Origin of the sequence: Brevibacillus sp. AG, assembly GCF_028369215.1 — a bacterium.
Taxonomy (GTDB): domain Bacteria; phylum Bacillota; class Bacilli; order Brevibacillales; family Brevibacillaceae; genus Brevibacillus; species Brevibacillus porteri.
Window position 1 is genome coordinate 57672 of sequence record NZ_JAQMYO010000004.1, and the last position, 230686, is coordinate 288357.

Annotated in this window: 206 protein-coding genes, 1 pseudogene and 5 riboswitches (2 of these 212 only partly in view); of the genes and pseudogenes, 154 read left to right on the forward strand and 53 right to left on the reverse strand. The window is 48.0% G+C overall.

Going from position 1 to position 230686, the window contains the following annotated elements; translation table 11 throughout:
* Positions 1–420, reverse strand: the 5' portion of a protein-coding gene (locus POF51_RS11655; RefSeq protein ID WP_069849880.1) for a Crp/Fnr family transcriptional regulator. The gene continues 255 nt to the left of window position 1, outside the view; only the first 420 of its 675 coding nucleotides appear in the window; it begins with the start codon at positions 418–420; the stop codon falls past the left edge of the window.
* Between the two features lie 200 nt (positions 421–620).
* Here POF51_RS11655 and POF51_RS11660 point away from each other — a divergent pair, with 200 nt between their 5' ends.
* The 5 genes from POF51_RS11660 to POF51_RS11680 all read left to right on the forward strand — a co-directional run bounded on the left by POF51_RS11660 (position 621) and on the right by POF51_RS11680 (position 5376).
* Complete coding sequence (locus tag POF51_RS11660; RefSeq protein ID WP_069849878.1) at positions 621–1385, forward strand: DUF4097 family beta strand repeat-containing protein; 765 nt, start codon at positions 621–623, stop codon at positions 1383–1385.
* Between the two features lie 250 nt (positions 1386–1635).
* Complete coding sequence (locus tag POF51_RS11665; RefSeq protein ID WP_017246627.1) at positions 1636–2589, forward strand: ABC transporter permease; 954 nt, start codon at positions 1636–1638, stop codon at positions 2587–2589.
* Positions 2586–3527, forward strand: a complete 942-nt coding sequence (locus POF51_RS11670) for an iron chelate uptake ABC transporter family permease subunit (protein ID WP_271755402.1) — start codon at positions 2586–2588, stop codon at positions 3525–3527. The genes POF51_RS11665 and POF51_RS11670 overlap by 4 nt, the downstream gene beginning before the upstream one ends.
* A complete protein-coding gene (locus tag POF51_RS11675) occupies positions 3524–4282 on the forward strand; it encodes an iron ABC transporter ATP-binding protein (RefSeq protein WP_017246625.1) in 759 nt (252 codons plus the stop codon). The genes POF51_RS11670 and POF51_RS11675 overlap by 4 nt, the downstream gene beginning before the upstream one ends.
* Before the next feature lie 104 nt (positions 4283–4386).
* On the forward strand, positions 4387–5376 hold the full coding sequence (locus POF51_RS11680) for a siderophore ABC transporter substrate-binding protein (RefSeq protein WP_069849874.1): 990 nt from the start codon (positions 4387–4389) through the stop codon (positions 5374–5376).
* Positions 5377–5461: 85 nt separating this feature from the next.
* Here POF51_RS11680 and POF51_RS11685 read toward each other — a convergent pair whose 3' ends face one another.
* The 7 genes from POF51_RS11685 to POF51_RS11715 form a co-directional block, all read right to left on the reverse strand.
* Entirely contained in the window at positions 5462–6118 is a 657-nt protein-coding gene (locus POF51_RS11685) for a DJ-1/PfpI family protein (RefSeq protein WP_069849872.1), read from the reverse strand.
* A 169-nt stretch (positions 6119–6287) separates the two neighbouring features.
* Positions 6288–7151, reverse strand: coding sequence for an ABC transporter ATP-binding protein (locus tag POF51_RS11690; RefSeq protein ID WP_069849870.1), 864 nt, complete (start codon positions 7149–7151; stop codon positions 6288–6290).
* Positions 7152–7326: 175 nt separating this feature from the next.
* Positions 7327–7620 carry a YxcD family protein gene (locus tag POF51_RS11695; protein WP_069849868.1) on the reverse strand — a complete coding sequence of 98 codons (294 nt, stop codon included), beginning with the start codon at positions 7618–7620 and terminating at the stop codon, positions 7327–7329.
* Positions 7608–8042, reverse strand: coding sequence for a hypothetical protein (locus tag POF51_RS11700; RefSeq protein ID WP_017246620.1), 435 nt, complete (start codon positions 8040–8042; stop codon positions 7608–7610). The genes POF51_RS11695 and POF51_RS11700 overlap by 13 nt, the downstream gene beginning before the upstream one ends.
* A 149-nt stretch (positions 8043–8191) precedes the next feature.
* On the reverse strand, positions 8192–8854 hold the full coding sequence (locus tag POF51_RS11705) for a methionine ABC transporter permease (protein WP_069849866.1): 663 nt from the start codon (positions 8852–8854) through the stop codon (positions 8192–8194).
* Positions 8854–9891 (reverse strand): methionine ABC transporter ATP-binding protein, encoded by a 1038-nt coding sequence (locus POF51_RS11710; protein WP_069849864.1) that lies wholly within the window; start codon positions 9889–9891, stop codon positions 8854–8856. Before POF51_RS11710 ends, POF51_RS11705 begins: the two co-directional genes overlap by 1 nt.
* Before the next feature lie 42 nt (positions 9892–9933).
* On the reverse strand, positions 9934–10764 hold the full coding sequence (locus tag POF51_RS11715) for a MetQ/NlpA family ABC transporter substrate-binding protein (protein ID WP_069849862.1): 831 nt from the start codon (positions 10762–10764) through the stop codon (positions 9934–9936).
* Positions 10765–10866: 102 nt separating this feature from the next.
* Positions 10867–10969, reverse strand: a riboswitch (SAM riboswitch).
* A gap of 220 nt (positions 10970–11189) precedes the next feature.
* Between POF51_RS11715 and POF51_RS11720 the strand changes: the two genes are divergently transcribed.
* The 11 genes from POF51_RS11720 (at position 11190) to fumC (ending at position 24135) form a co-directional block, all read left to right on the forward strand.
* Complete coding sequence (locus tag POF51_RS11720) at positions 11190–11546, forward strand: hypothetical protein (RefSeq protein WP_015893853.1); 357 nt, start codon at positions 11190–11192, stop codon at positions 11544–11546.
* A 197-nt stretch (positions 11547–11743) separates the two neighbouring features.
* Positions 11744–12817, forward strand: a complete 1074-nt coding sequence (locus tag POF51_RS11725) for an ABC transporter substrate-binding protein (RefSeq protein ID WP_069849860.1) — start codon at positions 11744–11746, stop codon at positions 12815–12817.
* 87 nt (positions 12818–12904) lie between these two features.
* The gene (locus POF51_RS11730; RefSeq protein ID WP_069849858.1) at positions 12905–13834 is read left to right on the forward strand and encodes a nucleoside hydrolase; all 930 of its coding nucleotides are present in this window, start codon (positions 12905–12907) and stop codon (positions 13832–13834) included.
* 26 nt (positions 13835–13860) lie between these two features.
* Positions 13861–14682: an ABC transporter permease gene (locus POF51_RS11735; protein ID WP_007724617.1), complete on the forward strand. Its 822-nt coding sequence runs from the start codon at positions 13861–13863 to the stop codon at positions 14680–14682.
* A 5-nt stretch (positions 14683–14687) separates the two neighbouring features.
* Entirely contained in the window at positions 14688–15476 is a 789-nt protein-coding gene (locus tag POF51_RS11740) for an ABC transporter permease (RefSeq protein WP_017252586.1), read from the forward strand.
* 15 nt (positions 15477–15491) lie between these two features.
* Positions 15492–16553 (forward strand): ABC transporter ATP-binding protein, encoded by a 1062-nt coding sequence (locus tag POF51_RS11745; RefSeq protein WP_069849856.1) that lies wholly within the window; start codon positions 15492–15494, stop codon positions 16551–16553.
* An 18-nt stretch (positions 16554–16571) separates the two neighbouring features.
* Entirely contained in the window at positions 16572–18281 is a 1710-nt protein-coding gene (locus POF51_RS11750) for an adenine deaminase (protein ID WP_069849853.1), read from the forward strand.
* 237 nt (positions 18282–18518) lie between these two features.
* Positions 18519–20003 (forward strand): lytic polysaccharide monooxygenase, encoded by a 1485-nt coding sequence (locus tag POF51_RS11755; protein ID WP_069849851.1) that lies wholly within the window; start codon positions 18519–18521, stop codon positions 20001–20003.
* Positions 20004–20138: 135 nt separating this feature from the next.
* On the forward strand, positions 20139–21494 hold the full coding sequence (locus POF51_RS11760; protein ID WP_069849848.1) for an MATE family efflux transporter: 1356 nt from the start codon (positions 20139–20141) through the stop codon (positions 21492–21494).
* Between the two features lie 155 nt (positions 21495–21649).
* Complete coding sequence (locus POF51_RS11765; protein WP_017252581.1) at positions 21650–22345, forward strand: MgtC/SapB family protein; 696 nt, start codon at positions 21650–21652, stop codon at positions 22343–22345.
* Positions 22346–22746: 401 nt separating this feature from the next.
* Positions 22747–24135: a class II fumarate hydratase gene (gene fumC / locus POF51_RS11770; RefSeq protein WP_017252579.1), complete on the forward strand. Its 1389-nt coding sequence runs from the start codon at positions 22747–22749 to the stop codon at positions 24133–24135.
* A gap of 63 nt (positions 24136–24198) precedes the next feature.
* On the opposite strand, the gene POF51_RS11775 is transcribed toward fumC, so the two are convergent.
* Positions 24199–24966: an SDR family oxidoreductase gene (locus tag POF51_RS11775; protein WP_069849847.1), complete on the reverse strand. Its 768-nt coding sequence runs from the start codon at positions 24964–24966 to the stop codon at positions 24199–24201.
* Positions 24967–25166: 200 nt separating this feature from the next.
* On the opposite strand from POF51_RS11775, the gene POF51_RS11780 reads away from it, so the two are divergent.
* The 6 genes from POF51_RS11780 to POF51_RS11805 all read left to right on the forward strand — a co-directional run bounded on the left by POF51_RS11780 (position 25167) and on the right by POF51_RS11805 (position 32771).
* Positions 25167–25856, forward strand: coding sequence for a response regulator transcription factor (locus POF51_RS11780; protein ID WP_211434902.1), 690 nt, complete (start codon positions 25167–25169; stop codon positions 25854–25856).
* The gene (locus POF51_RS11785) at positions 25846–26955 is read left to right on the forward strand and encodes a sensor histidine kinase (protein WP_083261687.1); all 1110 of its coding nucleotides are present in this window, start codon (positions 25846–25848) and stop codon (positions 26953–26955) included. Before POF51_RS11780 ends, POF51_RS11785 begins: the two co-directional genes overlap by 11 nt.
* A 114-nt stretch (positions 26956–27069) precedes the next feature.
* The gene (locus POF51_RS11790; protein ID WP_069849841.1) at positions 27070–27930 is read left to right on the forward strand and encodes a D-alanyl-D-alanine carboxypeptidase family protein; all 861 of its coding nucleotides are present in this window, start codon (positions 27070–27072) and stop codon (positions 27928–27930) included.
* Positions 27923–28468 (forward strand): VanZ family protein, encoded by a 546-nt coding sequence (locus POF51_RS11795; RefSeq protein WP_069849838.1) that lies wholly within the window; start codon positions 27923–27925, stop codon positions 28466–28468. Before POF51_RS11790 ends, POF51_RS11795 begins: the two co-directional genes overlap by 8 nt.
* 385 nt (positions 28469–28853) lie before the next feature.
* A complete protein-coding gene (gene recQ, locus POF51_RS11800; RefSeq protein WP_069849837.1) occupies positions 28854–30629 on the forward strand; it encodes a DNA helicase RecQ in 1776 nt (591 codons plus the stop codon).
* 198 nt (positions 30630–30827) lie between these two features.
* Positions 30828–32771, forward strand: coding sequence for a bifunctional metallophosphatase/5'-nucleotidase (locus POF51_RS11805; protein WP_412678987.1), 1944 nt, complete (start codon positions 30828–30830; stop codon positions 32769–32771).
* Positions 32772–32840: 69 nt separating this feature from the next.
* Here POF51_RS11805 and lplT read toward each other — a convergent pair whose 3' ends face one another.
* From lplT to POF51_RS11825, 4 genes are all read right to left on the reverse strand, one after another.
* Positions 32841–34031, reverse strand: a complete 1191-nt coding sequence (lplT, locus tag POF51_RS11810) for a lysophospholipid transporter LplT (protein ID WP_271755403.1) — start codon at positions 34029–34031, stop codon at positions 32841–32843.
* A 1-nt stretch (position 34032) separates the two neighbouring features.
* On the reverse strand, positions 34033–36141 hold the full coding sequence (locus POF51_RS11815) for an AMP-binding protein (protein ID WP_069849830.1): 2109 nt from the start codon (positions 36139–36141) through the stop codon (positions 34033–34035).
* A 111-nt stretch (positions 36142–36252) separates the two neighbouring features.
* Positions 36253–36891, reverse strand: coding sequence for a response regulator (locus POF51_RS11820; protein ID WP_069849829.1), 639 nt, complete (start codon positions 36889–36891; stop codon positions 36253–36255).
* 17 nt (positions 36892–36908) lie between these two features.
* Positions 36909–38288 carry a HAMP domain-containing sensor histidine kinase gene (locus POF51_RS11825; RefSeq protein ID WP_017252567.1) on the reverse strand — a complete coding sequence of 460 codons (1380 nt, stop codon included), beginning with the start codon at positions 38286–38288 and terminating at the stop codon, positions 36909–36911.
* Positions 38289–38544: 256 nt separating this feature from the next.
* Here POF51_RS11825 and POF51_RS11830 point away from each other — a divergent pair, with 256 nt between their 5' ends.
* The 8 genes from POF51_RS11830 to POF51_RS11865 all read left to right on the forward strand — a co-directional run bounded on the left by POF51_RS11830 (position 38545) and on the right by POF51_RS11865 (position 46656).
* Positions 38545–41223: a sigma-54-dependent transcriptional regulator gene (locus POF51_RS11830; protein ID WP_271755404.1), complete on the forward strand. Its 2679-nt coding sequence runs from the start codon at positions 38545–38547 to the stop codon at positions 41221–41223.
* Between the two features lie 202 nt (positions 41224–41425).
* Entirely contained in the window at positions 41426–41728 is a 303-nt protein-coding gene (locus POF51_RS11835; protein ID WP_017252565.1) for a PTS sugar transporter subunit IIB, read from the forward strand.
* A gap of 13 nt (positions 41729–41741) precedes the next feature.
* The gene (gene celB, locus POF51_RS11840) at positions 41742–43085 is read left to right on the forward strand and encodes a PTS cellobiose transporter subunit IIC (RefSeq protein ID WP_026043405.1); all 1344 of its coding nucleotides are present in this window, start codon (positions 41742–41744) and stop codon (positions 43083–43085) included.
* Positions 43086–43106: 21 nt separating this feature from the next.
* Positions 43107–43853 carry a chitin disaccharide deacetylase gene (gene chbG, locus POF51_RS11845; RefSeq protein WP_069849824.1) on the forward strand — a complete coding sequence of 249 codons (747 nt, stop codon included), beginning with the start codon at positions 43107–43109 and terminating at the stop codon, positions 43851–43853.
* A gap of 12 nt (positions 43854–43865) precedes the next feature.
* Complete coding sequence (locus tag POF51_RS11850; RefSeq protein WP_069849822.1) at positions 43866–44192, forward strand: PTS lactose/cellobiose transporter subunit IIA; 327 nt, start codon at positions 43866–43868, stop codon at positions 44190–44192.
* Complete coding sequence (locus tag POF51_RS11855) at positions 44189–45511, forward strand: 6-phospho-beta-glucosidase (protein ID WP_069849820.1); 1323 nt, start codon at positions 44189–44191, stop codon at positions 45509–45511. The genes POF51_RS11850 and POF51_RS11855 overlap by 4 nt, the downstream gene beginning before the upstream one ends.
* Before the next feature lie 13 nt (positions 45512–45524).
* The gene (locus POF51_RS11860; RefSeq protein ID WP_271755405.1) at positions 45525–46364 is read left to right on the forward strand and encodes a Cof-type HAD-IIB family hydrolase; all 840 of its coding nucleotides are present in this window, start codon (positions 45525–45527) and stop codon (positions 46362–46364) included.
* Positions 46365–46392: 28 nt separating this feature from the next.
* The gene (locus POF51_RS11865; protein ID WP_017252559.1) at positions 46393–46656 is read left to right on the forward strand and encodes an HPr family phosphocarrier protein; all 264 of its coding nucleotides are present in this window, start codon (positions 46393–46395) and stop codon (positions 46654–46656) included.
* A 65-nt stretch (positions 46657–46721) separates the two neighbouring features.
* On the opposite strand, the gene POF51_RS11870 is transcribed toward POF51_RS11865, so the two are convergent.
* Both POF51_RS11870 and POF51_RS11875 read right to left on the reverse strand, forming a co-directional pair.
* On the reverse strand, positions 46722–48875 hold the full coding sequence (locus POF51_RS11870; protein ID WP_069849816.1) for a sensor histidine kinase: 2154 nt from the start codon (positions 48873–48875) through the stop codon (positions 46722–46724).
* The gene (locus POF51_RS11875) at positions 48853–49545 is read right to left on the reverse strand and encodes a response regulator transcription factor (RefSeq protein ID WP_069849814.1); all 693 of its coding nucleotides are present in this window, start codon (positions 49543–49545) and stop codon (positions 48853–48855) included. The genes POF51_RS11870 and POF51_RS11875 overlap by 23 nt, the downstream gene beginning before the upstream one ends.
* 174 nt (positions 49546–49719) lie before the next feature.
* On the opposite strand from POF51_RS11875, the gene POF51_RS11880 reads away from it, so the two are divergent.
* Together POF51_RS11880 and POF51_RS11885 are read left to right on the forward strand one after the other, a co-directional pair.
* Positions 49720–50340 carry a class I SAM-dependent methyltransferase gene (locus tag POF51_RS11880; RefSeq protein WP_170831612.1) on the forward strand — a complete coding sequence of 207 codons (621 nt, stop codon included), beginning with the start codon at positions 49720–49722 and terminating at the stop codon, positions 50338–50340.
* A gap of 18 nt (positions 50341–50358) precedes the next feature.
* Positions 50359–52017: a DEAD/DEAH box helicase gene (locus POF51_RS11885; protein ID WP_069849810.1), complete on the forward strand. Its 1659-nt coding sequence runs from the start codon at positions 50359–50361 to the stop codon at positions 52015–52017.
* A gap of 57 nt (positions 52018–52074) precedes the next feature.
* Here the strand turns inward: POF51_RS11885 and POF51_RS11890 are convergent, their stop codons facing one another.
* The gene (locus tag POF51_RS11890) at positions 52075–52425 is read right to left on the reverse strand and encodes a DUF779 domain-containing protein (RefSeq protein WP_069849808.1); all 351 of its coding nucleotides are present in this window, start codon (positions 52423–52425) and stop codon (positions 52075–52077) included.
* Between the two features lie 3 nt (positions 52426–52428).
* Positions 52429–53949, reverse strand: a complete 1521-nt coding sequence (gene adh, locus POF51_RS11895) for an aldehyde dehydrogenase (protein WP_069849806.1) — start codon at positions 53947–53949, stop codon at positions 52429–52431.
* Between the two features lie 244 nt (positions 53950–54193).
* Here adh and POF51_RS11900 point away from each other — a divergent pair, with 244 nt between their 5' ends.
* The 20 genes from POF51_RS11900 to POF51_RS11995 all read left to right on the forward strand — a co-directional run bounded on the left by POF51_RS11900 (position 54194) and on the right by POF51_RS11995 (position 79794).
* Positions 54194–55927 (forward strand): sigma-54-dependent Fis family transcriptional regulator, encoded by a 1734-nt coding sequence (locus tag POF51_RS11900; protein ID WP_069850210.1) that lies wholly within the window; start codon positions 54194–54196, stop codon positions 55925–55927.
* 219 nt (positions 55928–56146) lie between these two features.
* The gene (locus POF51_RS11905; protein WP_017252551.1) at positions 56147–57223 is read left to right on the forward strand and encodes a tartrate dehydrogenase; all 1077 of its coding nucleotides are present in this window, start codon (positions 56147–56149) and stop codon (positions 57221–57223) included.
* Between the two features lie 20 nt (positions 57224–57243).
* Positions 57244–58668: an aldehyde dehydrogenase family protein gene (locus POF51_RS11910; protein ID WP_069849804.1), complete on the forward strand. Its 1425-nt coding sequence runs from the start codon at positions 57244–57246 to the stop codon at positions 58666–58668.
* Entirely contained in the window at positions 58665–59435 is a 771-nt protein-coding gene (locus POF51_RS11915) for an SDR family oxidoreductase (protein WP_069849802.1), read from the forward strand. The genes POF51_RS11910 and POF51_RS11915 overlap by 4 nt, the downstream gene beginning before the upstream one ends.
* 62 nt (positions 59436–59497) lie before the next feature.
* The gene (locus tag POF51_RS11920) at positions 59498–60553 is read left to right on the forward strand and encodes a TRAP transporter substrate-binding protein (protein ID WP_069849800.1); all 1056 of its coding nucleotides are present in this window, start codon (positions 59498–59500) and stop codon (positions 60551–60553) included.
* 64 nt (positions 60554–60617) lie between these two features.
* Positions 60618–61085, forward strand: a complete 468-nt coding sequence (locus tag POF51_RS11925; protein WP_017252547.1) for a TRAP transporter small permease — start codon at positions 60618–60620, stop codon at positions 61083–61085.
* A gap of 7 nt (positions 61086–61092) precedes the next feature.
* Complete coding sequence (locus POF51_RS11930; RefSeq protein ID WP_069849798.1) at positions 61093–62367, forward strand: TRAP transporter large permease; 1275 nt, start codon at positions 61093–61095, stop codon at positions 62365–62367.
* Positions 62368–62383: 16 nt separating this feature from the next.
* Positions 62384–63748: an FAD-binding oxidoreductase gene (locus tag POF51_RS11935; protein WP_069849796.1), complete on the forward strand. Its 1365-nt coding sequence runs from the start codon at positions 62384–62386 to the stop codon at positions 63746–63748.
* A 194-nt stretch (positions 63749–63942) separates the two neighbouring features.
* Positions 63943–65055, forward strand: coding sequence for an RNA-guided endonuclease InsQ/TnpB family protein (locus POF51_RS11940; RefSeq protein WP_069849794.1), 1113 nt, complete (start codon positions 63943–63945; stop codon positions 65053–65055).
* A gap of 144 nt (positions 65056–65199) precedes the next feature.
* The gene (locus POF51_RS11945) at positions 65200–66843 is read left to right on the forward strand and encodes a formate--tetrahydrofolate ligase (protein WP_271755406.1); all 1644 of its coding nucleotides are present in this window, start codon (positions 65200–65202) and stop codon (positions 66841–66843) included.
* A 137-nt stretch (positions 66844–66980) separates the two neighbouring features.
* Positions 66981–67081, forward strand: a riboswitch (cyclic di-GMP riboswitch).
* Positions 67082–67153: 72 nt separating this feature from the next.
* Positions 67154–69127 (forward strand): methyl-accepting chemotaxis protein, encoded by a 1974-nt coding sequence (locus POF51_RS11950; RefSeq protein WP_069849792.1) that lies wholly within the window; start codon positions 67154–67156, stop codon positions 69125–69127.
* 117 nt (positions 69128–69244) lie between these two features.
* Positions 69245–70102 (forward strand): transporter substrate-binding domain-containing protein, encoded by an 858-nt coding sequence (locus POF51_RS11955; protein WP_069849790.1) that lies wholly within the window; start codon positions 69245–69247, stop codon positions 70100–70102.
* 253 nt (positions 70103–70355) lie between these two features.
* The gene (locus POF51_RS11960) at positions 70356–71918 is read left to right on the forward strand and encodes a DEAD/DEAH box helicase (RefSeq protein WP_069849788.1); all 1563 of its coding nucleotides are present in this window, start codon (positions 70356–70358) and stop codon (positions 71916–71918) included.
* Positions 71919–72067: 149 nt separating this feature from the next.
* Complete coding sequence (locus tag POF51_RS11965) at positions 72068–72391, forward strand: PepSY domain-containing protein (protein ID WP_017252532.1); 324 nt, start codon at positions 72068–72070, stop codon at positions 72389–72391.
* A gap of 190 nt (positions 72392–72581) precedes the next feature.
* On the forward strand, positions 72582–74012 hold the full coding sequence (locus tag POF51_RS11970; protein WP_069849786.1) for a PTS mannitol transporter subunit IICB: 1431 nt from the start codon (positions 72582–72584) through the stop codon (positions 74010–74012).
* A gap of 63 nt (positions 74013–74075) precedes the next feature.
* Complete coding sequence (locus POF51_RS11975; RefSeq protein WP_069849784.1) at positions 74076–76181, forward strand: BglG family transcription antiterminator; 2106 nt, start codon at positions 74076–74078, stop codon at positions 76179–76181.
* Positions 76178–76612, forward strand: coding sequence for a PTS sugar transporter subunit IIA (locus POF51_RS11980; RefSeq protein WP_069849782.1), 435 nt, complete (start codon positions 76178–76180; stop codon positions 76610–76612). Before POF51_RS11975 ends, POF51_RS11980 begins: the two co-directional genes overlap by 4 nt.
* Before the next feature lie 6 nt (positions 76613–76618).
* Positions 76619–77779, forward strand: a complete 1161-nt coding sequence (locus tag POF51_RS11985; RefSeq protein WP_069849780.1) for a mannitol-1-phosphate 5-dehydrogenase — start codon at positions 76619–76621, stop codon at positions 77777–77779.
* Between the two features lie 17 nt (positions 77780–77796).
* Positions 77797–79518 (forward strand): phosphoenolpyruvate--protein phosphotransferase, encoded by a 1722-nt coding sequence (gene ptsP, locus POF51_RS11990; protein ID WP_069849778.1) that lies wholly within the window; start codon positions 77797–77799, stop codon positions 79516–79518.
* 18 nt (positions 79519–79536) lie between these two features.
* Positions 79537–79794 (forward strand): HPr family phosphocarrier protein, encoded by a 258-nt coding sequence (locus POF51_RS11995; protein ID WP_069849777.1) that lies wholly within the window; start codon positions 79537–79539, stop codon positions 79792–79794.
* Positions 79795–79858: 64 nt separating this feature from the next.
* Here the strand turns inward: POF51_RS11995 and POF51_RS12000 are convergent, their stop codons facing one another.
* Together POF51_RS12000 and POF51_RS12005 are read right to left on the reverse strand one after the other, a co-directional pair.
* Entirely contained in the window at positions 79859–81535 is a 1677-nt protein-coding gene (locus POF51_RS12000; RefSeq protein ID WP_069849776.1) for a sulfatase-like hydrolase/transferase, read from the reverse strand.
* Between the two features lie 136 nt (positions 81536–81671).
* Positions 81672–82739 (reverse strand): YeiH family protein, encoded by a 1068-nt coding sequence (locus POF51_RS12005; protein ID WP_069849775.1) that lies wholly within the window; start codon positions 82737–82739, stop codon positions 81672–81674.
* A 128-nt stretch (positions 82740–82867) separates the two neighbouring features.
* Between POF51_RS12005 and POF51_RS12010 the strand changes: the two genes are divergently transcribed.
* Positions 82868–83764, forward strand: a complete 897-nt coding sequence (locus tag POF51_RS12010) for a LysR family transcriptional regulator (RefSeq protein ID WP_069849774.1) — start codon at positions 82868–82870, stop codon at positions 83762–83764.
* 46 nt (positions 83765–83810) lie between these two features.
* Here the strand turns inward: POF51_RS12010 and POF51_RS12015 are convergent, their stop codons facing one another.
* The 3 genes from POF51_RS12015 to POF51_RS12025 form a co-directional block, all read right to left on the reverse strand.
* Positions 83811–85367: a sensor histidine kinase gene (locus tag POF51_RS12015; protein WP_069849773.1), complete on the reverse strand. Its 1557-nt coding sequence runs from the start codon at positions 85365–85367 to the stop codon at positions 83811–83813.
* A complete protein-coding gene (locus POF51_RS12020; protein WP_069849772.1) occupies positions 85357–86034 on the reverse strand; it encodes a response regulator transcription factor in 678 nt (225 codons plus the stop codon). Before POF51_RS12020 ends, POF51_RS12015 begins: the two co-directional genes overlap by 11 nt.
* 206 nt (positions 86035–86240) lie before the next feature.
* Positions 86241–87110: a hypothetical protein gene (locus POF51_RS12025; protein ID WP_069849771.1), complete on the reverse strand. Its 870-nt coding sequence runs from the start codon at positions 87108–87110 to the stop codon at positions 86241–86243.
* Positions 87111–87439: 329 nt separating this feature from the next.
* Between POF51_RS12025 and eutL the strand changes: the two genes are divergently transcribed.
* The 21 genes and pseudogenes from eutL (at position 87440) to POF51_RS12130 (ending at position 106730) form a co-directional block, all read left to right on the forward strand.
* Positions 87440–88090 carry an ethanolamine utilization microcompartment protein EutL gene (gene eutL, locus POF51_RS12030; protein WP_017252519.1) on the forward strand — a complete coding sequence of 217 codons (651 nt, stop codon included), beginning with the start codon at positions 87440–87442 and terminating at the stop codon, positions 88088–88090.
* A gap of 35 nt (positions 88091–88125) precedes the next feature.
* Complete coding sequence (locus POF51_RS12035; protein WP_017252518.1) at positions 88126–88611, forward strand: BMC domain-containing protein; 486 nt, start codon at positions 88126–88128, stop codon at positions 88609–88611.
* The gene (locus POF51_RS12040) at positions 88611–90104 is read left to right on the forward strand and encodes an acetaldehyde dehydrogenase (acetylating) (protein WP_271755407.1); all 1494 of its coding nucleotides are present in this window, start codon (positions 88611–88613) and stop codon (positions 90102–90104) included. Before POF51_RS12035 ends, POF51_RS12040 begins: the two co-directional genes overlap by 1 nt.
* 49 nt (positions 90105–90153) lie before the next feature.
* Complete coding sequence (gene eutM / locus POF51_RS12045) at positions 90154–90441, forward strand: ethanolamine utilization microcompartment protein EutM (RefSeq protein WP_007720104.1); 288 nt, start codon at positions 90154–90156, stop codon at positions 90439–90441.
* Between the two features lie 9 nt (positions 90442–90450).
* Entirely contained in the window at positions 90451–91227 is a 777-nt protein-coding gene (gene pduL, locus POF51_RS12050) for a phosphate propanoyltransferase (RefSeq protein WP_041749711.1), read from the forward strand.
* Between the two features lie 15 nt (positions 91228–91242).
* Positions 91243–92067: a hypothetical protein gene (locus POF51_RS12055; RefSeq protein ID WP_017252515.1), complete on the forward strand. Its 825-nt coding sequence runs from the start codon at positions 91243–91245 to the stop codon at positions 92065–92067.
* A 4-nt stretch (positions 92068–92071) separates the two neighbouring features.
* On the forward strand, positions 92072–92359 hold the full coding sequence (locus POF51_RS12060; protein ID WP_007720099.1) for a EutN/CcmL family microcompartment protein: 288 nt from the start codon (positions 92072–92074) through the stop codon (positions 92357–92359).
* A gap of 2 nt (positions 92360–92361) precedes the next feature.
* A complete protein-coding gene (eutS, locus tag POF51_RS12065) occupies positions 92362–92703 on the forward strand; it encodes an ethanolamine utilization microcompartment protein EutS (protein ID WP_007720097.1) in 342 nt (113 codons plus the stop codon).
* Positions 92700–93143: a EutP/PduV family microcompartment system protein gene (locus POF51_RS12070; RefSeq protein WP_017252514.1), complete on the forward strand. Its 444-nt coding sequence runs from the start codon at positions 92700–92702 to the stop codon at positions 93141–93143. Before eutS ends, POF51_RS12070 begins: the two co-directional genes overlap by 4 nt.
* 93 nt (positions 93144–93236) lie before the next feature.
* Complete coding sequence (locus POF51_RS12075) at positions 93237–94697, forward strand: sensor histidine kinase (RefSeq protein ID WP_017252513.1); 1461 nt, start codon at positions 93237–93239, stop codon at positions 94695–94697.
* Positions 94663–95259 (forward strand): response regulator, encoded by a 597-nt coding sequence (locus tag POF51_RS12080; protein ID WP_017252512.1) that lies wholly within the window; start codon positions 94663–94665, stop codon positions 95257–95259. The genes POF51_RS12075 and POF51_RS12080 overlap by 35 nt, the downstream gene beginning before the upstream one ends.
* Positions 95260–95400: 141 nt before the next feature.
* Complete coding sequence (locus tag POF51_RS12085; RefSeq protein ID WP_069849769.1) at positions 95401–96861, forward strand: ethanolamine ammonia-lyase reactivating factor EutA; 1461 nt, start codon at positions 95401–95403, stop codon at positions 96859–96861.
* Positions 96862–96881: 20 nt separating this feature from the next.
* Positions 96882–98243 carry an ethanolamine ammonia-lyase subunit EutB gene (locus POF51_RS12090; RefSeq protein ID WP_017252510.1) on the forward strand — a complete coding sequence of 454 codons (1362 nt, stop codon included), beginning with the start codon at positions 96882–96884 and terminating at the stop codon, positions 98241–98243.
* Positions 98244–98263: 20 nt separating this feature from the next.
* Positions 98264–99205 carry an ethanolamine ammonia-lyase subunit EutC gene (gene eutC, locus POF51_RS12095; RefSeq protein WP_069849768.1) on the forward strand — a complete coding sequence of 314 codons (942 nt, stop codon included), beginning with the start codon at positions 98264–98266 and terminating at the stop codon, positions 99203–99205.
* A gap of 20 nt (positions 99206–99225) precedes the next feature.
* Positions 99226–100167, forward strand: coding sequence for a malate dehydrogenase (gene mdh / locus POF51_RS12100; protein ID WP_017252508.1), 942 nt, complete (start codon positions 99226–99228; stop codon positions 100165–100167).
* Between the two features lie 475 nt (positions 100168–100642).
* A complete protein-coding gene (locus POF51_RS12105; RefSeq protein WP_069849767.1) occupies positions 100643–102013 on the forward strand; it encodes a helix-turn-helix domain-containing protein in 1371 nt (456 codons plus the stop codon).
* 253 nt (positions 102014–102266) lie between these two features.
* On the forward strand, positions 102267–102557 hold the full coding sequence (locus POF51_RS12110; protein WP_069849766.1) for an aspartyl-phosphate phosphatase Spo0E family protein: 291 nt from the start codon (positions 102267–102269) through the stop codon (positions 102555–102557).
* 167 nt (positions 102558–102724) lie between these two features.
* Positions 102725–104086 (forward strand): helix-turn-helix domain-containing protein, encoded by a 1362-nt coding sequence (locus POF51_RS12115; RefSeq protein ID WP_069849764.1) that lies wholly within the window; start codon positions 102725–102727, stop codon positions 104084–104086.
* Positions 104087–104217: 131 nt separating this feature from the next.
* Positions 104218–105549, forward strand: a complete 1332-nt coding sequence (locus POF51_RS12120) for a helix-turn-helix domain-containing protein (protein WP_271755408.1) — start codon at positions 104218–104220, stop codon at positions 105547–105549.
* A gap of 310 nt (positions 105550–105859) precedes the next feature.
* Positions 105860–106333, forward strand: a pseudogene (locus POF51_RS12125) (ISL3 family transposase); the annotation flags it as partial.
* Between the two features lie 97 nt (positions 106334–106430).
* Complete coding sequence (locus POF51_RS12130; RefSeq protein WP_069849760.1) at positions 106431–106730, forward strand: hypothetical protein; 300 nt, start codon at positions 106431–106433, stop codon at positions 106728–106730.
* Between the two features lie 77 nt (positions 106731–106807).
* Here the strand turns inward: POF51_RS12130 and POF51_RS12135 are convergent, their stop codons facing one another.
* Positions 106808–107308, reverse strand: a complete 501-nt coding sequence (locus tag POF51_RS12135) for a hypothetical protein (protein WP_069849758.1) — start codon at positions 107306–107308, stop codon at positions 106808–106810.
* Between the two features lie 205 nt (positions 107309–107513).
* On the opposite strand from POF51_RS12135, the gene POF51_RS12140 reads away from it, so the two are divergent.
* From POF51_RS12140 to POF51_RS12165, 6 genes are all read left to right on the forward strand, one after another.
* Entirely contained in the window at positions 107514–107756 is a 243-nt protein-coding gene (locus tag POF51_RS12140; protein WP_334312666.1) for a matrixin family metalloprotease, read from the forward strand.
* Positions 107757–107767: 11 nt separating this feature from the next.
* Positions 107768–108238, forward strand: coding sequence for a hypothetical protein (locus tag POF51_RS12145; RefSeq protein ID WP_069849754.1), 471 nt, complete (start codon positions 107768–107770; stop codon positions 108236–108238).
* Positions 108239–108848: 610 nt separating this feature from the next.
* Positions 108849–109070: an aspartyl-phosphate phosphatase Spo0E family protein gene (locus tag POF51_RS12150; protein WP_244195749.1), complete on the forward strand. Its 222-nt coding sequence runs from the start codon at positions 108849–108851 to the stop codon at positions 109068–109070.
* Positions 109071–109091: 21 nt separating this feature from the next.
* Complete coding sequence (locus tag POF51_RS12155) at positions 109092–110057, forward strand: hypothetical protein (RefSeq protein WP_139135938.1); 966 nt, start codon at positions 109092–109094, stop codon at positions 110055–110057.
* A 66-nt stretch (positions 110058–110123) separates the two neighbouring features.
* Positions 110124–110522: a hypothetical protein gene (locus POF51_RS12160; RefSeq protein WP_069849748.1), complete on the forward strand. Its 399-nt coding sequence runs from the start codon at positions 110124–110126 to the stop codon at positions 110520–110522.
* A gap of 298 nt (positions 110523–110820) precedes the next feature.
* Positions 110821–111372, forward strand: a complete 552-nt coding sequence (locus tag POF51_RS12165; RefSeq protein ID WP_244521790.1) for a DUF4309 domain-containing protein — start codon at positions 110821–110823, stop codon at positions 111370–111372.
* A 101-nt stretch (positions 111373–111473) separates the two neighbouring features.
* On the opposite strand, the gene POF51_RS12170 is transcribed toward POF51_RS12165, so the two are convergent.
* Both POF51_RS12170 and POF51_RS12175 read right to left on the reverse strand, forming a co-directional pair.
* A complete protein-coding gene (locus tag POF51_RS12170; protein WP_069849744.1) occupies positions 111474–112436 on the reverse strand; it encodes a hypothetical protein in 963 nt (320 codons plus the stop codon).
* 253 nt (positions 112437–112689) lie between these two features.
* A complete protein-coding gene (locus tag POF51_RS12175; RefSeq protein ID WP_271755409.1) occupies positions 112690–113652 on the reverse strand; it encodes a hypothetical protein in 963 nt (320 codons plus the stop codon).
* Between the two features lie 204 nt (positions 113653–113856).
* On the opposite strand from POF51_RS12175, the gene POF51_RS12180 reads away from it, so the two are divergent.
* The 3 genes from POF51_RS12180 (at position 113857) to POF51_RS12190 (ending at position 117117) form a co-directional block, all read left to right on the forward strand.
* A complete protein-coding gene (locus POF51_RS12180; protein WP_069849740.1) occupies positions 113857–114576 on the forward strand; it encodes a hypothetical protein in 720 nt (239 codons plus the stop codon).
* Between the two features lie 512 nt (positions 114577–115088).
* Positions 115089–115661, forward strand: a complete 573-nt coding sequence (locus POF51_RS12185) for an RNA polymerase sigma factor (protein ID WP_069849735.1) — start codon at positions 115089–115091, stop codon at positions 115659–115661.
* Positions 115654–117117 (forward strand): DUF4179 domain-containing protein, encoded by a 1464-nt coding sequence (locus POF51_RS12190; protein WP_069849733.1) that lies wholly within the window; start codon positions 115654–115656, stop codon positions 117115–117117. Before POF51_RS12185 ends, POF51_RS12190 begins: the two co-directional genes overlap by 8 nt.
* A 40-nt stretch (positions 117118–117157) precedes the next feature.
* On the opposite strand, the gene POF51_RS12195 is transcribed toward POF51_RS12190, so the two are convergent.
* On the reverse strand, positions 117158–118441 hold the full coding sequence (locus tag POF51_RS12195) for a haloacid dehalogenase-like hydrolase (protein WP_069849731.1): 1284 nt from the start codon (positions 118439–118441) through the stop codon (positions 117158–117160).
* Positions 118442–118732: 291 nt separating this feature from the next.
* On the opposite strand from POF51_RS12195, the gene POF51_RS12200 reads away from it, so the two are divergent.
* Positions 118733–119677 carry an aminopeptidase gene (locus POF51_RS12200; RefSeq protein WP_083261685.1) on the forward strand — a complete coding sequence of 315 codons (945 nt, stop codon included), beginning with the start codon at positions 118733–118735 and terminating at the stop codon, positions 119675–119677.
* Between the two features lie 82 nt (positions 119678–119759).
* On the forward strand, positions 119760–121208 hold the full coding sequence (cls, locus tag POF51_RS12205) for a cardiolipin synthase (RefSeq protein ID WP_069849729.1): 1449 nt from the start codon (positions 119760–119762) through the stop codon (positions 121206–121208).
* Between the two features lie 86 nt (positions 121209–121294).
* Here the strand turns inward: cls and POF51_RS12210 are convergent, their stop codons facing one another.
* Positions 121295–122275 (reverse strand): aromatic ring-hydroxylating oxygenase subunit alpha, encoded by a 981-nt coding sequence (locus POF51_RS12210; RefSeq protein ID WP_069849728.1) that lies wholly within the window; start codon positions 122273–122275, stop codon positions 121295–121297.
* 206 nt (positions 122276–122481) lie between these two features.
* On the opposite strand from POF51_RS12210, the gene POF51_RS12215 reads away from it, so the two are divergent.
* Positions 122482–123831, forward strand: coding sequence for a nucleobase:cation symporter-2 family protein (locus POF51_RS12215; RefSeq protein WP_069849726.1), 1350 nt, complete (start codon positions 122482–122484; stop codon positions 123829–123831).
* Between the two features lie 46 nt (positions 123832–123877).
* Here the strand turns inward: POF51_RS12215 and POF51_RS12220 are convergent, their stop codons facing one another.
* From POF51_RS12220 to POF51_RS12240, 5 genes are all read right to left on the reverse strand, one after another.
* Positions 123878–124852, reverse strand: coding sequence for an ABC transporter substrate-binding protein (locus POF51_RS12220; RefSeq protein ID WP_271755410.1), 975 nt, complete (start codon positions 124850–124852; stop codon positions 123878–123880).
* A gap of 67 nt (positions 124853–124919) precedes the next feature.
* On the reverse strand, positions 124920–126545 hold the full coding sequence (locus POF51_RS12225; RefSeq protein ID WP_271755411.1) for an AraC family transcriptional regulator: 1626 nt from the start codon (positions 126543–126545) through the stop codon (positions 124920–124922).
* A gap of 17 nt (positions 126546–126562) precedes the next feature.
* A complete protein-coding gene (locus POF51_RS12230; RefSeq protein ID WP_007720051.1) occupies positions 126563–126946 on the reverse strand; it encodes an OsmC family protein in 384 nt (127 codons plus the stop codon).
* A 94-nt stretch (positions 126947–127040) separates the two neighbouring features.
* Positions 127041–128678 (reverse strand): M20/M25/M40 family metallo-hydrolase, encoded by a 1638-nt coding sequence (locus tag POF51_RS12235; RefSeq protein WP_271755412.1) that lies wholly within the window; start codon positions 128676–128678, stop codon positions 127041–127043.
* Between the two features lie 58 nt (positions 128679–128736).
* Positions 128737–129477, reverse strand: coding sequence for an IclR family transcriptional regulator (locus tag POF51_RS12240; RefSeq protein WP_069851198.1), 741 nt, complete (start codon positions 129475–129477; stop codon positions 128737–128739).
* Positions 129478–129829: 352 nt separating this feature from the next.
* Between POF51_RS12240 and POF51_RS12245 the strand changes: the two genes are divergently transcribed.
* Together POF51_RS12245 and POF51_RS12250 are read left to right on the forward strand one after the other, a co-directional pair.
* Positions 129830–130594, forward strand: coding sequence for a dimethylarginine dimethylaminohydrolase family protein (locus tag POF51_RS12245; protein ID WP_069851196.1), 765 nt, complete (start codon positions 129830–129832; stop codon positions 130592–130594).
* 72 nt (positions 130595–130666) lie between these two features.
* A complete protein-coding gene (locus POF51_RS12250; RefSeq protein ID WP_069851194.1) occupies positions 130667–132076 on the forward strand; it encodes an amino acid permease in 1410 nt (469 codons plus the stop codon).
* Positions 132077–132151: 75 nt separating this feature from the next.
* Here POF51_RS12250 and POF51_RS12255 read toward each other — a convergent pair whose 3' ends face one another.
* Positions 132152–133468 (reverse strand): D-arabinono-1,4-lactone oxidase, encoded by a 1317-nt coding sequence (locus tag POF51_RS12255; RefSeq protein WP_271755413.1) that lies wholly within the window; start codon positions 133466–133468, stop codon positions 132152–132154.
* Positions 133456–134643: an amino acid deaminase/aldolase gene (locus POF51_RS12260; protein ID WP_069851190.1), complete on the reverse strand. Its 1188-nt coding sequence runs from the start codon at positions 134641–134643 to the stop codon at positions 133456–133458. The genes POF51_RS12255 and POF51_RS12260 overlap by 13 nt, the downstream gene beginning before the upstream one ends.
* A gap of 289 nt (positions 134644–134932) precedes the next feature.
* Positions 134933–135032: riboswitch (purine riboswitch) on the forward strand.
* A 52-nt stretch (positions 135033–135084) separates the two neighbouring features.
* On the opposite strand from POF51_RS12260, the gene POF51_RS12265 reads away from it, so the two are divergent.
* The 3 genes from POF51_RS12265 to POF51_RS12275 all read left to right on the forward strand — a co-directional run bounded on the left by POF51_RS12265 (position 135085) and on the right by POF51_RS12275 (position 137293).
* The gene (locus POF51_RS12265; protein WP_017252483.1) at positions 135085–136518 is read left to right on the forward strand and encodes an NAD(P)/FAD-dependent oxidoreductase; all 1434 of its coding nucleotides are present in this window, start codon (positions 135085–135087) and stop codon (positions 136516–136518) included.
* 183 nt (positions 136519–136701) lie between these two features.
* Entirely contained in the window at positions 136702–137043 is a 342-nt protein-coding gene (locus POF51_RS12270; protein WP_069851188.1) for a hypothetical protein, read from the forward strand.
* The gene (locus POF51_RS12275) at positions 137018–137293 is read left to right on the forward strand and encodes a hypothetical protein (protein ID WP_017252481.1); all 276 of its coding nucleotides are present in this window, start codon (positions 137018–137020) and stop codon (positions 137291–137293) included. The genes POF51_RS12270 and POF51_RS12275 overlap by 26 nt, the downstream gene beginning before the upstream one ends.
* A 50-nt stretch (positions 137294–137343) precedes the next feature.
* Here the strand turns inward: POF51_RS12275 and POF51_RS12280 are convergent, their stop codons facing one another.
* Complete coding sequence (locus POF51_RS12280; protein WP_007720039.1) at positions 137344–137757, reverse strand: MarR family winged helix-turn-helix transcriptional regulator; 414 nt, start codon at positions 137755–137757, stop codon at positions 137344–137346.
* Between the two features lie 260 nt (positions 137758–138017).
* On the opposite strand from POF51_RS12280, the gene POF51_RS12285 reads away from it, so the two are divergent.
* Entirely contained in the window at positions 138018–138455 is a 438-nt protein-coding gene (locus tag POF51_RS12285) for a hypothetical protein (protein ID WP_069851186.1), read from the forward strand.
* A 57-nt stretch (positions 138456–138512) separates the two neighbouring features.
* Here POF51_RS12285 and POF51_RS12290 read toward each other — a convergent pair whose 3' ends face one another.
* A complete protein-coding gene (locus POF51_RS12290) occupies positions 138513–139130 on the reverse strand; it encodes a DUF3298 and DUF4163 domain-containing protein (RefSeq protein WP_069851184.1) in 618 nt (205 codons plus the stop codon).
* 155 nt (positions 139131–139285) lie between these two features.
* Between POF51_RS12290 and POF51_RS12295 the strand changes: the two genes are divergently transcribed.
* The 7 genes from POF51_RS12295 (at position 139286) to POF51_RS12325 (ending at position 147295) form a co-directional block, all read left to right on the forward strand.
* Positions 139286–140761: a methyl-accepting chemotaxis protein gene (locus POF51_RS12295; protein ID WP_069851181.1), complete on the forward strand. Its 1476-nt coding sequence runs from the start codon at positions 139286–139288 to the stop codon at positions 140759–140761.
* A gap of 133 nt (positions 140762–140894) precedes the next feature.
* Positions 140895–141017: riboswitch (SAM riboswitch) on the forward strand.
* A gap of 201 nt (positions 141018–141218) precedes the next feature.
* Positions 141219–142247 (forward strand): BMP family lipoprotein, encoded by a 1029-nt coding sequence (locus tag POF51_RS12300; protein ID WP_069851179.1) that lies wholly within the window; start codon positions 141219–141221, stop codon positions 142245–142247.
* 138 nt (positions 142248–142385) lie between these two features.
* Positions 142386–143915, forward strand: coding sequence for an ABC transporter ATP-binding protein (locus POF51_RS12305; RefSeq protein WP_069851177.1), 1530 nt, complete (start codon positions 142386–142388; stop codon positions 143913–143915).
* Positions 143890–144960, forward strand: coding sequence for an ABC transporter permease (locus tag POF51_RS12310; protein WP_017252474.1), 1071 nt, complete (start codon positions 143890–143892; stop codon positions 144958–144960). The genes POF51_RS12305 and POF51_RS12310 overlap by 26 nt, the downstream gene beginning before the upstream one ends.
* Positions 144947–145861 (forward strand): ABC transporter permease, encoded by a 915-nt coding sequence (locus POF51_RS12315; RefSeq protein WP_017252473.1) that lies wholly within the window; start codon positions 144947–144949, stop codon positions 145859–145861. Before POF51_RS12310 ends, POF51_RS12315 begins: the two co-directional genes overlap by 14 nt.
* 41 nt (positions 145862–145902) lie before the next feature.
* The gene (locus POF51_RS12320) at positions 145903–146568 is read left to right on the forward strand and encodes a sulfite oxidase-like oxidoreductase (protein WP_069851175.1); all 666 of its coding nucleotides are present in this window, start codon (positions 145903–145905) and stop codon (positions 146566–146568) included.
* A 1-nt stretch (position 146569) separates the two neighbouring features.
* Positions 146570–147295, forward strand: a complete 726-nt coding sequence (locus POF51_RS12325) for a nucleoside phosphorylase (protein WP_069851173.1) — start codon at positions 146570–146572, stop codon at positions 147293–147295.
* A 296-nt stretch (positions 147296–147591) separates the two neighbouring features.
* Here the strand turns inward: POF51_RS12325 and POF51_RS12330 are convergent, their stop codons facing one another.
* Together POF51_RS12330 and POF51_RS12335 are read right to left on the reverse strand one after the other, a co-directional pair.
* Positions 147592–147936, reverse strand: a complete 345-nt coding sequence (locus POF51_RS12330) for an ArsR/SmtB family transcription factor (protein WP_069851171.1) — start codon at positions 147934–147936, stop codon at positions 147592–147594.
* A 24-nt stretch (positions 147937–147960) separates the two neighbouring features.
* On the reverse strand, positions 147961–149685 hold the full coding sequence (locus POF51_RS12335; RefSeq protein ID WP_069851169.1) for a SulP family inorganic anion transporter: 1725 nt from the start codon (positions 149683–149685) through the stop codon (positions 147961–147963).
* Positions 149686–149981: 296 nt separating this feature from the next.
* On the opposite strand from POF51_RS12335, the gene POF51_RS12340 reads away from it, so the two are divergent.
* Genes POF51_RS12340 through POF51_RS12370 form a run of 7 tightly spaced genes read left to right on the forward strand, consistent with a single transcriptional unit; the run spans position 149982 to position 156215 of the window.
* Complete coding sequence (locus tag POF51_RS12340; protein ID WP_069851166.1) at positions 149982–150581, forward strand: glycerol-3-phosphate responsive antiterminator; 600 nt, start codon at positions 149982–149984, stop codon at positions 150579–150581.
* Positions 150559–151221 (forward strand): HAD family hydrolase, encoded by a 663-nt coding sequence (locus POF51_RS12345; protein WP_069851163.1) that lies wholly within the window; start codon positions 150559–150561, stop codon positions 151219–151221. Before POF51_RS12340 ends, POF51_RS12345 begins: the two co-directional genes overlap by 23 nt.
* Positions 151222–151227: 6 nt before the next feature.
* On the forward strand, positions 151228–152295 hold the full coding sequence (locus POF51_RS12350; protein ID WP_069851160.1) for an ABC transporter ATP-binding protein: 1068 nt from the start codon (positions 151228–151230) through the stop codon (positions 152293–152295).
* A complete protein-coding gene (locus POF51_RS12355; RefSeq protein WP_017252465.1) occupies positions 152295–153251 on the forward strand; it encodes a carbohydrate ABC transporter permease in 957 nt (318 codons plus the stop codon). Before POF51_RS12350 ends, POF51_RS12355 begins: the two co-directional genes overlap by 1 nt.
* Before the next feature lie 26 nt (positions 153252–153277).
* Positions 153278–154105, forward strand: coding sequence for a carbohydrate ABC transporter permease (locus POF51_RS12360; protein WP_007720517.1), 828 nt, complete (start codon positions 153278–153280; stop codon positions 154103–154105).
* A 31-nt stretch (positions 154106–154136) separates the two neighbouring features.
* Positions 154137–155465: an ABC transporter substrate-binding protein gene (locus tag POF51_RS12365; protein ID WP_069851158.1), complete on the forward strand. Its 1329-nt coding sequence runs from the start codon at positions 154137–154139 to the stop codon at positions 155463–155465.
* A gap of 30 nt (positions 155466–155495) precedes the next feature.
* Positions 155496–156215, forward strand: a complete 720-nt coding sequence (locus tag POF51_RS12370; RefSeq protein ID WP_069851156.1) for a glycerophosphodiester phosphodiesterase — start codon at positions 155496–155498, stop codon at positions 156213–156215.
* A 63-nt stretch (positions 156216–156278) separates the two neighbouring features.
* Here POF51_RS12370 and POF51_RS12375 read toward each other — a convergent pair whose 3' ends face one another.
* Together POF51_RS12375 and ggt are read right to left on the reverse strand one after the other, a co-directional pair.
* On the reverse strand, positions 156279–158267 hold the full coding sequence (locus POF51_RS12375) for a methyl-accepting chemotaxis protein (RefSeq protein ID WP_069851153.1): 1989 nt from the start codon (positions 158265–158267) through the stop codon (positions 156279–156281).
* 119 nt (positions 158268–158386) lie between these two features.
* The gene (gene ggt / locus POF51_RS12380) at positions 158387–160105 is read right to left on the reverse strand and encodes a gamma-glutamyltransferase (protein ID WP_069851151.1); all 1719 of its coding nucleotides are present in this window, start codon (positions 160103–160105) and stop codon (positions 158387–158389) included.
* A gap of 181 nt (positions 160106–160286) precedes the next feature.
* A riboswitch (cyclic di-GMP riboswitch) is annotated at positions 160287–160375 on the reverse strand.
* A gap of 249 nt (positions 160376–160624) precedes the next feature.
* Between ggt and POF51_RS12385 the strand changes: the two genes are divergently transcribed.
* The 3 genes from POF51_RS12385 to POF51_RS12395 all read left to right on the forward strand — a co-directional run bounded on the left by POF51_RS12385 (position 160625) and on the right by POF51_RS12395 (position 164445).
* On the forward strand, positions 160625–161242 hold the full coding sequence (locus tag POF51_RS12385) for an SET domain-containing protein (protein ID WP_069851149.1): 618 nt from the start codon (positions 160625–160627) through the stop codon (positions 161240–161242).
* A 79-nt stretch (positions 161243–161321) separates the two neighbouring features.
* A complete protein-coding gene (locus POF51_RS12390) occupies positions 161322–162989 on the forward strand; it encodes a glutamine--tRNA ligase/YqeY domain fusion protein (RefSeq protein WP_069851147.1) in 1668 nt (555 codons plus the stop codon).
* 121 nt (positions 162990–163110) lie between these two features.
* On the forward strand, positions 163111–164445 hold the full coding sequence (locus POF51_RS12395; protein WP_069851145.1) for an APC family permease: 1335 nt from the start codon (positions 163111–163113) through the stop codon (positions 164443–164445).
* Positions 164446–164515: 70 nt separating this feature from the next.
* Here POF51_RS12395 and POF51_RS12400 read toward each other — a convergent pair whose 3' ends face one another.
* Entirely contained in the window at positions 164516–164944 is a 429-nt protein-coding gene (locus POF51_RS12400) for a GNAT family N-acetyltransferase (protein ID WP_069851143.1), read from the reverse strand.
* Positions 164945–165414: 470 nt separating this feature from the next.
* On the opposite strand from POF51_RS12400, the gene POF51_RS12405 reads away from it, so the two are divergent.
* Genes POF51_RS12405 through POF51_RS12425 form a run of 5 tightly spaced genes read left to right on the forward strand, consistent with a single transcriptional unit; the run spans position 165415 to position 169326 of the window.
* Positions 165415–166020, forward strand: coding sequence for a QueT transporter family protein (locus POF51_RS12405; RefSeq protein ID WP_069851141.1), 606 nt, complete (start codon positions 165415–165417; stop codon positions 166018–166020).
* The gene (locus POF51_RS12410) at positions 166017–166859 is read left to right on the forward strand and encodes an energy-coupling factor ABC transporter ATP-binding protein (RefSeq protein ID WP_069851139.1); all 843 of its coding nucleotides are present in this window, start codon (positions 166017–166019) and stop codon (positions 166857–166859) included. The genes POF51_RS12405 and POF51_RS12410 overlap by 4 nt, the downstream gene beginning before the upstream one ends.
* On the forward strand, positions 166856–167671 hold the full coding sequence (locus POF51_RS12415) for an energy-coupling factor ABC transporter ATP-binding protein (RefSeq protein ID WP_069851137.1): 816 nt from the start codon (positions 166856–166858) through the stop codon (positions 167669–167671). Before POF51_RS12410 ends, POF51_RS12415 begins: the two co-directional genes overlap by 4 nt.
* A 1-nt stretch (position 167672) precedes the next feature.
* A complete protein-coding gene (locus POF51_RS12420; protein WP_069851135.1) occupies positions 167673–168461 on the forward strand; it encodes an energy-coupling factor transporter transmembrane component T in 789 nt (262 codons plus the stop codon).
* Between the two features lie 16 nt (positions 168462–168477).
* Positions 168478–169326 carry an alpha/beta fold hydrolase gene (locus POF51_RS12425; RefSeq protein WP_069851133.1) on the forward strand — a complete coding sequence of 283 codons (849 nt, stop codon included), beginning with the start codon at positions 168478–168480 and terminating at the stop codon, positions 169324–169326.
* Between the two features lie 39 nt (positions 169327–169365).
* On the opposite strand, the gene POF51_RS12430 is transcribed toward POF51_RS12425, so the two are convergent.
* On the reverse strand, positions 169366–170061 hold the full coding sequence (locus tag POF51_RS12430) for a hypothetical protein (protein WP_069851131.1): 696 nt from the start codon (positions 170059–170061) through the stop codon (positions 169366–169368).
* Positions 170062–170217: 156 nt separating this feature from the next.
* Here POF51_RS12430 and POF51_RS12435 point away from each other — a divergent pair, with 156 nt between their 5' ends.
* The 4 genes from POF51_RS12435 (at position 170218) to POF51_RS12450 (ending at position 175606) form a co-directional block, all read left to right on the forward strand.
* A complete protein-coding gene (locus tag POF51_RS12435) occupies positions 170218–170961 on the forward strand; it encodes a gluconate 2-dehydrogenase subunit 3 family protein (RefSeq protein ID WP_026043398.1) in 744 nt (247 codons plus the stop codon).
* A 14-nt stretch (positions 170962–170975) separates the two neighbouring features.
* Entirely contained in the window at positions 170976–172697 is a 1722-nt protein-coding gene (locus tag POF51_RS12440; protein WP_017252447.1) for a GMC family oxidoreductase, read from the forward strand.
* Between the two features lie 219 nt (positions 172698–172916).
* Positions 172917–174125 (forward strand): trans-sulfuration enzyme family protein, encoded by a 1209-nt coding sequence (locus POF51_RS12445; protein WP_069851129.1) that lies wholly within the window; start codon positions 172917–172919, stop codon positions 174123–174125.
* Positions 174126–174151: 26 nt separating this feature from the next.
* Positions 174152–175606, forward strand: a complete 1455-nt coding sequence (locus POF51_RS12450) for a sigma-54 interaction domain-containing protein (protein ID WP_069851127.1) — start codon at positions 174152–174154, stop codon at positions 175604–175606.
* Positions 175607–175672: 66 nt separating this feature from the next.
* Here POF51_RS12450 and POF51_RS12455 read toward each other — a convergent pair whose 3' ends face one another.
* From POF51_RS12455 to POF51_RS12465, 3 genes are all read right to left on the reverse strand, one after another.
* Positions 175673–175996, reverse strand: a complete 324-nt coding sequence (locus tag POF51_RS12455) for an antibiotic biosynthesis monooxygenase family protein (protein WP_069851125.1) — start codon at positions 175994–175996, stop codon at positions 175673–175675.
* A 76-nt stretch (positions 175997–176072) separates the two neighbouring features.
* Positions 176073–176966, reverse strand: a complete 894-nt coding sequence (locus POF51_RS12460) for an arylamine N-acetyltransferase (protein ID WP_069851123.1) — start codon at positions 176964–176966, stop codon at positions 176073–176075.
* Positions 176967–177168: 202 nt separating this feature from the next.
* Positions 177169–177684 (reverse strand): stalk domain-containing protein, encoded by a 516-nt coding sequence (locus POF51_RS12465; RefSeq protein ID WP_017252442.1) that lies wholly within the window; start codon positions 177682–177684, stop codon positions 177169–177171.
* A gap of 223 nt (positions 177685–177907) precedes the next feature.
* Between POF51_RS12465 and POF51_RS12470 the strand changes: the two genes are divergently transcribed.
* Complete coding sequence (locus tag POF51_RS12470) at positions 177908–178597, forward strand: uracil-DNA glycosylase (protein ID WP_069851122.1); 690 nt, start codon at positions 177908–177910, stop codon at positions 178595–178597.
* Between the two features lie 79 nt (positions 178598–178676).
* Here POF51_RS12470 and POF51_RS12475 read toward each other — a convergent pair whose 3' ends face one another.
* Together POF51_RS12475 and POF51_RS12480 are read right to left on the reverse strand one after the other, a co-directional pair.
* Complete coding sequence (locus POF51_RS12475; protein WP_017252440.1) at positions 178677–179318, reverse strand: thiamine diphosphokinase; 642 nt, start codon at positions 179316–179318, stop codon at positions 178677–178679.
* A gap of 33 nt (positions 179319–179351) precedes the next feature.
* Entirely contained in the window at positions 179352–179762 is a 411-nt protein-coding gene (locus POF51_RS12480; protein WP_069851120.1) for a 2Fe-2S iron-sulfur cluster-binding protein, read from the reverse strand.
* Positions 179763–179905: 143 nt separating this feature from the next.
* On the opposite strand from POF51_RS12480, the gene POF51_RS12485 reads away from it, so the two are divergent.
* Positions 179906–180814 (forward strand): GNAT family N-acetyltransferase, encoded by a 909-nt coding sequence (locus POF51_RS12485; RefSeq protein WP_069851118.1) that lies wholly within the window; start codon positions 179906–179908, stop codon positions 180812–180814.
* Positions 180815–180832: 18 nt separating this feature from the next.
* Here POF51_RS12485 and POF51_RS12490 read toward each other — a convergent pair whose 3' ends face one another.
* A complete protein-coding gene (locus POF51_RS12490; protein ID WP_069851116.1) occupies positions 180833–181639 on the reverse strand; it encodes an Fpg/Nei family DNA glycosylase in 807 nt (268 codons plus the stop codon).
* 205 nt (positions 181640–181844) lie between these two features.
* Between POF51_RS12490 and POF51_RS12495 the strand changes: the two genes are divergently transcribed.
* Both POF51_RS12495 and POF51_RS12500 read left to right on the forward strand, forming a co-directional pair.
* Positions 181845–183002, forward strand: coding sequence for a THUMP domain-containing class I SAM-dependent RNA methyltransferase (locus tag POF51_RS12495; RefSeq protein ID WP_069851114.1), 1158 nt, complete (start codon positions 181845–181847; stop codon positions 183000–183002).
* Positions 183003–183328: 326 nt separating this feature from the next.
* Entirely contained in the window at positions 183329–185812 is a 2484-nt protein-coding gene (locus POF51_RS12500) for a DUF4855 domain-containing protein (RefSeq protein WP_442869557.1), read from the forward strand.
* Positions 185813–185866: 54 nt separating this feature from the next.
* Here the strand turns inward: POF51_RS12500 and POF51_RS12505 are convergent, their stop codons facing one another.
* Complete coding sequence (locus POF51_RS12505) at positions 185867–186307, reverse strand: hypothetical protein (RefSeq protein WP_244521814.1); 441 nt, start codon at positions 186305–186307, stop codon at positions 185867–185869.
* 183 nt (positions 186308–186490) lie between these two features.
* Entirely contained in the window at positions 186491–187738 is a 1248-nt protein-coding gene (locus POF51_RS12510; protein ID WP_069851110.1) for an MDR family MFS transporter, read from the reverse strand.
* 569 nt (positions 187739–188307) lie between these two features.
* Between POF51_RS12510 and POF51_RS12515 the strand changes: the two genes are divergently transcribed.
* Positions 188308–189420 carry an aminopeptidase gene (locus POF51_RS12515; RefSeq protein WP_069851107.1) on the forward strand — a complete coding sequence of 371 codons (1113 nt, stop codon included), beginning with the start codon at positions 188308–188310 and terminating at the stop codon, positions 189418–189420.
* A gap of 524 nt (positions 189421–189944) precedes the next feature.
* The gene (locus tag POF51_RS12520) at positions 189945–190883 is read left to right on the forward strand and encodes an RluA family pseudouridine synthase (protein WP_069851105.1); all 939 of its coding nucleotides are present in this window, start codon (positions 189945–189947) and stop codon (positions 190881–190883) included.
* Positions 190884–190975: 92 nt separating this feature from the next.
* Here POF51_RS12520 and POF51_RS12525 read toward each other — a convergent pair whose 3' ends face one another.
* Positions 190976–191989, reverse strand: a complete 1014-nt coding sequence (locus POF51_RS12525) for a hypothetical protein (RefSeq protein WP_069851103.1) — start codon at positions 191987–191989, stop codon at positions 190976–190978.
* A 139-nt stretch (positions 191990–192128) separates the two neighbouring features.
* Here POF51_RS12525 and POF51_RS12530 point away from each other — a divergent pair, with 139 nt between their 5' ends.
* From POF51_RS12530 to POF51_RS12550, 5 genes are all read left to right on the forward strand, one after another.
* Positions 192129–192752, forward strand: a complete 624-nt coding sequence (locus tag POF51_RS12530; RefSeq protein ID WP_026043397.1) for a YhbD family protein — start codon at positions 192129–192131, stop codon at positions 192750–192752.
* Positions 192753–192766: 14 nt separating this feature from the next.
* On the forward strand, positions 192767–193495 hold the full coding sequence (locus tag POF51_RS12535; protein WP_017252426.1) for a polymer-forming cytoskeletal protein: 729 nt from the start codon (positions 192767–192769) through the stop codon (positions 193493–193495).
* Positions 193496–193622: 127 nt separating this feature from the next.
* Positions 193623–194249: a TetR/AcrR family transcriptional regulator gene (locus tag POF51_RS12540; RefSeq protein ID WP_017252425.1), complete on the forward strand. Its 627-nt coding sequence runs from the start codon at positions 193623–193625 to the stop codon at positions 194247–194249.
* Between the two features lie 32 nt (positions 194250–194281).
* Positions 194282–195514 (forward strand): efflux RND transporter periplasmic adaptor subunit, encoded by a 1233-nt coding sequence (locus POF51_RS12545; RefSeq protein WP_069851101.1) that lies wholly within the window; start codon positions 194282–194284, stop codon positions 195512–195514.
* Entirely contained in the window at positions 195511–198621 is a 3111-nt protein-coding gene (locus tag POF51_RS12550) for an efflux RND transporter permease subunit (RefSeq protein ID WP_069851099.1), read from the forward strand. Before POF51_RS12545 ends, POF51_RS12550 begins: the two co-directional genes overlap by 4 nt.
* Positions 198622–198682: 61 nt before the next feature.
* On the opposite strand, the gene POF51_RS12555 is transcribed toward POF51_RS12550, so the two are convergent.
* Positions 198683–199534, reverse strand: a complete 852-nt coding sequence (locus tag POF51_RS12555; RefSeq protein WP_271755450.1) for a CPBP family intramembrane glutamic endopeptidase — start codon at positions 199532–199534, stop codon at positions 198683–198685.
* A gap of 198 nt (positions 199535–199732) precedes the next feature.
* Here POF51_RS12555 and POF51_RS12560 point away from each other — a divergent pair, with 198 nt between their 5' ends.
* The 9 genes from POF51_RS12560 to POF51_RS12600 all read left to right on the forward strand — a co-directional run bounded on the left by POF51_RS12560 (position 199733) and on the right by POF51_RS12600 (position 211320).
* Positions 199733–201028 carry an HD domain-containing protein gene (locus POF51_RS12560; RefSeq protein ID WP_015893687.1) on the forward strand — a complete coding sequence of 432 codons (1296 nt, stop codon included), beginning with the start codon at positions 199733–199735 and terminating at the stop codon, positions 201026–201028.
* Complete coding sequence (locus POF51_RS12565; RefSeq protein WP_069851095.1) at positions 201021–201551, forward strand: YwgA family protein; 531 nt, start codon at positions 201021–201023, stop codon at positions 201549–201551. Before POF51_RS12560 ends, POF51_RS12565 begins: the two co-directional genes overlap by 8 nt.
* Before the next feature lie 185 nt (positions 201552–201736).
* Positions 201737–202126: a thioredoxin family protein gene (locus POF51_RS12570; RefSeq protein ID WP_069851216.1), complete on the forward strand. Its 390-nt coding sequence runs from the start codon at positions 201737–201739 to the stop codon at positions 202124–202126.
* Positions 202127–202162: 36 nt separating this feature from the next.
* A complete protein-coding gene (locus POF51_RS12575; RefSeq protein ID WP_271755454.1) occupies positions 202163–203047 on the forward strand; it encodes an S-layer homology domain-containing protein in 885 nt (294 codons plus the stop codon).
* Positions 203048–203139: 92 nt separating this feature from the next.
* Positions 203140–207051, forward strand: a complete 3912-nt coding sequence (locus POF51_RS12580; protein ID WP_271755456.1) for an ABC transporter permease — start codon at positions 203140–203142, stop codon at positions 207049–207051.
* Positions 207052–207117: 66 nt separating this feature from the next.
* Positions 207118–209883, forward strand: coding sequence for a lipase/acyltransferase domain-containing protein (locus tag POF51_RS12585; protein ID WP_271755458.1), 2766 nt, complete (start codon positions 207118–207120; stop codon positions 209881–209883).
* Between the two features lie 26 nt (positions 209884–209909).
* Positions 209910–210242: a hypothetical protein gene (locus POF51_RS12590; RefSeq protein ID WP_069851086.1), complete on the forward strand. Its 333-nt coding sequence runs from the start codon at positions 209910–209912 to the stop codon at positions 210240–210242.
* Between the two features lie 83 nt (positions 210243–210325).
* Positions 210326–210823: a YwhD family protein gene (locus tag POF51_RS12595; protein WP_069851084.1), complete on the forward strand. Its 498-nt coding sequence runs from the start codon at positions 210326–210328 to the stop codon at positions 210821–210823.
* A gap of 239 nt (positions 210824–211062) precedes the next feature.
* Complete coding sequence (locus POF51_RS12600) at positions 211063–211320, forward strand: hypothetical protein (protein ID WP_017252414.1); 258 nt, start codon at positions 211063–211065, stop codon at positions 211318–211320.
* Positions 211321–211370: 50 nt separating this feature from the next.
* On the opposite strand, the gene POF51_RS12605 is transcribed toward POF51_RS12600, so the two are convergent.
* Positions 211371–213422, reverse strand: coding sequence for a transglycosylase domain-containing protein (locus POF51_RS12605; RefSeq protein ID WP_069851082.1), 2052 nt, complete (start codon positions 213420–213422; stop codon positions 211371–211373).
* Between the two features lie 195 nt (positions 213423–213617).
* On the opposite strand from POF51_RS12605, the gene speE reads away from it, so the two are divergent.
* The 16 genes from speE to icmF form a co-directional block, all read left to right on the forward strand.
* Positions 213618–214451, forward strand: a complete 834-nt coding sequence (speE, locus tag POF51_RS12610) for a polyamine aminopropyltransferase (RefSeq protein WP_026043396.1) — start codon at positions 213618–213620, stop codon at positions 214449–214451.
* A gap of 19 nt (positions 214452–214470) precedes the next feature.
* The gene (speB, locus tag POF51_RS12615; protein ID WP_017252411.1) at positions 214471–215340 is read left to right on the forward strand and encodes an agmatinase; all 870 of its coding nucleotides are present in this window, start codon (positions 214471–214473) and stop codon (positions 215338–215340) included.
* 181 nt (positions 215341–215521) lie between these two features.
* The gene (locus POF51_RS12620) at positions 215522–216766 is read left to right on the forward strand and encodes an MFS transporter (protein ID WP_069851080.1); all 1245 of its coding nucleotides are present in this window, start codon (positions 215522–215524) and stop codon (positions 216764–216766) included.
* 55 nt (positions 216767–216821) lie between these two features.
* On the forward strand, positions 216822–217235 hold the full coding sequence (locus POF51_RS12625; protein WP_047069857.1) for a DUF1934 domain-containing protein: 414 nt from the start codon (positions 216822–216824) through the stop codon (positions 217233–217235).
* A 74-nt stretch (positions 217236–217309) separates the two neighbouring features.
* Complete coding sequence (locus POF51_RS12630; RefSeq protein ID WP_017252408.1) at positions 217310–217702, forward strand: membrane protein; 393 nt, start codon at positions 217310–217312, stop codon at positions 217700–217702.
* Between the two features lie 77 nt (positions 217703–217779).
* Positions 217780–219198, forward strand: a complete 1419-nt coding sequence (locus POF51_RS12635) for a sigma-54 interaction domain-containing protein (RefSeq protein WP_069851075.1) — start codon at positions 217780–217782, stop codon at positions 219196–219198.
* A 164-nt stretch (positions 219199–219362) separates the two neighbouring features.
* Complete coding sequence (ablA, locus tag POF51_RS12640) at positions 219363–220727, forward strand: lysine 2,3-aminomutase (protein WP_069851073.1); 1365 nt, start codon at positions 219363–219365, stop codon at positions 220725–220727.
* A gap of 269 nt (positions 220728–220996) precedes the next feature.
* Entirely contained in the window at positions 220997–223072 is a 2076-nt protein-coding gene (locus POF51_RS12645; protein WP_174230849.1) for a heterodisulfide reductase-related iron-sulfur binding cluster, read from the forward strand.
* Between the two features lie 115 nt (positions 223073–223187).
* Positions 223188–223727 (forward strand): sigma-70 family RNA polymerase sigma factor, encoded by a 540-nt coding sequence (locus tag POF51_RS12650; protein ID WP_069851069.1) that lies wholly within the window; start codon positions 223188–223190, stop codon positions 223725–223727.
* Positions 223724–224839: a hypothetical protein gene (locus POF51_RS12655; protein WP_271755469.1), complete on the forward strand. Its 1116-nt coding sequence runs from the start codon at positions 223724–223726 to the stop codon at positions 224837–224839. The genes POF51_RS12650 and POF51_RS12655 overlap by 4 nt, the downstream gene beginning before the upstream one ends.
* 160 nt (positions 224840–224999) lie before the next feature.
* A complete protein-coding gene (locus tag POF51_RS12660; protein ID WP_069851065.1) occupies positions 225000–226178 on the forward strand; it encodes an acetyl-CoA C-acetyltransferase in 1179 nt (392 codons plus the stop codon).
* Between the two features lie 15 nt (positions 226179–226193).
* Entirely contained in the window at positions 226194–227045 is an 852-nt protein-coding gene (locus POF51_RS12665; protein ID WP_069851063.1) for a 3-hydroxybutyryl-CoA dehydrogenase, read from the forward strand.
* Between the two features lie 212 nt (positions 227046–227257).
* Entirely contained in the window at positions 227258–228400 is a 1143-nt protein-coding gene (locus POF51_RS12670) for an acyl-CoA dehydrogenase (RefSeq protein WP_069851061.1), read from the forward strand.
* Positions 228401–228436: 36 nt separating this feature from the next.
* Positions 228437–229579 carry an acyl-CoA dehydrogenase gene (locus tag POF51_RS12675; protein WP_069851059.1) on the forward strand — a complete coding sequence of 381 codons (1143 nt, stop codon included), beginning with the start codon at positions 228437–228439 and terminating at the stop codon, positions 229577–229579.
* A gap of 171 nt (positions 229580–229750) precedes the next feature.
* Complete coding sequence (locus POF51_RS12680) at positions 229751–230383, forward strand: TetR/AcrR family transcriptional regulator (RefSeq protein WP_017252398.1); 633 nt, start codon at positions 229751–229753, stop codon at positions 230381–230383.
* Between the two features lie 122 nt (positions 230384–230505).
* A protein-coding gene (gene icmF / locus POF51_RS12685; protein WP_069851057.1) for a fused isobutyryl-CoA mutase/GTPase IcmF crosses the window boundary here: on the forward strand, positions 230506–230686 show its 5' end (the start). Its footprint extends 3071 nt past the window's final position; 181 of the gene's 3252 nt are visible here — the first part of the coding sequence; the start codon lies at positions 230506–230508; its stop codon lies off the right edge, out of view.

Sequence of the window (230686 nt, forward strand, 5' to 3'; positions counted from 1 at the left end):
AGACGTGACAGAGACCATTCGGTTGATCATGTTTCGGTAAATAAACTGACGCAGATCCTTATAGCGATCCATCCAGTCTTTGAAAACATCTACAGGCAAAAGCAGCAGCTCGGTTTCCTCTTCTAGCTGTGCAGACGCTTCATAGCCCGTCTCACCTAAAATACTTGCCATCATGAGGACACAGACTCCCCCGCGCTGTACCCGGTATAACGTAACCTCACGTCCTGACTCGCTGATGATATAGACGCGGACCTTGCCTGACAATACAAAAGCGGCATGGGCAAACAGATGACCCTGCTGCATCGTAAGCTGGGGAGAAAAGCGTTCCGCTGTTATGTCAGGATGGCGCCATGCGGCTTCCGGAACAAGGGAAAAGCACGGAAAAGCATCCGTCACAAATTGGATTCGATTCAAGTCCATTGTTTTACCCTCCGAGGCGACTTAATTGGTAAAATATTCTTACTTGTAGTGTAGGGAAAAAACGCGATCTATACAATGGAATATCCGTCTGCAGACTGACATGAGAACAACGCTGTAGCCTGATTTCTCTTCTACGCTGTTTTGCTACGATGTTATAGAACTTATCTTGTAAAAATAACCAGTATCGAGGGGAACAACAGATGAAACAAGTGAAACAGTGGATAGGAGTAGGTCTAATCGCTGTAGGAATCGGCTTGGCCGGATGCACGATCAGCGATAAAGTGATCAAGATTGATGAAGAAAAAAGACAGCTTGAATTACCAGCGGAGTCCATCGAGGCGTTGAATATTGTTACGGATTCAGGTAATTTGATCGTCAAAGGTGATGAAAAAGCAACCGCGATTCGTGTAGAAGCCGATATCAAAACGAAAAGTGTCAAACCCGAAGAAATCATCATTACACTCGAGAAGGATGGGAATAACGCAACACTACGATCCGAAACGAACACGGAGATCGGTTTTAACTATGTGGATATGACGTTAACGGTAATCGTTCCTGCCCAGCTGCCGATAGCCCTTACCGATGGATCAGGAGATATTGACATGACGAATCTAACAGGAAAGCTCACGATTGAGGATGACTCCGGTGATATTCAATTAACGAATACGAACGGAGAGGTAGAGATTCGCGATCAGTCCGGTGACATTACGATCAAGGACGCGTCTGCCCTCAAACTGATCGAGGATGACTCGGGTGATATCTTCATGGAAAATACGGGTGGAAATGTAGAGATTCACGATCAATCTGGCGATATGGTTATTCGAAATCATAAGGGCGACATAAAGATATCCGACGACAGCGGCGACATGGTCATTGATACTGTCGAAGGAAATGTACGAATTGAAAATGACGGGAGCGGAGAGCGAACCGTTCTAAACATAAAAGGCTCGTTCACATCTAAATAAATCAGGACCGTCAGGGCTTTTGCTCTGGCGGTTTTCTTGTTCGTGTCGGTATTTTGACAGGTTGAGGAAAAAATTAGCCGACTAATGAAAAAAAGCTTTCCCTTCCGATAAAGAAGTGCTAATATAACAAAGGTAGTTCTAATTGAGAATGAATCTCTTTATTAATGATCATGAGAATTATTCTCTCTCGTAAATACTCGAGTCAATACGGAACATTACTCCAGGAAAAAGTAAGAAGAGTAGGGACGCGATGAAAAAGAGATATTTGGTTGTAGCACTTATTTTGCTATCGTTCGTTTCACTTTTTATTGGCGTGAAAGATATATCTCCGTGGGATTTGTTCAATCTCACAGATGACAAAGTGCAAGTGCTGTGGATTAGCAGGATTCCGCGTTTGATCAGCATTATCATCGCAGGGATCAGCATGAGTATCGCCGGATTGATCATGCAACAGCTGACCCGAAACAAGTTCGTTTCTCCGACGACAGCAGGGACAGAGGACTCCGTTCGATTCGGAATATTGGTTTCACTCTTGGTGTTCGCTGATGCGAGCTCATGGGTGAGGCTGCTCGTTGCTTTTGCATTTGCTCTCTTTGGAACCTTTGTCTTTATGAAGATTCTTGAAAGAATCAAATTTAAAGACTCTATATTCATCCCGTTAGTGGGACTGATGTTTGGAAACATCGTCGGATCCATCACGACGTTTTTCGCTTATAAGCATGACCTGATGCAAAACATGTCTGCTTGGTTGCATGGAGATTTCTCCACCATTATGAAAGGCAGCTACGAGCTTTTGTACATAAGTATTCCGCTGGTGATTATCGCTTACTTGTATGCGAACAAGTTCACCATTGCGGGAATGGGTGAAGAGTTCGCCATCAACCTCGGGTTGAACTACAAGCATGTCGTCAACATTGGATTGGTCATCGTCGCTTGTGTAACGTCGGTAGTCATTCTCACGGTAGGGACAATCCCGTTTTTGGGGCTGATCATTCCCAACCTGGTTACGATCTACCTGGGAGATAACCTGAAAAAAAGCTTATCTCATACCGCTTTGCTTGGCGCGGTGTTTGTACTTGCTTGTGATATCCTGGGACGCCTCATCATCTTCCCATACGAGATTTCCATCGGCTTGATGGTTGGGGTCATAGGCAGCGGGATATTCGTGTACTTACTCATGAGAAGAAAGGCATATGAACAATGAAAGCGAAGATAGGTGCCCTGTCGATTGTGGCCATTGCTTTGATAGCCATTTTTATGATGATTGACGCCGGTGGCAACTGGGATTATGTCCTTCCTCGGCGGGCTAAGAAAATTCTTGCCATCATTTTAACCGGTTGCATCATCGCCTTCTCTACGATGATCTTCCAGACAATCACGAACAACCGAATCTTGACGCCTAGCATCATCGGCCTCGATTCGCTCTATATGTTCATCCAAACATTTGTGATCTTTGTGTTTGGCTCCACTCATTTCACCTTGATGAACAACAACGTGAACTTTCTGATCTCGACAGGTGGGATGGTGCTTTTCGCAGGCTTGCTCTACAAATTCCTGTTTAAGAGGGAAGGGGAAAATATTTACTTCCTGCTCCTCATCGGATTGATCTTGGGCACATTGTTCAGCAGTTTGTCCACGTTCATGCAAGTATTGATTGATCCGAATGAGTTTCTGGTTGTGCAAGACCGAATGTTCGCCAGCTTCAACAATGTAAAAACAGACCTGTTGATTACGAGCTTTGTTCTGGTCATCGGAATCATGATTTACTTCTGGCGATACATCAAGTACTTGGATGTGTTATCACTCGGTCGGGATCAGGCGATCAATTTGGGGATTCCGTACGATTTTGTCATCAAGCGGTTTCTCGTCGTCATTGCCATTCTCGTATCGATCGCGACAGCGCTCGTTGGACCGATTACCTTCCTTGGACTGTTGGTAGCGAATCTCGCCCATCAGTTTATGAAAACCTATCAGCATAAATACTTGCTGCTGGGCTCGGCTTTAATCAGTGTGATTGCACTGGTTGGCGGTTTGTTGATTGTGGAGCGTGTACTAGCGTTCTCCACGACGCTCAGTGTCATCGTCAACTTTATTGGTGGGGTTTACTTCATCTATCTTCTGCTAAAGGAGAATAAAGCGTGATAGAAGTCCGGAATGTCACAAAACAGTATGGTAGCAAAAATGTCGTGGAAAATGTCTCAGTGAAGATTGCCAAGGGGAAAATCACGTCTTTTATCGGACCCAATGGGGCCGGAAAGAGTACGCTGCTATCGATGATTAGTCGCCTGTTGACCAAGGATCAAGGCGAGGTTTTCATTGAGGGTCAGGAGATTGGACAGACAAAGAGCAGTGAGCTGGCAAAGAAAATCTCGATTCTCAAGCAATCGAACCACATTACGGTGCGGTTGACGATTCGTGAGTTGGTCAGCTTTGGTCGCTTCCCGTATTCACAAGGCAATTTGACAAAAGAGGATTGGAAGTATGTAGACGAGGCTATCCAATATTTGGAGCTCACGGACATTCAACACAAGTACCTCGACCAGTTGAGTGGAGGTCAGCGTCAACGCGCTTACATCGCGATGGTTGTCGCTCAAAATACGGAATACGTCCTCTTGGATGAGCCGCTCAACAATTTGGATATGAAGCATTCCGTCCAGATCATGAAAGTGCTGCGACGTCTGGTAGACGAAAGGGGCAAAACAGTTGTCATTGTCATTCACGATATCAACTTCGCTTCCGTCTATTCGGATTATATCGTCGCTCTCAAGGATGGCAAGGTCGTGAAGGAAGGCACTACAGACGAGATCATCACACGACCGATCTTGAAAGATGTCTATGACATGGATATCCATATCGAAGACATTGAAGAAAATAAAATCTGTGTCTATTTCGCGTAAGCTCCATCTTCCTATCGTTAAAATTTTGATGGCCTGCCGGGGGTTTCATCAGCAAGCTATCAATAATTTTATATACTTTTACATTCTATATAGAGGTGAGAGAAGTGAACAAAAAATTACTCATGCTGTTTATGGCAGTACTGTTGGCTGTATTCACAGCTGCATGCGGCTCCAATAACGCCGCTCCTGCAACACCTGCGGCAGACGCAACAAAAGCACCTGAAGCTGCACAAACATCCGAAGACGTTACGATCAAGCATAAATTGGGTGAAGCAAAACTGAAAAAGAATCCAAAAACCGTTGTAGCATTTGACTACGGTGTTCTGGATTCCTTGGACAAATTGGGTATCGAAGTAGCGGGTGTTGCACAGTCTTCCAGCATCCCTGCATACCTGGAAAAGTTCAAAGATGCGAAATACACAAACGTTGGTGGCTTGAAAGAGCCAGACTTTGAGAAAATCAATGCAATGAAACCAGATGTGATCTTCATTTCTGGACGTCAACAAGATGCTTACGAAGAACTGAACAAAATTGCTCCAACCATCTTCATGGGTGTAGACAATGCGAAGTACATGGAATCTTTCAAAGAGAACATGAAAACATTGGGTACCATCTTCGGTAAAGAAGCACAAGTAGAAGAAGAGTTGGGCAAAATTGATGCATCTATCAAGGAATTGAATGCAAAAGCAACGGCAAGCGGCAAGACTGCTCTGATCGTTATGGTTAACGAAGGCAAGCTGAACGCTTACGGCGCTGGTTCCCGTTTTGGTATCCTGCACGGTGAATTCGGATTTACGCCTGTAGACAAAAACATTTCTGTAGAAAACCATGGTCAAAGCGTTTCCTTTGAATATATCGCAGAAAAAAATCCAGACTACCTGTTCGTAATTGATCGTGGTAACGCGATTTCCAAGAATAAAGAAGTGTCTACTTCTACACAGCAAACTGTAGAAAACGACCTGATTAAGAACACGAAAGCATTCAAGACTGGCAACATCATTTACCTGGATTCTAGCAACTGGTACTTGTCTGGTGGCGGATTGGTATCTACCGCTGGCATGGCAGACGAAGTTCTGAAAGAAGTTAAGTGGTAAGAGGCTAGAAAAGAAAGTGGCGACAGCCGAGGGGAGTAAGACATTCCCTGGGCTGTCGCCTTTTCATTTTTTTGAACGTGCTGATTTATACCCGGGGCTCCCGTTTTGCAAACTCCTGTAACATCCCTCTGATTTGTTCTACCAATAAAGCAGGTGCCTTCTTAGGTGAACCCGAGTCAAACGGTGGCTGGGGATCGTATTCCAAAATCAATTGGACTCCTTTACTCATATCTTCTCCCAATTCCCATGCAACTAATTGGAGGGCCATGTCGATACCAGAGGAAACACCGGCCGCTGTAACGATTTTGCCCTGACGAACGACTCTTTCCTCTGTTGGAGTGGTTCCAAGGGATTGGAGCAGTTCGAAGGACCCCCAATGAGTGGTGGCTACAGCTCCATGTAACAAGCCTGCGCCGCTCAAGATCAGAGAGCCATTGCAAACAGACGTAGTCCATTTCGTTGTTTCATGTATGTGGCGAATCCACTGTAGAGTTTCTTCGTCATTCATAGGGGTTTTATAATTGGGCGGACTGCAACCGGGAACTACAAGAATATCAGCGGACGTAACTTCAGAGAAGCTGTAATCGGCATGTAAATAGCCCATATTGGAGTCAAGCTTGATTAACCCTTTTTTCTTAGCGACAAACTTCACTTCACATTTCAGCGTAGCAGCGAATACATCGTATGGACCAATTGCATCTAAAGCGGTGATGCCGTCGAAAAGCAAGATGGCAACCTTCATGATGATCTCTCCTTTGAAATGGGATATTTTTCTTGCAAACAAATACTAACATACATATACAGGGTATATGTATGTCGGAGTTGTGACTAACTGCAAGTAGGTATAGCAAAAAGCCGGTTACACCATAAAACGTGGTGAAAACCGGCTTTTTGCTTGCGGAATCTAACAATTATCTGGCTCCAACCAGCTTGCGCTCTTCCGTGTAAACAGGTTGGGTAGTGTTTTCGTTTGGTTGCTTTTGATCCACAGCATGAGACAGCTCATAAGGGAGGCAGAGCGGTACACCCGTGCGAGGATCAATTAGAATGTCTGCTTCGATGTTGAATACCTTACGCAGCATCTCAGGCGTCATGACTTCAGCAGGGCTTCCCTCAGCGACAACGGTACCGCGAGAGATTGCAACCATGTGCTGTGCATAACGGGTTGCGTGGTTCAAATCGTGGACGACCATGACGATCGTACGATTTTCTTCGTCATTCAGCTTTTGTAGGAGCTTGAGAACCTCCAACTGGTGAGCCATATCCAGGAAGGTCGTAGGTTCATCCAGGAACAGGATGTCTGTTCCTTGCGCCAGAGCCATGGCAATCCATGCGCGTTGGCGCTGACCGCCGGATAGCTGGTCAACCGGACGATCATGGAAATCGGACATGCCGGTCATGGAGATAGCCCAGCTTATGATCTCTTTGTCTTCCTTGGTCAAAGAGCCGAAGCCTTTTTGATGGGGGAAGCGGCCATAGGTAACGAGCTCAGACACGGTCAAGCCATCGGGTGCGGTTGGGTTTTGCGGCAAAATCGCCAGTTGCTTGGCGACTTCCTTGGTCGATTGCTGGTGGATCGATTTTCCGTCCAAAAATACTTGTCCGCCTGTTGGCTTCATAATCCGGGCGAGAGTTTTGAGGATCGTCGATTTACCAGAACCGTTTGCACCGACCAGTGCAGTGATTTTTCCAGAAGGAATGCTGATGTTCAAGTCTTTGACAATGGAAAGCTCACCGTATCCGATGTCCAGCTTTTGCGTGTATAAGCGCTCCACAATGGGCCAACTCCTTTTTAAAAAGTATGTACGTATATAATCAACCGTAGTAATGATAATCATTTTCACTAAGTTAAAGTATATAACGTAATGAGGTCAAATTCAATAAGTAAAAAGCCAACCTGCTCACATGCGTGAACAAATTGGCCTTGGGTTAACAAATGATTATCCAGTGTTAGTAGGTGATATGAGCGATGATCCCTTGTTCGTCGTCCAATACCAACTCGATACCGGCGGAATAAGGGTTGCGCTGCATCTGGGTCTCCAGATAGTAGCGAATCGCTTCAATCATATTCATCTCGATGAAGATTTGTTGGCGATCCATCCAGTCTACTTCAGCAGAAAAGCCGTATTCTTCGTCCCACATCAGTTCGACGGAGATGTCTTGTGGCTTCAACTGCTTTTTGTAGGCTGCGTGAATACAGATCGCATTAATGATATCTTGTTCGGAAAATGTTATCTTTTCCATGCGTTCAGTTCCTGTTCTTTCTCACGCTTGGTTTTGAAGTAAACGATCACTTTACGGATCAGGATAATCACAGCGAGGATCGCCATCAGGTTGATCATGAAGCCAAGGATGGAGCCCAGGATACCCATGTCACCGAACAGGGATCCGAAAAGCAAACCAGCCAGACCACCAATCATGAGACCTTTCATGAATCCACCGCTTTTGCTTGCTGTAGCAGCAGGAGTTGTTGTTGTACCTTTATTTGTTGAAGCATTTACATTTGTATCTGCTTTGTTAGGTGTTTGCGTGTTCGTAGGAGCCGTATTAGAGTTGAAGGATTTTTTCCCGGACTTATAGCCTTTCGCGTCGGCATGATCAATGAATCCTCCGGCCGGAGCGAGTACGAGCATTACGGCAACCAACATCATGATGAGTTTTTTCATGTTATTTGAGTAGCCCCTCTCAGTTTAATGACTTGTATATATAAGTCTACATGAATATCAGACGAAATTCCAACGAGCTTTCAGTGGCGATCGGTCTAAATACCTACAAAAAAGCCCCTGACAAGCGATCATGTCAGGGGTTCTTCGTTTTACGCACTCTTTTTCAGTTTTCGGGCTGCCCAGTTACCCAACGATTGAATGAGCTGGACCAAGACGACGAGAATAATGACGGTAATGATCATGACTTCGATGTCCCATTGCTGATAGCCGTAGCGCAAGGCGAGATCGCCAAGCCCACCAGCACCGACTGCGCCCGCCATAGCAGTAGCGCCAATCAAGCCGATCGTCGCAATCGTCAGGCAGAGGACGATACCAGGCCGTGCTTCACGCAGCATGATGCGAAAAATAATCTGCGTCCGGGATGCGCCCATCGCTTGGTATGCTTCGATAACGCCACGATCGACGTCATGCAGGGCCGTTTCCATCAAGCGTGAGATGTAAGGCGAGGTATAGACGATGAGCGGCACAATTGCTCCTTCAATCCCAATCGAAGTGCCCACGATCAACTCCGTAAAAGGAATGATCGCAACCATCAGGATAATAAAAGGCAGCGAGCGCACAATGTTGATGATCGTATTCAGGGTGTGATAGATGATTTTGTTCGGGAAAAGGTGATTCGCCTGTGTGATGACTAACAAAATCCCGAGCGGAATCCCGATTAATGTCGCAATGAATAATGAAAACCCAACCATGATGACGGTTTCTTGCAGGGATTGTCCGAATACCGGAATCATTTCAATCAAACGCTCCATTAGCTCCGTACCTCCTCTGGTGACACAATATCTACGCGGTAGACGGATTCACGCAAGAAGCGAATGCCATCCTGAATGGCCTGGTCTTCACCAGAAATGTGCAAAAGCAAAATGCCGAGTGCCGTTCCCTTAATGGTCGTAATAGAGCCGTACAACAGATTGGTGCTAATCGGAAAACGTGCAGAGAGTGTTCCTAGAACAGGATCGAGAGCGGCATCCCCGCGAAAGGCAACGCGAACAATTTTGGAAACGGGTCCGGTTTCTTTTATCTTGGACAAAATCTCCTGTGGTACCTGATCGTCGAAAACCGTTTTGATAAAATTACGGGTCGTTTGCTCTTGCGGATTGCTGAAAACATCCAGAACAGAGCCTTGCTCGATGACGACACCGTTTTCCATGATGGCTACCTGGTCGCAGATTTTTTTAATGACCTGCATTTCATGCGTAATGAGCACGATGGTCAGGTTGAACTTTCGATTGATGTCGAGCAACAGCTCTAGAATCGATTCAGTCGTCTGCGGGTCGAGAGCAGAAGTCGCTTCGTCACAGAGCAGGATTTCCGGATCAGTCGCAAGTGCACGAGCGATACCCACCCGTTGCTTTTGTCCACCGGATAGCTGAGAAGGATAAGCGTTTGCTTTATCAGACAAGCCAACCAAGCCGAGAAGGTCTTCTACCTTGCGTTTAATGACATCTTTGGGGACGCGATTCATCCGTAAGATTTCCGCCACATTGTCAAAGACATTATAGGAAGAGAGCAGGTTGAAGTGTTGAAAAATAATCCCGATCTTTTTGCGAGCTTGCCGCAGCTCTTTTTCCTTGAGGGTCAGCATGTTCTGGCCATTGACGATCACAGAACCGCTGGTCGGCTTCTCCAACAGGTTGATGGTGCGGAGCAGGGTACTTTTTCCCGCTCCGCTAAAGCCGATAACCCCGTAGATTTGCCCTTTTTCCACCTGAAGGGATACGCCCTTCAATGCTTCTACCTGCTTGTTTCCTACTTGATACGACTTATGAATATCGGTTAGCTGTATCATAACGAGTTCTCCTTGTTGTTCTTGATGTTCCTGGCGTCGATCTTACCAGGACGGCAGTACAGCTCCTTCAAAACGTTCGTCGATGAATTTTTTCACTTCTTCCGAACGGTAAATGTCCACCAGCTTTTTGACAGCAGGGTTGTCTTTGTTGGTTTCGTTGACTGCCAAGATGTTTACATAGGGAGAGTCAGCCGTCTCAGCGAAGATCGCATCTTTTTTCGGGGAGTAGCCAGCTTCCATTGCGAAGTTCGTATTAATCGAAGCGACTTCTACGTTGCTCAACGAGCGTGCCAGGAAAGCAGCCTCCAGCTCTTTGAATTGCAAATTTTTTGGATTTTCTACGATGTCCAGTGGTGTTGCGTTGTCGCCCACGCCATCTTTGAGCTTAATCAAGCCAGCTGCCTGATAGAGCAGCAGGGCGCGTGCTCGGTTGGTTGGGTCGTTTTGAATGCCGACAACGCCGCCTGCCTGGATGTCCTCGACTTTTTTATGCTTGGTGGAGTACAGGCCCATCGGGTACGTGACGGTTTTTCCGATCTCGACAATTTTTGTTTTATGATCTTGATTGAACTTCGCCAAGAATGGGATGGTTTGGAAGCTGTTTACATCGAGATTTCCTTTATCGAGAGCTTGGTTCGGCTGTACGTAGTCGTTGAAAACGACGACTTCGACTTCAAGTCCTTTGCCTTTGGCGACTTCTTTCACTTTGTTGAGAATCTCTTCGTGCGGGCCGCCAGTGACGCCCACTTTGAGTGAGGTTTGTTCAGCAGCAGTGCCACCGTTAGCAGGAGCAGCTTCTTGTTTACCGCCGCAAGCCGTTACGAGCGATGCAGCGAGCAGTAGTGTAGTGAGCAGTAGACCAGTCTTTTTCATGAAAATACCCCTTTTCTCTGGATGTAAGATGGAAAAGAAAAAAGCCTCTTCCGACAGAAGAGGCGAAAACTGCGAGTATGTAACCACACTGCAACAATACCTCTCTTATCTGTCGGAATAAATTCCGCTGGATTTGGCACCGTATCGTTTGCGATAGGTTGCCGAGGTGTCATAGGGCCAGTCCCTCAACCTCTCTTCATAAGAGAATGTGCTATGAAATTATCATTCCAAACATTGTGGTTAATTCTTATTTGGATAGTTGGATTATAACGACTGATTTTTTAGGTGTCAACTGTTTTTGCAAACGAATGACTTGGTGGAAAAATGCGAAATTGATCTAAATACGAATATTCTATTGAAGAATCAAAAAATCATATGTATAATGAGAGCGAATGAACCCGATACCAGCTATCGCAGGTGATGACATGACTCTAGTGGACTCCAATGAAACCAGAAAAAAGCTGTCTGCCATCTATAATGAGATAGCAAAAGAGTTGTTCGGATTTGGAACGACTTTGCTCCGAGTCACGATTGAAAACCAGATGATTACGTTCCAAGCCAAGCATCGCCGCTCTCCGCGCTCACAAGCGTTGGAAGGAGAAGCGCCGGCCCTCAAGCTCGAAGTCGATTTTCGCATGTCCCTTCTTTATAAGAAGAGACTGAGAGAGCGACTGGAGGAAGAGATGGGGTTGCCGTTGGAAGCCGTGCTACGGGACTATGATGCGCCTACGCAGTGGGCGATCACGAATGTTATTTTAGCTGAATCAGAACTGAATACCTGACGCAATCGTTCGGATTTTCTCTTTTGATCTATCTTAAGGGGAGACCGTAGACTTTGCGTAAAAACGGGTGTCACTTCTCTTTGTTTACGAAGAAAAGTGCTCTTGTTTAGAATGATACGTTCTAATCAAGGGTACTTTTCTTTTTATTGTACCACCATATTTTGTCATCAAATGAACCCAACTGGAGGAGAATTACGATGAAAAAATTACTTGCTGGAATCCTGTCTTTTTCTATGATGTCACTGGCTCTCGCTGGCTGTGGCAGCAATGATCAACCACAAGCGGGTGGGGCTGGCGGCGAAGCCAAGGGTGAGCCACAAAAGCTGGTCATCTCCACATGGGGCTTCTCTGAAGACTTTTTCCGCAAAGAAGTATATGAGCCGTTTGAAAAAGAACATAACGTGAAAATCGTACTTGAAATCGGGAACAATGCAGAGCGCCTGAACAAAATTCGCCAAGGAAGCTCCGATGTAGACTTGATCTACCTCTCTGACTACTATGCACAGCAAGGAATTGAGAGTGGCGCATTTGAAAAAATCGACCGCAGCCGCATTCCAAACCTGGATCAAATCTATGATATTGCCAAAGCACCACTGGGCGAGGAGTACGGTCCAGCTTACACGATTGGCCAATTCGGGATTGCCTACAATCCAAAGCTCGTGAAAACCGAGATCAAGGATTGGAAAGACTTGTGGAACCCAGAACTGGCGGGCAAGCTGACATTGCCAAGCATTACGTCCACAACTGGCCCGATGGTTCTCGACAGTGCTTCCCAGATAGCGGGCAGCAAAGAATTTAACGAGGATCAAGCCTTCGCGAAAATGAAAGAAGTTAACCAAGGTGTAGTGAAGTTCTACGACAAGACCTCCGAATACGTGAACATGTTTGGACAAGAAGAAATCGGCGTAGGACCGATCATGGAAATGTACTTCAAAGACATCAAAGCCGCTGTTCCGGAAGCTGTTTTCGTACAACCTGCAAGCGGCGGATATGCGGTCATGAATACGGTTAACATCGTAAAAGGCTCGAAAAACAAAGCACTCGCAGAAGACTTCATCAACTACCAGCTGAGCAAGGAAGTTCAGGAAAAAACAGCAAAAGCAAAAATCGATTCCCCTGTAAACAAAACGGTTCAACTGACAGAAGAAGAAGCAAAAGGCGTAACGTACGGGGAAGAAACCGTAAGCAAGCTGCGTATGATGGACATGAAATTCGTTAACGAGCACTCTAAAGCATGGATTGACCGTTGGAATCGTGAAATCACGCAATAACGAGCGATAGAAAAACAAGGGCGAGGGTATAGACATTTGTGGATATACCCTCATTTTCATGAGAAATGAATGTGAGGAGGACCACTCGTGCAAAAGATCATTCTTGACGTGGATACGGGCATTGATGATGCGCTTGGCATCATTCTCGCTGTGAAGAGCGGGCAATTCGATTTGGTGGGCATTACTACGGTGAATGGAAACGTGTCGCTGCGAAAAGCCACAGAAAACACGTGCAAAATTCTCGATTTCTTGCAAGTCGGCGAGCAAATCCCTGTCGTTTGTGGCGCGTCTGAACCGTTGCTGCGGCCGTTGTTTTTCGAGCATGCCGTGCATGGTGAAGATGGCTTGGGCGGTGCTCTGGCAGGTGTTCCGGTTTACAAGGAGCCAACTGCTGGCTTTGCTCCTGATTTCATCGTGGAAAACGTACTCGCTCATTCCGGCGAGATTACGCTCATCATGACGGGACCGCTGACCAATTTGGCACTGGCGGTGAAAAAATGCCCGGAGCTTGTCCAACACGTCAAGGAAGTCATTTTCATGGGTGGAGTGGTCCGCGAGCACGGGAATGTGACGCCGGTTGCGGAGTATAACATGTACGTCGATCCAGAGGCGGCCAAGGTTGTGTTTCATGCCGGATTCCCACAATTGACGCTGGTTGGACTGGATGTGACGCGAAGAGTGCTGCTGAACGAGGAGCATATTCGTGAGCTAGGAGATACACCGATGGGCGAGTATGTAAGACAGAGTACGTCTGACTACCTCCATCGTTATTTTCAACGAAATGGCATCTATGCGTGCGCCATGCATGATCCATTGGCTGTCGCAGTCGCACTCGATCCGAAGCTGGTGGCGACCAGGAAGCTGTATGTAGATATCGAAACGAGAAGTGAGCTGTGTGATGGGCAAACGGTTTGCGACTTTCAAAACCGCCTACAAAAAGAACCGAACATAAACGTCTGTCTGGACGTAGATGCAGATGCGTTCTTTGCGCGTTTTATCGGCGCATTGAAAGCCTGACGATACCGTGAACAGGAGTTAATCAGATGAGAAAAACGGGTCTTTATTTATTACTGTTGCCGGGTGTGCTGTTTTTGACGCTGTTCATGGTCATTCCGATTGTGATGACGATTGCGTCCACCTTTTATCAAGATGGTAGCTTTACGATTCAAGGCTATCTCCAATTTCTTACAGACGCGTACTTCCTGAAAATTATGCTGACGACGCTGCAGGTCAGTCTGGTCACGACGATTGCGTGTGTCCTGATCGGTTTCCCTGCCGCGTACTACATTTCCAAGCTAGGCCCACGCAAAAAGGGCATCCTGCTGGCATTGGCGATTTTTCCTTTGCTGACCAGCTCTGTCGTGCGGTCGTTCTCTTGGATGATTATTCTCGGAAAAAAGGGCTTATTGAACAGCTCGCTGCTTGCAATCGGGCTCATCGATAAGCCGTTGGAAATATTGTATACGCCGACTGCGATGATGATTGGTTTGATTCATCTGTTCCTGCCGCTGATTATTATTACGCTGGTAGGGGTGATGGAAAACATCGACCCAGATTTGCTGAAGGCGGCGGAGAGCTTGGGTGCTTCCAAGTTGACTGCCTTCTGGAAGGTCATTGTGCCACTTAGTGTACCGGGACTCATCATTGGTAGCATTCTGGTGTTTGTCGGAAGCTTGACTGCCTACACCACGCCTGCCCTGCTAGGTGGAAAACAGCGGGTAATCTCCACGTTCCTGTATCAAAATGCGATTACGCTTAATGATTGGCATTTGGCATCCGTCATTGCCACGATCATGATTGTCATTACATTTGTCGTCATCTATTTCATGAACAAGCTGGCGACGAAATTAAATCCGAAGGGGTAGAAACTATGCAGGAGAAAAATCGCGGGTTGGCCCTGTTTACCTCTCTCGTCTTTCTATTTTTGCTAGGGCCGCTCATTATCATTTCTTTTACGTCGTTTGAGCCGGGGAGCGTCTTGAAGTTTCCGCCGGAGGGCTTTTCCTGGCGGTGGTACGAAAACATTTTTAATGTAGAAATGTTCATGACGACATTCAAGACGTCGATGTTCGTTTCCTTGCTCGGAAATCTTTTGGCGCTCTTATTGGGGATTCCGGCAGCTTATGCGCTCAGTCGCTTTGATTTTCGCGGCAAGGGCATTTTGAATGGCATTTTCATCTCACCTGTCCTGATTCCGGGTATTGTGATGGGCTTTGCCATGCTGAAATACGTCATTGTCGTGTACAATTTGCCGATTTATGCGGGACTTCTCGTCGGTCATACGGTGCTGATGCTTCCGTTTATCATTCGCGTCATTGCATCATCCTTGTCCAACTTTGACTTCGCCATTGAAGAAGCGGCTTTAAGCCTTGGGGCAGGTCGTCTCGAAACCTTTTTCAAAGTCGTCTTGCCGAATATTCGCTCCGGGATTATTGCTGCGATTCTGATCGCTTTTCTGGAGTCGTTCAACAACGTAGATATCTCTGTTTTCATGACAGGACCAGGAGTAAGCACGCTGCCGATCCAGATGTTGACGTACGTAGAAAACAACTTCGATCCAACGATCGCCGCTATTTCCGTGCTGCTCATGATTCTTACGGCTATTCTCATGTTCATCATTGAACGTCTGATGGGGCTTTCCTACTTTACAAAACGATAACGGAGGCATCAACTCATGGCATTGCTCACGCTGGATAACGTATCGGTTGCCTATGACAATCAATATATTTTGCAAAACTTCAATCTCAATATCGAAAAAGGACAGCTCATCTCTTTGCTCGGTCCGAGCGGTTGCGGAAAGACGACGACGCTGCGCCTGATTGCGGGTTTTCTCGAAGCAAAAGATGGCCGGTTCATGTTTGAAGGAAAAGATTATACGCGCGTTCCGGTCAATAAGCGCAATTTCGGGTTTGTGTTTCAGAGCTATGCGCTGTTTCCGCACCTTTCTGTATTCGATAACGTGGCATTCGGTTTGCGCCTGCGCAAGATCAATGAAACAGAGGTAAAGACCCGGGTACAGCAAATTCTCGAAGTCGTGAGTCTCGGCGGCTATGAAAAGCGTTTCCCGAAGGAACTGTCTGGTGGTCAGAGACAGCGCGTGGCGATTGCGCGGGCACTGGTGATTCAGCCCGACTTGCTGCTGTTCGATGAGCCGCTCAGTAACCTCGATGCCAACCTGCGGATCAACATGCGCGTAGAAATCCGTCGCATTCAGCAGGAGCTGGGCATTACGACAGTATACGTATCGCATGACCAGGAGGAGTGTTTCTCCATTTCCGATCAGGTGGCGATCATGAACAAGGGCGTGATCGAGCAGCTCGACGATCCAGCCACGATTTTCAAATATCCAAAGACGGAGTTTATCGCTCGCTTTATTGGTTTTACCAACTTCATCGACTTCGCAGAGCGCACTGAGCAGAACGGAGAAATCGGCCTGCGTGTCGGTGACCATCATTTTACCGCGTCCAAAAATCCGGGTACGGCGAATCCGTCCGGTAAAAAATGCGCAATGCGACCAGATGACCTCCTCGTGACGACAGAAGAGAGCGCCGAGCTGGGAATGAACCGTCTGCGCGGGACGGTAAAGGTAAGCACGTTTTTGGGACGCAGCTATCAATATGTCGTGGAAACAGAGTTGGGTGACTTCACGGTCAATCAAGAGATGGAGACGCCGTACAAGACTGGCCTAAACGTCAATCTGCTGTTTCCGAAAGACAAAGTGGTACTCGTGGACTAAAGACAGGAGGTTATTTTCGTGAAGGTCGATTTGTTGATTCAAGACGTCCAAGTGTTTAACAGCTATTTTAAAAAGTTCATCAAAGGAAACGTCGCTGTTTTGGATGAACGATTCTTCTATATTGGTGAGCGGAGTACGGAAACATTTGAGGCTGCCGAGATCGTGGACGGACAAGGCCGCTACATGATTCCTGGTCTGGTCGATATTCATTTGCATATTGAGAGCACGATGGTGACGCCGGAGACGTTTTCCTATGGTTTGATTCAAAACGGAGTGACGACGATCGTACCGGAGCCGCATGAGATGGCCAATGTGTTCGGAATCGAAGGGATCAAAGAGATGATTCGTGCGAGCCGTGATTGTGTCGCTGATATGCTGTACGCGATCCCGAGCTCCGTACCAGCTACCTCAATGGAAACGACAGGTGGGTCTGTCGAGATTGCGGACATGGACGAGCTCTTGCGTTCTGAAGAGATCATTTGCCTTGGCGAAATCATGAATTACGTAGACATCATCAAGGACCCTGACTGCAAGACGAATCGCATCCTGGAGCATATCCGCAAGACGTATCCAAAGCTCGTCATCGAGGGGCACGTCCCGAAATTGCTTGATTTGGACCTGCATCGCGTCATTTATGCGGGAGTGGACTCCGATCATACGCATCAGACACGTGAGGGCATGGAAGCGAGAATCGCAGCGGGCATGTTTCTAGAGATTCAAGAAAAATCAATGACGGATGAAGTCATGGACTATTTGATCAAGGAAGATGTTTCTGAGCATTTTTGTTTTGTGACGGATGATGTGATGACCGATTCTTTGGTCAATCGTGGACATTTGAACCATATCGTGAAAAAAGCCATTCAAATGGGCATGCAGCCAGAGCGCGCAATCTACGCGAGTACATTTACCCCAGCTAGACGTATGAACATGACGGATCGAGGGGCGATTGCTCCTGGCAAAATAGCGGACTTCCTATTGCTGTCTGATCTGCATGAACTCAAGATCGAACGCGTCTATAAAAATGGGAAGAAAGCTTATGACGTCAAGGAAGAGTACCGACAAGTAGTCAAAGAGAAGCAGTTTCCTGCGCATTTTTATGAGAGCATCAAGCTATCACCACTTACAGAGCAAGACTTCCGCGTCACAGTAGAAGTGCCGGACAATCGTTATCCATGCCGGGTCATGCTCGTTCAAAACGGTTCTACTTTTACAGAGGATCACCGTGGAATTGCTGAGGTGCGGGAAGGACAACTCTTGTGGGAGGAGAGCCCGTACGGCTTGATCGCCGTCTTTGAACGCTATGGCAAAAACGGTAACCGTGGCTATGGCTTGATCAGCGGCGATACGATCAAACGAGGGGCGGTAGCCACCAGCTATTCGCATGACAACCACAATCTCTTGGTTGTCGGACACAATCCGCACGATATGATGGTCGCAGCCAATGAAGTCATCCGCAACCAGGGCGGCTTTTACGTGGTCGAGGATGGCAAGGTGATCGCGAGCCTTCATTTGCCAGTCGGAGGCATTCTGACAGAGGAACCATTGGAAAAGACTGCAAAGGAAGTCGAACAACTTCGCCGTGCCATGGAGTCGCTCGGTTACGATCACTACAACCCGATCATGTCGATCAGCACGCATTCCCTCCCGGTCAGTCCAGCCTTGAAGCTGACGGATCTGGGGTTGATCGATGTAAACGACGGGAAAATAGTTCCGTTGTTGTTAATGTAAAAAAGTTGCTTGCTGAAAAGAAAGTTTTCGGCAAGCAACTTTTTTTGATCTAATAGTCCCGAAAGAAGCATATAAATTTTCATGCATAGGTATACACTCCTGAATCATCTCCCTATTTTCTGACTGGAATTCGGGTATTTGGTAGGTTTTGGTTTAGGTATTCAGAATCTGGGAAACTGGAAAAATTTTCTGTAACATGGTATTCGATCCTAATCCAGGAAAGAGGAGATTAAATAAATGGATAACGTAGGGTTGAGAAACACACTGTTCAGTAAAGGGCTGTCGCTTTTGTTCATGCTGGCTATGATGCTGGTGGCAGGCGCAGCTACTCTCGTGTTTGCTGAGAAAGCCTCGGCTCACGGGTACATCGAATCGCCAGCGAGTCGTTCTTACTTGTGTAAGACGGGGCAAAATACAGGCTGCGGTCAAATTCAGTATGAACCGCAAAGCGTTGAGGGCATCGGTTCGTTCCCCCAATCTGGTCCTGCCGATGGTGAATTTACCGGTGCAGGCCGCTATCCTGAGCTTTACACACAAACAGCAGATCGCTGGACCAAGATTACCTTGCAGGGTGGACAAAATTCGTTTACGTGGAATCTGACAGCCCCGCATAGTACAGCGGAGTGGAAATATTACATCACGAAAAAAGATTGGAATCCAAACAAGCCACTTTCCCGAGCTGATCTAGAACTGTTCTGCTCATTCCAGGACGGAGGGAAAAGACCGCCATTCACGGTAACGCATTCGTGCAATGTACCGACAGATCGTAGCGGTTACCACATTATTTTGGGTGTTTGGGAAATTGCCGATACGGGCATGGCCTTTTACCAGGCAATTGACGTGAATTTGATTAACAATGGAACAGGTATCGTAGAAAAGCCTACCGTTCCAGGTAATGTGATTTCTGTATCACAAACAACTACAAGCATTGCGCTTGGCTGGACAAAATCCGTGGCAACTGACGGAATCAAGCAGTACGACGTGTATCGCGATGGCAAACTAATCGCATCTACCAAAGAAACAGCATACACGGACAAAGATTTGACGCCTGCTACGGCTTATAGCTATACCGTTGTGGCAGTTGATAGCAAAGGGAAAGAGTCTAACGCTAGCAAGGCACTAACTGTTCGCACAAAAGCAGAAGATATCGTGGATACAGAAGCGCCGACTGCACCAGCAGGAATCATGACTCACCATCCAACAGAGACAGAAATCGACCTCATGTGGAGTCCTTCCCGTGACAATGTTGGTGTGGTGAAATACGAGGTGTACCGTGACGGTTCCCGCGTAGGGTCAGTTGAAAAGCCTTCCTTTGTCGATAAAGGATTAACGGCAGGAACATCTTATACGTATACAGTCAAGGCAGTTGATGCCGCAGGAAATATTTCCGAAGAGAGCGCACCTTTTGCTGCAAGCACAAAGGAGAAAAAGCCTGAAGTACCAGGTGAAATCGCCGAGTGGGATTCCTCAGCTGTGTATGTACAGGGAGACCGCGTCTTGTATGATGGACTGGAATTCGTAGCAAAATGGTGGGTAACTGGAGAAAAGCCAGACCATTCCGATGCGTGGAAACTGGTGAGCGATGTCGTACTGTCGTGGGATTCTGGCAAAGCATATGATGGCGGAGCGAAAGTGAACTACGAAGACAAGGTTTATGAGGCGAAATGGTGGACCAAAGGCGAAGAGCCAGGGAAAGCCGATGTATGGAAGCTGGTTGAATAATGGTGCAAAGCCCAGGTGATCTGCCTGGGCTTTGTTTGTGTAAGTGCAGCTAGTATTTTGCCGATTCCTACTTGTTTTGATATACTTATAATTTGAACGATAAGCCCATCTTATAAGGTTAGAAGGATATGAAAAATGAATGAAACCTATTCGCTAAATGAAAAATGGCGACAGTTTTTGGCTGTTTTGCTTCCAATCTTGATATCACAACTGGCGCTGTTTTCGATGACGTTCGCTGATACCATCATGTCTGGACATGCCAGTCCGACAGATTTGGCGGGGGTAGCGATTGGGGCTAGTTTATGGACACCTGTTCAGGCAGGCTTGACGGGGATTTTGATGGCTGTCATGCCGATGGTTGCACAGATGGTTGGGGCAGGGAAACGAGATCAGGTGTCTTACACGGTTATGCAGGCCTTATATTTGAGTGTGGGGATTGCGATCGGTGTCATCATCGGCGGTGGTTTGGTGCTTGATCCGATCCTGAACTGGATGCAATTGGAGCCTGTGGTGCGTACGATTGCTCGCGGCTTCCTGCATGCAATCGCTATTGGAATTATTCCGATGTTTCTTTATACGGTACTCCGTTGCTTTATTGACGCATTAGGACAGACGCGAGTAACGATGTTCATTACCCTGCTTTCGTTGCCGATTAACGTCTTTTTGAACTACGCTCTTATCTTTGGTAACTTTGGTTTGCCTCGACTGGGTGGAATCGGTGCCGGGCTTGCATCTGGCATCACATACTGGTGTATTTTGCTGATTACTCTGTTTGTCGTGAATCGCGTACACCCATTTGTTGAGTTCGGTTTGTTCTCCCATTTTCACCGGATCTCGATGAAAGCATGGAAAGAGCTGCTAAAGCTGGGGCTTCCCATCGGATTTTCGATCTTTTGTGAGGTTAGCATTTTTGCGGCCGTCACTTTGTTCATGAGTGAATACAGCACGATTACGATTGCTGCGCATCAGGCAGCGATGAACTTCGCATCCTTCCTGTACATGGTGCCATTGAGCATATCCATGGCGTTGACGATTGTCGTCGGCTTTGAGGTCGGAGCCAAAAGGTTCCGGGACGCAAAGCAGTACAGTTATTTGGGGATAGGTATCGCTCTTGGGATCGCCCTTTTGTTCGGGATCAGCTTGCTGATGTTTAGCAAGCAGGTAGCTGGTTTTTATACGACCGACATCGAGGTGTTGGAACTTGCCCAGCATTTCTTGATGTACTCGATCCTCTTCCTGATCTCTGATGCCGTCGCAGCACCTATTCAAGGGGTACTGCGCGGGTACAAGGATGTGACCGTTACCTTTATCGTTGCGCTGATATCTTATTGGGTGATTGGCTTGCCTTTGGGATACATTTTGGCGAAATTCACTTCGCTTGCAGCATTCGGATACTGGATTGGTCTGATTACGGGATTGGCTGCCGGTGCCATCTTCCTTTTTGGACGTCTGCTGTCGTTACAGAAACGCATGATTCGCAGCCATTCATAAGGAAAAAGATAAGCGGAAAATCCCTAATGTGGGGGTTTTCCGCTTTTTGCATGAAGAATGAAAGCCCCGTTTACACTAGGTGAAAGACCAGATATACTTCTTATCATAGACGATGGAAGAAAACCTGACATCAAAGCAGATGGGGGGAGAGACTTATGTCACTCTCGATATTCACGACGTATGATTTTTTGCTAAAACTAGGAGTTGCACTATTTCTAGGCTTGATGATTGGTATGGATCGACAGCTCAAACACAAGCCGCTGGGGGTAAAAACCAGCATGGTTATTTCGGTTGCGAGCTGTCTCATTACGATTGTCTCGATTGAATCCGTGCATCGGTTTTCCTTGCCTGGACACACAAATATGGACCCATTGCGCTTGGCTGCTCAAATTGTGAGCGGTGTAGGTTTCCTTGGGGCTGGTGTTATTCTACGCCGGAGTAATGATGTCATTTCGGGCTTGACCACAGCATCGATGGTCTGGGCGGCTTCTGGACTTGGGATTGCAGTAGGAGCAGGGTTTTATTTTGAGGCAGTGACCGCGACGATCCTCATTATTTTGGCGATTAATTTGTTCCCGATCCTTCTTCGCTTGATTGGTCCAGAATCGCTCAGACAAAGAGATTTGTCGATCAAGATTGTGGTCGAAGGCGGAGGCGATTTGGATTTGGTGTTCAAGCAGATTAAGCACCTCGATCTACAAGTGAAACGGGTGAAGGTCAAAGACTTGGATAATAGTCTGCAAAAGCTGGAAATGATGATTACGGCATCGGAAAACACGTATACGACGGATATTTACAGTCTGCTGAAAGCGGTAGATCATGTTGTTTCTGTAGAAGTAGAAAGCAGATAAAAAAGGAATAATAGAAGACGGAGGCCATGACGTGGCTTTCGTCTTTTTTAATTGCTGTCGTGAGGGAAGAAGCGGCTTTTGTTTTTTTGAAAGCAAAGTCTATGATGCGAAAAACGCTTCTTGAAACTCCCTTGTATGACTAACAAAAGGGTGTAAAAGCATCTACTAAACACAAGCTGTACGAAAGCACTGTCACATGTCTGGAAGGAGACCGCCCGAACGAAGTGAGGATACAGGCGACTGGAAGACATGTGGCAGGGCTTCCCCCGACCACAACCGTTGGAGGACAACTATTCATTTTTCTCGGTTTAACACTTCATCTCTTGATATCAAGAATGAAAATCATTATCATTTTAATAGAGAATATGAGAAAACCGTTGTTTATACAAGGAGGATGCGAGATGGAATTCAGAATTGAAAAGGACACGATTGGAGAGATCAAGGTTCCGGCGGATAAGCTGTGGGGCGCCCAAACACAACGCAGCTTTCAAAACTTTGAAATCGGCGAAGAAAAAATGCCACTTCCACTGATTCGCATGTTTGCCATCCTGAAAAAAAGCGCTGCTCTGGCGAATCAAAAGCTGGGCAAGCTCGACAATGAAAAGGCAGAAGCGATTGTGGCGGCAGCAGATGAAGTGATCCAAGGAAAATGGGATGAGCATTTCCCACTAGTTGTCTGGCAAACAGGTAGCGGCACGCAATCCAACATGAACGTCAACGAAGTTATTGCTCATCGCGCGAACCAATTGCTGCAAGAGAAGGGCAGCTCCGCTCGCATCCACGCCAACGATGATGTGAATAAATCGCAGAGCTCCAATGATACATTCCCGACAGCGATGCACATGGCTGGACTGGTTGCTGTCGAGGAGCAAGTACTGCCTGCAATCCAGCTGTTAAAAGCAACGTTGAAAGAAAAAAGCGAAGCCTATATGGATATTATCAAAATCGGTCGTACGCATTTACAGGACGCGACCCCGCTGACGCTGGGCCAAGAATTCAGCGGTTGGGTACGCATGCTGGAAAAATCGGAAAAGATGATCAAGGAGAGCAATGAGTACTTGCGTGAGCTGGCGATTGGCGGTACAGCGGTAGGAACAGGCATCAATGCGCATCCGCGCTTCGGTGAAATGGTCGCAGCAGAAATCAGCAAGGAAACCAACCACCAATTCGTGACCGCAGAAAACAAGTTCCACGCGCTGACCAGCCATGATGAGCTCGTTCATGTACATGGTGCCCTGAAAGCACTGTCTGCGGATCTGATGAAAATCGCTAATGACGTGAGATGGCTGGCGAGCGGCCCACGTTGCGGAATCGGTGAACTTATCATTCCAGCGAATGAGCCAGGCAGCTCCATCATGCCAGGCAAGGTGAATCCGACCCAAAGCGAAGCGATGACGATGGTTGTATGCCAAGTGATGGGTAACGATGCTGCCATTGGCTTTGCTGCTAGCCAAGGGAACTTCGAGCTGAACGTGTTTAAGCCAGTGATCATCTACAATTTCCTGCAATCTGCAAGATTGTTGGCAGACGCGATGAAGTCCTTCAACGACAATTGCGCAGTAGGAATCGAGCCTGATCTGACAGTGATCAAAGAAAACCTGAACAACTCGCTGATGCTGGTGACGGCACTGAACCCGCATATCGGCTATGAAAATGCGGCAGCCGTAGCGAAGCTGGCTCACAAAGAAGGCATCACCCTCAAGGAAGCGGCGATCAAGAGCAATTTGCTGACCGAAGAGCAATTCGATCAAGTCGTGCGCCCTGAACAAATGATTCATCCAAAAGAATAATATCTTCCTAAACAAAACCGATGGTCCCATGTTTGTGGCCATCGGTTATTTTTTTGAGAACCATTACAGATGCGAACCACCACTTGCATCAATCAATTGACCAGTTACCCAACGGCTGTCCGAGGAAGCGAGAAAGGCGGCAATATCCGCTACATCATCAGGCTCTCCCCATCTGTTGAAGGTGGAAAGTCCAGCGGCGTACTTCTGCCCATCTGGATTATTTTGCAACGTGCCAGCATTCATCTCCGTGTTAATAATGCCAGGCAAGATCGCATTTACCGTAATATGACGGCTCCCCAGTTGTTTAGCCAAAGCGAGCGTCAGTGTGTTAACAGCTCCCTTCGATATACTGTAAGTGAACACGCTTGGGGAAGCTGCACGAGTCACGAAGGATGAGAGATTGATGATACGGCCTTCCTCTCTTAAGCGGGGCAAAGCTTGTTGGATCATAAAAAACGGTGCTTTGACATTGATGTTCATGACTTCGTCAAACGATTCCTCAGTAGCCTCTTCCAACGTTAAGATTTGTCCGATGCCTGCGTTATTTACGAGAATGTCAAAACGATGATCTCCTGTACGTTTCTGCAGTTCTTCGTCCAATGTCGCATAGAAATCGCGAATGCCGTCAAGGGTGCGCAGGTCCGTACCGATTGCGAATGCTTGGCCTCCTGTTCGTTCAATCTCCTGAACGACAGCTTCTGCTTCTTCTTGTCGTCTTCCATAGTGTACGACGACCAATGCGCCATCCTGTGCCAGACGTAATGCGATGCTACGACCAATCCCGCGGCTTGCTCCGGTTACCAATGCAATTTTTCCTTTCAAATTACGCATGGTTTCATCTCCCTTGATTCAAATTCAAGTTAGTTATAACACAAGAGGGTGTTTGAAATATTGCTCTCTCATTCGCTCGGTTGGTCTCGTGAACGGAATGGCGATAATGTTAGAGAACAATCACTTGGCTTTACCTTTTCTTTAACAATTCTTGTTATAGTGATGCTATCTATATCTACCATGCACGAGTTCGGAGGTGTTTGTCCGTGAGGATTTTGATTGTAGATGACGACAAAGAGATTGTAGAGCTGATGGCGATCTATTTGAGCAACGAAGGATATGAGATCGAAAAGGCTTTTGACGGTCTGGAAGCGATGGAGAGACTGGAGCAGAAGCCCATCGATCTCGTCATTCTGGATGTGATGATGCCCAATCTGGATGGGCTGGAAGTTACCAAGCGAATACGAAAAAACTCGACCATTCCCATTCTGATGGCGAGTGCCAAAACGAATGATATGGACAAAATCCTGGGCTTGATGACGGGTGCAGACGATTATGTGGCGAAGCCGTTTAATCCGCTGGAAATGATTGCGAGGGTCAAGTCTCTCCTCCGACGGTCGAACTACACGCAGGCAAGCAAACAGGATCATGTGATTGAGGTGGGGCCGTTAATTATCGACAGGCAAAGTCACTTCGTTCAGACAAAAGAAGGCACCCCGATCAAGCTGACGGCATTGGAATTTTCCGTCCTGCATCTTCTGGCAAGTCATCCGAATCGAGTATTCAGTTCGGAAGAAATTTTTGACCGCTGCTGGAAAATGGAGAATTTCGTTTCCTACAAGACGGTAATGGTTCACATCAGCAACCTGCGGGAAAAGCTGGAGAAGGCGACAAATGGCGAGAAGGTGATACAGACGGTCTGGGGGGTCGGCTATAAAATTGAAGCTTAGAGCCAAGGATTTTATCCGCATCCTGTTCGATTTGCTACTTGGCCTCTTGATCATCTACGCTGTTTTTCAGATGGCTGATTTTTTTGCCAACAACTATTTGTACACCATCCCGCAAATCAGAGAGTTCATCTGGAAATTGCGGATCAATTTCGATATCAACTCCTTCAAAATCCCGATCATTTTGCTGGCGACGGGTATGTTTGTGGCGTGGTCTGTCGTTCGTATCCGCAAGTACCTGGAACAAAAGCAGATGGAGCAAATCATAAACGAGCTGCATTTCATTGCAAAAGGCAATTATCATCACCAGATTTCCCTTCGTCCGAACGGCAGCTTGGGCCAAGTCGTCGATAGCATCCATGCTCTGGTTAAAAGCGCCTTGGATGCGATGGAGGAGGAGCGGCGGCTGGAACAATCGAAGGATGAGCTGATCACCAACGTTTCCCATGATCTGCGAACGCCGTTGACCTCCATCATTGGCTACCTGGGGCTGATTGAGCAGAACAAATACAAGGACGAAGAGAAGCTCAAGCATTACGCCCATATCGCCTACGAGAAGGCCAAGCAGATGAACGTGCTCGTCAATGATCTGTTTGAGTATACGAAGGTCCGCAATCGCGGGGCGTATTTAAACCGAACGGAGTTTGACTTGGTAGAGCTGGTTGAGCAAGTATCGGTAGGCTTTCGACTCGTAGCGAATGAGGCAGGGCTGCGTTTAGTCGTAGATACGCCTGATCAAAAAATTGAAATGGCAGGAGATACCGACAAGCTCGTTCGGGTTCTGGAAAACCTTATTTCCAACGCCGTGAAATATGGACGCGATGGTACGGAAATTGTCATTCGCGTCTTCCAGCAAGGAGATGGTATCGCGATTTCTGTCGCCAATAACGGAGCGCCGATCCCGGCTGAATATGTGCCGTGCTTGTTTGAACGCTTTTTTCGGGTGGAGGGCTCACGTTCGAAAGAGACAGGAGGCTCGGGTCTCGGTCTCGCTATCGCTAAAAGCATCATCGACCTGCACCAAGGCAGTATTTCCGTCGAAAGCACAAAGGAATGGACGACCTTCACGGTTTGGCTCCCACATACAATTTCAAGCCTTTGAGAAAAGCTTTACTTTTTCTTTACCTTTCGTTTCCGTTTATTTTAATCCAAAAGTCTATCCTGACTGCATGAAGGTTACAGCCTTTGTTTTTGCAGGTGTAGGAGGGCTTTTTTTATGAGGAAAACAACATGGGCTTTGCTCATGCTGACCATATTCGTCGGGTTGACGCTTTTGCGCGATTCAGATGCAGTAGAAGCAGATTGGAAATTCCAAGGACCTATTACGCTAACGGAAAAAACATACGAGAAGGTCGATGCACAGGCAGCGATTCTGTTGGATAGCCAGTCAGGAGAAATCATGTACGCACAAAATGCGGATACGCCTTACCCGGTAGCAAGCATGTCAAAAATGATGACCGAATATATGCTCCTCGAAGCCATTAAGGAAGAGCGAGTCGATTGGGACGACGAGATCGTCGTATCGGAGAATGCGGCTGCGACTGGGGGAGCACGGGTCCATCTTGTCGCAGGAGAAGCCTATCCGATAAAAGACTTGTATGAAGCGATGGCGATTGGCTCTGCAAACAATGCAGCGGTGGCAATCGGCGAGTATTTGGCAGGCAGCACATCTGCTTTTGCGGAACAAATGAATTTGAAGGCAGCCGAGCTGAATCTGCGGTCCTCCTCGTTTGTGAATGCGACTGGATTGGATACTGGAAATGGGCAAAATGAAATGACGGCTCGCGATGTAGGAATGCTCGCGTACCACTTGCTCAACGACTTCCCCGATATTGTCAAATGGACGGTCGAGCCATCCCATACAAACCTCATGCTCGATGGGAAAAACGCTGATTGGAGTATCGCAGGGCTAGATGGGCTCAAAACGAGTTATACCAATGCTGCGGGGTATTGCTTCACGGCTACAGCGAAGCGGGGGGACAAGCGGCTCATTTCCGTCGTGATGGGCGCTGAAGAAGATGCCACTCGTTTTACAGAGACAAAAAAACTGATGGAGAGAGGGTTTGACAATGGATAACGTGCAAAAAATGGAGAGACCGACAGAGCTGCTTGCTATTGCTGGTTATGCAGTGTTTGCCCTTTACTTGTTTCTCGTCGTGAAGATACTGCTGTTTAAATTCGGCAGTTTGGATAGTAGCTTGCTAGTAGATCAGTGGAAAATCATTTGGCGCGATCCGTCTGTGATTGTGGAGCGGTTACGCTACCGAAGTAATTTGGTGCCATTTCATGAAATCGAAAACTATGTCAGATTGATTCGAAATTACCAAAGCTGGCATAGTGCGGTGAACTTCGTAGGCAACGTGATCGCCTTCATGCCGCTAGGCTTCCTGCTGCCACTCCTGTTTCCGAAAAAAGCCGGGTCCCTGTTCAGAGTCACCCTGCTATCCCTGATGCTTAGTCTCGGTGTGGAGCTGACACAACTCGTGATGAATGTAGGTACGTTTGATGTCGATGATTTGCTCCTGAATACAGCGGGCGGGATGATCGGATATATCGTGTACTTGTTCATTTGGGTAATACAGAAAAAACGGTTCATCATTTCAGTAACTTCGTAGTCTACTTATAAGGCACCCATGTGGTGCTTTTTTTACTATTTTTGAAAAGGTATGGATGAATCAACAAAGCCGGTGAGAAGAAAAAGCACAGGGCTCGTAGACCTTGACAACGCCTACCCAGTCGGAACTTCAAAAAGGGGACCACGCTTGTCGAACACTTCTTCTTTGAGAACCTTCCGCCCGTAGGGTGGCTTTGGCTCGACGGTCCCCTTTTTGAAGTGTAGACGGACAGTCAATCCCCCTGCTGGCGTGTCAGAGTCGAAGAGAACTGTGCTTTTTCTTCTCCTCCACAATGTTGACTCTTCCCCTTGTTTTGTCCCAATGCCTATGTTTACATTAGTAGAAAACCATTGAAAATACCTGTCGAAAGAGAAGGTGATTCTCTTTGTTAGATAAAGCGCAAGAGATTTTACGAAAGTACTTTGGCTACGAATCATTTCGGGAAGGCCAGAAGAAAATCATCACGAGCCTGTTAGCCGGACATGACACCGTAGGCATCATGCCAACAGGTGGCGGGAAATCGATCTGCTATCAAGTCCCAGCGATGCTCCAAGAAGGAGTAACCATCGTGATCTCCCCACTCATCTCGCTGATGAAAGATCAGGTCGACGTGCTAGTCAGCATGGGCATTCCCGCCACTCAAATTAACAGCTCACTGGATTATAGCGAGGTTCGCGATCGACTCCGTATGGCGGCGCGGGGAGAGTACAAGCTGTTGTATATCGCCCCAGAGCGATTGGAATCTGAAGCGTTCCAAAATCTGATTCAGGATGTACCGATCTCGTTTGTGGCAGTGGACGAAGCGCATTGCGTCTCGCAGTGGGGGCACGATTTCCGTCCGAGCTATTTGGCGATTGCTCGTTTTCTTCAATCCTTGCCACAGCGCCCGATCGTCGCAGCCTTGACGGCGACAGCGACTCCAGAGGTAACCGAGGACATCAAGCGACAGCTAGAATTAAAGGACGAGCGCCTTTTTATCACAGGGTTTGGCAGAGACAATCTCATCTTGTCTGTACGCAAGGGAGAGAACCGTCGAGAATTCATCCAGGCGTACTTACGGGCGAATAAACAGCAGGCTGGCATTATTTATGCGGCAACGAGAAAAGACGTGGACGCCTTGCATGCAGATTTGGACAAGCGTGGCTTTGCTGTGACCAAATACCATGCAGGACTGACGGAGGAGGAGCGTGCGGCCAACCAGGAAGCATTCCTGTTTGATGACGTCCGTACGATGGTCGCGACTAACGCATTTGGGATGGGCATCGACAAGTCCAATGTGCGCTACGTCATTCATTACAACATGCCGAAAAACCTGGAGGCGTATTACCAAGAAGCAGGCCGTGCGGGACGCGATGGGGAGCCAAGTGAGTGTATTCTACTGTTTCAGCCACAGGATATCCAGACGCAAACGTTTTTCATCGAGCAGAATCAAGTGCTGGACGAACGCAAGGAGTTGGAATACAAAAAGCTGTACGCAATGATCGACTATTGCCGGACGCCGCGCTGCTTGCAGCAAAACATCGTGCAATACTTCGGCGAAATAGATGCTGCCGCGTGCGGGCGCTGCGGAAACTGCACGGATGAGACAGAGCTGTCCGATATTACACTTGAAGCGCAGAAGATTTTCTCCTGCGTCAAACGTATGAGAGAGCGCTTCGGTGCCGCACTCGTCGCGCAGGTACTGAAAGGCTCCAAGAATAAAAAGGTCACCCAGTTTTCCTTCGATCAGTTGCCTACCTACGGTTTGATGAAGGAATACAAGGAAAAAGAGATCGCAGACTTGATCCAGCTCCTCATTGCCGAAGGATATTTGCAAGTAACGGAGAGCCAATATCCAATCGTCAAGCTGGGGGAGCGGGCATTGCCTGTTCTGCGGGGCGAAGAGCGCGTCGTGCAAAAAATCTCGATACGTCCTGTTCAGCTGTCAGAGGATGACGAGTTGTTCGAGCACCTGCGCGCGTTGCGCAAGGAAATCTCGACGCGACAAAAAGTACCACCATACGTGATTTTCCCAGACAGTACCTTGAAGGAAATGAGCAGTGTTTGCCCGACTGACAAACAGGCCATGCTCAAAATCAAAGGAGTAGGCGAGGCGAAATTTGAGAAGTACGGGGAGCTCTTTCTGGAGTGTTTGCAGAACTATGCAGCGATCAAGTCGTGACATTTACGTCACGGCTTTTTTGCTATTTTTCCTTTCATATGCCTGCTATAGTTAGATAGCAACCCAGAATTTTCTTACATAATAGAATAGGAGGACAATAAGAGCAACACTATCGAGGGGCATTGACAGATTAAGAGAGACAGAGGGGAAAACATGAAAAAACTAGCGAAGGGCTTATTAAGTGTAGCACTTACAACCATGGTGCTAGGCAGTGCGATGATGGGGATCGCCGCACCGGTAAAGGCCGCAGAAACACCAACCAAAATTACACTGCTGGGTACATCTGATATTCACGGACGATTCATGCCGTGGGATTATGCTTTGGATGGCCCGAATCAAAATGGCAGCATGACGCAGCTGTTCACGATGATTAAAGAGATTCGCAAAGAAAATCCGAACACGGTGTTGCTGGACGCAGGCGATTCGATCCAAGACAACTCGGCAGAGCTTTTCAATGACCAACCGCAGTCTCCTATCATGGTCGCGATGAACGAAATGAACTATGACGCATGGGCTTTTGGCAATCATGAATTTAATTTTGGACTGGATGTATTGGACAAGGTTAGCAGCCAATACAAAGGCTCTGTTTTGGCAGGGAACATTTATAAAGAAAATGGCGAGCGTTTCTTGCCAGCGTACACGATCATTGAACGCGCAGGTGTAAAAATCGGCATCATTGGGATGAATACGCCGATGATTACCGATTTCGAAAAAGGAACCGATCATCTGGATGGGCTCGTGATCAAAAACCCGGTAGAAGAAACCAAGAAAGCTGTAAAAGAGTTGGAAGGCAAAGTAGACGTCATGATCGGTCTCATGCACATGGGCATCGAAAATGAAAACGGAATTCCGGGTACGGGCGTAGCAGATATCGCGAACGCCGTTCCAGAACTGACCGCGATTTTTGCAGGTCACATGCACAAGCTTGTGAAAAAGGAAGAGATCAACGGGGTCCTGATTTCCGAGCCAGACAAATATGCTACTCATATCTCCCGCATTGACCTGACCTTTGAAAAGAAAGATGGCAAGCTCGTGCTGACTGACAAGGAAGCGACAGCACTCCCTGTAAAAGGCGCAGATGGCACACCAGCGGTATCCGATGCAGAGCTGGAGACCAAGCTCAAGCCTTTCCATGAGTTCGCACGTGCAGATGCCAACATCGTCGTAGCAGAGCTCAAAGGCATGAACCTGGTACCGAAAAACGAGATCGAGGGCATCCCGACGGTTCAAATTCAGGAGACGCCTCTATCCGACTTTTTCCATGAAGTGATGCTCTACTACAGCAAAGCAGACGTGGTTGCCCACCAGATCGACAACGACAAAGCCAAGCTGGATGTTGGTCCGATCAAGAAAAAGGATATCGCCTACAACTACCAATACGCAGGTGGCGAGATCACTGTTTACAAAGTAACCGGAAAAGACTTGAAGGACTATATGGAATGGGCTGTGGGCTACTTCAATTCCACGCGCCCTGGTGACGTGACAGTAAGCTTTGATCCAAAACGCCGCGCTTCCAAATACAGCACCAACGATTTCTTCGGTGGCGTGAAATATGAAATCGACCTGACGAAGCCATATGGCAGCCGCATCACGAACCTGCGCAAGCTCGATGAGACTCCGATCAAAGCGGAAGATACCTTGAAGCTCGGAATGAACTCATACCGGATGGAAGCTTTGCAGGCAAAAGGTGGCGCGTTGGAAGGACGCAAGTTCGAACAACTGTGGTCTTCCAAAGACAATACGGCGTTTGGTGAAACAGGTGGAACGATCCGCAATCGCGCTATTGCGTACCTGAAAGAAGTGAAAAAAGGCGTTTACGAGCCAAAAGTACAAAACAACTGGAAGATTACAGGTATGGATACCACTGCACCTGAACGCAAGGATGTCGTAGAGCTGATCAATGCAGGCATTCTGAGCGTTCCGAAAACAGCAGATGGCAAATACACCAATATCGCTTCCATCAACATCAAGGACGCGGTAACCAAAGAAGAAATTGCGGAACTGTCTGCAAAAGTAAAAGTCGATGCAGCGAAGTTCGCGACCGTCAAGACCAAAGGCGAATTTTATCATCAACTGAACGAAGCGAGAAAGGCTGCGGAAAAGTCGGTCACACCGCCAACCAAAACGCAGCAAAAAAAATAACAGAGATGAACGCAAGAAAGCCGTGACGCTAGTAGTCACGGCTTTTTCTTTTTCTATGACGCCAATCTGTCAACGAACGATTCTTCTGCGATACTTCACCAAGTACAACAGGAACCCGAGCAGCAGCAATCCTTGACCAACAATCGCACCAGAGATGGAGATACCGATATAGGTGATCAAGTAGTAAATGCCGGAGCCTACTGCCATTAGCAGATTCTCGATGAAGTTCTGAATCGCAATCGTTTTTCCAGAGCCGACCATCCGCTTGCCTTCATCCTGCAAGACGGTATTCATCGGGATAATGAACACGCCGCCCATGAACCCGACGAGTAGCAGTAAACAGATGGCAATAAAAGTGACGCTCACCCAAGGAAATAGCACGATGATGAGAAACATTCCGAATCCGTATGTCAGCGATCGAGTGAAATGAGACAAAGGAATGAGCTTGGGAGCGAGAAAAGCTCCGGCGATAATCCCGATGGATGTCGTTGCGAGAATCAGCGATACAGAGAAGCTCTCCGGATTAATCCCAAGCGCGAGGGGAATCCAAGCGAGTACGGCCACGCGCAGGACAGCAGAGGACATCCAGAATGCTCCGGTTCCAATCAGGGCAAAGCTCGTTTCTGGGCGATTCATCAGGTGCTGGAAGTCGATGAAAAAGCGCCGTGCTTCTGCCCCATAGCGAATCGATGAATTCCCTCTCATGCGCGGAATGAAGAAAGTCATACCGAGCGACAGCAGATAGATCAGCAGACAAATTCCTGAGGAGATAAGCGGCGCTGTCATGTTTGCGATGGCTCCACCACCACCGATCCCTGTGAGAATCGCAAAGATCGTATAGGCTTCGATGCGTGCATTCGCATGAAACAGTTCATCTTCATTTCGAGTCAGCTCCGGCAAAATTCCGTACTTGGCCGGAGAATACACGACCGCTCCGACTCCAACTGTGAAGTAACACAACATCAGCATGATGATGCTCGACTGGTCAATGAAAAACAGCAGGACGACACCAAGCGCTTTAATCAGGTTGCCAATCACCAGCACGATTGACTTGGCATGCTTGTCGGCAAAAGACCCAACCAGTGGCGCGAGAAAAACGTAAGGGAGAAAGAATGAAATGGATACGAGTGCAAGCATCGCGGGAGAAAAGCCGTTCTCCCGCAGCAGATTCGCAATGACAAACAAAATCATGTTGTCGGCAAAGGCCGATAGAAATTGAGTGAAGTACAGAGCTTGTAGTGGTTTTAATCGTATATTCACATCATTTTCCTCCAGTCTCCGCTAGTTGTTTCAAGCTGACGTAATCCGTTTTGCCGCTTCCGAGAAGTGGTAGAGCCTTGATGACTTGCATCGTACCCGGTATGAGCAATGGCGAGTATTGTTTTTCCGTCAAATACGCGCGCAATTGGCTCAGCTGAACCGATTCATCTGTGGTAAATAGCAGGACACGCTCACCTTTTCGCGGATCATTCACGTTGATTGCAGCAAAACCAGAGTGTCCGAAGCATTGCATAGCCAGTTCTTCAACCAGATTGAGCGAAACCATCTCGCCGCCGATTTTAGCGAAGCGCTTCAGGCGGGATTGGATGCTGAGAAAGCCGTCCTTGTCAGCTGTAACCAAATCACCTGTGTGGTACCATTCCTCAGCGGGAACAAAGCCTTTTCCGTGAATCATATAACCCTTCATGACGTTCGGACCTTTCACTAAAAGCTCTCCGCCAGCATCGATTCCTTCTACTGCTTCCAGCTTGGCGGACATTCCTGGCATCAAACGCCCGACGGTTCCTGGTTTGTTAGCCAGCGGGGTGTTGAGCGACAGGATCGGAGCTGTTTCCGTTGCCCCATAGCCTTCAAAAATCCGTACACCGAACTTTTCCATCCACAGCTTGCGCACATCGTCCTTTAGTTTTTCTGCTCCTGCAAATACGTAGCGTAAGGAGTAGAAGTTGTAAGGATGAGCCATGCGTCCGTAACCAGCCATAAAGGTCGAGGTTCCGAAGAGGATCGTCGCGTTTTGATCATAAACCAATTCCGAAATCGCCTTGTAATGCAGCGGACTTGGATATAGAAAGACTGGAATTCCTTTGATGACTGGCACAAGCGTTCCTACAGTTAGTCCAAAGCTGTGGAACATTGGTAGCGCATTGAAAAACTTGTCGCGACTCGTAATATCGATTGTACAGGTAACCTGTTGGATATTTGCGTACAGGTTGGTATGCGTGAGTACGACACCTTTTGGCTTGCTCTCACTGCCAGAAGTGAAGAGGATCAGCTCGTTCGTAGTAGCCGAAGCTTTTTTCTTCCACAAATAAGAGAAGAGTGCGGATACTTTGTCAAAAGCAGTCGTTGATGCTTTCAAATCCTCGAGATAAATAATTTTCATGCTCGGTGAAAGACCTGCGATGATGTGCTCTAACTTCCCTTTTTCAATGAATACGCGCGACGTCAGGATCGTATCGATATGGGCGGTCTCACAGCAATCCAAAAGGGAACGAATGCCGAGCGAAAAGTTCAGGATGGCTGGAGTGGTCCCGATGCGGAACAACGATAGCAGCGTTACGAGATGGCCTACCGAATTGGGAAGAAATATACCGACAACGGGCTTCCCCAAGAGCATCGGCTGTAATTTGTTGCCGAGTAAGTAGCTGCCGATTAACAAGGTCTTGTAGTCGATCGATGACGTCAAGTCCTTGGCGATTTCCATTTTTGCACCATTCAGGCGAGCTGCTTCGAGAACTTCATCAAACAGATTCACGTTTTGCTTCATCCGGCTCTCAAACAAGCCTTCTTGGAGAATACGCAGGATACGATCATTAGCCGAGGCTTTTTGTTCGCGCATCGACAGGTTTTGATCGCGCTCGATAGTGAACGGAGTGCCTACTGTCATGGTCACATCCGGGAACCAGGAGAGCTTCAGCTTTCCTTTCAAATAGGAGAAGATCGAACGCTCCAGGCCATTAATGATGATCGGGTAAACTGGTACGCCAGTACGTAGAGCGAGATAGCCGACACCGCTGTAGATTTTCATGATGCCGCCCGTCGTCGTAATCCGACCTTCTGGAAAAATCACCAGCGTCTGTCCGTTGCGGAGGACGCGGAGCATGTGGCGGATGGAGTACGGGTTGAGAGGATCGATCGCGATATGCTTGCGAAAGCGGAGGAAAAACGCAAACCGCTTGGCGATCTCTGTATTGACGACAAAGGTCGCTTCTTTTGGCAAGCAAAAGGATAGGAGTACCGCATCTAGCAAGGAGACGTGATTAGGAGTGATAAGAGATGGCTTCGACAAGTCGATTTTGGAAAGTCCAAGTACACGAGGGCGAAACCATAACATCAATATCGTTTTTAAGAAAGAATAAATAAGGGCCATGTGGACCACACCTTTACAAATGATGTAATTACTTTTCGCTTATAGCTTTTATTGTAAGGAGTGGAGCATGTAAAAAAAGTACCAACATTTATTGGTACCTGGTAATAAGACCTAGAATAGCTTTTTTTGGCTGGCTTTTGCGGCCGCTTCCTTGCTTGTTTTGACGCCCATTTTTTTCAGGATTCGGTTGATGTGATTTTTGATCGTACGCTTCGTGATGTGGAGAGATTGTTCAATCTGCGTTTGCGTCTGACCTTGGTGAATTAGTTGTAGGATGTCCCTTTCTGCGGGAGATAACAGCTTTTGATTTTCATCGTTTTTCAAACGCAAAAATTCGTTGCGCAGTGCCGCAGCTGCCGTAGGGTGAATGGCAGATTGGCTGTTGTGAGCAGCACGGATGGCATCGGGTATTTCCTTGAAGCTAGATTTGCTGATGTAGTTGACGGCACCCGCTGAGAAGGATTCCACGATTACTGCCTCGTCTGTCAGAGAGGTGAGCATGATGATTTTACTGTCAGCTTGGAGTGCCATGAATTCGATTGCTGTCTCGATCCCGTCCAGATTGTTCTCGGTCAAGTTAATATCCATCAGGACGACATCCGCTTGGGCAGGCAAAAAGCGCTCGATTGCTTCTGCTTTGAACCCGGCTTCCCCTACTACGGTGAGATCCGGTTCTTTGTTCAGGAAGTCAATGAGACCTTTGCGCCAGACCGGGTCGTCCTCTACTAAAAATACCCTGATTGGATTCATGTGTGAGCGTCCTTTCGCTATTCAGAGTCGTTTGTGATGACGCGCTTTTTCGGGAAGAACAGGAAAACGGTGGTTCCTTTGCCTTGCTCACTGTAGATTTCCAGTTGGCCCTGATGCTTTTGCATGACATTGTAGCAGTAGGAGAGCCCAAGACCAAAGTTTTGTCCCGTCCTTTTTGTCGAGAAAAAAGGATCGAGTACATGAGGTAGGTTCTCTTTGGTAATGCCTGTGCCTGTGTCCGCGACAGTGATGATGAGATGCTTGTAGGACAAAAATAGCTGAAGATGGAGCTTGCCGCCCGACTTCATGGCTTCCAGCGCATTCATGCACAAGTTGGTGATGACTTCGCGCAGTTGTACGCCATCGCCATATAAGCGAAGGGTTTCGTCTAATTCACTAACGACTTCTACCTGTTGTTTCAGGGTGTAGGGCGTCAGAGTTTGTGTGACTTGCCCGATAATTTGGCCGGGGTCACATGGTTCTTCGCGCAGCTCGACGTCCCGCAGCTGGTTTTGAATCCGATTCATCATGTCCAGCATATGCTGCGAGGATTGCATCAGGACAAGTGCGTCTTCTTTTAGCGACGGCTGGTTGGTTTCATCTGCATATGTCTCGATACGGTCGGCATATAGCGAGATTTTGCCTACTTCATTTTTGATCGTATGGTTAATGATTTGTGCACCGGAAGTCAAGGCGCGCAAGGTACTGTCCAGACGTCGTTTTTCTACGCGGAGACGGACGCCAAGGAAGCCGTATTTCAAACTAATGGCAACGATCAGGATAAACTGGATTGTGACCACGACCATGTTGTAGCGCCAAGCTTCGTAATCGTTCTGGATACGCATGACATAGATGAAAATAAAGACGAAAAACAACGGAATGATGATGAGTACGTTCGTGAAAAAGCTGTTCTTTTTTACGAGTGGATCTTTTTCTCGCATGTACTGCACGATAAGCAGCGTACAGGAGAACAGAAAAAACGGAATTACCCATGCCACCATAATCCAGTAGTTAAAAAGCAGCTCGGGATAAATGGGTGTAATCCAAAGCATCCCAAGCGGCATGAGAAGAGCAGCGTATTGTATCGTCAGCTTTACTTTGCGAGACAAAAATTCAGCTGAATGTACGGCAAACATGAGAAACGTGTACGGCAAACCCACTTGGCAAACAAATGAAGAGATGCGGCTCACCAATATCAGGGTGTTCGTGGTCCCGGGCTTTGCGGCCAGGTAATCTGCAAAATAGGGCATGATCGTCTCGTCAATCACGCCTGAGATAAAGCCCCCAGCCCCAACAAAGGCAGTCGCACAAGCCCAGCGGATCGACGTTCGTTTCGGGTCTGTGAACAGAACGAACAGACCTAATGCCCATATGGTAAACAAGATGAAAACCATCATGGATTTGCTATCTCCTGTCAAACATTATTTATCTATTATATCGTACATAAGTCAAAGGACACGGAAAAAATAAAGGATGGACAAGCATGCAGGTGTTTATATTCAGAATATACATAGCTATCCGTAGTCTTCGAAATCGCATGTATATATGCCCATCATATTCATAGTAAAGCAGGTTTTTCCAAATATTCGTGGAAATGAAAAGGATTGGTTGTGAGTTTCGTGACTTTCTATCTATTCAACGGCGGGTGATAGAGTGAAACGATTAGATTTAATATTCCAGACGTTAGTAGACGCTGGTCCTGATAAAAAAGTAAGCGCTTCAGAGTTGGCTGATCGGCTTGGCTTGAGTCGAGCGAATGTGAGCAGTGATTTGAACCGTTTGTGGAAGGAAGGCCGAATCGAGAAGGAAGAAGGGCGTCCGACGCTGTTTTTTGCCAAGCAAGAAAACGATTCGCTCTATTTGGCGGAGACATCGCTGGACAGACTGGCGAAAACCAACAAGAGCCTGATCACGCGTATTGAGCAGGCAAAGGCGGCCGTCTTGTATCCGCCGCGAGGGATGCATTGCTTGATTTTGGGAGAAACCGGTGTGGGCAAATCGTGGTTTGCTGGGATGATTCACGAGTTTGCCGTTGATATTGGACGCCTGGATAAGCATGCTCCTTTCGTGATTTTTAACTGTGCCGATTATGCCAACAACCCGCAGCTCTTGATCAGTCAATTGTTCGGAGTCAAAAAAGGGGCGTACACTGGAGCGGAGATGGACCGCAAAGGACTAGTGGAAAAGGCAGACGGTGGCATTCTATTTCTCGATGAAGTACATCGGCTGCCAGCGGAAGGACAGGAAATCTTTTTTACCTTTATGGATAAGGGCATATTCCGCCGCGTAGGGGAAACAGAGATGGAGCGGACGGCTCACGTCCAGATTGTGATGGCCACGACAGAAAATCCGGAGTCGAGTCTCTTAAAAACGTTTATGAGGCGCATTCCCATGGTCATCAAGCTGCCCTCTTTGGTTGAGCGTGGCTTGGAAGAGCGTTTTAGTATTACGATGGAAATTTTTCAAGAAGAAGCTTTTCGGTTGGGGAGAGAGATTCAGATATCGGCCAATGCTGTGCAGGCATTCTTGTGCTATCACTGCCCGAATAACATTGGGCAGTTAAAAACGGATATTCAGCTCACCTGCGCCAGCGCCTATGCCGAATTCATTTCGTTAAAAAAGAATCAGCTGCACGTATCGGTTCAGGACCTGCCGCATCATGTCAAGCAAGGGCTGCTTTTGGTGAAGGATTACAAGCAGGAGCTAGATGAAATCATTGGGACGGAGCACAATTGCTTTGTCGTGCAGCCATCAAAAGAGGGCATCTGGATCGGGCGAGAAACAGAGAATACGACGGACAGTGTCTATGAAAAAATCGAGCAAAAAATATATGAACTGCAAAACCTCGGTGTGAGTGAGGAAGAATTGGAGTTTGACATCGAGAATTATTTTACGACCTTTATCAAAGGTGTCCACCAACGCGTGAACAAGGGCGACATGGCCCGGATTATCGACCCGTTCATCATTCACCTCGTGGAAGAGATCGTTCGCTTCGCAGAGGCCAAGCTGGAGAAGATTTTGAGCCAGAAGGTGATCTTTGGTCTCGCGCTGCATATTCAGACGTCGAAGGAGCGCCTCGCACAAGGCAAGCAGATCGTAAATCCGCAAATCAACCATGTGCGAATCAAATACAAGAAAGAGTTTGCTGTGGCGCTAGAGTGCGTGCGCATGATAGAAGAAGCGATACTCATGGATCTGCCGATTGGTGAGGCTGGATATTTGACCATGTTTTTCGTGCTCGACGATGTCAGCATGGAGGAAGAGCGGGAAACAATCGGGGTACTCGTTATTACGCACGGTAGCGGCGGTGCGACAGCGATGGTCGATGTGACGAACCGATTGCTAGTCACACAATATGCGAGAGCCATCGATCTGCCGCTCGAAGAAGATTCCATGAGTGTTTTGGAAAAAGCACTGAAAGTAGCCAGAGAGATCGGGAGCAAGGCTGGACTGCTGTTGCTCGTAGATATGGGGTCGCTGCTCGGCTTTGGCGAGATCATCGAGCGGGAGATCGGCATCCCAGTCAAGGTCATTCCGATGGTCAGCACGCCACATGTGATTGAGGCCACTCGAAAGGCCATGCTCGGCCATTCGCTGGAGGATGTTTACCGAGATGTCTTGGGCATTTCGCTCTACCAGCGGGAGGAGCAGCCGAAAGAGCAGGTACAAAAGCATGTTCCCGCGCTGACGATCGTCGCAGCCTGCCTGTCTGGGGAAGGTAGTGCCTTGTTTTTGAAAAAGCTGCTGGAATCGAGGCTCAGGTACGATGATAACCTGCTGGAATTTGTGCCGCTGCAACTGATCGATAAGGCACAAGCCCGCAATCAGCTTCGAAAAATCAAGGAGGAGAGGAAAATTCTCTTCGTGGTGAGCAATTACATTCTCGATCGCGAATTGCGTCACCATAGCATGGACGATGTTTTGAACGGAGAGGCGATGGCTGACATCCAGAAAGTGATCGATCTGGAAGAGGCCTATCTGAAGATGCAAGAGTCGCTGGGGGAGCACTTGCAAATGGTAGAGGGACAAGATGTTCTCGCTGACGTGAGGATGTGTGTCGGCCGTATGGAAGAGCGACTGAACAATTTTTTGGTTTTTGACACGCGAATTGGGGCCTACCTGCACATCTGTTGCCTGGTTGATCGCTTGAAAGCAGGAACGCAATCCGTAGCGTATATTCAAAAAGATAGTTTTTTGCTGGAGAACCGCAAGCTGTACAGCTTAATCCGACATGAATTATTGCCGCTGGAAGACAAGTATGAGGTCGCGATCAGTGAAGATGACGTTTGTTTTATCATGAATTTCTTTATACACAACAAAACACTGGCGTAACCAGTGTTTTGTTTTTTGATTTTTCCACCTTCAAAACAAAACACTACAGCGCTTACATAAAAACACTAATAGGGATGACAAGCGAAGAGGCCGCGAAATATGACTAGCCATGCGGCTTTTTTGGAAAGCGCATACATTTTTTGGTGTTTTGGCATGTAACTTGCTCTTACAAAAAGGCATATCGTCGAGAGGAGGGGGTACAATGAATATTTTATTGTGTTGCGCAGCAGGTATGTCGACTAGCTTGCTGGTTCAAAAAATGGAGGAAGCTGCCAAAGAAAAAGGGTTGGACGCAAAGATATGGGCAGTTTCCGCAGATGAAGTGAAGCATCATATCGACCAAGCAGCAGTGCTCTTGCTGGGGCCACAAGTTCGTTACAAGCTGACAGAGATGAAAAAAGAAGGGGCATCCAGAGGAATTCCTGTAGACGTAATCAGTACGGTTGATTACGGAACGTTGAACGGGAAAAACGTGCTTGAGTTTGCACTTCGTCTAAAACAGTAGGAGGGGGATGCGTATGGGCGGATTTGTTTCTTTTATGGAAAACCGCATGATGCCGATTGCAGGAAAAATGGCGGAGCAAAAGCATCTGCAGGCCATTCGTGACGGAATTATCCTTACTTTGCCTTTGTTGATCATTGGTTCCATTTTCCTCATCATTGGCTTCATACCGATACCCGGTTATGACGAATTCATGGGTGGTATTTTCGGCGAGAAATGGCGAACGAAGCTGTTGTATCCGGTAGGTGCTACTTTTGACGTCATGGGTTTGATTGTTAGCTTTGGCGTCGCCTATCGACTGGCGGAGAAGTACAAGGTCGATCCGCTGTCGGCTGGAGCAATCTCTGTCGCATCCTTCTTGCTCGCCACTCCGTATAAAATCATGTTCACCCCTGAGGGAGCGAGTGCAGCCCAAGAGGTTGGCGGCGTCATTCCTCTTACGCTAATGGGGAGTCAGGGACTTTTTGTAGCCATGATATTGGCGATCTTATCAACGGAGATTTATCGCAAAATCATCCAAATGAAAATCGTCATTTCCATGCCACCCGGAGTTCCCCCTGCCGTTTCTCGATCTTTTGTGGCATTGATCCCTGCGGGTGCTGTGCTTGTCGTGGTCTGGCTGATTCGGATTCTTTTGGAAAACACCTCCTTCGAGAGTATTCATAATATTGTAAAAGATTTGCTCGTCGGACCATTGAGTGTGGTCGGTAGCAGCTTGATTGGGGCCATCATATGCGTGTTGCTCATTCACGTGCTCTGGGCCGTCGGTTTGCACGGTGCTGCGGTTGTCGGCGGAATTATGAGTCCAATCTGGCTTACCTTGATGGACCAGAACAGAGCGGCGTTTCAGGCAAATCCGAACGGTGAATTGCCAAACGTCGTTACCACGCAATTTTTTGACATGTGGGTATATGCAGGCGGATCAGGTGCAACTTTGGCCCTCGTTTTTCTGATGGTATTCATGGCACGAAGTAAACAGATGAAAAACATCGGCCGGCTCTCGATCGGACCTGGTTTGTTTAACATCAATGAACCCGTCATATTCGGTATGCCGATCGTCATGAACCCGCTCTTGATCATTCCTTTTGTACTGACCCCTGTCATATTGGTCATTATCAGTTATTTTGCGATGTCGCTCGGATGGGTAGCAAAGCCTAGCGGGGTATCTGTTCCGTGGACGACACCATTGCTTGTCAGCGGGTATTTGGCTACGGGCGGAAAAGTGTCAGGGATGGTTCTCCAAGCCGTGAACTTCATCATTTCGCTCGCGATCTACTACCCGTTCTTCCGACTGTGGGATAAACAAAAAGTTAGCGAAGAAAAAGCGGGTACTGCTTCCGATACAGCTGTGACTATGTAATCGCTAGAGGAGAGGCTATCTATGAAATTGATTGTGAATGCAGACGATTTTGGGTATTCCAAAGGCGTCAATCTGGGCATCGTCGAAGCGCATCGAGAAGGAGTCGTTACTTCTGCGACCTTGATGGTCAATATGGAGGGGTTCGAGCACGCTGTAGGGCTGGCCAAAGAACATCCAACGCTCGGAGTAGGCATTCATCTGGTACTCACATGTGGATCGCCAGTCAGTCAGGATGTACCATCGCTAACGGATGGAGAGGGGCGTTTTCGACGCGGGCAAGATCATTTGATTGCCGCTGTACCGGAGGAGATTGAGCAGGAGCTTCGCGCTCAACTAGGGGCTTTCGTGGCGTCGGGGCTTACTTTAACACACATTGACAGCCATCACCATGTGCATGCACATCCAGCCGTTTTGCCGATTATTCTGAAGCTGGCAGAGGAATATAGAGTGCCAGTTCGCTATCCGTGGATGTCCGGGACGGAGGAGCAGCGAGACCAGTCGAGTGTTTTGACGACAGAAGGCTTTTCTCATCATTTTTATGGAGATGACCTAACCGTACAATCCTTCGTCAGGATCGTAGAGGATATGGCAGATTATCCTGTAGTGGAGATCATGACGCACCCTGCTTATTTGGACGAAGCGGTACTGACAGGTAGTTCATACGCAAAGCAACGAACCACAGAATTGAAAATCTTAACAGCAGTAGAGTTAAAGCAATACATTCGTGATCAAAAAATACAGCTCGTGACTTTTAGCGAACTTGGATAGGTGGAGATAGATTTGGACCATACAGACGTTATTTTTCAACTAATACTTCACGGAGGAAACGCGCGGAGTCTGGCAATGGAAGCGATCGCCCTGGCTAAAAATAGAGACTTGTCAGGTGCAGAGGACGCGTTGAAGCGTGCGGGAGAAGAGCTCGGTCGTGCACACCAAAATCAAACAGCACTTATCCAGAAGGAAATTGCGGGCGAAAAAACGGAGATCAGTATGCTCTTGATTCACGCCCAGGATCATTTGATGAACGCGATTACAGTCAAGGATTTGGCTACGGAGTTTGTTGAGATGTACAGCCAAATCCATGCAGGCAAGGAGGCAGGAGTATGAGCGGAATCAAAATTGTAACGATCGGTGGAGGGTCTAGCTATACACCTGAGTTGGTGGAAGGCTTCATCAAGCGCTACGATGAATTGCCCGTGCGGGAATTGTGGCTGGTTGACATTCCAGAGGGCGAGAAAAAACTTCAAACTGTGGGCGCTCTTGCAAAACGGATGGTGGAGAAGGCAGGGGTACCGATCGAGATCCATTTGACCTTGGATCGCAGAAAAGCACTTGCAGGCGCTGATTTTGTCACGACACAAATGCGCGTAGGACTCTTGGATGCGCGGATCAAGGATGAGCGTATTCCTTTGAAATACGGGGTGATCGGTCAGGAAACGAATGGACCTGGCGGCTTGTTCAAAGGCTTGCGTACCATTCCGGTCATTATGGACATTTGTCGTGACATGGAAGAGCTATGTCCAGATGCTTGGCTGATTAACTTCACGAATCCGGCTGGTATGGTCACAGAGGCAGTGCTGCGGTATACCAACCGCAAAAAGGTCATTGGACTGTGCAATGTTCCCATCGGGATGAAAATGGGTGTTGCCACAGTTTTAGGCGTCGAGCAATCGCGGGTTCATATTGATTTTGCCGGATTGAATCATATGATCTTCGGACTGGGTGTGTACCTGGATGGGGAAAACGTCATTTCCCAGGTAATCGATAAGATAACGGGCGACCAATCGGGTATTACGATGCAAAACATTTTGGACCTTGGTTGGGATAAAGATTTCATCAAAGCATTGGGGATTCTCCCGTGCCCGTATCATCGTTACTACTATCAGACCCGTACGATGCTTGAGCATGAGCTGGAAGAAGCGGAGCAGAAGGGTACGCGGGCTGAAGTGGTCAAGCAGGTGGAGGCGGAGCTATTCGCACTCTACGAAGATCCAGACTTAGATATCAAGCCTTCGCAGCTGGAGCAGCGTGGCGGAGCCTATTACAGTGAAGCTGCCTGCAATCTCATTTACTCCATTTACAATGACAAGCGCGATATCCAGACGGTAAATGTTCGCAACAATGGAGCGATTGCCAGCATTCCAGATGATTCGGCGGTCGAGGTAAACTGCGTCATTACAAGAGAAGGACCGATTCCTTTGGCTGTTGGTGATTTGCCTGTTCCCGTGCGTGGACTCGTACAGCAAATCAAGTCGTTTGAGCGAGTGGCAGCGGAGGCAGCTGTAACGGGTGATTACCATAAGGCGCTATTGGCGATGAATATTAACCCGCTGGTGCCGTCTGATGTGGTCGCCAAAAAAATACTCGATGAGATGCTGGAGGCGCACAAGGAGTACCTGCCCCAGTTTTTCAAGCCCGTCACATAAGGATGGGACTCGTGTGAAATACAAACTCCTCGCCTTGGATGTGGACGGAACGATTTTGATGTCGAACCATACCTTATCCAAAGTAACAGAACGGGCCATTACCCAGTTAGTGAAGCAAGGCGTCCACGTCACACTGGCAACCGGCAGAGCATACCCATCGGCCAAATCGTTGGCGCAGCAGTTCCAGATCAGCGCACCACTAGTTTCCCATGATGGCGCATACGTCGCAGATCCCAAGACGGATCAGGTGTTGTATGTACAGCGTATTCCGTATGAGATAGCGGCGAGGATGACAGATATACTCGTATCGCATGGCTTGGATGTCATGCTGCTGCATGAGTCTTATGCTGTCACGAATCGCACGTGGAAGTGGACGGACTTGTTTCCGTTGTTAAATGCCTGGACACTGCGCCAGCTCTGGAAAAATCAATACCCGCTCAAAATTCAGGCCTCGCGGTTGATAGCCGGATACGTTCGAAAACATGAAGTGTGTGCTCCGAAAATATTCGTCACGGGTGACGAGAAGCGTCTGTTGGCAGCAAGACAGGAGCTGGAGAAAGCCGAGCTTTCGGGGATTCGCGTGACGGCATCGGGCGCGAATAATTTGGAAATATTGCCTGTGGGCATCTCCAAGGCAAGTGGTCTAGCGGTAGTGAGTGAGAGACTTACGATTCAGCCTGACGAGATCGTTGCTGTAGGTGACAATTACAATGATGCGGAGATGCTCCAATTCGCCGGAATGGGTGTGGCGATGGGCAATGCTCCTGATGATCTGAAACAGCTGGCTCGGCATGTCACGGAAACGAACGATCGGCATGGGGTAGCAGAAGTCATCGAGAAGTTTTTTCTGTAAGAGTTTGGACAGGAAGGGAGGCGTGAAATTGATCCGAATGAATCTGGAAGTAGCCGTGAGTGGAGGTCTCCATGCTCGCCCTGCTTCTGTCTTGGTGAACCTGCTCAATCAATACAGCTCGTCGGTCAAGATGATCTACAATGACAAGCAGGCGAATGGAAAAAGCATCCTCAGCGTAATGGCTCTGGGGGCAAAGACCGGAGATGAAATTATGTTTGAGGTGGAGGGGGCCGACGAGCAAGAAGTGGCTGAAAGGCTTGAGTCCCTATTTGAAAGGAACTTTGCCATCTAACAGGGAGAAAATCACGTAAGAAAGCCAGTGCCTGACGAACGGGCACTGGCTTTCCTCTTTGATCCTTACGCGTGTTTGCGGAATACGACCATGACTTTGAAGTAATCGCCATCAATCTCGATCGACAGCCTGCCGCCTTGCAATTCTACGATGCTTTTTGCGATAGCCAAGCCGAGGCCAGAGCCTTCGGTATGTCGGGATTGATCAGCGCGCTTGAACCGTTCAAACAGTTCCTGTGCATCAAAGTCGATTTCATAGGCGGAGACATTTTTGAACGTCAGGATGACCTCATCCTGTGTCTCTGCCAAATGGATCAGGACGCGCGTATTCGGCATGGAATACTTCAGGGCGTTGCCGATTAGATTTTCAAATACGCGCCACGTTTTCTTGCCATCCAGAGGGGCGACAATCTTTGGTTGCTCCGTCGTTACGCGGAAGGTGAGCGTCGATTGCTCGATTTTGTCACTGAATTCTGCAATGGATTGGTTGAGCAGGGATGCGACATTCACTTGCTCGATATTTAGCTCAACCGCGCCGCTGGACATTTTAGCTGCGTCAAACAGATCATCGATGAGAACGCGGAGTCGATCTGCTTTGCGATCCAATACATCCACGTAGTTTTTTCGTTCCTCTGGCGTCAGATTTTCTTGTTTGAGCAGGTTCACGTAGTTGATAATCGACGTCAGCGGTGTTTTCAAGTCATGGGAGACATTCGTGATCAGTTCGGATTTCATGCGCTCGCTTTTCATCTGCTCTTCCATCGCGTGCTTGAGTCCCTTTGTGATGTTGTTGAGAGAGTGCGCGAGATCAGATAACTTTCCTTTTTTCACCTTTTGAATCGTAGCGTTCAGATTTCCCCCCGCCATTTCGGAGGCACCGTGCATGATGCGGTTCATCAGTCCCAAACGGCGTAGCGTGTATGGGAAAACGACGACCATGTAGAACATGCCATACAAGAAGCTAAAAAACAGTAGGGCGCCAGAGCCTTCGACTAGGCCGACGAATCCAAAACCGATACTCATCCCAAACATGACAGTCAGGATGAACAAGGTGGATATTTTAAAGAACATGCCGCGGTTGGCGTAGCTTTCTTTAAGAAGAACACGCTGTCTGGCTAAAATACTCTTTTGCCACTGCTGCGTAAATCTCTCAGGTTGGTTGTACATAAGCCATGCCTCCATGAATTGTAGAAGCAGGTAAGCAGTAAACAACGAAACGAACGCAAGGGTGAAGAAATGCTCAGCATCAATTGGTAAGAAGAAAAAGCGCGTGTTCGCGATCATGATGAAATACGTAAAGCCAAGTACGAACGCCAGCGCCATTCGAATATCCAACGGGATAAAGCGGAACATTGCCATGCTTTTCGCTACAATCGGTACTTCTAACGCTTTGCTGACTGGCAAATACCAGTAGCAGAGTGCAAGGATGAGCAGAGTGCCCCCGAGCAGGACAAACTCGCTAATCAGCCGATCCCGAATGGAATCATAGTAGAGTGCATCTGTGTGGACCTGACTATATCCGTCTGGTTCTTTTGGGACATAAAAAATACCACTTAGTTGATTCAGTTGATAAGTGCGATTGATGCTTTCCAAATCCCCGTTGGTATTAGGGAGGTTGATTGTATAGCGCGCATATCGAGCCAGTTCCCATTCTGTAGGTTCTTGCGCGAGATTGGTGTAAACTTTGTTGTTCTTTTTATCGGTGACATAGTATTTGAAGGAGCCGCTTCGCAAGGTGAGGCTGTTTTTTTGTTCCTCGTACTCGGTATCTCTTTCGGCGATTCTGTTGTTCACCTGCTCCTGATAATGCAACGTTGCTTTCGCGATGTCTTCTTGCAATCTTTGTGAATGTTCCTCGGTTAATTGGGCGACTCTCTCGTTGTCACCCTCACTTTTTGCCCGTTTTATCATATCTAAGAGCTGGTTATCTTCCTTAATCGATCGGAGGGTTTCCTCATGCTCTTTTTTTAGCTGATTCGCTGTCTTCTCGTCCAGCTTTCCTGGAGTGTAGTCTGCATAATCTACATGAACCTTTTTCACCAGCTCGGCAAATGTCTCTAATTCACGATTGAAGCCTGAGCTTTGAAAGTAATTATCCTCTTGGAGATTCTCGCGTTTATGGTACAGATCAGCCATCGTCACGAGAGCGAGCGAAATACTCACGATCATAACAATGAGCACGGGCACCGCAAAGCGTTTATTTTTCGATTTTGTATCCAATTCCCCATACCACCTTCAAGTATTTAGGTTCCTTCGGGTTGATCTCTATTTTTTCCCGAATGCGTCTCACGTGGACGGCCACCGTGTTTTCCGCGTTCATATAAGGCTCTCTCCAGACCCGTTCATAAATTTCCTCGATCGAAAACACCCGACCCTTATTTTCCATTAACAGCTCCAAAATTTTGTACTCGGTAGCCGTCAGCCTGACCTCGTTACCGTCAATCGCTACATTTTTTGTGCTTTTGTTCAAGGTCAAGCCGCGTACCTGAATCTCATCTTCTGTCATTTGAGCGCTTCCCAGATTGGTAAAACGTCTTAACTGAGATTTGACCCTGGCGATGAGCTCCAAGGGATTAAAAGGCTTCGTCACATAGTCATCAGCCCCGATATTGAGCCCGAGGATTTTATCGGTATCCTCTGACTTGGCAGACAGCATGATGATCGGGATGTTTTTTTTCTGGCGAATTTGAAAGGTGGCGGTCATTCCGTCCATTTTTGGCATCATGATGTCCATCAGGATGAGATGGATATCTTCATTCTCCAGTACTTCCAACGCTTCCAGTCCATTGCTAGCTTTGAATACGGTCATGGATTCATTTTTGAGATAGATTTCGATTGCGTCGCGGATTTCAGCCTCGTCGTCGACTACGAGGACTTGATATTTGGTCATGATTCGTCCCACCTTATGAATGCATTCATGGTACTATCTTAACGCCCAGCTCTAACAAAACAGTAATGAAATGTCTTACAAATTTCTTAATAAACCGCGTTCAGGAAATGCTAGCTGATAGGATCAAGCCGATAAATAAGGTAAGATGTGAGGAAGAATACGAGAAAATTGGTGATGGCTTTGCTGGAATGGACCGGGGAGAGAATTATCCCCAAGCAATTAAAACCTACGAATGGCATGCTGCTGGAGCATATAGCCAGATATTATTTTGCCGCGCCTTATGTAAAAGGTCGAGTGCTGGATATCGCTTGCGGTACCGGCTATGGATGTCATATGATCGCAAAGGATCGAAAACGAGAGCTGACAGAACTGATCGGAGTCGACAACGATGAGGCGACGATATTTTATGCCAATCGAGAATACAACCATCAAAAGATTACGTATCAGCAGGGTGACGCACTTGATCCGGCACTTCCCGAGCAATTAGGGTTGTTTGATACGATTTTGAGCTTTGAGACTATTGAGCATGTCGCAGACGATTTGCTGTTTATGGATAACTTGTATCGGATGCTGAAACCAGGTGGTACGCTTGTGCTGTCCAGTCCATTTGGCAGAGGGCGGGGCATGCAGACGAGTGAGCCCTTCCATGTTCATCAGTTGACGCCGGAAGAGTTCGCGGAGTTGTTTGTACGCTATTCTGACGTGGATATGTACTATCAGAGAGGCGTTACGTTTGAAAAAACACCCCGCGATGGCGTACGGTACTTTATCGGCATGGCAGTTTGTACGAAATAATAGCGGATCGATTTATGAATGGAGATGGCGAAACTGGCTGATTTTTGGAGATTGGGAATACATAAGGAACTGATAGATGCTCTGCAAGCAAACGGGATTAACGAGCCTACACCGATTCAGGAAAAAGCAATTCCTGTTGTGTTGGAAGGAAAAGATGTAATCGCGCAAGCACAGACGGGAACCGGGAAGACACTCGCATTTGTCCTGCCGATCTTGGAAAAAGCGGATCCACAAGCGACACATGTTCAGGCGTTGATTCTTACCCCTACGCGGGAGCTTGCCTTGCAAATTACGGCAGAGGTAAAGAAGCTGACGGAAAAGCTGGAAGACATCCAAGTACTCGCGGTTTATGGTGGACAAGATGTCAATCAGCAACTGAGAAAGCTGAAAGGAAAAATACATGTGGTCATCGCGACACCAGGACGGTTGCTGGATCATCTGCGAAGAGGGACGATTGATTTATCGCAAGTTTCGATGTTTGTCCTGGATGAGGCGGACCAAATGCTTCATATGGGGTTTTTGCCTGAGGTAGAAGATATTATGGCAAATACGCCTTTTGAAAAACAGACCTTGCTGTTTTCGGCCACCATGTCTGAGCAGGTGCAAGCACTTGCGAAGCGCTTTATGCAAAAGCCAGAAAATATCAAAGTTCAGGGCAAACGCATCACACTAGACGATATTCGCCAAATCGTGGTGGAGACGACAGACCGTGCAAAGCAAGCCACGCTGTGCAGTCTATTGGATGAAGCGCGTCCGTTTCTTGCGGTGATCTTTTGCCGGACGAAGCGCAGAGCAAGTAAGCTGAATGCTGCTCTGCAAGGTTTGGACTATATGTCTGACGAGCTGCACGGCGATTTGTCACAGGCGAAGCGCGAAGATGTCATGAAGCGTTTCCGCGAAGCCAGGATTCAGTACTTGGTCGCAACTGATGTGGCAGCGCGCGGGCTTGATGTAGAGGGAGTCACGCACGTTTTCAATTACGACATACCAGAAGATGTGGATAGTTATATACACCGGATCGGCAGAACGGGACGAGCTAAGGAAAAAGGAACAGCTTTCACGTTGGTGGCGGGGAAGGATTGGGGGCAACTCAGGGAGATTGAAGAAGGGATCAATCTGTCTCTGGAGCGGCGTGAAATGGATCGCGGGGAATCGGGTGATCAGAAGAAGCAAAAGCCTGAGAGGGAGCGAGCCGAGAAAGCAGATCGGCGCGGGGACAAGCAGGGTAGAGAGGCCAGAGGGAAAGGAAAGTCCGATGAGGGAAGACAGCAAGGCTCTAGGGAGCGTCGTGATGGAGATGGACGACGTCAATCAAAGGGTGGCAGTTCTGAGCGTAATTCAGGGAAACGTGAACGTGTAGAAGGTCGCTTTGAGAGCAAGGCGAAAGGCAGAGACCGTGCAGCAGGCGGGTTCGAGCGCAAGCCGAAGGACGGTAACCGAGCAACAGCAGGTGGCTTTGAGCGTAAACCAAAGGATGGTAACCGAGCAACAACAGGTGGCTTTGATCGCAAGCCGAAGGATGGTAACCGAGCAACAGGTGGATTCGAACGCAAGTCGAGCACTTCCAAGGGCAAGCCAGTGGCTGCTCAACGCGGCTCAGCACGCCCGAATGCAAAGCAAGGCAATCGAGCAAGCGCTGCTCCTGCAAAACGTACCTCTCGCAAAAAATCGAGATAGCCATCCAAGCAAAAAAAGACCGTTCCAGCCAGTAAAAAGGCAGGAGCGGTCTTCTTTTTATTCCGGTTCCGTGTCTGAAAATACCCGTGAACGTGTGAGGAAGCGTACCCCCTCAGGTCCTTCCAACGAAAACATTCCGCCACGCCCATTCACGACGTCAATGATGAGTTGCGTATGCTTCCAATACTCATACTGCGCTTTGCCCATGTAGAACGGGCAGCCACCGATCTCGCCCAACAGGACGTCCTGCTCACCCACGAGAAATTCTCCGAGCGGGTAACACATGGGGGAGCTGCCATCGCAGCAGCCCCCTGACTGGTGAAACATCAGGTCACCGTGTTTGGCGCGAAGCCGTTCAATTAATGCCAGTGCAGCATCTGTCGCGAGCACTTTTTGTGGCTGGCTCATTGATCAAAAGAAGCCCAGGGCTTGATCGCTGTAGCTGACCAGCAGGTTTTTCGTTTGTTGGTAGTGAGACAGCATCATTTTGTGTGTCTCGCGGCCGATACCGGACATTTTGTAGCCGCCAAACGCTGCGTGAGCCGGGTAAGCATGGTAGCAGTTGGTCCATACGCGACCAGCCTGGATTTCGCGGCCCATGCGGTAGGCTGTGTTCGTGTCGCGTGTCCATACACCAGCACCCAAGCCATACAGCGTATCATTTGCCATGGCGAGCGCTTCATCTGTATCCTTGAATGTCGTTACGGAGACGACCGGACCGAAGATTTCTTCCTGGAAGACGCGCATCTTGTTGTGGCCTTTAAAGACAGTTGGCTGGATGTAGTAGCCGCCCTCGAGATCACCTGCAAGCTGTGCACGAGCGCCACCAATCAGGCATTCGGCTCCTTCTTGTTTGCCGATATCCAGGTAGGAGAGGATTTTTTCTACCTGCTCCAAGGAAGCCTGTGCGCCGATCATCGTATCTGTATCGAGCGGATTTCCTTGCTTGATATTGGCTACGCGTTGCAGGGCACGCTCCATGAATTGGTCGTAAATGCTTTCGTGAATGAGTGCGCGGGATGGGCATGTGCAAACCTCGCCTTGGTTGAGCGCAAACAGTACGAATCCTTCAATCGCTTTGTTAAAGAAGGCATCGTCTTTTGCAGCCACATCCGGGAAGAAGATGTTTGGCGATTTTCCGCCCAGCTCCAGCGTCACCGGAATGATATTTTGGGAAGCGTATTGCATGATCAAACGCCCTGTCGTCGTTTCGCCCGTAAAGGCAATTTTCGCGATGCGGTTGCTTGAAGCGAGAGGTTTACCCGCTTCCAGACCGAAGCCGTTCACGACGTTGATGACGCCAGGAGGGAGCAGGTCGCCGATCAGCTCCATCAGCACCATGATGGATGCAGGTGTTTGCTCCGCTGGCTTGAGGACGACGCAGTTGCCCGCAGCCAAGGCTGGAGCCAGCTTCCATGTAGCCATGAGGAGCGGGAAGTTCCACGGAATAATTTGACCTACGACACCGAGTGGCTCATGGAAATGATAAGCGACCGTATCGTTATCGATTTCAGCGAGTGTACTTTCTTGCGCGCGGATCGCTCCCGCGAAGTAACGGAAATGGTCAATCGCCAGCGGGATGTCGGCCGCGAGCGTTTCGCGAACGGGCTTGCCGTTTTCCCACGTCTCTGCGTTTGCCAGCATCTCCAGATTGGCTTCCATACGATCTGCGATTCTTAACAAAATATTCGCGCGCTGTGCAACAGAGGTACGACCCCACGCGTCTTTTGCCTCATGGGCAGCGTCCAGTGCCAGCTCAATATCATCGGCTGTCGAACGGGCTACTTCGCAAAAGACCTTGCCATTTACAGGTGACACGTTTTCGAAATACTCACCTTTCACTGGCGGAACCCAATTACCCCCGATGTAGTTTTCATAACGATTTTTGAACGTCACCTTGGAACCGGCTTGGCCGGGCTGAGCATAGATCATTGCGAGCGCCTCCTCATTTATCACATATTTCTTTACAGCCCTCTCTAAAAGCAAGTCTCGTACCAACGAGAAAAAGCTCGAAATGACAGCGTTTTCTTGAGCGGATGAGGGTAGAAATTGTTCCATAATGGATCATGTCGTGTTCCGTATTGGGACAAATGTGCTCGTGGTTCGACTGGTTTTTCTATAGCAAAGACTCTCATGCTATACTGAGAAGGAATGATTTTTGGGGGAGGGAATCGTGTTGTCGACGATTGTTCAGCAATCTTGGAAGCGCTGTCAGGAATCGAACCTCAAGGTTACGGAGAAGGCCAATGATCAAATCATTTCTGCCCGACGAATCAAAGAAATCATTCAGGATAATCACCCTCTGATTCGTGAAAGTCTCCCGCTTTTTAACAAGCTTGCTCCCTTTTTGTTATCGACAGAGCACATCGCACTCTTGTCTGACCGGGAAGGAAATATTATTCAAACGATCGGGGACCCGGTCTTCGCCAACCAGGCACAAAAAGTACAGTTACAAATCGGAGCGAACTGGACAGAAGACTATAAAGGAACCAATGCGATTGGGACAGCACTGATCGCACAACAGCCGATTCAGGTACAGGGAGAACAACACTACTTCTTGGAAAATCGCTTTCTTACATGCTCAGCGGCACCTATTTTTTCACCTGCGGGTGAGCTATTGGGCATCATTGACATTAGTACGCGTAAAGAATATTCCCATCCGTTTGCTCTAACCATTGCTTGCATGATCGCAGAGGCTCTGCAAAACCGCTTTTTGTTAGCTGATGCGGAGCGCGTGATTGCCTTACCAACTTTATCACGCCCAGGAGATAGTCGAGGAAAGCTTGCACTCGTCGGCTTGGATCGGGACGAGCGTATCGTGGGCCTAAATGAGGTCGCGCAGCAGCAGCTTGGAAAAGAAGCCTTGGGAACAATAGTCAGAGCGGAGCAAGAGAGTGCTGGTCGTCATGTGAAAGATCATCGCCCGCGTTTTTGGTCTGCGGCACCCAAAGAAAAGCTGAAGCCGTTTCCGCGTCTAGCTGGTTCATGCCCGCTCTTCTTGCAGGCAAAGATGCTCGGACAAAAGGCAGCGCAGGTAGATTTTCCTGTGATCATTTTGGGGGAAAGCGGTACGGGAAAAGAGCTGTTTGCTCAAATGGTCCACGAGACAGGTCCGCGCGCGCATGAGCCTTTTATCGCAGTGAACTGCAGTTCAATTCCAGAAAATTTGATCGAGAGCGAATTGTTTGGATATGAAAGCGGGTCATTCACAGGGGCACATCGGGAAGGAAGAATCGGAAAGTTTGAAGCGGCGAAAAAAGGCACGATCTTTTTGGATGAGATCGGGGATATGTCTTTGCGTGCGCAAGCGGCACTTCTGCGCGTTTTGCAGGAAAAGGTCGTCACTCCGGTGGGGAGCAATCAATCCCGCCCCATTTATGCGCGGATCATTGCTGCTACGCATCGAAACCTGTCAGAAGAGATCAAGGCGGGACGTTTTCGGGCTGACCTGTACTACCGGCTCAAAGGGGTCTCCATTCATTTGCCGTCATTGAAAAAGCGCAGTGATATCATCCAGGTGGCGGAGCATCTATTGCAGCAGATCGACACAGAACAACCGTACATGCTAACCACTGAGGCACAGGACAAGCTGTGTGCTTATTCGTGGCCGGGCAATATCCGGGAACTGCAAGGAGTGCTGATTCAAGCGGTGTTTTTGGCAGAGGGGGACACCATTGATTGCGATCACATCCAGCTGGAGGGATTGATAGAAGCCGATTCGCCTGAGACTTCGGATCATGCCATTCCTTCGTTGCGTGAAACAGAGAGAAAAGCGATCAAAAAGGCACTTGAGAAAAGTGGCGGTAATGTCAGCAAGGCGGCCAAAATGCTGCAAATCGGTCGAAATACCTTGTATCGCAAAATAGAAGAATACCAGATTGGGGAACCGATCCATCAGGAAGAGTCATAATGGATGAAACGGTATAGCTTGGCGAGAACAAATGTTGCAATGCGTGTTGCAACATTTTGTTGCGTTGTTTTGCAATGTCACCAGACAAGTGATGCATGGAGAGGAACGGATGGAAGACTTTTATTCGGTCAGGGTGCATGATCCGGAGCTTGGCATTAATCATGCAAGTGAATAGTGCTGCATGAAGTCGAAAAATTTAGATTTTTAGGAGGGAGACTGTTGCTTCACTATTCCATTGCAGTAATTCCAGGAGACGGAATCGGTCCCGAGGTCATGGAAGAAGGCCTGAAAGTGTTGGGAGCCATAGAAGAGAGTCACGGCGGCATTCGGTTTGCTCGTGATGTCATGGATTGGAACTGTAGCTACTATCTCCAACACGGCAAAATGATGCCGGAGAATGGACTCCCTATTTTAAAAGACTATGATTTGATTCTGCTTGGTGCGATAGGGGCACCCGAGGTTCCTGATCATGTCTCTGTGTGGGAGTTGATCTTGCCGATTCGCCGAGCATTCCAGCAGTATGTGAACCTTCGCCCGGTCAAGCTGCTCAAAGGCCTGGAAAGTCCGCTTCGCTATAAGGGGCATGCCGATCTCGATTTCGTCGTGGTGCGGGAGAATACAGAGGGTGAGTACTCCAACATGGGTGGGCGCATGCACCAAGGTACACCGTACGAAATGGCGGTGCAAAACAATGTATTTACCCGGTACGGCACAGAGCGCATCCTCAAATACGCTTACGCACTGGCGGAAAAACGTTCGAAAAAGAGCGTGACCGCGGCTACGAAGTCCAACGGCATTAACCACTCCATGCCATTTTGGGATGAGATCGTAAAGGAAGTCAGTCAGGAATACCCAGGTATCCAGACCAATCTGTATCATATCGACGCACTTGCTGCGTATTTCATCACACGACCAGAAACGTTTGACGTCGTTGTCGCGAGCAATTTGTTTGGAGACATTTTGACCGATCTCGGGGCGGCGATCGTTGGTGGGTTGGGCTTGGCTCCGTCTGCGAACATCAATCCGGAGCGCAAGTATCCATCCATGTTTGAGCCCATTCACGGCTCTGCGCCAGATATCGCGGGGAAAGGAATCGCCAATCCGATCGCACAAGTATGGAGCCTCGCCATGATGATGGATCATCTCGATCTGCCAGAGCTCAGTGCTGTCATCATGAACGCGATCGAAAACGTGTTGCAAGATGGCAAGGTGCTCACTCCTGATCTTGGGGGGACGGCGACAACAAAAGAGTTGGGAGACGAAATCGTTCGCCACATCTATCAAACAACGAGATAAATATAAGGGAGGAAGAGGACATGGAAGCGAGATCGTATGATTTGTATATCGGTGGAGAATGGGTGAAAGCCGAGAGTTACATTCCCGTCCTTCACAAGTATACGGGCGAGTGCATCGCACGTATTGCCAAGGCCCGTCAACAGCATGTAACGGAAGCGGTTGAAGCTGCGTGGGAGACGTTTAAGGCAGACAAATTGACCCCTTTTCAACGATACAAAATCTTGCTGAAAGCCTCTGAGCTAATGGAGGAACGCCGAGACGAGATGGAGCGATCCTTGATTCGCGAAGTGGGCAAAACGCGCAAGGATGCGATGAATGAGCTGGATCGGACGATCAATACACTGCGCTTGTCGGCAGAGGAAGCCAAGAAGATTCACGGGGAAATGATTCCGCTGCAAGCAACAGAAGGCTCGGAAAACCGTCTGGGCTTTACCATTCGGGTGCCAAAGGGAGTGATCGGTGCCATAACGCCGTTTAACTACCCTTTGCTGCTCAGCACGCACAAGATCGCGCCAGCGCTAGCAGCAGGAAATACGCTGGTGGTTAAGCCAGCTACAGTCACACCTATCGCAACCTTTCTATTGGTGGAGATCCTGGAGGAAGCGGGCTTGCCAAAAGGCTATGTAAATATCGTGACGGGGGCAGGCAGTCAGGTAGGGGAATGGCTGCTGGATGAAGAGCGCATTGCCATGTACACCTTTACCGGGTCAGGAGAAGTCGGTCGCCGCATCAAGGAACGAAGTGGCATGCGTCCCGTTGCGCTGGAGCTGGGCAACAACTCTCCCAATATCGTGCACCTCGATGCAGATTTGGAGCTGGCAGCCCGTCAAACAGCCGCCCGCAGCTTTCACAATGCCGGTCAGGCGTGCATTGCTGTCCAGCGCATTTACGTACATGAATCGGTTATGCAGGCGTTCAGTGACTTGTATATCTCACATGTCCATCAGTTGAAGGTAGGAAACCCGGAAGACCCGGAGACGGATGTCGGACCGATGATCAGTGAAAAAGAAGCGAGTCGTACTGAGGAATGGGTACAGGAAGCAATTAGCCAAGGGGCCAGATCGCTCTTGCCTGTCAAACGGGAAGGAGCTCTCTTCTATCCGGCTGTGTTGGTGGATACAAGGCCAGAGATGAAGGTGGTTTGCCAGGAAGTGTTCGCGCCCGTCGTTACGATCATTCCGTACAGTAATCTCGATGACGCGTTTGCCCAAGCCAACGATTCGGAGTACGGCTTGCAGGCGGGGATTTTTACCCGTGATTTGAACATCGCGATGAAAGCGGCACGGGTGCTGGAGTATGGTGGCGTGGTGATCAACGACGTATCGACCTATCGTAATGACGTCATGCCATACGGCGGAGTTAAAAACAGCGGACTGGGCAAGGAAGGCCCGCGTTACGCAGTCGAAGAGATGACAGAAGAGCGAATGGTGGTGATCAACCTATGAGTGGTCACCTTTTGCAAGGAAAAACGGCGATTGTAACAGGGGCTGCGTCAGGAATGGGCAAGGCCATTGCGAAGCTTTTTGCGGACGAGGGAGCCAACGTCATCCTGGCTGATTTGAACAAAGAGGCGGCAGTAGCGGTCGCTCAAGAGCTGCCACAAGGGAAAGGTCATGCGGTGCAAACGGATGTGGCAGACGATACTAGCGTTGCTGCACTCGTAAAGGAAACGCTCGAAGTGTACGGATCGATCGATGTCCTGGTCAATTGCGCGGGTGTTCCCCAAGCGTTTACCCCCATTGAGGAGCTGACTTTGGAGCAGTGGGATCGCATCATGTCTGTGAATACGAAGTCGATCTTTTTGACGACAAGGCATGCGGTTCCCCACATGAAGGAGAAGGGGAAAGGCAGCATCATCAATATCGCTTCGATTGCCGGGATTCGCGCCCGTCCGGGGCTGAATGCGTATTGCGCGTCCAAGGGGGCCGCTATTATGTTGAGCAAGGCACTGGCGATTGAGCTAGCCCCTTTTCAAATCCGGGTCAATGTCATCAATCCAGGTCCGGCAGAGACGCCGATGCTCGGTAAGTTTATCAATGGAGATGAAGCGGAGGTAGAGTCCGGGAAAAAAGATATTTTCATCAGCAGTGTTCCATTGGGCATGTTGATTCAGCCGGAGGATATCGCGCATGCGGCTCTCTATTTGGCTTCTGATCTATCCAAAATTGTCACGGGCGAGGTCATGAATGTAGACGGTGGAAGAGGGATCTAGTAAAATGAACTAAATTTTCATATTATTTAAAAAACAAAAGAATCAACAGGGGGTACTATCGCATGTTTCGGAAGAAGGGGAGCTTCGTGCTAGCGAGCATCATGTCTGTGTCTTTATTTCTGGCGGCATGCGGAGGAGGAGGCGGTCAACAGACTGCCCCGCCTGCGGGACAAGCCGGGGGGACAGAAGCACCGAAAAGTGACGGCCAAAGCTATGTATTCAAAGCAGGGCATTCACTGACGGAGGATCATCCATACCATTTGGCATTGAAAAAAATGGCCGAGGATGTCGACAAGCGATCGAACGGAAAAGTGAAAATCGAGGTGTATCCGCTGAGCCAGCTAGGAGCGGAGCGTGAATTGACAGAGGCGCTGACCTTTGGAACGGCGGATATGTCGATTACCTCGACTGCGCCCGTGATGAATTTCCATCCGAAGCTGGGTGTGTTGGATCTCCCATTCTTGTTTAATAGCCGTGAGCAGGCGTACAAGGTACTCGACGGACAAGTCGGGCAGGACATCCTCAAGGATTTGGAAAACGCCAATCTGGTCGGGCTGGCTTGGGCTGAAAACGGCTTCCGCCATATTACAAACGGCTCGAAGGTGATCAAGAAGCCAGAGGATGTGGCAGGGTTGAAGATACGCACGCAGGAAAACCCGATCCATCTGGCTGCATTCGAAGCATTGGGCGCGAAGCCGACCCCAATGGCTTGGACAGAGGCACTGACGGCACTGCAACAAGGAGTCGTCGATGCCCAGGAAAATCCGGCGATTGTCGCACAGACCTACAAGCTATATGAATCCAAACAAACACAAATGGCCTTGACCGGACATGTGTACTCCGCGGCGATGATCTTGTTCAGCAAGCCTGTATGGGATAAGCTCCCGGCAGATGTCCAGCAACTTCTTGCAGAGGAAGCCAAAAAAGCGGGTCAGTACGAGCGCGAGTTGATGATCAAGATGGAAGAAGAGGCCATTTCCAATATTAAAGCAAAGGGTGTAGTCATTACCGAGGACGTTGATAAGCAAGCTTTCCGCGATGCGATGAAGCCTGTCTACGACAAATTTTCCGGGCAGTTTGGCAAAGAGCTGGTGGATCAAATTGTAAATACAAAATAAACGGCAGAAGGGAGACGAGCCACTCTGGCTTTTCTCCCCTTTTTCCTGCGAAAGGAGATTGTGTGTGGGCAACCTTGTTTCCAAAATAAACAGCATCCTTCGTTTTTTCATCATTGCCCTTCTGGCAATTATGGTGATCGCTGTCTTCCTGCAGGTGCTATTCCGTTTTTTGCTCGACCAGCCCTTGGCCTGGACGGAAGAAGTGGCTCGGTATTTGCTAATCTGGATTACGTTTCTAGGATCAGCATACGCGATGTCGATCAAAGCACACATCGGTACGGAATACATTCAAAAGTACTTGTCGCCTCGCATGAACAAGGTGGTGCTGGTTATTGCCGCTTTGTGTAGTCTCGTCTTCTTTCTCGTCATGGTTCAGCAAGGCTACTTGTTATCTGCGAGAAGCATGACACAAACCTCACCCACTCTGCTCGTTCCCATGGGGTATGTATACATGGTGATTCCGATCAGCGGTGCCTTACTCATCATGAACGTGATCCATGTGACATGGAAAGACATTACCGGGAAGGAGTGACCAGATTGTGGGTACGATTTTGTTTGTAACACTGTTGGTGCTCCTGATCCTGAACGTACCGATTGGGGTGGCACTGGGGTTATCTGTCGTTGTCGTGTTTATGCTGGAGGGAAACATCCCTCTTCTGGTTGTCATTCAAAAAATGTTCAACGGGACAGATTCCTTCCCGCTGATGGCGATCCCGTTCTTCCTCTTGGCAGGAAAGCTGATGGAAACAGGCGGAATCTCCGCTAGGCTGATTCGTTTTGCGAATACGATTGTCGGGAATCTGCCAGGAGGATTGGCAATCGTGGCGGTTATGGGGTGTACCTTTTTTGCAGCGATATCGGGTTCTTCTGCCGCGACAACAGCAGCAGTAGGGGGAATTTTGATCCCGCACATGGTCAAAAAAGGGTATGATGTCCGGTTTTCTGCGGCCTTGCATGCAACAGGCGGAACGATTGGTGTCATGATTCCTCCGAGCGTGCCGATGGTTTTGTACGGGGTAGCAGCGAGCGCCTCGATTAGCGACTTGTTTATTGCCGGGATCGGGCCGGGCATTCTCGTAGCGATTTCGTTGATCCTGTACTCGTATTGGATCAGTAAGAAAAACGGCTGGGGTGGCGGAGAGAAGCATACGCCCAAAGAGATATGGGAGGCATTCAAGGACGCCATTTTGGCGATACTCATGCCGATCATTATTCTTGGTGGTATATACGGAGCCATCTTTACTCCGACAGAAGCGGCAGTGGTAGCCGTGATTTACGGTCTGGTTGTCGGTCTTTTCGTCTACCGGGAGATCAAGTGGAGGGACTTGGGGGAAATATTCGCGGGCTCTGCCAGCATGACAGCGGTCATCATGCTGATTATTGCGACCGCCAATGCATTTGGATACCTGATGACGAGGGAAAACATCCCGCAGGAAATTGCGCAATTCATGCTGGGGATTACCGATAGCACGATCATCACGTTGCTCATTATTAACATCTTGCTGCTCATTTTGGGGACGTTTATGGAAACGGCGGTTACGATCATTCTCCTGACACCGATCCTGCTGCCGATCACGAATTCTTTGGGCATTGATCCGGTGCTATTCGGGGTGATCATGGTCGTCAACTCTGCGATTGGTATGCTGACTCCACCGGTTGGGATCAATTTGTTGGTAGCAGGAAATATTGCGAAGCTCCAGAATACGGAGATTGAGCGAGCGGTGATCCCGTTTTTGGTCATCATGATCGTGGACTTGATGCTTATCACCTACATTCCTGAAATCAGCTTATTCCTTGTTAACTTGAGCAAGTAACGGAGGGGGAACCAACGTGGATTACAAGCAAGCGTTAGTGGGACTGCTGGGGGAAGAACGAGTATCGACCAACCCCACTGTACTGGAGCACCACAGCCATGATGAATCGTACCATACCCCGCATCTTCCGGAAGTGGTCGTGTTTCCGCAGACGGCAGAGGAAATCAGTCAAATCATGAAGCTGGCCAACGAAAAGCGCATTGCGGTAACGCCGTTTGGTATGGGGACCAGTCTGGAAGGCCACGCGATTCCTTATGCGGGCGGTATTAGTATGGATTTTTCCTTGATGAACGAAGTGCTGGAGGTGCGACCGAAGGATTTCCTCGTAAGAGTCCAGCCCGGTGTGACGCGTACCCAGCTCAATAAAGAATTGAAAAAGCACGGATTGTTTTTCTCCGTCGATCCTGGAGCGGACGCGACTTTGGGTGGGATGGCGGCTACAAACGCCAGTGGAACAACCTCTGTCCGCTATGGCGTGATGCGTGATCAAGTGCGCGATCTGGAAGTGGTGACGGCGGATGGACGTATGATCCGTACAGGGAGCATGACAGCAAAATCCTCCTCAGGCTACCATCTTACGGGGCTGTTTGTAGGGTCGGAGGGTACGCTCGGTGTTTTCACAGAGCTGACCTTGCGTGTCTACGGTATCCCTGAGGCGACAACGGCGGCACGCGCCAGCTTCCCTTCTGTTCAGGATGCCGTCGATACCGTCGTGGATATTCTCGGAGCGGGTATTCAAGTAGCGCGAATCGAGCTGGTTGATGAACGTTCTATCCAACAAGTGAATCTTTATAAGGAAACGAGTTACCCGGAAGCACCGACGCTGTTTATCGAGTTCCACGGCAGTGAACAAGGTCTCGCGTATGATATCGACTTTGCGCAGAACATCGCCGATGGACATGGCTGCACGCAGTTTCTTTTTGAAACCGATTCGAAGGCGCGGACGCAGCTCTGGGACGCTCGTCATAACCTGGCGTATGCCTTCCTGCACAAATCCCCCGGGAAAAAGCTGATGGTGACAGATGTTTGTTTGCCGATTTCTGAGCTGGCAGGAGCTGTTGTGGATGCGCGGCAAGCGATTGATCGCGCTGGGCTGGATGGAGCGATAGCAGGGCATGTCGGGGATGGGAACTATCACGCTATCTTGATGATCGACCTGAATGACCCCGAAGAAGTGGCGCGTGCCGAGGAAGTAAATGCCCATCTGGTGGAATACGCATTGAGTCGGGGAGGAACCTGCACCGGAGAGCATGGTGTGGGTGTAGGGAAAATCAAATACCAGCGCAAGGAACATGGAGATGCACTGGACGTCATGCAAGCCATGAAGCAAGTGCTGGACCCGAACGGCATTTTGAATCCGGGAAAAATTTTCGGAAAATAAAACAGAGCCTGCATTCTGAACGTTTGTCGGAATGTGGGCTTTTTCTTTTGTGTAATGTGTCGAAGAGGAGAGGAGAAAGGATGATTATGCAGAATGTAGAGATGGTGAGTCGATAAAAAATTCTGATATGGCAGGGAGGTAACTAACCGCTCTGAAAGAAGGAAAAAGAGTGAGTTATAAGGAGTTAGCAGAAAATGATTTTGGCGAAGAAAGTTAGATTGAAGCCAATTGCTGAACAGGAAAAACAGCTTTGGAAGTCTGCTGGAACTGCTCGGTGGACGTACAACTGGGCACTAGCGAGACAGGAACAAAATTACCAAAACGGTGGGAAGTTCCTATCTGACAGTGTTTTACGCAAAGAGTTAACTCAGTTGAAACAAACACACGAATATGATTGGTTGTATGATGTATCTAACAACGTGACTAAACAAGCTGTCAAAGACGCTTGTGAAGCATTTAAGAAGTACTTTAAGAAGTTGGCTGGCAAGCCAAGGTTCAAAAGTCGCAAACATATCAAACCCTCTTTTTACAATGATAATGTGAAGTTGAAAGTGAAAAATGATAGGGTGTTGATTGAAAAGATTGGTTGGGTTACTACGGCAGAAAAGCTCCCTACGAATGTAAAGTACACGAATCCAAGAGTCTTTTTCGACGGTAAGTATTGGTATTTATCTGTCGGTATTGAGCAAGAAGTGGAAAAACCTATACTAACTCATGAAGTCATTGGCATTGATGTAGGGATAAAACACCTTGCTATATGCTCAAATGGAATGTTGTTCAAGAACATCAATTATTTCCACGCAGTTAAGAAAGCGGAGAGGCGATTAAGTAGGTTGCAACGTAACGTTTCTCTTAAATACGAGATGAATAAGGAGGGGAACCGTTTCGTCAAAACGAGCAACATTGTAAAAGTCGAGAACGCTATTCGTTTGCTTCATCGGAGACTAGCAAATATCCGTAACAACCACATCCATCAAGCTACAAATGCTATCGTGAAAACCAAGCCTGGCATAGTAGTGATGGAGACATTGAATATCAAAGGCATGATGAAGAATCGTCATTTGTCTAGAGCCATCTCGCAACAGAAACTTTACGAGTTCAAAAGACAAATACAGTACAAGTGTGAGAAATATGGCATTCGCTTTATGGAAGCTGACAAGTGGTATCCTTCATCAAAAACTTGTTCTGAATGTGGTCAGATAAACCGAGACTTGAGACTATCAGACAGAATATTCAAATGTCAATGTGGGCTAGAGGTAGATAGAGACCTGAATGCTGCTATCAATCTGGCGAAACTAGCAAGCTAACACCAAACAAGTTACTGTTAGTATGTAGGATTCGTTGCATCCGAATTTACGCCTGTGGAGTGTCATATCCAATGTAAGTAGCTTCGGCAAAAGCAGGCACGAAGAAGCAGGAAGCAAACAAGCTTTATAGACTTTTATAAGGTTTTGGCAACGGCAAAAATGAAGCTGATTGTTGAAATTGCCAAGAGTGCAGGTATCGAAGAACAGCATTTGGAGCTATACGGAAAGTATAAGGCCAAACTATCAGATGAACTATGGGAGCAAGTGAAGGATCGCCCTGATGGCAAACTGATTCTTGTTACAGCGATGAACCCAAATCCGGCGGGAGCAGGGAAGACGCTCACGACGATTGGTCTGTCACAATCATTAAATTATCTCGGGAAGAAAACAATTGCAGCGCTTCGCGAGCCGTCTTTGGGTCCTTGCATGGGGATCAAAGGAGGCGCAACGGGAAGCGGCCAAGCACAAATTCTCCCGGCTGATGAAATTAACCTGCATTTTACAGGGGACATTCATGCGATTACAGCTGCACATAACTTGTTGGCAGCGATGATCGACAATCATATTTTCCATGGCAATCCGCGCGGGCTCAATCCAAAGAAAATCGTCTGGAAACGGGCAATGGACATGAACGACCGCGCACTGCGTAACATCGTTGTTGGTCTGGGTGACGGCAATGGGATGACGCGTGAGGATGGTTTCATGATTACGACCGCGTCAGAAATCATGGCGATTTTATGCTTGAGTGAGAATCTGGCAGACTTGCGCGAGCGGTTGAACCATATCATCGTTGGCTACGATTTTGATGATCAGCCTGTACGGGCAGAAGAAATCAACGCGGTCGATGCGATGTGCGTTCTCTTGAAGGAAGCGATTAAGCCCAATCTCGTACAGACAATCGAGGGAACTCCGGTCATTATTCACGGAGGACCTTTTGCCAATATCGCGCATGGGTGCAGCAGCGTGATCGGAACCAAGATGGCCTTGAAGCTGGCGGATTACGTCGTAACAGAGGCGGGATTTGGTGCTGATCTGGGAGCAGAGAAGTTTTTTGACATCAAGTGTAGAAAAGCAGGCCTGACTCCATCGGCTGCTGTTGTGGTCATTACGGTTCGCTCGTTGAAATTCAACGGCGGGGTAAAAGTACCTGACCTGGCTGTGGAGAACTTGTCTGCTCTGGAAAAAGGCTTCGAAAACGTCAAGCGCCATCTGGAAAACCTCCAGAAGTTCGGTGTGCCAGCAGTGGTAGCCATCAATCATTTTGCGACGGACACACAGGCAGAGATTGATGCCGTCATTGCGCTGTGCCAAGCGGCCGGAGCCGAAGCGGCACTCTCCAAAGTATGGGCAGAAGGAGGAGCTGGCGGTGTCGAGCTGGCTGAAAAAGTGACGCGTGCAGCAGAGCGACCTTCCTCCTTCCGATTCTTGTATGAGGAAGACCTCAGCATTAAAGACAAGATAGAAACTGTCGTGAAAGAAGTATACCGTGGATCAGGGGTTGTCTTTTCGCCGCTGGCATTGAAAACAATGCAAAAGGTAGAAGAAATGGGCATGTCTCATCTGCCTGTATGCATGGCGAAAACACCGTACTCCTTTACGGACCGCGCTGATCTATTGGGGGCACCTGTTGACTTCACGATCCAAGTGAGCGAAGTGCGCATATCAGCAGGAGCTGGTTTTATCGTCGCATTGACCGGAAGCTTGGTTACAATGCCAGGCCTCCCGAAAAAGCCAGCTGCGGAATCGTTATATGTAGACGAGGATGGGCAAGTGATCGGATTAAGCTAATCAAAAAGTTTGACAAAAAGCTGACAACTGTAAAAGGTTGTCAGCTTTTTTTCCATTTTGAGGTTTATTAGCGAAAAGTTATGGGAAATGAAAGGTGAGATTGAAAAAAAGTGGACTTTAACTGAAAAAACAACAAGGAATGACAAAGGCAAACCTGTTGAAAGGCAGGGACGCAAAGCCACGGGTCTAAGGACGAAAGTCAAATGACTTTCGCAGCTAGGACAGCCGGGTTGCCATACCGTAGTCATGATGGGCTGTCGGTGGGCAGTCTTTTTTTTGTTGAAAAAACAGAAGGGAGAAGTGAATCGGTATGAAAAATAGTTTGAAGAATAAGCTAATTATCGTTTTGTGCTTGCTGTTGGTTATTAGTTTGGGTACGGTTTGCGGTGCAAGTTATTGGAGTGCTTCCAATCTTTTGGCAGACAGTCTGGACAAAGAAGCTGAGTTGTCAGCTAGCAATCTCTCGATACGTATCGATGGTTTCTTTCAAGAAAAAATTAGTATTGTAGAAGCGGTGGGAGGGCTGATGTCGGCTGATCAAAATGTCGAACAGGACCTGAAACTCATTCAAGAAGCTCAAAAGGATAACCCCGAGTTTGAGACGTTCTTTTTTTCGCATGATTTAAGCGGTAAGAAAGTAATCAATTTCAAGGGAGAAGTGACCGACATCTCGGATCGTCCGCATATTAAGGAAGCCGGCAAAGGGGAAGGGAAGGTTGTTGTCTCCGAGCCAGTCATTTCAAAGCGAACAGGGAATAACATCGTGACTCTTGTCGTTCCATTGATGAAGGACAATCGTCAATACGGTTATATCGGTTCCACTATTCCTATCAACGAAATCCAAAAAAAGGTGTCCGAAGAGAAATTTGGCCAAGCTGGTTACGCCTTTTTAGTAAGCAAAACAGGAACATTTATTTATCATCCGAAAAGCGAGTACATTCTGAAGGAATCGATTCTCGACATGGGTATTCTTGAGCTTCAGACAGCTTTTGAAGATATCAAGCAAGGGAATCATGGAATCGCCCAATACAAATACGAGAATGTAGAGCGATTTGCTTCCTATGCTCCTACCAGTTTGAACTGGGGCCTATACATCACTGCACCCGTAGCGGAGCTGCATGCGCCTGTCGATCAATTGTCAGTCCGATTGATGGTAATTTCCCTCATCGTGTTGGCGATTGGGGTTGTCCTCGTTTATTTCTTGGCTGTACGCATGGTGAAACCAATTGAGCGTCTGAATCACGCAGTAAATGTAGTGTCGCAGGGGAACTTGAAAGAGACCGTAACGGTTGAGGGAAAAGACGAGATTGCAGTACTGTCACGTGACTTTAACCAGACGGTATCGCACTTGAAAAATTTGATCGAAGACGTATCTCTGTCGTCTGATCAAGTACAGCGTTTTAGTCAGGAAGTATCCGAAGGTATTAAACAAGCGACGGAAAACATCAACCAAATCGGTTTGTCTATTGCACAGATTTCTGAGGGAGCAGAGGCGCAGGCCACCAGCTCGCAGGATGTCGCGTTGTCTATGAATGACATGGCAGCAGGCATCGTGAAAATCGCGGAGACGTCTGCACATGTTTCAGAGGCTGCCCAGGTAGCAACAGAGCAGGCAGAGCAAGGAACTGCTGTGGTAGAGCAGGCAGTTCGCCAGATGGGAAGCATTGGGGAGGGAACATCGAAGGCGACAGTAGCCATCGAGCAGCTCAACAATCGTTCCAAAGAAATCGAAGGCATTCTCGATACGATCAGTCAGTTAACCTCGCAAATCAATTTGCTTGCCTTGAACGCTTCGATTGAGGCAGCACGTGCCGGCGAGCATGGACGTGGGTTTGCTGTGGTTGCCGGAGAGGTAAAAAAACTGGCGAATCAATCCGAAGAATCTGCATCCAAAATCGCGATGCTGATCGGAGAAATCCAGCAGGATACTCGTCACGCGGTAGAAGTCATGACCGCGGGCAACCAAAACGCTCAGCAAGGTATTCAACTGGTCGAAGAGGTTCGCGAAATCTTCGGGCATATTTTGGAATCTTCCCGTAACGTTGCTGCGCACATTTTGGAAGTATCCGCAGCATCTGAGCAAATGTCAGCGGGCTCCCAACAGGTGAGTGCTTCTGTAGATGAAATGCATAACATTGCAAAACATGCTTCACTCGACGCGCAAACAGTGGCAAGGGCGACTGAAGAGCAACTTCAAGCCATCCAGGAAATTGGCCAGTCTGTCGAGCGTTTGAACGCAGTGGCAGAAGAATTACAGCAAGGAATTGGCAGGTTTACTGTGTAAGAGGCAGCTCGACAGGTTGTAAGTCCTCTTCATTTGAAAGGGGGGATGCCATTAGGGGATGATGGAGTTTGTTTCTGATAACTAAATTCATTACCGTTTAACAGGAGGAGAAACCAGATGAAAAAATTTACAAAAACAATCTTGGCGAGCACACTCGCTGCAACTATGCTCATGACAGGCGGAACAGGTGCTTTTGCCGCAACGGCGGTTAAGCCTGTGCCAACCGTAGCTGCTGAAGCTGCTAAAAAACCGCAAACGAAGAAGTTTGAGTCTCGTTTGGACGAAATCATTGCGAGAGGCTATATCCTCGTAGGTACTCCAGGTGACTACAAACCATTTACATATTTGAATCCAAAAACGAACGAATTCGAAGGTTACGATATCGATGCGATGAAAGAATTCGCAAAAAGCCTGGGAGTAGAGGCGCGTTTTGTCCAAACATCTTGGCCAACACTGATGAACGATCTCTTGGCAAATAAATTCGATATTGCTGTCGGAGGCGTTACGCGCAACACAGACCGTCAGAAAAAAGCGCACATGAGCGATCCTTATATTATGTTCGGTAAAGCTCCGCTCATTCGTGCAGTAGATAAAGACAAGTACAAGAGTGTAGCAGACATCAACAAGCCAGAGGTGCGCATTGGTGTGAATCCAGGTGGCACCAACGAAAAATTCGTTCGTGAACATCTGACAAAAGCAACTGTAACAGTTGAACAAAACAACCTCGACATTCCTGGTCTGGTAGCAAGCGGTAAGTACGATGTGATGATCACAGATACGCTGGAAGCGATTGTGTATTCCAAAGCAGATTCCCGCCTGTATCCAGCTCTGACCGACAATCCGTTCACGAAGAGTGAAAAAGGCTACATGATCCATCGCGGAGACACCATCTTCGCTAACTACCTGGATCTGTGGATGGACGAAATGAAACTGCAAGGAATGTTTGATGAGCTTTACAACAAATGGGTAAAATAATCCGATAACAGACAAGCAGCCCGATTCTTGGCTGCTTTGTTATTTTTTTAAAACGGTAGCATCACAAAATCAGGCAATTTGGGTATATATGCAGTTTGCTTTTTCAGTCATTGCATGGTACGATTACAGCTATGTTCTTTAGGGTGCTACGTACAATCGGGGATAAAAGGGCATGTTCCGGATCGTAAGGAATAGTGCCCTTTTTTTTGAGAATTTTATAGATGAAGGTATTGATAAAGGAGACTGACATTCATTGGCGACTTTTAATGATTTTGGCTTACATCACTCCATTGTTAGAGCGTTGAGCAACATGGGCTTCGAAGAGGCTACAGCGATTCAGGATCAAACGGTTCCTGTAGCACTGCAAGGTCGTGACCTGATCGGTCAGGCACAAACAGGTACTGGTAAAACGGCTGCATTCGGTATTCCATTGATTGAACGCTTGGATGAAACAAGCGGAAATATTCAAGGGGTTGTTTTGACTCCAACACGTGAGCTGGCTGTTCAGGTTGCAGAAGAGATTAATAAAATTGCCCAATTTAAAAACATCTCTGCCCTGCCAATCTATGGTGGTCAAGACATCACGCGTCAAATCAAAGCGTTGAAAAAACGTCCACAAATCATCGTAGCAACACCTGGTCGTTTCATGGACCACATGAGAAGAAAAACCATTCGTCTGGATGCCATTGAGGTTGTTATTTTGGATGAAGCGGATGAAATGCTGAACATGGGTTTCATCGACGACATCAAGGAAATCTTGAAAGAGGTTCCAGACAATCGTCAAACGCTATTGTTCTCTGCTACGATGCCGAGAGCGATCCAGGAAATTGCGCAACAGTTCATGAACGAACCAACCATCATTCAAGTGAAAGCAAAAGAAGTAACCGTGCCAAACATTGCACAGGAATACATGGAAGTAGCTGAAAAGCAAAAGTTCGATGTACTGTGCCGTTTGCTGGATATTCACTCCCCTGAGCTGGCTATCATTTTCGGTAGAACCAAGCGCAGAGTGGATGAGCTGTCCGAAGCCCTGACCAAGCGCGGTTATGGTGCAGAAGGTATCCACGGTGACTTGAACCAAGCGAAACGCGACAGCGTGCTCCGCAAGTTCAAGGAAGGTACGATCGAAGTGCTGGTAGCGACTGACGTGGCTGCACGTGGCTTGGACATCAGCGGTGTAACGCATGTATTTAACTTTGATATTCCACAAGACTCCGAGAGCTACGTTCACCGTATCGGTAGAACGGGACGTGCTGGTAAAACAGGTCTGGCAATCACGTTTGTGACTTCCCGTGAAATCGACCATCTGCGTCTGATTGAGCGTACAACGAACCGTCGCATGGAGCGCCGTGCGGTTCCTTCGATGGCTGAGGCTTTGGAAGGTCAACAAAAGATGACGGTAGACAAAATTCTCGAAGCATCTGGAAGAGACGATCTGTCTCCTTATAAAACGCTGGCAGAGCAATTGCTGGAGGATGTCGATTCCGTAACACTCGTATCCGCAGCACTCAAGCTGTTGACTAAAGAACCAGATATGACTCCTGTTCGCCTGACAGAAGAGGCTCCTCTTCGTGTAGGTAAGAAAAAGCTACCTCCAAAAGGAAAAGGTGGCTTCGGTTCCGGTTCCGGTTTTGGCGGAAAGCGCCCATCTCGCCCACGCAATGGCGAATATCGTCCACGCGGCGGCGAATCTCGTCCACGCAGTGGCGAATCTCGTCCACGCAGTGGTGACTCTCGTCCACGCAGCGGTGACTCCCGTCCACGCAGCGGTGACTCCCGTCCACGCAGTGGCGAATCTCGTCCACCACGCAGCTAGGAATCGATCGATATCGCAAGCAAAGACTGGTGTGCACATGTGCGCATCGGTCTTTTTTTCGTGTTGACCTGCCTGCGAATATTTAGGGGAATCCGTGACAAACTAGGAGTGTTTTGGCACGAATTTTCGCGCAGGGAGAGAGGGCAAGCATGAGGAAAACAGCCATTGGAAAGTGGGCTGGTATTTGGCTCGCCGTATTGGGTGGGGGAATGTCGGTTCATGCAACTGGACATTCCTTTGACCAAGCGAAGGAAATTTCTGCGATCATCGAGCCAACAGACATTACCAAAGAAGACGCCATACGAATCGCCTTACAGCAAGTAAAAGGGCGAGTTGTCCATGTTGAGTTAGAAAAAGACGAAGGTGTTCTCGCGTATGAAATCATCATTCTCACCGAGCAAAATCAGGTGTTTGAAATCGATGTCGATGTGAAGACCGGAAAAGTGATCAAGGTTGAATCGGAGAATTTGTAAGGAGAAGGCTTCTGCAATTGGGCAGAGGTCTTTTTCCTATGGGCAATTAAGTTTTGGCAACAACGAGTCAGACAAATTCGCGCTTTGATTTTGTTGTTACCTTCTATGAAAACGCTTTATATTTGAGGTGTACCCATTATCATTTCAATCATGTCAACATCTCATAAATAGGGGTAAAGGAGGGTGCAGTATGGAGAGCGTGGAAACAAAAAACGCTTCGGGTGGAGTACGGGTCTCGGTACAAAAGTTTGGACGATTCCTGAGTGCAATGGTTATGCCGAATATCGGTGCTTTCATCGCTTGGGGGTTGATTACCGCTTTATTTATCCCAACAGGTTGGCTGCCTAACGAAAATTTGGCCAAATTGGTTGGACCGATGATTACGTATTTACTGCCACTGCTGATTGGTTATACTGGCGGGAAAATGGTCCATGATGTTCGAGGCGGGGTCGTAGGTGCCGTCGCTACGATGGGGGTTGTCGTAGGCGCAGACATCCCGATGTTCCTGGGAGCCATGATCATGGGTCCTTTGGGCGGCTGGGTCATGAAAAAAGTAGACCAGTTGTTCGAAGGGAAAATTCGTTCCGGCTTTGAAATGTTAGTGAATAACTTTTCCGCGGGTATTGTTGGCGGGTTACTGACACTGTTTGCTTTCCAAGCAATTGGCCCTGTCGTTGCAGGCTTGAGCAAGGCACTTGCAGGGGGTGTAGAAGTCATTGTAGGTGCAGGATTGCTACCGCTTGCCAGCATTTTTATCGAGCCAGCGAAGATCCTGTTCCTGAACAATGCGATTAACCACGGTATTTTGAGCCCGATCGGTCTGGATGAAGCGGCGAAGTTGGGTCAGTCCGTCTTCTTCCTGCTTGAATCCAATCCGGGACCAGGTCTGGGAATATTGTTGGCATACTGGCTTGCTGGCAAAGGCAGTGCCAAGCAATCGGCTCCGGGTGCTGTCATCATTCACTTCTTCGGGGGTATCCACGAAATTTACTTCCCGTACGTGCTGATGAATCCGCGTCTGATTCTCGCGGCCATTGGTGGCGGGATGGCTGGTGTGTTTACCTTCACGCTGCTCGGCGCAGGATTGGTGGCGCCACCGTCTCCAGGTAGTATTTTCGCCTTGATTGCAATGGCACCGCGTGGTGGATTGCTACCGGTACTGGCTGGTGTGTTGGCGGCGACTGTCGTGTCCTTCCTCATCGCATCTGCTCTCTTGAAAATGAGCGCGAAGACAGACGAGGATGAACTGGAAAAAGCGACAGAAAAAATGCAAGAGATGAAAGGCAAAAAAGCGCAGGAACAAGAAGCGGTAGAAGCTCCAGTGAAGCATGAGGTAGCTGCTGCTGACGTGAAGAAAGTTGTCTTCTCTTGCGATGCGGGAATGGGCTCCAGTGCGATGGGAGCGGCGTCCTTGCGTAAAAAGTTCAAGGATGCGGGCCTGACCGAGATTACGGTCATCAATACGGCGATCAACGACATTCCAAGCGACGCTGATATCGTTATTACGCACAAGTCTTTAACAGAGAGAGCGCAGGTCAAAGCGCCTTCTGCGGAGCATATCTCTATTGAAAATTTCTTGAATAGTCCCGAGTATGACAAGTTGGTCAAACGCCTGGGGTAAAGGGAATCAACGCTAGTGAGAGCTAGCGTCTTCCCTCTTTGGCGTTAAGGAGGGAACGAAGACATGCATGTATCCTCTCGACAGCGATCTATTATCGAGATTTTATTGAAGGAACAAAAAGGAGTTACCGTGGGTTCGATGGCCGAACAGATTGGTGTAAGCGGTCGTACCGTTCACCGAGAATTGGATGCACTGACTTCCTTGTTTGATGAATTTGAACTGGAGCTGGTCAGAAAAACAGGTTCAGGTCTTGAAGTGGTGGGGACTGACGAGCAAAAGCGTGCACTCAGAATGTCTGTCCTGCATCACATGACGAAGGAATTCACCGCGCAGGAACGAAAGGCAATCATCCTGTGCGCACTCCTAGAGGCATCGGAGCCAGTCAAACTGATTTCGCTGGCGATCGATTTGAAAGTGACAACGGCAACCATCAGCCATGATCTGGATGATTTGGAGACGATGCTCGCTCGATACGATCTGTCACTCTTGCGAAAACGAGGGTATGGCGTGGAGTTGCAAGGGACAGAGTCGTCCAAGCGGCGGGCGATCAGCAGACTGATTGCCGAGCATCTGGACGATCACGAGCTGATTGGGATTATCAAAGAAAATATTCAAAACAAGGCACTGCGAGACATCGACTCGATTTCGGAACGGCTGCTCGGCTTGATTGACCGGGAAAAGCTGATCAAGGTCGAGAATGCATTGAGCCATCTGGACGAGGAGCTTCCCTATCCTTTGGCAGACAGCGCCTATCTCGGATTGGTCACACATTTGGCATTGGCCATGGAACGGATTGAAAAAGGGGAAGGCATTCATTTTGACGAGAATACCCTCAGTGAATTGATTGGAACACCTGAGTACGAAATAGCCAGCAACATCATGGAGCGGCTAAAGCAGATTTTCCAAATGGAGATCCCAGCAGATGAGATCGGCTATATTACGATGCATTTGCGGGGTGCCAAGCTGCGGCATTCCCCGGATGACCAAGTATGGCCAGAAAATACAGAGCTCATGGTCATTACGAAACGCTTCATTCAAGCCTGTGAAGAACGCTTGGACATTCCGCTTGGCAATGACGCTTCGCTGTTCCATGGTCTGCTGACGCATTTGGAGCCAGCGTTATACCGATTACAGCGGAAGATGGAGATTCGCAATCCGATTCTCGAGCAGATCAAGCAAAACTATCCAGAGCTGTTTGCCGTAACAAGTGAAGCGGTCCATACGATTTTGCCAGAGCTACAGGTTCCAGAGGAAGAGATCGGGTACCTGGTGATGCATCTTGGTGCAGCATTGGAGAGAACGCGCCATGAGCAGCAGTGGTACCGGGCATTGGTAGTATGCTCCAGCGGGATCGGCTCCTCCAAGATTTTGGCAACGCGTATTAAAAAAGAAATACCGGAGATCGTCAGCTTGAAAAACCTGTCCATGTTCGATCTGGAAGAGGTTCCGGCAACGGATTATGACTTGGTCATTTCCACCCTTCCCTTGCCGCTCGATCCAGCGGAATATGTCGTGGTCAGCCCGCTGCTTCCGCCAGACGATATCCAAAAAATTAAATATCAATTGCACACGACGAGTCAGAAACGATCCCATCAGGAGAAAAGTCAGCTGGTTCCCGCAGGACAGCAGTCCATCGAACAACTAAGGGCCATTCAATACTACGCTGCGTATGCCAATGAGCTTTACGATGGGCTATGGGGAATGAGATGGGATAATCGTGCTCAGGACATCGCCCAGCTTTTGGGACAAATCAGCATGAGGCTGAAAGAACGTGGAACGATCGAGGAGGTCGAACCGGTAGTCAAGCAGCTGATCGAGCGGGAAAAGCTCGGCGGTTTGGGGATTCCGGGAACATCCTTGGCCCTTTTCCACGGAAGAAATGAAGCGGTGAACAAGCCGTCTTTTACGTTTCATCAATTACGAGAGCCCATCCTTCTTCGCTCGATGGATGAAGAAGTGATATCCATTGACACGCTTCTACTCTTGTTAGGGCCGAAAGAAGTGCCGAAGGAAGGGCTGGAAGTACTCAGTGAGATCAGCTCCCTTTTGATTGAAGAAGACATGCAAGCGGTTTTGAAAACAGGAGAAACACAGCAAATTGCTGATTATATAGCAGGCAAAATGTATGCATTTTGCCTTAAAAAGATAGGATTGGAGAGAACAAAATGAAAAACATACTGACAGCAGAAAAAATCATGTTGAATGCAAAGGTAGCCAATAAAGAAGAAGCGATCAGACTGGCAGGAGAATTGCTTGTGCGTGCAGGTCATGTAACGGAGGCGTATCTAGAGAAAATGCAAGAGCGCGAGCAGTTGGCGACCACATACATCGGAAGCGGCGTAGCCATCCCGCATGGAACCAACGAATCCAAGGCAGAGATTCAATCTACCGGGATCTCCATCGTTCAGGTTCCTGGGGGCGTAGATTTTGGAGAGGGCAACACAGCTTATTTGCTGGTGGGCATTGCTGCCGTTGGAGACGAGCATCTGGAGGTGCTCTCGAACATCGCGATTCTTTGCTCCGAGGAGGAAAACGTCAAGCGGATTGTAAACGCGGCTTCGGCGCAAGAAATCATCACGATGTTCTCCGAGGAGGTGTAATTTCCTATGCTAGCTGTACATTTTGGAGCAGGTAACATTGGGCGAGGCTTTATCGGACAACTTTTGCAAAAGGCTGGCTATGAAATTGCGTTTGTGGATGTCAATGCGGCTTTGGTCGATGAGCTGAATGAGCGAAAAATGTATCGTGTGCAACTAGCAACAACAGGAAAACCGGAGTCGGTCGTGGAAGGAGTTCGAGCGATAAATGGTCAGGATGTAGCGGCGGTAGCTGAAGCGATCGCAACTGCCGATTTGGTTACGACGGCAGTGGGTCCCAACATTCTTCCGCATATTGCAGGGGCCATCGCAGCCGGCATTACCCGGAGACTTTCTGTTCATGCGAAGCCACTCAATGTGATTGCATGTGAAAACATGATTGGCGGCAGCGAGAAGCTGAAGGAGCATGTGTATGAGCATCTGACGGAATCGGTTCAAGCCGAGGCAGCACAATGGATCGGATTCCCCAATGCAGCGGTAGACCGGATCGTTCCTTTGCAGCAGCATGATGACAAGCTGCTGGTTATGGTTGAAACGTTTTTCGAATGGGTGGTAGATTCGTCGCAGATGGTTGGAGAAATCCCTTCCATAGAGGGCGTTACCTATGTGGAGGATCTTGCGCCGTACATCGAAAGAAAGCTGTTTACCGTCAACACAGGTCATGCGGTCATCGCGTACCTAGGGTATCAGCTGGGGATGAAAACGATTGATGAAGCGATGCGAGACGACCGGATTGTTCAGGCGACACGCGGGGCTCTCCAGGAGACAGGTGCACTGCTTTCTGCCAAGTACGGATTTGACCCACAAGTGCATGGGCAGTATGTAGAAAAAATTCTCGGCAGATACACCAACCCGCTGTTGTCTGACGATATTGTCAGGGTGGCACGTTCGCCGATCCGCAAGCTGTCGCAGCATGATCGTTTAGTCGGCCCAGCGCTGCAATGCATGGAAAAAGGAATGAACCCAGAGCATTTGGGTCTGGCGATTGCAGCGGCACTGGCATTCGATTATCCCGAGGATGCGGAGTCTGCACGGATACAAGCAAGCCTGAAAGAGTTTGGATGGGAAAATACATTACACAATTGTACCGACATTCCGGCAGGTCATCCTCTTGAGGAGATCGTGCGCGAACAGGCACGCAGATTGAAGGAATGGTCAGGTAGCCATTGAGAGAGGCTGGTGTTACGATGTCCCAAAAGATCACAGGTGTAAAAGCTTCAGCAGGTATAGCCATTGGTAAGGCGTTTTTACTGACAACGCCCGATTTACAGATTAATACCGTAGCGATTGAAGATCCGGCGAGTGAAATCCAACGCTTTCAAGAGGCATTGGCTCGAGCGAAAAATGATTTGGAGGACATCGTTCTGCGAGTGGAGCGGGAGATGGGCACGGATCATGCAGACATTTTCAAAGCTCACCTGCTCGTCTTGGAAGACCCGGAACTGGTCGATACCGTCAAAGATAAAATCTCAAACGAAAAGACAAACGCTGAAAGTGCCTTGAATGATGTCGCACAAGCATTCATCGGACTTTTCGAGCAAATGGACAACGAATACATGCGGGAGAGAGCAGCAGATATTCGTGACGTGACTAAGCGTGTACTTTCTTACTTGCTCGGGGTACCGTTTGCAGGACTCGGTGAGCTGACAGAGGAAGTGATCATTGTAGCGGATGATTTGACGCCTTCCGATACGGCCCAATTAGACCGTCGCTATGTCAAAGGCTTCGTTACGGACATTGGTGGACGAACTTCGCATTCTGCGATTATGGCACGTTCTCTGGAGATTCCTGCTGTTGTCGGAACACAAGGGATTACTCGTGCGGTTCAGCCCGCGACACTCGTCATTCTCGATGGGCATGAAGGGATCGCGATTATTGACCCGAGTGAAGAAGAGATCGCTGTCTACAAACGCAAGCAAGCTGATTACGAAGCGCAAAAAGCCGAACTGGCGAAGCTTGTGAACGATAAAACGGTCACGTTGGACAATCATCATGTCGAGCTTGCCGCCAATATCGGAAGTCCTGAAGATGTCGCTGGGGCTATTGCCAATGGTGCTGAAGGTGTCGGGCTGTTCCGCACGGAGTTTCTGTACATGGGACGCAATGATTTTCCGACGGAAGAGGAGCAATACGTTGCGTACAAGCATGTGCTGGAGCATATGGGCGACCGCCCGGTGGTTATTCGTACATTGGACATTGGCGGGGACAAGCATCTCTCTTACTTGGCTTTGCCAGAAGAAATGAATCCGTTTCTTGGACATCGCGCCATCCGGCTGTGTCTCGACAACCAAGAACTGTTTCGTACACAGCTACGTGCACTATTGCGCGCAAGTGTACACGGCAATTTGAAAATCATGTTTCCGATGATTGCGACACTGGAGGAGTTCCGCCAGGCGAAAGCGATTTTGGAAGAAGAGAAAAAATCTTTGGTGAATCGCGGAATTGTAGTATCCGATCAGTACGAAGTGGGTATCATGATTGAGATCCCTGCTGCGGCACTGATGGCCGATCAATTTGCACGGGAAGTTGACTTTTTCAGCATTGGAACTAATGATTTAATTCAATACACAATGGCAGCCGACCGTATGAACGAGAAGGTCGCTTATCTTTACCAGCCTTATCACCCTGCCGTTTTGCGCTTGCTGCACAACGTCATTAAAGCAGGGCACGCGCAGAACAAATGGGTCGGCATGTGCGGGGAGATGGCGGGCGATCCAATCGCGATCCCGATTCTGTTGGGACTAGGTCTGGATGAATTTAGTATGAGTGCAGGGAGCATTTTGCCTGCGCGCCAACAGCTGAGTCGTTTGCGCGTAGAGGACGCAGCGAAACAGATTGATACGATTTTGCAAATGAGCACTTCTGCGCAAGTAGAGGCGTTCGTGAAGGAATGGCTGGAGAGAGTATAGCAAAGGAGGCATATCAGAATGGTAGAGAAAAAATTAGTGGTTCAATTGGCGCACGGCCTGCATGCACGTCCTGCTGCGAACTTTGTGAAGGTGGCCACGACATTTTCAAGTGAAATTAAAATCATCAAAAATGAGAAAAATGTAAATGGCAAGAGCATCATGGGTATTATGGCAGCAGCGATTGGAAAAGGGGAAGAAATTACCCTGATTACGGATGGTGCCGATGAACAAGAAGCGATGGCAGCACTGGAAAAAGCATTGACCGAACAGGAATAGTGAAGAGAAGAGAAATGATGAAAAGCCCCTCAATTCGAGGGGCTTTCTGTTGTTCCGGAAAAGTTCACGTAGACAGAAAGTGTGCGAAAGGGTGAGAAAAGGGTGTCAATCGCTTTTGGGCTCGTTGTTCTTCTAAAAGCAGCTCCATTTTCAGGCGGATGCGCTCTGAGTGTGTGGTTTTGTAGAGGGGGATTACCAAATTCCTTGTTTCCAAAGGATCGTTCGTGAGATTGTACAATTCGTAATCAATCATGGTGGGGTTGTATACATCCTCGGCGAAATAGCGGGAGTATTTCCATAAAGCGCTGTGCCCGGCAGAATGCATGTAGGAGAGGACCGTTTCTATCCGATTCGGAGGAATGACAGAGTCATAGGGCTGGTGTTGCACGCTCACTTGATGCTGTCCTTTTGTCACATCGTCGTCCGTCATGAAGTAGATCGGTTCAGTGGAGATAGATTCCGTATCGTGAGACAAGATGATGGGAGTAAGATCACGACCGACAAGAGGTCGTACCTCGCTATGCGTGAAGGTCAGCTCCTCACCAAGCCTGTCTGTGTCTACTCCAGCCATACCGAGCAGTGTCGGAAGAATATCCACATGACTGGTTAACAGCTCTGTTGAGGTTGCGTGTGGGAAAAGGAGTGGGTTGTGGATAATGAGGGGAACGTGAATCGCCTCTTCATAGGCACAGTACCATTTTTGATGCAGCTTGCCGTGAGCCCCCAACAATTCGCCGTGATCGGATGTGAACACGACTAGTGTTTCGGGATAAAACGAGCTTGCGACGAGTGCTTCAAGAACACGCATGACTTCCCGATCGGCGTTTTTCTGGAGCTGATAGTACAGTCTTCGATAATGGGTTTGGTCCGAAATGGGCTGGAACGCTTGTGGATATACCTCCCGATAACTCGCTTGGCAGCGTGGTTTTGTCGCAAGGGATTCGTGCTGAGTAGGGGGCGGGGCAACAGCGGGAACGGACTTATCCACATGGAAGCGAAAAAACGGTGTGCCCGCAGAGATATCCCCATAGATGGCGATATCATGTGGATTGACGAAAGACGCCACGATCAGCCAAGGATGGTAGCTTTCAACGGAGTTCTTCTCCTGGTCTAATGCATGGAGCAGCTCGATGACTTCACTGCTGTACACCACATCACGACCGTTTACGCCGATGGCTGCGGACGAACCGGAGTTATGAGGCGCTATCCCATGTGGTTCAGGCCCTATCCAACTGGAGAAGCCATAGCCGTCTAGCCGATCAGCAAGTAAGTATAAGCGCTCTTTATCCGGATCGGGAACTCCCGTTACAGGAATATAGCTGGGGATGGGAAAATGGGTACCCGGTACCCAAATGTCAGCATCGGATATATGCCACTTGCCTTTATAGAAACACCGATAGCCCGCTTGACGAAAAAAATTTCCCATCGTCGGAACGGTATTGCGATCGAGCCAGAACATGTCGCTGTCGGGAGATCGTTTAGCCACGCCGCTGGTCTGGGTGACGCCGTGCAAAGAGGGGTACTGACCGGTGAACAAGGTGGCTCTGCTTGGGCAACAGCCTGTGGAGCCGACGTAATGACGCTCGAACTCCAACCCATGCTCTCGCAAAAAAGCATGAGCATGGAGTGTATCCTCACTCCATGCACGTATCGCAGGCCCTTCATAAACAGGGGGAAATCGTTCCTGATCCACAATGATAAATAAGATGTTCGGCCGTCTCCTCAACCATTTTCTCGACATATAGATCCCCCTCGGCAAAGATGTACACATCTTTATCAACATATGGGGATAATCTTTGTCCTTATCCACAAAAAAACTCGCCGATCATCAAGAAATCGGCGAATTCGAACCCGCATGTCTGGTTATCCACAATTTTTTATACCAATGCAAAGGAGAGCACCGACAAAAGAATCGAGGTAATACTCATAGCAATCAGTGGGCGCGCCGCTTTTGTTCGAAGTGCCCGCAGATCGACATTGAGGCCAAGCCCGACCATCGCCATGGTGAGCACAAAGGTTGTAACATTGGCGACGCCATTATGGAACGCTTCTGAGACAGGAATCGTTGTACCGAGAACGTAGCTTCCAAAAACACTCATGGCGAGGAAGCCGATCAGGAACCAAGGGAATTCGATCTTGGTACCACTTTGTAACTTCCCGGAACGTTTCATCCAAACCATCAGGATAAAACAGAGTGGGACCAACAGAAGCACACGTCCCAATTTTGCCAGCAGTGCAATCGCTAGCCCATCTTGACCCGCAGGTGCAGCAGCCAATGCGACATGCGCAATCTCATGCAGACTAATTCCAGACCACATGCCGTATTCGACCGCGGACAGGGGAAGGAATGGACGCAGGATCGTGTAGGAAATAGCAAATAAGGTTCCGACGAGTGCGATCATTCCTACCCCAATGGCGGTATCTTCATCCTTGGCAGCAACGATAGGGGAGACGGCTGCTATTGCCGCTGCTCCACAGACGCCTGTACCGACTCCGAGCATGAGGGAGAGGGAAGTATCTGCTTTCAGCCACTTGGCTATCAGCATCGTAACCGCGATGGCAAAAATAATAACACCAGCGTCATAGACGAGAAGCCCGAGGCCTTGATTCAAGACGACGTCGATATTGAGCTTAAGACCGTACAAAATAATAGCCAGACGCAGTAAGCGTTTGGCGGAAAATTGAATCCCTGATCGCAATGCTTCCGGATATCCACGAAAATGCCGGTATGCGACCGCGATCAGGATCGAACAGGCGAGGGGGCCAACTTGTTGAAAGCCAGGTATTTTTGCTAAGCCGTAGCCTGTCAGGGCGATGAAAAAAGTAAAAGCGATTCCAGCTATCCACAGCGAGAAGGATGCAGGGTTGCTTTCGTTGTTTTTTGCGGGCTGTACACTGGCATTGCTTTCATTCAATGGCACGCTGCTTTTAATTGGAGTTGCCATTGCCATCACTCCTCGAAAAGTTTTACAAACTCAGCATACGGCAACTGTTATAATAAGAAAAATAAATCATTGAGATGATCATCATAAGTGAAATGAATGGTTAGTGGTGGAAAGGAGAGTGAAGGCAGTTGGATCAGCATTTGCTTGTGTTCGTGACCGTTGCAGACAGACAGAACTTTTCCCGAGCCGCAGAAGAGCTCCATATGACGCAGCCTGCCGTTAGCCAGTATATTCATGCGCTCGAGCGCACGATAGGGACAAAGCTCCTGGAGCGAAGCAACAAATATGTTCGCTTGAATAAAGCGGGGGAGATTGTCTATCATCACGCTCGGGAGATCTTGGGCCTGTACACGCGAATGCAGAGCCTCGTGGATGATTTGATGAATACACCAAGCGGGCATTTGACGATTGGCGCCAGCTACACATACGGAGAGTATGTGCTACCTCATGTCATTGCACGTCTTCGTCAGTATTACCCAATGATTACCCCGACGATTACGATTCACAATTCCACAGTCATTGCTGAGCTGGTGGCGAAGCGACAACTCGACGTCGGGATTGTTGAGGGCGAGTATGTGGACGAAAAAATGTGCGTAGAGCCGTTTGCTGATGATCGTATGTATTTGATTGCTTCGCCAGAGCATCGATTGGCCGGGCAGACAGAGGTCAGCATTGACGAACTAATGAAGGAAACGTGGATTGTGCGGGAAGAAGGGTCAGGCACGAGGGAAGCGGCTGAAAAAATGTTTCGCCAGCTGCAATTCACACCGCAAAAGCGAATGGAGTTCGGCAGTACACAGGTAATCAAGGAATCAGTGGAGGCTGGCCTGGGAATCAGCTTACTGTCTTATTGGGCCATCCGCAAAGAACGCAAGCTCGGCACGCTCTGTACATTGAAAGTGACGGGGACACCGGTTACCCGTGATTTTTCGCTCGTCACGAAATCCGACGAGTTTCATACCAAAGCATTGGACATTTTCATGGATCTTATCCGCACGCATGTGCCGGAGGGTGCCCATACGTAAAAGAGGAAGCGGCACGAGCGGTACGTGCTGCTTCCTCTTTTTCATTTCAAGCGGACGAGTCTGGATGGGCGAGTGTAAGACGAAAGGTTGTTCCTTCTGGAGAAGTCTGAACCAATTCGACATTTCCACCGTGTGCCTTTGCCAATAGGCGGGAGATCGTCAAGCCCAGCCCCAGGCCTTGCTTCTTTTTGCGTTTGCTATCCCCACGATAGTACCGTTCGAAAATGAAAGGAACCTCTGACTCAGGAATTCCTTTTCCATTGTCAGTTACATCGATGAAGAGGAAGCTGCTTTGGTTGTGAACGTCGATCTTGATTTGCGTTGCATTTGCGGCAGCGCTGTTCCCCAATAAATTGAGCAAAATTTGTTTGACATGTGATTCGTCGCCGATCCATACGATTTCTTGTCCAGTCGGGTTAACTGTCACAAATACGTTGGCAAATGAGGGCAAGGTTTGCACCTGTGCGACTATCTGATCCAACGTACTGTCGATCTGAATGGACTGCTTCTCGACGAAAACTTCACCTGCTTCCATGGAGGAGAAATCGAGCAGGTCATTGACCATTGTCTGGAGTCGCTTGGCTTCGTCCATGCTGATTTGCATGAATTCATCCGCATCTGCACCTTTTACGACGCCGTCTTTCACCGCTTGAATCATTCCGCGGATCGAAGTAACAGGGGTACGCAGCTCATGGGAAACACCAGCCAAAAGGTCGGTGCGCATCCGTTCTAGTTGTCCAAGCCGTTTCGCCATTTCGTCAAAGGAATGAACCAGCTGACTGATTTCTGCTTCTTTGATTTTGGAGGAATTGGGCAAGGAAGGCGTATAATTCCCGCTGGATATTTGCTCTGCCGCTATTGCCAACTGCCGCAGGGGCTGTGTTAACGAGCGAGAAAGTACATAGACGATGGCCCAACCGCACAAAGTGATGATTCCGATAGAAACCATGATCGTGATATAAGTGTGAACCAAATCATTGTTAAGGGGGGTACTTACGTAATAAGTGCCTGCGACTGTATTGTGTTCATAGTAAGGGACACCCACACGCAGCCAGGTAGCTCCCTTTGTGGCAACGACCTCCCGTATTTCTTTAGTTTTGTCCACTGGTTGGGCAGGGGTAGGTAGCTGCGCAATGGTAGCGGTCGTCGTCTGACTCACCATTTCCTTCTTAAACGTCTTGCCCGCATCATCGTAAATCTGTACCACGTGATCGATTGGGACAGTCGGCATGACTCGAAATGCGATCATGGCGGTATTGGCTGCGGGTGTTGCGGTGTCAGGAATAGCCAGAGACGCAGGGCCAGTCACAGCAGTGACAGCCTGATTGGAGATACCAACAGTTGTTCGTGCCAAATCCGCTATCTTTACAGGAGAAGTCGAGGTGTCCTTGGCAAGCAACACCTTGGTATACGAATCAGCGAGCAACTCTGTTCTTGCTTCCAATACCTGAAACTGTTGTTCTGTAGCTGCTTTGTTAATCCAATAGATGCCAAAAAAGCCAATGCCAAAAAGAATGACCGATAAAATCAAGGCATAGCGCCACGTCCAGTAACGCAAGAGCGGTACAGCAGTTCTGGTAGAAGTAGATGGTTTAGTAAACACGCAGGCTATACCCCATTCCTCTGATTGTGCTGATTTCCCCTTCGGAAGTCGGCCACGGCAGCAAGCTTTTGCGCAAGCGCTTCACTGCGGTATCCACAGAGCGATCGCCTCCTTCAAAATCCATTCCCCACACCTGATCCAGCAACTGATCTCGGCTGAAGCATTGGTTCGGATGTCGCGCCAGGAAAACGAGCAGCTGCCAATCCCGTGGCATCAAGGCAAGGGGTGTTTTCCCGATCAAGGCATTTTGGGCAGTAACATCTATGGAAAGTGTCCCGAGTCTGATCGTATCTGCTTCGGCGATATAAGAGGAACGGCGGAGCACAGCTTGTACACGGGCGAGCACTTCTTCTGGATCAAATGGCTTGGCGATGTAATCATCTGCACCTTGTGCCAGCCCTTGGAGCTTGTCTGGCACGGTACCGCGCGCCGTGATGATAATGACAGGGCAACTACCGTTTTGGCGAATCTGATCGAGTATATTCAAGCCGTCATGATCGGGCAGCATCAGGTCAAGCAGGACAAGATCTGGTTTCCAGGAGAAAAAAGTCGGGATTGCCTCGTGATCACCCTCATTCCATTTTACCTCATAGCCCGCCCGTTCCAGGTAGACCTGGACAAGTCGGGCAATCGGCATTTCATCCTCGATGAGTAGAATTCGTTTCACGAAGAAACACCTCCTATCTATCTCAAGTCAATTTGTACTTATCATAGCAATGATAGACATCATTTTGAGTGACATCATTTGTAAAAAATGTTCTTGTTCAGTTGTTTAGCATATTGGAGTTATGTGTCCGTTAAATGGCGAAGGGCATAACTAAACCTCTGGCAGTTTCCTGTCAGAGGTTTTTGTGTGTGCTTGAAAGGCAACGCTTATTTTTTGATGGCAGCTACTGAGACTGTTGCACCTTTTATGATCTTGCCTTCTTTTTCGAGCTGTTTGATCAATTCGTCAACGGTGATTCCTTTCTCTTTTGCCATTTGCTCCAAACTGATTGCAGGTTGAGTAAAGGAAGTTGCTTCACCAGTGGAGATCGCGCCTTCTTTTTCAAGCTGCTTGATCAACTCTTCCACGGAGATGCCTTTTTCTTTTGCTACTTCTTCCAGATTGATAGTTGTTGTCGTGGAAACATTCGTTGCCAGTTTGCCTTCTTCTTTAAGCTGCTCGATCAACTCTTCTACGGAGATGCCTTTTTCTTTCGCCATATCTTCCAGGTTCATAGCAGTGTCCAGAGCGATGAATGCTCCGCCGTCTTTGTTTTCAGGATCGAGAGAAATGACTGCGAAGCCCGGAATGGTGCCGTCTGGGTTGCTGGTAGCTGTTGCTTTCGTCAGTTTGCCTTCTTTTTCAAGCTGCTTGATCAACTCTTCTACAGAGATCCCTTTTTCTTTCGCCATTTCATCTAGGTTGATCGTCTTAATGTTATCGCTGTTGGCATCGAATTTCATGAAGGAGAAGCTAGTTGTCAGATCGCCGTCTTTCGTGATAGTAGCTGCTCCTTTCGTCAGTTTGCCTTCTTTTTCAAGCTGCTTGATCAACTCTTCCACAGTGATGCCCTTTTCCTTTGCCATTTGCTCCAGGTTAAAAATCGGTTTTTGAAGAGCATCTGTACCATCTTTGGTCACCATTTTCAGTGGAGCAGAAGAACCAGTCGTCTTCGCTGGTTCATTTGCCGCAAACGCGGAACCTGCCATTGCGGATACTGCCAAAGCCATAACTGTCATTGCCATTTTCTTTTTCATTGTAAAATTCCTCCTTGGGGGTCTTTAGATTGTGGTGAGCCTTGCTTGCGGGCTTGCCCGTCTCGGCTACAACACAAATTTAACGTGGGTGTGTGTCCGTAATATGACCGGAATATGGAAAAGTGACGGAATGCCGAAAACGCTTGCATTTTTCTGTGCCTTGTTCTACATTAGAGACAGGTAAAAGACCACATAAATAGCGTGTAATCTTCTACCCACAAGTGAATAATCAAAAGGCAAAGGTGCCCTTGAACACGGCTTATTTTTTCGTGTTTAGGCACCTTTTTTTACTTTTGATCAGGGATGTTGTCTTGAAAGGAGTGACACGCATGGAAAAACCAATTCGAGCGACGCCGCTTGCGATCCGACTGATTCCCAATGTCGATCCACAATTTGCGGAGAAGCTGAACCTGCCTTCTCATATCCGAAGTCTGGGGCTATTGACCTCTACGATTGACGATGTGGGGTATACGGCCATTGATGAAGCGACCAAAAAGGCAGCGGTAGAAGTTGTGTATGCCAAGTCGTTTTATGCAGGCTCAGGCCATGCGTCTGGACCGTTGTCCGGCGAGTTCATCGGGATGATCGGAGGCGCGACGCCATCGGAGGTGCAGAGCGGACTGGATGCAGCCGTTGCATTTATGGAAAGCGGAGCATGCTTTTACTCTTTGAATGATGAAGGGACGCATGCGTATTACGCCCATGTTGTGTCGCGGACGGGCAGCTACTTGTCTCAAACCGCCGGAATCCGCGAAGGTGAGCCGCTTGCTTACTTGATCGCTCCGCCGCTGGAGGCCATGTATGGTATTGATGCCGCCCTCAAGGCTGCAGATGTACAAATGGTTCAATTTTTTGGTCCACCGACAGAAACGAACTTTGGGGGAGCGCTACTCACTGGCAGCCAGTCGGCATGCACGGCAGCCGCCGATGCTTTTGCCGAGGCCGTAAGAAGTGTCGCCCAACAGCCTGTCAAACGATAATAGGGATTTTCTCTCTTGAAGGGGAGGTAATGTAAATGCGCGCTACAACATATTCACTCGGCATGATCGAGACGCTGGGCTTGCCTGCTCTCATCGCTGCCGCAGACGCTGCTGCTAAGGCGGCAGACGTCAAAGTCGTCTCTTATGAAGGAGCGGACGCAGGAATCGTCACTGTATACGTGATCGGGGATGTATCTTCGGTTATGGCGGCAGTAGATGCTGGCGCTGACGCTGCGAGACGTGTCGGAAGATTGCTGCACTCGCACGTGATTCCACGTCCTGACGAAAATATTCCAAAAATGATTAAAAACCTGCTGAAACCGGAAGTAAAAGAAGAGGGTAAGGCAGAGCCGGCTAAAGCGCCAGTGTCAGGATTGCAAGATCAGTCCATCAATGACCTGCGCAAAATGGCGCGTTCGTATGCGGACTTCCCGCTGACAACGAACGAAATCAACATGGCGAAGAAAGAAGATCTCATTCGTCTGTTGGAAGAGAAACAAGGCGGAGGTGACAAAGCCTAATGACACTCGACGCTGATCTGTATTCCATACAGGAAGTGCGTACCTACCTCGCACAAGCGAAGGAAGCACAGGCCAAATTCGCTACCTACAGCCAAGAGCAAGTTGACCGGATCATCGAAGCAATGTCCAAAGTGGGCGTAGAAAATGCTGATCGACTGGCAGCAATGGCTGTAGAGGAAACAGGCTTTGGTAACGTCGCTGACAAGCGGATGAAAAACCTGTTTGCTGCACAAGATGTGTACGCATCTGTAAAAGATGTAAAAACGGTTGGCATCATCCGTAAGGACGAGGAGAACAAGGTGTGGGAAGTGGCACAGCCATTTGGTATCGTAGCAGGGGTTGTACCTTCCACGAATCCGACGTCCACGGTTATTTATAAATCGATGGTCTCCCTCAAGGCGAGAAATGCGATTGTATTCAGCCCGCATCCGTCGGCAGCCAAATGCACGCTGGAAGCAGCGCGACTGATGGCACAGGCGGCAGTAGCGGCTGGAGCACCAGAAGGGTTGATCCATTGCGTTACGAAGCCTACGCTTCCTGGGACAAATGAGCTGATGAAGCACAAGCTGACCAATCTGATTCTCGCGACTGGCGGAACTCCGATGGTACGCGCAGCATACAGCTCCGGTAAGCCGGCATACGGTGTTGGACCTGGTAACGTACCCGTTTACATCCACCACACTGCTGACTTTGCTACTGCTGCCAGACGCATCGTGCAGAGCAAGACGTTTGACTATGGTACAATCTGCGCTTCTGAGCAAGCATTGGTAGTGGAGGAATCCACCAAACACCAATTGATTGCAGCCTTGAAGCGTGAAGGCGCCTACTTCCTGAACGAGCAAGAAAAGGAAAAGGTAGCTGCCATCGTCACGATAAACGGCTCGCTGAACGCGAAAATCGTTGGCCGCTCTCCACATGTGATCGCTCAAATGGCGGGTATTACCATCCCTGCTGATACGCGTGTCCTGGTTGCGGAGGAGAACAATGTAGGCAAAGCTTATCCGATGTCCGTTGAAAAACTGGCACCGATCCTTGCCCTCTACACTGTTCAAGGCGACAGCGAAGCGTTTGCTCGTTGCCGCGAATTGCTGGAACATGGTGGTCTTGGACATACAGCGGGTATTCACGCCCAGGATGACAATGTCATCGCAGCGTATGGTCAAGCAATGCCAGCATCCAGAATTCCGGTAAATACGGGTACCACCTTCGGAGGAATTGGTGCAACGACTGGCGTACAACCAGCGTTTACACTTGGATGCGGTTCCTATGGGGGCAACATCACTTCCGATAACATCGGTGCGAAGCACATGTTCAACATCAAGCGTGTTGCATTTGGCATCAAAGAAATGCCGCAATCAACACCAGTAGCAGCAGCTCCTGCGACACAAGCGGAAGAAGCTGTCCTACAGGCTGTCTCTTCCATGAATGTCGGTTTGAGCCGCGATGAGATCAAAAACATCATCAAATCGGTGTTAACAGAAATGACGACTTAGAGTCGTAAAACACTAAAATTTTGGAGATATAATTAAGGAGGAAATGAAAATGGCTGGAGAAATGTCCGCATTGGGAATGGTAGAAACAAAAGGTTTGGTAGGAGCAGTAGAAGCTGCTGACGCAATGGTAAAAGCAGCTAACGTAAAACTGATTGGTAAAGTACACGTAGGTGGCGGTCTCGTGACTGTTATGGTACGTGGTGACGTAGGTGCAGTAAAAGCTTCCACTGACGCAGGCGCCGCTGCTGCTGAAAAAGTAGGAGAGCTCGTATCTATTCACGTAATTCCACGCCCTCATGGAGACATTGAACTGATCCTGCCTAAACTCGAAGGATAATAATTCCCTATGGCAGTGATTACAGAAGCATCCTTGAGAGCAATGCATAAGTCAGGTATTCCAAACCCCTTTCTCGTTGAGAAAGGGGATAAAATAACACCAGCAGCGGCAGATTTCTTGAAAGGAAGAGGGATTCAAGTGAAACAAGTTGATCAGAACCAGCAGCCTTCCACCAATCAAGCTGCCGAGGCAGTGCGAGAAATTCCTTTGGGCGTATCTAACCGTCACATTCATTTGTCGCAAGCAGATGTCGAGAAGCTTTTCGGAGCCGGACATCAATTGACGCCAATGCGTGATTTGTCGCAACCGGGCCAGTTTGCTTGCCAAGAAACAGTCACCATCGTGGGACCAAAAGGCAGCATCCACGGGGTTCGCGTTTTGGGACCAGCTCGTGGCGCGACACAAGTGGAAATTTCCCGGACAGACGGCTTTGCAGTAGGTGTTCAAGCACCTGTGCGTATGTCTGGAGATATTGAAGGAACACCAGGTATGGTACTCGTTACGGCAAAAGGGACAGTCGTGATGGACAAAGGCGTAATCGTAGCGAAGAGCCACGTTCATATGTCTCCTGCAGATGCCGAGCAATATCAAGTGAAGGATGGCGATACGCTGATCCTGGCGACGCAAAGCGATCGTCCAATCATCTATCCAGATGTAGTCGTTCGTGTGCATCCGCAATTCGCACTTGATTTCCACGTTGATACGGATGAAGGTAATGCCGCTAATTTGAAAACGGGAGACCGGGTAAAAGTGATCGGCAAGAACGGGCAATTTTACTCCGGCTAACGGAGGTAGAGCTTGATGGACATCAGAGAAATGGTGGCGTCGATTACGAAAGAAATTTTGCAATCGATGAATACAGAAAAGAAAAGCGAATCGCCTCGTGTCCTGTACGTCTTTTGTGACAGCCAGGCTCATGAGGCTTATCAGGATCATTTTATCCAACTGAAAAACCACGGGATCTGCCATGACATTCTCTTCCTGGATGGAGAAACCTCCTCTTGGCTTGGCATGCACAAGATCGAATGTGGGGGAGCAGGCAGAATCCTTACAGCAGATGAGTACGCTCCTGCCCCGTTGGAAGTGCCGAAAGATTATGTCGGTATCGTGATTCCTGAAATCGATTTGGATAATGCAGCGAGAATTGCTTCTGGTCTAAAAGGAACGATCAAAGCGGAAATCGTCTTTTCCGCATTGGTGACGGGTAAATTCGTCATCGCTGGTTCCGATGTGCCAGGAATCAAGCGCGCAGACCGTCGTACCCTGCAAACATTGACACTGACACCTGCTTATGAAAAGCTGTTCAACCGTCACGTTGAGAGCATGAAAGAACTGGGTGTGGAGTTTGCAGAACAACGCCGTCTGGCTGATCGCGTGGTTTCTAAGCTGAAGTCTCAGTTGCAAAAAGTGGAGATTACTACCAAGACAGAACAACCGACATTGACTCCTTTGGATGAGCAAGAAGCTGTCTTTTCCGGGAAGCTGTTGACAGCGGATTGGATCAGATCTCAGCCTGAGCTTCGCGATACGACTTTGATCGTGAAAAAAGGTGCAATTGTTTCTCCGCTTGCTTATGACAGCATGAGAGAACGCGGCATTACGGTCAGCTATTTAGGAAAAGGGTGATCGCATGTTTTTGGGAAAAGTGATCGGCAGCGTCTGGGCCACGCAAAAAGAAGCAGGCATGGAAAATCTCAAGCTCATGGTGGTTCAGCCGATTGATTGGCGTGGCGAAGAAGGCGGACAAACCGTTATCGCAGCGGACAGGATCGGTGCGGGAATCGGGGAGCAGGTTATCGTCTCTCGTGGGACGCCTGCCCGAATCCTTTTCTCCGGCACCAGTGTGCCGATCGATGCGATCATCGTAGGCATTGTGGATTCGTTTGAGGTGCCGGGTGCCGCAGGAAGAGAGGAATAGGAATGGAACAGGAACGTTCACGAGTCATCCAGGAATTCGTACCAGGGAAACAGGTCACGTTGGCTCATGTAATCGCAAACCCTGACCCAATGCTCTATACCAAGCTAGGTATCAATGAGGCCGGTGCGATCGGCATTTTGACTTTGACGCCTACCGAAACAGCCATTATTGCCGCGGATATTGCGACAAAGGCTGCTGGCGTCGAGCTTGGGTTTCTCGATCGTTTTACAGGTTCACTGATTGTCGTAGGAGATGTATCCGCTGTTGAAATGGCAGTCGAAGCGGTCAATCAGGTACTGAGCGAAAAACTGCGGTTTACACCGGCATTGGTGACGAAATCATGACCGGCCGTGTAATGATTATCGGTGCAATCGAAGCAGGAAAGTCTTCTCTGGTGCGGGCGCTGTTCAATGACGAACAGCCTGCCAGAAAGACACAAGCGCTCGAATATCGGGACTGGGCGATTGACACTCCGGGTGAGTACAGCGAAAACCCGATGTTTTACCGCACACTTATGGCTACCTCTCTTGAGGCGAAGATCATTGTGATGGTGCAGGATGCTACGCGGGAGCGCAATTATTTCCCTCCTGGATTTTCACAAGGGTTTCCGCAATCGTGTATCGGGGTCATTACCAAAACGGATCATCCTGATGCAAATGTGGAGAGAGCAGAACAATTCCTGCGTCAATCACTTGGCAATGCGAAGATTTTCCGGACCTCCTCGCTCACAAGTGAGGGAGTATCAGAATTGCGAGCGCATTTGCAAGAAATTGTCAATGAGTAAGCTTGATTAACCAGTATTACACCCCTTTCCGCCGTAGCGCGTCTGTGAGAAAATGAGGTCATATCAACTCCTAGCAGGTGAAAAGAGGTTCACATGCAATCAATACGAGAAGTGTGCAAAGCGTCCACGACGTTGAGTGATGACGACATTCGGATTGTGGAGGATCTGGCTTCCAAGCTTCAGATTTTTGCTGATCTGTCTCAAGCGGACATGTTTATTGATTGTCCGACGGTAGATCGGAGCGCTGCGATGGTAGTCGCACAAGCTGCACCGAGTACGGCACGCTCTATGTACAGTGGATCGGTCGTAGGACATTTGGCGACGGCGATTAATGAGCCGGCCGTTATGTATTGTCTGACGACAGGCAAGCCCGTCATCGGTTCACGTGGGGTTTCACAGGAGCAAGTCGTGATGCGACAAAGTGTCGTACCCATCACGAATGCGGCTGGAAAAACAATCGGGACCTTGATAACTGAACAAGATATATCCAAACAGGTGGAACAGGAAAAGAACGTCGAAATGCTCAAGGAAACAACGGAGCAGTTAAGTGAGACGCTCATCCAGTTCGCTGTGCCTGATCTGCCCATTTCGTCGCTTTTGCACGAGGGCATGATTTTGTTTGATCAGAGTGGGGTTATCACGTACGCCAATGGCCGTGCCCACAAGCTGCTCTCCTTGATTGGCTTTGAACGGCCGGAAAAGGGCGAGAGCATTGAACGTATTTTTTCCTGGAGAGTTTCCCCGGAGAATTTTGTACGCAACGGGGGTTATATTCAGGAGGAGCTGTCAAAAGGCAAACATTTTATCATGATGAAAGCGGTTTCGTCCGTCCGCAAACAAGACATCATTGGGGGATTCATTCTCCTGCGAGACATATCGGACATTCGGGAAAAAGAAAAGCAATTAATGATCAAATCGGCGGTGATCAAAGAGATTCACCACCGGGTCAAAAACAATTTGCAAACCATCTCTAGCCTACTGCGCCTGCAAATGCGGCGTTCGCAGTCCAACGAGATTGAAAAGGTATACAGGGAAAGCATCAATCGCATCAACAGCATCGCCATTATTCACGAATACTTGGCACAGGATGGTCTGGAGCAGATTGACTTCAAAGAGATTTTAACCAAAATATCGAAAATAATCGTCTCTTCGATGAGACGTTCTGAGCAAGCTATACACGTCGTGGTGACGGGCGAATCGGTATATCTGCCGTCCAACAAAGCAACATCGTTTGCCTTGATCGTCACCGAGCTGATTCAAAATTGCATGATTCATGGTTTTCATGACCTGCATGAAGGGAAAATCTCTATTGCACTGGTTGCCAAGGAAGACTTCGTTAGTCTGTCTGTGACAGATGACGGAGTAGGCATCGAGGACATGGAGCAAATCCACAAAAAGGGCCATCTTGGCCTGAAAATTGTCGATACGCTGGTCAGGGAAGACCTCGAAGGCACGATGCATTTCCGCAACACTGGGAACGGAACAGAGGTAACCATACTCTATCCGATCCAAAAGGAGGATGAAGATGACACAGCCGAAGATTATGGTGGTTGATGACGAGCCGATTATTCGCATGGATTTGCGCGAGATGCTCGAAAATGAAGGGTATTTAGTGGTTGCCGAGGCGAAAAACGGAGAAGAGGCAGTCGAACAGGCCCATCGTCACAAGCCCGATCTGATCATCATGGATGTGAAAATGCCTGTCTTGAATGGAATCAAGGCAAGCAGTATCATTCGTTCCTTTTCAGACAGTTCCATTCTTCTTTTGACGGCATATAGTCAAAAGGAACTCGTCCAGGATGCCAGAAAAGCGGGTGTGACGGCTTACTTGGTGAAGCCGGTGTCGGAGGATGACTTGATTCCCGCAGTAGAAATCGCACTCAGTCAAAAGGAAAAAGTCGTTTCACTGAAGAAGGATATCAATGATCTGAAGCAAAAGATCGAGGATCGCAAAGCAGTGGAAAAAGCAAAAGGAAAGCTGATGAGTGCCCTATCCTTGGAAGAGGATGCGGCTTACAAATGGATGCAGCAAGTAAGCATGCAACGGCGCATGCCGCTTGTGAAGCTGGCAGAAGAGATTTTGTCGGGCGAGCAGGCCATTTCCACACAAGGCTAGTACTGACGTTATCATAAAAAGCAGTGACAAGTAGATACGAAGAGAGCAAAGGCGCTTGAATCAGACCGGGAGCAAGGAACCGGCTGTTCAAGCGTTTTTTCGTAAGCCCGTCTGACACGCCAATGGTTCAAGGAGGTTCATATGGACGAACAATGGATCCAAAGCGTCGGGATCGATGTGGGAACAAGCACAACCAAAATGATCGTAAGCCGATTGCGATTGGGTCGCATGTCCAGCACGTTTTCGCTGCCGCGTTATCAGATCGTGGAGCGACAATTGCTGTATGCGAGTGAAGTACATTCCACACCGCTCATCGGATTTGATGAAATCGACGCTGACGGAATCGGATCGATTCTTGCAGCCGAGTACAACAAGGCACAAATCAGCTTGTCTCAAATCAAGTCCGGGGCGGTCATCATTACCGGAGAAACAGCCAGCAAAAAGAACGCACAGCATATCGTTCATCTGCTGGCTGAACGCTCCGGGGATTTCGTGGTAGCGACAGCAGGTGCTGACCTCGAAGGCGTGCTGGCGGGCAAGGGCGCTGGAGCAGAAAAACGCTCGCAAGCCATACAAGGTGTGATCGTCAATGTCGATATTGGCGGAGGAACAGCGAATGCAGCCTACTTCCAACGTGGTCGAGCGATTGCGACGGTTACGTTCCACGTCGGAGGAAGACTGATCCGTCTCAGTCCGCAGGGCGTCGTTCAATACGTGTCGCCGAACATTCAACAATGGCTGTCGGCAAAAGGATTGCGTATTCAAGTCGGACAGGAAATCGGATTCGCGCAGCTCACAGAGGTTGCCGAACAGTTGGGACGCAGCATGCTCGATTATTTGACGGGGAAAGAGCGCCAAGTATCAGGCTTGCTCGTATTGGGGCCGCATCTGCGCGATTCCATCCCTGTTGCTGAATTGACTGTCTCAGGCGGTATAGGCCTGCTCATGAGCGGACCTCCCGTCCAAAATATTTCGGATGCAAGCCGATATGGCGATTTTGGCCCGCTGCTCGGATATGTACTCCAGCAGGAGCGCGAAAAAGGAACGTATCCGGTACAGTGGCTAGACCCAGATCAGACAGTACGGGCAACGGTAATTGGCGCGGGGATGCAAAGTACGGAGATTAGCGGTTCAACCGTGCATATCAAGCCGGAGCTGTTGCCGATTAAAAATATTCCGATTCTCAAGCTAGAGCTTACCGAGGAACAATTGGCAGATGCCACACGACTGCGACAGGAAGTGGCTTCGATCTACCAACTGGGTGAGCGCCTGTTTGAAAAAACGACAGGGATTCCTTTCGCACTCGCGATCTCCGGCATCGGGTATTGCTCGTACGCTCTGCTACAGACGCTGTCCCAGGAGCTGTCGGAGCAATACCGGGCAAGTTTTCCCGAGAGTCAAACCATGGTCGTGATCTGTGAAACAGATATGGCGAAAGCGCTCGGGCAGGCCTTGGCGCTGCGTTGCAAAGGGGCACCGGAAATCATTTGCATCGATCAGGTGCGTGTGGAATACGGCGATTACATCGATCTGGGTGAGCCGATCTCGGGAACGATCATTCCCGTCGTTGTCAAAACACTCGCGTTTGATGAAAGGCCGTAACGTAAGAAGGGGTGGACGTGATGAACACGAAAACGACTGTGCTTGGACAGACCTATCAATTTCGCGATTTGAAAGAAGTTTTCGCGAAGGCTAATGAAGATAAATCAGGCGACCAGCTGGCTGGTCTCGCCGCTGCTGATTCCCGGGAACGTGTAGCTGCCAAGCAAGTTTTGGCTGATCTGACGCTGGCGGATATCCGCAACAATCCGATGGTTCCGGCAGAAGAAGACGAAGTATCCCGTGTGATCGAAGAAGGCATCAACGAAAAAATTTACAGCGAAATCAAAAACTGGAGTGTAGCAGAACTCCGCGAGTACATTTTGAGCCATCAAGCAGGCGATAATGAACTCAAGCGCATCAGCCGCGGCTTGTCCAGTGAGATGATTGCAGCGACTGCTAAGCTCATGAGCAACCTGGACTTGATTACGGCTGCGTCCAAGATTAAAGTTGTGACGCATGCCAACACTGTAATCGGTCAAAAGGGCGTATTGGCTTCTCGTGTACAGCCGAACCATCCATCCGATAACGTACAAGGCATCAAGGCGTCTCTGTACGAAGGATTGAGCTACGGAATTGGCGATGCGGTTATCGGGATCAACCCGGTTATCGATACAGCGGACAGCGTCAAGGATATTTTGAACATGACCAAAGACGTGATGACCAAGTTCGATATCCCGACCCAAAACTGCGTATTGGCTCACGTATCTACTCAAATGCGTGCCATCCGTAATGGGGCACCAGCAGACTTGATTTTTCAAAGTTTGGCGGGTAGTGAAAAAGGAAACAATGCATTTGGTATTGATGTAGCGCTGTTGGATGAAGCAGACGAACTGATGCGCAAAGAAGGTACTTCCTATGGACCGAACTTCTGGTACTTCGAGACAGGCCAAGGCTCTGAGTTGTCTTCCGAGGCGCATCACGGCATGGACCAGGTAACGATGGAAGCGCGCTGCTACGGTTTGGCTCGCAAATACAATCCATTTATCGTGAATACGGTAGTTGGATTCATCGGACCTGAGTATTTGTACGACAGCCGTCAAGTAATCCGCGCAGGCTTGGAAGACCATTACATGGGCAAAATGCACGGTTTGCCAATGGGCTGTGACGTATGCTACACGAACCACATGAAGGTCGATCAGAACGATATGGACAATCTCGGTATCTTGCTCTCGTCGGCAGGAGTTAACTTCGTCATCGGGGTAGCTATGGCTGACGATGTCATGCTCAACTATCAATCGACGAGCTTCCATGATATTGCCGCGTTCCGTGAAGTGATGGGACTGCGCCCGGCACCTGATTTTGAAAAATGGCTGGAGAAAATGGGCATCATGGAAAACGGTAGGCTGACTGCAAAAGCAGGCGATCCGACAATCTTCATGTAAGATCAGGAGGTGAAAGACGGATGGAACAACAATTAGATTTCTTGGTAGATAAAGTAGTAGCAGAGCTGCAAAAGAAGCTGGGTGAGGCCACAGAACAAGCTCCGTCACCAAAAGCAGAGACGGGCTTGATTCAACTGAGATCGGAACCAAAGGCTGAGCCAGTAACGAGTGCGACGACGGCTCCGACGCAAGCTCCAGCGGTGAATGAGCAACTTGCTCCATCAGCAGAGCCTGAGAGAACATCACACGTACCGAATCCGAAGTACAAGGAAGGCTTGGATGAACTGCTGTCCAGCACGCCAGCGCGCATCGGAGTTTGGCGTACAGGTGTGAGACCTTTGACTAAAACGATGCTCGAATTGCGTCGCGACCATGCTGCGGCTGTAGATGCTGTATACGGTGAAGTCAGTCAAGCGGTGCTCGACCAGTACTCCTTGTTCACAGTCGAAACGCAGTATGACAACACCGAAAACTATCTAAAGCGTCCGGATATGGGGCGCGTCCTCACGGAGGAAGGCGTGCGCTTGCTGCAAGAGCGCTGCCAAAAGAAACCGCAGGTACAAATCGTCGTTTCGGACGGCTTGAGTGCCGCTGCGGTGGATGCGAACCTGAAAGACGTGCTTCCATCTCTGATGGACTCTCTGAAAAGCTATGGACTGACCTGCGGCACACCGTTCTTTATCCAAGGCGGACGCGTAGCCAGCATGGATCACGTCGGCGAGATTTTGGAGCCAGAAGTATTGGTGCTCCTGATCGGAGAACGTCCAGGATTGGTTACAGCGCATTCCATGAGTGCATACATGTGCTACCGTCCACGCAAAGGTATGGTAGAATCAGAACGTACAGTGATCTCGAATATTCATCGTCAAGGTACTTCTCCGGTTGAGGCGGGTGCCCACATCGGGACCATTCTCTCCAAAATGCTGGAGCAAAAAGCAAGTGGTGTGAAACTAGTCTTGTAACATGACGAGGAGGATTCAGCATGACATTTCGTAGAAAAAAAGTAGCCGTCATCGGTAGTGGTTTTACAGGAGCGACAACTGCGTTCATCATGGCGCAAAAAGAGCTGGCTGACATCGTTTTGGTCGATATCCCTCAACTGGAAAACCCAACGAAGGGTAAAGCACTCGACATGATGGAAGCTTCCCCAGTTCTCGGCTTCGATGCTAACATTACAGGTACTTCTGACTACAAAGACATCGAAGGCTCCGATATCGTAATTATTACAGCAGGGATTGCACGCAAGCCAGGCATGTCCCGCGACGACTTGGTAGCAACGAATGCAGCTATTATGCGCTCTGTTGCTGAGCAAGTGAAAACATATGCACCAAACTCCATCGTACTCATCCTGTCCAACCCGGTAGATGCGATGACGTATACATTCTACAAAACGTCCGGCTTCCCGAAACACCGCGTAATCGGTCAATCCGGCGTACTGGATACAGCTCGCTTCCGTACATTCGTAGCAATGGAACTGAATGTATCTGTTAATGATGTAACAGGCTTCGTATTGGGCGGTCACGGTGACGACATGGTGCCACTCCTGCGTTACTCCTACGCTGGCGGCATCCCACTGGAAAAATTGATCCCACAAGATCGTCTGGATGCCATCGTCGAGCGTACACGCAAAGGCGGCGGCGAAATCGTAGCTCTCTTGGGTAACGGTTCCGCTTACTATGCACCTGCGGCAGCTCTGGTAGAAATGGCAGAAGCGATCTTGAAAGACAAGAAGCGCATCTTGCCTTCCATCGCTTTGCTCCAAGGCGAGTATGGCTACAACGATATCTACCTGGGTGTACCAACTCTCTTAGGTGGAAACGGTATCGAGCAAGTCATTGAGCTGGATCTGACTGCTGCTGAGAAGGCAGCATTGGATAAATCCGCAGATTCCGTTCGTGCAGTTATGAAAGTAGCAATGCCATAAGCACGGGTTTAAAATGAAAGCTTCGCCAGATGTTTTGGCGGAGCTTTTTTTACAATATGGATGGAGTAACCGTAGTGGAGGGAAGAAGCGTATTTCCAGTCTACGCTTCGGCCTACGCCCTGCTGAGGGCGGGTTCTGTTCGCTCCGAAATAAATAGCGGGAGCGCTTCAAAAGTAGAGTTTCGAGGATGTTTTTTCAGAGGTTGAAGCTGAAAACCCCCGCTATTTATTTCCGAGCTGGGTAGGGCTCCAGAGGCGCTAGGACTGGAAATCCGCTTCTTCCTACGAGGCTGTATTCGCTTGAACGATTTTCAATAGGGCGTAATGTCACAAAGTGCAACACCTGTAAGACATTGGAGGAATTGTGCGGAAAGTGACGAACTAGTTAAATAAATTATGAAGAATTGTAAAGAAAAATCTTTCAAAAAAATATATTTTATTGTAAAATTAAGGAAAAAATTAGGGGTTGATTCTTTATGGGGGGGCTGCAAGGGACATTGCACTGGTCGCTGCGGTCAGAGATTGAAAGACACCGTAGAGAGTGCGGCTATACCTTGAGTAAATTAGGTGAATTAACGGGGATCAACCATGGTAGTTTAAGCGAGATTCTGAACGGAAATCCACCGCGGGCTATGACGATTGGTCAATTAGATGCGCTCGCTGCGGTGTTTGGTCGCGAGCCGGGTTGGTTGTACGAATTGTATACAGAAGAATGTATATCGGAGGGGAGAATATCGCGCCCTCGGTTGATACCTTATTTGATTCGATGTGCGGAGGTTGGGCGGCAGGATTGTATAGATGAGGTTGTTCCTAAACTGTTGGAGAATCCAAAGAATATCTCGACCCTCTTTGCCGTAGCAGAGCAGCTATATGAGGAAGGGAAACAGAAACAGTCAGTACCTTTCTATGAATACGTGGTTGAAAACGAAAAAGATAGTTACTCTAACCAATTTGTGATGAGTCAGTACAGACTTTTTCGAGTAGTAGTGCAGGGTACGAATTCTGAAGAAAATTGGAAGGCTGTCATTCGATTTGATCCGTATCGAAGACGCCTACCCGAAAATAACCAGTTAGATGCACTACTACAATTAGCAAATGTTTGTTATACTATCCACAAATGGAGGGAAATGGATAAATATGCCGATGAATTAAGAGAATTGGCTACTATTATCTATGAGGATGAGTTGCGTAGACGAAGAAGCAACAAGGCCAGTGATATGCTTTCAACTGAACGTCATTTGGTTGTGTACTATGGACAAGCATTTCTCATTAAAAGTATAGCATTAGAAAAACAGGAGATGTACGAAGAAGCGAAGCGATATGTTGATGGATACGCTGATTTAAGCTGGTTTGAACTCCTGGACGAAATTGGACAAATCGAAGTGCAGAAGTTTCGAGCATGGGCGACAGCGAATTTGTACACACTGAACATCCTTATGGGGAATAGTGATGTCATCCCTGATTATATTCATTTCCTTTCTGAACATCCGAAAGAGGTCCTTTCAGGTTTAGTAACGATTGTGAGTGCAGCCAACCAATACAGTTTTTCGGTCGATCCGATATTTGAGCAGTTTGCAGAACATATTGATCGTTTTGAGGATCGTCAGGACGCTATCGGCATGAGCGAACATATGCAGTTTCGTAATGAAATGGCGATTTACTTGTTTAAAAGAGGGAAGTATGCAGAGGGGCTTAATGAAACGCTTCGATGCCTTTCCCTGTCTGATACCATGAAAGATTACGAGAACTTCAAAAAATGCACAGCGCTGTTTTGGATGCATATGCAATATGCATCTGATCAACAGAAAGACAAGTATCAAACTATCCTTACGAAAGGAGCTGTATAGTGATGAAGGGGATTTTACTCTCACTTGCTCTCGTTTTGGGTTTGGGTGTCAATGTTGTAAGTGAACCAGCAAAGATAGCAAACGATGTAGTAGTCGCTAATTATGGTCATGGAATAGGTGGTTAAATAGATCGTACCCCAAAAAACATCCCATCGGAGGGATGTTTTTTTCTATTCAATTTTTCTTAGTCGGTGAATTTCTGCACATCCCTGTATAGTAAATATATGTAATAAATTGTAAAAGAGAGGGGGCGTTGGATATTACTGCTATCGCAAATATAGTAGATAGGGATGTTTCTTTTCACCCTGGAAACTCCCCCAAAAGAGGCGCAGCATCAGCCCCTAAAAGTAAGTGTACGATCCGGGGCATGGTAAAGGAAATCGGTTGCCACTTAGAGTTGGATAATAGAATCGAACAGCTACGACGGGAAATGATGGAGTTGGCGGGAAAGTACGGTCTCTCACATGATAAGGTTTTGGCTGTGAGCCAACGATTGGATAAATATATTGTCATTGCACAAAACAGATTAAAAACGGAAAAGTAAGTCCTTCTCACACCTCAAGGCCTCCAAAACCCTCCATTAACCTATTATCTATCTAGGTAATTGCCGACTCTTTACATATTTCAATCATAGTTTCGAACTGGATTACGAATTGATAGAAGGCCAAGTGGTATATTTAAAAAATGTAAAATGGAGGAAAGGTTCAAGGGATGATCCTTTATGGGGGGCTGCAAGGGACAATGCATCGGTCGCTGCGGTCAGAAATTGAAAAATGCCGGAGAAAGCACAGTTATACATTAAGCAAGCTGGGTGAATTAACGGGCATTAACCCCGGTAGCTTGAGTGAGATTCTTAATGGAAATCCGCCGAGGGCTATGACCATAGGGCAATTAGATGCGTTCGCCAAGGTATTTGGGCGGGAGCAGGGTTGGTTATATGAATTATACCCAGAAGAATGTTTGTCAGAGCAGAGAATTTCGCGCCCACGATTAATACCGTATTTGGTTCGATGTGTGGAGGTTGGGAGAAAGGATTGCATAGAGACTGTTGTTTCCATATTGTTAGAGAATCCGAAAAATATCTCAGTTCTGTTTGCCATTGCAGAGCAGCTATATGAGAAAGGGCAACTGAAAGAGTCAGTGCCCTTTTATAAATATGTGATTGAGAATGAAAAAGATAGCTACTCTGACCACTTTGTGATGAGTCAGTATCGGTTATTTCGTGTTGTACTTGGGACAAATGCAGAAGAAAATTGGGAGAATGTCATTCGGTTTTCTCCGTATCGCAATCGGCTTCCAGAGAACTACCAACTCGATGCTTTATTCCAATTAGCACGGGTTTGTTTTGCTTTGCAGAAGTGGAACAAATCAGGGGAGTACGGTGACGAGTTACGCCTTCTTGCAGAAACTGTTCACATGCATGAATTGGACAGGTTGAAAAGAAACAAAAAAGGGGAAACCCTGAAACCAGAGCGCCCTCTTGTCTATTATTTCGGAATGGGACATTTATATAAAGGTGCAGCACTGGAAATGCAAGGACTGTATGAAGAGGCGAAGCAGTATGTGCAAGTTTACGCTGATTTAGGATGGTTTGAATTACTCGATGAAGACGGACGTAAAGAGGTAGAGAGATTCAAGGTATGGGCAAAGGCGAACTACTATACATTGGAGGTATTATCTGGGAATACAGACGTCATAGAAGAGTATGTAGACTATCTTGAAAGTCTGCCTACCAATGAAATACTTGCTGGTATGATTTCTATTATGAAATCAGCAAATACCTACCATTTTTGTGTAGATAAGATACTGGATCGCTTTTCTTCGCAAATTGCTAGTTTCGATCAATTTACAGAAGCAATAGGATTAGATCGGCATCTCCAGTTTCGCTATCAGATAGCCATTTATGAGTTTGGTAAAGGGCGGATTGAGAGAGGGATTGAAGAAAGTATATATTACCTTTCCTTAGCAGATTTGATGAATCGACATGACGAGGCTCTTACATACATAGCATTGTTTGGGTGGTTAGGGAATTTGAATAAGCGAATAGGTAACCCAAACGAGTTAGGTGACTAGTATCTTGTCAAGGTTCCGATTTGAATGATGAATTGATAGGAAGGTTAAGTAGTTTAATTTAAAGAGATTAAAACTGGGAAAAAGAGAAAAAATGCGAAAGTATGATCCTTTATGGGGGGCTGCAAGAGAAAATGCATCGGTCGCTGCGGTCAGAAATCGAACAAAATCGGAAAAAGCATGGCTACACATTAAGCAAGCTGGGTGAATTAACTGGCATTAACCCCGGAAGCTTGAGCGAGATATTAAATGGAAATCCTCCGCGTGCCATTACCATTGGTCAGTTAGACGCGCTAGCCAAGGTGTTTGGTCACGATTCTGGTTGGTTGTATGAATTATACCCGGAAGAATGCATATTAGAGGGGAGAATATCGCGCCCCCGATTAATACCATACTTGATTCGATGCGTGGAGGTTGGGCGAAAGGATTGCATAGAAGCTACTGTCCCCCAAATGATGGAGAATCCGAAAAACATCTCGATTCTGTTTGCCCTTGCAGAACAGCTATATGAGAAAGGGCAACTGAAAGAGTCAGTGCCCTTTTATGAATATGTCATTGAGAATGAGAAAGATAGCTATTCTGACCACTTTGTGATGAGTCAGTATCGGTTATTTCGTGTTGTACTTGGGACAAATGCAGAAGAAAATTGGGAGAATGTCATTCGGTTTTCTCCTTATCGAAACCGACTTCCTGAAAACTACCAACTCGACGCCTTATACCAATTGGCGAAGATCTGTTTCGCTTTGCAAAAGTGGAAGAGATCAGAGCAGTACGCAGACGAATTAAGGCTGCTGGCCGACACTGTTTACAGGCATGAATTGGACAGGATGAAAAGAAACAAAAAAGGCGAATCTCTGAAAACGGAGCGCCATCTTGTCTATTATTACGGATTGAGCCATTTATATAAGAGCGTTTCACTGGAAATGCAAGGACTGTATGAAGAGGCGAAGCAGTATGTGCAAGTTTACGCTGATTTAGGCTGGTTTAAATTACTTGATGATAACGGACGTAAAGAGGTGGAAAGATTCAAGGTATGGGCAAAGGCGAACTCCTACACATTGGAGGTATTGTCTGGCAATACAAACATCATTGAAGAGTATGCAGACTATCTCGATGGTCTTCCCACCAATGAAGTTCTTGCTGGTTTAAATGCCATTATGAAATCCGCTAACACCTACCATTTTTGCGTGGATGAAATTTTAGAGCGCTTTGCCTCCCGAATTGCTAGTTTCGATCAATTTACAGAAGCAATCGGATTGGATCGACATCTTCGGTTTCGATATCAGATGGCTATTTATGAGTTTGGTAAGGGAAGAATAGAGAGAGGAATTGAAGAAACGATATATTGCCTTTCTCTAGCCGATTTGATGAATCGACACGACGAGACCCTTACATACATAGCCCTGTTTGGATGGTTAGGAAATTTGAATAAGCGAATAGGTAGCCAAAACGAATTAGGTGGCTAGCATCCTGTTAGGTCATAGTAAATATAGCGTAGATTGATGAAACATCCTCTGTCAGGATGTTTTTTTATTCCATTTTTTGCAGTCGGTAAAAACCCGCATAACAACTTATGGTTAATTATGTAATAAATCTCAAAATAAGGGTTTGCGAATATTGATGTTCCATGAAGCAATAGAAATCTAAGAACAGCTCTAAAAAGAGGAGCCACAGGAGCCACTAAAACCAAGTGCGTAATCCGGTGGTAAAGTAAGGAGGGTGAGACTTATAGCAGCAATTGCATTTAAAAAGGGCGTTCCACCCCTTGTCATTTAGCTCTTCTCCAAATCGCTAGAAGCTGCTTGTAAACGTACCCATTCGCGGGGAACCCATCGCCGGGGGAGGCATGAACAACGTCTGCTCCATACCTCTCCTGATAAACTGAAAGCTGAGGAACAGGACGAATTAAAAGTCTGGTTAGCCCAAGATCCCCATCCAGAACGCCTTTACAACGCCCTTCAGCACATGAGAACGGTGTATGCAGCTCATACAGAAGAATCAGGGAAAGAAGCACTCCAACAATGGATTGCTGAGCATCTCACTTCCCCCACCGCTGCCATTCGGTCGATTGCAAAAACGGTTGTCCAATGGCGCGAGTCGATTCAGAATTATTTTTCGTTTCGGGTCACGAATGCTCCGATTGAAGGGACACACAACAAAGTGAAAGTCATTAAGAGACGAGCCTATGGCTATCGCAACATTGAGCGATTCAAGATTCGAATTCGGCTGGAGTGTAAACCAGCCATGTAAAATAGTGAAAAACTACGTTAGAGGAAGATCAAGCACGTTTAACGGTGAAGAGCTATAAAAATACTTTGTCTCTACTATTAACAAGGAGGTTTTATTTATGGGAGTAGATGATTGCACTTTGTATGGAATTCACAAAATGAAGATTGTCTCGCGGGCTATCATTAAGAACAAAAACACGGGCAAAACAATCAATTCACATTGGAGTTATTACAGATGTAAATGTGGAAACTTGTTTGCTTGCAGTGGAGCTCCGCAACTCGGTGAACCGGTTATGGATTATTTAACTAACCACTACATGGATGGTGTGGGAATGAGTGGTATTATTACAATCTTTGTTGATCCAAGTGATATTGAATCAACTACCGACGACACGATTCCAGGTCATAGTTTCATGTAAATTTATGAACAAAATAGAGAAGTGCTACAGTGAAATGTAGTACTTCTCTTTATATTCTCCGAAGAATTAATATTGAATTAATTTTTAAACTGTTTTGTTCTAATATCGTCCCAATAATAATCAATTTTAAAAGTTTCATTTTCAGGTATTAAAGTTACCCTACCTGATTGTTGCTTAACATCGCTTTTTGAAGAGTCTTGTAAAAATATTGTATAACTAATATTTAGTGATCCGGTGGTTTCATCTCTCTTGAAGTCTGTAATTTTTACATCTTCTACCTTCAAAAATATATCGTTATAAGCTAAATAAGCAGCTGTAAAACCAATATTTAATTTGATCAGACTTTCAGGCTCTTCCTTTTTAGTTAAATAGGGCTTTGCTTTTTCTTGGATCACTGGTATATATGCAGTAAAATCTCCAGGGGTTTTTACATATTCTTCTTTTTTGACTTCGTAAAGAATTTTAGTATATTCAACCAAATGCTTCTTAGTTTGTTCTTTTAACTCATCTTCTGAAATTCCAGATGAACATGCGGTCAAGCTGAACAATAGCAAAATAGCTGAAAGTATCATTCTCAAATGAAAAACCCTCCTTTTAGTACGAATTCCTTATATTGGAATTATATCACATTTGTAGAAGTGTTGAAATCTACCACACTATCGTACAAAAATTGCATCATCTGCACATTTAGGTTTCGCGCAAGTTAAAAGTGCTTAGTTTCTTAGCATAGGGAAAACTAACAAATCTAAAACAGTAACACCTTCTTGGGGTAATAAATCAGGAATAAAAAAGGAGGCAGATATTATGATTAATGTCTCTCATAATATATCTTCTACATCTCATTCAAAATCAAGCTTTGACTTGAAATCTATTATGGCACATGAAATGGGGCATGTTGTGGGACTAGATGACGAAACTAAGCTAAAATATGGTGACTCTGTTATGTACGAATCATTATCAACTAATGAAATTAGATACAATCTTAGTAATGACGACGAAAATGGCTACCATGCCATTTCCTGGTAGGAGGGATAAGAATGACTAATAAAAAAGCAATTGCTATCGGGCTATTAGCTTTCAGCTTTTCATTAGGGTTCGGATTGAATATATATTCACAAAGTTTAGTCAGTGGAAACGTAACTGAAATCAACAGACATGGACTTGTCCCTAGATATAGTATCGAAGAGTTAGCCGCCGGAAGTCAGTTGATTATTAAAGGTACTATCGTTGATATTGATAAGGATAAATGGAATACTGAAGATGGTGGACAACCGGAAGAAATTGGGGTTTCTGATTCGATCTACAGAGATGTTTCTGTAGAAATAGACGAAGTTCTCAAAGGAAACCAGGAAAAAGGTGATATAGTCGTCGTTCGGATGTATGGTGGTGAGATAAATAATACAGTAATCAGAGCTGACTATGAGGTTTCGTTTACAGAAGATGAAGAAGTTGTTCTTTTCTTAATTGTAGACGACTCCCTGAAAAATAAAGAAATTAGCAGAAAGTGACGAACCAGATTTGGAAAAATAAAAGGGCACTTGTAAGATTCTGAACCAATAGCCCAATCAAAAAGTGCACCCTTTGTCTTGCACGCCATAATTTAATATGGCCAGTTTCTTCTGAAAAAAGGAGAAATATTAGATTCCGGTTATCAAAAATGAAGTTGTAGACTGTTTGTGTCTACAACTTCATTTTAAGACGAGATCCCTACATACATAGCCCTGTTTGGATGGTTAGGGAATTTGAATAAGCGAATAGCTAACGAAAACGAGTTAGGCGGCTAGCATCCTGTTAGGTCAGTGTGAATATATCGTAGATTGATGAAACATCCTCTGTCAGGATGTTTTTTTATTCCATTTTTTGCAGTCGGTAAAAACCCGCATAACAAATTATGGTTAATTATGTAATAAATCTCAAAATAAGGGGTGGTGAATATTGATGTTCCATGAAGCAATAGAAATCTAAGAACAGCTCTAAAAAGAGGAGCCACGGGTGCCACTGAAACCAAGTGCATAATCCGGTGGTAAAGTAAGGAGGGTGAGACTTATAGCAGCAATTGCATTTAAAAAGGGCGTTCCACCCCTTCGACAGGTTAAAGGAACGCCCGCAGGAGGAGCAGTGACAGCTACTATAAGTAAATGTATCACGTTACTTCTAGATCGAGAAGGAGTAACCTATCACGATATTAATCATTTGAAAAACATTGTGGAACAATTGCGTGGACAGCTGGTGCAGTTGTATTTAGAGAAGAATGATTTTTTGGATGATGAGGTCGTGGAATTAAGTCAGCAGTTGGATCAGTACATTTTGGTAATTCAATCAAAAATGATGGGAATCTAAATGGAAAAGATGGTGATAATTATGATTAAGAAATTAACATCATTGGCATTGATTTTATCACTCGTTATGTCTTTATTTGCAGTTCCAATATTCGCAAGTATTGATAAAACTTTGGATATTGATATAGGAGAAGATTACGAAGGCAAAATCAAAAAATTCGAAGATGGTAGAATTAGTCCAGTATCATTCGCTGAGGAACTGACTGAAAGCCAGTTAGAAAATATTTTAGTGGAAATGGGTTTTTCTAAAGACGAGATTTCTGATATGGGTATTACTCTAAAGACAAGACTAGTATCCGACGGTGGTAAAAGAGTAAAGACAACTCCAGTACATGCTACTTATCGCACTGGAGATGGAAAAAATGAAGTAACATTTGAGGGTGAGAGCATTGATGAAATAAAAGAACAGTTAAAAGCCGATAAGGAATCCGGTCAATTCAAAGCTGCCTGGGACAAAGAAGAAGAGAATTGGCATGGAAAGACTTATGTAACTTGGGCCGGATTAACTGGAAATGGTAAGGAATTCAAATATAATTTTTATATAGAGTTCGAGTGGGATAGTAACCCTTTTCAACAAATGACGGATCACTTTGCACTTCATTGGGGAGATAAAGGAACAAAGTATGCATCAGGAGACTGGACAGTTGTACAGGCTCTGAAACCAGATAATCGTTATGGAGGAGGTAGCTGGACTGATATCCCGGTGACGAATGAGCAAAACAATCTAGCGGGAACTGAGTGGTCTTTCAGATGGTATGATGTTCAAACCGCATATAAAGTTAGAGGAACGGGGCATGAAGAAATTAGAATTCCTGTAAGTAAAGCTGGTGAAACTTATACATATGCTGGAGCGTATTTTCACCCTTGGTGGAGACATGATGTAGCCATAGTTCTTGGTCCAGTAGGAATTACATTTAGTGACGACGCTGGTGATAAGTGGACATGGGATGAAAGTTTTGAAATTGGTGATGATCGACCGAATAATTAATATAATAAGAAGAAGGGAGGGCTTCCTTCCCTTCCTATTGTATTTTTAGTAAGGGGCGGATGTATCATGAAAAAAAAAGTAGTACTAGGTATTATGCTCCTGTTTTTGCTTAGTATGATTGGGTTATATATGAATTTTCAGGCACATAGCAAAACGTATGGGTGGGTTGTAGTAACAAACAAATGGGTAGAAAATGACAAATATTTTCTTAGTATCAAGCATATTTGTTTAAATAACGAAACTGAATTTTGTAGCAATGAGAAGACAATTAGAATTGGAGATGAGGTAAGCTTGTTAAGCTCCTCTCCTGTAAAGAGTAATACACTTAGCGCTAAAGAGGCATATGATCAAATCGAACAAAATGGTAAGTATGTTTTTAGCTATATTTTCATTGAGGGAAGAATGTGGCCATTAAATATGCCTAATACATTAGTTGAATTTAAACAATACAACAAAAAAATATAATCAAAGTATTTTGTTGTTACTTTTAATTTAAGATTAATGCAAACAATGGAACATGGGATTACGAAAAGGAAGAATAATCTCGAATTTGCTTCCAGATAGCCGGTTAACACTAGCAGCATAACCGGCTATTTTTTGTGTCTAGCACTCCTTAACCTTGTAAACGCATATGTTCGTTTTTCTTGTGGCATCCATATTAAAGTGTGTTAAAGTGCGTTTATATAATTACCTATAAATCACTAGCCATACGATCTATTTTTTCAGCATTTCGGATGGACTCTTACCACCAACTAAACAAATTATGAGGAGTGTGTTTGATCTGCCTAAAATATATCGTAATGCTTTGCTTGTTGTAGTTCTTAGCACAATAACTTTACTTGGCTGCTCCAATATATCTGAAAAAACTGAAGATATTCCTGTTAATTCTGCTCAATCGGACACTTTGGAAAAAGTAAAAAATGGGCAATTAGAAGGTGTCTTAATTGGCATTGGAGCAACAAAGAAAGAGGTTCTGGATAAAATCGGAACCCCCGTCAAGAGCGGAAATTCTGAGTATGGATTCACAGTATATTATGAGGGTTTTGATTTACAATTCGAAGACTATGCTAATTCAATTGAAGAAGTAAAGGATACGAGTAAAGTCGTCCTAATGAATGCCGAACCCAAGACTGTTGGAATGACTGGAAAACCTGAGGAAATCAAAAAAACCTTAGGAGAACCCTCTAGAGAGTTTATGGATGACTCAGGTGATCATACGTTTATATTGGAATATGAAAACAATGGAAACCTACTAAGATTTACGTTTGATTCAAAAGAAAGTCCAGTAAAGTATGTTACCCTTCGAGTCCAATAAGCTAGACTACCTGGCTTATTGTGGCCTGAATGTGCATAAAAAAAGAGGCGGTTCCCCCGCCTCTTCTCTTTTACTTGTGTAACCCAGTTGACTCTGTTTTTCTACCATTCCGTTTCTGTTCTGTGTTCAATCATTGGCAATATTTTTGGTTCAGCTGCTTTCATCATTTCTTTCAGTGATTGCTCGGTGATCGGTACTCCATCACCTTGAAGTTGTCCTCTAGCCTGTGTTTCTGCAATCACATCAAGCACTTGTTGTTTCGTGACATTTTTAGATGCTGCAATCTCCACAACAGTTTTACCTTTTGCTAATTCTTGTTTTAATTCTGTCGGGCTGATTTTTAGTAAAGCAAACAGTTTTTCATCGTTTAAAAAGTTATCAGCAAAATAATCAGGCTTACCATTTCTAGAGAATAGGCCTTCTACTTTCATGTTTGAAGGTGTATAAGAAGGTGTATCAGCTGTAGGAATACCTACGATCTTAGTAAGACTAATGGTATTGTCCTGAACAAAAACCTGGAAGACCGGTTTATCGAACATCTCATTGGTGTAATTCAACATCCATGTTTTTTGGTTTGGATTCTCCATTTGCTCTATGGCAACCTTGTATTGTTCGACGTTGCCATACATTTTATTAATAAGATCATTTACCTTCGCCTTGATTTCCTGATCGCTTAAAGTAATGAGTGACTTCTCCTTAGGCTCCCAATTCTCTTGAATCACATGTTCAATCTCACCCGTACTACCGTTTGTATGGAGGGTAATCTTTTTGCCGGTTCCTCCTTTTTCCTGTAGTACGATACTTGTTTGCTTCACGTTGATTACATTTTTCCCTTTGGATACATCACCTTGAACGTTGCTTGCATCGATAATCTCAAACGATTTTGTTTCAGGATATGCGAGATACAGCTTCTCAAGCGTTGATTTGCCAACCTCATCCACCTTGACCTGTTCAGTAGTCATCGGTGTTCTTGTAGGCATGTCAATCACGGCAGAAGCCGCAAATGCTGCAGCTGGAATCAAAATCGCAGTGGCAACGATTCCACCAATTAATCGTTTTTTCATAATTACCTCGCTCCTTTTTTGTTGTAAATAATGTGAATCGGATTGTTCTATTTGTTTTCTGAATAAGCAGCTTACACACTATATTGCCTCTTTAGCGGAAAAAGGTTCGGTTCATATCTTATTTTTTTATATCGTGAGTAGACCTCATGCCCATCAAGCGAAGAACCACCTGTCTGAAAAATTAGTCCATAAAAAAAGAGACGGTTCTCCCGCCTCTTCTCTTTACTTGTGTAACCCAGTTGACTCTGTTTTTCTACCATTCCGTTTCCGTTTTGTGTTCAATGACTGGCAATAATTTTGGTTCAATTGCTTTCATCATTTGTTTCAGTGATTGCTCGGTGATCGGTACTCCATCACCTTGAAGTTGTCCTCTAGCCTGTGTTTCTGCAATCACATCAAGCACTTGTTGTTTCGTGACATTTTTAGATGCTGCAATCTCCACAACAGTTTTACCTTTTGCTAATTCTTGTTTTAATTCTGTCGGGCTGATTTTTAGTAAAGCAAACAGTTTTTCATCGTTTAAAAAGTTATCAGCAAAATAATCAGGCTTACCATTTCTAGAGAATAGGCCTTCTACTTTCATGTTTGAAGGTGTATAAGAAGGTGTATCAGCTGTAGGAATACCTACGATCTTAGTAAGACTAATGGTATTGTCCTGAACAAAAACCTGGAAGACCGGTTTATCGAACATCTCATTGGTGTAATTCAACATCCATGTTTTTTGGTTTGGATTCTCCATTTGCTCTATGGCAACCTTGTATTGTTCGACGTTGCCATACATTTTATTAATAAGATCATTTACCTTCGCCTTGATTTCCTGATCGCTTAAAGTAATGAGTGACTTCTCCTTAGGCTCCCAATTCTCTTGAATCACATGTTCAATCTCACCCGTACTACCGTTTGTATGGAGGGTAATCTTTTTGCCGGTTCCTCCTTTTTCCTGTAGTACGATACTTGTTTGCTTCACGTTGATTACATTTTTCCCTTTGGATACATCACCTTGAACGTTGCTTGCATCGATAATCTCAAACGATTTTGTTTCAGGATATGCGAGATACAGCTTCTCGAGCGTTGATTTGCCAACCTCATCCACCTTGACTTGTTCAGTAGTCATCGGTGTTCTTGTAGGCATGTCAATCACGCCAGAAGCCGCAAATGCTGCAACTGGAATCAAAATCGCAGTAGCAACCACTCCACCAATTAATCGTTTTTTCATAATTACTTCGCTCCTTTTTTGTTGTAAATAATGTGAATACGATTGTTCTATTTGTTCTCTGAATAAGCAGCTTACACACTATATTGCCTCTTTAGCGGAAAAAGGTTCGGTTCATATCTTATTTTTTTTGCATCGTGAGCAGACCCCATGCCCATCAAGCGAAGGAACTATTCTATCTATCATTTTGTAGGAAGGAGAATACTAATGATTAGCATTAAGAATTTAAAATCCACAAAAAAAAGAGCACTAGCTACTATTGGTTTTATAACAATTGCAGGACTTGCTGTTTACTATATAGGTGACTTGAAAAAACAGAATTTCCTTTATTCCAGTGATTCAGATTATAGAATCGTTTCTGGTGAAGCAATGTTTACCGAGACATTCACAACCGTGGAGGATCTAGCTGAAAATGCAGATATCATAGCCGAAGCTGAAGTTATTTCTCAAGAAAATAACGCTAATTATGAAAGACTAGATGTATATACAGTCTCTGAATTAAGATTAACGAAAGTCTATAAAGGTGATGTAGAGATAGATGATACAGTATCTGTACTGGAAACTGGAGGGGAATTCGATGAAAGAGAGGTGGCCAAATATTTCGCAGGAAAGCCAGGATCTAAATTAGTGAATGATGATCTTGGTGAACCCAGAATAACATCGGTAGGCATTGAAGGAAGTATACCTATGAAAGAAGGAAATAAATATTTTGTTTTCTTAACAGAAGATAAAGATGACGTTTATAACATAGTAGGGTCAGTTCAAGGAAAAATAAAGATTAATGACGAGAACACACTTGTATCCCAAGTTTCACCGGAAGTAATAGAACATACTAATCTTTATTTTCTGCAAGAAAATTATTCAGGGCAGAATATTTCTGAACTTAGAAACGAAGTTGAACAACTCATTGCTTCCTCTCCCAAATAGCTCCCCAAAGTCTATCTCAACCACAAGATCATTACGAAGTAGACAGGAAGAGAAGATAACTGATATTACAATGGAAATCGGGGGCTTAGGTGCTCCCTGTTTTCGTTGTTATTACATGGGGGAGGTTTTTTCAATGCAATACTATTCATTCCTCGTCTTTGTGCTTTTCCTTCACATCACGAAAGTGTATAACTTCATCGAGAGCAGACTCAGCCCGCTCGATTTCGCCATAGTCGTTGGTATGGGAGTATTTTGGCTATTACTTAAATGTTGTGAATACTTATCGGGCGTATTGGAAAAGGTATGTATCAAATTCAAAATGAAAGTATGGCAATTGTATGTGGTCACTATCATTTTGTATTTCTTATTTTAGCTCCTTACGCAAAGTATTCACCCGTTTCTGTTCAGGGAACGGGTTTTTCTATGTCAGTATTTTTTCGCCTATGTAGCGTGAACCAAACTCCACGTTCTCGTGAATATACAGTAGAGCAAAAACGAAGGGAGGGAACGCTGTGGATGAGTGGGAGTTGATTGCCAAATGCCAAGAGGACGAGCCTGAAGCCTTTGAACAATTGGTCAAGCCCTATCTGGCGATGGCATACCGGACAGCGTATTTGATCATTCATGACAAGCATCTGGCACAGGACGCCGTTCAGGAAGGGCTCATCGAAGCGTATCAGCACATAGACCGACTCGATAAAAAACGGGGAGTGGCCTTTCGCAATTGGCTATACCGGATCATTACGTTTCGGGCTCTGAATCTGGTACGCAAGCAGAAGCCTGTGGTGGAGTATGAGGAGATGATCCCGGAAGAGGCGTTAACACCGCTGGACAACGTGATCCAGCGAGAGGAGCAGCGGCAAATATGGCAGGCGATTCGCAGCATGAAGGCGGAGCATCGCGCGGTCATTATTCTTTACTATTACGAGGGCTTCAGCGTGTCGGAGATCGCCAAAATTACGGGTTCCTTCGAAGGGACAGTCAAATCGCGCATGCATAAGGCGAGGAAGCTGATTGCACAGCAATTGGACAAGGGTTGCATTCCATCTGATTTTTTGCAGGAAGGGGCAATGACTCATGACTAACGAGGAACGGCAAATCCAAGAGACGCTTAGGAAAGTAGCGGGAGCTGTCGAGATACCGAGTTTTCAAATGCCAAGCAAAAATGACGGACTGCAAGTGAGAAGGCGTCCATTTTACCGTAGCAAAAGATGGGCTTCCATCGGCATCGCTTCTGCGGTTGTACTCGGGCTGCTCGGAAGCATGCAAGTGTCCCCAACATTTGCGGCCTATGTCAAATCGATCTTTGCTCAAGACGGATTCGATGAAGGAGTGCAACAGGCGGCGAGACAAGGCTTCTCCGAAACATCGAATCTTTCTGTTACGGATCAGGGGATTACCTTGGAGGTAAAGGAAATCATTGCTGATCCGGTGCAGGTAATGGTTGCTTTAATGATTAAGCAGTCGGATGGCAAGCCGTTGCTCCCTACATATCCGTCAGCGACAAACGCAGAATCCAATGCCATTGAATTGCTAGATGCCAAAGGGGAGGTCATTTCTGACGAGTGGGGAACAACCTTTGAAGATAATGCCGGATTCATCCGGTTTACCCTCGGGAAAAAAGGACAGGAGCCCCTTCCGAAGACGTTGTCGATCCATTTTGATGAAATAGGCGACAGAAAAGGAAACTGGAAGCTGCAAGTTCCGATCACGATGGCAAAAACAACGGCCGCAACCACTGTGTTGCCTGTCAATCAAACGCAAGAGACGAAGCATGGATTGAAGATGACCCTGCACCAGATCGTCAACACGCCAACGGCCACCCGAATTGAGCTGGAAACACAATGGACAGATGCGGCCAAAAAACAACTGGAACAAGAAGCAAAAAAGCTAACCGGAAAGACGACGAACCCGGATTACGCTCCATTTCTTCCGTATCAGCAATATAGGCTGGGATATTACTACGAGGGAGCAGATGGCAGCAAGGGGAAGGAAAGAATCATATATAATTCTTATTCCATTGATCGCTATGGGCATTTCCGTTGGATCAATGACGACGATCCGTTGCAAAAAGACAAAGCAGCGACACTGGTCATAAATAGCCTCCATAAAGCGATCCCGTACGATATGAGTGTCACCTTCCATCCGGATGAATTGAACAAGAAGCTAGTGATCAAACAAGTAGGAGAAGATATCTTTACGTTGAAAAGCATCAAGCTGGCAAAAGATGATGATTCGGAAAAACAGCAAATGGAAATGGAAATCGAGGTACAATCCAAAGATATTACGAGGATTTATTTGCCTTGGTGGGTACTTCAAGATGAGCAGGGGACAACCTACCGGGCTAAAATGGGTCATCAATCCAAGGGACCCGTTGATCAGTCAGGACGCGAGCGAGCAACGTACAAAATTCGGCTGGAGGACAGCAGACATTGGGAAGGAGGAGAAATAACCAAGCTCCCGGAGAGGCTCACCCTACGACTAGATGCTGTTCAGAAAAAATATCCGCTAGAGTGGAGAATTCCAGTTACCAATCAATAAAGAGGAAAACCGCCCCGGTACAAGGGCGGTTTTTTCTACGTTATTTCGCGACCAACTGCGGCTCTGTCTGCCCTAGTCGGATCGTCGCTTCGCTCGGAATCCACATACCTGTGTTCTCGTCACGTCCTTGCAGGACAACCGTAGGTTTTGCTTTGCCCATTTGTTCGGCACCTTTGGTAATTTGCTGCCCAATTTTGCCGCCCTTGACGCGGTTTACGACGAGCACGAGTTGCACGCTGTCGAGTTCAGTCATCATCTCGAAATCCCCATTGCTATCGCCTGCGATGAAGATAGGGCCATGACCATACTTTTTCACCAATACATCCTGGATCACTTCCGTCTTGCCGTGGGCTACCGTGATCGGGTAGTCAGGCTGGTACACATTCGTAATCCGTCCGTTTTCTGTTTTCAGACGCATGCCGATGATGTTCTCCGCTGGGAGATTGTAGCCATATTTCGGGAGAGTGGCAAAGACACGAACGACATCTTCCAAGGAGGCACTCACGACATACACATCGATGCCATTGGCACGCAGCGTGTTCATCAGGTTTGCGACTTCGGAAGTGAGGCGCAGGCCTGTTGTATGAGAGGCTTTCACCACGCCTGCTTTGCCTGCCAACGATTTCGGGCTCGTCCAGGTTACTTTTTGAATCGACATACCGAGGCTGAGATCATTGGATGCTTCCGCCAACTGTTGTACTTCTTCAACGGTCATGTTCGTGAAGAGGTAGAGCACCCACGGATAGCCAATCGAGTTGCTGTGTGTATCGTTGATTGCTTCATACAAGAAAAACAGCTTAGCTTTGAAATCTGCGAACTGCTCTGTTGCTGTCACTTCTTCCAGCGACTTTGTTCCTTTAAGACCTAGATAATTTTGATATAAGTACGTGTAGTCGGCTACGAGATCAGTCGCGATGGCATCGAGTGTGACAGGCTTGCCGTCGACATTTTTATACGAATCGGAAAACGGTCCCTCTGGTACATTCGTGCGGATGACCTTCCCGAATTCTTCAGGTGTGAGCTTGTAAGCCAAATGGTTGATCTGATAGACAAACAGCGCTTCTTCGGTGTCATGCATGATGCTCGTATTGTCCCAGTCAAAAACGACATACGGCTTTTTCTTGGCATTGTAGGTAGTGCTCTTGACGCCGTTTTTCTCAATCAATTCATGGACGGCTTGATAAGTCGCAGGTGCCCATTTCCCCTTGTCGAGCATCTGCACGTTGGTGTCCTTGGCCAAAGCTGGCATTTGCATCGCGAGTAGAGCGACGATCATCAGCATGGTCAGCCACCACGTTTTGGGTTGTGCTTTTCTGTGTGACATTGTTGTCATCCCCTTCTTCTTTTTCTCGAGCCCCCAAATGAAAACGTTATCATTTCTTTCAAAAGAAAAAGGTCTTCCCCACGCCTTTTGCAAAGCGCGGGTAGAAGACCTCATTGTCTTAAGCGTTTTCATTTGTATTCTAATCATACTAAATCTTACAGCAAAAGCAAGAAGATTCCGATAAACTTGATAAGGGCAGGACTAACGATCTAATCTAGCGAAGACAGAAGAGTTTGCAAGAAAAAAGTGGATATAATCTAACCATAAGATAGATGAGAAGGATGATGCGGCGTGACATTGATAGAATCCAGCAAAGGCATTTTGATGAATTGCTTGGCATTGCAGGCGAATGAGACATTTTTGGTGGTGGCCGACGAGCGGAAGCGGGACATCGGTGAGGCGCTCTGGGAAGCGGGTAAACAGCTCGGGGCAGAAGCGATGCTGATGGTCATGAAGGAGCGGGAAAAGTCCGGTCAAGAACCTCCTGCGGCCGTTGCAGCGGCGATGAAGAGCGCAGATGTGGTGGTATGTGTGACCCAGCACTCTTTGACTCATACAAAAGCACGAAAAGAAGCAGCAGCAAATGGTACCAGACTGGCTACCATGCCAGCTATTACGGAAGACATGTTCCTTGCGGGAGCGATTTCCGCTGACTATACACAAGTAAAGGCACTCACCGAGCGCGTGACCGAAATGCTGACGCGGGCAAGTACCGTGCGGATCGAAAAAGCGGGCAAGTCACTGACGTTTTCCATCGCAGATCGCAATGGGGTGCCGAGTACGGGCATGTACGTCAATCCTGGAGAATCGGGCAATTTGCCTTCCGGAGAAGCGTATATCGCCCCATTGGAAGGGACGGCAGAGGGACAAATCCTCGTCGATGGCTCCATCGCTGGTATCGGAAAAATTGATTCGCCCCTGCTACTGACGGTCCAAAATGGTCGGATCACAGAGGCAGAAGGAACGGCTGCTGAACGCCTCCTGCAAATGCTTGGGGACCAAGACGGGCGGATGCTGGGTGAATTCGGAATCGGAACGAATGATAAGGCGCGTATCACGGGAGTTGTGTTAGAGGACGAGAAGGTGTACGGAACGATTCACGTAGCCTTTGGTAGCAACAACACGTTTGGCGGGACAATTGTTGCGGGGGTACATATTGATCTGGTTGTCAAAGAGCCGGATGTGTATTTGGACGACAAATGTATCATGAAGAGCGGAAAACTATTGACAACATAGGACAAACTAGATGGATAGGAAGGATGAATCCCAATAGTAAATGTTGTAATATGGGAGAAATCCTAGAGGTGGATGTGGTGTGATGGCAATGTTTGAAAAAATATTTGCGATTATAACAATAGGTAACCTGATCTTGGCTGCCGTTCTTATTTTCATGGAGAGGCGAAACATTGCGGCAACCTGGGCCTGGTTGATGGTTCTGCTGTTTTTGCCGGGCATCGGGTTTATCGTTTACCTGATTTTTGGACATAAGCTAAGCAAGAAAAAGCTGTATCGGCTCAAGGAAGGGGAATTTTCTCATTTTCGAGCTGCGGTCGATAGACAAAAGCAGTTGCTTGCCCATGGTGAACTACAGGTGAACGACCCTGAGATGGAGAGACACCGAGACATGATTTTCATGAACGTGGTAAGTGATGGAGCGTACTATACGCAGGATAATACCATTCAGGTTTTTAAGGAAGGCCATAGTCTGTTCAACCTCATGTTCAAACAGATGGAGGAAGCACGCGAGCATATACATTTGCTCTACTATATTTTGAATGACGATGATTTAGGGAAACAGCTCATTCAACTGTTGACGAAGAAGGCTAAGGAGGGCGTCGAGATTCGATTGCTCTATGATGCGGTAGGGTCTTCTGGTGTCTCATCCCGGTTCCTGCGCCCACTGGTAGAGGCGGGGGGACAAGTCGCCTCCTTTTTCCCGGCGAAGATTCCGTTCCTTAATTTTCGGGTCAACTTCAGGAATCATCGCAAGCTGACGATTATTGATGGCAAGATTGGCTATATCGGAGGCTTCAACATCGGGGATGAATACTTGGGTAAGGATAAGAAGCTGGGGTATTGGCGTGACACCCATTTGCTGATAGAGGGAAGAGCGGTGTATATGCTGCAAGCGCGCTTTTTCCTGGACTGGAATTTATCCGCTCCGAAAAGAATGCATGAGTCACTGGCGTATTTTCCGGAGATTCATGAGTCCGAGGGCACGATTGGCGTTCAGATCGTATCGAGCGGGCCAAACTCGGAAAAAGAGCAAATTAAGCATGCATTTTTGAAGATGATTTACAAGGCACGGAAAAAGATTTACTTGCAGACGCCGTATTTCGTTCCCGATGAAGGTATGCTAACCGCACTAAAAATGGCGGCAATGTCCGGGGTAGATGTACGGGTGATGGTCCCGGGAAAGCCAGATCATTTGTTGGTATTCTGGGCGACTCACTCTTATCTCGGTGATTTGTTAAAGAGCGGTGTGCGCTGCTTCCTCTACGAAAAAGGCTTCATGCACGCCAAAACAATCGTGGTTGATACCCAGTTGTCATCTGTAGGAACAGCCAATGTTGATATTCGTAGCTTCAAGCTGAATTTCGAGACGAATGCGTTTATGTACGATTCGAAGATGGCAGAGGAGTTAGAGGAACTGTTTGTCTCCGACCTGGCTGATTGCCGGGAGATGACACTGGGGGAGTATGTAAGCCGACCACTGCGTTTACGCTTGCTGGAATCGTTGACGCGGCTGTTGTCTCCGCTTTTATAAAAGCTGTACGGGAAAGTACAAGAGGACCTGTTAACCTACGTGAGCAATCACGGAGTTGGCAGGTCCTTTTATTTTCGTTAAGAAGCTTATGCCGTACCGAACGTGATACCCATCTCCGTCAAGTATTGACGGTAAGCGATGCTCGCACGGTCGCATTTTAAGGATAGCTCTACTTGTAAATCAAGTGGCAGGTCCTCAGGCTTTTGATTTTCCACGATCGGTTTATCTTGTGCAAAGATGAGGTTTTGGAAGCTAATGATTTCCTCATCGGAAAGGTTCGTCTCATAATTAAAAGAAAGTACGCCATAAGCTACGCTTCGCGCTTCATCCAGCGGCATCACAGTAAGCAAAATAGACATCAGATTGCCGTTTTCCGCATCGCGTTTCGTGAATTTTACCGTGAGCGGACGGAGGATTTCGTATGTGTAATAGACGTGCTTCGCTTGACCAGTACCGTCCGGGTCAGGCTGAAAAATCTTGATCTCATCTGTGCGAATAACACCGTTCTCATCGCGGTGAACGCGGTAATCCCCGATTTCCATGTGCGTTTCGACACCCAAATACCCCTCATGAACGACAGCCAAGTGGCCTACATCCAAAAAGTTCTCTACGACGCGTGGAGGCTTGGCCATCACTGTCTGTGGCCCCCAGATGACATTTCGAAAACGTTCATCCTCAAATTCCGGCAGGGCAAAAAACTCAGGAGATTGGTTGGCGAGATTCACCCACACGAATCCATATCGCTCTGCACAGCCGTATAAAATAGCACGCGCTTTGCCGGGTATCGCTTGCTCGGCAGGCAACTGAGGGATTTTTACACAGGCGCCGGATGCTTCATATTCCCATCCATGATACGGACAGACCAGCTTTCCATCTCGGACACAGCCCAGAGACAGGGCAGCGCCTCTGTGAATACAGAGGTCTTTAAACGCATGGATTCCTTCTTCGCTGCGGAAGAGGACCACCCGCTCGCCCATAATGGTGGCCTGGATCGGGCGGTCTTGCACATCCACCGAACGACAGGCGACGATCCACTCATTACGCAGCACGGTATCTTGCACGATCATTGATGAGACACTCCCTTTGTCGATACTTCGGTTATTCACCCATTGTAGCGGGAGAGTAGAAGGGAAGTCAACAGAAAACACGAACGTTATTGAGGTGTAATACCTATTTATTACGTGAATAGTTGCCTAAAAACGGATTTATCCGGTATAATCCCACTTATATCGTTCGTAATTAGCTAAACTACCACTAGGGAGGCCTTTTGAAAGTGGAACAACATCGAGAAAGCAATCAGCTTGTTGTGGGCGTCGATGACAAAATCAGTGTGGGCAAGGCGTTTTTACTTGGTTTGCAGCATGTGTTGGCTATGGACTTGTACATTGCTCCTATTATTATTGCTGGGCTGCTGACCATGGACGCTTCAAGCACTTCTTTCTTTATTCAAATGTGTTTTCTTGCGACGGGTATCGGGACGTTGATCCAGACTGGATTTGGATTGCGTTTGCCTGTCGTGCAAGGCCCTTCCTATGTACCTATCGGTGCGCTAGCTGCGATCGGCAGTAAGCTGGGGATGGGTGCGATGATTGGCAGCATGATTCCCGGAGCGCTGTTTGTAGCCCTGATGGGGTATCCATTGAAGTGGTTTGCCAAAGCGGTTCGCAAGTTTATTCCACCGCTAGTCGGCGGGACGGTGATCATCATCGTAGGCATTGCTTTGATGCCAACAGGGATGGGAAACATTTATCACTCCCCGGGAAATATTTGGACCAACATTTTGATTGCCGCCGTTTCAGCTGGTGTGCTTGTCATCTGTATGCTGCTGGGCACAAGAGCAAAGGTTGCGGGGGCGTTTTTTAGACTGGTATCTGTCCTGATTGCGATTTTCGTCGGAACGGTAACCGCTGCTTTTTTTGGAACGGTAGATTTTAGTCCGGTTGGACAAGCACCGTGGCTGTCCATGCCGAAGCTGTTTCCGTATGGGGCTCCTGTATTTGATCTCAGTGCTGTTTTAACGATGCTTTTTGTTTATATGATTATCATGATTGAAACAACAGGGACTTGGTTCGTCGTCTCTACGGTAACGAACAGTGAATTGACGGAGGAGCGATTGAATCGCGGTGCTGTCGGTGAAGGCTTGGGGTGCTTTGTCGGGGCATTGTTCGGAGGTACACCTACGACTGGCTATTCCTCCAATGCAGGGTTGATTGCGGTGACAGGAGTAGGAAGCCGGATGGCGATTATGGCCGGAGGATTGATCTTGATTGCCCTTGGGCTGGTGCCGAAGCTGTCGGCGGCGATTACTTGTATACCGGAGCCAGTCATCAACGGGATTTTTGGGATCGTGTGTGTAGCGATTGTGGCGAATGGGATCAAAGTCATTCAAAACATTACGATTGATGACCGCACGATGATGGTCATTGGTCTGCCGATCCTGCTGACGATGGCGGTAACCGTCCTGCCGAAGGACGCACTCGCAGGAGTACCAGATTTCGTGAACTACATTTTATCGTCAGGCATTACAGTAGGGGCGTTGGCAACAGTTCTTTTGAATGTGTTCATTCCAGAAGGCAAAAAGAACCGAGCGAAGGTTCCACAACAACAGCCTGTCAGCAATTGATAAAAAACAGCCCGCGAAGCTGAGCTTCCGGGCTGTTTTTGCATGGTTATTTTTTCGTTCCGGTCAAATACTGCACAGCTTCATCCAGCTGCTTTTCAATCAGAATGGCGTCGTATCCTAGCCATCTGTCCACGTCGACAACATAAACATGGTTATTTTTGACGGCAGGAAAGTTTTTCCACAGACTGCTTTGCTCGATTTCTTTTAGATATTGGGTGGCATCTTCCCCTGGGAACAGCATCAGGAAAATATGGTCGGCCGTATATTCTGGCAAAAGCTCCATCGACAGGTCATTTGACCAGAACAGCGGGTCTTTTTCAATCTCGGTCTTGATGAGTGCAGGTGGCGTCAACTGTAGATCGTTGTACAAAACATGCCCCATATTACGAGCGCCGTACATTTTGATTGTTTTCGCACGGACGTTCATAGCTGCGACGGTTTCGTTTTTTCCGACCTTGGCTTGTACGAGCTTGCGAGCTTCTTCCACCTTTGCTTTGTACTTTTCTTCCCAAGCCTTGCCTTCTTTCTCCATGCCTAGTGCTTCCGCTACCTTCTGTACATGACCAAAGACATCGTGTTGATCAAAATCGATTGCAACAACGGGGGCGATTTTTGTCAGCTTCTCATATACTTGTTGTTCGTCATCGGAGCCTGTCAGGATCAAGTCAGGCTGCAATTCAAGGATTTTCTCCAGATTGTAAGCATCATAATCTCCCACGCCTTCGATGCCACTGACCAACGGAGCCATGTCCGCACCTTCCATATGTCCCTTCAATGCTCCGATTGGCTTCATACCTAGAGCAAGCATAGAGCCCACATATTGCAGGGCTACGACACGTTTTGGCTTCAAGGGAATGGTGGATTCGCCTTTCGCGTGCTTCAATACGCGTGTTTCGCTACCTTTGTTCTCTTGTGCAGGTGCCGATGGATTAGGGCTGGCTGTCTGACCGCATGCCGTGAGCAAGAGCAAGGAAAGCATCATGAATCCGGGCAGCCAAGCTTGTATGCGTAATCGTTTCATCGTATATCCTCCATGAATGAAAATGATTCTCATTTACAAGGATCATCTTACCCTGAATGTACTCTTTTCATCCATGGAGAATGTTCCGTATTTCTTTGGACAATGTGGTGGTGTTAGAATGGGTCAAAATTTGGACGATCTCTTCCAGCTGGATGTCGAGGGAGAGGGGATCATACGAAAACCAAATCGGATTGAGAATGACCACTTGCCCTTTTTGTACAGCAGGAATTCGTTGCCACACATCCTGTTTCATTAACTCTTTGAAGTGTGCCCGTGAGAGATCATCATCAAAAATATGAACGAACAGCCAATCTGCTGCGTACTGGCTTAATTGATCCTCGTTGATTGTAGTCGCCCAAAAATTGGGGTTGCGTGTCAACTCTTCTTGAATGATTCTGGGTGGCGTCAGCTTCAAGGATTTGTATAGTACATGCCCGATATTTCTGGCACCGTATGCAAATAGGCTCTGTGGGCGCACATTGAGGATCAAGAAAGTTTCTTCCTTTTGGATATGAGCGTCGATGCATCGCTTCGCCTTCAAAACCTTCTGTTCATGCTGCCTGAGCCACATGTGTGCCTGATCTTTCATGTCAAGCACATCGGCCAGTATGTTCAAATGACCAAATACATCATGCGCAAGCCACGGAAGTGCAAGAGTAGGTGCAATCTTGGAGAAAGTAGCGCAATCTCCTGTCGATTCGGTCAAAATAAACGTCGGTTGCAATGGTTCGATCAAGTCTGGCGTGTTCTCGGGCAGGCTGACAATCTCATCTGCCTCTTTCATCCGCAATTGCTCGCGTAAATAAGTGACCTGCTCTTCCGAAGCGCCAACCGGTCTGATTCCCAGTGCCAATAAATACTCGGCATAGTGGAAGGTGACGGGCGCCATTTGCTTCTGATTCATGCGGACAAAGACAGTTGGCGACACGCCTATCTGCTGTTTGAAGCGTCTGCTGAAGTAAAACTCATCGGCATAACCGACCAGGCGTGCTACTTCGCGCAATCGTTTATTCGATTCGCGAAGTAGCGTCTTCGCATGCTCCATCCGGCAGCTCGTCAAATATTCGATCGGGCTTTTTCCGACCTTTTTCTTGAAGACTTCGGAGTAATACCGAGGGGTAAGGCCAGCTCGATTCGCCAAATCGTCTAAGGTGATTGGCTCCGCATAATTTGTATGAATGTAAGAAAGAGTCTGATCGACAACGTTTGATGTTTCTATGGTAGATTGCTGTTCTGCATGGCTCCAAATCAGATGCAGCAATTGCTGAAAGCGAATTTGATTTTGAAAAGTTTCCAACGGATCAATGGTTTGTCGATGGGCAAACAGCGTGAGGGCAAGCTCCGTGCCGTGATCGACCTGGTGAAATAAACATGAGCTGTGGTCCAGATGCCAGGAAAGACTCGGGCTGTAAGCGTTGGTGACCTGATCTGACTGTTGCAGGGCATCAAAATAAAATACGAGGAAACGGAGTGGATCTTCTGTATCAGCGCGTACTTGCCTCGCAGATTCTCGAGAAAGAACCAGCACACTTCCATCTAGTAGAGTGGCTTGATCCAAATCGTTCAGCATCCGGCCCGTTCCTTTTGTCACGATGAGCACGGCATGGGTAGATCCGCCGGAAAACGTCCATGCTTCTGTCGGTGACAAGGTGACCTGCTGTATGTCTTGAAGTAAAAACAAAGGAGTGGGCATTAGCACTGCATTTCCTATCATGATACCAATTCGAAGGACTCGGTTACGACGATGCTTCCCTTGACAGATTGGACCATCGGGCAGTTTTTGCTCGCGGCTTCAATGGCTTTTTGCACTTTTTCTTCTTTCATATTTTCACCCGTAATGATGAAGTGGAGGTGAATTTTTTCAACCCGATTTGCCTCTGCCTCATTTCGCTGCACATCTGCTGTTACTTTCATGTCCGTGCACGGCATTCTCATCTTGTCCAATACTTTTCGCAAAACACCGCCACTGCAAACAGCGATGGAAGAGACCAAGAGCTGGTAGGGGCGAAAGCCATACTGTTCATCACCCGATACGTGCAGCTCACCGTAGGACAGTTGCGTGACAAAGCCATTTTCTTTCGCTTGAAATTCCATGCGTAACCCTCCCTTGAAATGGTTTTTCTTCATTATAAGGAAAAAGGCTCCTGTGCGACAGTAATCTATCGGTACAGGAACCTTTTCCTATTTGCTATTCTTTCCATGCTTTCCCATTTTGCAAAAGAGACTGGATACAACGAGGAAGCATGTCTTTTAACGTATCGAATGCATAGTCGATGTCCAGACGTTCTGTCCACTGATGGGCGTCACGTCCGACTGGACCGAGGTTCATGACAGGTACATCAAAAGCTTCGAGCTCTTGAAGCGGAATGGAGTAGCCGTTATCCCATAAAGGCATGTTCGCTACCAATGGCTTCATGGATGCCGCCGGATATTGAAGTCCGACGTAGCTTAAGTCAGAGATACCGCCAAAGTAGTTTTGTTTGACCAAATTGACCTGGTGCTGATCTCTCGCGTATGCTTTCATCTCTTCCATCGTTTGCTGGATCAGAGGATGATTGCGCGAGCTGACTGCCGGGTAAAACGGCGGAGCGAAGAACAAGATCATCATCGGCGACAGTTCTTTGCACAGAATCGCTAATTGATCCAACAGCTCGATCGTGGTGTCGCGATCGTCCTTGTCGCTGCGGTTGGCGATGACATCTGCTTCCAGCTGGCGCAGCTTTTCTTCCCCGTACGTTTTCTTCGCATAGGCATACAATTCTTCGTAAGTCATGACGGAAATGGACAGATCGCGCGGGCTAAAAGGCGCAAAGTTGGCAAACTGGCTCGCGTGCTTGAGGTAGTTTTGTTTCATGCGCTCTGCGACATTTCTTGCGGATTCCAGCAGCGGCTCTACGACATCCTCCATTTGCTTTTCCAGCAGGAACAGGTTGAACAGTGTCACAGCACGATGCGGAATTTGTACAGAGTACTCTTTTTTCAGATCCTTTTGAATCAGGTTTGTCGGCGGAGGAGATGCTTCTCCCTCGACGACCTCGCAGAAGGATGTGTTCAGCTCCAGCTCACATGTAATTTGAGAGGCCATGTAATTGCCGTTTAACCCAGCAAAAGGCTCGCCGACATGTGTTTCTTTGCCGTAGCAGAGGAAGCCTGGCAGCACTTTTCCGATGGAGCCTGTGTACAAGTACGTATTCGTATCCCCTGGATAGCGGGTAAACATCGGCTCGGAGTTGAGCACGGTCGTGTAGCTCAGGTCGAACTCTTCGGCGATTTTCAACAGTGCTGGGACTGCTGCACGCATCCCGACAGAATTCACCTCTTCGTCAGGGACGGTCAGAAGCAAAATGTTGCCGTCGAACTCTCCCGCAATCGCTTGCTCAATCATCGACATGTGCAGCGTCAGTCCGCATTTCATATCCATGGTGCCACGGCCAAACAGCCAGTTGCCGGTACGAATATCCTGTTGAACGTCTGCTGGCATATCCGCTTGGTTTTGCAGGAAGAGAGGAGTGAGGGTCTTCGGATCAAAAGCATGCTTCATCCAAGCACCGTAATCCTCGACATCGACCACATCAAAATGGCTGACGAGAATGACGGTGTCCCGTACACCTTCTTTTTTAACCAGAGCAGTGACAAAATGGCGCCCGTCCCCGGTCGGATTCGCACGCACATGATCGGGATTGGCTTGATAATAAGGCAGGGTGCGCAATTGATCGACGACGTAGCTAGGCAAGTCCTTCTCGGCAGCTGATCCTGTAATGCTTGGAATGCTTACCAAATTGCACAAGAGATCAACGAGCTGCTCTTTTGTTTGCCATTTTTGCATAAAAAACGCCTCCGTTTTCCGTATAGTGAAAACCGTTTCCGGTTAGTGGGCAAAAAAATTAAGGTAAGGCACCGATCTTGTGGGAAATTTCTTGGGCACTTTGTTGGGTTTGTTCAATGAGTGAGGACAAGAGTTGTTCGTTGATCCGATAGCTCGGAACGCCGATACTCAAAGCGCCCACGACCTTTTGGTTGACACCGAAGATAGGAGCGGCAATGGATGCGGTGCCCTCGGTTTTCTCACCGTAGCTGACTGCATAGCCGTTTTGTCTGATTTCTGGCAGTCGTTCTAACAGCTCGCGACGTTTTTCTGCATCCGGGATTAAATCGGTCACGATTTGCTCTGCTTCGGTCGGATTCATGCTGGCGAGAATCGTTTTGTTTGCCGCACCGATATGTAGCGGAATACGCTCGCCCAGATTATCCATGCTTCTGACAGACATGGGACCTTCCACTCGTTCGAGTACGATGGCATGAGAGCCCTGTGGAATGTTCAGATAGACGGTTTCTCGTACATCTGCTGCCAATCGCTCCATGACAGTTCGGGCGACAGCGCGCATGTCCATCTTGTCCAGGATGCGCAGCCCGATTTCCATCCACGTATAGCCGACCTTGTACTGCTTGCTCTCAGGAACCTGGAGGATGAGTCCATGCTTGATGAGGCTGCTTATTAAACGGTGTACGGTACTTAGTGGCAGGTTCGTTTGTTCAGCAATTTCCGAGATGGACCAATGCTGCTTGTTTGGATCTGATACCAGGACGGAGATGATGCTCATCGCCCGGTCAATCGATTGTACCAACGTACGTTACCTCCTGGCTTTGTTGCATAGTGACTGCTTTTCGAATGTCACGCCAGCTTAATATGACCTCAATCTATCAGAATTTTTCAGCCGAATCAATATAATTTAGACCAGATAAAAATTCGTTGACAAAAAATTTGAAACTATTTTACATTAAGAGTGTAATTTTGTATTGCAGAAGAGATTCCACAATGCGGAATACTTCTGAGTGATTGCTCAGAGGAGAATGAATGCAACATGGTGGCGATGAACAAGCAAAAGTAGCAGAAGCGGAAGCGTTTACATGCTCGTTTCTCCGTCGCCCACTGTTAGACAAAAGCAAGATTCGAAAACAGAAGGGAGATCTATCATCATGAAATTTTCACGTGCGATTGTAAGAAAACCGGGAAATAGCTATGTAAATGGTTTGACGACTTCTGATTTGGGTACACCTGATTTTGAACTTGCTCTTAAACAGCATGCCGCTTATGTAGAAGCGCTGAAACAGACAGGTCTGGATGTAACCGTTCTGGAAGCGGACGAGCGGTTCCCGGATTCTACGTTTGTGGAAGATTCAGCTGTCCTCACGGAAAAGTGCGCCGTCATCACCAATCCCGGTGCAGAAAGCCGCAATGGTGAAATTGAGGATATGAAATTGGTGCTTCCTCGTTTCTATGACAAGATTGAATATATTCAGGCCCCTGGCTTCCTAGATGGTGGAGACGTTATGCAAGTAGACAACCATTTTTATGTCGGTCTGTCGACACGCACGAATGAAGAAGGAGCGATCCAGTTCCGCGAGATTCTCTCCAAATACGGATATGAGGTCACGATTGTCCCGTTGAAAGAGTTTTTCCACCTGAAAACAGGTATTGCCTACCTCGGCAATGACTTGCTGGTTCTGGCTGGGGAGTTCATCGATTCTGAAGTGTTTAGCCAATACAAGCATCTGATCGTGGAAAAAGAAGTCGAGTACTCTGCGAACTGCATCCATATCAACGACTACGTCATCATTCCAAAAGGCTTTGAGAGCACGAAAAAGCAAATCACTGACGCTGGCTACAACGTGATTGAGCTGGATATGTCTGAATTCCGTAAACAAGACGGAGGATTGAGCTGCCTGTCCCTGCGTTTCTAGCGCAGGCAGTTCTCTCCTCTTTTATAGACCCCTGATAGACCTCTTAATAAGCTGGTGAAAGAGAGGAATCATATGAACACTGGGAATGAAAGAGACGCACAGCTACAACGCTCCATGAAAAGTCGCCATTTGTTTATGCTGTCGTTAGGTGGCGTGATCGGGACAGGGCTCTTCCTCAATGCTGGCTTCACGATCAATCAGGCTGGACCTGGTGGGGCGCTTCTCGCCTATATTGTCGGCGGGGTTCTGCTGTATCTGGTCATGACGTGCCTGGGTGAGCTTTCTGTAAAAATGCCAGTAACAGGCTCTTTCCAAGCTTATGCCAGCAAGTATATTGGTCCGGCGAGTGGGTTTACACTGGGATGGATGTATTGGCTAGGGTCAGCTACAACGGCCGGGGTAGAGTTCACTGCCGCGGGCATGGTCATGCAAAGGTGGTTCCCGGATACGCCGATCTGGATTTGGTGCGCGCTCTTTATCGTTTTGCTCTTTGCCTTCAATGCGCTAACGACAAAAGGGTTTGCAGAAACCGAATACTGGTTTGCCGGAATTAAAGTATTCGCTGTACTTATGTTTATTATTGTCGGACTAGGTGCTATATTCGGTATTGTCAGTATGGAAGGAAGACCCGCTCCGTTTCTCTCCAACTTCTCGGCAGATGGGGGACTATTCCCGTTTGGCATTGCGATCGTCTTTGTGACGATGATGAACGTCGTATTCTCTTATCAAGGCTCTGAATTGATCGGAATTGCAGCCGGTGAAGCAGAAGACCCGCAGAAGACCATTCCGCGGGCGGTTCGCAACGTTGTGTTTCGCATTCTCGTGTTCTATGTGGCGTCAGTCACGATCTTGTCTGCACTCTTTCCATCGAGTGAGCTGGGACTCTTGGAGAGCCCGTTTGTGACGGTATTTGATGCAGTGGGGATTCCTTTTGCAGCGGATATCATGAACTTCGTTATCTTGACGGCTTTGTTGTCTGTCGGTAACTCATGCTTGTACGCAGCCACTCGCTTGTTGTGGTCACTTTCCCATAGCAATATGGCGCATCCTGTTTTTGGGAAGTTGACCAAGCGTAAAGTGCCCTTGAACGCACTCTTGGCGACACTGGCGTTCTCGCTTCTGTCTCTGTTAACCAGCGTAGTTGCAGCGGATACGGTATACGTGCTGCTTATGTCTGTATCCGGTATTGCGGTTACCTTCACATGGATGGGAATTGCTCTTTCTCAGTTCAATTTCCGCCGTCAATACTTGCGTGAGGGTGGAAAAATAGAAGATTTACAGTTCGTCGCACCGTTTTACCCGGTGATGCCGCTCCTGTGTCTGGCGCTATGCACATTCATTCTGATCTTCCCGGCGTTTGACCCGACACAGCGAATTGGACTCTTCTACGGAATTGGTGCACTTGTGCTGTTCTATACCTTCTATTATGTGCGCTATGGACGCAAAAAGGCGCATCAACCGAATCTCCCAACGCAAGGCTAAGCCATCCTGCTCAATAGAAAAATGCCCCTGCCATGATGATATGGTCGGGGCATTTTTGTGGCGTAAGGTTTGTCTTCAGGAGATGTTGAACAGCTCTGCTAGATACGGGTTCACGAACAAGCCGTCAGGATCGAGTTCAGAGCGAATGACGAGGAAATCGGGCAAGCGCGGATAGACCTGATGGAGCTGTTCGGCGGTCATGCTGTGCATTTTCCCCCAGTGTGGACGTCCGCCATATCGGGCGAAAATCTCCTCCATCCGGGCAAAGTATGCTTCGTACGGCATGCCCTTGTACATGTGGACGGCAATGAAGGCACTATCCCTTTCGTAAGCGGGACTGAGCCAGATGTCGTCCTTTTTGACGTACCGGCATTCCAGCGGAAAATGAACGGCAAAGCGTTCCTGCTCAATCGCCTGACGTAGCTCCAGTATGACATCGCCCATATGCTCAGTGGGTAGGCAGTATTCCATTTCGTAAAAACGAACAAGGCGAGGGGTGGCGAAAAGCTGATGGCTGTAGCCGCTCTCATGAACAGAGGGAACGCTTTGGGCGGACAGCCTGCTGACGCTTTTGGTGAGAGAAGGGCGCAATCGGCAGCTCTCGGACAAGAGCCAAAACAGCCCATTTTCCACCACCATTTTTTTCAAATAGCTCCATCGTTGATTGCCGCTGGGGGGATCGTTGGTCTCGTTCATGAATTTCACCTGAACGGTATCCGAATACGGGAAGATAAAAAATTCGAAATGCCGATGCTCGGTTTTAAACGTCTCCAGAGAGGACAGGCACTCCTCTAGCTGCATGCGACGGCTTTGGTAGCGCAGGCGATAGGCTGGGAGGACACGCAGCTTGATGCGTACGATGATGCCCAAGAGACCAAGAGAGACTTGCATGGCTTTGAACAGCTCCGGACGGGATTGCTCGGATACTTCTAAAAGCTCGCCGGAGGCGGTCACGACTGTCAGCCCGACGACTTGTGTGGAGATGCTGCCAAAATGAATGCCTGTGCCATGCGTTCCGGTGCTGACGGCCCCTGCAATGGACTGGGCGTTAATGTCTCCGAGGTTTTCTTGGGAGTAGCCCGCTTGATGCAGGAGGTGTCCGAGTGTCTTGAGCTTGGTGCCTGCCCAGACTTCAACGGTATCAGAGGCAGGATCTACACTGACGATTCCTTGGAGATGATCCAGGGATAGCAAGCAATCTTCTGTCTGGACGAGCCGCGTGAAGGAATGACCGGAACCGACGACTCGAATCCGTGTACCTGCCTTTTGGCAAGCAAGGACAAGCTGCACGACCTCATCTACGGACTCTGGCATCGCGATTTGCTTTGGCTGGCTTTGTACATTTCCTGTCCAATTGGTCCAGTGATTCGCGTGCTTCTTTACAGTGAGCATAATCCATCCCCCCGATAGGTGGTCACTTCCTCGATGATTTTCCCGCCAGAGATGCAATACAGCCGGGTAAAACGTTCGCAGAGCTCTCCTGCTTTGGCATGGCGGAAAAAGATCGGGTCTCCCAACTCCAGCGTTTCCATGCCTTGATAGTGGATCGGTGTCTGTACTTCACCTGCTCCTTCGTTGGGGAACAGCTTTGCTCCCGTTGGCAAGTAAGGCTTGGGGAGTCTGTCACGCCCAGCAGAACCAGAGGCGATGTAGCCTCCGCCGGCACATGTGTAGATATGCTCTGTGGGCTTGCGGATAATCTCCAGAGCAAATCCGGCAGCAGGATGAAACCGAAAATCTTGAAAGTAGTCAAAGAGCCCAGGCGAAAAAAATCCGGAGCCTGCTGTCACCTCTGTAACAGCGTCTTCTTTCCCGGTCAAGTGCAAGCTGCCCGTTCCTCCACCGTTTACGAAGCGCAGAGAAATGCCTAGCTCGCGAATGGCATGCACCAGTGTGGCACGTCGAGCAGCCACTTCTTTCACGGAATATTGCTTGAGAAGACGAATGATGCTGTTTTTCAGGAATTGACGAGGGTATCGATCACCTACGCCAGCAATTTGAGCTTCGTACCCCATGACACCATCTAGGTAGAGATGATCGGAGGAAGCAACGCGCTTGGCAAGGGAGAGGGACGCCTCGAGAGAGCGAAGAGGAGAGCGCCAGACGCCGAAATGAAGCCCCAACACATCTGACGACATGTCGATATCGAGACAGACCGGCAGTCTGGTTCCTGTTTCCCGGGCGATTTGTTCGAGCTGTTCGACATGAGGGAGAGAGTCGATCATCAAAGTAATGGAGCGTCCGTTTTTAATCTCAGAGGAGATGGACAAAAGCCAGCTTTTTTCCCAGAGGGGATAGCCAAGCAGCAGGTCATCGAAGCCTGCCTCGCACAGGTGAAGCACCTCAGGAGCGGAATAGCACATGAGACCACGAAAGCAATCGTCCAACTGCAATACATGTTTGAGAATGGCAACGCTTCGGATCGACTTGCTCGCGATTCGAACGGGTTTTCCATTGCTTTGCAAACTGATTTGCTCCGCATTTTCCTCCAGCAGATCTAGGTCGACGAAAGCGAACGGCTTGGGAACACCGGCAAAGGCAGACTGATAATAGCGATAATCCCGCATGTACAGGCCTCATCCTTTTTTGGAAAAATAATGATCAAAAAATATTTCTTAAAATTCTTTCTATTCTATTCGTTTGTGATTGATTCCTTCCTGAGCAGATGAGCGTCATGTATAAAAATAACGAATGTTCGCTTTTAAACGTTCGGGTTTTGGTGTGTTAACGGATTGTAAAGTCATGTTTACGATAAAAATAACTTTAAAAGACGAATAAATAGGCTGTTTTCGGTTGACTTGATTCACCTTATAAGCTACTATACATATTGTTGTGAAGAACAACACAGGCTTGACGAATGAAATAGTGATTTGTATTCGTATATCCTCAGAAATATGGTTTGAGGGTCTCTACAGGGAACCGTAAATTCCCGGCTACGAATAGGGCAGGTTTGGTATACCCTATTCGTCGGCCGGGAATTTTTTGCATTTTTTTGGGGAGGGAACGAAATGAACAAGTATGATGTGATCGTTGTAGGAGCAGGACCAGCAGGGATTTTTACATGCTACGAGGTAATGCGAAAAGCACCGAATGCCAAGGTGCTGTTGATTGATAAAGGGCATGACATCTATAGCAGACGCTGTCCGATCTTGGAAGAAAAGATCAAGCTCTGCCCGCCGCCAGCAGGAAAAAAAGAATTCGCAGGCTGTTTGCCGGCCTGTTCGATTACCAGTGGTTTTGGTGGAGCAGGCGCCTATAGCGATGGCAAATTTAACATCACCACCGAATTTGGCGGTTGGATGACAGACTATCTCAGCCCTTCCACTGTACTTGGGCTGATCAAATACGTAGATGAAATCAATTTGGAGCATGGGGCTACCCACTCGATTACGGACCCGACCACAGAGACGATCAAGAGCATCGAGCAGCGCGGCTATGCAGCAGGACTCAAGCTGTTGCGAGCACAGGTACGTCACTTGGGAACGGAGCAAAACCTGGAGATTCTCCAGTCGATCTTCGAGCATTTGAAAAAGCATGTCGACATGATGTTCAAGACGGAGGTCGAGGACATCATTACGGTGAAAGAAGCAGACGGACATCAGGTAAAAGGTGTCGTCTTGAAAAACGGCCAGGAGTATGAAGCTGATTACGTGGTAATCGGACCAGGACGCGATGGCTCCGCTTGGTTGACGGATATCCTGAAAAAGCGTCGCCTGAAAATGTACAACAATCAAGTCGACGTAGGCGTACGTGTGGAGACGTCCGATGTCGTCATGCGCGAAATCAATGAACACTTGTACGAAGGAAAATTCATTTTCAATACATCTGTCGGAACGCGTGTACGGACGTTTTGCAGCAATCCATCCGGTCACGTAGTCGTGGAAAACCATAGTGGAGTGATGGCAGCAAACGGGCACTCTTACAAAGACCCAGCGCTGGGCTCGATGAATACGAACTTTGCGCTCTTGGTATCGCATACGTTTACAGAGCCGTTTGACAAGCCGAATGAGTACGCGAGAGAAATTTGCAAGCGAGCGAATGATCTGTCAAACGGTGGGGTCATCGTACAAAAGTACGGCGATATCTTGCGCGGTCGCCGTTCTACTGAGTCGCGTATTAAGGAAGGCTTCTTGGAGCCTACTCTGAAGGAAGCGGTACCGGGTGATTTGGGACTCGTGTTGCCTTACAATACGATGAAAAGTTTGATCGAGATGGTGGAAGCTCTGGACAAGGTAACACCGGGAATTGCCTCCGAGCACACATTGTTCTACGGAGTGGAAGCAAAATTCTACTCGGCACGTCCGAAACTGACGGAGGAATTCGAAACGGAAATCAAGGGATTGTTCTGTGGCGGGGATGGTGCCGGAATTACACGTGGTCTGGCACAGGCCGGAGCTGCTGGGGTCTGGATGGCTCGCAATATCGCAAAACGCATGCAATAACGAATACGATCATAACGAATAGGCTTCTTGCTGGGCACGAGTGTGCTTGGTGGGGAGCCTTTTTGCATGACAGAACAACATCAGGAAAGTAATGATCCCGATGTCACGAGGAATTAGGCAGAAGCGTATTGTATAGAAGGGCCAATAATCAAACCACGACCTTTTGTTGGCATGGAGGTATCTATGTTTTTTTGTGATGAGAATGACGATACCGCTGTAATAGCACTTTGGATCATTTCGATTGGCTTTGTCATACTCGCCATCGATAAAACAACCAGATTAAGTCAAAAGCCTGCCTGTGACAAGGAGAAGTTGATGCAGCCGCAGCCGCTCATTCAATTGAACAAGCAAATCAATGGGAAGAATAAGAATGGCAATGACAATGATGAAGATATGCAATTCAAACGAATTGAACAGCAAATTGCTCAATTACGAGACAGTATACAAGATATAAAGAAGAATTTACAGGAGGAACCATCCAAAAACGGAGGGAAGAAGAATGATCGAAAAAAATCTGGCGAATGAGCTGGTAGCAGTAGGCGGGTGGATCGCAGTTTTGGGTGCCTTCCTAGCTGCTATAGGCTCGACTGGACAGGTGGAACCGGACCAGGATACTTCTACAGCGAAAGAGGCAAATGACAAAGAATCAAATGATTTGAAAAAACAAGTGCTGCAACAGAAAAAACAATTGCAAAAGCAACAGATACAGCTTGAACTGATTCAATTGGAACAAGAGCTCAACACCATCATCCATAGCACAAGGAAAAATGGCTAACAAAAAATGACTTCACCAAACTGCTTTTGGGAGAAGTCATTTTTTACTTGCTACAATGGCTGCAAATTATCGTTCATTTTCTTCAGTACGCGGTTAAAGATAGCGAGTTCTGCTTCGTCAAGGCCGCGGAGTGCCAGTTCCTCTTGCTCTTTGGCAGCTTCCAGCCATTCCGGGAAACGTTCGACTGCTTGCGGAGACAAGGACACATAGCGCTCACGCTTGTCATCACCCTCTGAGCGAATAATCCAGCCCATCTCTTCCAATCGGGTGAGTGTCCGGGTAATCGTCGGCGCTTCCACATTCAGGTAGTTACTCAATTGAACCTGGGTGAGCGATTCACGGTAATGCAAGCAAAGGATAATCCCCCATTGCGAACTGTATAATCCCATGGGAGACATAGTCCCATTTAACGATTTACTGAATATTCTTGCGGTTTGGCTGATTCGATGACCATAATATTGCATGAATATATACCTCCAGGAAAGCTGGTCCGATATATCGTACACTTTATTGCTTAAGTAAATATGTACAATAACATACTAGCAGTTCGGGACATATAAGTAAACGTTTATTCGATGGCGAAATTATGGATTTTATGCAAACAAAATGCCCCTTGCAAGGGGCACAAAAGGTAATGTTTTCTAAAAAAGTTCACTTGTTGAAAAATTATCCATTTATAAATATACTAAAAATGTAAATAAATAGATAATGAGGAGAACTCCAAATGAAACTTTCTTTTAAAAGAATTTTGTCTTCTTGCATGGTATTGGCAGCGTTGGCAATGGGTACACAATCGGCTTTTGCTAGTGACGGTTATGGAGATACGCAGGATAAGGCCGTTCTTATCAAAATTCATAATCCACTGTCCCATACTATTTCTGATAGCAATGATGTAGATTGGTACAAATATGATAATCGAACTGGACAGGGTATCGTTGTACAATTGGAATCTCCACAGAACCAAAACTATGATTTTGATTTGATCTATATTTCTGCAAACGGAAAAGTGAATCAAACATATAATCCTAACGATTTTGGACCAGGTGCAACCGATGTTCTGGGCTTCCAGTTAGGTCTTGGTGATCAGGTATATATCAAGGTTTATGGACATAGCGCAACTGATTTTGATAAAAAGAATCCGTACAAGCTTACTATTAATTAGTAGAAAAAGCACCCATGTGGTGCTTTCTCTTTTGCCACAAGTACACCCAGTGATACATTAATCCGCGGATAAGATACTCAATGGTCCTTTTTCATTGATGAGTGGTTCCAGTTCATAAACCGAAATGGGGAACATGGGGAAACCGACGTAGTAAGGCGTAATTTCGTACAACTGGAAGTAGATGACCAGTGCTTTGTCGGCTAGGTAATAATCTTGATCGGGCTTAATCGAAGTAAAGCCATTGAGTGTGGGGATGCTTCTTTCTTTGATTTGACGCTTGATGTTTTCAGAAATCACCTTGACGTAATCGCTTCCTGGCTTGAATAATTCACGTAGCGTATACAGCTTGCCTGTTTGGATGTCTGCGGTGATTGACCCGAGAAAGGTCATGCCGTGAGCCATTTGCGGTGTGTAGGCGTAGTTGCTCAACACGACACTGAAAATGCCGCGTTCGTTTGTCTTGATTTCGTAGCTTCCTTGCATTTCTGTATTTCCCGGTACCTGGACCCGTTGCTGCTCGTGAATTAAGCCTTGAACCGTTTGATAAATCGCCCGGTTGGTATCTTTTTCCGCTTGCTGGTTGGCTAGGCCTGCCAATTGCGGGTAGTAAATGGTGGTGTTCTGACGGCTAATTGTCCGTGTCAGCACGGTAGCTGGCAATTGATTGAGTTCCACTTTTCTCCGTTTGCCTCCTGTACGTGTGAGTTGTGTAATAGCCTATTCGAAATTGTTTTTGGCTGTTCTCACTTTTTTCACAAATTTGGCAAAGGTTTGGCTATATAATGGGGAAAGAATCCGATACATAAGTAAAAAGGAAAAGGGGGGCAATTATGATTCAATTGATTCGCAATACCTTGACTGACAAAGAAGGCTTTATGATTTTCATCCTATGGAATCATTTGTGGATGGCGGGACTCATTGCCTACCAAGTGGATGTGAACTTCTGGAAAGTGACGTCCTTGGGATTGCTGGTCACTTTAATTGTTTCGCCGTATTATTTCATTCGCAAAGATAGTCATGTCATTCGTTATCTGGTAGCAATCGGACTTATGTTTTATGCTATTTCCTTCGATCACTTTACCGATTACCAGGAGGTTACCTTCCTCGCCTTTATCGTCATGGGCTTTTTGGCAGCCTATTTGGACTGGAAGCTGGTAGTTACAGCGGGAATTGCCCAAATCATCGTTACGATTGTTGGATTTTATACGGGAACCTACGAGATTTTCGAAGGTGATTTTTCGGAGCTCAATTTGCTTATGCGTATTGTCACGATTCTCATGATGATGGGAGCCGTCACGTATCTATGTCTCGCCGGACAAGCCTCCTTGCGAAAAGCTGATGACGCAAGGCAGGAAGCGGAAGAGAAGGAGCGCCGTCTGGGAGAAATGCTTTTGAACATCCAGCAAATGACGGAACAGCTGGATCGTACAAGCGATCATGTGCATGAGCATGCGGAAGGTACGAAGCGCAATACAGATGAAATGATGGTGGCCTTTAAGGAAGTCGCTACAGGTATGGAATCGCAGGCGAATTCTACGGTGAAAATCGAAGAAGAGGTTCAATCCATCGACCAGGAAATCGAGGCAGTCACAACACAGACCAACGCAATGAAAACGGAATCGCAACAAAACAACCGTCGTCTGACTGAAAGCGTTCAGATGATGAACGAGCTGTCCTCGCAGATGGAGCAAATTGTGCAGGCAGTCAATGTAGCAGCCTCCACGATTCACCAGCTCAATCGGCAGGCGAACCGTGTAGAGGAAATTGTTGGCGCTATTAATCAGATCGCGACACAAACGAATCTCTTGGCGCTGAATGCGGCGATTGAATCGGCGCGTGCAGGCGAACATGGACGGGGATTTGCTGTTGTAGCGGATGAGGTACGCAAGCTGGCAGAACAAAGCGCGACAGCTACGCAGGAAATTACCGACATTCTGAAATCACTCCACCAGGAAAGTGAGAATGCGGTGCAGCATATGAGCAATGGGGAAACGTCTGTTGCAAAAGGCCAAGAACTGGCCGTGAAAACAGTGGCCTCCATCGAAGCAGTGCGTGCCGGGATGATGGCCTTCCTGCAAGCAGCTGATCAAGTAAGCTCCAGCATGGACCGGGTAAAAGTGCGTTCCGGAGAAGTTGCCATCGAGATGTCGACCATTACAGCTGTAACCGAGGAATCGGTAGCCAACTTAGAAGAGCTGTTTGCGACAGCAGAAAACCAGCATCAAAAAGTGCGTGAGATTACGGAAGAGCTGGGCGAGCTGAATACGTTGTCTCATCGTCTCCAGCAAACCTTTCACGTGAAATAGGTTTCTCGATGCTGGAAAGACGACTGTTTAAACTTTTATTCACTTTTAGAAGTGTTTGGAATTGAGAAAAAAGAATTGCATTTTCGAACCGTTCTGCTAGAATGAATTCCATTGTAACTAAATATATTCACCTACCTTATCAAGAGCGGCGGAGGGACTGGCCCGATGATGCCCGGCAACCACTGATCATGTCTATGCATGAACAGAAAGGTGCCAATTCCTGCAAAACCTGTACCATGGTTTTGACAGATGAGGAAGAGAACGGCTACGTACGCAAACTCTTCCTCCGGGAAGAGTTTTTTTGTTGTATTTGTAAAAGGGGAGGAGTAAATAAACGAACAATAAATTAATTTTATAAGAGAATATTCGTAAATACTATTGAAAAAATGGGTAAAAAGCCGTACATTACCTAATAGGATAAAGAAAAACGTAAAGTTCGGATAGGGAGAGATACATCATGAAGAAGTTATTGCTGGCATTAACGACATTCGCAGTATTGGCAACAGGGTGCTCGACTGGCACAAGCGCACCTGCAGATCAGCCAGGAGGACAAGCAGCAGGACAAGAGGGCGCGGACAAAAAGCGAATTGCCTTGATTTTGCCCGAGAAAATTGGTGTGAACCCGTTCTTCCAACAAATGGATGATGGTGCAAAGAAAGCCGCACAAGAGCTGGGCGCAGAAGTGAAAACGATTGAATCTACGGACCATGGAGCGATTGAAGAGAATTTGCGCGTGGCTGTTGCAGAAAATTATGATTTGATCATCACTTCTTCCTTTACATCAGAGGATGCATTGAAAAAAGTAGCAACCGAAAATCCTGACCGTAATTTTGCGATTATTGATACCGTAGTGGATTTGCCAAACGTTCGCAGTGTTACCTTCCGCGAGCAGGAAGCGGCTTACCTGGTGGGAGCAGCAGCAGGTCTGGCAACGAAAACGAACAAAGTAGGTATGGTTGTCGCTCTCGATATTCCGCAGTTGAAAAAATGGACAGTCGGCTTCGAAGAGGGCTTGAAAGCGACGAATCCAAAGGCAGAACTGATGGTCAACTATGTAGGAAGCTTCACTGACCCGGCAAAAGCGAAAGAATTGGCTTTGCTCCAAGCTTCCAAAGGCGCTGACTTCATTAACGGTGCAGCAGCTGTAGGCGACCTCGGCGTTTTCGAAGCGGCGAAGGAAAAAGGCTTCTTCACAGCAGGTCAGGACGTTGACCGTACGACGATCGATCCAGAGCATATCGTTCTGTCCCAATTGAAAGGGACCGACGCGGCAGCTTATGAAACCGTGAAGAACTTTGTAGAAGGAACGTTCAAACCAGGTGTTGTTGCGTACGGCTTGAAAGAAAAAGGTGTTGGCGTAACCTATGTCACGCACGAAAGCAAAACGCCTCTGAACGCTTTTATTGGACAAGAAGTAGTGGATAAAGTGAAAGCGATCAGCGATGAAATTGTAGCAGGCACCCGCGAAGTACCAGATAAATTCTAAAAAGGTAGTTCGGTGCTGAAAAGCCAACTTTTTGAACGATTATTTAAAGCTTGTGCACAGTGATGGATGTGACCGACTACGGCTGTGTAGTCGGTCTTCCATTTTCATAAAAGGACGTACAGAAATGAGGGAGTGGGAATGACCGATCGCTTGGAAATGAGGGCCATGACCAAGAAGTACGGAGATTTTACCGCCAACGACAAGGTGTCGTTCTCACTGGCAGCAGGAGAAGTCCACGCGATTGTCGGGGAAAATGGAGCGGGAAAAACGACACTGATGCGGATGCTGTACGGGATGGAGCAGCCGACGTCGGGAGAGATCGTGTTAAACGGAAAGCCAGTTGTTTTTCGCGGACCAGAGGACGCGATTCGAAATGGAATTGGGATGGTTCACCAGCACTTTATGCTCTTCGGAGAATTCAGTGTGACTGAAAATATCGTGATCGGCTACGAGCCGAAGCAAGCGGGTTTTTTCAAAAGAAATGACGCGGAGGACAAGGTGCGTGCGCTTAGTGAGCAGTATCGCATTCCGATTCATTCGCAGACCAAGGTAGCGAATTGCTCGATTGGGGAACAGCAACGGGTCGAAATTCTTAAGGTCCTGTATCAAGGGGCGGATATTATCGTGCTGGACGAGCCTACCGCTGTACTTACTCCGCTGGAGGTACGCGACCTGCTGCAAACGATTCGAAACCTGGCAGAGAGTGGCAAGAGCGTCATTTTGATTACACATAAGTTGCAGGAAGTCATGGAGGTAGCCGATCGTATTACGGTACTGCGCGGAGGCAAAGTGACGGGAACGGTTTCGCGGAATGAGACAAATGCGGATGATTTGGCAAGATTGATGGTTGGACGTGAATTGCAGGAGCTAGCTGAGCGAGTTCCTCTGGATAAAGGCCCCTTGTTGCAGGTGGAGAATCTCACGGTTCGAGAAAAGCAGACATTGCTCGATCAAGTCAGCTTTACCGTGCATCACGGCGAAATCGTAGGAATTGCAGGTGTTTCCGGGAATGGTCAATCCGAGCTGCTACAAGCGATCAGTGGTTTGCGTGCGGCACAGGAGGGTACGGTGCGGTTAGGCGGCAAAGATGTGACGAATAAATCAGTAGCCACCATTCGGGATGCCGGCTTGGCGCATATTCCGGAGGATCGTTACCTGTGGGGAACGGCCAAACTCTCAAGCGTCGAGGAAAATGCGTTGATGGGCTATCAGAGAAAGCCTGCTTACAACTGCCGAGGCGTCGTTTTGCGGGAGAAATTCCGCCAAGTCGTAAAAGGCTGGGTTGAGCAGTTTGCCATCAAGACTGGCTCTCGGCAATTGCAGGAGCTGGCAGGGAATCTGTCAGGTGGAAATTTGCAAAAGCTGATCGTAGCAAGGGAGCTGGGACATGAAACCCCGTTTTTGATTGCGGCTGAGCCTACGCGAGGGGTGGATATCGGTGCCATGGAGTACATCCATCAGGCGCTGATTGAAAAGCGCAATCAGGGAGACGGGATCTTGCTCGTCTCCTCCGAGTTGTCCGAAATTCTCGCCTTGTCTGACAGGGTTTTGGTCATGTATAAAGGGCGAATCGCTGGAGAGCTTTCACGCCTGGAGGCAACCGAAGAAAAAATCAGCGTGATCATGGCGGGGGGAAGCATTCATGGCAGCAATCAAAGAGCTATCTAAGTCATTGGTTCAGCCGTTCTTGGCTGTCGTCATCGGTTTGTTGACCGGGGCGCTGGTCATTGCTGCAGTTGGCGAATCGATCTTGGGCACCTACCAGGAAATGTGGAAAGGGGCCTTTGGCAGTTTTTATTTCTTTACGTCTACATTAGCGAGAGCCACGCCTATCATGCTGATTGCCTTGGGTCTTTCCCTCGCATTTCGGGCAGGGGTATTCAATCTTGGGGCGGAAGGGCAAATGGTGCTGGGTGCCGTCAGTGCTGCGTTAGTCGCGATCTACTTGCCAGCACCGGGAATGATCAAAATTGTGGCGGGTATTTTCGCAGGGATGGCAGTCGGTGGGTTCTGGGCGTTGTTGCCAGGCTTTATGGAAGCCCGCTTTCGTATTCCGTTGCTCATCTCTACGTTGCTCTTCAACTATATCGCGGTATTGTTTGCGAGCTATCTCGTGACAGAGCCATTCCGGGATCGCTCAGGTTCTGCGGCACTGGCACAGACCGTCATGCTGGAGAAAAGCGCTTGGCTTCCGAAGCTGTTTGCCGGGATGAGCGTGCATGCAGGGTTTTTGTTTGCGATCGTTGCAGCGCTGCTGTTGTTCTGGGTACTTCGTTTTACGCCTTTTGGCTATGAAGTGAAGATGCTGGGTCAAAACTCGCTGTTTGCTCAATACGGAGGAATTAATCGCATTCGGGTGATGCTGACCGGGATGTTTGCCAGTGGTGGACTGGCTGGCTTGGCGGGAACCGTAGAGGTAATGGGGGCGCACTATCGTTTTGTTGACGGTGCCCTGACTGTACCAGGGTTCGCCTGGACGGGGCTGATGGCCGCTCTGCTTGCGAACTCGCACCCGCTTGGCATCATTGTGACTTCGATCCTGCTTGCTGCTTTTCAGACAGGAGCCATGGGTGTAGAGCGCAATACGGATGTGCCGCTGGAGCTGGCAAGTGTTATACAAGCCGTATTGATATTGTTCATCTCCGCCAAGTTCAGCTACGACTGGTGGAAAAAGCGGAAGGCAAAAGGAGGGGAATCGCATGGAGCTCTTTGATTGGTCCCTCCTCAGTTCTACCATTCGGATGGTCACGCCGATCTTATTGGCAGCTTTGGGTGGAGCGCTCTGCGCACGTGTCGGAATTTTTAATGTTGGCTTGGAGGGATTGGTACTGGTCGGTGCCTTTTCCGCGATCGTCGGCAATCATTTTACCGGGAATCTCTTTCTGGCCGTTTTGATTGCAGCGCTGGTCAGCATTGTCTTTTCTCTCTTATTCGCGTACATGACGATCAAGCTTAGGGCGAATGAAATCGTCGTCGGTGTGGCGATTAACTTTCTCGCGCTGGGGTTGACGACATTTGCACTGCGGGCGATCTTCGGTGTCAAAGGGGCGTTTTACGATAAGGATATGGTTGGCTTGCCAACCGTCGAGATTCCTTTCATTCACGATATTCCAGTCATCGGAGGCATTGTCTCTGGTCATTCGCCGCTCGTGTATTTTGCGTTTTTGGCTGCCATTCTGTTGTATGTGTTCTTTTATCGGACGGTTACGGGCTTCCGCGTCCTCGCAGTTGGTCTGAATCCCGTTGCGGCACGCAGTCTCGGTCTGAAAGTGACGGGACTTCAGATGCTGGCGATTGTGATGAGTGGAGCATTGTGCGGGATTGCAGGGGCACAGCTTTCACTGGGGCAAGTCACGATGTTTACAGAAGGAATGACGGCTGGCCGGGGCTTTATCGCATTGGTAGCGATGATGATGGGGCAGTCGCATCCACTCGGTATTTTGGCTTCGAGCTTTTTGTTCGGGTTGATGGATGCCCTTAGTATTCGGTTGCAGGGCTTTTCGCTTCCGACCCAGTTCACTGCCATGCTGCCATACGTGCTGACGATTGTGGCGATGTTCTTCTTGAAAAACAAGAGTCAGATCGGCAGCGATAATCAGCAGAGCACCCGTTAAACACAGGTCATATAGACAGCGAAGACAAGGGGAAATGCGCTATGAACAAGGCAGATCGGATCAAAAGAATGAAAGTACCCGCCCCAGTGGGACCGGGACTCGCCAGACGACTTCCGCCAGGACAAATCCTGACAGAGCGGTTTCCCATTTTGCATGAGGGAGACGTGCCGGTGTATGACATGAGCGAATGGACACTGCGTGTTTTCGGTGAGGTAGACCGGGAAGTGACGCTCTCCTACGAAGAGATCATGGCGATGCCACAGGTGACAGTGACGAGCGACATTCACTGCGTGACGCGTTGGTCCCGTTTTGACAATGCATTTACAGGCGTGCGTTTTCGTGATTTTTTGCAAGCAATTGGCGTGACTCCGCGAGCGAACTTCGTCATGCTGCACGGTGATCACGACTATACCGCCAATGTGCCGCTTGCGGATCTGGAGCGTGATGATGTGCTGCTGGCTCATTCCTTTGATGGAGAGAGACTGACGGATAAGCACGGTTGGCCGCTTCGCCTGGTTGTTCCTCATCTGTATTTCTGGAAAAGTGTGAAGTGGATCAGAGGAATTGAATTTATGACCGAAAACAAGCCCGGCTTTTGGGAGCAAAATGGTTTTCACTTGATCGCAGACCCGTTTCGTGAAGAGCGGTTCTCCGGTGAAGCGTTGCCGATCCCAGAGGATGAGTGGGAGAAAAAGGAGTTCGATTGAGATGTTGACGAATCTAAAGGTAGATCCAGAACAACTGCCAAAGCGCGTCATCGTGTGCGGTGATCCAAAACGTGCAGCTTTGATTGCTTCGAAACTCGACGATCAGCGTCAAATCGGGGAAAACCGTGAATATCACAGCTATGCGGGTACGTGGAAAGGCGTTGAGGTAGCGGTAGTGAGCCATGGGGTAGGTGCACCGGGAGCGGCCGTATGCTTCGAGGAGCTGGCGAAGGGCGGCGTTCAGGTCATCATTCGTGTAGGAACTGCCGGGTCATACCAAAAAGAAATCGAGACAGGCAGCCTCGTCATCAGCTCCGCAGCGGTTCGCCAAGATGGCTTGACCAGTCAGTTGGTTCCGGCGGGATTCCCGGCTGTTGCCAATCGCCATGTCGTGGACGCGCTTGTACAAGCAGCAGGAGCAAACGCATCAGACTTGAAGGTATTCGAAGGAATCACGCTGACACTCGATGTCTTTTATAGTGGGGTGTTGGAGTTCCCGCACAAGCTGTACCAAAAAGCTGGCGTTTTGGCAGTCGAGATGGAAAACACCGCTCTCTTCGTGATTGCGGCTCTCCGTGGTATGAAGGCAGGCTCTATTTTGGCGATTGACGGGTATGCAGATGCAGACCTGATCGAATCCTATAACCCGCACACCGATGTGATGGCAAAAGCCATTGAAGCAGAAGCGCTGATCGCATTGGATGCAGTCATTGCCGTTTCCCAGTAACAATAGGTAAGCCCAGGACGATTACAGGTCCTGGGCTTTTTGGTAGTTTTAAAAAGTATCGATAAACCACTAAAGCTGGTGAGAAGAAAAAGCACAGAGCTCGTAGACCTTGACAACGCCTACCCAGTCGGAATTTCAAAAAGGGGACCCGCTTGTCGAACACTTCTTCCTCGAAAAACTTCCGCCCGTAGGGTGGCTTTGGCTCGACGGTCCCCTTTTTGAAATGGAGACGAGCAGTCAATCATCCACGCTAGCGTGTCAGAGTCGAAGAGAACCGTGCTTTTTCTTCTCCTCCCCTATGTTGACTCAAGCGATGATTCCTCGTTAAAACGATCCAGCATAGAGATCGTATCAATCAGGTGATTGTTAAAAATTTGTCTGGCCACACTCAATAGCTCGATGATCATCGGATCACGCAGCGAGTAGGTGACTTTGTTTCCGTCCTTCGTTCCGTACACGATATTGTTGTTCCGCAAAATGGCGAGCTGTTGGGAAACAGCGGAGCCTTCACTCCCGATGAGTGTCTGAAGCTCGTTTACATTCTTATCTCCTTCCGCCAGCAGTTCCAGAATCCGAATCCGCAGGGGATGACCCAACGCCTTGAAAAAATTCGCTTTAAATTGTTGTAGTTCCAAATTCAATGATAGGTTCCTCCGATCGTAACATCATGTGGAAGTTTCAGTAGGAGCGGATAGACGCGTGCATTCGCGGAAGGCAAAATGCTTGCATCCGAGGCACTTCCCAGTATCCAGTAAACTGAGGGCATACGTGATCGCGTCTCCAGTATGAGCAAAAAAATGAGCTTCGCCTACGAGGCCATATAGCCCCGTACGCTGCAAGATTTTCTTGGGGCCAGATTGGATTCCGGAAATAAGGACTGTTGTCCCTTGGTCCATACATTGTTTCACAATCCGCGACAAATTCGCTTCCCCGGTCATGTCCATCAGGGGGACTTTTCCCATCCGCAGCAGCAATACCTTTGGTTGTCGTTGAAGGGTTTGCGTGAGGGAGCTTTCAAACAAGTCGGCATCCCCGAAAAACAGCGGACCCTCAATCGTGTAGATGCTGATTTGCGGGCAATCGTGCCCCTCGGTAACCATATGCGGCATGACTTTGTCGTGCTTGGACGAGGGATCAGGCAGCACCTGAGCTACCCGCAAGCTATCGCGTGTTCGTTTGACAAATAACAGGATAGACAGCACCAACCCTACTTCAATAGCGACGGTTAAATTGGTGAAAACGGTCAAAAGGAAGGTGAGCACCAGCACAAGAGAATCGCTCGTCTTCGCTTTTAGCATATGGGTAAATTCCTTGCGCTCACTCATATTCCAGGCAACCAGCATCAAGATCGGCGCCATACTCGCCAACGGAATGTGCGAGGCGTAAGGGGCGAACAGCACCAGGATGAGCAAAACGACCAGACCATGAATGATGCCAGACATGGGGGAGGTTGCCCCGGTTCGAATGTTGGTGGCTGTTCTCGCAATCGCGCCAGTAGCCGGAATTCCCCCAAATAACGGAGTCACGATGTTGGCAATTCCTTGGCCGATTAATTCCCGGTTGCTGTTGTGGCGACTGCGTGTCATCCCATCGGCGACGACAGCAGACAATAAAGACTCTATCGCTCCTAGTATAGCAATGATCAAGGCCGGACTCAGTAACTTTTGGACACGTTCCCATGTGATTTCAGGAAAATGAAAGCCGGGTAATGTATTCGGTATCTCTCCAAAGGTAGAGCCAATTGTCGCTACCTTTCCTTCCAAAAAGAGGACGGAAACGACACTGGAGACTACGAGTCCGACGAGAGAGGCCGGTATGCTACGGAAGAATCGGGGAGTCACCAAAATAAGGGCGAGACTCAAAATAGCGATGGCTACGCTGTATACATGAATCGTGTTTAGATGAAGGACGATTTCCCGCATGTTGGACAAAAAATCCTCGTGTCTTTGCAGTTGTTCCAGGCCGAGAAAGTTGGCAATTTGACCAGAGAAGATGATAACAGCAATCCCCGAAGTGAATCCGATGATGACGGGGCGCGGAATGAATTTGATCAGCCCTCCCAGCCGTAGAGCCCCCATGAGAACAAGGAGAATTCCTGCCATGAATCCAGCGAGGAGCAAGTCTGCATAACCGTATTGCATGACGATTGCAAATAATATCGGGATAAACGCGCCCGTAGGTCCCCCGATTTGATAACGGGAACCGCCGAAGAGAGAAATCAATATTCCGGCGATAATGGTCGTGTAAATCCCGTACTCAGGCTTTACTCCGGAGGCGATAGCAAATGCCATGCCCAACGGTATCGCGATAATGCCGACGATTAAGCCTGATACACAGTCTTTTCGAAAGGAAACGAGATCGTAGCCTTCGAATCTTGGTGCCCACTTCATGATTGCAACCCTTCTTTTCGTATTTTCGAATATTTGATTATTTGAATATAGATGGATCATACATCCGCTCTTCCGTTCCGTCAATTCCATCCTTACATGAACTTTTCCGTTTATTAACATTTGCTTTAAGATTCCTTAACGCTCGTACAGTACCATTCAAAGTAACAAGTGAACAATCCCTTCGGTTGGAGCCATGGAGAAACCCCCGACAGCCTTTCCAAGCACTTTCATCGAGAGTTCTTTGGCATTGTCATGTCGCAGGGTTTTTTGTCTTGGGCATAAGGAGGCTTAAGCGAGTGAACCAGGAACAATTTCATGCAAAACTGGCACAGTACAAGCTAATCGCTTCCGTAAAAGAAGCGAAGCACCTGGAAAAAGCGGCAGAGGCAAATTTGAGTGCTGCGGTACTCTCGATTGGTAACATTGGTGTGATCAAAGGCTATGTGGATTATTTTAAGTCGAAAAATATCCCTGTATTTCTTCATTTGGAGCGGATTGGCGGAATCAGTCATGACCGGGAAGGAATCGCATTTCTGGCGCATTACGTCAAGCCAGATGGGATCGTCACTACGCGCAACACACTGGTCAAGCTGGCGAAAAAGCAAGGCCTGCTGACGATTCAGCGATTGTTTTTGGTCGATAGCGACTCGATTAAATCAGGCCTAACCTCCCTGCAGGATACACAGCCTGACGCCGTTGAGCTGATGCCTGCTTTGCTGCCGGAGTTTATCGAAGAATTTCGAAGTGTTATCGATACCCCAATCATTTCTGGCGGGCTGATTCGCAAGCGGGAACAGATGGAGGAAGTATTAAAGCATGGGGCGACAGCTGTTTCAGTCGGAAGTCCCCTGCTGTGGAAGGAGTGTGTGAACCTTGATTCAAGCGTTGTTATTTGATTTGGACGGGACTTTGCTAGACAGTCGGGATGCGGTCGTGGATGCCGTTGCTTTTACGGCTGAGCAGTACGCACCGGGACATTTTAGCAGGGAAGAGCTGCTCGCGCGTTTTGGCGAATCGTTTGATGATTTTTTGGCGGTAGTTGCTACAGCAGCAGGCGTACCTGACAAAAAGGAAGTGCTGCAGAGATACTTCGCCTATGTACGGGAGCATCATGAAGAACATGTCAAACTGTTTCCGTTTGTTCGCGAAGGGTTGGAAAAGCTGAAGGCGGCGGGCTTCACGATGGCGATCGTCACGAACAAGCAACGGGAGTTTACATTGGCTGGTCTGGAGATGGCGGGGATTGAGCATCTGTTTGAGGCAATCGTCACTGTCGATGATGTATCACGAGGCAAGCCGTCGGCTGAGCCTGTACAAAAAGCACTGGTGGCACTGGACAAACGTCCCGAGCAAGCCATGATGATCGGTGACAGTCGCTATGATGTACTGGCTGCGGTAGGAGCGGGTGTGCAGTCTGTCGTTTTGGAGTGGTACGGACAAGAGAACTGGCTCTACGCTTTTCCGGATTACCGCTACGCTAATTTCGAGGCATTTGTTACAGAAATGCTGGCCGCAAAGGCACAAGGAGGGAAATAAAAACAAATGGCACGTGTGGTGTTGGAGCAGGTAACGAAAGCCTTTCAGAATCAAAGCGTGGTCAAAGGATTGGATTTGGTCATTCCAGACGGCTCCTTTACGGTTCTGGTAGGTCCGTCCGGCTGTGGGAAATCAACCACACTCAGGATGATCGCTGGCTTGGAAACAGTGACGGACGGCAAAATCATGATCGGTGATCAAACGGTGAACCAATTGCCACCTGGCAAGCGTGATATTGCGATGGTTTTTCAAAATTACGCTCTCTATCCAACAATGAACGTGTATGACAATATCGCTTATGGGTTGAGAAACCGCGGAATATCGAAAAAGGAATGTCAGGTACTGGTAGAGGAGATCGCGGAAATCGTCGGGCTAACCGATTACCTCAAGCGCAAGCCTTCTCAGCTCTCCGGTGGTCAACGGCAACGAGTTGCACTCGCGCGGGCTATGGTGAAAAAGCCAAAGGTCTTCCTGATGGACGAACCGCTCTCCAATCTCGATGCGAAGCTGCGGAATCAGATGCGTGTGGAATTGACGAGCCTGCACAAGCAGCTCGGTAGCACTTTCATCTACGTGACACATGATCAGGTAGAAGCGATGACTATGGGCGATCAGATCGTCGTCATGAATGACGGACACATTATGCAAGTAGCGGCCCCGATGGATTTGTATCAGGAGCCGGAAAATCTGTTTGTCGCCCAATTTATCGGTTCTCCGCCGATGAACATTGTTTCTGCGGAGGGCAAGAGTGAGCACGTATGGGGATTCCGCCCGGAAAAAGCAGTGTTGTTGCCTATGGCTGTCTCTGCCATTACGAGCGAAGAGATGTGGAACGCACGAGGTCAGGTCGTATCCAGAGAAATTCTCGGCTCAGATACGCTCCTTCATGTAGAGACAGAAAAAGGCAGGGTCATCGTCAAAGCGGACTCGGAGGTAGCGATGCAGGTCGGCTCCTCGGTCACGGTCACTGTACCGTGGGAGTACATATATGTGTTCGAAAAAGGGAGCGGAAAACGAGTGGGGCGCATGAGTGGACGAGAGCCTGTATCGACACGTGCAGGAGGGGATAGCTGATGCGAAAAGCGGCAACTGTACAGGAGTTGCCGGGTGTAAGCCAGTCGAAAACAGAAGTGCGTCCGTCGGCATTTGCCTGGTCTGAGCTCGCATCCCGACTGCGTCCGTACTTGTATCTGGCACCCGCATTGATTTGCTTTGTCCTGTTCTTCTTTTACCCGATTGGCTCGATCATTTATTTGAGCTTTCAGGACTGGTCATTGATCAATTTGGAGCAAATGGAATGGGTAGGCTTGCAAAACTATCAGGACTTGATGGTAGACGGAGATTTTCATCAAGTATTGGGAAACACCGCGGTCTTTACCATTGCGACAGTGGGGATTGGCCTGACGCTATCCTTCCTGCTCGCACTATGGCTGAACAAAAAGGCAAAGGTGTACGGCATTATTCAGGCGACTGTCTTCAGTCCTCACATCATTTCCCTGGTATCCGTCTCGATGCTGTGGATGTGGCTGATGGACCCGCAGTTTGGCCTGTTGAACGCAGGGCTGGAAGCGGTCGGATTACCTGCTTATACGTGGCTGACTGACCCGAAAAGCTCCTTGCTGTCACTGATCATCGTCAGCATTTGGAAAGGTGTCGGCTATAACACGCTCATTTTCATCGCAGGTTTGCAAAGCATACCGGGCGATATATACGAGGCAGCAGCGCTCGATCAATCACCGTGGTGGCGGACGCTGAGACGGATTACCATACCGATGCTGTCGCCGACGATTTTCTTTTTGCTCATTATCAATACGATCTCATCCTTTCAAGCATTTGACACGATTGCCATTATGACGCAGGGTGGTCCAATCAATAGTACGAACATGCTTGTCTACTACATTTACGAGCAGGGAATGGACTTCTACAATGGCGGGATTGCTTCGGCTGCCTCTGTCATTTTGCTGATACTGGTAGGGATTTTAACAGCTTTGCATTTCCTAGTGATGTCCAAGCGCGTACATTATCGCTGATGAACTCGTGAGAAAGGAGGAGCAGCATGTATCGAGTGGTTTTGGCTTCACGCAAGACCGTGGAATGGATTGGACTTTTGATCGTGGCTTTCCTGTTTGTGTTCCCGTTTCTGTGGATGGCATCGACGGCTTTCAAAACGATGCCAGAGGTCCGGCAATTTCCCCCGACGCTTTTGCCTGAGACGTGGGAGTGGAGCAATTTCGCCCAAGCGTGGGAATCAGGTCCGTTCCTTATGTATACGTGGAACAGCATTCTGGTTGCGGTAGGGATCTTGATCCTGCAATTTTTGACGGCGGTGCCTGCGGCTTACGCTTTTGCCCGCTACAAGTTTCCGGGTCGCAATCTGTTGTTTGGTCTTGTCTTGATTGTCTTGATGATTCCTGGACAAGTCATCTTTTTGCCGATCTACGTGCAATTGAGCGGTTGGGGACTCGTTAATACGCTGTGGTCGCTCATCTTGCCGTACGCAGCCAGTGCTTTCGGAATCTTCCTGCTCAGGCAAGCATTCATGCAGGTGCCCGATGAAGTGATCGAGGCAGCACGTCTGGATAACGCGTCCGAATGGAAGATCATGTGGACGATCATGGTCCCGATGGCGAAACCTGTGCTGGTCACTTTTGGACTATTCAGCTTTATTTACCACTGGAACGACTATTTCTGGCCGCTGATTATGACCAACAGCGACGAGGTGCGCACCTTGCCGATCGGAATATCCAGCTTGCACATGTCCGACGGCGGAACCTTGTGGAACGTCATGATGGCGGGCAACATGATCCTCATTCTACCGATTCTCGTGATTTTCTTCGTGGCACAACGGCATATTATCAAAGCGTTTATCTACCAATCCAAATAAAAAAGATAGCTCTTAGGGAGGAAATCAAATCATGTTTTCCATGAAAAAGACGGGAACGATTCTATGTGCATTGACTATTGGTTTATCAGGAGTGTTGGCTGGATGCGGATCATCTGGAAAAGAACAGTCTGCTAGTACAGGCAGCACTTCTCAGCCAGCAGCGTCTACAGCATCCAGCGGCCCAGTCCAAATTGATTTCTGGTATGCGTTGGGTGGCGTTCGTGGGAAAACCATCGAGGATATGGTCAAAAAATTCAATGAAACACATAAAGATATTATCGTCAAACCAGCCTACCAAGGTGCGTATCAAGAAAACCATTCCAAAGTACTGGCATCTGTAGCAGCGGGCAACAATCCGGATGTGACGATGGTCGAGATCGCTTCGATCGCAGCATTTGCGGATGCAAAGGTTTTGGAAGATTTGACGCCCTATTCGCAAGGGGATGAAAAGAAGTACATTCCAGGTCTCATGAAAAACTCTTATTGGAATGACAAACTGTACGCAGTGCCATTTAACCGCTCCACTCCACTGCTGTACATCAACCGCGATATGTTAAAAGAAGCAGGACTTGATACAAACGGTCCGAAAACATGGGATGAGCTCGTCAGCTTTTCTCAAAAGCTGAGCAAGAAAGAAGGAGACAAAATTACTCGGTACGGCTTCTCGACGCCCGTGGATATCTGGTTCTACGAAGCGCTTGTTTTCCAAGGCGGGGGCAACATCCTGAGCGAGAACGGCAAGGAGCTGACGATCAACAACGAAGCAGGAAAAGCACCGCTTGAGCTCTGGTCCAAAATGGTGAAGGAAGGCATCATGAAAAACCCTCCAGGAGAGAACTACAATGCGTGGGATGTAGCGGAGCAAGACTTCCTGAATCAAAAAGTGGGTATGATTTTTACCTCGACAGGCTCCTTGACGGAATTGAAGAAAAATGCCAAATTTGACATGGGTGCAGCTTTCTTGCCAGCCAATAAAACGTTTGGTACGCCAACGGGCGGTGCGAATCTCGTGATGCTGGCGAAATCGACCGATGCGGAGAAAAAAGCAGCGTGGGAGTTCATGAAGTGGATGACCGACACTGAGCAAACGGTTCCGTGGTCAATCGCTTCCGGTTATATGCCTGTCACGACAGAAGCAATCGATTCAGCTGAAATGAAGGCTTTCTATGAAAAAGAACCAAACTTCAAGGTTGCGGTAGATCAACTGCAATACGGCTATCCTCGCCCAATGGCTCCAGGCTACAAAGAATTGCAGGATGTGATTCAAAAAGAACTGCAGCGTGCGATGCTTGGCCAAGCGACAGTAGATGAAGCGATGCAGGCGGCGACGGAAAAAGGCAGCAAGCTTTTGAAAAAATAACAGAAACGAAATGATAGAGGAGCTGGCGAAATGAACATTTGTATGGCACATCGCGGGTGGTCAGGCAAAGCCCCGGAGAATACAATGACAGCGATTCGACTGGCTTTGGCAGAGCCAGCTATCAAAGGAATGGAAATTGATGTACAGCTGACGCGTGACGGTGTTCCGGTGCTGATTCACGACTTTACACTGGAACGCACGACCAATGGCCACGGTCTGGTCATGGATCATACCTTGGCAGAGCTGCGTGAGCTGGATGCAGGGAGCTGGTTTGGCGACAAGTTTTCAGGCGAAAAAATCCCTACACTCGAGGAAGTACTAGTCGCAGTAAAAGGTCGCTGCACGCTAAATATCGAGTTGAAAGCAACAAGTGATATGTACCCGGGTATCGCTGAAAAGGTGCTCGCGCTTGTAGAAAAGCATGGAATGAAGCGAGAGGTGTACCTGACTTCCTTTGACCACGATTTGATCCGTCACGTTCGCACGCTCGACCAAGAAGTACAGACAGGCCTGATTGTATATGGCCGACCTGTACTCATGCTGGAACAGATGGAGGCAGCAGGTGCCACGATCCTCTCCATGGGATATCCGTTTCTGACGCGTGAGCTAACTGCAGCCGCGATTGAAAAAGGCTTCCAAGTCATCGCGTGGACGCTGGATGATCCGAAGCATATCCGCGAAGTCATTTCGTGGCATCCTCAGGTTCAAATTTGCACGAACCATCCTGACCGGATGTGGGAGTTTGTGTAAGCGAAAGCAGGAAAGAGCCGCCGTGCACATGCAAGGCGGCTTTTCTTGTTTTCGTTGTTTGGACTATATCTTGAATTTGCTTACATGAGATTGCAGTTCTTCGGCTATTCTTGCCAGAGAAGTAGCTGATGAACTGACTTCTTCCATAGCTGCCAGCTGTTCTTCTGTGGCGGCTGATACGCTTTGTGTTCCATCAGCAGAATTCTCCGCTACTTCTTCAATGACACTGACCAATTCTACCACCTGTTTGGTATTAAAAGACATTTGCTCAGAATAAGCTTTTACTTCTTGAATTTGGCTTGCTACCTGCGTGACAGCATCTTGGATCTGTTCGAAGGACTTGCCTGCATTGTTAACGACTGTAAGTCCAGTGGCGACCTCTTTGGTGCCCTGTTCCATTGAAAGGACAGCCTGGTTTGATTCGAGCTGAATCGTCGTAATCAACAGTGTGATCTGTTGCGCGGATTGCGCGGACTGCTCAGCCAATTTGCGCACTTCGTCTGCAACAACGGCGAATCCGCGCCCCTGTTCACCAGCTCTCGCCGCTTCAATAGCTGCATTAAGTGCTAACAGATTTGTTTGCTCAGCGATACCGGTGATCACTTGTACGATTTGTCCGATTTCCTGCGAGCTGTTTCCTAATCGTTTGACGATATCGGCAATGTTGCCGACAGTGTTCTTGATCGATTGCATCTGGCTGATAACGACCTGAAGGGCCTGATTTCCTTCCACTGCAATTTGGGAAGCGCCCAAAGCTGATTCGGCAGCTTGCTGTGCATTCGTAGCAACCCGCTGGGCCCCTGTCGATACACCTTGAATTGCGGTGACACTTTCCTCTACACTCTTCACTTGCTTTTCCGCACCGTAAGCTACTTCCTGAATCGTTATGGCGATTTGCTCGGTAGCCTTGCTCGTATGGTCGGAGTTGACAGACAATTCCTCTGCTGAAGAAGCAAGATCTGAAGCTGTATCATTTACTTGTTGAATAATCGTTCGCAGGTTGAGCACCATTGTGTTTACTGATTGGGATAGCTGTCCAACCTCATCCTTGGTTTGAATCTGCAAGGGTTGTACAGTCAGTTCACCCTCGGAAATGCGGTTAGCCACGGAGGCAACTGCCGCAATAGGGCGGGAGATTTGCCGGGAAACAGCGTATGCGATTGCGATCACGACAGCAACAACAATGATGACAATGATCGTAACCATGTTGGTAACGGATGAAACCGCAGACGTTATGGATTCGACAGGGATATGCAGATACAAACCAAAGTTGGTCTTGGGAATGGGGGAATAGGTGACAACGTATTCCTTGCCATTGTCCGAGTAGCTGTATGAGCCCTTTTCTGTTTTTCCTGATTTCAGGATTTCCATTAATGGTTGCGGCAGAGCGGATTCCTCAAGCGGTTTTCCGATCAGATCCTGGGTAGGATGGTACTGAATCTGGTCCTTGTTATCAACGAGAATCGGATAGCCATCGTTGCCTACTTTCAAATTCTTGAGAAATGTAGCTGTGAAGTCATCTACATTGACGAGCCCGGTCAAGACACCAAGCTTCTCATTGTTTTTCGCTTTTACAGGGGAAGCGACGATGATAGAGCGATTGCCGGTTGTCTTCGCAATAAGAACATCGGAGAAGCTGGGCTTGTCCTGCATACCGTCTTTAAAGAATTGGCGCTCGCCAAGATTGATTCCAACGCTTTTGGGGAACGTATCAGCCGTTACTTTTCCATCACTTGCGATAAAGGTATTTCCGTCATACAGTTTCATTTCCTCGGTAAACTTGCGGATGAATTCATTTTTTGTCGCTGCATCATCGGATTGAATATCCGAGGTACGGGCTAAAATCTGAATTTCTGTCATACGCCGGTCCAGATATTGATCCATAGCTATGGCTGTACTGGAAGTAAGGTCAACATAGGAAGATTTTTGTTTATCAATCAGAATGGATGAAAAGCTGTTCGTGATAAACACTGAAACGGCAGTAAGTGGAATGACGGCCACGACGAGAAACCAAAGGATCATTTTGTTCCTGAGTTTGTTGAACAAAAACATAGGATTTTTCCGCTCCTAATCCGTGATTGAGATATTTCTTTCTTTGTGAAAAGCGGTCTGCCACAAGGAAATATAATACAGGTAGACTGCTGAGATTAACTCAGCAGTCTGACAAAATATCAATATCCCATTGCTGCGCCTTCACCGCGAGGGTCAGCACCGCCAAATTTTACATTGGTTTGCGGGTCAATCAGGATTGCACCGGACTGTCCCATCGTATCGGTATAGGCTGCTTCCAGCTTTTCGACTGGATGCCCACGTTTTATTAACTCGTCCAGGACGTCTTGAGGGATGCGGCTTTCCACCTTGAGATTGTTGGAATCAGATCCCCAGTTGCGTCCATGCAGCCATCTTGGCGCTTCGATTGCGTCTTGTACGCTGAAACCAAAGTCGACGATACGCGTGACGAGAGCGGCTTGCGTTTGCGGCTGTCCTTCTCCCCCTTGTGTTCCGTAGAGAAGATAAGGCTTGTCCCCTTTAAAGAGCATAGCTGGGTTAATGGTGTGGAAGGTACGTTTTCCTGGTTCCAAGTGATTGATGTGTTTGGAGTCCAAAGAGAAATAGCTTCCGCGGTTTTGCAAAAGGATGCCCGTATCTTTCGCAACGATGCCGGAACCCCAGTCAAAATAGTGACTCTGAATGATGGACACGGCATTTCCATCTTTGTCAACGATCCCGAACCAAGTTGTATCGCCTTTTGGATCAAGCGGTTCTACGGATTTGGCAGCTTGCTTCATATCAATGCGCGCAGCTAAATCTTTCCCGTGCTGCTTGGACAACAGCTCATCCACAGGGATATCCGCAAAGGCAGGGTCAGTCAGCCATTTGTCGCGGTCAGCAAAAGCCTGTTTGGTAGCTTCCACAATCGTGTGATAGTAATCGGGTGTTCCTTCACCCATGCTCTTGAGGTCAAAGTTATTCAAAACATTAAGAATAGAGAGGGATGCCATACCTTGTGAGTTAGGCGGAACGTTGTACGCTTTATAACCGCGGTAGTCTACCGTAATTGGATCTGCCCAAGTGGAGGTGTGCTTCTCAAAATCTTTCAACGTGAGCAATCCGCCGTTGGCTTGCATGTCTGCTACGATTTTTTTAGCTACTTCTCCTTTATAAAAACCGTCAGCGCCTTTTTTCGCAATGATTCGCAAAGTATTGGCAAGATCCTTTTGTTTGAGAATTTCGCCTGCTGCATAGGGATCACCGTTGGGCTTCAGGAATGTTTTACGGAATCCATCAAAACGTTGAAGATTCTTCAAGTTATTGTCAGTTGGATCTGTCGCGTATTTCGTCCAATATACTTGGTTGGGGGAGACTGGATATCCGTTCTCGGCGTATCCAATGGCAGGCTCCAGCAGTTTGTTCCATTGAAGCTTACTGTTGCCCATGCTTTTATGGGCGTAGTTGTAAGCCTCCCACCAGCCGGAGACGACACCAGGGACAGTGTTTGCCGATTCATAACCGCGGGACGGGATTTTTTCGTAGCCTTTGTTTTTGTAATAGTCGATGGTTGCCTTTTCGCCTGCGCGACCACTGCCGTTCAGTGCTTTCAGCTCTTTTGTTTTGGCATTGTAGATGAGCCAGAAGTTATCTCCACCAATGGTTGTGTAATGAGGATAGACGACAGCTAATGTGGAAGCGGCTGTAATAGCAGCATCTACTGCATTTCCACCGTTTTCTAATGTCTTTAGGGCCGCAGCCGTAGCCAGATAGTGAGGAGTCGTCACCATTGCGTTCGGTGACATCGTTGTTGGACGGTTAGCAGCTTGTGCCCCTGAGAATGTTGATACCCCGATGACAGCAGTCAGCGCGACGGTCGAGAGTTTCTTCCAGAATGACATTCCTATGAAACCTCCTTCATGATGAATAAAATAATGATTCATTAAACCGGCTATCCGCTGTTGCCTCACCTCCTTCAAAAGTCAAAAATACACAATCATACAAAAATAGACAAAAATAGACATTATGTGCGCAAAAAAAGACCAATGATATAGGATCACTGGTCTCGTCCTACATCAATACTTCGGTAGCTGGCAAGCATGTCCGCTGTTGCGGAGGTAGCCCCTGTAGCTTTGCGTCGCCGGATTTCCCCGGGTTTGCCGTTTCGATATCAATGGATGAAGCATAAAATTGACACATTTACTGATGCGATCGTTGTGGGAAAATGTTCCTAAAACACCGTTTGCCAATAATATAGACTATTTACCATTTGTGGTAAATAAGAAAAAATATTTTAATCCAGAAAAATAGTCAGGAATGCTATGGGGAGGATTGTTTTTCGCAGACATTCACACACCTCATGGGGCTGAATTGCTTATGATGATAAAAAGGCACATAAGCCAAGGAGTGAAACAAAGACCATGATGCATCCCGATACAGAATTGCGCTATATCAACGATGAGATCGGGTACGGTGTGTTTGCGACAAGGTTTATCCCAAAAGGAACGATTGTATGGGCACAGGACAATTTGGACCAGGTATTGGACCCTGCATTTGTGGAAAAACTTGACTCATTACGAAAACAGGACGTGCAAAAATATTCATTCAAGAACCAGTTCGGAAAGTACATTCTTTGTTGGGATAAGGCAAGGTACGTGAACCACAGCTTTCATGCGAATTGTGTGCCGACCATGTATGATATGGAATTGGCTGCACGGGATATTTTTCCGGGCGAAGAGCTGACCGATGATTATGGAACGTTAAATCTGGATGAACCTTTTGATTGTTTGCCCGAGTCCGACACGGATCGCTCCCGTGTAATGCCCGATGACTTGCTTCGGTATTACCCACAGTGGGATCGGATTGCAGCGGAAGCATTCCAACGTTTCAATCATGTTGAACAGCCTTTGTTGCATCTGATTTCCCCGAAGCATCTCGAAACGATTCGAGGGATCACGGAGCAGCGCTTAGCCATTGATTCTGTCATTCATCTGTATTGCAGGCCACAATGGCAAACGAGGCAGCAATGGAAGACGTGAGCGGGTCGGTCAACGACCCGATTTTGTTGAACTCTGGGTAGAGAATCAGTATTATGGAATGTAAAGGTGAAGTGAAAGGTTGATTTCATTGGAAAACAAGGTAGCGGCATCCAATTTTATCCGCAATATCATGATTGATGACTTGCAAGAGGGCAAAGTAAAAGAAATTATTACCCGCTTTCCCCCAGAACCGAACGGGTATCTTCATATTGGACATGCAAAAGCGATCTGTCTCAACTTTGAGTTGGCACGTGAATTTTCCGGCAAGGCCAACCTGCGTTTTGACGACACCAACCCGGTGAAGGAAGACATCGAATACGTTGAGGCCATCAAAAGGGACGTTCAATGGCTTGGCTTCGAATGGGATGGGCTGTTTTTTGCATCTGATTACTTTGAAGAGATGTACAACCGTGCGGTGCTGTTGATTAAAAAAGGTCTGGCTTACGTAGACGATCTGTCTCCCGAAGAAATGCGTAAAATGCGTGGAACATGGACAGAGCCAGGCACAGATAGTCCGTTCCGCAACCGATCTGTGGAGGAAAACCTGGATCTGTTTGCACGGATGCGCCAAGGGGAATTCAAGGACGGAGAAAAGGTGCTGCGTGCGAAAATCGATATGGCTTCTCAGAACTTCAACATGCGTGATCCGGTTCTGTATCGAATCTCCCATGCAACGCATCACAACACGGGCGACAAATGGTGCATCTATCCGATGTACGACTTCGCTCATCCGTTGGAGGATGCCATCGAGGGCGTGACACACTCCCTGTGTTCACTGGAATTCGAAGATCATCGTCCGTTGTACGACTGGGTAGTCCGCGAGTGCGAAATGGAGAGTGTACCACGCCAGTACGAATTTGCCCGCTTGAATCTGACCAACACCGTTATGAGTAAACGCAAGCTGAAACAGCTTGTTGATGAGAATGTAGTAGACGGCTGGGATGACCCGCGCATGCCAACCATCGCAGGCTTCCGTCGTCGCGGCTATACACCGGAAGCGATTCGTACATTCGCTCGTGAAGTAGGGGTAGCGCGCGCTAATAGCACGGTTGACGAGAAAATGCTGGAGTATTTCATCCGTGAGGACCTGAAGCTGAAGGCACCACGTACGATGGCTGTTTTGAATCCGTTGAAGGTCGTCATCACGAACTATCCGGAAGGACAAGTCGAGATGCTCGAAGCGGAGATCAATCCAGAGAACCCAGAGATGGGCAATCGTCAAATTCCGTTCTCCCGCGAAATCTACATTGAGCAGGACGACTTCATGGAAAACCCTCCGAGCAAGTATTTCCGCCTGTTCCCGGGAAATGAAGTGCGTCTGAAGCACGCGTACTTCATTAAATGCAATGACGTCGTGAAGGATGCAGATGGCAACGTGATCGAGATCCATTGCACGTATGACCTTGAGACGAAGAGCGGCAGCGGTTTTACAGGTCGCAAGGTAAAAGGGACGATTCACTGGGTGGATGCGACCAATGCGCTTCCTGCTGAATTCCGTTTGTACGAGCCATTGATTATGGATGATGAAGACGCAGAGGGCACATTCCTCGACAACGTTAACCCGAATTCGTTGGAAGTGCTACAAGGCTATGTGGAGCCAAATATGAAAGAAACCAAGCCACAAGACAAGTATCAATTTTTCCGTCATGGCTATTTCAATGTCGATCCGAAGCATACGACAGATGATAAGCTCGTATTCAACCGGATTGTATCGTTGAAGAGTTCCTTTGAACTGCCAAAAGCATAGGAAATACGCATATAAATCAAGCGCTGCTGTGCATGGAGAACCCGTGTGCAGCAGTGCTTTTTTCTTTCGTGATTATAAATCAACGTGTATAATTATTCTGTTACATAAAGGGGGACAGGTAGTGAACGGGAGAGCAGAACTAACACGTAGTTTGAAGTTGCGACATATTGTCGTAATTGGACTGGGCTACATGGCCCCGATGGCCGTTTTTGACACCTTTGGCATTGTATCTGGAGAAACGGGGGGACACGTTCCTGCTGCTTATGCAGTCACACTTCTTGCGATCCTGTTTACGGCGGCAAGCTACGGAAAGATGGTACGGCTATTCCCTTCAGCAGGGACCGCGTACACGTATACGCAACAAACGATTCATCCCTATGCAGGATTTTTGGTAGGCTGGGCGTCTTTGCTAGATTATTTATTTTTACCGATGATTAACGCCTTGTTGACGGGAGTATACTTATCATCCGTGTTTCCTGACGTGTCGACAGCGTGGTGGATTATTGGTTTCATTGTATTGGTGACGGGGTTAAACGTATTTCGCGTAACGGTAACCGCATCCGTTAACTCGATTCTAGTGCTGTTTCAAGTCGTGGTCGTCGTATTATTTGCGGGATTGGCAATCCGTGGTCTTATGCAAGGTGACGGGCTTGGCCACGTATTCAACCTGCGTCCATTTTTGTCACCGGATATGTCTGTCATTGCACTGCTTTCCGGTGCATCGATTCTTTGCTTTTCCTTCCTTGGCTTTGATGCAGTAACCACGCTAACGGAGGAAACCGTCGATGCGAAAAAGACGATTCCTCGCGGGATTATGCTCGTAGCACTCGCAGGAGGGGCGTTATTTATTACGGCCTCTTATTTCATGCAATCATTATTTCCTGATGTTTCGGTATTGTCTGATCCAGAAGCGGCCTCTGCGGAGATTGCTCTGTTTATCGGTGGGACGATCTTTCAATTGGTGTTTTTGGCGGCAGCGTTGTCTTCGACACTGGCATCCGGACTCGTATCAGTCACGAGCGTGACACGCTTGTTGTACGCAATGGGACGAGATGGATTTTTGCCGCGACGCTGGTTCGGTTATGTACATCCGAAGCTGAGAACCCCTTTGCTTAACGTCTTACTGGTCGGAGCGTTGATGCTGTTCGCTTTGTACATGGATTTGTTAACAGCAACTTCCTTTATTAACTTCGGCGCACTGATCGCTTTTAGCTTTGTGAACATCAGCGTAATGGCGTACTATTTCCGTAAACAAAAGAACAAGCATAGCAAGGATTGGTGGGGCTTCGTGTTGTCTCCACTCATCGGGACAACGTTCATCGCCTTTCTGTGGGTCAACCTCGAAACAACGTCCATGATGCTGGGCTTGCTATGGAGCTTTGTAGGCTTGATCTATTTGTTGTACCTGGTGAAGGTCAAAAAAACCAATTTGGAAATGGTGAAGTTTGAGGAGTAGCATGTGGAAGACAAAGAGCCCTACACCCATTATTGGATGTAGGGCTACTTTTTTGCGGAAGATTAGACTGCTAATCAATTCTCTTCTGTAGGTAAAATCTCTGATGGGAAAGAGGGCAATCCTCGAGTACACCATGTATCTCGTACCCGTGTTTTACATAAAAGTCCTTTGCTTGAAAATCAAAAGTATCTAAATGAATCAAATGAATGCTATACTCCCTAGCTGTGTTTTCAATTTCAAGAAGAAGCTTGCTTCCCAATCCGGTCTTTCTCAAATCATCTCTGACCCATAAAGCATCAATGTACAAACATCTCCAAGAATAGTACACACAGTTTATTCCCGCAATGATAGTGCCATCTTCATCACGAACGTGTTTATTGATTTTTGAAAAAGGAACGGTCAGTTCAAAAGGAACATTCGCTTCATTGTATTCAACTATTCTTTGCTCAATAAAATCAGCGTCATCTTTCGTGCTTTCTCTGACTACATATTGTCCCATGATAACTCCTTTATTTAGTTATCTTGAATATTTGATTAGTTTGACTACTAGTATATCACGAGGGTGTATGGAAGACACCGCCGCACGTGGCTCTCTCTTTTTTATTCATTTAGATTCTCCCTAAGAAAGCAGGGGGAAAGCAAACAGCTCGCAGAGGAAACAGGAGAAATAAGCGAAGATCTTAGGGACACCGACCGAGACGGAATGCAAAAAGCGAAACACGCCCTTAAGCGTCCACCTCTGAAACACATCCTGAACCGGCCACTTTGGACGCGGTTTCGCTTTTTGCATGGAGGCGGGCAGTCAATCCCCAAGCGGGTGGCCCTAGAAGCTGAGCGTTTTCTCCTGTTTTCTCCCCACAACTACAGCCAGAACAAAGGGGTTCTTCTAGACGATCCAGAAAAGAGAGAGTAAACTGGCTACAGGAATATTCCAAACATTAACACTTGACACAAGGAGGAGTTATTCTGATGCTCTCGAATCTGTTCCGGCGGAAGTGGACGACGGTAGATTACGTCCTGATTGTCGTCACTGCCGCGCTCTACGCTGTTGCCATTATTATGCTTGCCAATATCAAGCTCATTCCTTCCGTACCGATCCGTCCGGCCAATGCCCTTCAGCCCGTTTTTGGCATGTTATTCGGCTTGCCGGGATGCATAGGCCTTGCCTTTGGAAATATGGTCAGTGATTTGTTAACCGGAAGCGCACCGCCTCATGCGATCGCGGTCGGTTTCTTTTCTAATTTTATGGGTGGCTTTATCGGGCTAATTGCTGTGAGTCACCCTGCCCTGAAAACAAAACGCAGTGTGCTTCAATACATCGTGTTTGTAGTCATCATCAGCTCGGCAGTAGTAGCATGCGGGATTCTTGTTAACTTTGCACTGGGCTTAACTCCGAAAGAGGTAGTTGCTGTATTCATCCCGACGGTGTTCTTGAACCAAGCCATATCAACGGCAGTTCTGGGACCGATCCTCTTAAAGCTGTTGTACCCATTCGTGAAGCGCTCTGGACTATACCGGGGTCGCCCCTTGCAGGATTTTAACTATCTCGGGAATGAAAGCAGGATCGCAAGGTGAAAACAGAACCATTGCTGCGAGTAAACGGAGTCTATTGGCATTATGAAGAGGGAGCACAGCCTGCGCTAGCGGACATTCATCTGGCGCTCTATCCAGGGGAAGTAGTCGGCGTAGTCGGGCCTGCTGCCGCAGGGAAAACGACGTTGCTTTTGACGATGTCAGGTTTGATTCCAGCTAACTACGGTGGACATTTCGTGGGGAGTGTCGAGTCCAATGGCGAGCAAGGCATCGTCTTTCAGGACCCGGAGTCGCAGTTCATCGGGCTAACCGTCGAAGAGGAGCTTGCCTTCTCGCTTGAGAATGCCGGGTGGTCGGACGAGCGAATCGAAAAAAGAATGGCAGAGGTACTCGATCTGATCGGATTGAACGGCTTTGCTAATCGTTCGCCCCTTGAGCTATCGGGGGGAGAAAAGCAGCGGGTGGCAATTGCATCCGCTCTTTCCCACAGCCCACAGGTACTCATTTTGGATGAGCCTACTTCTGAGCTGGACCCGGTGGGAGCGCGGGAGGTCTTCTCGCTTCTTTCACGTTTGAAGCGAGAAAAAGAAATGACGATTGTGGTATCGTCCCATGCGACAGAAGAGCTCGCAGCCTTTTGCGACCGAATGATTCTGATTGCTGAGGGGAAAATCGTTCTGGACCAGCCAACTCGCCAATTTTTTGACCAAGTGGACGTGTTGGACGAGCATGGCATATTAGTCCCGGATGTCATCCGACTCTATCACATGCTATGCCAGCAAGGCGTCTTGTCGGCGTCCACTGCTGGTGTGCCTCTGACTGTTGAGGAGCTGGCACTCTACTACAAAGAAGCACGGTTCGTTCGGGAGGGTAGCCTGTGAGTGTCGTTATTGAACTTAATGATGTCTGGTATAGCTATGAAAAGGAAAAGCCGGTGCTGCATGGTGTTTCGCTCCAACTGAAACAGGGAGAATTCGTCGCCATCATCGGGGGAAATGGTTCCGGTAAAACGACATTGGCCAAGCATTGTAATGGTCTATACAAGCCAATGCATGGTACCGTCAAAGTGAATGGTCTCGATACCAAGACGATGAGCGTTGCCCAGCTATCGAGAATCGTGGCCTATTGCTATCAAAATCCTGATCATCAAATCTTTCATTCGACCATAAAGGCAGAGGTAGCATTTGGGCCCAAAAACAAGGGCTGGCCGCCTGAAAAAATAGAGCAAGCTGTCGCGGAGGCGTTGGCAGCAGTGGGGTTATCCGACAAGGGTGACGAAGAACCCCATTTCTCGAGCAAAGGCACGCGGCAAAAGATTGCGGTGGCTTCGATCTTGGCGATGAAGCCGCAAGTCATCGTGCTGGACGAACCTACGACCGGTCTCGATTACCGAGGCATGCAAGAAATGATGGAGCTGGTGCGGCATTTACATGCGGAAGGTCATACGATCATCGTCATCACGCATGATATGCGTCTGGTAGCGGAGTATGCCCAGCGAGTGATCGTTATGCATAAAGGAAAGCTGTTATGCGATGGGGACCCAGTGCACGTATTTTCGCAACCACAAGTATTAGCTGCTGCCCAAGTAGAAGCGCCTGCCATTTATCGTTTTGGGAAGGCTGCTGGGATCGACGACCCGATTCCCCTCACGCTGACAGCGATGAAAAAACAGGTGCTGGGAGAGGGGATCTAAGATGAAGGATGCCCATCCGAGCTACACGCTGCTTGTATTCGTGCTGCTAGGCTTGCTCCCTTTTTTATTCCAGGACCCGCGTGCGCTAATTGTTCTGTTGGCGATAAACATCGCACTGATTGCCAAGCTGGGCTGGGAGCGCTCTATGATTAAGGCGTACATATTGGTTGGTGGAATCGGTTCGTGCTTTGCAGTGATTACGTGGCTACCGTTTACCAATGTAGGCACTCCGTACTGGAGCAGCACCATTCCGTTGATCCATTATCCCGTGCAAATCACGGATGTCGGTGTCTTATGGGCATTGGGAATGGGACTTCGACTGGCAAATGTCGCGTTATTGTCCATGTATTATGTGTTTACGACATCGCCCAGAGAAATAGCAATGGGACTTCGCGGGATTGGCGTTCCGTTTTCGATCAGCTATTTGCTCTCGCTCATTTTTCGCTTTATCCCCCTCGTCAAAAATGATTTGGCGATCATTCGGGAAGCGCAGATGGTACGAGGGATGTCGACGAGCGAAGGAAATGTTCCGGAACGCATCAGGAAGTACAGCTACTTGCTCGTACCGCTCATCTTCAACTCACTCAAGCGTGTACAATTGATTGCTAATGCATTGGATGCTAAAGGCTTTCGCATGCGTAACAGTCAGCATCGGTTTTACCGCAGCAAACGCTGGAAAAAAGCAGAAGTACTCACACTAGTGGCTGGTGTATGTATCGTCTCGGCACTGTTTTACATCGCCAGGCTGCATCCAGATCATATTGGCGTGCTGATTCCGGGGCGTATTTAGTGAGGAGGTAGGCAAAATGGACGAAGCATTGTTTTCGCAGGTCAATCGTTTGCAGGTAGAAGAGGGCACGCTGGAGTACGGCGTAACAGGAAAGTCAGATGCACCTGCCTTGCTGCTTTTGCATGGCATTCGCAACACTAAGCTGCTATTTGCGCCCATCCTGCCACGATTGGCAGAGCGATATCGGGTGATTGCGGTAGATATCCGTGGTCACGGGAATTCTGTGAGCGATGGTTCCTTTTCGTTTGAGCGGATTGTAACGGATTTGATTCAACTTTTGGATGCAGAACAGCTTGAACAAGTGACGATTGTCGCAGCGTCCTTTTCTGCTGTGCCTGCCCAGATGCTTGCGATTCGCGAGCCCAAGCGAGTAGCGTCGCTCGTATTGCTGGATGGAGGGTATTATTCCTTGGGAGAAGTGCCTGGATTCAATAGGGAGAAGGTTGTCGAGCGGCTGGCAACCACGCGTTTTTCTTCCGTAGAGGAAGCGGAAAGGCAGTTCGCACAGCGGTATGGTACGAGAGTGATGCCAGAGGGCTGGATGCGAGACGAGCTTTTGAAAAGGGAAGACGACAGCTACGGATACCGTTTGCCGAGGGAAGCTTTCTCCGCTTATTTCAAAGAGTACAGCGTCCATAGCCAACCGGAAATGTTCCAACAGCTGACATGCCCCGTGCTATTACTGCTGGCTGACGACAGCTTATTGTCAAAAGAAGAGCAGCAGTTTCATCATCAGGCAGTCGCCAATTATCAGGGGATTGTGAAGCAGGCCAAGGTAAAAATGATACAGGAAGCTCAACATTTGCTGATGGTAACGCATCCGCAAGAGACCGTGAACGAAATCCAAGATTTTTTATCGAAATAAGGAAGGGACAAGCGAGGATGCTTGTCCCTTTTTCTTTGTTTACCGCTTTGCTTCGCGTATGAGCACGCTCAGCTGTTCGGCCATGGTTTGATTATTTTTGTGATTCTTCATTTGCTTTTTCACTGTTTCTAGCGCTTGGATGCCTTTTTTCGAGTTCACGACCTTCACGGGTGTATCCGTTCCGTAGATACGCTCGATTTGGGTGCGTGCTTGTGCGAATGTGTTCTGATGATCACTCGTACCCAATGTACCTGCGGTTCCGCTCCCTGATTTTGTATGGGCAGCATCATGCCCTCGACTGGAGCTTCCCGAGTAATTGCTGATGAGATGGGACTGCATCGGGTCCATTTGATTGATCGATTGTGTATTGGCAGTAGAAGGGGCCAAGTAGATGGCATCGTTCACGATCAATGCCTGAACGCCGTGAACGCCCGCTGCCTTCAGTTGGGCTTCCAACTTTGTAGAAGGACCGCCTGTGTGCAAGTGTGAGCTGCCCATGGAGCTGTAGAGAGCATTGCCCATTCCGCTATACGTATGGCCGTGCGCGTTTGTCGTGAATTTCTTATCACGATCCACGCTTGGAATAACATTTGCGCCTTTGGGCGTCTGCACGGTGGACTGTGTGTGTGCTGGCGGATGCGGCTTCGTAGGCGGAGCAGCCTGATTCATACAAGCTGTCATTAGAAGTACAGCCCCTAACCCTGCGGTTCCTACCCATGTATGGAAGTGCTTCATCACGATCCCTCCAAGTCTTCCTACCTAGATAAACTTATCCTTTGTTCGCTGCATGAAGTTATGAGTGGAGTATGTTGGAAAAAATTCCGGTGATCACGAGTATCTTGTGGAAAAAATGCACAAACCAAAGGAAGGAAATCACTGGAGGTGGTAGATTTGGCAGATTCAAACAACGTGAAGGAGCAGCCAGTATCCCGAAGGAACTTCTTGAAAAACTCCGGCCTGGTGCTGGGAAGCTTGGTCGTGGGTGGCGTGGCAGGGAGCTTGCTCCGCAAACCAGAACCTCCGGCGCAGCCAGCAGCACCGCCCCCTGCTGCCGATTACAATCAGGCACTCATGTTTTTTACGCCTGAGCAATTTAAGGTAGCGGATGCCGCCTGTGAGCGCATTTATCCTGAGGATGAGCTGGGTCCGGGCGCGAAGGCACTCGGTGCCGCTTATTTTATTGACCACCAGCTAGCGGGTGATTGGGGCTTTAATGCTCGTGAATACATGCAAGCGCCCTTTTTTCCAGGTGAGATCACACAGGGCTATCAAGGCAGGTTGAAACGTAGGGAAATATTCGATATCGGCCTTCAAGAGATGAACAACTACAGTAACAGTACCCATGGAAAACGGTTTTATGAACTCCCGGCGGAGCAGCAGGACGCGGTTTTAAAGGCTTTTGAAACCGATGAAGTAAAATTGACGACCATTTCGGCGAGCACTTTTTTCAATATGCTGCGGGCCAGTACGATCGAAGGCGTTTATGCAGACCCTCTGTACGGAGGTAATAAAAATATGGACGGCTGGAAAATGAAGAATTTCCCAGGTAATCAGATGGCGTATACACAGCTGATCGATAAGCCTGAGTTTGTGAAGATGGCTCCCTTAAGTCTGCGGGATCATCAACAACATTAAGGGGGACTGTACATATGGCCAAAAAGCTGCCCAAGGTTGACGTCGTAATCGTGGGGGTGGGCTGGGGAGGAGGCATTATTGCTTCCGAGCTAACCAAGCAAGGTTTGACAGTAGTGGGCCTAGAGCGAGGCAAGGAGCGGAAAACCGAAGACTACTTCATGGTACACGATGAATTGCGTTACGCTCTTCGTTACGAGATGATGCAAGATTTGTCCAAGGAAACGATTACGTTCCGCAGTAAAATGAACGTTCGCGCGCTTCCCATGCGGTCATACGGTTCCTTTTTGATCGGGACAGGACTCGGGGGAGCTGGTATCCACTGGAACGGACAGACCTTCCGTTTCCTGCCGTATGATTTCGAAATTCGCTCCAAGACGATTGAACGGTATGGGGCAAAGAAAATTCCTGAGGGAATGACGATCCAGGATTGGGGCATTACCTACGATCAATTGGAGCCGTACTTCGATAAGTTTGAAAAGATGGCGGGAATCGCAGGCGAGGAGAATCCATTGGGGGGAAAACGCTCCAGTCCTTATCCGATACCTCCGATGCGTACGACACCGAGTATGAAAATGTTTGCAGATGCGGCGAAGAAGAAAAGCCTGCATCCATACATCCTACCATCTGCAAATCTCTCGCAAGCGTATACCAATCCAGACGGGGTGGCTCGGGCAGCTTGTCAGTACTGCGGCTTCTGTGAAAGGTTTGGTTGCGAGTACGGAGCAAAAGCCGATCCAGTGGTGACGGTGATCCCGGTAGCGAAGAAGACAGGGAAGTTTGAAATTCGCACGCATTCCCATGTCCGCAGAATTTTACATACAGGGAACAAGGCGACAGGCGTCTTGTATACGGATGTCACGACAGGGGAGGAATTCGAACAGCCCGCCGATATTGTGGTGATGACCAGTTATGTATTCAACAACGCGCGAATCTTGCTCATGTCCAAGCTGGGGAAACCGTATGATCCAGCAACAGGAAAAGGCGTAATCGGAAAAAATTATGCCTACCAGGTCATGAGAGGAGGCGCAGTCGGCTTCTTCGACGACAAGGAGTTTAACAATTATGCAGGCGCAGGCTCGTTAGGAATGTGTTTGGATGATTACAACGGTGATAACTTCGATCACTCCGATTTGAAATTTATCCATGGGGCGAATATCGCTGTCACACAAACTGGCTTTCGACCAATCGGCACGAACAAGGTGCCACCGGGAACGCCTAGCTGGGGCAAGGATTTCAAGGCTGCATCGATCAAATACACGAATCGGTTCATATCCGTAGGCGCCCAAGGAGCTTCCATGCCATTTCGACAGCACTTCCTTGATCTGGACCCGACGTACAAGGACGCATTTGGTGATCCATTGATGCGCATTACGTATGATTTCGTCGATCAGGACAGGGAGTTGGCGGCTTTTTGTGCAGATAAGTGCGCAGAAATTGTGAAAGAAATGGGGGCGAACGAGAAACTCGAAATCAACCGCAAGCTCGGACCCTACGATATCACACCATACCAATCGACACACAATACAGGTGGCGTCATCATGGGAGCCTCTCCAGAGACCTCGGCCGTTAACAACTACTTGCAGATGTGGGATGCGGAAAACGTATTTGTCGTCGGGGCTTCTGCCTTTGCACACAATAGCGGCTACAATCCGACAGGAACGATGGGTGCTCTCTCCTATCGAGCGGCAGAAGGCATTTTGAAATACAGGAAAAGCGCGGGCGGCATGCTCGTATAAGCTGTTTTTCTAGTAATGCAAAACATAATTGCAACTATGCGAAAAGTCGTTGGGGCAACTAACGGCTTTTTCTCGTGAATTCGAAAAATATCATTTGCATGATTGCGAATGTCTGCGAGCGCAGAAAGGGAAGAGCGCTGGAATGATGCGGTTTCTTACCTTGGCACGCTCCTTGCTATACCCTTTGGTAACAGCACAAGCAAAAGGGAGAGACGAGAAATGACGACAAACAAGTGGAAGATGGACACCTCCATTATTCATACAGCACAAACGCCTTGCCAAAAAACAGGAGCAGTCGTATCCGCGGTGGTACCTGCCGTGGCCTACGCGTTTCCAGATGCAGACTCCGCAGCGGCGTGCGTGGCTGGGGAGCGGGAAGGAACGTACTACGGAAGATATGGCAACCCTACCATCACCACTTTGGAGCAAAAAATCGCCGCGTTGGAAAATGGCGAAGCTGCCTTGGGTGTAAGCAGTGGGATGGCAGCCATTTCGGGAGCTTTGCTCGCCTTTTTGAAGCAGGGTGATCATGTCGTGTGTACCCGAGATGTGTACGGGGGTAGCTACAAGTTTCTTACGACCATGGCCCCGCGTTATGGCATTGCGACGGACTTCGTCGATTGCACCGATTTGCAGGCAGTCGAGAGCGCTTTTTTGCCAAACACAAAAGTCCTGTACCTCGAAACACCCTCGAACCCGTGCCTGACTGTTTTAGATATCTCGGCGTTGTCACGTTTGGCGCACGCGCATGGCATTGTGGTAATCGTCGACAATACCTTCTTAACGCCATACTTGCAGCGACCGCTTGAGCTAGGGGCGGATGTCGTCGTGCATAGCGCCACCAAATATTTGAACGGACATGGGGATGTCATCGCGGGCTTCATCGTTGGGAAGCAGGAGCATATCCAATTCATGCGCAAAAACGTCATGGGAGACTTGGGACAAAATTTGAATGCTTGGGATGCTTTCTTGATCTTGCGTGGGCTGAAAACACTCGGCTTGCGTGTCAGACAGCATGGGCAAAACGCGCAGGCAGTGGCGGAGTTTTTGGTGCAGCACCCTGCAATCTCGCACGTCTACTACCCTGGTCTGCCTTCCCATCCACAGCATGAGCTGGCTAAACGGCAAATGGCCGGAATGGGCGGGATCGTTTCCTTTGAAGTAAAGGGCGGCTACGAGGCAGCCAAATCTTTCATTAACGCTCTGCACTTGGCTATGATATCGTTTAGTTTAGGAGATCCCGAGACACTGGTACAGCATCCTGCCTCGATGACGCATTCCTCGATTCCTGCCTCTGAGCGAATCAAGTTCAACATTACGGACGGTCTGATTCGTTTATCGACTGGCTTGGAGGATGTGGAGGATATCATCGCGGATTTGGAGCAGGCGCTAGCTAGTCTGCCAATGGCGGCAGTGTCTAGGGGATAAAGGAACGTGAAACTGGAGGATTGGGCATGACAGAGTTTTCCCGGATCGAGGAATTCATTCAATCGTACGCCGACAATATTTCCAAGGTACTGGGACTCGATGTCACCATCCTGGATGAACAAGGGATACGTGTGAGCGGGACCGGCTACTATCAGGAGTTGATTGGATTGCCTGCGCCGGAGGGATCGTTTTTCCGAATGATCCTGCAAACCGGACAGCCGGGAATGATTTTTGACATGAAAAAGAACGAATCGGAGTGTGGCAATTGCAAGTTTTTGCAGCAATGCCGAGAGCTGGCGACGATTGGATTTCCGGTGCACAAACGGGAGAAGACGGTAGGGGTCATCGGAATTATCGGCTTTTCCCCCGAGCAAAAAGAAAAGATGCTGCACCATTCGGAAAAATGGATGCCGTTTTTGCAGCATACGAGTTCCTTGATTGAGCACAAGCTGCTAGAGCTGGATGCGCAACGGGAGAAGAGCTGTAACATTCAAGAGGAAATGCCGCAGGCCTCGGTTCATCCGGTGTATTTCGCCCAGCTGATTGGGGCAGAAACAGGCTTGCGCGATGTGATTGCCAAAGCGAAAAAAGTGACGCACAGTATTTCCACTGTTTTGATCCGGGGAGAGAGCGGAACGGGCAAGGAGCTGTTAGCAAAAGCCATTCACTGCGAGAGTGCGCGCAGCAGACAGCCATTTGTGGCAGTCAATTGCGCGGCTATTCCTGAGACCTTGTTAGAAAGCGAGTTGTTCGGGTACGAAGGTGGCGCATTCACAGGCTCGAGACGCGAAGGGAAGCCGGGGAAATTTGAACTGGCCCACAAGGGGACGATTTTTCTGGATGAAGTAGGCGATATTCCGTTGTCCCTCCAGCCCAAGCTGCTGCGCGTCCTTCAGGAGAAAACAGTAGATCGGGTAGGCGGCGTGAAGACGCTAGGCGTGGATGTACGTGTCATTGCTGCTACACACAGAGATTTGGAGAGCATGGTCAGGGAAGGAACGTTTCGCGAGGATTTGTATTATCGACTCAACGTCATCCCCCTGCGGTTAAAGCCGTTGCGCGAACGCACGGAGGATATCGCGCTTTACTTGCGGCATTTTCTGTATCGATACGGGACGTTGCTGCAAAAAGGTAGACTGGAGCTCGAAGCCCAGCTCGTCCAACGACTACAGGCATACGAGTGGCCGGGGAATATTCGTCAGCTGGAAAATGCCGTCGAGTATATGGTCAACATGGCGGAGGGGCAAGTCATCGGCAACGAGGAGCTTCCTGAGTATTTGCTGTTCGAGGATGAACCGACGACAGTAGGCAGCGATTTGGGATTGGAAAAGCTGGTGGCAGAATATGAACGCTCCATTCTCCAACGATATTTGAATGCAGGCAAGTTTGGACAGGACAAAGCCGCGATTGCCAATGAGCTGCAAATCAGCTTGTCGACTTTGTACCGGAAGATGGAGAAATACGGTTTGGAAAAAGGATAGAGGAAAATAAAAAACCAGCCTGGATTGATCGGAGTTTTTCCGAGGTCTGGGCTGGTTTGTTTGTATTTACGAAGGCTGTGGTTCTTTTTTCGCTTTTAACTCGTAATGGCCGGTATTGCCGCTAATGTACCACTCAGGGGTCGTTTCTTCGCGCGCTTCGCGGTGACCTGCCAGATGAACATCACTCAGCTCCCACTGCTTCCACGCTTCTTTTGATTCCCAGCGGATTATGACGACTACTTCTTCTTCACCTTTGCGTGGCTTCTGTACTAGCACGCTCAAATCTACAAAACCAGGAGCCTTCTCAACAGCACCAGGCTCGCTAAAGCCTTGTACAATTTTGTCAGAATGACCTTCCTGAACGACGTATGTTTTTATCTCCATCATCATGAAGTGCGACACTCCTTATATCCCATTTCCCTACTTTTCCATATTATTGAGAAATATTATCATTGTCAACCAGATATTAGCAAATGGTAGGACGATCGAGAGCTTCGTTTTCAAGTGGGACTTCTTTTTTCTTGGGGGCAGAGAAAATATCAATACCACGTTCGAGCAGGATTTCTACCGCCTCGCGAACAGGGAGAAGTGGCAATTGCATTTCATCGGCTACGGCAGCTTCTATATCAGAGATCGTGTGGAGTGGTGTTATCTGGTCTGTGCCATCTGAATAACCGATGTGGAGAGTGTTGTTTTTGAGGACCACGAAGCGATCTTGCTCTAGCTGAAAACGATGAATGTGAAGTCGATTCAAAAATAAGGCGTCTGGTAAAAAAGAGGAGCGGATGACTTCCGACAAGTCGGACAGTTCTTTTCGTTCATTCGGATGAAAATCCCACGGAGGAATTGCCACTTTTCCGTTTTCATACCGCGTAAAGCGATAGTGTTCAGGATGATCGGGACTTTTGGTCAATTCCATCGAAACAGTGCCAAAAGGCCTGGAATGGTTCCCGTCTTCCAGAAAATGAATCGGCTCAAAGATAGGAGCGGTAGCCCCCGTATCCACATAGACGGGTGTCTCTCCTGTGTTCGGACCATCGATCAGGATGGCAGCATGCCCACCGCCTGGCAAGATGAGCTGACCGAAGAATCCAAGGGTGCGAAGCAGTGCGAGAAAGCTGTGATTGTTGGTATAGCATGTGCCGCCGAAGTTATAGTGGATCGCATTGTGTACATATTCCTCAGGGGTGGGTACCTCATGTTTTCCGTCACGGAAGAAGAGCAGTTTGCTTACATTTTCATAAGGGAAGGTCTGCAGATGCGCGCGACAGAGCTCACTGAGATAAGAGAGGTTAGGGGACTTGTGATCTAGCTGTAAACGTTGAAGGTATAAACTCGCCCAGTTCGGTAAGGTAGACATAAACAAGTTCACTCCTTATATAAAATAAATAATAAATAAAAATGTTTATTAAATAGCAGTATGGAGATAGTATCACAACGGACAAGTGGTAATCAATCTAAATTTTTCCAGAAAATAAAAAGGCACCGGAAGGATATCCTCCGGTGCTAGCGGGTCCCTAGTCCGCTGTCTTTTTCGTACGAATAAATAAGTGCAGAAGAAATTATAATAACGACTTAATTTCCCCGGTATTCGGGTTCACTACGAACCAGCCATACGTACTGGTGTAGCTGTCGCCAGATTGGAAGTTGTTCACGACCGTTTGGTACACTTGGATGACATAGTGACCTTTTTCGTCGTCATGAGCGTACTCGACTACATGTGTCGGCGAGAGTTTGCCAGCGAATTTCTTTTTCACCAGCTCGATCGCTTCCATTTTGGAGTACATTTTTGCTGTTGGAATTTTACCGATGAAAATCGATTTGGTTCTCGCATCGTAAATGACCGGTTTGTTCAGGTTCTCTGCTACGAAGCGGATTGGTACATAGACGGAGTTTTTGTACATGATGCCTTGTACGTCGCTGTTTGGTGATTTCGGCATCCCGTCAAAGTAGTAGGTGAACGGTGTTTTCATTCCTTCTTCCGCGTCTGGAAAAGCGGGTGCTGCAATGGCAATTCCGGAAAAGAGCACCGAACCTACAACAATGCCCCCCAAAAATGACTTTATGTCCCATTTCATGATGTGAAACCCTCTCCCTTTCTCTTTTCTCTAAATCTTCCCAGCAATCATTATGTCAAAGATCATAGGAGAAAAGCTATCAAACGAGGGTACTAGGAAACAAAGACTAGGAAACATGGGAAAGATAGGACCAAATCAGAATGGTCCTAGTTCTCGAATCAGTGGTTCAGTGATGGGGTGGTTTGTGGTAAGGTAGAAAAAAACAGCGGACAAGGTGAGGAACATGACTACCATATTGCAAAATGACTGGGCCCCCGTATTGGCCGATGAATTCGAAAAGCCCTATTATGTAAAGCTTCGTCAGACGTTGAAGGAAGAGTATCAGACGCAGACAATTTACCCAGATATGTTTCATATATTCACAGCGCTGCACCTGACTGACTATCAGAATGCAAAGGTTGTGATTTTGGGGCAGGACCCGTATCACGGACCGGGACAAGCACATGGATTGAGCTTTTCGGTCAAGCCGGGAATTAAGCCGCCACCGTCTCTGGTCAACATCTACAAAGAACTGAAAAGCGATGTCGGTTTTGAAATTCCCCAGCATGGTTACCTGAACCATTGGGCGAAGCAAGGCGTCATGATGCTGAACACCGTTCTGACGGTTCGTCGCGGCACTCCGAATTCGCACAAGGACATTGGGTGGGAGACGTTTACGGATCGAATTATTCATTTGTTGAACGATCGGGAGACTCCACTTGTTTTCATCCTGTGGGGAAAGCATGCGCAGGAGAAGGCGGCATTCATTGATCGAAACAAGCATTTCGTCATCGCCTCCCCGCATCCGAGCCCATTTTCGGCGAATCGCGGCTTTTTTGGCAGTCGTCCTTTTTCGCGGACCAATGAGTTTTTGCGTTCGCGCGAGCTTCAAGAGATTGATTGGCAGTTGCCGATGCAGGTAGAGGAAGAGTAGCCTGCATTTGTTTCAGGTAAAAGGAAAAGGATCTCCATTGTTTTGCATCATGCAGGGAGATCCTTTCTTTTTTTAACGATTAGTCTTTGCTTTTGACAACGAGCAGCTTGCCCGTTTGAATCGTGATCGTTCCAGTCTGTTCCGTTAGCAGATTGCTGATGCCAAGCGTGTCGCCAATCCGCAGGGTCGCGTCCTTCAACGGATAGAGGAATCCAGTTAAGGTGATCCCTGTGACTTCCGGTGTAAAAGGCAGCAGAGAGATATGATCAAAATGATTCTGCTCTATCGTACTATGGCGGTCAATCAGACGGATTTCATTGGTCTCATCGAGGATGAGGCAGTTGGTGCCCGTCTGCAACGCTTTGTTCAGCAAGTGTACGTTTGCCAGCATATGGTCAAAACGAGAGCCGAGCACACCAAGCAGCACAATTTCCTCGGGCTGTTGCTCGATTGCCCAAGTAAGGGCCATCTCTGTATCAGTCAAATCTTTCATGACGGGATCGCAGGAGGAGACGTGCATACTGTGGCGTTCAATTTCTGCCATTTCCTCGGTGCTGACAGAATCGAAGTCACCAATCGACAATCTTGGCACAAGACCGTTGCGAATGAGGAACAAGGCACCTCTGTCAACGCCGACGAGCCAATCATTTTCGCGAATCTCTTGGATCGCCCAGTTGCCCAGATTGCCCCCAGCGAATAGTAGGATGCGTGTAGGATTCATGCTACGGCCACCTTTATCTATTAGAAATACCCTCTATGTAGGAATCGAAGAGCGAAATGTGCTCTGACAAGCGAGGCGATAGCCTGTAGCGAGTTTTTCTCCCAGCTTTGCTTTTTCCTGTCCGGTTGGGGTGTCGAGTAATGATGCACCAGCTACGATCTGTACACTGCACTTGCCGCAATGCCCTTGTTGGCATTTGTAAGTGATGGGTTGATCTTGCGTGAGCGCAGCTTGTAATAGTGTCTGAGAGGGAGTGTACCGGACTGGCATCGTTTGTGAGCGCTGCTTCACCTGTAGGAGCTTCTGCTCTGATTGGGGGCGAGCCGGACTCATTTCTGTTTTTTTCAATGATGTATGCGTCTGCACGGGAACGGGGGCTGGACTCGACATCTGTACGTCAGATCGTCCAGGAATGAGCGAGCCGACCGTAAGCTGTTTGCGCATAGGAACCTCCCGAGTAAGTGATTATTTAATTTTACCATGTCAGGCGTGTGGGTGACAAAGTTGGAGAAAGGTGTTCCGAGATGATTGAATTTTTAGATTTTATCGATTAAAATATTTTTATCAAAAACTAGGAAGGTGATACCATGATTACCATCAAACGGATGAGCGACTGTACCTTTGCAGAAGTGACCAAAGCGTGGAACCGAGGATTTGAAGGCTATTTTATCGAGTTTACGATGACAGAAGAAATGCTTGTCCAACGACTGGGGGGCGAGGGATACGTGCTGTCCCTGTCTGTGGTTGCTTTTGACAGCACGGAGCCGATTGGCGTAGTGGCCAGCGGGATGAGAACCATTTCAGGGCGAAAAGTCGCGTGGAATGGTGGAACGGGTGTCGCCACGGAATATCGTCGACAAGGAGTAGGGAAGCAACTGATTGAGGCGACATTGGATTTGTACCGGGAAGCTGGGGTGGAAGTAGCTACCTTGGAGGCATTGAGCCAAAATACCAAAGCGATTGCCTTGTATGAGCAAAAAGGCTATGACGTTGTGGATCGTCTGTTGTTTTTACAGCAGAGTGGGCCGCTGGCAGAGAATGCCTTTCAGACAAATGTACAGGCTGATTATCGGGTTCGGCGCATTTTGGCTCCGGAAGTCGCCATGCTGCCGTTTTACGTGACCGATGTCCCATGGCAAAATTACTGGCTGAACTTGCGAGATGCGCAGGCCGTGCTTATAGAAGACAGAGAGGGTCAGGCGGTCGGCTATGCAATGTACAAGTGTTCGATAAACGAAGAAGGCAAAGTGAGTGGGATCGTGCTGCGTCAATGTGTTGCACAGCCAGAGCATCCTGATGCCCAAGACATTTTGAAAACCGCACTCGCGCACGTGTATGGGCCGCTTGCACACGATTGCCGCCGTTCTACGTTTAATTTGCGCGCGGCTGATACGTTGCTTGTTGAAATCCTGCAAACGGCGGGATTCAGTCCTTCCGAGACGGAGCAGGTGTTTATGATCAAGCAGATGGAAGCCGCAAAGACTCCTGTCGTCTAGGGAGTGAATACGCTCCTGTCAATGCTGGCAGTTCGTGCAGGCGAATACTTTGCGGGAGGAGAGCTCGCTCTTTTCGATAGGTTGTCCACAGCGCGGGCAAGGCTCTCCGCCTCGATCGTACACCTGGCAGCGCTCATCGAAGCCACCTGTCAGGGAATCACCGGAAAAGAGCGGCTGCATGTAACCGCCGAATCGAATGGCTTCTGTAAGCACGGTTTGCATGGAATGATACAGTCGTTTTTGTTCCTCGAAAGAAAGCGTCGGGATCGTCCGGGTAGGCAGGATGGCGGCATGAAAGCAGATTTCGTCCGCATAACAGTTGCCGATGCCCGCCAGCCAATGCTGATTGACTAATGCTGTTTTGAGGACGCTACGCTTGTCAGCGAGTAGCTCCGTAAATCGGGGAAAGGTAAACAGCGGGTCCAATGGCTCCGGACCGAGTGGAGCCAGTCTCTCGTCGATCTGAACGTTGGTGAGCAAGTGCAGGTAGCCTAAGCGGAGGCCGTGAAAATATAAAATGCGCTCGTCAAAGGCAAGAGTCACTTGGGCGGTTCTCTTCAGCTTGTCTTCCACAGAGCCCAGGTATAGAAAGCCGCCGAGCATCAGATGAAGCAGCAGGACATGTCCACTTTCCAGATGGAAGAGAAGATGCTTGCCACGTCGGTCGACAAGTGTCAGGCGATTGCCTTGCAAGAGACGAGCAAATTCCGCAGGTGGTAGATTAATTGTTTTTTCCCGCTGAACATGTGTGGCAGTAATTGTTCCGCCACCGATTTTTTCCTGTAGCAGTCGGCGATAGGTCTCCATCTCAGGTAATTCTGGCACCCTGACTCCCTCCCGTACGCAAAGTTTTTCGTAGGATGTCCCATATGGATAATCCACATGCCGTACCCCGTCACTGTTTTTCGGTGATGGGTCTTTTGAATTTAGACAAGTTTACCAACGCTATTCGTAAATGGGGTAATATAATATGTAAGGTAGTAGGACTGGGCATTTGCCCGAAGGATATCGGACGGACAGGAGATTACATATGCAAAAAGTAGAATTGATCGCTACGGCGACTTTTGGTTTGGAATCAGTAGTAGCAGAAGAAGTAAAGGCACTCGGATACGGTCCGGTACAGGTGGAAAACGGCAAGGTAACGTTCACTGCAGATATTTCTGCGATTCCCCGCACAAATTTGTGGTTACGAACTGCCGACCGCGTGCGTCTTAAGATAGGGGAGTTCAAAGCGACTACGTTTGACGAGCTGTTTGAACAGACAAAAGCACTGCCGTGGGCCGATTGGATCACAGAGGATGGGACGTTTCCAGTGGAAGGGAAATCGGTCAAATCTACCTTGTTCAGTGTGCCGGATTGCCAAGCGATCGTGAAAAAAGCAGTGGTAGAAAGTCTGAAAAAGACCTACAAGCGCGAGTGGTTCGATGAGCAAGGGCCGCTGTACAAGATCGAGGTGGCACTTCTCAAGGATGTGGCGACGCTGACGATTGATACGTCAGGACCGGGCCTGCACAAGCGCGGCTACCGGGAATTGATCGGACAAGCGCCACTGAAGGAAACCATGGCTGCGGCGATGATTATGCTGTCTCGCTGGAAGCCTGATCGGGTATTCATGGACCCATTCTGTGGTTCGGGTACACTTCCGATTGAGGCGGCGCTGATCGGACAAAACATCGCTCCGGGGATGAATCGGGAATTCGTTTCCGAGACGTGGCCTATCATTCCGAAAACAGCTTGGCGTGAAGCGCGCGCAGAGACCCATGATTTGGCTCGTTATGATCAAAAGCTGGAGATTATCGGGACAGATATGGATGACGAGATCTTGAAAATTGCCCGGCACAACGCCACTGAGGCCGGTGTAGATGACCTGATTCATTTTCAACGCATGGATGTGAGGGATGTGCGGACCAAGCGCAAGTACGGCTACTTGATTTGCAACCCACCTTATGGGGAGCGCTTGGGAGAATGGAAGCAGGTTGCCAAGATGTATGGCGAAATGGGGGAAACCTTTGCTGCCATGGATACGTGGTCTTTCTATGTTATTACGTCCGATGAACAGTTTGAGGAGCATTTTGGTCGTACAGCAAGCAAAAAGCGCAAGCTCTACAACGGAAATATCAAGGTAGATTACTATCAGTTTTTCGGACCTAGACCGCCGCGCGGGCCAATGGTTACCCCGACCGAATAGACATAAGAGTATTGTTCAAAGATGACTTTTTGAACTACCTCTAAAGAAGGGGCATAATTGGAGGAGAAAATGCAATGAGCAAGAAAAGATTCGGGAGCAGAATGCTGGCTGCGCTATTGGCAGCGACGACATTACTGGTCCAAAGCACGCCGTTGACTCATGCTGCGACAGAGCCAGAGAAACCGGCGGTGGAGAGCGAGAAACCAGCAGAACAGACCAAGAAGCTGGAAGATCAGTTCAAAAAACAAGAAGAAGCGCAGACGGAGTTTACGGATTTGGGCAACAGCTACGCCAGTAAAGCCGTAACCAGACTTGCAGCCCTTCATATGATCAGTGGTCAGGGAGAAAACCGCTTCAACCCGCAAAACACGATTTCTAGACAGGATATTGCAGTGCTTTTGACAAAAGTAATCGGTCTTCAACCAACAGAAATCGACGATGCCGCTTTTGAAGATGTACCATTGGAAAGTCCTTATGCACCGTACGTATATGGACTCTCTGAGTTGGGTGTGATGAACGGTAGAAGTGAGCACACGATGGGTGCTCTAGACCCGCTTACACGACAAGAGCTGGCTGTCATGCTGTCTCGCTTGATGAAAGAGGGCGCTGTGACCAAAGTGGCAGGTCAGACCCCTGTTGCATACAGCGATGAAGAAGAATTCGCCGATTACGCCAAAACGGCCGTGGAAGAAGTGACGAATCAGCGCTGGATGCAAGGTGCAGGCGGCAAGTTTAATCCGACAGGTACTGTCACGCGTGCAGAGGCTGCTGTGATCGCTGAGCGCGTCTTGGATGCACGCTACCAGCAAGCAGAACAGGTGAAATACAAGGTAGATGTAGAGCGGCTGAGTTTGGCTGCTGGCACGAGCCAACGCTTGAAGGTAAGCAGCATCGGCGGAGATGATCTGCCTTTTACACCTATTTTCGCTTTTGATCGTCCCGAGCTGGGAGCCGTTTCGGCTGACGGAACCTTTGTTGCTGGTCCTACAGCAGGAAAAGGAAATCTCACGGTGACAGTCGGCTACAAAACGACGACGATTCCCGTTGAGATCAAGGACGCTGGTAAGCCAGCTGTCGAAAAGGTAGAGGACACGCCAAAGACTACGCCGGTGACTTCCTCCAATGAATCGGCAACGAAAGTCGATGAAAGCAAGACGGTAGTAGAGGGAGAAAAGCCAGACGCAGACACCGGAGCAACAGAAACGGATGCAACGAAGCCTGCTGATCCAGAAGAAGAGGCGAAAGAGCCAGCAGAGAAGGACGAACTGGTCAATATCGCACCAGGCAGTTATACATCGGTTACTACTTTTGGAGCGCCAGACTCGTATTTCCAAGAGCTGGAGAAGCAGTATCCGGGTCCAGTAGGCGGACTTGTTACGCCTACAGAAGACTGGACGGGATACCACCGTCAGTTTGGGCGCAAGGTGACCGTTGAGCTCGACGAGGCGAAGCCATTGGAGAGAGTTGCGCTGACGTTTAAGCAACAGAAGACCTCGGGCATCACGATGCCAGAATACATGGAAGTCGAGGTATCTCGCGACGGGAAAGTGTGGTCGTATGCGGGAAGAGCCGTTCACGATGTTTCCGCCAAAGAGGACAAGCTGGTTACACGCACATTGAGCGTGACCTTGCCGGACGTCAACACCCGTTATGTCCGGGTATCTTTCCCGGTGAAAGTATTTACGTTCGCTCGCCAGCTGGAGGTATGGGCAAAAACGGATAGCGAGTGGAACAATGGCGCTGTCTTGTTGCCGCCACCAAACCCGGCAAAGCTGGAAGATGCCAAACAAGCAGGACGTCGTGTGGAAAATATGCTGCTCGCTTATACCGGAGAGCATGGCGAACTCGGGACATGGACCAAAGAGGATTTCCTCCCGATGGTTGGTTACCGCACCGTAGATGGTTATATGCGTGACCAGATGTTTGACACGATTTTGTTCCTGCCGTATCAGACGATTCCTGCTACGAAGGAAAGCTGGACAACGTATATGAATGATTTGTTCGGCTCGAATAAGCAGCTGGATGCTCTTAACCAAGCTATGCGGGAATACAATCGCCTGCGCGGAACGCTGTATTCAACACCGACGCAGGAAAATGTTGTGTTGGCTCTGCCATATCCGAATGCTAGCCAGACCAATTTTGGCCAGCTGGATGAAAAGAAACCATCCCTTTCCTTCAACCCTGCGGGAATTGGGGAAGAGCAAGCGTATCAGAACCGCAAAGCTGCACTGGAATGGTACTTCCAGGAGCTCATGAAGCGCTGGAACAAGGAAGGATACGCGTATCTGAAGCTGGAAGGAATCTATTGGTTCCATGAGCTGGTGGAGGATGGTGCACCGAAAGAACGTCAGCTGATTCGTGACATGGGTAGCATGGTGCATGACGAGGCGTTGCGATACTATTGGATTCCGTATTTCGGTGCACCGGGAGTGTCCGAGTGGAAATCTCTTTATTTCGATAAGGCATTCCTGCAGCCAAGCTATTATAGCGACAAGCCGGTAGGAATTGACCGTATTCAAGGGGTACTGGACGTCGTCAACAAGTACGACATGGACATCGAGATCGAAGGCGACTGGAAGATGTACAATGATCCGAAGTTCTATCAGACCTACTACAATCAGTTAGTGGCCACCCACAAGCTGGGGATGGATAAAAACAACGTACACGCTTACTACTTCGGCTCCAAGACATTGCTAGAGTCTGTCAAGAGCACGGACCCTGTCAAGCGCGCCATCTATGAAGATACGTACAAATGGATGCGCGGTCGTTTTGACAGAACGGAATTTTTCGAGGGCAGCGAGATGCCGTAGTGAATGGAAAAGAGTCTGTTTCCCGCTTTGTGGGGAGACAGACTCTTTTTTTATCTAAAGCGGATGGGCAGACTTTCGCCCAATCGTTTTCCTATAGATCTCCACCAGTTCCTCCAGGATCATTTCTTTCGTCGCATGTAGAAGCGGACTCGGATGGTAGTAATCGATTCCCTTGGGGCAAGGCTTGCCAAAAGTCGGTATCCCTGCTGCTGCGATCCGTTGTTTCCACAGTTTCTTGAGCGAAGAAAAATGCTGCCAGGAATGGTGATGTGAAAGCCCCCACCCCAGCAGGAGCCACGGATGCTTTTGCAGTTCCTGCGTAGATACGAGCTGAGCCGCAAGCGTCGTTTCTTTCTCGTGAATGAGCTGCTCGAAATGAGAAATGGCACTCACGGCAGCTGCATTTTGTACGGAAAACAGTTTGTACATATGGAATCTGCCTGCCAATGCCCGCTTTCCGTAGATCGCCTCCACCAGCCGGATCAATTGTCGCATGGTGGGATCGAGTGTGGTTTGACCTATGACGCTATGACCGGGAGCAGGTCTTTCACGAAAAAGCTTGGCACTACCAGGGTTCAGTAAGAGACAGCTCCCAAGAGAACGATGCCCCTCCTGGTCAAGCTATCTATGACTCATTTATATGAGAGGAGGAGATTTGGTAGAACGATATGCTCTACTCTAGCTACTCTTGCTAACTTCTTTGGCACCAATCATCCGGAACAAAATGATATACAGATAGGCACTGACTAAGGTAAAGCCCAGGATGACACCGAATACACCAATAGGTGCGAGCCATTGGGATAGTCCGATCGTCAGGGGAGCGAAGAAGCGACCAATGGAGAACTGGAGCGAAGAAGCTCCCATGTACTGACCGCGCGCATCCTCCGGCGAGTATTTACTGATGAAGCTCTGGGCGACTGGTGTGCGCATCAGCTCGCCGAATGTCAAAATCGCCATACAGCCGAACAGGAGCCAGATATTCGTCGTAAAGGCCATCAAGAACAGGCCGAGACCGAATAAGATGGAGGAGATGACGAGGCTGTTGCGATCGCTCCAGTTTTCAAACCAGCGTGTGACCGGCAGTGTAAACAGAACCACCAAAAAACCATTTAAAGCCATGAGCCAGCCGAATGCGCTGGTTCCGCCGACAGAATAAGTCCAATTGCCCCACGAAAATAATGGCTGCTGCATAACATGCTCTTTGACATACAACGCCATGTAAATGTCCAACTGCATGAATCCAATGGCGATCAAAATCCCTGCGCCAATGTACAGGGCAAATGCTTTATCTCGGAAAATAATGGCGTAACTCTTGAATTGCTGAATCAGGGAAAAACGCTCCTTTGCCTTCTCCTGACGGACGTGTTCAGGCAGCGTTTCTTTGATCAGGAAAAAGACGGCAATCGCAAAAAGCAACTCAACGATGGTACAGAACATTAACAGCTGCGGGCGGTAATGAACAAAAAAGACAGAACCCAGTACGGGACCCGCAACCACCCCGATGTTCATCGCTGTGTAAAAGGTAGCAAATACAATTCTTCGATCTTCTTCTGTGGTCAAATCAGCCACCATGGCGGAGCTGGCAGGCCAATAGAGAGCCCCAGCGATCCCGATCCCGATGAAGGCAATATAGTCGACCCAAGGGGACGGGGAGAAAGCAAACAGGGCGAACATCACGGTCGATGTACAGAGCGAGAGCAGCATCGTGAACCTGCGACCTACCCGGTCAGCCAAATATCCGCCAAACAGGTTGGACAGCATCCCGAGCAGCGGTGGTACCATCAACAGAAGACCCGCTACATCCTTCCCAAACGTATCGCTAAAATAAATCGCCATAAACGGAAAGTACATCCAAAAGAAGGTGTGCGTAATCAATTCACCAAAGAGACGTACCTTCAAGTTAAGATCCCACGAACGCCAAATCATAACACGAATTCCTCCATTCTATTTCTGCAGGTGCTTTGACCTCGATTCTCTTCTTGGAAAAATTCCACGTAAAAAAGCGCAAACGGGGTAGAGACAATGCTCTTCCGCTTGCGCTTTATCAAACGATACAAGGGTGGCGGGAAATAACCAGTTCAATGGGGTACAAAAGAGAGACGGTTATATACCTTTAATTTTAGGTACAGTAAACCGACTGTTCACCCAAGAACATGGCCCGCAATTCATATCGGGAAAAAGACGGAAGCGGTTCAGGCATCCTGCAGCTTCTAGCTTTTGATAGGGTTGTAAGAGGCAGTGCCCCTTAGCAGAGGCCCCACCTAAGCGAAGATAACTACAGAAAACACCATGAACTCAGCACTCCCGTCTTTCAAAATTTTTACATAGGTAAACTCTTGTTGATTAGAATACTCGAAAGAGTCGAATTTATGCAAGATAATTTTTTGGTTTTTTTTGAATAGTACCAAGAACATCGAGAATTGAAAAAGGTACCTTCATTCGGTAAAATATTTTTTAACAATAACCAATCATGTTAGGAATGTGGGGGATATCGCATGCTGGATGCACGCATCGTTAAGCTGGCTACAAATTTGCTGAGCCATTCTGTACGCCTGAAGGAAAAAGAAAGCTTGTTGATTGAAGTTCGTGGCGAGGGTCACGCTTTGGCAAAAGAATTGGTTAAGCAGGCGTATGACTTGGGAGCTTATCCGTTCGTACGGATTATTGACCCGTCTATCCAACGTGAGCTGATGCTCGGTGCAAGTGCAGAGCGTGCGACTCATTTGGCGAGATGGGAAGAGCCAATGTACAAAGATTTGGATACATATATCGTCATCAATGGTCCGTCCAACGACAGTGAGATGGCCGATGTCCCGGTAGAGCGTCGTCGTGCACACCAAAGTGTGATGCAAGAATTGAATGACTACCTGACCAACAATGTACGTTGGACACTGCTCAACTACCCGACCACGGCTTTGGCGCAAAATGCCAACATGTCTACAGTAGCTTTTGAAGATTTTTATTTTGACGTATGTTCCGTTGACTATAAAAAGATGCACGAAGCCTTTTTGCCTTTGCAGCAATTGATGGATCGCACGGACAAAGTGCGTCTTGTTGGACCTGGAACAGATCTTCAATTTTCAATCAAGGACATCCCTAGTATCATTTGCTCCGGGCTTCGCAACATTCCAGACGGCGAGATTTTTACAGCCCCAGTGCGTAACTCCGTGAATGGAACCATTACGTACAACGCAGCAACAAGCTACATGGGCACGAAATTTGAAAATGTGTGCCTGAAGTTTGTAGACGGAAAAATCGTCGAGGCGACTTCTAACAACACCGAGAGACTCAACCAAATTTTCGATACGGACGAAGGAGCGCGCTACATCGGGGAATTCGCAATTGGTGTGCATCCGTACATCCTGCACCCAATGAATGATATCTTGTTCGATGAAAAAATTGCGGGCAGCTTCCACTTCACACCAGGACGTGCATACGACAACGCAGATAACGGCAACCGCAGCCAAATCCACTGGGATATGGTAAACATCCAACGTCCCGAGTATGGCGGCGGAGAAATCTGGTTTGATGATGTGCTGATTCGCAAAGACGGTTTGTTCGTTTTGCCAGAGCTGCAAGGACTCAATCCGGAAAACTTAAAAGGGTAAGTTAACAGGGCCATCATGCTTAGCATGGTGGTTTTTTCACATTTTAACGTAGCTGTCGATGAGGGAAGAAGCGCATTTCCAGTCTACGCTTCGGCCTACGCCCCGCAATGGGGATTGACTGCCCGCTCCGGAATAAATGGCGGGAGCGCTTCAAACGTAGAAGTTTCGAGGAAGGGTTTCATAAGTGAAGCTGAAAACCCCCGCCATTTATTCCGGAGCTGGGTTGGGCTCCAGAGGCGCTTGGACTGGAAATGCGCTTCTTCCTACGTAGCTTTAGTTTCACCATATAAACTCCCCCTGAATATCAAACAAAACGCTCTAAAAGCACGAAGTAAACACAAGCTGTCCGTAAGCACTGTCACATGTCTGGAAGGAGACCGCCCGAACGAAGAGAGGATACAGGCGACTGGAAGACATGTGACAGTGCTTCTCCCGACCACAAACGTTAGATGACCACTACAGACGAGCATCTCTGGCATCCTTTTGCTACAATAAGAAAAAAGCATGGAACAGAGGGATTAGACGTGAGCCGCAAAGATTGGATCGAATACATCGTCAGTGAACAGGACACGGGAATGAACGTAGAACAAATCGTCCGGCAAAAGCTCAACGTGTCGGGTCGTATGATGCAGCGGCTGACGAGAAGCAAGGGGATTTTACTCAATCGCAAGCAGCCCTTCCTGCAAAGACAAGTAAAAGCAGGAGATACAATCGCGGTTCGTGTCATCGAGAGGCAAGAGCAATCGCAAGCGCCTGGGCAGCCCCAGCATGATACGAAGCCCGAGGGACCGATTACACCAATGCCGTCCATCGATATTTTGTACGAGGACGATCATCTCTTGATTGCAAACAAACCGGCAGGCATGATGGTGCACCCGATTAAACAGGAGACCGACACACTGGTACATGCACTCGCTGCCGTACTGGCGGCAAGGGGTGAGCAGACGAGTGTACATCCTGTGCATCGGCTGGATAAAGATACATCAGGAGCTATTCTCGTAGCCAAAAGCAGCTATGGTCATCAATTGGCTGACAGGCTACTACGCGAAGGAGGCATTCATCGCGAGTATCTTGCGGTTGCCAGTGGGGTGCTGTCAGAGGGAGCTGGAACGATTGATGCGCCAATCGGCCGAGATGCGCGTCATCCTACGAAGCGCCGTGTCGTGGAGAGTGGCGATCCTGCCATCACGCATTACGAGGTACAACAGACCTCTGAGGGAATGACGCTCGCACGCGTCTGGCTGGAAACGGGTCGTACCCATCAAATTCGCGTTCACTTTGCCCACATTGGACACCCGCTTGCTGGCGATACGATGTACGGGGGAGCGAGAGGCTTGTTACGCCGACAGGCTCTGCATGCTTCCAAGTTGTCTTTTTTGCATCCGCTTCTCGAAAAAGAGATTGTAGTCGAGGCACCAATACCAACTGATCTGAAACGCTTGATGCAAGCAGAATTTACATAAGAACGGCCAACACGCTGAAACCACCTTTCAATAGGTGGTTTCATTGGTGTATTTGGTAAAGGTGGATTGTGCCCCAATATCTTAGAGCATCCCTAGTTGATCAAGCCGTTTTCCGGCGTAACGGCGAAATCATAGAAGACTCCTTTATGGTTGATCGATGCCGTAATAGTCGGTTTCCCCTTTTTCGTAAACGTATATACGTTATATTTGGACGAAACATTGTATCCGGTCAGATCGAGGTTAAAAACCTTTTTCATCATCGGGTTGGCAGCAGCAATCGCCCTTTCTTTTGTAAAGAACGGTTTGGCAAACACCTTGGGAATATCTTCGTCCGCGGTATAGTTCCCATCTCTGAACTCGCTGATCATGGTCGCTGCCACTACTTTCCCTGTTTTCGCCCCTATGACGATCCTGTATTTCCGTTCGATATCCATAAAATTCCATGCTTGATCCAGGCGTTCTTGCGATTCTTTCACCAGTGTTACGTCAGGGAGCAGCGCCGATGCTTTGCCGTTGGAAAGTGACTTTAGCGCCTTTTGCACTGTATCGATCACTTTGGGTTTCATTTGCTTGTTTGTATAATTCAATGTCGCAGCGTTGACCTTCCCAGTCGCAGCGTCGATGATAACCGATGCATTTTGCCCTTTGAACAGCCAAACGTTTTTTTTATCCCAGTTGATTCGTTCTACCCAATCAATCGTAAAGGCATGCTGATTATCCATTCCTTTTAACGTGCTCGTAACAGTATTTTGCAAATCAGCAGGCACTTCGCTAAATTTTAATTTCACGGATACGGATGCAACCTTTCCCTCCTGCTTGGTAACGAGCACCTCACCTCTGTTGTTTTTTGCCGCAATTACCCAGCAATCTGCCGTTTCTCCTCTAATCTCGTCCAGTTCGATCAGCACGCCGCCCGCCTGTTTTTGCATCGCTTGTTTCGCCGCTTCTACGACATTTTTGTCTAACTGAGCGAGGGTTTTCATTTCTGGCTTTACTGCTGGTGCCTGACCAGCTGCGTATGCTGGCGCTTGTGTGTTTGTAAGCGGAGATGCAACGGATAACAGCAATGCCATCATACTTGTAACCACTAGTGTTTGTTTTTTCATATGTCATGCTTCCTTTCTGCATTCAAATCACTTATTTGATCCAGCTAAAGGGATTTTGTGACAGTCACCCGAGTGTCAAACAGTCTGTAGTTGAATAACGTAACAGTGTTATGTTACATTGTTTTTGGAGGTGCTTCACTTGGACACAAATGTAATCTCGAAGAAGGACCTGCTGGAGCTGACAGGCATTTCGTACGGACAGTTATACCGTTGGAAACGAAAGAACTTGATTCCAGAGGAGTGGTTCATTCGCCGAGCGACTTTTACAGGGCAAGAAACCTTTTTCCCGCGCGAACAGATTTTAGCTCGAATCGACAAGATCCTGAACATGAAAGACGACTTGTCGCTGGATGAATTGGCGGACATGTTTTCACCAAATATGAGTGAAACGTCGTTGTCCGCAGATGAACTATTGGCACGAAACATTGTTTCTGTTACCTCTTTAGAAGTGTTCAACGTTTTTCTCGGAAGCCTAAGGACTTTTACCTTCCAGCAGGCACTATACGCCTATGTGTTGGAAAAACTTTTGGCAGCAGGAGACTTAACTGTAGAAGAAGGCGGCGGATTGCTGCAGGTACTGGCTAGCCACTATCCCAAGTTCGATGGGAAGCCTTGTGAGCTGATTTTTATGCGCAAGATGGGGATTTCCACGTTCGTGTTGGTATCTGGCTCTACCGAAATGTATTTTGATAACGGTGTAAAGGTAGTGACGCGGCTCATTTTCGCCAATTGCATCGAAGAATTAAAAGCAAAATTTATGTAGGGGGAGACCATACCATGCAGAACGAGAACAATAACAAAACAGATTTGATCTTTCATGGGGCAGTGAATGCTACGGGTGGCGTATACAACAAAGTAGATGTGCAAGGTTACGGCAAGATCAATGGCGACGTAGAGTGCGAGTCGCTTCATTGTGCAGGACATGTCAGTATCACGGGAGATCTCATTGGCTCTTCGGCAAGAGTGGAGGGCAACGCGTCGATTAAAGGCAAAGTGAAAATGGATACGTTATCCGTATATGGTCAACTTGATGTTGCGGACGATTTGAATTTTACGAGTCTAAAAGTAGGTGGCAACGTCAAGGTACAGGGCAATATGGCAGGCGAGGACGTAAAGGTTCTCGGGTCATTGAAAACCGCAGGGGATTGCGAAGCGGAAGTGTTCCGGGCAAACGGTGCGTTTAGTATCGGAGGACTGCTGAATGCGGGGCGAATCGAGGTGCTTTTGCATGGCGGCTGTGAGGCAAAAGAAATGGGTGGAGAGCACATCGAGGTGCGCCGAACAGGGAATAGCACCTTGGGCAAGTTGTTGAAGCATTTTCTCAACAATACCTTGTCTGTAGAGACGATTGAAGGAGACGAAATCTATCTGGAAAACACAAAGGCCAAGGTCGTTCGCGGCAACAAGATCGAGATTGGGCCCGACTGCGAAATCGATCTGGTCGAATACAGCACAGAATGCAAGCAAGACCCAAGCTCGCAGATTAAGACGAAGACACAACGGTAAGGCTGACAAGGAAAAATTAACATTCGGAACTGCATGCAAGTATTTACATGCATGCAGTTCCTTTATATAATGAGTTTGGAAAAAAATGAAAATGCAAGTAATTGCTTGCTTGGCACGGAGGTGCTTTATGGATCACCCAGATATAGAACAGAAGCTGGGGGGGAGAGGCGAAGAGGAACAGGAAACCCGTGAGCGAATTTTATCAGCCGCACGTCAGCTAATGGCACAAAAGGGATACAAGGGAGCGACTACACGCAAGATCTCTGAGCTTGCAGGGGTTAACGAGGTGACGGTATTTCGTCATTTCAAGAACAAGGTAGGCATCTTGACAGAACTCCTAAAAGAAATCATGGATGTCCGGGAGCAGCTGGAGCAAGGGTTGCAAGGCGAGTTTTCTGATCTCAAGCAAATGCTAGTCAGCTACGCACGCACGTATTACGGCTTATTGGTCGAGCGCAAAGAAATTTTCATGATCTGCATGATTGAAGCGGATAACCACCCGGAAGTCGTGCAGATGTTCAGCAGCCTGCCAATGACCGCAGTCGAGGTATTGTCCAACAAGCTCCTAGCGTTTCAGGAGCAAGGGCATTTGCCAAAGGTAGATCCGTTCACGGCAGCTCTTATGTTCGTCTCTACTTTCTTCTATGCCTTTATGGCGAAGTATCGGGTCAATCTCGATCTCGAAATGGTAGAAGAAGAGCTTTTTGAAAATGCTTCTGAAATCTTGCTACAAGGCATCAAGGGATTCAAATAAAACAGCATAGCTACATAGGGGCGGAGGAAGTCATGAAGAGAAGATGGCTTGTATCTGTAATGATGATCGGACTATTGGCAACGACGGCTTGCAGCGAGCAACAGCCTGCTTCGGCACCCCAGAAGGAAATGAAGCATGTCGTCGTTGCACAAGTGAAGAAGGAGCAGGCTGTTACCGTCACGGAGTTGTCTGGTACGCTGGCTCCTTTGGAGGAAGCACTCGTCTCTTTTGAAGTAGGCGGTCGTATCGTGGAGATGAACCGTAAAGAAGGAGACACAGTCAAAGCGGGAGATGTGCTCGCCCGTGTGAACGCCCAGGATTACTCGCTCCAAGTCGCCTCTTCAAACGCTGCTATGCAGCAGAGTGCGGCAAATCTTAGCAAGGTAACGAATGGGGCGAGAGAGCAAGAAGTGACGCAGGCGCGATTGTTGGTGGAGAAGGCAACAGTCGCTTTGCAAAAAATGCAGGATGATTTCAACCGGATTGAAAAGCTCTACCAACAAAACGCCATCTCCAAAAGCGAGTATGAAAGTGCACAAAATGGACTGACGATTGCGCAAAAGGATTTGCAAAACGCACAGCAGTCCTATTCGCTAGTTACCCAAGGCGCTCGTGTGGAAGACAAACAGTTGAGCCAGGCTGTTTATAATCAGTCCGTCATTGCCAAAGAAGTGGCAGCCAATACGCTTGCCAAAACACAGCTCCGTTCGCCGATTAACGGGACGATCATCGCCAAGCTCTCGTCTGCTGGCAATTTGGTTGGTTCAGGTACCCCCGTCTATCAAGTCGGCAACATCGACACATTAAAAGTCGTATTGCCCGTTCCTGACCGAGAGATTTCGGCATGGAAAGTAGGCGAGACGATCTCCTTAGACCTGTATGGTCAAAAACGGGATGGCAAAGTGACCAAAATATTTCCTGCCACGAACCAAAATACCGGAACGATTGGTGTAGAGGTCCAAATCGCCAACCAAGCTCGTGACTGGTTTGCCGGTCAGGTGGTGAAAGCGACCAAAACGGTAACGGGGCAGGAAGGTGTCTACGTACCAGTGGAAGCAGTCATCAGCAGAGGAAAAGATGACGCGCATGTCTTCGTCAATGCAGGCAGTAAGGCTGTCAAAACAAGCGTAGTCATCGGGCAGATTGTAAGTGACAAGCTCGAGATCAAGAACGGATTAAAAGAAGGAGACCAACTGATCGTCAAAGGGGTGGACCGTTTGTTTGACGGTGATCCAATCGAGGCGGCAGGAGGTACACAACCGTGATCAAGTACATCGTACAAAAGCGCAAAATCACGCTTCTGTTTTTCAGCATGATTGCTCTTGTAGGCTCCCTGAGCTTTTTTCAGCTACCCAAGCAAGAGATGCCGGATATTATCGTCAACATGGCGACGATCACGACGGTTTACCCGGGAGCTTCGCCGGAAAAGGTCGAGCAGGCTGTTACGAAAAAGCTGGAAGAAAAAATCAATGAATTACAGGGACTTAACTATATATCATCCTCATCTTCCCTCGGAGTCTCTTTTATCATGGTGGAAGCAAAGAGTGACGTAGACCCGAAGCAAAAATGGGATGAATTGCGGAAGAAGGTAAAGGACGCAGAGGCTGATCTGCCAGCGGATGCGAAACAACCGATCATCAATGATGATTTGAATCGTACGTTTGTCCAATCGTTTGCGGTCACCGCTAACACGCGTGAGGAATTGTACAGCATGCGTACCATGCTGAAATCGTGGAAAGAACAGCTGCGCACCATTCCGAACGTAGCGGATGTACTGGTGGAGGGTCTACCGGAGCAGGAGGTCCACATCGAGGTTGATACGCAAAAGCTGAGCCAGTACGGGATCACGTGGAGTCAGGTGATGATGGCTGTCAAAAAGGAAAATGAAAAAATCCCGCTTGGCGACCTGACCACAGAAAAACGGACCTACCAGCTTAAGCTGGCGGAAAATACAGATGTCGAAGAACTGAATAAAGTCATTATCTCTCGTTCAAAAGAGGGCTTCCCGATCTATCTGAAGGACATCGGATCGGTCAAAATGACGACGGAGACGGTGAAAACGACTTCGTATTTCAATGGGAAGCCTTCGATCACGATCAGCGTCAATGCAGAGACAGGAAGTGATGTGCCGTCTTTGCAGAAGCGTGTAGACGAGATGATGGTGACTCTGGATAAAACACTTCCGGCAGGGGCCGAGAGACACTCGATTTACAGTCAAAATGAACGTGTCGATGAGCTTTTTAGCGACCTGACCCGAGAAATGATGATTGCCATCGTCGCTGTTTTGGTGGTGTGTGCACTCGGATTGAACCTGATCACTTCATTGGTAGTAGCGATGGCGATTCCGATTTCCTTGGCTGTGGGGCTTATGTTCCTACCATCCCTGGGTATTTCACTCAATATGATCTCGATCGTTTCCTTGATTATTGTGCTGGGGATCTTGGTCGATGACGCTGTGGTAGTCAATGACAATATTGAGCGGAGACTGTCTGTCCTGGGTGAAAAACCGATGGCTGCGGCGGTTCATGGTGCCAAGGAAGTATCGATATCGATCACGACTGCTACGCTGGCTACGATTGCGTCGTTTGCGCCCTTGATGTTTTTGAGCGGCAACGTCGGGCAGTTCATTCGTCCGGTTCCCGTCATTATTTCGATGACGATGCTGGCGTCGATGGTCATGTCGCTGACGATCATCCCGATCTTTCGCCAATGGTATGAGCAACGTAGAAAGGCTGGCGTAGAAGGGTATCGTAAGCCCGCTGGACTGTTGGGGAAACAATTGTTGCAGCTGACCAAGTGGTATGCGAGCAAGTTCATGCCGAAAATTTTGAAGCGACCGCTCTTGGCAGGAATGATTGGCGTATTGATTGGAACGGCAGCATATGGATTGATACCGCTCACTCCAGTGGAATTATTCCCGAACGATGATCGCCCGCAGTTTCTCATCGATATCCGTCTCCCCGTGGGCAACAGTCTGGAGGAAACAGACCGAGTGGTGCGTGGGACGGCAGACTGGGTGTTGAAGCAGCCTGGCATCGAGACAGTATCTGCGTACGCGGGAGGCAGTGCACCGAAAATGTTCGGCGGAGATACAGCTGCCGGAAGCGGCATTACCGTCGGACAGCTAGTGGTTCGTTATAATGAAAAAGAGACCCATCTCGAGAACATGCTGGAGCCGTGGACAGAGGAATTCAAAAAGCTGTATCCGGAAGCGAGTATCTTGACGAAGCAGTTGGAGGCAGGTCCTCCGGTTGGAAAACCAGTCGTGATCCGTTTTTATGGAGAGGATATTGAGACGCTTCGCTCTCTTTCTGCACAAGCAAAAGAAAAGGTTGCCGGATTAGAGGGAACGTACAATGTGCAAGACGATTTCGGGGTAGAACGCTACACCTTGGAATTTGTCGTCAATAAAGAGCTAATGGAGCAAAAGCTCGTCAACTACACGGACTTGTCCACGACATTGCGTCTGGTGAGCGAAGGCATTACCGTCAGTGAGTTTGATACGGGCTCAGACCTGATAGATATGAAGCTGTTCTTGCAAAAAGGAGAGGAAGACCCTGCATTGCTGTTCCAGCGGCTCAGCATCGCCAATGCACGTGGAGAGCTGATTCCGTTGTCACAGCTCGCGGAAGTAAAACCGACTTTCAGTACACAGACGATCCCGCATCGCGATTTGTCGCGGAGCGTGACGGTTACCAGTGATCTGAAAGGTAGAACGGCTACAGACGTAATGGCAGAGATCAAGCCGATGCTCGATAGTATGTCCTTGCCTGAAGGATACCGCTATGAGATTGGCGGCGAGACTTCCGAGCAGACTGATATTTTTATCGACATGGGCAAACTTTCGATTCTTGTGGTTTTCTTGATCCTGATTTTGATCGCGATGCAATTCTATTCCTTGACCATTCCTGTACTAGTTACCAGTACGATTTACCTTGCTGTATCGGGGAGCTTGATCGGCTTGTTCGTGACCCAGACGCCACTTGGCTTTATGACAATGATGGGGATTATTGCGTTGGCGGGCATCGTGGTGCGTAACGGGATTGTTTTGATCGAGTTCATCGAGGAGGCACGTCATACAGGCATGGAGCTGAAGCAGGCGGTTATTTCTGCGTGTGAGGCACGACTACGGCCTATTCTTTTGACCTCGCTTACAGCGATTGCAGGTATGATGCCGTTAGCTATTTCGGGTGACGTTTTGTTCAAACCGCTTGCGGTCACCATTATTTCCGGCTTGGCGTTCTCGACACTTTTGACCTTGATCGTCGTACCGTCCTTCTATACGGTTCTTACGCAGCACAAGATCAAAAAGCTGGCGAAAAAAGCCGCGAAACGCCCTGATTTGTATGGGCCTGAGGCAGAAACATTGTAATGACATGCAACAGCGGCAAACTCTCCGATTCATTTCGTTCAGGAGTATGCCGCTGTTTGTTTTAATAAGCTTTTCTTGCTTTTCGCCAGCCGATTATCAAAAGAGCAAGAACCAGTATGAGAAAAACGAGTACACATAAAGCCCAGATCGACTGTAGCAGCATGCTGTGGTTGACCAGCCAGGTAATCTCCTCTAGAGGCATGTTTTTCATTTTGGGAAGAGAAGGGATGATCATCGCATCTGCATAAATATGCAGAATGATCGGAGCTAGCAGTCCCCAGCGAAGTGCTGCCCATGCCCACAAAACACCAATGAGAAACGATTCAAAAAGAGCCCCTAGACCATGCCCGGGTACGTGATAGTAAGCGAAAATCATCGAAGGAATGAGAAGATAGATCCACCTTGCACCAGTGGGCAGGTCTGTGTTCCTTCGATAAATGAGTATTAGCAAGAGAAACGGGATGCCACGAAAGACAAGCTCCTCCCACAAAGGGTTATGCCAGGTGGCAAACACAAGCAGATTTGCTTTGCCAGCAAGTGACTGTGTACCGATTGGCTGCGTGGTAGACCATCCGCTAATCGCTTGAAACACACCTCCGGCCGCTTTTGCCAATAAGAGACCGACAAGGATGAACAGAAATGCTTGGACCAATTTTTTCTTTTGGACAAGCCATAAGATTCCGCAAGCGTAAATCAGCGAGATAACACCAAAAATGAGCCAGCCAGGAAGCGGGACAGCGACCTTCCAATCGGTTTTCGGCCAGAATAGGAGAGAGACGGAAACAGTTTCCCGCAAAAAACCTGAGGAGAGAAACTGCCCCCAGGAGGCGAGTAAGGGCAGAAAGAGCATAATCATCAATAAAAGGAGTAAAAGTGGGCTTTTGGTTATGTATCGAAATGTATTGTTCAACATTTGTGAAAACCTCTCATCCAAACCATTTTTTTCTATATGATCCTACATGCCTTTTACTCGGTCTAGATGGAAATGGCATTCTTCAGATTTTTGTAAGAGTTTGATTGAGCAAGAAACGGTAGCAGACGTATGATATGATAGAATCAACATTCACTGTCAGTAATAGAGAGAACGCAGTACAGGAAGGGAGTGTCCAGGATGCAACAGCCACAGCTTCTTCATGAAGAAAAGGTATTCAAAGACCCTGTCCACCGCTACGTCCACGTGCGTGACAAATTCATCTGGGATTTGATCAACTCGGCAGAATTCCAGCGTTTGCGCCGAGTCAGGCAACTGGGCACCAGTTTTTTTACCTTTCATGGTGGAGAGCATAGCCGCTTTAACCACTCGCTTGGTGTATATGAACTGATGCGCAGAATTTTGGAGACGTTCGAAGGCCGAATTCAGTTGACGTATGAGGAAAAGCTGCTGTGCCTATGTGCGGCTTTGCTCCACGATGTGGGCCACGGTCCATTTTCTCATTCGTTTGAAAAGGTGTTCAAGTATCACCACGAGGATTGGACGCGCGCCATTTTGCTTGGAGATACGCAAATCAACCGAATTCTTCGTCGGTTTGATGATAGCTTCCCGAAGAAATTGGCAGAAGTGATTAATAAGACATATGACAATAAACTGATCGTAAGCCTTATTTCCAGCCAGCTAGATGCCGATCGGATGGATTACTTGCTGCGTGATGCCTACTATACGGGCGTCAATTATGGCAATTTCGAGATTGAACGAATCTTGCGTGTCATGCGGCCGCAGGAGGATGGTATTGTCTTTAAATTCAGTGGGATGCATGCTGTAGAAGACTACATCATGTCTCGCTATCAAATGTACTGGCAGGTCTATTTCCATCCCGTGACACGAAGTGCCGAAGTCATCTTGTGCAAAATTTTTCAACGGGCAAAGCTCTTGTTCTCCCAAGGCTATCCGTTCATGCAGGAGCCTGTCATGCTACTGCCTTTCTTGCAGGAAAAGGTAGAGCTCGCTGACTATTTGGCGCTTGATGAGTCCATTATTCTTTTCTATATGCAGCTCTGGCGCAGAGAGCAAGACCCCGTGTTGAAAGATTTGTGTGCCCGTTTTTTGGACAGGAATCTCTTTAAATACGTCGAATATAATCCGAGGGATTTCCGCTTGCTGTCTGAGCTGAAAGAACTATTTCAATCTGCCGGAATTGACCCGATGTATTATTTGGAGGTAGACACGACCTCCGATCTTCCGTATGATTTTTACCGTGCCGGAGAAGAAGAGGAGCGCATTCCGATTATGCTCCAAATGCCTTCAGGCGAACTGGTCGAGCTGTCACAGAAGTCAGAAATTGTACAGGCCATTAGTGGAAAGCGGCGCTTTGATTACAAGCTGTACTTTCCATTGGATAAAGTCATGGCTTTGCCGGGGGATCTCTCCCGTAAGATTCGAGAACGTCTGGGAGTGATGGAGGATGCTTAATCGTCACGCCAAGATCATACGCCTGATTGAGATAGTCGGCGAAGTGAGCGGGCGAAAAAAATTGCAAAAGATGGTGTACATAGGAAAACATCTGGAGATGGATTTCGATGAGCGCTACGAGTTTCACATGTACGGTCCATATTCGGAGGAACTGACGCTCAGAGTAGATGAGCTGTGCAACATGGGGCTTCTGGATGAGCAAATGGAGAGTAAAGGTGCCATTCATATGTATCGTTACTCTTTGAACGAAACCGGTCGTGATTTTCTCAAGTTTCATGAGGTTGACTTCGGTAGTGGGGAACGTGCGATTTTGCGTATGAATGAGGAGAATTCCCGTTTTCTCGAGCTGGTTTCTACGATTCTGTATTTCAACCACCTGCCTTATGAGGAAATGAAGGGCAAAATTTTTACGTTTAAGAGCAAGCAGCGCTACACCGAAGAAGAGATTCAAAAGGGGCAGGCGTTTGTTGAAGAACTGCGTGCGCTGATGAAGGAAGACGGCGGCACTGCACATATGCAATAGGGAACATCATACGAGGACAAGCACGGCGTACGAACTTGCAAGAGTTGTGGTACGTCTTTTTTTTATACATGTCAGCCAGTCCAAGGGGGCTGGCTATTTTTTTGTCTCAGTTCGGAGCTGCATAATACGGGCATCGTTCTTTGACAAGTGCATAGGGATGAAACATTTTGATGAGCGAAAGGGAGATGGACGTGAGTAGAAGCAAGCAATGGTGGCTGTGGATCGCGCTCGGTGTTGTTATGCTTGCCGTCGGGATCAGTGCGTGGGGTACAGCCAGTGCCCATGAAGTAAGAGTGGTGTACGTCTATAGTAATAGCTGCGGATATTGTACGGAGTTCGGCCCGACATTCGAGAGAGTTGTGAAGGCGTATCCACCGGAAATGATTCAACGACTGGATATCCATAAGCAGAAAGAGCTAGATGAAGCGTCGCGACTCGGTGCAGAGGCAACCCCCACTGTTTTTGTCGTCGAAAAAGGGAAGGTGGTCGACAAGCTGGAAGGAGCCGTACCCGAGAATACGTTGCGAAGCTTTTTGCAAAGGAACCTAAATCAGACACTTTCTAAAAATGGATAATATAGGTAAAATATCCGGTAAAGAGGGGGTCATTCCATGAACAGACGTGTAATGATGTCATACCTACTAGCATCTGTACTAGCAATGGCAGGGTTTATTGGAGTTGCTGACAGTCATACGGTAAAAGCTGCTGCGCAAGCGAAGGACTACGCTTCACATACAGCAAAGGCAGCCATTGATTTTGGTGTACAGAAGAAATACTTATGGCTGGATAGCAAGTGGAACTTTTATCCGAATAGTCAAATCACGCAGGGGCAGTTTATCGCGAGTTTAGTAGCCATCCGCGGATTGAAGGAGGTAGCACACGTACCGCAGCTCCCAGCAGGGCACTGGGCGAAGATGAGCTATGAGAAGGCGCAGAAGGCGGGGATTTTGGCGGGGGTGAAGATTGATCCAAACCGTTTACTGACTAAAGAAGAAACAGCATTGCTTGTATTTAATACGTGGAAGCCATACAGAGGTGAAAAAAGCCCGAATCTAACTAATACTGGTGCGTTGGTTACTTGGGGATGGATGAAGCCAGCACCAAATGGACAACCAAAGTTCCGCGAGAATTTGCCAGTGCTTCGGAGTGATGCTGCTGAAACGTTACAATTTATGTGGCTCGATAAATGGCAACTTGAGCAAGGTAAAAAATATGCAGATGAATTTCATAAAAGTTTGAAAGTAGTTAATGGGAAGATTACCGGAAAAGTCCCGAAAGGGGACGGTAACTTCCTGATTAGAGCAATGTTTATCACTAACGGTGATGGAAGAAATGGATTTTTAAATAATGAGTCGTTCTCAGTTCCTGTTAGTACAGTGAATTCCCTTTCTTTCGAAGTAATCAACTCAAAAGACTCAGGAATAGCAGGTGGGTATTGGTATCCCCAACTCCCTAAGCTTGACCGTGAAAATCGAACACAAAAATTCTATCGCTAGTTGAGGGTACTAATATGAATAATAAAATGTACAAGCACAGAAAAGCTCTTTTTTCTGTGCTCTCTTTCTGCCTTTTGATAGGATTGATCGGTATGCATCCACCGACTACTGAGGCTGCACCCAATTTACATGGAATCAAAATCGCCAGTATTGATTCCTACAAGCGACTTGTGCCTAAAAACGGATTCGACACAGTTTATATCCAAACGATACCTGGAAGACTGGGGGCGTCAATAGCCGAAATAGAGGTTGATAGAAGAATTGATGGACAGAAAGTATTGTTATTTTCTGATGTAGATGAAAATGCAGATAAAGGGTGGTACTTCGTAGATGAGTCCGAGGCTTATTATTGGATCAATCGTTTTGGAGGAAACCCTAATTATATTCTCGGTGGTTCTACTAATGTGTACAGTAAAGAAGTTGCTAATCTTACTAATCATAGTAGTCCACCATACCAAGCCTACAACCTCGCAGAATTGGCTGCCGCATCAGGTGGTGCAGGTTATACAAAAGGAGACAACCTTGTCCCGGATGGCAATGGTGGATATAAATCTGTAGGGCATGTCCGAACAACCCCACAACCCAGCGGCAACATAACCACCGACAAAACCAAATACAACCTCAACGAAACAGTTGAGATTCATGCAAATGCCACGGACTTTTCTTACTATGACCGCGGCATTTTTGTATGGTCTTTAAACGTGATCAACAAGACAACGGGACGTGGATACAAAAGCTTCTTGTCTAATCGACAATTCAACGATCCCAGTACCGCCGTTCCCAAGGTAAACGAGACAAGTAGTCCCCCAGGCTACAAGTGGACCTATAAAAATACCGAATATAAGCCTACCGAGCCAGGCGTGTATGAGGTGTCGCTGACAATCACTGACCTGCATCAAAGAAGTCGCCAAGGATCAAGCAGCATAAGCGTTTCGACACCTTACACAGCACAATTCACAGTAGGTGATGTAACCCCACCGGAAAAACCCGATCCCGAAAAGCCTGATCCAGGTCCAGCCTGTTCGATCGGATCAACAAAAACCAAACTGAACATTCAAGTCGTTGGCGATAAGGATATTAAAGACCATAATGCTGTTGCAAGCGGCGGCTCAGATATTGCTGTCGAAAAAAATGCCGAAATCACTCTCTATGCCAATAAATCGGGGAAGTTCACCATGAATGGTTATGATATGAAGCCTGGGGCGAATGGCAACAGGAAAGTCGGGACAGGAAGCATCGGTAGCTCTGGAAGGGTAAAAGTCGTCTACGTCAGTGATGATGGAACCGAATGCTGGGAGAAATATTTGAGAGTCAAGTCGCCAGACGGCGAAGGCTCATGCCCCATCGTTACACTGTCTGCATCAGCAGTGAGAAACGGTGAAACGATTGAGATTATGCCGTTTGACACGCTGACGTTCCGAGCCAAATACACAACCAAATACGGAGATAGCGAGGAAGCATCGCTCAAGTGGGATGTAACACTTCCAAACGGAAAAATTTATACCTTACCAGTCGAGGAAAGTGACAATGGCAGATGGCGATCCTATCATTCCTCCAGCTTAAAACTTCCGTACGGGAATATTCATGACCCGTATGATGTTCAGTTTGAGCGAGGAAAAACGTACAAACTTAAGCTTAACTTCGATGGGACACAGTGGAAGGATCGGCCTGACTGCAATTGGGAAATCACGATCGTAGTAAAAGATGCCTCTTGTACAATAGCGGACCAAAAAAAGGTTAAATTCCTGGTACATAGCGAGCCGCCGCTACCATTTTCTCCAGAAGGCGAACTGATGAATGGATCACCCAGTTCAGGATATACACTGACAGACCCGGTATATTTCAAATACTTTACTGATCTCGGAAACCACTACGATACCAATCTATCGTTTTCCTCGAAGGTATCTGGTACTTGGTATTTGAAGACCCCCGAAGGAAAAACAGCGTTAACCGACAAGCTTGCAGCGGACGAGCCATTCAGGCTCATGTTGCCAGTCACTGTGGATGTTGGTGATGAAATTGTACTGCTGTTCGAGTCCGAGACGGGCTGCACGGGTGAGGTACGATTCACCATTGAATCTGACCAAAAATGCAAGGATATTTTGGTGTCTGTAGAAATTAATCTGAAAAACCAAAAGTGGAGCAAAGAAATTAAACGTGGAGAAACAATTGAATTAGCAGCAGATGAAATTCCAGACGGGTATCGTTTTCACATGTTTTTGTCCGAGGATAGTCACTTTTCGATGAGGTGGTTCGATCCGGCCACAGGAAACTGGGAAAGAAAGCGGAATGGAAAAGAACTGGATGGATCAAACACCTCCACAAATGGACATTGGGTGTATTTTCCGGAAGATGGGAACGATCTTCTTCGAGAAGGTCTGTACAAGGTGCAATTTTACTCAACCCAGAGTGATGGCTGCGACGGTCATTTTTTTGTGCAAATTGGCAAAGGCACTCCAAAGCCGGAAGGAGAGAATTTGCTTATTGTGAAATCGAGCTTTCAAATTGATCCGAAGAGCCCTCAAGCCGCAGGAACCGATGCGACAATTACATTCAACGTGAAGAATGCCGGGAAATTAACGCATGATACGAAATTGGCTGTTCGGTGGGCTAGCTCAGAGAAGGAAACCAGCTTGGATGTGAAGGAATTCAAGCCGGGTGAGGTGCGTAAGATCACGGTTCCGACGAAGTATCCGCAAAAATCGGAGGATTTCATCGCCCATATCAACCCTGCGAAATCCATGCCAGAAAATGAGACGATCTGGACGGACAATCGTGCGGCTTGGCCAGTGAAGATAGTTGGTGGGGAAGTTCCCGAGCCGCCTGGTGGTGGAGACGATTTTGATGGCGGTGAAATTGGATTAGAGATTTATGACAGTGATGGTCGACAGCTACAAAAACTGCCGCTACATGCAGATGGCGTGTGGGAACGTGAGCCTGCTACGATTCGCGTGGTCATTGATCAGACGAAAATAAACGAAGGCTTCCAAAAAACAGAGCAGGAGATCAATCAGAAAATCACACAATTTAAAGCAAAATTGGAGAGTTCAGTCAGCGGGGACAATATCAAAAACGTAACCGTCACTGCGAATCCCGGGTGGATTTCAGATGCCAAGAGCATGGCGGTGTATACACCATCGCAGCTTGATCTGAAGCTGACAGGCCCCGGAGCGCCGATGCAATGGCAGGTAAGCAGTGCATCTACAGGCACAGAGGTCGTGTACACAGGAACCACTGTCCCCACGCAGACGACTTGGCGCCAAGTACTGCAATCGCAAAAGTACAAAGCAGAAATCAACGGCTTTGTCATCGTAATGGATTATCAGATCGATTTTGAACTGTCCTACGAGAACTGCGCGATGAACGACGAAGATGAAGAGGTTTGTGAACCACAGAACATATCCAAAACAATGACAGGACGCTATACCATAACGGTAAAAGGGGGAGCGCGTTCCTTTGAAGTATTTGAGCCGAATGCAACAGGCTCGATTCGCCATACAACCGAATGGGCAGCGTATCATGCCAGGGACCGGTATCCAAACAGCCAGCCAAATGATTACTATGCGGGGGAGCGAATCTTGACACAAGTGGAGCTGCAGGATCGACACCGCCATCCCGTGAGCAACCAGTTTCCTGTCGTGACATCTGCGCGGGCGTGGATTTCAGAAACTGGCTTACGCCAAACGCCGTTACAGTCGTTGTTAGCCTTGCAACAAGCGACCCCCCAGCTCTGGAGAGGACCTTCTTATTCCGCTTCCAAGCTAGGAACTCGTGAAGTGGGGGTAGATACGCCTTTGATGGGGGATAAACAGCATGGCTTCAAAAAGGATGCGAGCTACGCTGTCTATTACTCTGTTTCCTTTCGTTTTGACGTGAACAAGGGCTTCTCCTATCAAAATAAAGCTTCTGGGCAAGGGCACGAGCTAAAAGATTATCAACTACCTTTCCGTATCATTGCAAATGCATGGGAACGACAAGGAATCCGCAACCATACGACACAGTAAAAATATTTGCACCCCCTCTCTGTCTTTTTCTACTGTAAAGCTAGAAAAAGGATGAGGGGGATTTTTGTGGGATTAATCACGCGGCGCTTGCTATGTGCACTTCTCCTATTCGCTTTATGCTTGGGAAATACAGTGGAACAGGGCTGGGCAAATGAACGGGAGATATTCGTAGAGGAGGCGTGGGCATGGATCGACGAGGGAGAGGTGCGTTTTCAGGCACAATTATCGGGTACTCCGGATAAAATCGAGCTGTCTGTCAATCAGAACATCGACAGCAAAACCCGTTCTTTTCACGAGGAGTCTCAGATTTCCCTCGCTGTAATTCCTATGGATGATAGTCCTATCCAGATAACTATGTTCATAGATGATTTAGAAGAGCCGTTACGTAGCTGGGAGCTGTCGTTGCCTGAACACATAGAGCCGACCGTAGATAAAATAAAAATCAAAAAGGCGCCTTGGAATGAAATGGCTGCCGATCAGGGAGAACCGTTAGAGTTGGTTGAACTAGAGATCGAAGACCCAAACGAAGCTCCGCCAGAGCAGGATGCCACCGACGAAGAGCTTTCGCGGCTGGCAGAGGAATTTTATGCGCATTTTTCAGGCGAGAAGAAGCCAGGAGAAGTGGAACTGCGCAGTAGAGAAGCTCGCTTTGAGGTAGAACCGAATGACACCTTGGGAAGCAGATCGGATTGGCTCTTTGATGGAAAGGACAGCCATGGAAAGATTAGCAGCAAAGATGATGTGGATTTTTGGAAAATCAGAGGAACAACAAATGGACAGATGAATATATCCCTCACAGATATTCAGACAAACGAAGACTACGATTTGTATGTGTATGATGAGGAGGAGCGGGAGCTTGCCCGTTCAGAGCAACATGGAAATGAGCCTGAGCTTATCGAGGGACTGGCACTGGAAAAAGACAAATGGTACTACATCAAGGTCGTTGGAAAGCAGGGCTCGTTTTCGAAAGATTACTATTACCGCTTGCGAGCTGATTTTTTCGCGGATCAAGGAGGGGGCAAGGCGGATGGGTACGAGCCGAATGACACAATGGAAGAGGCCTACGAGCTAGATGATTATAAACGAAATATCGTAGGTAATCTTCATTCACAGACAGATGTGGATTTTTACAGCTTATCCGTTAAGCTCTCCTCTACTGTGGAGGTCTCCCTCAAGGATATCCCTACTGGAATGGATATGGACGTATTTCTGCTCGACGAGGCTGGAAAAGTTGTCGCTAGATCCGAGAAAGCGAAGAATTCGGATGAACATATGATCTTCAATGCCTATCCTGGAACCTACAAAGTCAAGGTCATGGCTAGCAAACGCTCGGGATTTACCGCTAACTCGTACAGTCTTTATATTGGAGACAGAACGATCCCAGTTATCTTAATTCCGGGAGTAGGTGGATCGCGACTCGAAGTGGAGCAGAATGGAAAGAGATCGGAAATATGGTTGGCACTTGGCGATAGTCTCATTGGTATTAATGATCCCAAACACCGCAGGCTGCTTTCTTTGGAGCCGATCAAGCCAAACAGTGTAGATGTACAGCCAGTCGTCCGTGATGCGACGATCCACCCGGAAAAAGATGATTTTTACGCCATCGAATATCTTTCCTATGCGCCGTTTTTAAAAGAACTTACCGAACAGTATTACAGCATGGTAAAGGAACTGGAGAAAGCGGGATACAAAAAGCACCGCACCTTATTTGCACTGCCGTACGATTGGCGATACAGCAGCACCAAAAATGCCAACCTTCTAAAAGAAGAAATCGATGCTGCACTGAAAGCAAGCGGGGCAAATCAGGTGCATTTGGTGGCACATAGCATGGGTGGGCTCTTGGTAAAAGAAACACTTCTATCCAACGTGTCCTACCAGCGCAAAGTGAATCGTGTCGTGTATATGGGCACACCTTTCCTTGGATCTCCACGGGCATATCAGGCTCTTAAGCACGGATACAATTTTTCGATCCCTTGGCTGGATGAGGAGACAGGGAAAGTGATTTCCTCTTATGCGCCTGCCGTTTACGAGCTGTTACCCTCCAAAAAATACTTTGAAACGGTTGGCTTCCTGAAAAAGAGTAACATCCAGTACTACACCTACGACGAGTTTTTAAAAGACAAAAATATTCGCCTCGACTATGCACCGCTCGTCCGACATGGCGGCAAGATGCATGAAAAGTGGGATAACAAAACGATCAATGTTCCACAGTATTCCATTGTGGGTACAGGTCAAGTAACACTGCTCGGTTACTTTTATGATTCTTTTTATAACGAATGGTCCCCGATTCTCGATCCTGGCGTTGGAGACGGTACCGTTCCGTATATGAGTGCCAATTACGCCCAGAAGGATATGAAAAAACGTTACTACGTGAAAGGCGAACACGCCAAGCTTCCGACCATACCAGAAGTCATCGACCAAGTAACGCGATTGCTACAGGGAGATGAGGAATTACAACCAGGATTGCGCAATGCTCCGGATCAAAATGCTGACTATCTGTATTACATCATTGCACAAGATGACAAAAGCTTTCCTGAAGTGACGATACAAAAATCCGGCCAGACCTTTACGCTCGACGCCAATAAAAAAGAAGTACGGGAAGACCTGTCTATTGAATATCACGATCGTATCGTTGTCATCCATGTTCGAGACGGTGAAGACCTGGAATTCCAGCCGCCTGTAGCTGTAGAGGGAGAGGAGCCAGCGCGCTTTCTGATCAAACGTTTCTCGTCAGATGATTCGGAGCGGTACAAAGAAACAGGCAGACATTACGTGCTCGATGAGCGTGGACTGGCAGAGGTAGAAGAATCTACGGATTCCTATGATGAGTAGTCATCAAAAGCAAAGGGTGTAAGACAATGGATGATAATTGGTTTGTCTGGTTCATACTCGGTCCTTTCGTATTCTCATTGATGTTTGCGGGGCCTTTGATCGGTTTGCTCATCGCCGCTTTCATTCGCTTCACGTTAGGCTTTCGAGGCTGGCTGATCTTTCTAAGTGTTCTTTTTATCAGCTTTGTGTACTACCTGTTTATTGTTCCCTCTGACACGATGCTAGGTGAACTGTTAGTCATGAAGGTTGCTATGGCTGTCCATACAGCAGTCGTTACGATCCTGATCATGTCGGGCATCGAAAAAATCATCCAGCTCGTAAACAAAAAACGAAACGCCCAAAAGCCCATGGATAAATAACTGGGCACATAGGCAAATTGCGTCATCGCACGTTTTTCGAGTAGAATAAAAAGAAGGAGAATGATTGTCTGGAGGTTGTTCAAATGGATATTTTTGATAATAAAAAAGGTGGTTTTACCATCATGAGTGGAAAAACTGATGTACACGGAGGTTTTGGTCAAGGTGTACTTGACCTGAATGCTGTGTCTTCGGTCATTATTGATGGGGACGAAGCGTACATTGACATGGGTGCCTTGCATGCCAAAAGTTCTGTAGAAAAGGGCATCAAATGGACGATGAATAAAGAAGAAGTACCAAATGGAAAGCCTTATTGGCTCGTTTGGGTAACCGTCGATCGCAATGAAGCTGGTCCTTATTATGCAGGGGCAACCGCGTGCTATATGGAAATCGATAGGGAAGCGCGTCGGGGTTACAAAATTTTGGCAGATCACGTGAATCGCATGGATTACTCCATGAAGAGACGTATTATGCTGTCCGACTTATCCGAGAAGGAAAAAGCCGCTCTGAAAAAGCTTTTGATTGATAATAACGCGGACATGTTTGAGAACTCCACCGAGGAATTAAAGCAAAATTTGTCCTAAAGTTGGAAATCGTGAACGGTCTGTGAACAAATCGTGAAATCAATTGTTCACACAATTGAAGTCAGGTAAACTTATTTCCATATCTGTGTAACATGTACACTAGGTCAACAAACAGGGAGAGAGCCGTCACTCTTTCCCTGTTTGTGTATATAATTTCTTTTATTGATCATAGTTTTTGGGATATCGCGGAACACTAATGGGGATTGAACCAAACTGTTTGACGGAAGGGGCGGTACCCATTGGGAGAAGATCTCCGTGGTAATGAACAATCGCATGATCATTTTGTGAAGCACGGTGGCGTCCATTTCCACACACACGTGACTCCGACCGAGATAAACAACTTTGTGAGTAAGCTCCCTGCTGGAAAAAGGGAAAGCTTGTTTGAAGTATTGGAACAGCTTGATAATGCCGGTCTGATTACAATCGTCAACGACCATGTTTTTGCAGATGGAGATGGAGTCGTGGGCGGCGGGGACAATCAGAGCACGCAAGGTTAATAGGTATATTAAAAAGGACGTACTCGATGAAGAGAAACGTCCTTTTTTCTTTAGTTATTCGGTTTCCACCAACTGCCCATGCGCTGCCAGAAGGTCGCAGAATCTGGCGGCTTTAAAGGTGTCGGTGTCTCATTTGTCGGGATGTGATCCGTGCAGTAATCTTGAGGCTCTGTTCCGCTGGCAAAATAAAAGAGCTGTGGATTCGGACAATGCTCGGTCGCCAGTTTTCCAGAAGCGGGATCGATATAGACAGAAACCACACCAGCTGGCATGTCAAAGAGTGCAGGGGGTTGACCTTTAAGCGCACTTTCCATGAACTGGGCCCAGATTTTTTTGGACAGATAGCCTTCCTTTACATCATCGACCTTTTGATTTTTGTCGTAACCTACCCATACGGTAGAGACTAGCTGCGGAGTGAACCCACTCAGCCAAGCGTCATAATCCGTAGATCCTGTTTTCCCTGCTACCGGTCGGTTCATTTCGCCAGCTACGCGATATCCCGTACCGCCTTGTTCAAATACACTTTGCATCATATTCACTAAGAGAGCAGACGCGACAGGATCGGCTACCTGTGTTTTCTCCGGTTTTTCTTCGACCAAAATGTTGCCCTCACTGTCCTCAATGGAGGTGATAGCAACGGGCTTCACTGCTTGTCCCTTGTTGACAATTGCTGCATAAGCTGCGTTTAACTCCAAGGGGGATATAGGTGAAGTTCCCAGTGCCAGAGAGGGAACTGCTTGCATCGAGCTGGTGATACCTAATTGCATTGCCTGATCCACCACTTTTTGTGGCCCGAGAAAATCAATGGTCTTGACGGCATAAATGTTGTCGGAAGTTTTGATTGCTTCGCGCATGTTGATCAGTGCGTTTGCATATTTTCCACCAAAATTGCCGGGGATGTACTGCTTATTGTTATCGTAGGTAAAAACGGTCGGTTCGCTTTTCATCAAAGTGAGCGGTGTATAGCCGTTTTGCAAGGCTGACAAATACATGATCGGCTTGAAGGAGGAACCGGGCTGCCGCTTGCCAAGCACGCGATTGAACTGACTCACCTTGTAGTCACGTCCACCTACCATCGCTTTAATATAGCCGGTAGTTGGGTCCATGGCGACGAGGGCTACTTGCAAATTCGGATTGTTCTTCGGTAAGACGGAGGCGACAATATCCTCGGCTTTTTTTTGTACGACTGGATCAAGGGTCGTATGGATTTTCAGGCCTCCATGAATAAATTTTTCTTCGTCGATGCCATATTTGTTTTTTACCAAATTGGCGATGTAATCGCGGAAATAAGGAGCTGGCTCGGTTACATTCTCGTTTGTTCGCTGTTTCAGCTTGATTGGTTCCGCGTAGGCTTGCTCTACTTCCTTCGATGTCAGTAGATTGTCACGCTCCATGGCATTCAAAATGAGCTTTTGTCTGGCTTTGGCGCGTTCTAAATCGACAAATGGTGAATAATAAGTAGGACCTTTTGGGATGCCTGCCAGCATGGCGCTCTCTGCAACCGTCAAATCTTTGGCGTTCTTGCCGAAATAGGTTTGGGCAGCAGCTTGTACCCCATAAGCTGAGTGACCATAATAAATCTGATTCACGTACATTTCTAATATTTCATCCTTGCTGTAATTCAGCTCAAGTTGAATCGAAAGCAAAGCTTCTTTGATTTTTCGCTCCCATGTCTTGTCCAAGCTGAGGTACAGATTTCTTGCCAATTGTTGAGTGATGGTGCTGGCACCCTGGCGCTTGTCCATGTTAATGACATCGACATAAGCGGCCATGGCTAATCGTTTCCAATCAAAACCGAAATGTTCGCGGAACGAACGGTCCTCGATCGCAATAGTCGCATCAAGCAATGCGGGTGAAATCTCTGCAAGTGGCACAGAAATCCGGTTCTCGCCACGGTGCATCGTATCCAAAACCTCTCCATTGGAAGCGTAAATCGTCGTGGTTTGCTTCACAAACGTTTCCGGGAGTGGTTGAGAGCGTAAGTACAAAATGAGTAGCAAGATGGCAAAAGAGAAACATAATAGGCTGAGAATGGTAAATTTTACGAATTTCTTAGCCCAACGCAAATAGCGCAGCAATGGGGCTTCGCGAATGACTTCCATGTGTGCCTCTCCTCCTTTCTGCGGTTGAATCAATAAAATAGGACATACTACGTTACTAGTAGTATGTGTCGCTTGCAAGCTGGTTAAACTTTCCTTGCTAGAAAAATATCTTGCAATTTGGAAGACAGCTACTATAATTTTCTTGTTATATGTATTTTCATGCGGTTAATTGAAGGAGGTTACATAGCCATGAACATGGAATTGTGGTACACCGAAAAACAGACGGAAAATCACGGGATAACAACGAAAATTACAGAAACCCTATACAGTGAGAAATCCGAGTTTCAACAAATCGACGTAATTAATACGAAGCAGTTTGGTCGCATGTTAGTGCTCGACGGCATGGTTATGACTACCGATGTCGATGAGTTTGTCTACCATGAAATGATTTCTCATATCGCGTTGAATACGCATCCAAACCCGAAAAAGGTTCTGGTTGTAGGCGGCGGCGATGGCGGTGCTATTCGTGAAATCGTAAAGCACGCGTCTGTAGAAAAAGCAGTTCTGGCTGAAATCGACGGTGGCGTCATTGAGTCTTGCAAAAAATATTTCCCTGAGATTGCGAGTGCATTGACAGGCAATCCGCGTGTAGATGTACAAGTCATCGATGGTATTAAACATATTCATGACCACAAAGGTGAGTACGATGTGATCATGGTTGACTCTACAGAGCCAGTTGGCCCAGCTGTAGGTCTGTTCGAAAAAGGTTTCTACCAAGGCATTCACGATGCTTTGAAACCAGACGGCATCATGGTTGCTCAAACGGAATCTCCTTGGTTCAACCGTGAACTGATCAAGCGCGTGTTCAAAGACCTGAAATCGATCTTCCCGGTTACTCGTCTCTACACTTGCAGCATCCCTACTTATCCATCCGGACTGTGGAGCTTCACCATCGCATCCAAGCAACACGATCCGTTGGAAGTAGATCCAGCGAAAATCAAAGATTTGGGCACCAAATACTACAATGCGGAAGTTCACCACGCTGCTTTCAAACTGCCTAACTTTGTGGCTGAGCTGACCCGCGACTAATCGGGGGAGAACAACACCTATGCGTTTTGACGAAGCATACTCTGGAAATGTTTTTATCCGTAGTCACGGGAATTACGAGGAAAGCCAAGCCGTTATTTACGGTATGCCGATGGACTGGACAGTGAGCTTCCGTCCGGGCTCTCGTTTTGGCCCTGCCCGTATTCGTGAGGTTTCTATCGGTCTGGAAGAGTACAGCCCGTACTTGGACAGGCTGTTGGAAGACATCAAATACTTTGATGCTGGCGATATTCCACTTCCTTTCGGAAACGTGGAAGGTAGCCTGGATGCGATCCGTACATTCGTGGCAAAAGTATTGGCAGATGGCAAGTTCCCATTGGGTCTGGGCGGAGAACACTTGGTTTCCTGGCCAGTATTCCAAGCGGTTTATGAAAAGTACAAGGATATGGTCGTATTCCACTTTGACGCGCATACAGACCTGCGCGACAACTACGAGGGATACGAATACTCCCACTCCACCCCGATCAAAAAGGTATGCAACCTGATCGGCGGCAAAAATGTTTACTCTTTCGGTATCCGCAGCGGTATGAAAGATGAGTTCGAGTGGGCAAAAGAAAACATGCATCTGTACAAATACGATGTACTGGAGCCAGTGAAGCAAGTGCTGCCTACTATCGGCAACCGTCCAATCTACCTGTCGATTGACATCGATGTATTGGACCCTGCGCACGCTCCGGGAACAGGCACAACAGAAGCAGGCGGCATCACGTCTCGTGAGTTGCTCGATACCATTCACTTCATGGCAAACAACGGTGCGAATGTCATCGGTTGTGACCTGGTGGAGGTTGCTCCTGTGTATGACCATAGTGAAATGACGCAAATTGCGGCATCCAAAATCGTTCGCGAGCTGCTCTTGAGCTTTGTGAAATAAGATATCCGCGTAAATAAGCCCCCGGTTTTTGTAAAAGAACCGGGGGCTTTTCTTATTGGTGGTAAACGTTCAATTCAATTAATAAACATTTTAGTTTACAAAGTATAAAATTGTCAGTACAATCATAATAGTGAGATGATTTAACAGTCGACGGAGGTTTTTTTACAAAGGAGTTGTCTGCATGAGAGAAGTATTTGCCTACGCACCATTTCGAAAGCTGTTCTTTTCCAATCTGTTCTCCGGCTTTGGGCAAGGCATGACGATGATCGGGATTGCTTGGTTCCTCGTGGAAACGACAGGCTCTGCTCAACTTTTGGGCTCCACCATGTTTACTTCTGCGGTACTGATGTTTTTCATCGGGCCGTATATCGGGACGCTCATCGATCGTTATTCCCGCAAAAAAATGCTGCTGGTAGAAAACTTGATCGGATTTGGCGTGCTTGGCGTGCTTGCGATCTGGGGCTTTTTCGGAGAGTACACCGAGTGGATGCTGATTGTTATCTATTTGACGACGACTTTTATGTACCAAATTCATTACCCGACGCAGTCCGCACTGGTTCAGGAGACGTTTGAGCCCAAGCATTACAACAGCATCAATAGTCTGCTCGAGATCGAAGGACAGACTGCATCTGTTCTTGCTGGCGCGTTTGCAGGGATTTTGCTTAGCTCCTACGGGCTGCATGTGGTGATTATTTTCAATGCGATTACCTACTTGTTCGCCTTTACCTTGCTGTCTACCATGACGTATACCTTCACGCTGGAAAAAGAAGCGAAGCAAAGCCAGGGTGTCGCTTGGACGGGGCAGCTGATGGAAAGCTGGCGGTACATTCGGCAAAAGAAAGGATTCCTGCTGTTTGGCATATCGGCACTCATGCCCTTCATTGCTGTTATGGCGACGAACTTATTGAAGCCTGTTTACATAAGCCAAACGCTGCAGGAGGGTGTCTCGGTTTATTCACTAGGTGAAGTCACGTATGCACTGGGTGCCGTGGCGGCAGGTCTACTCGTTGCGATCGTCGTTCGCAAGATGGGGCAGCTGGCAGCCATGATCGTCAATACGTTGTTGTTCGCGATTGCCATTGTTGTCATGGTTGCTTTGCCGTATGGCTGGGCATTAATTGCGGCGTACACGTTTTACGGGTGGAGTAACGCTTCCGTGCGCTTGATTCGGCAATCGCTCTATATGACAGTTGTGCCGAAGCATCAGATGGGGCGGGTGATGAGCTTTTTTAACTCAATCGGCATGATGATGCGTTTGGTCCTTATTGGTTTGTTTACGGCTATGATCGATTACACGGGGGCAGGAGTCGGGTACTTGGTGTTGGCAGGTCTGCTGTTGCTTGCGGCGATCGGGATTGCTGCTACCATGAGATACCTGCTGGCTGATGCCAAAGCGGAGGCGGCGGTTGCCACACCAGAGCGATGAAGGGTAGAATGTAGGGATAAATGGGAAGCGAAAGAAAGTGGAGTGTGGAAGCAGCATGCAAGACATACAAGTGAAATTGACGGCGCGGCATCATGTCGAAGGCAACTGGGAAGAAACGACACACAGCTATGAAGGCAAGCGCGTACAAAAGGCATCCGCGTGGTACTTGACCTACAAAGAGCAGATGGAAGGCGTAGGCGAAGTAAGCACGACACTGAAGTTGACAGATACGTCCATTACTCTGGTTCGTCAGGGCGGAGTTTCAACCAGACAGCAATTCGAAAAAGGAGCCAGCACCCATTCTACCTATCAAAGTCCCTATGGTCCGTTTGCAATGGAGACGCATACGAACAAACTGCGAATCCGCTACGAAGCAGAGGTTCCTGTACAGGTAGAAATCGCGTACCAGCTATGGATGAATGAGCAGTATGCTGGTGAGCATGAGCTGAAAATCGAGCTAGGAAAATAAGCCGCCCTTTGCAAGGGCGGTTTTTTGCACGTACAATAGGATTACTTGCGGCTGAAGTGAAAGGGGGATACAGCATGTTTGTACTCACAAATGGACTAATAGCCGGTCTGGGTCTTGCTGCTTTTTTGGCGCTCGGAGATGGTTTGTTTGATACCAATACCTTTCCCGTTTTAATTGATGTCAGCTATGTACCGGGCATGGAAAACCTGCCCTCTATTGTAGAACTATTGATTCATCTGCTGATTAGTGTGATCGTCGCCTTTTTTCTCATGCACTTTTACCCGCGGGAACGAAAAGCCCGATCGGTACGATACTTGCTGTACTGGATGCTCGGTTTTTCTGTCGCGTTTTTCCCATTTAGCCTGTTGAGTCAATCCGCGATGAGTTTGACAGCGTTTTTCATCTGGGTATTGGGACATTTATTGTATACCGCAATGCTTGCCATTCAGGTAGGGCGTAATCGATAATCTTGTAAAAGTGCCGAATATTCGGCGAAGTGATGATTTTTTGGCAGCATGAATGGAAGGAAGGAGTGAAAGCCAGGATGCCGTTGTCAGATACGGTAGAAATGTTGCAGGCGATCTTGGGCGCTATCGATGAAGGAATTCACGTTGTGGACGCTAATGGCATTACGATTTTCTACAATCACGTCGCAGCTAAGCTCGATGGGCTGACCTCAGAAGAGGTGTTGGGGAAGCCATTGTTGGAGGTTTTTCCTTCGCTTGATCGACAGTCGAGTACCCTGCTTCGTGTCATCGATAGTGGCGAATCAATCTACAACCAGACACAGACATATAAGAACTGGAAGGGAATGCGCGTAGAGACAATCAACACGACACTTCCAGTGAGAGTAGGCAAAAGGTTAGTCGGGGCAGTCGAGGTGGCGAAGGATATCGGCAAGCTAAAAGAACTGTCGGAGCGTTTGGTTGATCTTCAGGCCCAGATTAGCAAGCCGAAACGGACAAAACGCTCGGTGGATGAAACGACTTTCCATTTCGAAGACATTTTGACGATGAGTGAAAAAATGAAGCGCCTCAAAGAACGCGCTCGAAAAGCTGCGCGGACAACTTCTCCCGTGTTGATATACGGCGAAACCGGGACGGGAAAAGAACTGTTTGTCCAATCTATTCACCACGCGTCTGTCCGCAGCAGTAAGCCATTCATCGCGCAAAACTGTGCCGCACTGCCGGCCGCGCTGCTCGAAAGCTTGCTGTTTGGCACGACAAAAGGAAGCTTCACAGGAGCCGATGATCGGCCAGGGTTATTCGAGCTGGCGGACGGTGGTACTCTATTTCTGGATGAACTGAACAGCATGCCGCTCGATTTGCAAGCAAAGCTGCTGCGAGTCCTCCAGGACGGTCAGATCAGACGGATCGGCGGGAGCCAGTCGACCAAAGTGGATGTACGAGTAATCGCCGCAGTCAACGAAGCACCACGGTCACTCGTGGAGCGAGGAATCATGCGAACCGACCTGTATTACCGGATCAACGTCGTCTCTTTTGAGCTGCCGCCATTGCGCGAGCGCAGAGAAGATGTGGATATGCTGATCGATCATTTCTTGCAAAAGTTCAACCGGATCTTCGGTATGAATGTGCGTGGAATCAGCGATGAAGTGGCTAGTTTGTTTGCTGCGTATGATTGGCCGGGGAACGTACGTGAACTGGAACATGTCATAGAAGCAGCCATGAATATGGTGGAGTCGGACATCATTTTGTTGGATCATCTTCCAGCTCATTTGCTGGAACGCTCGCAGTCTGAGAAAAATGAAGCACCTATTTCGGCACAACTTTTATCAAAGGAAGGCTGTACGCTGCCCGAGATTTTGCGTGAGGTAGAGGAAAAGGTGATCAAAGATGCGATGCAGCAAACGGACGGCAATGTACTTCGTGCTGCCAAGCTCTTGGGCATCCCCAGACAGACACTGCAATACAAGCTCTCGCAGCGGATGATCCCTCCCTGTTGATTGCCGAAAATTCGGCATACTCGCGAAGGATCAAATGGATAAGAAGCGCTCACGAAACGCTCTATTCCTTATTTTCTAAATCTTTTGATTTGTTGGCATGGCACTTGCATCTCTTGTTGGTTGAGTGAAACGAAGAGGTTCACCATAAGACGAGGGGAGACGGGATGCACATGACAGTAGCGACAAAACGCGATTGGCGTTCGATAGAACTTTGGAAGGATGTCACGGACGAGCAATGGAATGACTGGATGTGGCAGCTTACGCACACCATCAAGACGGTCGATGATTTGAAGCAGGTAATCAACCTGACACCGGAAGAGGAAGAGGGCGTACGTATTTCTACGCAAACCATTCCACTCAATATCACACCGTACTATGCTCATCTGATGGATCCAGACGATCCAAGCGATCCGGTTCGCATGCAGTCTGTACCTTTGTCCTCTGAGATGGTTCGTACCAAATACGACATGGAAGACCCACTTCACGAGGATACCGATTCTCCTGTACCTGGTCTGACACATCGTTATCCAGATCGCGTGCTTTTCCTGGTGACGAACCAATGCTCCATGTATTGCCGTTACTGTACGCGCCGTCGCTTTTCCGGCCAGATCGGCATGGGCGTACCAAAGAAACAGCTGGATGCCTGTATCGATTACATCCGCTCAAGACCAGAAGTCCGCGATGTACTGCTCTCCGGTGGAGACGGTTTGTTGATCAATGACCGTGTATTGGAATACATCATCAGCAGCCTGCGCGACATCCCGCATGTTGAAATTATTCGGATCGGTACGCGTGCACCCGTTGTATTCCCGCAGCGCATTACCGAAAACCTGTGCAATATCCTGAAAAAATACCATCCAGTTTGGCTCAATACACACTTTAACCATCCGAAAGAAATTACACCGGAAGCGAAGCTAGCTTGCGAAATGCTCGCCAACGCTGGTGTTCCGCTCGGCAACCAAGCAGTTATTTTGGCTGGTATCAACGATTGTGCGAATACGATGAAAAAGCTGGTGCAGGACCTGGTCAAAATCCGCGTTCGCCCGTATTACATCTATCAATGCGACCTGTCAGAGGGAATCGGACACTTCCGCGCGCCTGTCAGCAAAGGGATCGAAATCATTGAGCACCTGCGCGGCCATACTTCCGGCTATGCAGTTCCGACCTTTGTAGTAGACGCTCCACACGGCGGAGGCAAAATTCCAGTTAGTCCGAACTACATCATCTCGCAAGCATCTGATAAAGTTGTGCTGCGTAATTTTGAAGGCGTTATCACGTCCTATCCAGAGCCGAAGCAATACCACGAGCACGACGAGGAAAATTGCGAATACTGCAAGGCTGCAAAAGGCAAAGCGGTTGGTATCGCAGCACTCATGCAAGACGAGGTAGACAATCTGGAGCCGACTGATCTGCCGCGTAACAAGCGCATCAAAGCAACCAAGGTCAAATCACTCGCAGATGTACGGTCAGAGCAAAAGGCCAAGAAAGACCAACCTACTGCCGAGACGAAGGAAGCCTCAGGAAAATAAACATGATCAACAGCTACCCGTATGAAGGTAGCTGTTTCTTTTTTTTCGTAAGAATATTTCCAACTCTTCGAAGAGGATGGATGATTCGCAACTTGTGTGATAAGATCGAGTTGTATTCATTATGAGCGGTCGCTCAGTATCGTTGCATTTTTCGAAAAAAATAAACGGACTGACTGAATACTCATTCATTTATTTCCATGATTCTGATAAGATAGAAAAAACGATTTCCACGTCCAAAGACAAACTCGCAATAGAGGGGAGTAGAAAACATGCTGGCACTCATTAATTTGATCGCCTTTTTCCTGGTTCTCGCTTACGGGCTGTATTTAGCCGGGCATGTCGTGTACAGCAGATACTTGTTTATCAAGCTGGGGAAAAAGCCGGATGTGAAAAATGACTTTGGGGCACGCATCAATCTGATGCTGGACAACGTCATTTTCCACAAGAAGCTGTTGAAGGACAAAAAGAGCGGCGTGATGCACGTTGTGATGTTTTACGGCTTTATCACCCTGCAATTCGGAGCCATCGAGCTGGTTATCAAAGGGCTTTCGAAAGGCTACGAGCTTCCTTTTGGTAGCGCCCACAAATACTTCTCTGTCATGCAGGAGATCACCACATTTCTCATTTTGGCTGCGGTCGGCTACGCTTTCTACCGCCGCTATATCGAAAAGCTCAAGCGTCTGAAGCGCGGCTTCAAATCGGGGATTGTCCTCTTGCTGATTTCCTCCCTGATGGCGACTGTGTTGTTCTCGCTCGCTTTTGAACAAATTTGGCTCGGACATGAGCCGTCGGCGTTCGCTCCGATCTCATCTGTTTTCGCGATCGTACTCTCTGCGATTGGAGTAGGGACAACAGGTGCAGTGGTAGGCTTTTACGTTTTCTGGTGGCTGCATCTGATCATCCTGCTCGGTTTCGCGGTGTATGTGCCGCAGTCCAAGCACGCGCATTTGCTGTTTGCTCCTGTCAACGTGTGGTTCAAGAAGCTGGACCCGCCAGGTAAGCTGACCAGCATCAACTTCGAGGACGAGACGCAGGAAGAATTTGGTGTCGGCAAAATCGAGGATTTTACGCAAACGCAGCTCATCGACCTGTACGCTTGTGTGGAGTGTGGTCGCTGCACAAATATGTGCCCGGCCTCTGGAACGGGAAAAATGCTCTCCCCAATGGATTTGATTACGAAAATGCGCGACCATTTGACCGAAAAAGGTGCGTCGGTGACATCGCGTACACCATGGATGCCTAACTTCGCCTTTTCGCAGACGACTGCCAACCAGATTGCAATCCAAGCATCTGAAGTAGCGGCGACAGCGGAAGGAGCAACTGCAGTCTATGAGAAAAGCTTGATCGGCGATGTCATTACCGAGCAGGAGCTGTGGGCTTGTACGACCTGTCGCAACTGTGAAGACCAATGCCCGGTGATGAACGAGCACGTAGATAAAATCATCGATATGCGCCGCTACTTGGTCATGACAGAAGGCAGCATGCCAGCAGAAGCGCAGCGCGCCTTGAACAATATCGAGCGTCAGGGCAACCCGTGGGGAATTAACCGCAAAGACCGGACGAAATGGATTGAAGGTCTGAACGGTGAGTACGAGGTGCCAACTGTGAAGCAGGTCGAAGAATTCGAGTACTTGTTCTGGGTAGGCTCGATGGGATCATTTGACTTGCGTAGCCAAAAAATCTCGCAGGCATTTGTGAAGCTCATGCACGAAGCGGGTGTGAAGTTCGCCATTTTGGGCAACGAGGAAAAGAACTCTGGCGATACGGCCCGCCGTATTGGTAACGAGTTCTTGTTCCAGCAGCTCGCCCAAGAAAATATTGCCTTGTTTGAAGCGTATGAAGTGAAAAAAATCGTCACCTGCGACCCGCACGCGTTCAATACGTTTAAGAACGAATATCCGGAGTTTGGATTGAATGCAGAGGTGTACCACCACTCCGAGCTGTTGGCGGAGTGGGTGAAGGAAGGCAAATTGAAGCCAACCAAGGAAGTCAAGGAACGCATCACCTACCACGATTCCTGCTACCTGGGCCGCTACAACGAAATTTACGACAAGCCACGTGTAATTCTCGAAGCCATTCCTGGCGTAGAGGTGGTCGAGATGAAGCGCAGCGGCTGCGACAGTATGTGCTGTGGAGCGGGCGGCGGCTTGATGTGGATGGAGGAACATGAGGGCTCTCGTGTCAACGTTACACGTACGGAGCAAGCTCTGGAGGTCAAGCCGACGGAAATCGCCAGTGCATGCCCATACTGCCTGACGATGATGAACGACGGAATTAAGACCAAAGAGCAGGAAGATCACGTCAAAACACGCGACGTCGCGGAAATTCTCGCAGACGCCATCTAGGTTCATACCATGCGCAAGTCTCGGTGCTGATCAAGCGACGAGGCTTGCGCATTATTTTTTTGCAAAAAAACTGTAAGATAGAGGAGCCAGCTGAATCTAAAGGAGTGGGAAGGGAGTGAGGAAGCTGGAGCTTGCAGAGAAAGGCTTAACCAAAACAAAAGAGGCATTATTTGATGAATTGATCCGGCACTATCTGAAAAAGGTGTTGCGACTCGTCTATTTGATGGTCAAGGACCGCAGCCTTGCAGAGGATATCACACAGGAAGTGTTCCTGTTAGCTTACAAAAACTTGGGGAAATTCCGCCAAGAGAGCTCGATGCAAACATGGGTGTACCGCATCGCTGTCAACGAAGCGAAAAAACACCTGCGCTCGTGGTCGTTCCGTCACCTGTTTTTCAAACCGGAAGTGGACATAGAGGTAGTCGAGGGAGCAGAGTCGACCGTTTTGCAAAATGACCTTCGCACCCGTTTTGCTCATCTTGTCATGAAGCTGCCGCATAGCTATCGTCAGTTGATTGTCCTTCACTACTACGAGGAGTTGTCCGTAGAGGAGATCGCGGTCATTTTGGATACGTCCGCAGGAGCGATTTATACGAAAATGCACCGCGCACGCCAGAAACTTAAAGCGCTCCTGGAAAAGGAGGGGATCGAATGAACTTGGATAAATTGCTGGAGGAATTCAAGGAAACGGCTGACCGGACACTGTTGCGTGGAATGGACAATACAACTAACTTGGAGGAGCGGATTCGCATGAATATCGAGAAGAAAGGCAAGAAAAGGTTTCGTTTCATCTACCCTGTAAGCGCAGCACTTGTTGCGGTTGTGCTTGTCATTGGGTTTGCCCCTTATTTGCTGCAAAAGGAAAGCACGAGTACACATACGCCGAACGGAACGTCTGCTGAGCCAGGTACCCATCAAAAGCCCGATCCAAAGGCTCACCCAGCTTCTGATGATCAGGTGATTATGGGAACGGTAGATGAGATCATCGATGTCTTGCGTGTTGGGATGACACAAGACCAAATCAAAGCCAAGATTTCGTTCCCTTACACAGTTGTAGACAATTATGGCGGAAGCGGGGACGATGGCACAGAAGAGTACTGGGGCTATTCGATTCTCGCAAAAGAAGGATATCAGCGAAAAGACTGGACAATGATCGAGACGGAGGCTCTGCTAAAAAGAGACGTGGGCTTGGAGATGTTTGTTGGATGGAAGGATAAAAAGCTTTATTGGTATACCATAAGCTATGTCCAAGGCAAAGAGGTCTACCTTTTCAAAATGAACAGCAACGGTACCGTTAATGAGGATGTCGTAGATGTCCCACAGGATGGCACACAAACACCAATAGCTACGTCCGTATTTGATTTAAAGCCAGAGGAACAGGATCGTTATTACAATTACATGTATGAGAAAAAAGATGAGCTTTTGCGTGGTTTATCTCCAATCGATGTATTGAAGCTGTATGTGCAAGCACAGCAAGAGGGTCAGCTCGAAATGCAGTACGCTTTGCATATCGAGGACGATGGATCAGAGAAGCCAACACCGGAGCAATACTTGGAAGATATGAAGAAAGATCCGGTTGGAGCACGAAATAGCTGGAAGCAGTTGAAAAAGATGCGAGACTTGGCAAGTGACATAACGCTTGAGCAAACGTCTGACAAGGAAGCGGTTGTATGGGTGGCCTTCAAGGACAACAGTGATAAGGTTGCCTATAAAATGCAGAAAAACAAACAAGGCTTCTGGAAACTAAGCTGGATGGCACGACAATAGCAAGAACAGCCTGACTCTCCCAAAAGTCAGGCTGCTCTTTTTTTCATTATTGATTGACTATTCGTACGGAAGACGGCAAAATAAAAGTATGCAAAATGAACGAACGCTCGATCGATTTAGTTTTTGTTGATGTGAAAATCATCCGAATGGAGGTCATTCGATGAAAACGGTCATTGTTGGGGCAGCGCGTACCCCGTTTGGTAAGTTTGGTGGAGCTTTGAAAGCGTTATCGGCAGTTGAGCTCGGTTCCATTGTAATCAAGGAAGCGGTAGAGCGCGCCGGCATTTCCGGCGATCAGGTGGACGAAGTGATCATGGGCATGGTCTTGCAGGCAGGTGCGGGTCAGGTGCCCTCACGCCAGGCGGCTCGTAAGGCTGGTTTGCCATGGAATGTAGCGAGCGAGACGATTAACAAGGTATGTGCGTCAGGGATGCGTGCAGTGACGCTGGGGGACCAGATCATTCGCGCAGGAGACGGAGAAATCATCGTCGCTGGTGGCATGGAGAGCATGAGCAACGCACCGTACGCACTGCCGGATGCACGCAACGGGATGAGGATGGGAGATGCAACGGTTCGCGACCTCATGATGTATGACGGCCTCACTTGCCCGTTTCATCAAGTGGCGATGGCTGTCCACGGCAGCAATGTGGCAGAAGAGAACGGGATTACGCGAGAAGAGCAGGATGCATGGGCACTGCGCAGTCAGCAGAGAGCTGCTCAAGCGATGGAAAAAGGACTTTTTGCCGAAGAGCTAGTATCGGTTTCCATTCCGCAAAGAAAAGGGGAGCCGCTGCAAGTAATCGTGGATGAAGGACCACGTCCAGATACCACCGAGGAAGGATTGGCGAAGCTGCCTCCTGTGTACAAAAAGGACGGGACGATCACGGCAGGCAATGCTCCAGGAATCAACGACGGAGCGGCAGCGATGGTGTTGATGTCGGATGCAAAAGCGCAGCAACTGGGTATCAAGCCGCTTGCGACGATTCTTGGTCACGCCGAGGTCGGTGCAGATGCACCTTATATCGCGACAACTCCGGGGCTTGCCATTAACAAGCTTCTGGAGAAGACAGGAGTAGCTCTTTCTGACATCGATTTATTCGAGGTGAACGAAGCGTTTGCTGCGGTGATTTTGACAAGTGGCAAAATCGTTGGCTGGGACGCAGAGAAAGTGAATGTAAACGGGGGAGCGATTGCGTTCGGACACCCGATTGGCGCGAGTGGTGCTCGGATTATTATGCACCTCGTCTATGAATTAAAAAGACGAGGCGGCGGCTTAGGGATCGCGGCAATTTGCAGTGGTGCCGCACAGGGTGACGCCATCTTGATTAAAGTAGAGTAAGGGAGGCCTTTTTGCATGAACGTACAAACGATTATGGTCATCGGGGCAGGACAGATGGGCAGTGGGATTGCCCAGGTAGCAGCGCAGGCTGGCTTTCGTGTTTATTTGAACGACGTTCAGCAGGCGTTTGTGGAACGCGGTCTTGCTACGATTACGAAAAACTTGTCGCGCAACGTGGAAAAAGGCAAGCTCAGCGAAGCGGAAAAGGAAGCCATTCTCGGACGTTTGACGCTGTCTACCGATCTGGCTGATGCATCTGATGCAGATTTTGTGGTAGAAGCGGTGACGGAAAACATGGCGGTCAAAACGCAAATTTTTTCCAAGCTGGACGAGGTATGTCCGCCACATACGGTGCTTGCGAGCAATACATCCTCCCTGCCAATTACCGAAATTGCGGCAGTGACGAAGCGGCCGGAAAAAGTAATTGGCATGCACTTCATGAACCCCGTTCCCGTGATGAAGCTGGTTGAGATCATCCGCGGCCTGCAAACATCCGATGAGGTTTATCAGCTGACAGAAGATTTGTCCAAGCAAATGAGCAAGGTACCCGTGAGCGTAAACGATTTCCCTGGTTTTGTGTCCAATCGGGTATTGATGCCCATGCTGAATGAAGCGATTTATTGTGTGTACGAGGGAGTTGCAACACCGGAAGCGATCGATGAAGTCATGAAGCTGGGCATGAACCATCCGATGGGGCCACTTCAGCTGGCTGATTTCATCGGGCTGGACACTTGCCTCTACATTATGGAGGTACTGCACGAAGGGTTCGGTGATTCGAAATACCGCCCATGCCCGTTGCTGCGCAAGTACGTCAAAGCAGGATGGCTAGGCAAAAAATCCGGTCGTGGTTTCTACGTGTACAACTAGGCAAGGTAGTTCAAAAATTCGTCTTTTGATCACGAAGTAGTACTGAAAGCGTATGCCACGTCGAAAGTGGCGTTCACCTTTGAAGTCCGGTGCTCATGTAGTTCTCTACATTCCGCTCCTCCTTCTTCAGGTTCTCGCCACTTTCTCGGTGCTGAAATGACGACTTTTTGAACTTTTGCTAGAGAGGAACTTTGCAGAAAGGTAGGACGGACATGGATTTTCGATTGAATGAAGAGCAAGAGATGATGCGCCGCATGGTGCGAGACTTTGCCCAGAAAGAGATCGCACCTTTCATCCCTGTGATGGAAGAGACGGACCAGTTCCCGCGTCAGATCCTGAAAAAGATGGGCGAGATGGGGCTCATGGGCATTCCGATCGCCGAAGAGTGGGGAGGAGCAGGGGCGGATTTTATTTCCTACATTTTGGCCATTCACGAGATTTCCAAAGTGAGTGCGACAGTAGGCGTCATTTTGTCCGTGCATACCTCCGTCGGGACGAACCCGATTCTCTACTTCGGTACCGAGGAGCAAAAACGCAAATACGTGACCAAGCTTGCGAGTGGGGAATACCTCGGGGCTTTTGCCTTGACCGAGCCGCATGCAGGTTCTGATGCGAGCAGTATCCGAACCACAGCTGTGAAAAAAGGCGATGAGTACATCTTAAACGGAAACAAGGTGTTCATCACAAACGGTGGGGAGGCAGATACGTATATCGCATTTGCCGTAACCGACTCTACAAAAGGAACCAAGGGAATATCAGCCTTCATCGTAGACAAGGATACACCGGGCTTCACGGTTGGGAAAAAAGAAAAGAAGATGGGACTGCACGGTTCCTATACGACAGAGCTCATATTCGACAATGCGCGTGTACCGGCTGCCAACCTGTTGGGTCAAGAAGGGGAAGGCTTCTGTATCGCGATGGCGAATCTGGATTCCGGTCGAATAGGGATTGCGGCACAGGCACTCGGGATTGCCGAGGCGGCAGTAGAGTATGCGACAGAGTACGCGCGGGAACGTAAGCAGTTCGGACAACCGATTGTCAAGCAGCAAGCCATTGCCTTCAAGCTGGCTGACATGGCGACGAAAGCAGAAGTTGCCCGGTTGCTAGTATACCGAGCGGCGTGGCTGCGCAGCCAAGGTATTTCTTGTGGGATGGAAGCCTCGATGGCAAAGCGTTTTGCCACAGACTCCGCGATGGAGCTCGCCACAGAAGCCGTACAAATCTTTGGCGGATATGGCTACACTCGAGAATATCCGGTTGAACGTCTATTCCGGGATGCGAAAGTAACGCAAATCTATGAGGGCACCAACGAAATTCAACGAATCGTTATCGCCAAGCATTTGCTTGCTGATTAAATAGACAGATGAAAAAGACATGGGGGAGTGATCCATATGAATTTCCAACTGACGGAAGAACATGAAATGATGCGCAAAATGATTCGCGACTTTGCAGAGAATCAAGTAGCTCCGACAGCAGCCGAGCGCGACGAAGAAGAGTGTTTTGATCGTTCCATATTTGAGCAAATGGCTGAGCTTGGACTGACAGGCATTCCTTGGTCGGAACAATACGGCGGAGCAGGTGCAGATTACCTGAGCTACGTCATTGCAGTGGAAGAACTCTCCCGTGTGGATGCCTCCATCGGTGTGACACTGTCCGCACATGTTTCCTTGGCGAGCTGGCCGATTTACAAATTCGGGACAGAGGAGCAAAAACAAAAGTTTTTGCGTCCATTAGCAGAAGGCAAGAAGATGGGCGCGTACTGTTTGACCGAGGCGGGATCTGGCTCTGACTCTGCGGGAATGCGGACAACAGCCGTACGCGATGGTGATCACTACATTTTAAATGGCACCAAAATTTTCATTACCAATGCGGGCGAAGCAGAAATCTACATCGTATTCGCGGTCACCCAACCAGAGTTGAACCATAAAGGCATCACGGCTTTCATCGTAGAAAAAGGCATGGACGGCTTCACAATGGGGAAAAAGGAGAAGAAGCTGGGTATCCGTTCCTCGCCAACACTTGCAGTCAATTTTGAAGATGTGCGCGTGCCAGTAGAGAATAGGCTGGGCGAAGAAGGCCAAGGCTTCAAAATCGCGATGATGACGTTGGACGGTGGAAGAAACGGTATCGCCGCTCAAGCATTGGGCATTGCACAAGGTGCTTACGAGCATGCGCGGAACTATGCCAAAGAACGCAATCAGTTCGGCAAACCAATCGCTTCCTTGCAGGCAATCCAGTTCAAGCTGGCAGACATGGCTACCAAGATCGAGGCATCCCGTTTGCTCACTTACCAAGCAGCGTGGTTGGAGGATCAAGGTCTTCCATATGGCAAAGCATCTGCGATGTCCAAAGTTTTTGCAGGAGATACAGCAATGGAAGTAACAACCGAGGCTGTTCAAGTTTTCGGGGGTTACGGCTACACGCGGGAGTATCCTGTGGAGCGCTTCATGCGCGATGCCAAAATTACACAAATCTATGAAGGAACCAATGAAATCCAACGTGTCGTGATCAGTAATTTCCTGCTAAAAGAGTAGGAAACTGTCCAGTCTTCCAACACGATGACACACATAGAAAAGAAAAGTTTGGCTTTGTGCTCTTACTCGCGTATAATGATCTGCGAATGATACAAAAGTAGAGTGTTTGCGCCTTCTTTTCTATGAGGCGTCTGACCAAACGCTCAGTCGGTTGGAAAGGTGGATTTTGGAGTGTCTGACAAGAGAAAAGCGATACCGTCCCTAGTAAAGGACCCAAAACTGATCGAGAGAAGACGAGAGCAGATTATTGAGGCTGCCGTTCATCTCTTCATTAATAAAGGTTTTCATAAAACGACGACAAGGGAGATTGCCCGAGCGTCTGGATTTAGTATTGGTACGTTGTACGAGTATATTGAGTCAAAAGAAGACGTGCTCTATCTTGTTTGTGATGCCATTCATGCGGAGATGGAGACGCGCTTGCGTGAAGCGATCAACTTCAACGGAACTGGCTTGAAAACATTAAAGATAGCACTAAAGAGCCTGATCCGCGTGATGGATCAGATGAGCGACCGCGTTTTGCTTATTTATCAGGAAGCCAAATCATTGCCAAAAGAAACACTCCGCTACGTGTTGGGGCGTGAAGAAGCCATTTCGCATATTTTCGTCGAAATCCTGGAAAAAGGGATTGCCGATGGTTCGCTGCACATTGACGAAAAGAACGTCAAGCTGATGGCGGACAATATCATGGTACTGGGCGAAATGTGGGTATTCCGCCGCTGGGCATTGAAAAAGCACTATACCATTGAGGAGTACACAGAGAAGCAGATCGCGCTTCTGCTTCGCGATATCAGTGTCTCCGATTAAGAGGAGAGTTTAAAAAGTCTGGGAAACATAGAGTGCCAAGCATACCTCGCGTCTACCGCGCCTTGATCTGCTTGGCCCTGTTTTTCCTCCTTTTTAAACTTAATTAAAAGGAGAGTGGAACGATGGAAACAGAAGTGTATCGTCCGCAAAACAAGGTTCGCTTTGTGACCGCAGCTAGTCTGTATGACGGTCACGACGCCTCGATTAATATCATGCGCCGTATTTTACAATCGTCGGGAGTAGAGGTCATCCATCTCGGACACAACCGCTCTGTTGATGATATTGTAACAGCCGCTGTTCAGG

What these genes read in the sequence shown, in the direction of transcription:
- POF51_RS12155 (WP_139135938.1), top strand. Translation starts at nt 109,092, where the DNA reads ATGATTAAGAAATTAACATCATTGGCATTGATTTTATCACTCGTTATG.
- POF51_RS11720 (WP_015893853.1), top strand. Translation starts at nt 11,190, where the DNA reads ATGACTCTAGTGGACTCCAATGAAACCAGAAAAAAGCTGTCTGCCATC.
- POF51_RS11715 (WP_069849862.1), bottom strand. Translation starts at nt 10,764, where the DNA reads ATGAAAAAGACTGGTCTACTGCTCACTACACTACTGCTCGCTGCATCG.
- POF51_RS12130 (WP_069849760.1), top strand. Translation starts at nt 106,431, where the DNA reads ATGGGAGTAGATGATTGCACTTTGTATGGAATTCACAAAATGAAGATT.
- POF51_RS12655 (WP_271755469.1), top strand. Translation starts at nt 223,724, where the DNA reads ATGAACTTGGATAAATTGCTGGAGGAATTCAAGGAAACGGCTGACCGG.
- POF51_RS12675 (WP_069851059.1), top strand. Translation starts at nt 228,437, where the DNA reads ATGAATTTCCAACTGACGGAAGAACATGAAATGATGCGCAAAATGATT.
- POF51_RS11855 (WP_069849820.1), top strand. Translation starts at nt 44,189, where the DNA reads ATGAGCGGAATCAAAATTGTAACGATCGGTGGAGGGTCTAGCTATACA.
- POF51_RS12560 (WP_015893687.1), top strand. Translation starts at nt 199,733, where the DNA reads ATGCAACAGCCACAGCTTCTTCATGAAGAAAAGGTATTCAAAGACCCT.
- POF51_RS12025 (WP_069849771.1), bottom strand. Translation starts at nt 87,110, where the DNA reads ATGAAAAAGAAAATGGCAATGACAGTTATGGCTTTGGCAGTATCCGCA.
- POF51_RS11820 (WP_069849829.1), bottom strand. Translation starts at nt 36,891, where the DNA reads ATGAATCCAATCAGGGTATTTTTAGTAGAGGACGACCCGGTCTGGCGC.
- eutL (WP_017252519.1), top strand. Translation starts at nt 87,440, where the DNA reads ATGGAAAAACCAATTCGAGCGACGCCGCTTGCGATCCGACTGATTCCC.
- POF51_RS11755 (WP_069849851.1), top strand. Translation starts at nt 18,519, where the DNA reads ATGGATAACGTAGGGTTGAGAAACACACTGTTCAGTAAAGGGCTGTCG.
- POF51_RS12105 (WP_069849767.1), top strand. Translation starts at nt 100,643, where the DNA reads ATGGGGGGGCTGCAAGGGACATTGCACTGGTCGCTGCGGTCAGAGATT.
- celB (WP_026043405.1), top strand. Translation starts at nt 41,742, where the DNA reads ATGGGCGGATTTGTTTCTTTTATGGAAAACCGCATGATGCCGATTGCA.
- POF51_RS11660 (WP_069849878.1), top strand. Translation starts at nt 621, where the DNA reads ATGAAACAAGTGAAACAGTGGATAGGAGTAGGTCTAATCGCTGTAGGA.
- POF51_RS12445 (WP_069851129.1), top strand. Translation starts at nt 172,917, where the DNA reads ATGACGACAAACAAGTGGAAGATGGACACCTCCATTATTCATACAGCA.
- POF51_RS12250 (WP_069851194.1), top strand. Translation starts at nt 130,667, where the DNA reads ATGAACACTGGGAATGAAAGAGACGCACAGCTACAACGCTCCATGAAA.
- POF51_RS11735 (WP_007724617.1), top strand. Translation starts at nt 13,861, where the DNA reads ATGAGAAAAACGGGTCTTTATTTATTACTGTTGCCGGGTGTGCTGTTT.
- POF51_RS12190 (WP_069849733.1), top strand. Translation starts at nt 115,654, where the DNA reads ATGACTAACGAGGAACGGCAAATCCAAGAGACGCTTAGGAAAGTAGCG.
- POF51_RS11880 (WP_170831612.1), top strand. Translation starts at nt 49,720, where the DNA reads ATGGCTTTGCTGGAATGGACCGGGGAGAGAATTATCCCCAAGCAATTA.
- POF51_RS12570 (WP_069851216.1), top strand. Translation starts at nt 201,737, where the DNA reads ATGGACGTGAGTAGAAGCAAGCAATGGTGGCTGTGGATCGCGCTCGGT.
- POF51_RS11775 (WP_069849847.1), bottom strand. Translation starts at nt 24,966, where the DNA reads ATGCGTAATTTGAAAGGAAAAATTGCATTGGTAACCGGAGCAAGCCGC.
- POF51_RS12375 (WP_069851153.1), bottom strand. Translation starts at nt 158,267, where the DNA reads ATGTTTTTGTTCAACAAACTCAGGAACAAAATGATCCTTTGGTTTCTC.
- POF51_RS12460 (WP_069851123.1), bottom strand. Translation starts at nt 176,966, where the DNA reads ATGTCTACCTTACCGAACTGGGCGAGTTTATACCTTCAACGTTTACAG.
- POF51_RS12145 (WP_069849754.1), top strand. Translation starts at nt 107,768, where the DNA reads ATGACTAATAAAAAAGCAATTGCTATCGGGCTATTAGCTTTCAGCTTT.
- POF51_RS12310 (WP_017252474.1), top strand. Translation starts at nt 143,890, where the DNA reads ATGGCAGCAATCAAAGAGCTATCTAAGTCATTGGTTCAGCCGTTCTTG.
- POF51_RS12455 (WP_069851125.1), bottom strand. Translation starts at nt 175,996, where the DNA reads ATGATGATGGAGATAAAAACATACGTCGTTCAGGAAGGTCATTCTGAC.
- POF51_RS12035 (WP_017252518.1), top strand. Translation starts at nt 88,126, where the DNA reads ATGCGCGCTACAACATATTCACTCGGCATGATCGAGACGCTGGGCTTG.
- POF51_RS12230 (WP_007720051.1), bottom strand. Translation starts at nt 126,946, where the DNA reads ATGGAATTTCAAGCGAAAGAAAATGGCTTTGTCACGCAACTGTCCTAC.
- POF51_RS12160 (WP_069849748.1), top strand. Translation starts at nt 110,124, where the DNA reads ATGAAAAAAAAAGTAGTACTAGGTATTATGCTCCTGTTTTTGCTTAGT.
- POF51_RS11760 (WP_069849848.1), top strand. Translation starts at nt 20,139, where the DNA reads ATGAATGAAACCTATTCGCTAAATGAAAAATGGCGACAGTTTTTGGCT.
- POF51_RS11955 (WP_069849790.1), top strand. Translation starts at nt 69,245, where the DNA reads ATGAAAAAATTTACAAAAACAATCTTGGCGAGCACACTCGCTGCAACT.
- POF51_RS11970 (WP_069849786.1), top strand. Translation starts at nt 72,582, where the DNA reads ATGGAGAGCGTGGAAACAAAAAACGCTTCGGGTGGAGTACGGGTCTCG.
- POF51_RS11920 (WP_069849800.1), top strand. Translation starts at nt 59,498, where the DNA reads ATGTTTCGGAAGAAGGGGAGCTTCGTGCTAGCGAGCATCATGTCTGTG.
- POF51_RS11665 (WP_017246627.1), top strand. Translation starts at nt 1,636, where the DNA reads ATGAAAAAGAGATATTTGGTTGTAGCACTTATTTTGCTATCGTTCGTT.
- POF51_RS12175 (WP_271755409.1), bottom strand. Translation starts at nt 113,652, where the DNA reads ATGAAAAAACGATTAATTGGTGGAGTGGTTGCTACTGCGATTTTGATT.
- POF51_RS12565 (WP_069851095.1), top strand. Translation starts at nt 201,021, where the DNA reads ATGCTTAATCGTCACGCCAAGATCATACGCCTGATTGAGATAGTCGGC.
- POF51_RS12420 (WP_069851135.1), top strand. Translation starts at nt 167,673, where the DNA reads ATGAAGGATGCCCATCCGAGCTACACGCTGCTTGTATTCGTGCTGCTA.
- POF51_RS12605 (WP_069851082.1), bottom strand. Translation starts at nt 213,422, where the DNA reads ATGGAAGTCATTCGCGAAGCCCCATTGCTGCGCTATTTGCGTTGGGCT.
- POF51_RS12670 (WP_069851061.1), top strand. Translation starts at nt 227,258, where the DNA reads ATGGATTTTCGATTGAATGAAGAGCAAGAGATGATGCGCCGCATGGTG.
- POF51_RS12575 (WP_271755454.1), top strand. Translation starts at nt 202,163, where the DNA reads ATGAACAGACGTGTAATGATGTCATACCTACTAGCATCTGTACTAGCA.
- POF51_RS12540 (WP_017252425.1), top strand. Translation starts at nt 193,623, where the DNA reads ATGGATCACCCAGATATAGAACAGAAGCTGGGGGGGAGAGGCGAAGAG.
- POF51_RS12355 (WP_017252465.1), top strand. Translation starts at nt 152,295, where the DNA reads ATGCGAAAAGCGGCAACTGTACAGGAGTTGCCGGGTGTAAGCCAGTCG.
- POF51_RS11705 (WP_069849866.1), bottom strand. Translation starts at nt 8,854, where the DNA reads ATGGAGCGTTTGATTGAAATGATTCCGGTATTCGGACAATCCCTGCAA.
- POF51_RS12580 (WP_271755456.1), top strand. Translation starts at nt 203,140, where the DNA reads ATGCATCCACCGACTACTGAGGCTGCACCCAATTTACATGGAATCAAA.
- POF51_RS11740 (WP_017252586.1), top strand. Translation starts at nt 14,688, where the DNA reads ATGCAGGAGAAAAATCGCGGGTTGGCCCTGTTTACCTCTCTCGTCTTT.
- POF51_RS12315 (WP_017252473.1), top strand. Translation starts at nt 144,947, where the DNA reads ATGGAGCTCTTTGATTGGTCCCTCCTCAGTTCTACCATTCGGATGGTC.
- POF51_RS12630 (WP_017252408.1), top strand. Translation starts at nt 217,310, where the DNA reads ATGTTTGTACTCACAAATGGACTAATAGCCGGTCTGGGTCTTGCTGCT.
- POF51_RS11795 (WP_069849838.1), top strand. Translation starts at nt 27,923, where the DNA reads ATGGATAACGTGCAAAAAATGGAGAGACCGACAGAGCTGCTTGCTATT.
- POF51_RS12235 (WP_271755412.1), bottom strand. Translation starts at nt 128,678, where the DNA reads ATGCAAAAATGGCAAACAAAAGAGCAGCTCGTTGATCTCTTGTGCAAT.
- POF51_RS12405 (WP_069851141.1), top strand. Translation starts at nt 165,415, where the DNA reads ATGCTCTCGAATCTGTTCCGGCGGAAGTGGACGACGGTAGATTACGTC.
- POF51_RS12515 (WP_069851107.1), top strand. Translation starts at nt 188,308, where the DNA reads ATGCTGGATGCACGCATCGTTAAGCTGGCTACAAATTTGCTGAGCCAT.
- POF51_RS12055 (WP_017252515.1), top strand. Translation starts at nt 91,243, where the DNA reads ATGGACATCAGAGAAATGGTGGCGTCGATTACGAAAGAAATTTTGCAA.
- POF51_RS11975 (WP_069849784.1), top strand. Translation starts at nt 74,076, where the DNA reads ATGCATGTATCCTCTCGACAGCGATCTATTATCGAGATTTTATTGAAG.
- POF51_RS11700 (WP_017246620.1), bottom strand. Translation starts at nt 8,042, where the DNA reads ATGAAAAAACTCATCATGATGTTGGTTGCCGTAATGCTCGTACTCGCT.
- POF51_RS11815 (WP_069849830.1), bottom strand. Translation starts at nt 36,141, where the DNA reads ATGGCCCTTATTTATTCTTTCTTAAAAACGATATTGATGTTATGGTTT.
- POF51_RS12545 (WP_069851101.1), top strand. Translation starts at nt 194,282, where the DNA reads ATGAAGAGAAGATGGCTTGTATCTGTAATGATGATCGGACTATTGGCA.
- POF51_RS12165 (WP_244521790.1), top strand. Translation starts at nt 110,821, where the DNA reads ATGAGGAGTGTGTTTGATCTGCCTAAAATATATCGTAATGCTTTGCTT.
- POF51_RS12360 (WP_007720517.1), top strand. Translation starts at nt 153,278, where the DNA reads ATGTATCGAGTGGTTTTGGCTTCACGCAAGACCGTGGAATGGATTGGA.
- POF51_RS12370 (WP_069851156.1), top strand. Translation starts at nt 155,496, where the DNA reads ATGAACATTTGTATGGCACATCGCGGGTGGTCAGGCAAAGCCCCGGAG.
- POF51_RS11710 (WP_069849864.1), bottom strand. Translation starts at nt 9,891, where the DNA reads ATGATACAGCTAACCGATATTCATAAGTCGTATCAAGTAGGAAACAAG.
- POF51_RS11695 (WP_069849868.1), bottom strand. Translation starts at nt 7,620, where the DNA reads ATGGAAAAGATAACATTTTCCGAACAAGATATCATTAATGCGATCTGT.
- POF51_RS12305 (WP_069851177.1), top strand. Translation starts at nt 142,386, where the DNA reads ATGACCGATCGCTTGGAAATGAGGGCCATGACCAAGAAGTACGGAGAT.
- POF51_RS12180 (WP_069849740.1), top strand. Translation starts at nt 113,857, where the DNA reads ATGATTAGCATTAAGAATTTAAAATCCACAAAAAAAAGAGCACTAGCT.
- POF51_RS11825 (WP_017252567.1), bottom strand. Translation starts at nt 38,288, where the DNA reads ATGATGGTTTTCATCTTGTTTACCATATGGGCATTAGGTCTGTTCGTT.
- POF51_RS11725 (WP_069849860.1), top strand. Translation starts at nt 11,744, where the DNA reads ATGAAAAAATTACTTGCTGGAATCCTGTCTTTTTCTATGATGTCACTG.
- POF51_RS12635 (WP_069851075.1), top strand. Translation starts at nt 217,780, where the DNA reads ATGCCGTTGTCAGATACGGTAGAAATGTTGCAGGCGATCTTGGGCGCT.
- cls (WP_069849729.1), top strand. Translation starts at nt 119,760, where the DNA reads ATGGCAATGTTTGAAAAAATATTTGCGATTATAACAATAGGTAACCTG.
- POF51_RS11965 (WP_017252532.1), top strand. Translation starts at nt 72,068, where the DNA reads ATGAGGAAAACAGCCATTGGAAAGTGGGCTGGTATTTGGCTCGCCGTA.
- POF51_RS12085 (WP_069849769.1), top strand. Translation starts at nt 95,401, where the DNA reads ATGGACGAACAATGGATCCAAAGCGTCGGGATCGATGTGGGAACAAGC.
- POF51_RS12620 (WP_069851080.1), top strand. Translation starts at nt 215,522, where the DNA reads ATGAGAGAAGTATTTGCCTACGCACCATTTCGAAAGCTGTTCTTTTCC.
- POF51_RS12070 (WP_017252514.1), top strand. Translation starts at nt 92,700, where the DNA reads ATGACCGGCCGTGTAATGATTATCGGTGCAATCGAAGCAGGAAAGTCT.
- POF51_RS12470 (WP_069851122.1), top strand. Translation starts at nt 177,908, where the DNA reads ATGACTACCATATTGCAAAATGACTGGGCCCCCGTATTGGCCGATGAA.
- POF51_RS12285 (WP_069851186.1), top strand. Translation starts at nt 138,018, where the DNA reads ATGAAACTTTCTTTTAAAAGAATTTTGTCTTCTTGCATGGTATTGGCA.
- POF51_RS12525 (WP_069851103.1), bottom strand. Translation starts at nt 191,989, where the DNA reads ATGAAAAAACAAACACTAGTGGTTACAAGTATGATGGCATTGCTGTTA.
- POF51_RS12210 (WP_069849728.1), bottom strand. Translation starts at nt 122,275, where the DNA reads ATGATCGTGCAAGATACCGTGCTGCGTAATGAGTGGATCGTCGCCTGT.
- adh (WP_069849806.1), bottom strand. Translation starts at nt 53,949, where the DNA reads ATGATCTATGCTCAGCCCGGCCAAGCCGGTTCCAAGGTGACGTTCAAA.
- speE (WP_026043396.1), top strand. Translation starts at nt 213,618, where the DNA reads ATGGAATTGTGGTACACCGAAAAACAGACGGAAAATCACGGGATAACA.
- POF51_RS11950 (WP_069849792.1), top strand. Translation starts at nt 67,154, where the DNA reads ATGAAAAATAGTTTGAAGAATAAGCTAATTATCGTTTTGTGCTTGCTG.
- POF51_RS11670 (WP_271755402.1), top strand. Translation starts at nt 2,586, where the DNA reads ATGAAAGCGAAGATAGGTGCCCTGTCGATTGTGGCCATTGCTTTGATA.
- POF51_RS12595 (WP_069851084.1), top strand. Translation starts at nt 210,326, where the DNA reads ATGGATATTTTTGATAATAAAAAAGGTGGTTTTACCATCATGAGTGGA.
- mdh (WP_017252508.1), top strand. Translation starts at nt 99,226, where the DNA reads ATGACATTTCGTAGAAAAAAAGTAGCCGTCATCGGTAGTGGTTTTACA.
- POF51_RS12625 (WP_047069857.1), top strand. Translation starts at nt 216,822, where the DNA reads ATGCAAGACATACAAGTGAAATTGACGGCGCGGCATCATGTCGAAGGC.
- POF51_RS12295 (WP_069851181.1), top strand. Translation starts at nt 139,286, where the DNA reads ATGATTCAATTGATTCGCAATACCTTGACTGACAAAGAAGGCTTTATG.
- POF51_RS12500 (WP_442869557.1), top strand. Translation starts at nt 183,329, where the DNA reads ATGATCAGTGGTCAGGGAGAAAACCGCTTCAACCCGCAAAACACGATT.
- POF51_RS12005 (WP_069849775.1), bottom strand. Translation starts at nt 82,739, where the DNA reads ATGGCAACTCCAATTAAAAGCAGCGTGCCATTGAATGAAAGCAATGCC.
- POF51_RS12660 (WP_069851065.1), top strand. Translation starts at nt 225,000, where the DNA reads ATGAAAACGGTCATTGTTGGGGCAGCGCGTACCCCGTTTGGTAAGTTT.
- ptsP (WP_069849778.1), top strand. Translation starts at nt 77,797, where the DNA reads ATGTCCCAAAAGATCACAGGTGTAAAAGCTTCAGCAGGTATAGCCATT.
- POF51_RS12350 (WP_069851160.1), top strand. Translation starts at nt 151,228, where the DNA reads ATGGCACGTGTGGTGTTGGAGCAGGTAACGAAAGCCTTTCAGAATCAA.
- POF51_RS12385 (WP_069851149.1), top strand. Translation starts at nt 160,625, where the DNA reads ATGATGCATCCCGATACAGAATTGCGCTATATCAACGATGAGATCGGG.
- POF51_RS12090 (WP_017252510.1), top strand. Translation starts at nt 96,882, where the DNA reads ATGAACACGAAAACGACTGTGCTTGGACAGACCTATCAATTTCGCGAT.
- POF51_RS12505 (WP_244521814.1), bottom strand. Translation starts at nt 186,307, where the DNA reads ATGCGACAATTGATCCGGCTGGTGGAGGCGATCTACGGAAAGCGGGCA.
- POF51_RS12270 (WP_069851188.1), top strand. Translation starts at nt 136,702, where the DNA reads ATGTTTTTTTGTGATGAGAATGACGATACCGCTGTAATAGCACTTTGG.
- ablA (WP_069851073.1), top strand. Translation starts at nt 219,363, where the DNA reads ATGCACATGACAGTAGCGACAAAACGCGATTGGCGTTCGATAGAACTT.
- POF51_RS11790 (WP_069849841.1), top strand. Translation starts at nt 27,070, where the DNA reads ATGAGGAAAACAACATGGGCTTTGCTCATGCTGACCATATTCGTCGGG.
- POF51_RS12060 (WP_007720099.1), top strand. Translation starts at nt 92,072, where the DNA reads ATGTTTTTGGGAAAAGTGATCGGCAGCGTCTGGGCCACGCAAAAAGAA.
- POF51_RS12510 (WP_069851110.1), bottom strand. Translation starts at nt 187,738, where the DNA reads ATGATTTGGCGTTCGTGGGATCTTAACTTGAAGGTACGTCTCTTTGGT.
- eutM (WP_007720104.1), top strand. Translation starts at nt 90,154, where the DNA reads ATGGCTGGAGAAATGTCCGCATTGGGAATGGTAGAAACAAAAGGTTTG.
- POF51_RS12275 (WP_017252481.1), top strand. Translation starts at nt 137,018, where the DNA reads ATGATCGAAAAAAATCTGGCGAATGAGCTGGTAGCAGTAGGCGGGTGG.
- eutS (WP_007720097.1), top strand. Translation starts at nt 92,362, where the DNA reads ATGGAACAGGAACGTTCACGAGTCATCCAGGAATTCGTACCAGGGAAA.
- POF51_RS12425 (WP_069851133.1), top strand. Translation starts at nt 168,478, where the DNA reads ATGGACGAAGCATTGTTTTCGCAGGTCAATCGTTTGCAGGTAGAAGAG.
- POF51_RS12265 (WP_017252483.1), top strand. Translation starts at nt 135,085, where the DNA reads ATGAACAAGTATGATGTGATCGTTGTAGGAGCAGGACCAGCAGGGATT.
- POF51_RS12450 (WP_069851127.1), top strand. Translation starts at nt 174,152, where the DNA reads ATGACAGAGTTTTCCCGGATCGAGGAATTCATTCAATCGTACGCCGAC.
- POF51_RS12485 (WP_069851118.1), top strand. Translation starts at nt 179,906, where the DNA reads ATGATTACCATCAAACGGATGAGCGACTGTACCTTTGCAGAAGTGACC.
- POF51_RS12430 (WP_069851131.1), bottom strand. Translation starts at nt 170,061, where the DNA reads ATGAAGCACTTCCATACATGGGTAGGAACCGCAGGGTTAGGGGCTGTA.
- POF51_RS12665 (WP_069851063.1), top strand. Translation starts at nt 226,194, where the DNA reads ATGAACGTACAAACGATTATGGTCATCGGGGCAGGACAGATGGGCAGT.
- POF51_RS12255 (WP_271755413.1), bottom strand. Translation starts at nt 133,468, where the DNA reads ATGCTCACTGTAAAGAAGCACGCGAATCACTGGACCAATTGGACAGGA.
- POF51_RS12080 (WP_017252512.1), top strand. Translation starts at nt 94,663, where the DNA reads ATGAAGATGACACAGCCGAAGATTATGGTGGTTGATGACGAGCCGATT.
- ggt (WP_069851151.1), bottom strand. Translation starts at nt 160,105, where the DNA reads ATGTCATTCTGGAAGAAACTCTCGACCGTCGCGCTGACTGCTGTCATC.
- eutC (WP_069849768.1), top strand. Translation starts at nt 98,264, where the DNA reads ATGGAACAACAATTAGATTTCTTGGTAGATAAAGTAGTAGCAGAGCTG.
- POF51_RS12260 (WP_069851190.1), bottom strand. Translation starts at nt 134,643, where the DNA reads ATGCGGGATTATCGCTATTATCAGTCTGCCTTTGCCGGTGTTCCCAAG.
- POF51_RS12120 (WP_271755408.1), top strand. Translation starts at nt 104,218, where the DNA reads ATGCATCGGTCGCTGCGGTCAGAAATCGAACAAAATCGGAAAAAGCAT.
- POF51_RS12220 (WP_271755410.1), bottom strand. Translation starts at nt 124,852, where the DNA reads ATGAAACGATTACGCATACAAGCTTGGCTGCCCGGATTCATGATGCTT.
- POF51_RS12040 (WP_271755407.1), top strand. Translation starts at nt 88,611, where the DNA reads ATGACACTCGACGCTGATCTGTATTCCATACAGGAAGTGCGTACCTAC.
- POF51_RS12325 (WP_069851173.1), top strand. Translation starts at nt 146,570, where the DNA reads ATGTTGACGAATCTAAAGGTAGATCCAGAACAACTGCCAAAGCGCGTC.
- POF51_RS11915 (WP_069849802.1), top strand. Translation starts at nt 58,665, where the DNA reads ATGAGTGGTCACCTTTTGCAAGGAAAAACGGCGATTGTAACAGGGGCT.
- POF51_RS12535 (WP_017252426.1), top strand. Translation starts at nt 192,767, where the DNA reads ATGCAGAACGAGAACAATAACAAAACAGATTTGATCTTTCATGGGGCA.
- POF51_RS12245 (WP_069851196.1), top strand. Translation starts at nt 129,830, where the DNA reads ATGAAATTTTCACGTGCGATTGTAAGAAAACCGGGAAATAGCTATGTA.
- POF51_RS11745 (WP_069849856.1), top strand. Translation starts at nt 15,492, where the DNA reads ATGGCATTGCTCACGCTGGATAACGTATCGGTTGCCTATGACAATCAA.
- POF51_RS12195 (WP_069849731.1), bottom strand. Translation starts at nt 118,441, where the DNA reads ATGTCACACAGAAAAGCACAACCCAAAACGTGGTGGCTGACCATGCTG.
- POF51_RS12320 (WP_069851175.1), top strand. Translation starts at nt 145,903, where the DNA reads ATGAACAAGGCAGATCGGATCAAAAGAATGAAAGTACCCGCCCCAGTG.
- POF51_RS11995 (WP_069849777.1), top strand. Translation starts at nt 79,537, where the DNA reads ATGGTAGAGAAAAAATTAGTGGTTCAATTGGCGCACGGCCTGCATGCA.
- chbG (WP_069849824.1), top strand. Translation starts at nt 43,107, where the DNA reads ATGAAATTGATTGTGAATGCAGACGATTTTGGGTATTCCAAAGGCGTC.
- pduL (WP_041749711.1), top strand. Translation starts at nt 90,451, where the DNA reads ATGGCAGTGATTACAGAAGCATCCTTGAGAGCAATGCATAAGTCAGGT.
- POF51_RS12075 (WP_017252513.1), top strand. Translation starts at nt 93,237, where the DNA reads ATGCAATCAATACGAGAAGTGTGCAAAGCGTCCACGACGTTGAGTGAT.
- POF51_RS12115 (WP_069849764.1), top strand. Translation starts at nt 102,725, where the DNA reads ATGATCCTTTATGGGGGGCTGCAAGGGACAATGCATCGGTCGCTGCGG.
- POF51_RS11805 (WP_412678987.1), top strand. Translation starts at nt 30,828, where the DNA reads ATGGTGCTAGGCAGTGCGATGATGGGGATCGCCGCACCGGTAAAGGCC.
- speB (WP_017252411.1), top strand. Translation starts at nt 214,471, where the DNA reads ATGCGTTTTGACGAAGCATACTCTGGAAATGTTTTTATCCGTAGTCAC.
- POF51_RS12465 (WP_017252442.1), bottom strand. Translation starts at nt 177,684, where the DNA reads ATGAAATGGGACATAAAGTCATTTTTGGGGGGCATTGTTGTAGGTTCG.
- POF51_RS12335 (WP_069851169.1), bottom strand. Translation starts at nt 149,685, where the DNA reads ATGAAGTGGGCACCAAGATTCGAAGGCTACGATCTCGTTTCCTTTCGA.
- fumC (WP_017252579.1), top strand. Translation starts at nt 22,747, where the DNA reads ATGGAATTCAGAATTGAAAAGGACACGATTGGAGAGATCAAGGTTCCG.
- POF51_RS11685 (WP_069849872.1), bottom strand. Translation starts at nt 6,118, where the DNA reads ATGAAGGTTGCCATCTTGCTTTTCGACGGCATCACCGCTTTAGATGCA.
- POF51_RS12480 (WP_069851120.1), bottom strand. Translation starts at nt 179,762, where the DNA reads ATGCGCAAACAGCTTACGGTCGGCTCGCTCATTCCTGGACGATCTGAC.
- POF51_RS12555 (WP_271755450.1), bottom strand. Translation starts at nt 199,534, where the DNA reads ATGTTGAACAATACATTTCGATACATAACCAAAAGCCCACTTTTACTC.
- POF51_RS12365 (WP_069851158.1), top strand. Translation starts at nt 154,137, where the DNA reads ATGTTTTCCATGAAAAAGACGGGAACGATTCTATGTGCATTGACTATT.
- POF51_RS11765 (WP_017252581.1), top strand. Translation starts at nt 21,650, where the DNA reads ATGTCACTCTCGATATTCACGACGTATGATTTTTTGCTAAAACTAGGA.
- POF51_RS11875 (WP_069849814.1), bottom strand. Translation starts at nt 49,545, where the DNA reads ATGACCAAATATCAAGTCCTCGTAGTCGACGACGAGGCTGAAATCCGC.
- POF51_RS11885 (WP_069849810.1), top strand. Translation starts at nt 50,359, where the DNA reads ATGGAGATGGCGAAACTGGCTGATTTTTGGAGATTGGGAATACATAAG.
- POF51_RS12000 (WP_069849776.1), bottom strand. Translation starts at nt 81,535, where the DNA reads ATGTCGAGAAAATGGTTGAGGAGACGGCCGAACATCTTATTTATCATT.
- POF51_RS12225 (WP_271755411.1), bottom strand. Translation starts at nt 126,545, where the DNA reads ATGCCCACTCCTTTGTTTTTACTTCAAGACATACAGCAGGTCACCTTG.
- POF51_RS11980 (WP_069849782.1), top strand. Translation starts at nt 76,178, where the DNA reads ATGAAAAACATACTGACAGCAGAAAAAATCATGTTGAATGCAAAGGTA.
- POF51_RS11985 (WP_069849780.1), top strand. Translation starts at nt 76,619, where the DNA reads ATGCTAGCTGTACATTTTGGAGCAGGTAACATTGGGCGAGGCTTTATC.
- POF51_RS11940 (WP_069849794.1), top strand. Translation starts at nt 63,943, where the DNA reads ATGATTTTGGCGAAGAAAGTTAGATTGAAGCCAATTGCTGAACAGGAA.
- POF51_RS12400 (WP_069851143.1), bottom strand. Translation starts at nt 164,944, where the DNA reads ATGGGACAATATGTAGTCAGAGAAAGCACGAAAGATGACGCTGATTTT.
- POF51_RS12170 (WP_069849744.1), bottom strand. Translation starts at nt 112,436, where the DNA reads ATGAAAAAACGATTAATTGGTGGAATCGTTGCCACTGCGATTTTGATT.
- POF51_RS12495 (WP_069851114.1), top strand. Translation starts at nt 181,845, where the DNA reads ATGCAAAAAGTAGAATTGATCGCTACGGCGACTTTTGGTTTGGAATCA.
- POF51_RS11890 (WP_069849808.1), bottom strand. Translation starts at nt 52,425, where the DNA reads ATGAGCCAGCCACAAAAAGTGCTCGCGACAGATGCTGCACTGGCATTA.
- POF51_RS11835 (WP_017252565.1), top strand. Translation starts at nt 41,426, where the DNA reads ATGAATATTTTATTGTGTTGCGCAGCAGGTATGTCGACTAGCTTGCTG.
- POF51_RS12280 (WP_007720039.1), bottom strand. Translation starts at nt 137,757, where the DNA reads ATGCAATATTATGGTCATCGAATCAGCCAAACCGCAAGAATATTCAGT.
- POF51_RS11910 (WP_069849804.1), top strand. Translation starts at nt 57,244, where the DNA reads ATGGAAGCGAGATCGTATGATTTGTATATCGGTGGAGAATGGGTGAAA.
- POF51_RS12475 (WP_017252440.1), bottom strand. Translation starts at nt 179,318, where the DNA reads ATGAATCCTACACGCATCCTACTATTCGCTGGGGGCAATCTGGGCAAC.
- POF51_RS12645 (WP_174230849.1), top strand. Translation starts at nt 220,997, where the DNA reads ATGCTGGCACTCATTAATTTGATCGCCTTTTTCCTGGTTCTCGCTTAC.
- POF51_RS12590 (WP_069851086.1), top strand. Translation starts at nt 209,910, where the DNA reads ATGGATGATAATTGGTTTGTCTGGTTCATACTCGGTCCTTTCGTATTC.
- POF51_RS12440 (WP_017252447.1), top strand. Translation starts at nt 170,976, where the DNA reads ATGGCCAAAAAGCTGCCCAAGGTTGACGTCGTAATCGTGGGGGTGGGC.
- POF51_RS12300 (WP_069851179.1), top strand. Translation starts at nt 141,219, where the DNA reads ATGAAGAAGTTATTGCTGGCATTAACGACATTCGCAGTATTGGCAACA.